Genomic DNA, 227699 nt, shown 5'->3' on the forward strand with positions numbered 1-227699 from the left:
CACCCTCGGGAAGATCGCAATGCCACCGGCGACGATCCACGATGGTCGGGCCATCGACCTCGATCCGGCTGCGGGCCGCGGATGCCACCCACACGGCGAGCTGTGCGTTGATGCGCTCCTCGCGCTCGACCAGTGTCGCCGCGAACGTCTCCGTATCGAATCCGGCCCTGCGCAGGCTCTTGCCGAGCCGATACTCGTCGACGCTGCCATCATCGCCAATGCGGCTGGACTGATTCGCTCGACCCTCGAAATCGGGAGAGCCCAGCGCGTCGACGCCCGGGTCCTTCCGCCACAGATCAGCGACGGCCAGATCCAAGGCGAGCGACGCCAGATGGCAGGCCGTGTGTCCGCGACTGAGCGCAGCGCGACGCGCAGCATCCACTTCCGCAACGACCGTCGATCCCACGGCGAGCCATGCCGGAGCATCCGTCGGCTCGATACGATGCGCGACGAACCAGCTCCATCCCTCGCTCCCCCGTTTGATCGGGATCTCCGCACCGACGGCGAACTCGCCTTCATCGCTGCGCGCGGCCATCTCCGTCTCGGTGACGGACACTCGACCCGCGTCGCCGACCAGCGCACCCGTATCCCCCGGCTGATCGGGCCAGGTGTGATCGACGGGGTGGAAAGGCGTCGCATCCACGATGATCACCGCGCCATCCGGACGACTTTCGGTGAGGACGACCTGCGCCTCGCCTCGCAGCTCTCCCGCGGCGAAGGTCACGATCGTATCGGGCACGGCACTGCTCTGCGTCATCGGATCCTTGCTCCACTCGTGGTCAACCGCCGCCGATCCAGTGCTCGAGCTGTTCGATCGGGGCATACCAGCCCAGATCCAGGATCAGTGTCTGCAGAGCCTTGTCGAGCCCCGCGATCACGGCGATTCCCACGATAACGAACAACACGCCGATCACCCGACGGAACCATCCGCGGGGATCGGCCAGCCAACCGAGCCGACGCACCATGCGCCGGCCCAGCAGGCCCACCAGAAGCAGGGTGCCGGCCAGCCCCACCGCGTAGGCGACCACGTAGACCAAGCCCTCGGCGAACGAAACCGGCAGCACCGCGGCGACGATGAGCGCGTACGTGGGGCTGCAACTCGAGAAGACGGGACCGAGTGCTGCTCCGGTGAGCACGTCGCCCGCGATCCCCCGCCGTGATTGCGAGCTCTCGAGCATTTCGCCGCTGCGCTGCTGGAGGCGCAATCGCGCGGAGAGCCGGTCCCAAAGCACCGGAAAGAGTAGATCCACGCCGAGCAGGATGATGATCGTTCCCGAGATGATCTGCCAGACGGACGGCGGGATGCCGAGCAGCGCGGTCGTCGCCTTCAACGCGAGGGTGAACACGATGACACTCACGGCCAGGGAGGCGGCGATCGTGTACGGACGCAGCCTGCTGCGCTTCTCGTCTCCGACGGCCGCTCCGCCGATGATGATCGGCAGCAGAGGCAGCACACATGGTGCGGCGACCGTCAGCACTCCGGCGGCCAGGCTCAGCAACAGGGACGCGGTCATCGAACGTCAGGGCGCCGCAGCAAGCAGTGATTCGATGGATGGCTCGTCATACAACACGGCGCTGGACAGCTTCTCCCCATCGTCTCCGACGTACACGACCGTCGTCTGCAGCGTGACGCCGTACTGTTGACGCAGATCCACCCGATCGTCGTAGTCGACCTTGAACACGGTCACACCGTCGGGTGAGCCCTCGTTCCTGAGCTGCTCATCGAGCGCACGGCACTGCGGGCACCACGTCGCATGGAAGAAGAGCACTTTGGTGCCGGGGGTCGCTTCGATCACCCCGTCTCGGTAGTCCATGTAGACACCCGTGATCGGCGCGTCGTCATCCGCAGACGGCTCGACGGCCGGGGCTACGGGCTCAGAAGGAGCAGGATCGCTCGCCTCCACCGATGCGGGTGACGACGGCTCATCAGACGGCATCGGCGCGCAGCCCGCGAGCAAGAACGCGGTGATGGCGCCGGTCACGATGGCGATACGAGTCGCTGCACCGCGCATTGCACCTCCCGGAAAGATTCCGCTAACCGGTACGCTACTCCGCTCAGTGGTTCGGCGGGATGGTGAAACTGGCGAGCGTGAAGGTCAGACTGTGATGACCTGAGCGGAGCCGAGCGGAGAACCAGGCCCCATCTCGGCTGCGATGCGATTCGCCTCTTCGATGAGCGTCGCGACGATCTCCGCTTCCGGCACGGTCTTGATGACCTCGCCCTTCACGAAGATCTGTCCCTTGCCGTTGCCGGATGCGACGCCGAGGTCGGCTTCGCGCGCCTCACCCGGACCGTTCACGACGCAACCCATCACGGCGACGCGGAGCGGCACGGTCATGTCCTTGAGGCCCTCGGTGACATCTTCCGCGAGTGTGTAGACATCGACCTGTGCGCGACCGCATGACGGGCACGAAACGATCTCGAGCTTGCGCTCGCGCAGGTTCAGGGACTGCAGGATCTGATGACCGACCTTGACCTCTTCGACCGGCGGCGCCGACAGCGAGACGCGGATCGTGTCCCCGATCCCCTCGGAGAGCAGGATGCCGAACGCAGTGGCGCTCTTGATGGTGCCCTGGAAAGCGGGGCCCGCCTCGGTGACACCGAGGTGCAGGGGCCAGTCGCCGCGCTCGGAGAGCAGGCGGTAGGCCTTGACCATCACGATCGGATCGTTGTGCTTGACCGAGATCTTGAAATCGTGGAAGTCGTGCTCTTCGAAGAGCGACGCCTCCCAGACGGCACTCTCGACGAGAGCCTCTGCCGTCGCCTTGCCGTGCTTCTGCAGGATTCGCCTGTCGAGGGAACCGGCGTTGACGCCGATGCGCAGAGAGACACCGGCAGCCTTCGCGGCCTCGGCGATCTTGCCCACGTTGCCGTCGAACTCGCGGATGTTTCCGGGGTTCACGCGCACCGCGCCGCAGCCGGCGTCGATCGCCGTGTAGATGTAGCGAGGCTGGAAGTGGATGTCGGCGATCACCGGGATCTGGCTCTTCATCGCGATGATCTTCAGAGCATCCGCGTCATCCTGGTGCGGCACGGCGACGCGCACGATCTCGCATCCGGATGCCGTGAGCTCGGCGATCTGCTGCAGAGTGCCGTTGATGTCGGTGGTCTTCGTCGTCGTCATCGACTGCACGCTGACCGGGGCATTGCCCCCGACGAGCACCTTGCCGACCTTGATCTGACGGGTCTTGCGGCGAGGGGCGAGGACTTCGGGGATCTTCGGCATCCCAAGGTTCACTGCTGGCACACCCCAAGCCTACGCCGCCCGCATGCGCGCGGGCTGGAAGCCGCCCATGTGACCTGACCCGTCATTCGGCCGAGCCGGGTACCGCTCGTGTGGTAGTTTCGGCCCATGCTCGCGAACGTCACCTGGTGGCCCGCCTCCTAGGCGGTGTGTTCGCGTTCCCACGAATCCAGACCGCCTCCGGGGCGGTCTTTTCGTTGGGCCGAGCCGGAGCACCGCACAGGAGACATCGATGACCCTCTCACGCCTCGCCGAGCTCACCGCAGATCCGGCGGCATCCTTCGTGCTCATCGCGCGCGACGGCGCCGACACCGTCGAGCTGCTCACCGGTGAAGTCTTGGACGTCGACCTCCTCGCCGACATCCCGCTCACCATCGACGGCACTCCCCGCGAGATCTTCGCCATGGTCCCGTACCGGCAGGTGCGCGAGCGTGGTTTCGTCGCGCAGGATGACGCAGCACCCCTGCGGTGCCTGATCGTCGACGAGCACCTGGCCCTGCCGACCGCCGATCTCCTCGGCGAACTCCCGGAAGCGCCGATCCCGCTGCAGGACGCCGGCTTCGACATCAGCGATGACGACTACGCCACGATCGTCGAACGCGTCATCGCCGACGAGATCGGCCGGGGCGAAGGCGCGAACTTCGTGATCCGCCGAGACTTCACCGCGCGGATCGATGCCGACGACCGCACCGCCGCCCTCACCTGGTTCCGAGCGCTCCTCGCGCACGAGCGCGGCGCGTACTGGACGTTCCTCGTCGTCACACCGGGCCACATCGCCGTCGGCGCCAGCCCGGAAGCGCACGTCGTCGCTCGCGAAGGCATCGTCACCATGAACCCGATCTCCGGAACCTTCCGCCACCCGGCGGGCGGCGCCACCAAAGAGACGCTCATCGATTTCCTCTCTTCGACGAAGGAGACAGAGGAGCTCTTCATGGTCGTCGACGAGGAACTGAAGATGATGAGCGCCGTCTGCTCGGATGGCGGCCGCATCACGGGGCCGCACCTGAAGGAGATGTCGCGACTCACGCACACCGAGTACATGCTCCGCGGACGCAGCCGCCTCGATCCGCGCGACATCCTCCGCGAGACGATGTTCGCCCCGACTGTGACCGGGTCGCCCATGCAGAACGCGTGCGCGGTGATCCGCCGCCACGAGCGCGCGCCCCGCGGCTACTATTCCGGGGTCGCTGCGCTGTTCACGCCGAATGCGGATGGCGGGCACGACCTCGACGCGCCGATCCTGATCCGCACCGTCTATCTGCAGAACGGCACCCTGCGCGTTCCGGTCGGCGCGACGCTGGTGCGCCACTCCGACCCCCACGGTGAGGTCAGCGAGACTCACGGCAAGGCCGCCGGCGTCCTGGGCGCCATCGGAGCGATCGACCGTGATCGCGTGGCCGAGGCGCGCAGTGATGCGGATGCTCCGGCCGAAGAACACGCGCTCGCGGACGACCCGGCGATCGCCGAGCTGCTCGCCTCGCGCAACAGCCGGCTCGCGGAATTCTGGCTGAACCCGCAGGACGACGGAGCACCCGGCCCCTTCACGGGCCGCACGGCGCTCGTGGTCGATGCCGAGGACAGGTTCACGACGATGCTCGCGCATCAGCTTCGTCACCTCGGTCTGGACGTCACGATCGCCGCCTGGAGCGAGGTCCGCGATCAGGATCTGGATGCCGCTGACCTCGTCGTCGCCGGCCCAGGGCCCGGCGACCCCCGCGACGACGCCAATCCCCGGATCGCGCGGATGCGGGAGGTGGTCGCCAGACGCCTCGATCGCGACGCACCGCTGCTGGCCGTGTGCCTGAGCCACCAGATCCTCGCTGATCGGCTCGGTATCGCGCTCACCCCGCTGGACGCGCCGCACCAGGGCCTGCAGAAGTCCGTCCCGGTCTTCGGCGAGGACGCGTCGATCGGCTTCTACAACACCTTCACCGCCAGGGCGACGCCGGGAACGACGTCGATCAACGGAGCGGATGTCTCAGCCGATCCAGCGTCCGGAGACGTGTACGCGCTCCGGGGAGCGGGCTTCGCCTCCGTGCAGGGACACCTCGAGTCGATCCTGTCGCGCGACGGCATCCGCACCCTGGGGCGTCTGGTGTCGCACGCCCTGACCTGAACCTTTTCGGTCGTTGAGCGAGGAGCGCAGCGACGACACGAGACGCTCCCGCTACTGCAGGATGCTGATGGGCTTGAACACGTCGGCGACCAGCAGCAGCGCGCCCATGCCGATCAGCAGGGTCGCGACCACCACGGTCAACGGGACGAGTCTGGTCGCATCCACCGGAGCGGGAGGCGGACGACGGAACAGCTTCGCCCACACTCGGCGCACGCCCTCCCACAGCGCCACCACGACGTGTCCGCCGTCCAGTGGCAGCAGCGGGATGAGGTTGAACACGAACAGCGCGATGTTGAGCGAGCCGAGCAGGCTCAGGAGCGTGGCGAAGCGGTTGAGAACGGGCGCCTCAGTGGCGGCCACTTCCCCGGCGAGACGTCCGACGCCGACCACGCTGAGAGGGCCGTTCGGGTCGCGCTCGCTCCCGGTGATGAGCGACGCTCCGACGTCCCAGAGACGCACCGGCAACGTCGCCACCAGAGTGGCGACGCGGGCGACATTGTCCATGGTGAGCTGCGGCCCCACCAGCAACGGCTGCGGAATCAGCCCCATCTGCGAGCCCATGCCCACGTAGCCGACCTCGCGGACGACCTCTTCACCGTTCTCGTCGAGAACGGGCTGGCCGCTGGCGTCGGTGATCTTCCGCTCGGCCGCGATCGGGGTGATCGTCAGCTTCTCTTCGGCGCCGTCACGTCGAACGATGACGGTCAGTGGCTCCCCCGGCGCTGCCTGCACGATGGCGGTCGCCTCGGCGAAGGTGGAAACCGGCTTCCCGTCGATCGAGACCAGAACGTCGCCGGGAAGGATCCCGCCGTCGGCGGCCGGCGATGCCGGGTCATCCGCCCGGCATTCCTCCTGTGTCGACCCCGCCGGCAGTACGCATTCGGTGACCGAGGCGATCGTGGTCGTCCCCTGCTGCAGGCCGATACCCGAAGCGAGCACCGTGAAGATGAGCACCGCCAGGATCAGGTTCATCAGCGGGCCGCCGAGCATGACGATGACGCGCTTCCATACCGGAAGCCGGTAGAACACCCGATCTTCGGCGCCCTCCGCGATCGTCTCGTCGTTGGCCGAGCGGGCGTCCTGGACGAGCGTCCGGAACAATCCGCGCGCAGGACCGGCATCCTTCGACGCCGGATACATCCCCGACATCGAGATGAAACCACCCAGCGGCAGGAGCTTGAAGCCGTACTCGGTCTCGCCGAATCGCTTCGACCAGATGCGCGGCCCGAATCCGATCATGTACTGCCCGACGCGCACGCCGAACAGCTTGGCCGGGACGAGATGGCCGACCTCGTGCAGACCGATCGACAGACCGAGCCCGAGCAGCATGAACAGGATGCCGCCCACATACAGCAGGATTTCCACGTGCCCACGCTACTGCCCGATCCCTAGGAATCCGCCCGGCACCGTGCCGAGACGCGCATCCGATCCCCGTAGGCTGGTGAGGTGACTCCCCGCCAGCTGCGACTCCTGCGCGCAGCCTCGGCATCCACCGTCGCCACGCTCCTCGCTGCGGTGTCGCACACCCTCGGCGGCGGCGTGGCCCCGCATCCGCTTCTGGTGATCGCGCTCTCCGCGTTTCTCACCCCGCTCGCCGCCGCCCTGATCGGACCGACACAGCGGCGAATCCGCGTGGCGACGACCGTCCTGGTCGCGCAGGCGGTGTTCCACCTCGTCTTCCTGCTCCTCGGCACCCCGAGCGACACCGACGTCGGTGTCGGCGGCGGCCACAGCCATCACCTGGACCTGTCGGCCCTGGGACCGATCGCGCCGTCCGTGGCACCCGATGCGGCGATGCTCGCGGCGCACATCGTCGCCGCAGCCCTCACGACCCTCCTCGTCTGGCACGGCGAACGGATGCTTCGCGGCGTCGCCCGATGGGTGCACGCCGCGCTGCGTCGCGCGCTCCCCGTCGCGCCCTCCGAGCACAAGAGACCTCTCGCGCTGCGCTCCACGCTGCGCCGGATCTCCGACACCGGCATCTCGGTCGTCGTGCTCCGACGCGGCCCTCCTGTGCTCTCCCGCGGCTGACCGCCGCACGAGCATCACCTCATTCCGCTGTTCGCGTGCCTTCGGCGCGCCCGCAATCGAGCACTCAGGAGAACACACATGTCCCGCACCATCCGCCGCGGCACCATCGCCACCGCAACCGCCGCCCTCACCGCCGGCCTCATCCTCGCGGCGCCCATCGCCGCGAGCGCCCACGTCGGGGTCAGTCCCGATGAACTCGTCGCCGGTGACCACGGCGTCCTCACCTTCTCGTTCTCTCACGGCTGCGAGAACTCGCCGACGACTGCTCTGCGCATCACGATGCCGGAGGGCCTGGCATCCGTCGCACCCACCATGGACGGCGATTGGAGCATCGACGTCGAACGCGGCGACGATGGCCTGGTCAGTGCCGTCACCTACACGGCGATCACGCCGGTGCCGCACGACCTGCGCGGCGCGGTCAGCATGTCTGTCGGTCTCGAAGAGGACGGCCCGGAATCGCTGGCGTTCCCGGTCGTGCAGCAGTGCGTCGAAGGCAGCACCGAATGGACCCAACTCGCCGAGGACGGCGAGGATCCGCACAGCCTCGACGCCCCGGCACCGGTCGTCACCGTCGCCGCAGCGACCGCGGATCACTCCACGCACGACGCCGGCACGGCAGAAGATGCCTCGCAGACGCCTGCTCCCGAGCAGAGCGCCTGGGGCACGATCCTCGGTGCCGGCGGACTCGTGGCCGGCATCGCCGCGCTGGTCGTCGCCACGCTCGCGTTCCGTCGTCGAGTCTGACCGGAACGGACCCGTGAACCCGGTGCGACGTGCCGGGTTCACGGGCTCGCCGTGAGATCATGGATGCGCCATGTCGATTGAACAACAACCGAGCCTGCCCCCTGTGCTCCGCCCCGCGAACCCGCCGCGGCGTGAGCTCACCGAACTCGCCTCCCGATTCGCCCGCGATGTGCGCGGCGACGCGAGCGGAGTCACCGTGACCGGCATCACCCTTGCCACGGCCGATCTCCGTCCCGGCGAGGCATTCGTCGCGATCCGAGGCGTGAACCGCCACGGCGCGGAGTTCGCCGCCACCGCTGCGGAGAAGGGCGCGGTCGCGGTCATCACCGATGAGGCGGGTGCCGCCATCGCCGCGCCGTCCGGTCGTCCGGTGCTCGTCGTCGACGATCCCCGCGGAATCCTCGGGGCTCTGAGCGCCTGGGTGTACGGCACTGGCGCCGACGATCCGCTTCCGCTGCTGTTCGCGACGACCGGAACGAATGGCAAGACCAGCGTCTCGCACCTGCTCGAAGGCATTCTCGATCAACTCGGCGTGGTCACCGGCCTCTCCTCGACGGCCGAGCGGCATATCGCCGGCGAGGTCATCGTGTCGCGTCTCACCACGCCAGAGGCATCCGAGATGCACGCGCTGCTCGCCCTGATGCGTGAGCGCGAGGTCGAGGCGGTCGCCGTCGAGGTCAGCGCCCAGGCGCTGTCACGCCATCGCGTCGACGGCATCCTGTTCGATGTCGCCGGCTTCACCAACCTCAGCCACGATCACCTCGACGACTACGCCGACATGGAGGAGTACTTCGAGGCGAAGCTGCCGCTGTTCCTGCCGGATCGCGCCCGCCGCGCCGTCATCTGCCTGGACTCCTCCTCCGGCGCGATCGTCGTCGAGCGCGCAGAGATCCCGGCGGTCACCGTCGGCACGCCGTCGATCGCCGCCGATGCCGAGGCAGCGGCTCGCGCCGACTGGGTGGTCGTCATCGACGAGGAACGCGCCACCGGCACGACATTCACGATGTCCGGCCCCGACGCCCGCACGCTCACCACCACGGTGCCCGTCATCGGCCCGCACATGGCCGCGAACGCGGCACTCGCGATCGTGATGCTGTTGGAGGGCGGCTACGCCTGGGAACGGATCACCGCGGCGCTGGAGCGCGACGGCGGCATCCGCGCCTACCTTCCCGGCCGCACCCAACTCGTCTCCGGCGACCGTGGACCGGCCGTGTTCGTCGATTTCGGCCATTCTCCCGACGCCTTCGAGAAGACCCTCGCGGCCGTGCGCCGGGTGACGCCCGGACGCGTGCTGATGCTCTTCGGCGCTGATGGCGACCGTGACGCCAGCAAACGGTTCGACATGGCACGCACGGCCGTCGAAGGCAGCGACATCCTCGTCGTCACCGACCACCATCCCCGATTCGAGAACCCGGAATCGATCAGGGCCACCCTGATCGAGGGAGCCCGTATCGCTCGACCGGATGCCGAGATCCACGAGTACTCGCCGCCGGAGCGCGCGATCGTCGCTGCCGTCGGACTCGTCGGTGAAGGCGATGCGATCCTCTGGGCGGGCCCTGGGCACCAGGACTACCGCGACATCCGCGGAATGCGCACCCCGTACTCGGCGCGTGAGCTCGCCCGCCGGGCCCTGAGGGCGGCAGGCTGGCCGGCGCCCGCCTCGCGCTGGCCGGTACCGTACTCCGACGAGGACTAGAGCCGGCTCAGGTCAGGCCGCGGCGATCAGCCGATCGGCCTTCTGCCGCGCCCAGACTTCGGCGTCCGCAAGCGATTCCACGGTGAGCTTCTCCGGCGGCTCGTGCGCATCGACGACCCTCGCGATCGTGTCGACGATTCCGAGGAACGGCAGACGCCCCTCATGGAATGCATCGACCGCCTGCTCGTTGGCCGCGTTGTAGACGGCCGGGAACGTCGCTCCTGCTCGGCCGACCGCCTTCGCCAAAGCCACGGCAGGGAATGCATCGTCGTCCAGCGGCTCGAACGTCCAGGACGTCGCCTGAGTCCAATCCAGCGGGCGGCCCACTCCCCCGACGCGATCCGGCCAGTCCAGTCCGAGTGAGATCGGGAGGCGCATGTCGGGAGGCGACGCCTGGGCGATGGTCGAACCGTCGATGAACTCGACCATCGAGTGCACGATCGACTGCGGATGCACCACCACGGCGATGTCGTCGTACGCGATGTCGAACAGCAGATGCGCCTCGATGACCTCGAGTCCCTTGTTGACCAGCGTTGCCGAGTTGGTCGTCACCATGCGGCCCATGTCCCACGTCGGATGCGCGAGGGCTTCCCCCGGCGTGACCTCGGCCATCTGCGTGCGACTGCGGCCACGGAACGGGCCCCCGGATGCCGTGACGACGAGGCGTCGCACCTCGTCATGGCGGCCGCTGCGCAGCGCCTGCGCGAGGGCAGAATGCTCGGAGTCGACCGGCACGATCTGTCCTGGCGCGGCAGCGGCGAGCACGAGCTCTCCGCCGACGATCAGCGATTCCTTGTTGGCGAGTGCGAGCGTGCGCCCGGCTTTCAACGCGGCGAGCGTGGAACCGAGGCCGATCGAGCCCGTGATGGCGTTGAGGACGACATCCGCCTCGACGTCGCGGACCAGTTGCTCTGCCTCCACCGCTCCGAGTGCGGTGTCCTCCACGCGGAACTGCGCCGCCTGCTCGCCGAGCATCTCGGCGTTGCTGCCGGCCGCGAGGCCGACGAGCTCGAACCGGCGCGGATTGGCGCGGATGACCTCCAGCGCCTGGGTGCCGATGGAACCTGTGGACCCGAGGACGATGACGCGACGCATGTCGCCAGCCTATTGGCTACTGCGGAGCCGCGGTGGTGGCGAGGATGTCGACGACGAAGACGAGGCTCTCCTTCTCGAGCTCGTGACCCGCGCTCGCGCCGTAGCCGTCCTTCGGGGGCATCACGACAACCACCTGCGAGCCGACCTTCTGACCTTCGAGCGCCATCCGGAAGCCGGGCACCACACCCGACGTCTGGAACTGGGTGGGCGTCGCGTCGCGACCCCAACTGGAGTCGAACTCCTCGCCATTCGACCACTTCACGCCGCGGTACTGCACCACAACGAGATCGCCGGCGCCGACGACCGGGCCGTCGCCTTCCTTGAGCAGCGCGACCTCGGTCTCGGCCGGCGCATCGCCGTCGGGAATCGTGATGGTGGGGGCACCGTCGTCGTCCAGCTTCACGGTCGGCATGCCCGCAGTGGGCTCCACCGGCTTGCCGGTCGCGACGGTCGGAAGCTCTTCGATGGCCTCTGCAGAGACGACGATGTTGGGCGAGCCCTCGCCGAGTGCACTGCTGGGCACAGCGAGAGCAATTTGGGAGCCCAGGGGGTTGCACTCCAGAGCCGCGATGAACAGCGAGGACTGGCTGGGATCCAACAGGATCGGCAGGAGTCCGTCTTCGCCGCGAGCGGAGGAATCGAGGACGTTACCCGTCGACGCGTCGACGATCTGGTAGCGCACCGACACGAGGTCTCCGGCGGTGACGTCGTCACCGTCGCCCTTTGTGACCACCGTCCGCTCGACGCCGGCGAACGGCGCGTCTGCGGGGACCGTGACCTTGAGGTCGGCTCCCTCACCGTCGAAGACGACGGCATCCGAGGTGGCTCCGGACTTGACGTCCACCGAGCACGCACTCTCCGGCTCCGGCGTTTTCGTGCTCTCCGGGGCGGCGCCACCGGCGCAGCCGGCCAGCAAGAGGGTCGCTGCGGCGACGGTGGACAGGACGATGAGCGGACGCTTGCGCACAGTGAGACCTCGGGATCGCGGGCGGGAGACACCATCTTCTCGCATCCCCCTTTGCCCCCGCTGGGAGGCGCGGCGCGTTTCTTCATTCCCACGCAGGCATGGATGCGGGGGTAATCTGCTCTGATGACCTCTGAGCAGTCCGTGGAGCCCGAGAAGTCGCCCGAAGAGACGACGAAACCGCGACACGCAGGGTTCACCTACGCACTCGGACGCAGCCTGATCAGCCCGCTGGCCCGCCTCATCTACCGGCCTCGGGTCGAGGGCAAGGATAACGTCCCGCTGACGGGACCGGTCATCTTCGCGAGCAACCACCTCTCGTTCATTGACTCCATCGCCATTCCGGTCGCCGCTCCCCGGCCCGTGCACTTCCTGGCCAAGTCGAGCTACTTCGAGGGCACCGGCTTCAAGGGCGCCCTGAGCAAGACGTTCTTCGAATCCATCGGCGCGATCCCCGTGCGCCGGGGTGCGGGGCAAGCGGCCTTGGATGCGCTCGATCTGCAGCGCCAGCTGCTCGAGGACGGTCTTGCCGTCGCACTGTATCCCGAGGGAACCCGATCCACGGACGGGCGTCTGTACAAGGGCCGCACCGGCGTCGCATTCCTCGCCCTCCAGACCGGCGCTCCGGTGGTGCCGGTCGGACTCATCGGCACCGACAAGGTGATGCCCGTCGGAGCGAAGATGCCCTCGATGTCCGAGCGGATCACCGTTCGTTTCGGTCAGCCGCTGGATCTGTCACCGCATGGCCCCGCGACGAGCGGCAAGGCGCGACGCCTCGCCACCGACCAGATCATGGCCGCGATTCACGGGCTGTCCGGTCAGGAGCTCGCCGGAGCGTACAACGAGGCACCGGCCCAGGGCGCGATCGAGAAGATCAAACAGGCCCTGCCGCACGAGCGCCGCTGACCTTTCAGCTCGGCGCCGTCACGGTCGCCTGGTGGCGGACCGGGAAGTTGACGGAGTTCGCGATGAAGCACCACTCGTTCGCCTGTGCATGCGCACGTTCCGCCGCCTCGATCATGGATACCTCGGCGACGACGACTTCGGGATGCAGCATCACCTCGACGAAGGCTCCCCCGCCCGCCCCGTTCTCGCGCATCACGCCCGTCGCCCTGTCGGTGTAGGACAGCACGACGACCCCCGCCGTGACGCAGGCGTGCAGATACGACAACAGGTGGCACTCCGAGAGCGAGGCCAGCAGCAGATCCTCCGGATTCCAGCGCGCGGTGTCGCCCCGGAACGGCTTGTCGGAGGAGGCGAGGATGCCGGGCTTACCTGCGACGTCGAGGGTCACGTCACGCCGATAGTCCCGATAGCCGGAGGTGCCGCTGCCGAGGTTGCCGGTCCAGGTGGCGGTGAGTTCGTAGTGGTGCTCTCCGAGGGGGCGGGGGGAAGTCTGCTCAGCCATGGAAACAGTCTGCCAGCTAGGCTTGGAGCCGTGATGGAGACTCTGACCGTTCAGGATGCCGTGGAACTCGCCGTCGTCGAACGGAGCGGGTTCATCGAGTCCCGTCATGTCGGCGCCGCTGTCGTGCTCTCGGCGGACGGAGAGGTCGTCGCGCGCTACGGCAACACCGAAGCCCTGGTGCTCCCCCGTTCGAGCCTGAAGCCTCTGCAGGCCGTCGCCTGCGTCACCGCCGGCGCGGTGCTCGAAGGCGAGCAGCTCGCCATCTCCACCGCGAGCCACACCGGCACGAACCGCCACGCCGCCGTCGTGCGCGACATCCTCACCGCAGGTGGCCTCACCGAGGACGACCTCGGCTGCCCTCTGGCGTGGCCCAGCGACACCGCCACCCGCGACGAGATGGTTCGCGAGCACGGCGCGCCCTCTCGCATCCGGATGAACTGTTCCGGCAAGCACGCGTCGATGCTGCGCGCCTGTGTCGCAACCGGCTGGCCGACCGAAGGCTACCTCGACCCCGCGCACCCGCTGCAGGCCCACATCCGCGAGGTCATCGAACGTCTGGCGGGCGAGAAGGTCGCGCACACGGCGATCGACGGATGCGGCGCCCCGGTGTACGCGCTCACGTTGACCGGTGTCGCACGCGCGATCCACCGCATCGGCAGCGCATCGGACCGCTCTCCGTTCGCCCTGCACCGTGTGGCCGGCTCTCTGGTGCGCGCCGTCCGCGAGCATCCCTGGACGATCGAGGGTCCGGAGCGCCCGGACACGATCGCGATCGAGACCCTCGGTGTCTTCGCCAAGGGTGGCGCAGAGGGCTTCATGGTGATGGTCGCTCCCAACGGGACCACAGTCGCCCTCAAGATGCTCGACGGCGCCGCTCGCGCGTCGACGGTGGTCGCGGCCACGCTGCTCGCCCGTGCCGGTGCGCTCAGCGATGCCGACGTCTCGAAGCTGTCCGCGTCTTTGTCGCTCGACGTGCTCGGCGGTGGCCGCCCGGTGGGTGTCATTCGCCCCGGCGCCGGGATCTGATCCCACCGTTCCGCCTCATCTCGGCGCGATCGACGGCGCGAACGCCGGCACGATCACACGCCGCGGGGCCTGCGCGTTTCTGAGCGACCACGCTCGCCCTGCGTGCGTGCGAGCGTACGGAGGCAGTTCTCGCACGCCGGCGAGCTGCCGCAACTCGACAGGGCACTCCGCGCGCACGAGCACCTCTCCCTCGATCCGGACTCGCTGCCAGACCGCCCAGCAGCGCTGCCAGGTATCGGCATCGCCCACGACGATCAACGGTTTCGACGCCCGCTGGACGTCGCTCGTCGCGAAGATCACGTCACACCAGGGATACGCATTCTGCAGCGCCGTGATCACGGCATCGGCGCCGGGACTGACGATCCCGGTGATCACCGCCTCTGGTACCCAGTGGTCACCCGCCTGTGCCGGGGAATCAACGTGCACGACCGTCGGGCCCGTCTGATCGTCGACCCAGGCGAATTGCACCTCCCGATCCCCGATGCGTGCACGCCCCGGGGCCCTGTCCCGTTCGTACCCCAGGGCCTCGCCACCTGCCGCCAGGTGCTCCACTCTGCTGGACATCCGCAACAGCGCCCTCGACGGGAGGGCTTCGACCAGTCGAGCCACCGCCCCCGCCGAGCGCGCAGCAGTGAGCACCACCGTGGCGCCCGAACCGGTGCGAAGAATCTGCTCCCAACGCTGCGCCATCACGTGCGCATGATCCAGCGGCAGGCCGGCGAGCTGTCGGTCGATGTCGTCGCAGAGCACCAGGGACCCGGCCCTCGGTGCACGCTCGGCCAGTTCGGCAACGAGATCCCACGCCTGCTCCGGGTCTGCGGACACCAGCAGCGCATCCGGATGCTGGGCCGCGAGTGCGCGTATCGCGGCGGACTTCCCCGCGCCCGGGCCACCGAGGATCGCGACACCGCGATCGATGCCGAGCCGCAGCAGCTCCAGCGGCTGTGCCTGTCGATTCGGCTCGTCGGCGCGACCGAGGATCAGCACGTCCCCGACGGGCGGCGCATCGGACGTGAGCTCAGCGAGCGGCAGCAGGCGCGGCAGTGGCGGCAGCCACGGGCTTCGCGGTGCTCCCGTGCCGGACCAGCGCATTCCGACGGCGCGCAGGTCGGCCGCTCCGGTGAGCGCCACGCGCAGCGCCACCGGATCCATATCCTGCGGACGGCGGGCGAACGCGAGGCCCCTGGACGCCGGTCCGCCCGGCAGTTCGGCCGCGGCATCCGTCCCGAGAACGAGCCTGCTGTCGGCGGCGTCACCGACCCGCAGGCTCAGCCGCAGCGGGCAGTTCGCCGCAAGCGCCTCTCTGATCACACCCGCCGCACGCTGGGTGCCGAGGATCAAGTGCATGCCGAGAGCTCGTCCGCGCGCCGCGACATCGGTGAACACTGCTCCCAGGTCTGGATGCTCCTGCAGGAGAGCCGCGAACTCGTCGACGACGATCACCAGCCGCGGCATCTCCACTTCGCGGATGTCGCGGGCGCCCGCGGCGGCCAGGACGGCTTCGCGGCGGCGCAACTCCGCGGTGAGGCTGGACACGCCCCTTCGCGCACCCGACTCATCCAGATCCGTGATCACCGCCGCGACCTGCGGGAGTTCACGCAGCGGCTCGAACGCCGTGCCGCCTTTGAAGTCGGCGAGGACGAAAGTCACCTCATCTGGTCCATGACTCGCCGCGATCGCCGTCACCCAGGTGACCAGCAATTCGCTCTTTCCGGTGCCGGTCGTTCCGGTCACGATCGCATGCGGACCGTCTTCGACGATGTCCAGCAGGATCTCTCTTCGCTCTCCCTTCCCGATGACAGCGGGGAGGCCGACCGTGAAGTGCGGCTGGTCGAGGTCTCGCAGCGACACGGCATCCGGCACTACGTCGACGTCCTCGACTCGTGCGGAGCACTCCCCTGCGATGATCTCCACCTGCGCGAACGAGAGGCATTCGATCGCAAGGTCCTGCACCCCCTGCGTGGTCCGCAGCAATGCGCGCTGCGGCTCGACACAGTCGATCACCGTCGTCACGCCCTCGGGAACTTCAGCATCGGGCGCGAGAAGCCAGAACACCGCATCCGCGTCGAGCCTCGGTGCGCCTGGACTCGCGACACCGGCCCGCAATGCACCCCGGCGCGCGCCGCGCACGTGGGGGAAACCGCCGAGACCCCGTCGATCGAGATCGCCGACGAGCGTGAGCTGCGCCGGGCTGAAGCGCAGACACAGTTGTGTCACCAATGCACGGGCCGCTGCCGCGACGACCGGTTCGGTGCCGCGCAACGCCACGCCTCCGCCGAGCGGCACCGTGATCGGTGCATCGCTCAATGCGCCGCTGCGCGCCTGGAATTCGCGCACCCGGTCCCCGTCTCCCCCGGCGGTGCGAACGCCGCTCGAGATGACGCCCTGACCGACGACGAGCTCGGTGCCCGCATCCGGTGCCTGTGCGCCCCGCAGCGGCGGATGGACGAGACAGGTTGCCGCATCCGGATGCCGGTGCCGGAGCCGTTCCCGCTCCTCGAGCTGCCGCTCCTCGAGCTCCGCCTCCGCGCGGTTCCACGCCCGCGCCGCCTCGTCTTCGGCACGGCGACGATCACGTCGTCGGCTGCGCGCGCCGTCGAGCAGGGATGCCGCGAGCATCAGGGGGCCGAGTGCCGCGAAGCAGAGCGCGAACAACGACCCGGTGATCAGCCAGAGCGCGACGCCACCGGCGATGGGCACCACGGCAGCGAGGATCGGCACCGGCGGGCGCCTGGCCGGAACCGGCGGGGACGGAAGTGCGATGGGCAGCGAATCCATGCCCACCATTGGACATCAGCGGAGAAGCAGTATCCGCCCTGTCCACAGGGCCCGGCCGCTATTCGACGGTTTCTGCGTCTGTGGAGGAGGAGTCAGCGGTTTCTTCGGTCGTCTGCACGATGATGAGCGTCACGTTGTCCCGACCACCGTTCTCGAGAGCCGCGACCAGCATCGCATCGACGGCATCGGCGGGATCGGCGTTCTCCCGCAGGAAGTGCTGGATGCCGTAGTCCGTGAGCTCCTTGGTGAGACCGTCCGAGCAGATCACGAAGCGATCGCCGGCGCGCACATCGAGGGTGATGTAGTCGGGGGCCGTCAGTTCGCTCGCCCCGACGGCACGCGTGATGACGTTGCTGTACGGGTGCCCCTCGGCTTCTTCCGGGCTGATCTTGCCCGCGGCGATGAGTTCCTGCACCACGGAATGATCCGTGGTGACCTGAAGCAGGCGGTCGTCGCGAAGGAGGTAGACGCGGGAGTCCCCGATGTTCAACGACACCCAGTGCGGCAGGTCGGCATCGAGATCGAGGAACACCCCGGTCAACGTCGTTCCCGTACCCTCGTCGGTCGTCTCCGGGTGGTCGGCGATGTCGCCGACTGCGAGTTCCAGGGCACGCTCGATCGCGGCGCGACTGACGAGACCATCGGAGACCACCGTCTGCAGACGACCGATCGCGCTTCGGCTGGCGATCTCGCCGCCGGCGTGACCGCCCATGCCGTCAGCGACGATGAAGAGCGGGAACTCGGCGAGGTAGGCATCCTGGTTCGAGTCCCGACGACGACCCTGATCGGTGACGCCTGCCCAGGAGAGCCGCATCTCATGGTCCGCGACCATGAGATTGCGCGTCTGGGTTGTCGTCTCAGCCACGTGCATCCTCCGAAATCCCTGCGGTCATTCGGGAGAGCGCAGGATACTCACACATCGTAGTAGAACTCCGCATCCGCCCTCATACCCGGGCTCCCGGATCTTCAGGAAGCGGGAAGAGTCCGTCGATGACCGCGAGGTCCGTTTCATCCGGTTGCCAGGCCGTGCCCGCTGCCGCATTCGCCTCCACCTGGGCGGCCGAGGTCGCCCCTGCGATCACGCTGGACACCGCAGGTTGCGCCAGCAGCCAGCCGAACGCCGCCTGCAGCATGGTGATGTCGCGCTCAGCGCAGAACCCGCGGGATTCTTCGAGTGCGTCCCAGGGTGCGTTCTCCCAGACGTGCCGACGCGTGGACATGATCCGACTCGATGCCGGTCCCCCGTCGCGTGTGAACTTGCCGGTGAGGAGCCCGTTGTGCAGCGGGAAGTAGGGGAAGAAACCGAGCCCGTACCGCTCGGCGGCGGGGAGCACGTCGCGCTCTGCGGCGCGGGCGAGCAGCGAGTAGTGGTTCTGTGCCGAGATGAATCGGCCGGTGGAGCGCTCTCTGGCCGTGAATTCCGCCTCGGCTATCTGCCATCCGGTGAAGTTCGAGTGTCCGTAGTAGCGGATCTTCCCTTCTTTCACCAGCTCATCGAGAGCATCGATCGTCTCGGCGATCGGCGTCTCGAAATCGGGCAGATGCAGCTGGTAGAGGTCGATCCAATCGGTCCGCAGGCGACGCAGCGACTCCTCCACCGCGCGGCGGACGTAGCGGCGGGAGCCTCGTCCCGCCGGGAAGTCATAGCCCATGTCGCGCTCGTGCCCGAACTTCGTGGCCAGCACGATGCGATCGCGACGTCCCTCCAGGGCCTGTCCCATCAGCGTTTCGCTGGTTCCGGCGACCGCGCCGTACATATCGGCGGTGTCGAGGAACGTGATCCCGTTCGCGATCGCGGCATCGATGACCTCGCGAGTGCCGTCAAGGGTCTCGGTCGCGGTACCCGCACGTCCGAAGTTGTTGCAGCCGAGGCCCGTGGGCGAGACGAGAAGACCGGATGCGCCTACGCGGCGCTGCGACATCACCATGCCGTCCACGTTATCCCAGCGATCCACTCCGTCGGCGCGACAGGCTCTGCACAGAAAGAAGAGAGCCCCCGACCGAAGTCGAGGGCTCTCTCACAGATTGTCAGGCCGGGGGCGGCGTGGGGTTCACCGGCGGTGCGGCGGGAGGTGCCGGCGGTGCAGCCGGAGGAGCCGGCGGCGTGGTCGGCGGAACCGGCGGGACGCTCGGAGCAGACGTCGCCGGAGCGGACGGTGCGACGGGCGGTGCGTAGCCAGGCTGAGCGGGAGGTGCGTAACCCTGAGGGGCCGGCGGCGCGTAGCCCTGAGGCGCTGCACCGTAACCCTGAGGAGCGGCCGCAGCAGACGACTGAACCGGAATGCCCTGCCACACGGTCGAATCGGCCATGAAGCTGTTACCGGCCCACGGCGCGGGTGCGATGTTCGAGTTCCAACGCGACTTGTCGAACGCGTTGATGCCGAGCCAGACGATGCTGAGGAGCACGTACAGAACCACCCAGACGGCGTCCTTCTGCAGCTTCAGGCCGACGCGCCAGGCCGCGAGGGCCATCACGATCGCGAGACCGATACCGGTCAGGAAGTTCAGGAACGGGATGAACGAGACACCGAACAGGATCAAGACGACCCAGGGCGAGATGTCGCCGAGCTTCGCGAAGATCAGGGTGTTGTACACGGGCACCCAGGCGCGCCACTTGCCCTGAACACCTGCTTTCTCGAAGATCTTCATCATGAAGATGGACGCGATGACGTAGAACACGATCGCGAAGAGGAAGAGTACGAAATATACGCCGGCAAGCGCCGCGTAGACTGACGCGTCGTCTTGGTACATGAGTCTCACATTCCTTTGTCTGAGGAACGCAGTGCGCGTTCTTCCGCGAAACAACGGGGCTTCGCGTCACCACACTAGCGGGGTCGCTGTGACCGGGCAATCACACACGCGGAGAGAAATCCCCATCTGTTTTGCCGGTCAGTCGGCGACGACGAGCTCGAGCACTCCACGATCGTCGGTCGGGCGCAGCGCGATCCCCTGTTCTGCCGTCCACGTGCGCAGGGCGCGGAGCGATCGCAGTCGAGGACGGGCTTCGGCCAGAGCGCGCACGAGTTGTCCCTTGGCCTTCTTGTTGAAGTGGTTGAGCGCGCGCGCGGTGCCCCCGTCGTCGGTGACGACGCGCACGTAGGCAGCGGGGACGGATGCCGGGATCGGACCGAGCGCGACGTAGGCCTCACTGCGCAGATCCAGCACGAAGGCGGGCTGTTCGCGCGCGATGGCTGCGGTCGTCGCATCGGCCCAATGCCGGCGCAACGCCGCGACTCCCGGCAGCGAGGTTCCTGCGGCGAGCCGGTACGACGGAATCGCATCGAGGGCGCCCACCGGCCCGAACGGAGCGGAGTGGATCCACACATGCGCACCCAGCCAGCGTCGCGATGCGGCGGAGAGAGTCGCGGCATCCAGCGCGTCGAAGAGGACGCCCGTGTACCGGTCGGCGGCCGGCATCGTCGCCGAGGATCGCAGCATCCGATTGTGGGTGATGTCACCGAGTTGACGCTCGCTAAGTTTGAGCACGCGACGCGCCGCGACCTCGTCTGCCGCGAGATCGACGAGGGCATCGGCGACTGCTCTGCGCTTGTCGAGGAGATCGGGCAAAGGCAGAGAGCCCAGCTCGATCGCCGCGCCGGCTCCCCCGGCCCGCTTGGTCTCCGACGGCGGCAGCAGGATCTTCATGCGTTTTTCCTCACGGGGACGCCGAAGCGCAAGGACCCTTCGGATCCTTGCGCTTCGGAATCGATTCGTTGCTAGGCGATGAGAGCCGCGTTGCCGGCGACGATCGTCAGGTTGCTGCCCTCCATGGAGAGGAATCCGTCCTGCGCGTTCGCGAGCACCTTGGTGCCGTCGGCCTGCGTGATCCGGACTTGTCCCTCGGCGAGGATGGCCAGCACCGGCTCGTGACCGGTCATGAAGCCGATTTCGCCCTCGACGGTCTTCGCGACCACGAGGGTCGCTTCTCCCGTCCAGACCTCCGCGTCTGCGGAGACGAGGCTGACATGCAGTGCCATGATCAGCCGTTCTCCTTCTGGATCTGAGCCCACTTCTCTTCGACGTCGGCAATGCCACCGACGTTGAAGAAGGCCTGCTCGGCGACGTGGTCGAAGTCACCGCGAGTGATCGCGTCGAAGGACTCGATCGTCTCCTTCAGAGGGACGGTCGAACCCTCGACACCCGTGAACTTCTTGGCCATGTAGGTGTTCTGCGAGAGGAACTGCTGGATGCGACGTGCACGCGACACGACGATCTTGTCCTCTTCAGAGAGCTCGTCGACACCGAGGATGGCGATGATCTCCTGCAGTTCCTTGTTCTTCTGGAGGATCTGCTTGACCGTCGTGGCCACGCGGTAGTGGTCCTCGCCCAAGTAGCGGGGGTCCATGATGCGCGACGTCGAGGTCAGCGGGTCGATCGCCGGGTACAGACCCTTCGACGCGATCTCACGCGAAAGCTCGGTGGTGGCGTCGAGGTGAGCGAACGTGGTCGCCGGAGCCGGGTCGGTGTAGTCGTCGGCCGGCACGTAGATCGCCTGCAGCGAGGTGATCGAGTGACCACGGGTCGACGTGATGCGCTCCTGGAGGACGCCCATCTCGTCGGCGAGGTTCGGCTGGTAACCCACGGCGGAGGGCATGCGACCTAGCAGCGTGGAGACCTCGGAACCGGCCTGCGTGAAGCGGAAGATGTTGTCGATGAAGAGCAGCACGTCCTGCTTCTGCACGTCGCGGAAGTACTCCGCCATCGTCAGAGCCGAGAGGGCCACGCGCAGACGCGTTCCCGGCGGCTCGTCCATCTGGCCGAACACCAGGGCGGTCTTGTCGAAGACGCCCGCCTCTTCCATCTCGTGGATGAGGTCGTTGCCCTCACGGGTGCGCTCGCCGACACCGGCGAACACCGACACACCACCGTGGTCCTGCGCGACGCGCTGGATCATCTCCTGGATGAGGACGGTCTTGCCGACACCGGCGCCACCGAACAGACCGATCTTTCCACCCAGCACATACGGGGTGAGAAGGTCGATCGACTTGATGCCGGTCTCGAACATCTGAGTCTTGGACTCGAGCTGGTCGAAGTTCGGCGCCTTGCGGTGGATCGGCCAGCGCTCGGTGACCTCGAGGACCTCACCGGGCTCGCCGTTGAGGACCTCGCCGATCACGTTGAAGACCTTGCCCTTGGTGACGTCGCCGACGGGGACCGAGATGGCCTCGCCGGTGTCGCGCACCTCCTGGCCGCGGACGATGCCGTCGGTCGGCTTCAGAGCAATGGCGCGGACCAGGTCGTCGCCGAGGTGCTGTGCGACCTCGAGCGTGATCTCGGTCGACTCTTCGCCGATCGTGATCGTGGTCTTCAGCGCGTTGTAGATTTCGGGGATCGAGTCGTGCGGGAACTCGATGTCGACAACCGGACCGTTGACGCGTGCGACGCGCCCGACGACCGCGGTCGCGGGCTTGTCAGCCGTAGCGGTGGGGGTCATTTCTCGTCTCTTTCCTGAGGTTCTATTTGCTCGATGAGAGTGCGTCGGCGCCGCCGACGATCTCCGCGATCTGCTGCGTGATCTCAGCCTGGCGCGCGTTGTTGCGCAGGCGGGTGTAGTCGGTGATGAGCTTGTCGGCGTTGTCGCTGGCGGACTTCATCGCCTTCTGCGTCGCTGCCTGCTTCGCGGCGGACGACTGCAGGAGGGCGTTGAACACGCGGCTCTGGATGTACACCGGCAGGATCGCGTCCAGCACGGTCTCGGCATCCGGCTCGAACTCGTACAGCGGGTAGACAGTGCTGCCCGCCTCCGAGTCGTCGGCCTCCGTGATCTCCAGCGGAAGCAGGCGCACGGACTCCGGCGTCTGCGTCATCATGCTGACGAAACGGTTGTACACGAGGTGGATCTCGTCGACTCCGCCGCCGTCGCCACCGCGGGAGAAGGCGTCGAGCAGCGTGTGCGCGATCTCCTCCGCCGTGTGGAACGAGGGGGTGTCGGTGTCGCCGGTCCACTGCGCGGCCGCTGCGATGCGACGGAACTGGAAGTATCCGACCGCCTTGCGTCCGATGAGGTAGAACACCGGCTCCTTGCCCTGCTCGCGCAAGAGCTCGGCGACCTCGAGACCCTCACGGAGGATCTGCGAGTTGAACGCACCGGCGAGACCGCGATCCGACGAGAAGATGACAACCGCAGAGCGGCTGATGTTCTCCGGCTCGCGGGTGAGCGGGTGATCCACGTTCGAGTGGGTCGCGACGGCGGATACGGCACGCGTCACGGCTCGCGCGAAGGGGGTGGACGCTTTGACGCGTGCCATCGCCTTCTGAATGCGCGAAGCCGCGATGAGTTCCATCGCCTTCGTGATCTTCTTGGTCGTCTGGGCAGAAGAGATCTTCTGCTTGTAGACCCTGAGTTGAGCGCCCATGTTTTCAGTACCTCACGCGATTACGCGCGACGACCCTTGACGATCTTCTCCTGGTTGACGTCCTCCGCAGCCGCAAACTCCTCGTGACCCGGGGCGCCGATGGCGTGTCCCTTGCCACCCTGGAACTCCAGGATGAAGGCATCCGTCTGCTTCGTGAGCTCCGCGACCGTGTCGTCGTCGAGGACGTTGGTCTCACGCAGCGTCTCGAGCACCTTGCTGTTGCGACGCAGGTGGTCGAGCAGCTCCCGCTCGAAGCGCAGAACGTCTTCGACCTCGATCGTGTCGAGCTTGCCGTTGGTTCCGGCCCAGATCGAGACGACCTGCTCCTCGACCGGGTACGGCGAGTACTGCGGCTGCTTGAGAAGCTCGGTCAGACGCGCACCGCGCGACAGCTGACGACGCGAAGCCGCATCGAGGTCGGAGGCGAACATCGCGAAGGCCTCGAGCGAGCGGTACTGCGCGAGCTCCAGCTTCAACGTTCCGGAGACCTTCTTGATCGACTTGACCTGAGCGTCACCACCGACGCGCGAGACCGAGATACCCACGTCGACCGCGGGACGCTGGTTGGCGTTGAAGAGGTCGGACTGCAGGAAGATCTGGCCGTCGGTGATCGAGATCACGTTGGTCGGGATGTATGCCGAGACGTCGTTCGCCTTGGTCTCGATGATCGGGAGACCCGTCATCGAGCCCGCACCGAGCTCGTCGGACAGCTTCGCGCAACGCTCCAGCAGACGGGAGTGCAGGTAGAACACGTCACCCGGGTAAGCCTCGCGGCCCGGCGGACGACGCAGGAGCAGCGAAACGGCGCGGTAGGCCTCTGCCTGCTTCGACAGGTCGTCGAAGATGATGAGGACGTGCTTGCCGCCGTACATCCAGTGCTGACCGATCGCCGAACCCGTGTAGGGGGCGAGGTACTTGAAGCCGGCGGGGTCTGATGCGGGAGCAGCCACGATCGTGGTGTACTCCAGGGCGCCGGCCTCTTCGAGCGCACCCTTCACCGAAGCGATGGTGGAGCCCTTCTGACCGATCGCGACGTAGATGCAGCGGACCTGCTTGTTGACGTCGCCCGACTCCCAGTTGTCCTTCTGGTTGATGATCGTGTCGATCGCGATGGCCGTCTTGCCGGTCTGGCGGTCGCCGATGATCAGCTGACGCTGACCGCGGCCGACGGGGATCATGGCGTCGATGGCCTTGATGCCGGTCTGCATCGGCTCGTGCACGGACTTGCGCTGCATGACGCCGGGCGCCTGGAGCTCGAGCGCACGAATGCCCTCGGTCTCGATGGAGCCGAGGCCGTCGATCGGGTTGCCGAGCGGGTCGACCACCCGGCCGAGGTAGCCGTCGCCGACCGGCACCGAGAGGACCTCGCCGGTGCGGGTGACCTTCTGGCCGGCCTCGACGCCCTTGAAGTCGCCGAGGACGACGACGCCGATCTGGTGCTCGTCAAGGCTCAGCGCGAGTCCCTTGGTGCCGTCGCCGAAGGTGACGAGCTCGTTCGCCATCACACCGGGCAGTCCTTCGACGTGCGCGATGCCGTCTGCCGCGTCGATGACGGTGCCGACCTCGGTCGCCGCGGCCCCGGAGGGCTCGTACGCAGCGGCGAAGTCCTTCAGCGCGTCACGGATGACGTCGGGGCTGATCGATAGTTCTGCCATTGTCTTCCCTTTGTATTAGAGAGTCTGCGCGGTTCCCCGCGCGAAAATCGTGTTAGCCCGCGAGCTTCTGGCGAAGATCGGCGAGACGTGCGGCGATGCTGCCGTCGATGACGTCATCGGCGATCTGCACGCGCAGGCCTCCGACGACGGTCGGGTCGATGACCACGTTGAGCGACACCCGGCCGTCGTAGCGACGCGAGAGAGCGTCGCTCAGACGGGTCTGCTGGGCTGCGGTGAGCGCTTTCGCACTGTGCACCGTGGCCACAACGCGGCCGCGCTGGCTGGAGACGATGTTCATCGCCCGGCTCAGCAGCTGGCGCACGCGGCGTCCACGGGGCTGGCGGACCAGCGAGGCGACGATCAGTGCCGCTGGGGCGCTGGCGCCGTTCGCGAGCAGTCGATCGACGAGAGCGCCCTTGGCGTCCTCTCCCCCGAGCCGTCCGCCGAGCGCGAGCTCGAGCTCGGCGTTCGCCGCGATCACACGGGTGAAGGCGAACAGGTCGCCCTCGATGTCCGCGTTCGCGTCGGCGATCGCCGCTGCCCGGATTGCGAGCTCCTCGATGCCGTCGATGAGCTGGTCGGCGTTCGACCAGCGCTCAGCGACGGCGACCTTGAGGACGTCCCTCGTGTTCGCCGAGTACCCGCCGAACACCGCTGCGACGACGTTCTGTCTCGCCGCGACCGGAGCCGCGGGGTCGGCGAGCGCGCCGCTCAGGTGGGACGACTCGCCCACGGCACGTGCGGCGGCGAAGAGCTCCCGCGCGGTGTCGAGCGTGACGCCGGACGCTGCGGCAAGTGCCTGAGTGGATGCCGCGAGTGCCTGAGCGGTCGCGCTGCCCATTACTGAGCCGCCTTCTCGGATGCTTCGAGGTCGGCGAGGAAGCGGTCGACGACGGCCGTTGCACGTGCGTCGTCGGAGAGGGTCTCTCCGACCACGCCACCGGCGAGGTCGATCGCGAGCGTGCCCACCTCGGAGCGGAGCGAGACGAGAGCGGCCTGGCGCTCTGCCTCGATCTGCGTGTGTGCGGTCGCGGTGATGCGAGCGGCTTCGCTCGACGCCGCATCCTTCGCCTCGGTGACGATCTTCTTGCCGTCCTCACGGGCGGCTTCGCGGATCTCACCGGCCTCGGTGCGCGCCTCAGCAAGCTGACGCGTGTACTCCTCGAGTGCCGCCTCCGCCTGCTTCTGCGCCTCGTCGGCCTTGGCGATGTTGCCCTCGATAGCGGCGGACCGCGCGTCGAGCAGCGCGTACATCTTGGGCAGTGCGACCTTCCACACCACGCCCAGGATGATGACGAAGCAGACGCCCGACCAGATGATGTCGTACCACTCGGGAATTAGCGGGTTGTGAGCCGCCTCTTCCGCTGCGGATGTGACAAGAGCGTTCAGCATCCTGTCTCCTTGTCGAGTTCGGCGGTCAGTTGGTGAAGATGAAGTACGTCGCGATGCCGATGAAGGCGAGCGCCTCGGTGAAGGCGATACCGATCCACATCAGGACCTGCAGGCGACCGGCGAGCTCGGGCTGACGGGCAACACCCTCGATCGTCTTGCCGACGACGATGCCCACGCCGATGGCGGGGCCAATGGCTGCGAGGCCGTAGCCGACAGTCGCGATGTTGCCGGAGATTTCAGCGAGAACCGTAGTTGCGTCCACGGGTTTTTCCTTTCGTTGGGAGGGAAGGCAGGTGTTGCCGACCCGCTCAGTGCTCTTCTGCGACCGCGAGCTGGATGTAGACCGCGGTGAGGATGGTGAAGACGTAAGCCTGCAGGAAGGCCACCAGGACCTCGAACAGGGTGAAGGCGAAGCCGAAGGCGAGAGTCCCGGCGCCGACGGCAATCCAGCCGTTGCCAAGTGTGAACACGAAGAACTGCGTCGCCGAGAAGAACAGCACCAGCATGAGGTGGCCGACGATCATGTTCATCAGGAGTCGAAGCGTCAGCGTCACCGGCCGGATGATGAACGTCGAGATGATCTCGAGCGGGGTGACGATGATGTAGAGGAACGGCGGCACGCCGGAGGGGAAGAGCGAGTTCTTGAAGAAGTTCTTCGGGCTCTTCTTAATGCCCGCATAGATGAACGTCACGTAGCTCACGGCCGCGAGCAGCAGCGGAACGGCGATGATGCTGGTTCCGGCGATGTTCAGGAACGGGATGATGCCCGTGAGGTTCATAAACAGGATCATGAAGAACAGCGTTGTGAGGATCGGCAGGAACCGACGGCCGTCCTTGCGTCCGAGCAAGTCTTCTGCGATGTTCACGCGGACGAAGTCGAGACCCATCTCGACGACGCTCTGGAAGCGGCCGGGGACGACTCGCATCCTCCGGGTGCCCAGCACGAGGAGGACTACCACGATCGCCGTCGCCAGGAATTGGATCAGGTGGATGCGATGGATGACCAGGTCGCCGATCTGGAAGACGGCATCTGGGAAGAACTCATCGATCGACGGTCCGTGGAACTCGCCGTCGTCGGAGGCAAGTCGGGGCATCATGGTCGCAGCAAGATTGAACAGCGCGGGCTCCAGCTTCGGGGCACCGGTCAAAACCGGGGCGACGATGGTCGGTGTGCTTCACAGCGCAAGCGCTCGCGGACGAGCGGCGGGCACGTGTCAACACTATCAGAATCTGAGGGTGACCTAAGACGCGGCGCCGCCGTCGGAGGGCCGCTCCGGGGCGCCGGGTGCACGGTCCTCTGGGACCTCCGTCGGCAGCGACGCGTCGCTCACGATGGGCAGACGCATCCTCATCAGCACGATCGCGTCGATCACGAGCGACATCAGGACGCCGGCGACGATCGAGAGCAGGAAGACCGTCGGATGGATCCACGGCTGCCCGCTCACCAACACCATGATCAGGAAGAAGACGCCGAGCTTGAGCAGCCATCCGCCGAGCACGATCGCGAAGAAGAGCTGCACGTAGATCGGGTCTCCGTACCAGCGGTTGGCCACCAGGATGCTGATCGCCGTGATCGCGAGGAACAACGCTGCGAGGACGACGCCGAGCAGGCCGCTCACGAGGCCCTCGCCCTGCGCGAAGACGAAACCGAGTGCGCCGGCGATGACGGCGAGCACCGCCGTCGCGACACCCGACCAGATCAGGGTGCGGCGCAGGATCGGCGTGCTGGACACGGGGGTCGGGCTCATCAGGACTCCAGGGGTGACGGGTCGGGCTCGGCGGATGCGGTTGGCATCGCGCGGCGTGAGGGGATCAGGGTGATCACGAGGCAGGCACCGATGCCCACGACGCCGAAGGCGACACCGGGCAGATACTGCCCTGGCCAGTCCTCACGCGCGCCGACGTACATCAGCAGCACCGCCAGTGAGATCACCGCCGCCCACGCGTAGAAGATGAGCACGGCGTCGCGATCGCGATGCCCCAGATCGAGCATCCGGTGATGCAGGTGCTTGCGATCGGGAGAGAACGGGGACCTTCCGGCGCTCATCCTGCGGAGCACCGCGAGCCCGAAGTCGAGCAGCGGAAGCAGGACGACGAGCACCGGCAGCAGAATCGGAATGAACGCGCCGAGCAGCTGCGAACGCCCCAGCTGCTCCGGGTCGAGGGCAGAGGGATCCAACTGGCCGGTGAGCGCGATGGCGGACGTCGCCATCAGCAGACCCAGCACCAGCGCGCCGGAGTCGCCCATGAAGAGCTTGGCCGGGCTCCAGTTGAACGGCAGGAACCCGAGGCAGGCACCGATCAGGACAGCAGCGAGGAAGGATGCCAGGTTGAAGTAACTGGAGGCTCCGGTGTCTCTGGTGAGGATGTAGGAGTAGGCGAAGAACACGCCGTTCGAAATCAGGCAGACTCCGGCGACGAGGCCGTCGAGACCGTCGATGAAGTTCACCGCATTCATCACGATGACGATGGCGAACATCGTCATCGTGATGCTGAACCAGCTGGAGAAGACGATGATGTCGCCGAACGGCAACGAGAGGATCTGCAGTCCACCGCCGACGGTGATGACGCCGGCCGCGAGGAACTGCGCGCCCAGCTTGATCATCCAGTCCAGATCCCAGAGATCGTCGATCACGCCGATCACAGCGATCAGCAGGGAGGCGCCGAGGATCGCCCACATGGTCTGCGGGCGGACCCACATGGTGTCGAAGAACGGATTCGCCGCGGAGAATCCGATCGCCGCGGCGATGCCGAGGAAGATCGCGACACCGCCGAGTCGGGGTGTCGGCGTGGTGTGCACGTCACGCTCTCGGATCCCGGGGTACAGCTTGAAGCGCAGGCTCAGCCGCCAGACCGCCCAGGTCAGCGCGAATGTGATCGCTGCGGTCAGAATGATCGTGAAGAGGTACTGCTTCACGAATCCTCGTCCGAGGATGCGATCGGCTCCAGCAGGTCGCCGAGCACCTCGCTCAGCTGATCGCGGGTGACCACGCCGTCGCGGAGGATCCGCACCTGGCCCGTCTCGTCATCCGCGCCGCGTCGCACGAGGGAGGTCGCATCGACGATGGTCGAAGCGATGCCGTTCTTGCTCAGGCCGTCGGCGAGGTACACGGCGACGCTGTCGCCCAGCATCCGCTCGGCGTCGTACGCCGAGATCGCTGCGTCCTTGCCGGTGAGGTTCGCGCTGGAGACAGCCATCGGGCCGGTCTCGGCGAGCAGCTCCAAGGCGACGCGCCCCTCTGGCATGCGCACGGCGACCGTGCCCAGCGTCTCACCGAGGTCCCAGACCAGCGAAGGCTGCGCGGGCAGCACGATCGTCAGGCCTCCGGGCCAGAACGCATCGACCAGCTTCTGGACCGCCTCAGGGACTTCTTCGACCAGGGCGTTCAGCGTCTCCTTCGTGCCGATCAGCACCGGTGGCGGCGCATCACGGCCGCGACCCTTCGCGTCGAGCAGCCGTTGCACGGCCGCCGGGGAGAACGCGTCAGCGGCCACGCCGTAGACGGTGTCGGTGGGCATCACGATGAGTTCGCCGCGACCGATCGCCTGGCGCGCATGGCGCATGCCGGTGAGCAGTTGCGCCGCGTCGGTGCAGTCGAAGATGGAAGACATGACCACTCGATTCTAGTTGGGAGTTCCTGGATGAGTAGGCGCCGGGACTCAGGCCCGCAGGGCGGTCGTCGCACGGTCGCGCTGTGTGAGGTCGCGATGCGTCGCTGCGGCGCGCCACCCGTCGGTGGTGAGGATGTCTCGGATGGCCTCGCCCTGCAGCTCGCCGTGCTCGATCACGAGGAGCCCGCCGGGCATGAGGAGCTGCCGGGCGCGGATGCTGAGCACTCGGACGATGTCCAGCCCGTCCGCCCCGCCGTACAGGGCCAGAGCGGGATCGAACAGACGGACTTCGGGATCGCGCGGCACGGCGGCATCCGGAACATACGGAGGGTTCGAGATCACGACCACCGCCGTTCCCTCGAGCTCTGTGAACGCATCTGCGAGGTCCGCGTGCACCAGCGTCAGATTGGCGATTCCCGCGGTGTTGCGCTGGGCCCAGGCGTGAGCGTCTGCGGAGATCTCGGCGGCGAAGATCCTGGCGTGCGGCACCTCGGTGGCCATCGCCAGCGCGATCGCCCCGCTGCCGGTGCCGAGATCGATGCCGATAGGTTCCGGATCCGCGGCGTTCAACAGCGCGTCGATGGCGTACTGGACGACGATCTCGGTCTCGGGCCGCGGCACGAACACTCCCGGCCCGACGGCGAGTTCCAGATGACGGAACGGCGCCGTCCCGGTGAGATGCTGCAGCGGCTCGCGCCGTGCGCGCCGGGACACGAGGTCATCGAGCGCCGCCGCGGCCTCCTCGCTCACCCCGTCGCCGCGGATGATCGCCGCCTGCACTTCACCCCGGCGCAGCTGGAGGACGTGCGCGGCCAGCAGTTCCGTGTCGATCAGAGGATCCGGAACGCCCGCGTCGGCGAGGCGCTGCGCGGCGGCTCGCACGAGCGCAGCGAGAGAGGATTCGGGCATGGGTTCCAGCGTAGAGCGCAATTCGCCGTCACATTGGCCGTCGGACAAGGGCGCTCACCTAGGCTGGTGCCGCAGAGTCCCGTCTAGGAAAGGCCCTTCATGCCCGGCATCCACGCAGACATCACCACCGCGTTCGGAAACACTCCCCTGGTCCGTCTGAATCGGGTCACCGAGGGCCTGGGTGCGACGGTGCTCGCGAAACTCGAGTTCTTCAACCCGGGTTCCAGCGTCAAGGACCGTCTCGGCATCGCGATCATCAACGCGGCTGAAGAGGCAGGCACGCTCGCGCCCGGCGGGACGATCATCGAAGCCACCAGCGGCAACACCGGCATCGCGCTCTCGCTCGTCGGCGCAGCGCGCGGCTACACGGTGATCCTCACGATGCCCTCGTCGATGTCGAAGGAGCGCCGTGTGCTGCTCAAGGCGTTCGGCGCGCAGCTCGTCCTCACCGACCCGACGCTCGGAATGAAGGGCGCCATCGCCGAGGCCGAGCGCATCGCCGCCGAGACCCCTGGCGCGATCCTCGCCCGTCAGTTCGAGAATCAGGCCAACGCTGAGATCCACCGTCGCACCACAGCTGAGGAGATCTGGCGCGACACCGACGGCGACGTCGACATCTTCGTGGCCGGAATCGGCACCGGCGGGACCATCACCGGCGTCGGCCAGGTGCTCAAGCAGCGCAACCCCGACCTCAAGGTGATCGCCGTCGAGCCCACCGCGTCGCCGCTGCTCTCGCAGGGCACGCCCGGCCCTGCCAAGATCCAGGGCATCGGCCCGAACTTCGTTCCCCCGATCCTCGACACGACCGTGTACGACGAAGTGGTCACCGTCGAGTTCGAGGACGCGATCTCGACCGCTCGTGCCCTCGCGGCGAAGGAAGGCCTGCTGGTCGGCATCTCCAGCGGTGCGGCCGCATGGGCCGCACTCGCCGTCGCCGCACGCCCGGAGAACGCCGGAAAGAAGATCGTCGTGATCATCCCCGACACGGGCGAGCGCTACCTGTCGACCGCGCTGTTCGAGGACATCCGCGAGGACTGATGAGCGCCATCTCGCGAATGCGCGAGGATCTCGCAGCGGCCAAGCTGCGAGATCCCGCTGCTCGCTCGAGCCTGGAGATCGCTCTGCTCTATCCCGGGCTCCACGCGACCTGGGCGTACCGTGCCTGGCACTGGCTCTGGACGCACCGGGCGCGCTTCGTCGCCCGACTGGGGTCCCAGGCCACCCGCTGGCTGACCGGCATCGAGATCCACCCCGGCGCGCAGATCGGTCGGCGGTTCTTCATCGATCACGGCATGGGCGTGGTGATCGGAGAGACGGCCGAGATCGGCGATGACGTGATGCTGTATCACGGGGTCACCCTCGGCGGTCGCACCCGAGACTCCGGCAAACGGCACCCGACGCTCGGTGACGGCGTGGCCGTCGGCGCCGGCGCGAAGATCCTCGGCCCCATCACGATCGGCGCCGGCTCCGTCGTCGGCGCGAACGCCGTCGTGACGAAGGATGCACCGGCGGACAGCATCCTGGTCGGTGTGCCGGCCAAGCCGCGCCAGCGAGTCGTCGGCGAGGACACCCGAGCTGTGCTCACCGCCCCCGATTTCTCGGACTACTCGATCTGAGAGCGCTCAGCGCGAGCGTGTGCCGCGGGCTTCCTTCTTGAGGAAGATCATCGGCAGCAGAATCGTGCCGAGAGCGGTGACCAGCCAGACGATCACGGACCCCAGGATCCAGCCCGAGACATCGACGATCCGCAGGCCCCCGATCGGCAGCAGCACGACGACGACCAGGGCGATCAGCGTCGAGAAGATGCCGATCCCGCCGAGCAGCACCGGAGCGAAGCGGTCGGCCAGCTTGCTGATCAGCGGGCCCAGAATGGTCTGCAGGATCGCGAAGATCACGATGCAGATGACGAAACCCCACCATTTCGACCAGTCGATCTGGAAGCCCTCGAGCGCGAGGTCGGCGACGATGAGGCCGAGGCCGGCCGACACGAGATAGATGAGCGTGCGGAACAGGTGCGTGATCACGCGGCGAGCCTAGCGCTCCGCATGCGAACCTCGCAGAAGGACGCGCGGTCCGGCGTCAGGAGCCGACGGCGGCGAGGCGAGCCTCTTCGTCGGCCTGGATCGCGCTCTCGATGATCGGCTCCAGTGCACCGTCCATCACCTGGTCGAGGTTGTAGGCCTTGAATCCGGTGCGGTGATCGGCGATGCGGTTCTCCGGGAAGTTGTACGTCCGGATGCGCTCGGAGCGGTCCATCGTGCGGATCTGCGACTTGCGCGCGTCGGATGCCACTGCATCCAGCTCCTCCTGCTGCCGAGCCAGCAAGCGGGCGCGCAGTACGCGCATGCCGGCCTCTCGGTTCTGCAGCTGCGACTTCTCGTTCTGCATCGATACGACGATGCCGGTCGGTAGGTGCGTGATGCGCACCGCCGAGTCCGTGGTGTTCACGGACTGGCCGCCCGGTCCGGAGGAGCGGAACACGTCGATCTTGAGATCGTTCTGGTTGATCTCGATCTCGTCGGGCTCGTCGACCTCGGGGAAGACCAGCACTCCGGTGGTCGAGGTGTGGATGCGTCCCTGCGACTCGGTGGCGGGCACCCGCTGCACACGGTGCACGCCGCCCTCGTACTTGAGGTGCGCCCAGACCCCCTGCGCCGGATCGGTCGATGATCCCTTGATCGCGATCTGGACGTCCTTGTAGCCGCCGAGGTCGGATTCGTTCCGCTCGAGCAGCTCGGTCTTCCAGCCCTTGGATGCCGCGTACTGGATGTACATCCGGAGCAGATCGGCGGCGAACAGTGCCGATTCGGCGCCGCCCTCCCCCGCCTTGATCTCCATGATCACGTCGCGCGCGTCATCAGGGTCGCGCGGGATGAGCAGTCGCCGCAGCCGCTCGTGCGCGGCCTGGAGACCCGCCTCGAGAGACGGCACCTCCTCGGCGAACGCCTCGTCTTCCTTGGCGAACTCGCGCGCAGCATCCAGATCATCCGTCGCCGCCACCCACGCGTCGTAGGCCGCGACGATCCGGCTCAGCTCCGCGTAGCGGCGGTTGACCCGCTTGGCTCGCGCAGCGTCGGCGTGCACCGCCGGGTCGGAGAGCTCCTCCTGGACCCGGCGATGCTCGTCGATGAGAGTCTGGACGGACTCGAACACGTCAGCTCAGCGGATGTTGTTGTCGTGGCTGTGACCACCGGCGGTCGGAGCCGGCATCGACTTCTGCATCTGGATGAGGAACTCGACGTTCGAGTGCGTCTCCTTCAGCTTGCCGAGCACGACCTCGAGGGCCTGCTGCTGGTCGAGGCCCGCAAGGGCACGACGCAGCTTCCACGTGATCTTGACCTCGTCGACCGAGAGCAGCATCTCCTCGCGGCGGGTGCTCGACGCGTTGACGTCGACAGCCGGGAAGATCCGCTTGTCAGCGAGCGAGCGCGAGAGGCGCAGTTCGCTGTTGCCTGTGCCCTTGAACTCCTCGAAGATGACCTCGTCCATCTTGGACCCGGTCTCGACGAGCGCGGTGGCGATGATCGTGAGCGATCCGCCGTTCTCGATGTTGCGTGCGGCACCGAAGAAGCGCTTCGGCGGGTACAGAGCGGACGCATCGACACCGCCGGTGAGCACCCGGCCGGAGGCGGGAGCTGCGAGGTTGTACGCACGGCCCAGACGCGTGATCGAGTCGAGCAGCACGACGACGTCGCGACCCAGCTCGACGAGGCGCTTGGCGCGCTCGATGGCGAGCTCGGCGACCGTGGTGTGGTCCTCGGCGGGGCGGTCGAAGGTCGAGGCGATGACCTCGCCCTTCACCGAACGCTCCATGTCGGTGACCTCTTCGGGGCGCTCGTCGACGAGCACGACCATGAGGTGGACCTCGGGGTTGTTCTGCGCGATCGCGTTGGCGATCTGCTGCAGGACGATCGTCTTGCCTGCCTTCGGCGGCGCCACGATGAGACCGCGCTGCCCCTTGCCGATCGGGGCGACGAGGTCGATGATGCGCTGGGTGAGCTTCTCGGGCGCCGTCTCCAGGCGCAGACGCTCCTGCGGGTACAGCGGGGTGAGCTTGCCGAACTCGACGCGGGTCGCGGCGTCGTCGACGGACAGACCGTTGATGGAGTCGACCTTCACCAGGGCGTTGTACTTCTGGCGACCCGGCTGCTCGCCCTCGCGGGGCTGCTTGATGGAGCCGACGATCGCGTCGCCCTTGCGCAGGTTGTACTTCTTCACCTGTCCGAGGGAGACGTAGACGTCACTGGGGCCGGCGAGGTAGCCGGTGGTGCGGACGAATGCGTAGTTGTCGAGCACGTCGAGGATGCCGGCGATCGGGATGAGGACGTCGTCCTCGCCGATCTCCGTGTCGAACTCGTCGGTGGGCTCGCCGCCGCGGCGCTTGTTGCGCTGGCGGTTGCGGCTGTTCGCGGACTGCTCGGTCTCGGCGGGAGCGGGCTGCTGCTGCTGCTCCTGCGGGGTACCGTTCTGACCACGTCCGCGGTTGCGGCTGCGGTTGCGGCCACGGCCACGGCCGTTCTGCTCGTCGCCGCCATCGGCGTTCTCGGATGAGCCGTCGCCGTTCGCCGGCGCGGTCTCCGCCGGAGCGGATGCAGGCTGCTCTGCGGCCGGAGCCTCGGCAGGAGCCTCCTGCGCCGGCTTCGCGGTGCGGCGTCCGCGACCGGTGGTCTTCGGGGCGGCATCGGCGGCCGGCTTCGCGGCCGGCTCAGCGGGAGCCTCTGCCGGCGCGGCAGGTGCCTCGACCGCAGCGGCCGGAGCATCCGTCGCCTCGGCATCCGCCTTCTTGGCGCGGCTGCGACGCGGCGCCTTCGCCTTGGGTGCGGCTTCTGCCGTCTCGGCTGGAGCGGCAGGAGCCTGCTCGGGTGCCGGCGCGTCTGCGGGTGCAGCGGCTGCTGCTGCCGCCTTCTCGGCCTTCGCCGCCGCAGTGGCGGTCGATGCGCGGCGCGGTGCGCGCTTGCGAGCCGGTGCGGCCGAAGCCGCGTCAGTGCTCACGGCTGCTGCCGGAGCTTCGGCGGCCGAAGTCGCCTGGTCGTTCTGGGTACCGGAGAAGTTCTCCACGAGTACTCCCTCATATGTCATGGGAAATGAGCGTTGTACGCACACAACGGGTGCTGCGCGCGATCGCACGGGCAGACGCTCAGCGTCCGCCAGCCGTGGCCATGAGGCCTTTGGGTTCACGTGCGGGTCATGCAGATTGCATTGGGGCCAGATTCACGTAGTTACGTGGAGCCCTCCGCTCGAATCCCCACTGTACCACCACGCACGTCGACCGCGAGCAGGAGGGCCTCCCACGGGGTGTCTGTGACGGAACCCGCGAGCTCGACGGCATCCTGTCGGCTGCCTGAGCCGTCTGCGAGGACGAGCACGCTCGGCCCCGCGCCGGAGACCACTGCCGCGAAGCCCGCACGTCGCAGCGCCTGCACGAGTCGCTGCGTCTCGGGCATCGCTTCGGCACGGTAGTCCTGATGCAGGCGGTCCGCCGTCGCATCGAACAGGAGCTCAGGGCTCTGCGTGAGCGCGGCGATCAGCAGCGCGGAGCGCGAGACGTTGAAGACGGCGTCTTCTCGGGACACCTGCGGCGGCTGCAGCGACCGGGCGAGCGACGTCGACATCGTGTACGCGGGCACGAGCACGAGCGGCGAGACACCGCGATGCACGAGCAGCTTCTTGTGCTGGGCGCCGCGCTCACCCATCCACGCGATCGTGAGACCGCCGAACAGCGCCGGCGCGACGTTGTCCGGATGGCCCTCCATCTCGGTGGCCAGACGCAGCAGATCATCATCGCTGATCTCGACGTCGCCGGCGAGCAGTCCCTTCGCCGCGAGCACACCTGCGGCCACGGCCGCGCCGGACGAGCCGAGGCCGCGACCGTGCGGGACCCCGTTCTCCGCGACGATGCGCAGACCCGGCATCGGACGCTCCACGTCGGCGTAGACGTGGGCGACGGTGCGGACGATGAGGTTGGAATCGTCGCGAGAGATCTCGTCGGCGCCGGAACCGGACACCTCGATCTCGAGCGCGCCGGCGGGCAGCGCCGTCACGAGGAGCGAGTCGTAGACGCTGAGCGCCAGGCCCAGCGTGTCGAAGCCCGGTCCGAGGTTCGCGCTCGTCGCCGGGACCCGCACCTCGACGGTGCGTCCCGCTGCCACGGTCACTCGCCTTCCACGCGCAGGACGGAGACCACGCGCTCGACGACGGAGCTCTCGGAGAGAGCCGTGACGGTGTCGCTGAGAGCCTGGTCGGTCGCGCGGTGCGTGCCGATGGTGAGACGCGCGGTCGGCTCGTCCTCACCCTCCACGGTCTGCACGACGGTGGCGACGGAGACGCCGCCGTCGCTGAGGATGCCGGCGACGGTGGCGAGCACGCCGGGCGCATCGGCCACTTCGAGCGTGATCTGGTAACGAGTGGTGACGTGCCCGATCGGCACGATCGGGAGGTTGGCCCTGGTGGACTCCCCGACGCCGACTCCGCCGGCGATGTGGCGGCGTGCCGCGGAGACGACGTCGCCCAGCACCGCGGATGCGGTCTGCACGCCACCGGCGCCGGCGCCGTAGAACATCAAGGAGCCAGCGGCCTCGGCCTCGACGAAGACGGCGTTGTTCGCGCCGTGCACGGAAGCGAGCGGATGCGACCGCGGAACAAGCGCGGGATAGACGCGCACCGAGATCGACTCGGCACCCTCGGACTCCAGCCGCTCGCAGACGGCGAGGAGCTTGATGACGAATCCGGCGGCACGCGCCTCTTCGATCATCGAGGCGGAGATCGAGGAGATGCCCTCCCGATGCACGGCATCCAGGGGAACGGCGGTGTGGAAGGCGAGGCTCGCGAGGATCGCCGCCTTCTGCGCGGCATCGTAGCCTTCGACGTCGGCTGTGGGATCGGCCTCGGCGTAGCCCAGCCGCTGAGCGTCGGCGAGCACGTCGGCGAAGTCGGCCCCCTCGGTCTCCATCCGGTCGAGGATGTAGTTGGTGGTGCCGTTCACGATGCCCATGATCCGTACGACGCGATCACCGGCGAGCGAGTCGCGCAGCGGTCGGATGATCGGGATCGCTCCCGCAGCGGCGGCCTCGTAGTACACCGAGGCGCCGACGCGGTCGGCTGCTTCGAAGAGCTCTGGTCCATGTGTGGCGAGCAGCGCTTTGTTCGCCGTCACCACATCGGCGCCGGAACCGATCGCCTGCAGGATGTTCGTGCGCGCCGGCTCGATGCCGCCGATCAACTCGATGACGATGTCGGCGCTGAGGATGAGCGACTCCGCGTCGGTGGTGAACAGCTCCTGCGGCAGGTCCACCTCACGAGGGGCATCCGGGTTGCGCACGGCGATACCGGCCAGTTCCAGGAAGGCTCCGGCGCGGTCGGCGAGCTCGTCGCCGTGTCGCAGCAGCAGGGCCGCGACCTGGGAGCCCACGGCACCGGCGCCCAGCAGCGCCACCCGAAGTCGTCGGTACTCAGTCATTGTGCTCCTTCGGAGATTTCTTCTGCATGAACGCCCGCGTCTCGTGCCAGGAGATCGTCGATGCTCTCGCCTCGGACGATCACGGTGGCCTTCCCGCCGCGTACGGCGATCACGGGCGGACGTGGAACGTGGTTGTAGTTGCTCGCCAACGACGCGCAGTACGCGCCGGTCGCCGGGACCGCGAGCAGGTCGCCGGGTGTGACGTCTCCCGGAAGGTACTCGTGGTCGACGACGATGTCACCCGATTCGCAGTGCTTGCCGACGACGCGGGTGAGCAACGCTTCGCCGACGCCCGCGCGCGATGCCAGGCGCGCCGAGTACTGCGCACCGTAGAGGGCCGGCCGTGCGTTATCGCTCATGCCGCCGTCGACGCTCACGTACAGCCGGGCGGCGCCCGACTCGACAGTGACGTCCTTCGTCGTTCCGACCTCGTAGAGGGTGACCCCTGCCGTGCCGACGATCGCGCGTCCTGGTTCGAAGGCCAGAGCGGGCACGGGGATGCCGCGAGCGGCGCACCCTTCGGCAACGGCAGCGACGATGCCCGCTGCGAGTTCCGCGATCGGCGTCGGGTCGTCGACCCTCGTGTAGGCGATGCCGAAGCCGCCACCGAGGTTCAGCTGCGGAACCGGGCCGGCGGCGAGGAGCGCGGCATGGAGTTCGAGCACGCGGGAGGCGGACTCGCGGAACCCGGCCACTCCGAAGATCTGCGATCCGATGTGGCAGTGCAGTCCGACGAACTCCAGGCCGGAGATCTCACGGATGCGGGCGACGGCCTTCTCGGCATCAGGCAGCGGGAAGCCGAACTTCTGATCCTCGTGCGCGGTCGCGAGGAAATCATGGGTCTCGGCATGCACACCGCTGATCACGCGGACCATGACGCGCTGGACGCGGTCGGTACGCGCGGTGATGGCTGCGAGGCGCTCGATCTCGATGGCGCTGTCGACGATGATCGTGCCGACGCCGACCTCGACCGCGCGTTCGAGCTCGGAGACGGACTTGTTGTTGCCGTGGAAGCCGATGGATGACGGAGTCACCCCTGCGGCGAGCGCGACCTCGAGTTCGCCACGAGTGCAGACGTCGACCGACAGCCCCTCTTCGACGACCCACCGGGCCACCGCGGTGCACAGGAACGCCTTACCCGCGTAGTACACCCGCACTGTCGTGTCGTGCTCCGCTGCAGCCGCATCGAAAGCCGCGCGCAGCGCACGGGCTCGCAGGCGTACCTCGTCTTCGTCGAGGACGAGCAGCGGCGTGCCGTACTTCTGAGTGAGGGTGGTGGAGCGAATGCCGGAGAGGATCAGCGTCCCGTCGGCGTCGCGGGCTGCGGATACCGGCCAAACGCCCTCTGCGAGGTCGTTCGCGTCGTCGGGCACGACGAGCCAGTCCGGCGCGAGCGGGTTGGCAGGGGAAAGCACAGAGCACCAATCGTCGGACGGAGCGCGTCACGGGATCGCGCACTTCGAGGTTGCCCCCGATTCTATGGCACCGGCAGAAGCGCTTCCCTCACGGTGACGCCTCGCGTCAAGCCCCCTGCGACAGCCGCTCCGCGACTCCTAGGCTGAGCGGTGATGAACACCGAATCGCGCGCTCCGTCATCCTCGTCGCCCGGACTCATTCCGCGGACGACCGCCGCCGTCGTCCGCTGGGCGCTCGCACGCAAGCCGGTGCGGGCGGTGCTCCTCTACATCGAGCGGCACGGACCGATGCTCGCAGACAGCATCACGTACCGCACGCTGTTCAGTGTCTTCGCCGCGGTGCTGCTCGGCTTCTCGATCGCGTCGCTCTGGCTCTCGGGAAACGAAGTCGCGTGGAACGCGATCGTGAACGCCGTGAGCTCGGCCGTTCCCGGGCTGTTCGGCGAGGACGGGGTCATCGATCCGGAGGAGCTCCGTCGGGCGCCGCTCGGATTCTCGTTGACGGGAATCGTCTCCCTGATCGCATTGGTCGGTGCTGCTCTCGGCGCGATCGGCTCGCTCAGGACGGGGATCAGGGCGCTCGCCGACACGCTCGATGACGATGTGCTCTGGATCTGGGTGATCCTTCGCAACATCACGCTCGCTCTCGGCATCGCCGCATCCTTCGTGGCAGCTGCCTTCCTGACATTCTCCGGCCGCCTCGCTGTCGACTGGGTCACTGGAGTACTCGGAGTCCCCGCGGACTCCGACCTTGCCGGGTGGGGCGTCAGGGCGGTGTCGATGCTGGTGGTCTTCCTGCTCGACGTCGCCATGATCGCCGGTGTCTTCCTGGTGCTGTCCGGGGTTCGCCCCTCAGCACGCGCCCTCTGGCCCGGCGCTCTGCTGGGTGGGGCCGGAATGCTCGTGCTCCAGGAGCTTTCCGGCCTCTTCGTCCGTGGCGCATCAGCCAACCCGCTTCTGGCGTCGTTCGCGTCGCTGCTCGCACTGCTGATCTGGTTCAACCTCACCGCACAGGTGACGCTATTGTCCTGCGCGTACATCATCACCGGCGTCGAGGAGGAGCGCGACCGCGTTCATGAACGCTTCGGTGCGCAGACGTTCGCGCAGCGCGGGGTGCAGCGGGCCGAGCGCGCTGTCGGATTGGCCACAGCGACGTTGCGCGCGGCGCAGAAGGCCGAACGCGCCGAACGCGCAGGCATGCACGTCGAAACCGGCTCCGATGGAGAACGTCCGTGACGCAGGCGCGTCACGCCACGTCGACGAAGATCGGGTTGGCGTAGAACCACGTGTCCTTCCACGGGTCGGCGTCGCTGTCGCCGTGGACGATGGGTCCGGTGGGATCGACGGCGGCGCCGTGGTATCCGGCCCCGTTGCGGTTGCCGTCGCTTCCGCGGAACCGGACGTAGAACGGCCGATCGACCCGCTCGAAGACGTGCGTCAGGGTGAACGTGCCGCGGGTGCCCGTCGTGTCGAACTGCCGTACGACGCGCGTCTCGGGGGCGCGAACCGTGTCGGCGTCCGAGACTGCGCCCATGACCGGACCGGCGATGAGGTCGACGTGAGCGAGCTCGGGGAGGATCCCCGCCGCATTCACGTAGTCGGTCGTCGTCACGGTGATCGTCACCACCACATCCTGCCCGCGTCGCGCAGCGAGTCGCCCGCCGAGAGTGACGCCGCGACCCGCCGCGTTGCCCCAGCCGCCGCCTGCTCCGTTGCCGCGGCCCGCACCCTTGCCTGGCATGTCGGCGCGGGCTCGCACGTCCAATCCGCCCAGCAGATGACCGTGGTCGACCCACATGCGCCCGCGGCGCATCGCCTCGAGCACGCCCGCGTATGTGCGCGTCGCGACGCCGGTGTGAAGGCGCGAGAACTGTCCTGGCCAGAAGTCGCTTCCGCCTTGGGGAGCGCCGGTGTCCACCGGGTCGGGGCGCTTGCCGAGAACGGCCCATCGGTCGAACTCGCTCGGCAGACTCGCGTAGGGCTCGCCCGCCGGGTAGTCGCCGGTCACCCATGTGTCCTTCACGGTGAGGTGGTTGTCGGAGTTCGATGTGATCCAGTAGGGCTTGCCTTCAGCCAACAATGCGTCCCAAAGGCCTCCGACCGTGGCAGTCGCCCAGTCGAATCCGCCGTACGGGCGGTAGGCGTCGGCAGGGTACCCTGGCCAGCTGTCGGGGCGCGGGGAGTTGACGTACTCGCCGCGCTGATCGCCAGGACCGGAATACTGGCCGACGGCCGAGCCCTGCGCGCCCGGGGCTCCCTCCATGCCGATCATGATGTCTGGGTCGGCATCGCGCCAGACTCGCAACTCGTGCGGAGAGTCGATGCCGAGCCGCATCGGGTGATTGGCGAGCACCACCGCGTCGTCGATGACTCCGGCGCGCTTCTGCGCTCCGAGCCACGCGATCGCCTCGGCAGCCCGGCGCTCGAACTCGGCCGCCTGCGCCTCCCCCACTGGCTTGTCCCAGCCGTTGAGCTTGCCGTCCCATGCCAGCTCGAATGCCCGCAGTACTCGGGCGTCCGCGGCTCCGGGGGCGACGAGCACCGTGGCGTGCTCGGCCGCCGGGATGTACCACTCCAGCCCCTGGAAGATGAGCATGCCGCGCCCGTCACGCTCCAGCTGAAGCTGCTCGCGCGCTGCGGGAAGGCCGCGTTCAGCGTGGGCGAAGTTGCTGTGCTCGGTGAACGCGAGCCAATCGACGCCGTAGCGCTGCGCGGCGTCGAGCTGCTGGGTGACCCGGTACTTCGCGTCGTGGCTGAACTGCGTGTGCACGTGGTGGTCACCCACCAACCAGGCGAGCTGCGGATCGCCGACAGGCGGCCGCATGGCGACGCTGGCCGCTGCCGACGAGGTGCCCGTCGCACCGACAACAGCCGACAGCGCACCGGCGGCCAGCGCGATGCCGGCGGTCCGGAGCATGTCGCGACGCGAGAATCCGAGCCGATGCAGTTCGGCGTCCGCGTCGATCGGGAGGGCGCCGTGAGGGTCGTGATCGCACATGGGGGTATTCCTTCAGAGTGTGGGGACGCTCCGGAGGTTAATAACCGCAGATGGACAGCATGGAAACATCGGATGTCCTTCGGACAACCGCGGTGCCCGAAGGTGTGTCCTGCCTAGGGGCAGACGCCCGGATCCAGAAGCGCCGGATCGGTCGAGATCGCGCCGTTCACATCGACGTCGATCACGGCCTCGGTCCCCTCGATCTTCAGTCCTGCAAGGGTGAGGCCCGCCGGCAGCTGATCGGCGATGCACAGCTGTTGAGTCTGGGTGAACGGAGCGGCGAGCGAACCGAAACGATCGTTCAGCTGCTGCGCATCGAGGACCACCCCACCCAGCGTCGCCGACACCGGGGTCATCGTCACATCGCCGTCCTTCGCGCCAGGAGTGAGGGTCAGAGACACGTCGATGCTCGTGCCGAAAAGACTGATCGAACCCGAGGCGATCGCATTCGGGGCTTCGAGTGCCAGCGACTCGATCGGCAGTTCGGAGCGCGCCAGGAGCGTCGTGAGCTCGGCCTGATCGATGCGCACGGTACCGTTCGCCGACGCGAGGTCGCCACCGCGCAGCGGGATGCCGGTGGCGGTGACGTCCGCCGCACCGGTGATGCCCTCCAGCGTCACGCGATCGCTCGAGAGGTGGAGCTCGTCGAGACGCCCAGCGATGAGCTGAGGCAGCAGGATGCCGCCCGCCTCGACGTCCAACTGCTGATCGGCCGGCAGGTCCAGCTGCTCGATCACCATGCCGCGGACGATGCCGGGAAGCACGCTGCGCGCGATGAACTCGGCGGCCACGACGAGCAGCGCCAGCAGCACGGCGAGGACGAGGAGCACCCACGGCCAACGACGGCGCTTCGCCGGCACCGCCGCATCCACCTTCCCAGGGATCACCAGCGTCGGATGCTCCACTGCCGAGTCCGGGTAGGGAAGAGTGTGATTGTCATCGCTCATGCTGACATCCTCCCCCACCGACGACCGACTACATGCGCTCCGGAGCCGAGACGCCGAGCAGGTCGAGTCCGTTGCGGAGCACCTGACCTGCGGCGTCGTTGAGCCAGAGCCTCGTGCGGTGCACGTTCTCGATCGGGTCATCGCCCTGCGGAATGACCCGGCAATTGTCGTACCAGCGGTGATAGAGCCCCGCGAGCTCCTCGAGGTAGCGGGCGACACGGTGCGGCTCGCGCACCTCGGCGGAGAACGCGACGATACGGGGGAACTCCTGGAGCGCGCCGAGGAGCGCGCTCTCGGTCTCGTGAGTGAGCAACTCGGGGACGAACTCGGAGCGGTCGACGCCTGAATCGGCCGCGTTGCGGGCGACGTTGTGGGTGCGGGCGTGCGCGTACTGCACGTAGAACACCGGGTTGTCGTTGGTGCGCTTCTGCAGCAGCTCGGGGTCGAGGGCGAGCGGCGAATCGGCAGGGGAACGCTCCAGCGAGTAGCGCAGGGCGTCCGTGCCCAGCCACTCACGCAGATCGTCCATCTCGATGATGTTGCCCGCACGCTTGCTGAGGCGCGCGCCGCCGACAGACACCAGCTGCCCGATGAGCACCTCGACGTCCTTGTCCGGATCGTCGCCGGCAGCGCCGGCGAGCGCCTTCAGCCGATGCACGTACCCGTGATGATCGGCGCCGAGCAGGTAGATCTTGTGCGCGAAACCGCGGTCGCCCTTGTTCAGGTAGTACGCGGCATCGGCGGCGAAGTAGGTGTACTCGCCGTTCGAGCGACGGATGACGCGGTCCTTGTCGTCCCCGAAGTCGGTGGTGCGCACCCAGACGGCGTCGTCCTCGTCGAAGACGTGCCCCTGTGCGCGGAGGCGGTCGACAGCCTGGTCGACGAGGCTGCCCCCGTTCGCGTTCTGCAGGTGCAGGAGACGTTCGGAGAACCACACGTCGAAGTGCACGTTGAACTTCGCGAGCGACTGCTTCTGCTCCTCGAGCTGGTACTCGTAGCCCAGCTCACGGGCGAGAATCAGCTGCTCGAACGCGGGCAGCTCGAGGAACTCGGGCCGCTCTTCGAGGATGCGAGCGGCAAGATCGTTGATGTAGCTGCCGACATAGCCGCCTTCGGGTGTCGCGAGGCCGTTGGCAGCGGCGACGATGGATGCTGCGAAACGCTCCATCTGCACGCCGGCATCGTTGATGTAGTACTCACGAGCCACCGTCGCACCGGAGGCGGCGAGCACGCGGGCGATCGCGTCGCCGAGCGCGGCCCAGCGCGTGTGTCCGATGTGCAGCGGGCCGGTCGGGTTCGCACTGACGAACTCGATGTTGATGCTGCGACCGGCCTGGGTGTCGTTGCTCCCGTATGCCTTTCCCGCATCGACGATCGTCTTCGCAAGCGCGCCGGCGGCGCCGGCGTCGAGACGGATGTTGATGAACCCCGGTCCGGCGACCTCGGCGCTCGCGACGCCATCGACGCCGGTGATGCCGGCGACGATCTGCTCGGCGAGCTCGCGAGGGTTGGTGCCGAACTGCTTCGCGAGGCGCATGGCGATGTTCGACGACCAGTCGCCGTGGTCGCGGTTGCGCGGACGATCGAGCACCATGTCTGCCGCTGTCAGCTCGAACGGCTCACCGGGTCGTCGCTCGCCGGCGATCGGAGCGAGGACGGCGAGGAGGGCTTCGGCGAGCGTTTCAGGATTCATAGGTGACTCAGTTTACGTCCCCGCCCGCGCGCGAAATCGCGGAACAGCGCGCGCTGGAATTTGTGCTGGCGGTCCGGTGATCTACTCTCATCCCATGACTGTGCCGTCAGCGCCTCGAACCGCCCGCACTTTCGGCCTTGCCGCCGTGGTGCTGGCGGTCGTTTTCTTGGCCGTTCTCGGGGTGTGGCGGCCGTGGACTCCGTTGCCGGCCGCGGCTCCGGTCTCGGCAGGCGAGGAGCCGGTCGTGATCGCTCCTGCGCCGCTCATCCTGCCCGAGCATCCGCGGGTCCTCGTCTTCGGCGACTCCTGGACATATGGCGCCGCGGCGACCGAACCGACTCTCGGGTACGCGTATGTTCTCGCGCAGCTGCTGGACGGCGAAACGATCGTCAACGGTGTCCGCGGCAGCGGGTACCTCAAGCCCGGCTGGGACGGGCCCGCTTTCGGTGAGCGGATCGCGGCGCTCGATCCGGCGTTGAACCCGGATCTGGTGATCATCCAGGGTTCGATCAACGACCGGGCTCAAGGCGCGGCCGGTTATCGTGAGGCGGTGACTGCGGCTTGGGATGCGCTGGCCGCGCTGTACCCGGAGGCATCGATCGTCGTGCTCGGGCCTGCTCCGCATGAACTCCCCGTCGGGGCGGCGACGGCTCGCATCGATACTGATCTCGGTGCCCTCGCCGGTGCGCGCGGCTGGTGGTACATCTCCCCCATCGCCGAGGACTGGATCACCGAGCAGAACTACCTCGACATCATCGACGTGGACTTCGGCCGGAAGCATCCATCGACCGACGGGCATCGCTACCTGGCGGAGAAGGTCACCGCCGCGCTCACCGGGTTGATGGAGGCGCCGGTGACCGAGGCTGGTGAGTCGGAGACCACCCCCGAGCAGTGATATTGTCGATCGGTACGCCTCCGTAGCTCAGGGGATAGAGCGCCGGTTTCCGGTACCGTAGGTCGGGGGTTCGAATCCCTCCGGGGGCACATATGTGAAAGAGGGCCGTCCATCTGGACGGCCCTCTTCGCGTGCACGCACCATACGATTGCGACGTGTGGTGGTCGGAAGAAGAGTGGGCGGCGCTCATCGATCCTGTCGAGTGCGGCATGTGCGCGGATGCCCATCTGGACGAGAACCCGCACAGCGTACTGGTCGCGTCGACTGAGACCGCCCATATCCGGATCGCGCGGAATCAGTCGCACCGCGGCTACTGCCTGGTGATCCTCCGCGACCACGTCACAGACATCGGCGACCTGACGTCGGAGCAGCTCAGCGGGTTCTGGTCCGATGTGCAGCGCGCCGGGCGGGCGATCACGACAGTGTTCGCGCCCCGCAAGATCGACTACCTCGTCATGGGACACAGGATGCCCCATCTGCACTGCCACCTGCTACCGCAGCACTCCACAGATGACCCCTTGCGCAACGTCGACATCTCGGATGGCCCAGAGTTTTCCTCGTCGAGGGCGCTCCACGACGACGCGCGCGCTCTCCGGGATGCCTGGGACCACAGCGGACTGCCACGCGGTTCTTGAGTGGCGCTTCTCAGGCGACTCCGCTGGTTCCCAGGAGCGTTCCGATCGCGAATGTGACCCCCAGAGCGATCGCCCCGCCGAGGACCACCCTGATCGTCGGTCTGAGAGCGGGGTTCCCTCCGATCTTCGCGCTGATGAAACCGGTGAGAGCAAGCGCCAGCAGCACCACCGTGAATGCAACAGGCACCCGCATCTCAAGGGGCGGGAGCAGGATCGCCAGCAACGGAAGCAGCGCACCGAGCGCGAAGGCGAGGGCGGACGCACCGCCCGCAGCCCAAGGACTGACGACCTGACTCTCGGTGATGCCGAGTTCCGCTTCAAGATGCGCGGTCAGTGCGTCGCGTTCGGTGAGTTCTTCCGCCACGAGCCGCGCCGTCGCCGGGCGCAGCCCTTTCGCTTCATAGATGCCCACGAGCTCTTCGAGTTCGGTTGCAGGATCATCGGCCAGCTCGCCGCGCTCCTTCTCGATCAAGGCTTGCTGACTGTCCCGCTGACTACTCACCGAGACGTACTCCCCCAGCGCCATCGAGATCGCGCCACCCACAAGACCTGCGACACCTGCGGTGATCAGCGGTGCCGAGTCCGTTGTTGCTCCGGCGACACCGACGACGAGAGACGCGACCGACACGATGCCATCGTTCGCACCCAGCACACCTGCCCGAAGCCAGTTCAGGCGCCCCGCAATGTCGCCGCGGTGGGGTTCGCCCCCGTGGGCCCGGGATGGCAGCGGCACGGAAGATTCCATGGGCACATCATGGCACCCTCCCCACGATCTGAGGCCGTCATTGTTGATATAAATTGTGCACAATTGAATTGCGTGCAATACTGTTTGACATGACCGTGACCGACGAGATGGTGTGCTTCTCCCTGTACTCCGCTGCGCGTGCCACCACTCAGGCGTACCGCACTCTTCTTACCCCCTGGGGGTTGACCTACCCGCAGTACCTCGTGCTCGCGATCCTCTGGAACGAGGGCGAACAGAGCATCCGCTCGCTCGGGGACGCGATGCAGCTCGACTCCGGCACACTCTCCCCCCTGGTCCGCCGCCTCGAGCACGCAGGATACGTTTCCCGCGCCCGCAGCACCGAGGACGAGCGGGTCGTGACCGTACAGCTCACGCAGCAGGGCAGGGCGCTCCGCGCAGAGGTGGCGCCCATCCGCACTCGAATCGCAGAGCTCGCCGGAATCCGGGACGACGCGCACCGGCGTCGACTCATCGGCGAGTTGCACGAGCTCACCGCCCTGCTCCAAGGCGCATCCACAGCACCTGCACCCGAGGCCAACACACGCCCGGGTGCCAGCGAATGACCGCAGCACCGAAAGGAATCCACACAATGGAAGCTCTCTACACCGCCGAGGCGCTGGCCACAGGCGCCGGGCGCAACGGCCGCGTCGCCACCAGCGAAGGCCGCCTCGACTTCACTCTTGCGGCGCCCAAGGAACTCGGCGGCAGCGGAGACGGCGCGAACCCCGAGCAGCTCTTCGCCGCCGGATACGCCGCGTGCTTCCACTCCGCACTTCAGAGCGTCGCCCGCGCACAGAAGGTCTCGATCGCCGATTCCTCGGTCGGTGCGCGCGTGCAGATCGGCTCGAATGGAAACGGCGGCTTCGGTCTCGCCGTTCAGCTCGAAGTCGTCATCCCCGATCTCCCGAACGAGCAGGCACGTGCGCTCGCTGACGCCGCCCATCAGGTCTGCCCCTACTCCAATGCGACGCGCGGAAACATCGACGTCGCCATCACTGTCTCCGACGACTGAATCACGCGGAAGGAACCACACCATGCGAGCACTCATCCACCCCTCCTTCGGCGAAGCCGACGAGGTCCTCTCCGTCCAGGACCGCCCCGTTCCCGAGCCTGGAGCAGGGCAGGTCCGCCTGCGCATCGTCCTCTCCCCCATCCACAACCACGATCTGTGGACGATCCGCGGCACCTACGGGTTCAAGCCGGAACTGCCCGCGGCATCCGGAACCGAAGCGCTGGGCGTCGTCGACGCGCTCGGCGAAGGAGTCGAGAATCTGACCGTCGGACAGCGCGTCACGACCGGCGGCACATTCGGCGCCTGGGCCGAATACGTGGTGACCGGCGCCGCGGGGCTCATTCCCGTCCCCGAATCCCTGTCCGACGAGAGCGCAGCCCAGCTCGTGTCGATGCCGTTCAGCACGATCAGCCTGCTGCACTTCCTCGACGTCAAGGAAGGCGACTGGATCGTCCAGAACGCGGCCAATGGAGCCGTCGGACGGATGCTGGCGCAGCTCGGAGCCGCTCGCGGCGTCAACGTGCTCGGTCTGGTACGCCGCTCCGCCGGGATCGAAGAGCTCCGCGCACAGGGCATCGAGAACGTCATCGCCACCGACCAGAACGACTGGCGGGAGCAGGCGGCGCACCTGACCGGCGGCGCCCCCATCGTCGCGGGTGTCGATTCCGTCGGCGGCGCCGCAGCCGGCGACGTCCTTTCGCTCCTCGCCGAGAACGGCACGCTCGTCGCCTTCGGCGCGATGAACTCGCCCACGATGGAGATCGCCTCCTCGGACGTCATCTTCAAGCAGGCCACGGTCAAGGGGTTCTGGGGCAGCAAGGTCATCCAGCAGCTCGAGCCCGCGCTGCGCGGCGCCCTGTTCGGCGAGCTCATCCAGCGCGTGACCGAGGGGACTCTCACCCTGCCCGTCGCCGGCGTCTTCGACGCGGCCGATGTCGCCGACGCCGTGCGCATGAGCATGACGCCTGGCCGTGTCGGCAAGGTCCTGCTGCGGTTCTGAGGGTCAGCGTTTCATAGGGGGCTGGGGCGCATCGCGCTCCGGCCCCTTTGTCGAGCGCTGGCGCAGCTCGGAGCCGCATCTGTTTCCCATGTCGAAGCACGCTCACGAACACGTTCCTTGGTTGCCGCGTCACTTCGGACGCCCGTCCGACTCCTTCAAGGAGTGATTGATGTCCCGGCACGCGAGACGTCAAGCAGGTGCAAACGACCATGGGAGAGAGCCCGCAATGAAGCAGGAAATCAGCAGACGCACGATCGTAAAAGGGGCGGCGTGGTCCCTGCCGGTCGTCGCAGTGGCGATCGCCACTCCGATGGCTTCAGCCAGTCTGAGCTGTGAGGCGCAGCTCGCTGAGCCCGGAGCCTACACGCCATTGACCGTGACGACCGACGTGCTCGAGATGCCGGAGTACCGAGAGACCACCTCATCGGCCCTGCTCGCGCGCGCATTCGCAACCGACAGCACGATCAAGCTTCGGTCCACCATCGTGTATGCGGGTTCGATCGCCCTCCCGGTGGGTGGAGAAATCACGCTCGCCCTGTCGCTCGACCCGACCAGGACGTGGACGAACAGCAGCGCGGTGGTGACTTCCGGTGCCGCATTCCTCACGGCGCCGGTGTACGACCAGAGTCCGACCGGCCCCATCAATACGGGTTGGAATCAGCAGGCCGCGGTCAGGTATGTCACAGTCGCGCCCCTCCCGCAGGGCGCGACCATCATCGTCGATTGGCAGCTCTCGGTAACGGGCAGCAACCCCGATTCGGCCCCATACGCGCATACCCGCACGCGGTTCCCGAACCCATGCGACCCTGCGGGAACCCGCATCGACCGCACGCTCGTCGGCCACGAGTCACAGGGCATCGTCACGTCGCCACTGGCCGGCGTGACCGGCTTGGCCCCGTGGCGTTTCGCGCCTCGAGATGACTGGGAGACGGTGCCGCTGCCCACTCCCTGAGCGCGCGACTACCGGGGTGCCGGAGGCAGAGCATGACGACCGTCGTGCTCTGCCTCCCGCACGTCTGTGTGTCGGCAGCCCAACGGCGAGCGTCATCCAGTTCGAGGTCAGGCGAGAACTCGCGTCACTTTTCGGGTCGTTCTCACTCCTATGCCAGTGAAGCGTTTTTCGTTCGATTCGAAGGGGATTGATCCAATGCACGAGAAGAACACAGAAGTCCCGCAGGCCGGCCCGTCCCGGAGGGCGGTCGTGCGTGGCGCGGCCTGGTCTCTGCCTGTCATCGCGGCCGCCCTGGCGACGCCGATGGCGGCAGCGTCCGTCACCTGCACCACGACCATCAGCAGCGGCGCGGCCGTCTACTCACGACTCAGCGCCACTTCGTCTGTGTTCACCTGGGTCAACCTTTTCGGAGACGGCAAGGACCTCACGCTGACCCTCGCGGCTGTACCCAATGGCGCGAGCAACATGACCATCAACACGACGAACAATCTTCGTCTGGACGCGTCCACGCAGGGCGGCGAGGCACAGCCCAGCGTGCATCTCGCGCTCGACACCGCCGACCTCCGCAACCTCGGCGGTGGTCAGCGTGTGACGTTCAGTTTCGCCCTGGCCGGGGTGGCCGTGACGGTCAACAACCTGTCCTACAAGATCAAAGACATCGACGGCTTTCAGGCACTGGACGGTCGTGGCGGCGCAGAGCGCGTCTTCGTGTCCGACGGCTCCGGCAGTTACAACTCCGACTGGATCGAAGGGGCAGGAACAGGCACCGAGCCGTGGCGTCCCTCCACCGCCTCGCCGAATCCCGAGGTCGCCGCCGGCAGTGCTGCAGGCAACGTCAATGTCGCGGTCGCGTCAGTCAGCGCATTCAACCTCACCTTCGTCGCCAACAACTCAGGGCGCGCGATCGGTGATCGTCCGCCCCAGAACATCTGGGTCGGGCCGTTCACTTTCACCGCGTCGAACCCCGCATGCACGCCGTGACCCGCGTGTAGCGGCCTCAGTGAGACATCGGTTCGACCCTGGCGAGTGATCTTCCTGCCATCTCGGTGGTGGGAGGATCACTCGCTGAGCACGTCACACCTCCGGTGTCTCGGCCCGCGGGCATCCACGGCGACGTCACTTTTCCCGCTCGATCCACTCCTTATTCATGGGTACGTCGCTGGGTCACCCGTCTCCGACCGGCACGACCCGACGGTGCGGCTCTTCGCATTGACCGGCAGCGCGACTCGAGGCGTCGCCGCCGGCAAGTCTGGGGTCCGGAGGGCCGCACCGAACACGAAAACCGTCTCGATTGCTCCCAATCGGAGAATTCTTCGCGATCTCGCGTCACTTCTGGCTGCTCATCGACTCCTAAGAGGAGGGTAGGGTGACGGGAGGTCACCCCACCGGCGCTCCGGTGTCCCGGCGCGTGATTGGGGAGAGGTCAATGGAAGATTCTCGTAGCGACGCCGAACTGCTCACTGCGCTGCGTGCCGGTGATGGTGATGCCTATGCATCGCTGTGGAAGCGCCATGTGGGTCCGGCCTATCGATACGCAGAACGCCTGTACCGGTCTCGCGCCGACGACCTCGTCTCCGACTCGTTCCTCGCGATCTACCAGCTGGTCACGACATCGTCGAAGGGTCCAGAGTTCGCGTTCCGGTCGTACCTGAAAGCGGTCATGCGGAACACCGCGATCCGCTGGTCCAAGGAAGCCAACCATGTCGTCGAGGCCGTCAACCTCGAAATCATCGATCATCGCGACGCACTCAGCATCATCGAGAACGAATCGAACGCCGGCGACCTGCTCAGCGCTTTCCAGACGCTCCCGGAACGCTGGCAGCGAGTGCTCTGGCTCGCCGAAGTCGCCGAGACCGGGCGACCGGAGATCGCTCGCGAGCTGGGCATCAAGCCGAACGCCGTCTCGGCGCTGCAGCGCCGAGCGCGCACCGGGCTCAAGTTCCAGTGGCTGTCCCAGCAGATCCCGACCGCGCTGAGAGACGACACCGAGCATGCCGCACGGCTGATCCCCCGCTACCTCACCGACCTGAACGATGCCGAGGCCACCACTGAAGTGACCGCGCACATCGAATCCTGTGAAACCTGCGATGAACTGCTCCACGGAATGCGGGGAGCCGCTGCACGTCTCCAGAGCACGACCCTCGCGGCCGTGGGATTCGGCGCTCTCGGTACCGTCGTTCCGGCTGCGGCGTCGCTCTCTTCCGGCGTCGCAGTGACGACCGTCGCGATGGCCGCCGGATCAGGAATCGGCATCACCACTGGAATCCTCGCCACTGGCGTGAGCGTGCTGACCATCGGCGGCCTGATCCTCACGTCCTGGCTCACCGGTCTACCCACAGCAGAACCGGCGGCGAAGCCGGCTGACGCCCTCACCGCAGAAGTCCCAGCGGTCATCACGGAGAATCTCCCCGACGTCATCACCCCTGACCTGGTGAGCGTCCCGGCGCTTCTGCCGACACTGCCGCGCATCGGGCGCTGGAATGACGATCCGAACATCGACTCGATCGACCTCATCTCCGACCCCGCGCTGCTGCCCAACCTCCCGACCCGGCCTTCGCCCGATGTCACCATCCCGCTTCCCGGGGAGGGCCAGTCGGAGACGCTCACCCCCGGCGTCACCACGCCGAGCGCCTATTCCGACTATCTCGCCCCGGTGATCACGGGCAAGACGACACCCGGCTCCAGCATCGCCGTCGAGGTCGCCGGGGCGCGTTACTCCGCTCCCGTCGCAGAGGACGGCTCGTGGAGCTTCGATCCGCGCGGACTCCAACCGAGCGCGGGAACGCATTCGTACCGGGTATGGGCGTATGACGCCACCACCGAGTCCCCGATAACGACAGGTGCATTCACCGTGCTCCCGATCGTCGTCGAAGGGTTCGAAGGGATCACCGGATTCGAGGACATGCTGGCCTCGGAAGCGTCGACCACCGGGCTCGTGATCGCCGTGACCGGCCCCGCCAACGGCACCATCTATGTCAGCACGATGGAGGGGCATTCCGCGATGATCCCCCTGGATGCCACCGGACACGCGGTCAAGCGGCTGCGCATGAACTCCTGGGGATGGTACTACTTCACCTTCCGCGCCCTCGACGACGAAAGCTACTGGGGTCCGGCCGCCGAAGCCGCGCTCGACGTCTACGACCCCGACGTGCTGCATTCCCCGTGGGGCCCCGACGCCGAGGAAATGACGTTCGACTTCAGCACGCCCTGAACTCCCGCCCGGGAGGCCGCGATCGGGCCGCCTTGTCATGCGATGTGGGGCTCGCTATTGAAGGGTCGCCATGATGCTGACGCCGATGACGAGGCAACCGGCCACGATGATGCCCCAGATTGGCGCTCCCGCGATCTCCTTGCCTATCCACGGGGTGTGTTCATAGCCGTGACGACTCCTTCGCCGTCGCTTACGGCGCACCTTGATCGGTGCCGTCACCTCCACGAGATCTCGAGGAGCGGGGGTTGAGGAAGGAAGCGGAGAGTTGATGTCGTCATCCGTTCTCTGGAGGTGAAGCGACCTGTCGCCAGGGTCGTCAAGCGAGGGTGTGTCCTGGTGGGGACGTCGCGGGTGACCGCGGCTTCAGGTGCTTGGGAGAGAACCAGATCAACCCCACCAGGACGTCACCGGTCCGGATCGTCCTGACGGAGGGTCCATGTTGGTCGGTGCATCCGCGGATCCAGAACGCTGGGTTGCCGTTCCATCTCCACATCGATAAGGAGTGCAGGATCCGCGAATGGTGACGCCGACGAAGCTCGTTTCTCGATCCTTGAGAGAAGGCCAGGACTCAGAGCGCTCCAGCCCGCTGTGTCGGTGCCCCGAGGCACACTGTCGTGTATGAAGATCACACTCGCGCAGCCCGCAGGACTGGTCGTCAGTCCCGCATTCAGTCACGTCGCCGTCGTGCCTCCCGGCGCGACGACGATCTACGTCGGCGGCCAGAACGGCGTGGACGCCACCGGCTCGGTGGTCTCACCGGGTGCCGGTGAGCAGTCGCTCCGCGCCGTCGAGAACGCCCGCATCGCCTTGGAGTCCGCAGGAGCGGGCCTTGACGACGTGATCAGCTGGACCGTCCTGATCCATCAAGACGCAGATCTGCGGGCCGCGTACGGTGCGGTCGCCTCGAAGCTCGCACGCGATGGCGCCCCTCCCCTGGTCACCGCTGCGATCGTCGTCGGTCTCGGCGTTCCCGGCGCGCTGATCGAAGTGAGCGCCGTCGCCGCCGTCATCCGCGACTGAACCCGGTCGGTCAGCTGATCGCGACACCGATCGCCGTGACGATCACAGCGAGCAACGGCAGGCTGCCCTGCATGATCGCGGCACGCGCCTTACTGCGGTCCGAGAGGATCAGCACGAGCGCGGCCGCCAGCATCATTCCGGTTCCGGCGAAGACGAGGGTCAGACCGATGGCGGCCAGTCCGGAGATGAACAGCGCGATGCCGAGAAGCGTCGTCAGGGCGAGGAACAGGTTGTAGAAGCCCTGGTTGAAGGCCAACTGCTTCATCGTCACGGCATCCGCCTCACTGGCGACGCCGAAGATCTTGCGCGTCTCGGGCTCCGTCCACCTCAGCGACTCGAGGGCGAAGATGAAGACGTGGAAAGCGGCGGCGGCCGCGGCGAGGATCAATCCGACGATGAGCATGGGCTGATTCTCCCGCCTCAGCGCCGCGTCACCAAACATTCAGACCAGGAAGATCGGCAGCAATCCCGGATTGTGGCCGTGCACGAGCACTGCGAACACCACCGCATCGAACAGCAGATGCACCGTGACCACGTACGCGAGCGAGTGCGTCCGCAGGAAGATCCACCCCTGCAGCAGCGCGAAGGGGATCGTCAGCAGTGGCCCCCACTCGCGGTAGCCGAGTTCCCACAGGAACGAGACGAAGACGACGGCCTGCAGCACGTTCGCCGCGGCATCGGGGAAGTGCCGTCGCAGCAGTGCGAATACGGTGCAGATGAAGAAGAGTTCATCCCAGATGCCCACGGCCCCGACCCCGACGAACAGGCGCGCGATGAGTTCCGGCGAGTCGACCACCGGCCAGTTCTGATAGACGCCGCTGGTGATGAAGTAGAACGGCAGGATCAGCCACCCCAGCGCCAGGACGGCGATGAGCCATCCCCACTGCAGCCGGCCCCAGCGCTTGCCGGTGCGCCAAGGGAAGCTGATCGCACGGTCCCGGAACACGAACCTCGAGATGAGATACGGCACGACCACGGCGCCGCCGAGCGCCAACGTGAAACGCAGCATCGCGAGGTTGTCGAGCTCCGCCGCCAGGGGAATGACACTGACGATGAGCATCCCGAGACCGATGAGCGAGAGATCCCGCGTCAGCGACGGACCGGATGCCATCGCGCGCCCCCGCTCGATCGCCCAGGCGCCGCCGATGCCGAGAGCCAGCAGCACCCACCCGAGCCAGGCCCACTGCACCACGAAGAACGCCGGGGCCGCAGCGCATACGAGCGCGGCCGGCACCACCGCGGGCCAGAGCGCCGTCGTGCGCCGCGATGAGATCACGCCCGCGTCTTCCGCCGGTACACCAGATCGCGGATGTCGCGACCCTTCGCGATGCCCTTCTGCTCGAATGCGGTCATGACTCGACCCTCGAAGCGCTCCGCCCATTCTCCGTTGAAGGCGCGCTCGAACAGCGGATCGGCATCCAACACCTCGCGCATCTGGAGCGCGTAATCCTCCCAGTCGGTGGCGAGACGGAGCAGCCCGCCGTCGCGCAACGCGCGCGCAACCGTCTCTCCAAAACCGGGCCGCACGAGCCGCCGCTTGTTGTGCTTGTTCTTGTGCCACGGATCGGGGAAGAAGATCCACACCTCGGCGGCCGCCCCTTCCGGCAGGTACGAGGACAGCACCTCCGGCGCGTTCGCCTCGACAAGCCTCAGATTGCGAGCACCCTCGCGGTCGGCATCCAGCATGGTGCGGGCGAGTCCTGCGCGGAACACCTCGACCGCCAGGAAATCGTCGTCGGGACGCGACAGCGCGGCGGAGACGATCGCGTGCCCCTGCCCCGAACCGACCTCGACGTAGAGGGCACCGGAGCGTCCGTACTCGACCGCCGGATCGAGCCGGGCATCCGGGTGCACCGAAGTCTCGGCGGCACCGCGCGGCACATCGAGCAGATAGTGGGTCGCGAGTTCGGCGAAAGCCCGCTCCTGTCCCTCGGACATCCGTCCACTGCGGCGCACGAAAGACACCGGTTCGTCACGGAAGATGCGGGGTTCAGGCATGGTTCCAGGGTAGTCGCGTGACATCCTGCACTTCGCCGGGAGCTCTTCAGACGGGCGTCGTGACGAAGTCGATGAGCTCCTCGACCCGACCCAGCAGCGCCGGTTCCAGGTCGCGATAGGTGTGCACCTTCGACAGGATGTGCTGCCACGCCCGGGCGGTGTCGGCCTGGGTCTCGTGGGGCCAGCCGAATGCGCGGCAGATGCCGGTCTTCCAATCGGTGCCGCGCGGGATCTCCGGCCAGCGGGCGATGCCGAGCGCCTGCGGGGTGACGCACTGCCAGACGTCGATGAACGGATGCCCCACGATGCGCACGTGGCGACCGTGCGGGCCCCGTGCGACCGCATCGGCGATCCGAGATTCTTTCGATCCGGGCACCAGGTGATCGACCAGAACGCCGTAGCGACGGGTCGCGCTCGGCGGTTCCGCGGCGAGCAGATCGTCCAGGAGGTCGACTCCCTGCAGGAACTCGACGACGACGCCCTCGACGCGCAGGTCGTGCCCCCACACCTTCTCCACGAGTTCGGCATCGTGCCTGCCCTCGACCAGGATGCGGCTGGGCAGTGCGACCTTGGCGCGCTGGTCGCCGACCGCGAAGGAGCCGGATGCAGTGCGTCGGGGTGCCTGCGCCTTGGGTGCCGGCACCGTCAGCCGCACAGGCGCTCCGTCGATGAGGAACCCCCCGCCGAGCGGGAAGAGCCGCTTGCGACCGGCGCGGTCCTCCAGCTCGACGACGCCGCCCTGTACGCGCGTCACCGCGCCGCAGAATCCGTCGTCCGCGACTTCCACCACCATGTCGAGTTCGGCCGGTACCTGAGGCACCGGCTTCGCGGCACGTTCGCGCCACCCGGCGGCGAGCACATCCGAGCCATACCTGTCGTCCATGCTCTCCAGCGTATGTGTCTCCGCTGACGGCGAACGGCGATCCCCCTCCGGATGCTGTCGCGTGTCGGCCTGTGTGCATAGACTCGTGGCATGGGGGCACGGCAGCCAGTCGGAGGGAACACGATGAGGACTCGCTGGGTCACGATGGCCGCGCTGGCGCTGGCTGCAGCACTCGGAGCGTTCTCCGCCACAGCGGCGTCCGCCACCGATCCGCTCACGCTCGACTCCGGGTATGTGACGGATGACGTCGGCGTATTGAGCGCCGGCGAGCAGGACGCGGTCGAAGCGCGGCTGCTGCAGCTCACCGAGAACTCCGACGCCGATCTGTTCGTCGTGCTGGTCGACGGCTTCACCTCGCCCTCCGACTACGTGCAGTGGGCGGACACCGTCGCCGACAACAACAACCTCGGCCCTGAGCAGTATCTCCTCGCGATCGCCGTCGAGCAGAGCGCGTATTACATCTCGGCTGCTCAGGGCGGCCCGCTCAGCGACGGCAAGCTCGACGCCATCGAGGACAAGATCCAGCCCCTGCTGGCTCAAGGCGACTGGGATGGTGCGATCATTCTGGCGGCCGACGAGATCCAGGGCGATGGCGGTGCCGGTGCTCTGCGCGTCGGTCTGGTCATCGCCGGGATCGTGGCCGCAGCGCTCGTGATCTGGCTGATCGTCAAGCTCGTCGCGCGATCCCGTCGGAATGCGGCGGCCCGCGAGCGAGGCGCCATGCCGGAGACCCCCGATCCGAACGATCCGTTCTCGACGTTGACCGACGCGCAGGTCGAGACGCAGGCCGGCTCCGCCCTCGTGCAGGCGGACGACGCGATCACATCCAGTCGAGAGGAACTCGGCTTCGCCGTCGCCCAGTTCGGTGAGGGTGCGACCGCCGCATTCAGCAGCGCTGTGGACACGGCGAAGGCGAAGATGTCGGAGGCGTTCGACCTCAGGCAGAAACTCGATGATGAGATCGAAGACACCATCCACGACCGACGCACCTGGCACATCCGCATCATTCAGCTCTGCGACGAGATCGACGACGTCCTCGATGCCAACACCGAGGCATTCGACGCGCTGCGAAAGCTGGAACAGAACGCCCCGCAGGAACTCGAGCGGGTGCGGTCCGAGCGTGCGGCTCTGCAACCCGTGCTCGCCGGAGCCGCCCCCGCGCTCTCGGCACTGTCCGCGTCCTACGACGCCACCGCGTTGAGCACTGTCGCCGACAACCCCGCCCAGGCGCAGGAACGTGCCGCGCTCGCCGATCGCTCGATCGATGCCGCGGGAGCAGCGATCGCGGCAGGCAAATCCGGCGAGGCTGCGTTCGCGATCCGCACGGCCGAGCAGTCCGTCGCCCAGGCCGCACAGCTCTCGCAGGCGATCTCGGCGCTCGGCACCGAGCTCACGACCATCGAGACGCAGGCACAGGCTCTGGTCACCGAACTGCAGGGCGATGTCGCCACGGCTCAGCAACTCCCCGACGCCGGTGGCACCATCGCCGCCGCGACAGCGGCGACCACCGACCTGCTGCGACAGGCTCAGGCGAACCTCAGCGGTTCGGCACGCAGTCCGCAGCGCACGCTCGAGGCACTGGCAGCCGCGAACACGCAGATCGACGCCGCTATCGCGCAGGGCACCCAAGCCGTGGAACGCGGGCGTCGCGTGCAGCAGATGCTCGAGCAGACGCTTTCGCAGGCGAATTCCGAGATCCGCGCCTGTCGCGAGTACATCGAGACCCGCCGCGGCACCGTCGGCTCCACCGCACGCACGCGGCTCTCGCAGGCTGAGACCTCGCTCACTCAAGCGTTGAACCTGCGGGCCACCGACCCAGAGGCCGCGCTCACCGAGGCCGGCCGCGCGGTCGAGCTGGTGCGCCAAGCGACGTCTTCCGCCCAGGCCGACGTCGAGGCGCAGAACCCGCAGCGATACCAGAACGACAACTGGGGCGGCGGCGGCCTGTTCGGCGGTTCCAGTTCCGGCGGCGGCTCCGGACTCGGCGGCGACATCCTGGGCGGCATCATCGGCGGTCTCCTCTCCGGTGGAGGAGGCGGAGGCGGCTCTTCGCGCAGCAGCAGCTGGCGCTCCAGCGGAGGCGGGGGCTTCCGCAGCTCCGGCTTCGGCGGCGGCGGACGCTCCAGCGGAGGCCGCAGCGGACGCTCCGGAGGCGGACGCTTCTGACCCGCATAGAAACCGAAATTATGATCTCGACGAAGACCCTCTGAAAGGAATCACGCATGATCAAGCAGTCCATCTTCGGACGTATCTCGACCCTCGTCCGCGCGAACATCAACTCCCTCCTGGATTCTGCAGAAGACCCGCAGAAGATGATCGATCAGCTCGTCCGCGACTACACCAACAGCATCGCGGATGCCGAGTCGGCCATCGCCGAGACGATCGGAAACCTGCGTCTGCTCGAGCGTGACCACGAGGAAGACGTGCAGTCGGCGACCGAGTGGGGCAACAAGGCCCTCGCCGCGAGCCGCAAGGCCGATGAGATGCGCAACTCCGGCGACGCGACCGATGCCGACAAGTTCGACAACCTCGCGAAGATCGCACTTCAGCGCCAGATCAGCGCGGAGCGCGAGGCCACCGGCGCCGAGCCGCAGATCGCCGCTCAGACCGAGATCGTCGACAAGCTCAAGAGCGGCCTGAACGGCATGAAGGACAAGCTCGGCGAGCTCAAGAACAAGCGCAGCGAACTGCTCGCACGCGCCAAGGTCGCCGAGGCGCAGACCAAGGTGCACGACGCCGTCTCGTCGATCAACGTCCTCGACCCGACCAGCGAGCTGGGCCGGTTCGAAGACAAGGTCCGCCGCCAGGAGGCCATCGCGCAGGGCAAGACGGAGCTGGCTGCGTCCAGCCTCGACGCCCAGTTCGAAAGCCTCGAGGATCTCGGCGAGCTCACCGAGGTCGAGGCCCGCCTTGCCGAGCTGAAGGCCGGCAGCAGCGCCCCGCGTCAGGCCATCGAAGGCTCCTGATCGCATCCGGCGGATGCTCCGGGCCGATGTGTCCGGGGCATCCGCCCTTCTCTTCTCCGGAGGCACTCATGGTGCGGTTTCTCGTCGTTCCGCAGTGGCAGGGTTCGCCCGCGGCCCGCGCGATGCTCCTCGTCGACGGCGCCTCGGCGATCACCGGAGACCTTCCCCGCGCTGCGACGACGGTGCTGGATGTTCCCGTGGAAGCAGGAGAGTCGCTCGGAACCGGTGTCCGCCGGCTGAGTGCGCTGCTGCGCACCCGCGAACTCGTCCGCGAGCACGGCGGCGCGGACACGGTCGTCATCGGCGGCGACTGCAGCGTCACCGTGGCGGCCCTCGCGGCACTTCCGTCCGGGACGGAAGACCTCGCGGTGGTCTGGTGCGATGCCCACCCCGATCTGCACACGCCGGAGTCCTCGCCGTCCGGCGCGTTCTCCGGAATGGCCCTGCGCGCGGTGCTCGGCGAAGGAGAGCCGCAGCTCGCCCTCTCCCCCGGCGTTCCGCGGGCACGCATCGTCACGGTCGGCGTACGAAATCCTGATGATGGCGAGATCGAGCACCTCGATGGCCTCAGCCGACTCTCCGTCGCCGACCTCGATCAGGTCGACGCCCTCGCCCAGGCTGTGGCCGCCACCGGCGCTTCCCGCGTCTGGGTGCACATCGACGTCGACGTCCTCGATCCCGCAGACATCGTCGGTGTCTCGTCACCGGCACCGTTCGGCATCAGTCCGGCCACCCTGGGTGCGGCGATCCGACGGTTGCGCGAGCGGGTGCCGTTGGCCGGCGCGACGATCGCGGGTTTCGCCCCCAGCACGCCCGCCGCTGCCGTCGACGACCTCGGTGCGCTGCTGCGCCTGGTCGGAGCGGTGGCGTGACGCCGGATTGGCGCCCCGCAGCGGATGCCTCTCTGGCCCGCGGGCGACGTTTCGATCGCCGCATCCCCTCATTCCTGCTCCGTTCGCCGATCAGCCGCGTCGGGTACTGGTGGGGCACCGCCGTCGGCTGGATCTGGGGCGGACTCTGGAGCACCGGCCCGGTCGAGCGACGTGAAGGGCTGTGGGTGTTCCGCGGCATGCCGAACTGGACGTTCAATCGCGGCGGCGTGTGCGTCGGCGGATGCTTCCTCACGGGTGACGACCGCCCGAGCGATGCCGTGCTGCGGCACGAAGCCGTGCACAAGAAGCAGTGGCAGCGGTACGGGTTTCTGATGCCGATTCTCTACCTGTTCGCCGGTCGTGACCCGCTGCAGAACCGTTTCGAGATCGAAGCCGGTCTGGAAGACGGAAACTACGTGCGCCGTCGCCGCTGAGAGCGTGACGGATCAGCGCGCGGTTGGCAGCAGACCGAAGCGCTCGGGTGCGTAGATCGTCGTCGCCTCGACTGCGAGGTGCCCCGTCAGGTGCTCGACGATGTCGGCGGTGCCGAGGTATCCGCCGAGGAGGGTGACCCGGGTCTCGAGCTCATCACCGCAGAGCATCTCGTCGGCCCAGGCGCACGTCGCGCGTGACAGCGCTTGACCGGGCGCGCAGGAACGGCCGGTGCCCGGAGCTCCGGAACGAGATCCACGAGCGAGCCAGGTGACGGTCATGCGCGCAGGAGCATCGATCACGCCGATGTCTTCCTTTTCGGGCACCTCGATGAAGATGCGTCCGGAAGCGCAGAGCGGCAGCGTCGCCAGGAACACCTCGAGATCGGCGAGCGAGTGCTCGTCTGCCGTCACCAGGTGGTGAGCGCGTCGACGGGCAGCACGGCGCTGTGCGCGCGTGGTGACGGTGTCGAGGGAGGTGTTCATGGTGCCTCCATGATATCACCTGGCGAAGGGTTGCCTAACCTTTGTCGACGGTTCCTTCGATCGGCTCGACGAGCGCCGTATGCAAGGCGGCCAACTCCTCGGCACGCATCCCGTTGGCTCGCAGGTAGTCGGCCGCCGATCCCCATCTGCCGTCCACACGCTCCAGCAGCGACCGCATGACCGCCGCAGGAGACTCGGTCGCGAGTGCAACGGCGTGCACCGCCTCAGGATGCTGTGCGCGAATGTAGGCCGCGATGCGCCGAGACCGTTCGACAGGAAGCTGCGACTCCGTCAGTGCGTAGTCGGCGATGATCGCCTCACGATCGGCCTCGACCGCGGCGAGCGCGAGCGCGACGGTGACGCCGGTACGATCCTTGCCGACCGTGCAGTGCACGAGAGTCGACTCCCCCATTGCGATGATCCGGATCGCCGCGACCAGACGCTCTCCGCTCTCTTCGAGCAGGTGCACGTAGAGATCTTCAAGGCTGGTGTCCGCTTCGAAGAACGAGCGCACCGATCCGAGGAACAACGGCAGGTGCGTGGTGTCAGGACCGGGGATGTCCGTCGGTTCGGCCGCGACCTCCTCGCCGTCTCTGAGGTCGACGATGTGCCGGACCCGCGTTCGCAGTGCGTCGGCGCCCGCCGACGTCACGCCCGCGAGCTGCCCTGAGCGCAGCAGCACTCCGGAGCGGATGCGGCCACCGGCCGCCGGCATCCCGCCGACATCGCGCACATTGGTGACGCCTTCGACGTCGAGGATCGTCATGAGCGGGCATCCGCCCCCTGGGTCTGGAGCGCACGAGGAGGAACCGGATAACGCCCCGCCACGACGATGCGGTTGAAGGCATTGATCGATACGCACGCCCAGCTGAGCGCGGCGTACTCCTTCTCGGTGAAAACGGCGCCGACACGGTTGTAGACCTCGTCGGAGATCCCTTCCTCGGCGATGAAGGTGAACGCCTCGGCGAGTTCCAGCGCCGCGCATTCGCGCTCACTGAACACACCGCTCTCACGCCAGGTGGGGATCTGCGTGAGTGTGTCCAGGTCGATGCCTGCAGTGACCGCGCGATCGACGTGGATCCGTGCGCAGTACGCGCAACCGTTCAGCTGAGAGCAGTGGATCATGACGAGCTCTTTGAGCCGGTCATCGATGCCGTTCTCACGGCAGATCTCGCCGACAGTCTTCGAGAAGGCATCCAAGGCGTGATACGCGGCTGGTTCAGTCTTGGAAAGGTGCACTCGCGTCTCGCTCATGCAACCAGCATATTCGCTGCGCTGGTTCTCGGATCGGGAGACTCAAGATCGCATTGATGCAGCCTGAGAACCGATTGCCCTTTATGAGGATCAGATCGACAAGTTATATCTCCGACCAGATTGTCATCCTGCTCTCGCATTTCTTGGTTCGATCGCGCAGGAGCAGAATATGGACGTGACGACCGACAACTCTGAGTTCAGCTATCTTCCTGCGCAGGCGGGAACTCTGAGCGTTCCCGTTCCTCCCGTGGAGCGTCTGACCCTTCCGCTCCCGGACGGACGAACGGTCAGCGCTCTCCGCTACGGAACGGACGCTCCTCGCGTCACGCTCCTGCACGGAGCCGGCCTCAATGCGCACACCTGGGACACGACGGTTCTCGCTCTGGGACAGCCGACGCTCGCGATCGATCTCGCCGGCCACGGCGACTCGTCGTGGCGCACGGACGCCGACTACACCCCGCGCACCCTCGCGGCCGACGTGGTGGCAGCGCTGGAGGCCTGGACGGACGTCCCCCAGCTGATCGTCGGTCAATCGCTCGGCGGGCTCACGGGAGCCGCGGTGGCCGCCGCTCGACCTGAGCTGGTCCAGGAGCTCATCATCGTCGACATCACTCCGGGGATCGATGTCAGTGCGGGTCCGGCTGCCCTCCGCGAGTTCTATGCCGGTCCCACCGATTTTGCGACCCGCGCCGAACTCGTCGATCGCGCGATGGCGCTCGGCTTCGGCGGCACGAAGGCCGAGACCGAACGCGGCGTGTTCCTCAACACCCGTGTACGCGACGACGGCCGAGTGGAATGGAAGCACCACTTCGCGCACCTCGCCGCCCATGCGCTCGCCGCTCACGACGCCGGCACCGCCGCTGCACCCTCCCTGCTGCACGAGACGGGCTGGGATGACCTCGCCGGCGTCGTAGCTCCCGTCACGCTGGTTCGGGCGGTCCGGGGTTTCGTCCAAGAGGCGGATGCCGAGGAATTCCAGCGCCGGCTCCCGGAGGCGCGTGTGACGGCGATCGACGCCACCCACAACGTGCAGGAGACCGGCCCGGTCGAACTCGCCGCTCTCATCCGCGCGTCCCTGACCGCTGCATCCGGATTGTGACGCCGGATTCCCTCCGTTCGCCCCGTCCGCCCCGTCACATCCCTAGGCTCGACCTACACCCGGCATCCGCCGCTCCGAGAGGATCGCACCCATGTTCCGACGCACCCGACGCATCGCGCTGATCTCCGCGCTCGCGGCCACCGCCGTGATCCTCACCGCCTGCACCGGATCGCCCCAGCCCGTCGCCACCTCGACGGGTAAGCCGGACGCCGATGCGTCCCTGGCCGTCGGACTCGTGCTCGAGCCGACGAACCTCGACATCCGGCACACCAGCGGCGCGGCGCTCGAGCAGATCCTCATTGACAACATCTACGAGGGCCTCGTCACCCGCACGCAGGACAACAAGATCGAGCCGCGACTCGCATCCGAGTACGAGGTGTCCGACGATGGCCTGACCTACACGTTCACGCTGAACGAGGGCATCACCTTCCACAGCGGCACCGCGCTCACCGCCGCCGACGTCGTGGCCTCCTACGAAGCCGTGCGCACCGATGCGACCCTCCAGGGCAACGCCGACTTCGCAGCCGTCGCCTCGATCACCTCCCCCGATCCGACGACCGTCGAGATCGTGCTCACCGCCCCGAACCAGAACTTCCTTTTCGCTCTCACCGGGCCCGCAGGGCTCGTCTTCCAGACCGGCGACACCACCGATCTCAAGACCGCGGAGAACGGGACGGGCCCGTTCACACTGACCCGGTGGAACAAGGGCAGCTCGATCACGTTCGCCCGGTTCGACACGTACTGGGGTGAGCCCGCCGGCGTCGCCGAGGTCGAGTTCCAGTACGTCCCCGACTTCACCGCGGGTGTGAACAACGCGCTGGACGGCGGCGTGCAGGTCCTGACCGCTGTCGACCCGAACCTCGCCTCGCAGCTCGAGGATTCCGGCGACTTCACCCTGACGACGGGCCGCACCACGGACAAGGCCACCTTGGCGTTCAACAACGCCAAGGCACCGCTCGACGATGTGCGCGTGCGCGAAGCGCTGCGATTGGCGATCGACCACGAAGGGCTCGTCGAGGCCGTCGGAGCGGGCACGACGCTCTTCGGTCCGATCCCGGAGCTCGACCCGGGATACGAGGATCTGTCGGATGTCGTCTCCTACGACCCCGAGCGCGCCAAAGCACTGCTCGCGGAAGCCGGCCAGAAGGATCTCGAGCTGACTCTCACGATCCCGTCGTTCTACGGCACCACGGTTCCGAAGGTGCTGATCTCTGACTTCGCCAAGGTCGGCGTGACCCTCGAGGTCGATTCCGTCGAGTTCCCGGCCTGGCTGGAGGACGTGTACGGCAATCACGACTACGACCTGAGCTTCGTGCTGCATGTCGAGCCGCGCGACGTGGGCAACTTCGCGAACCCCGAGTACTACTTCGGTTACGACAACGCAGAGGTGCAGCGTCTGTACGCGCAGGCGCTGGCCGAGGTCGACCCCGACAAATCCGCCGAGTTGCTCGCGGAAGCAGCCCGCCTCATCTCCGAGGACCACGCCGCGGACTGGCTGTACAACGGCGCGACGATCACGGCCGTGAGTCCCGAGGTGACCGGCTTCCCGAAGGATTCGATCAACTCGCGCATCAACCTGGCCGGCGTGACCGTGCTGTCGGAGAAGTAACCGGCTCCTGCATGATCCGCTATCTGCTCGTCCGAGGAGCCCTGCTGATCGCGGGGCTCCTCGTCTCGAGCGTGCTCATCTTCCTCACTCTGCGGGTCTTCCCCGGTGATGTGGCGCAGCTCATCGCGGGGACCCAGGCCTCCCCTGCGCAGGTCGAGGCGCTGCGCGAGGCGCTCGGTCTGAACCGGCCGTTGATCGCGCAGTACGCCGACTGGATCGGCGGCATCTTCCGCGGCGACCTGGGCACCTCGCTGCTGACCGGCGCCTCGGTCGGCGAGGAGCTGTTCCTGAAATCGCAGGTGACCGTACCGCTGGGGATGATGGCGCTCACGATCGCCCTCCTGATCGCCGTGCCGTTCGGCATCCTGGCCGCTGTCCTGCGCGGCCGCCGGGGCGGCACCGCGCTCAGCGTGGGCGCACAGGCGCTGGCGGCCGTCCCGGTGGTGTGGGCGGGGATGATGCTCGTCGTGGTCTTCTCGGTGTGGCTGGGCTGGCTCCCCCCGCAGGGCTTCCCTCGTGCCGGCTGGTCGACACCCGGGAAAGCGGTCGAGGCGCTGCTGCTGCCGGCGCTCACCATCGGCATCGTCGAGGGGGCGATGCTCATGCGCTTCGTGCGCAGTGCGACCCTGCAGGCCGCAGGACAGGACTTCGTCCGCACCGCAGCCGCCAAGGGCCTCACCCGCACCCGGGCACTCATCCAGCACGGCATCCCCGCCGTCGGCCTCTCGATCATCACCGTGCTCGGCCTGCAGGTCGCCGGAATCATCGTGGGCTCCGTCGTCATCGAACAGCTGTTCACGCTTCCGGGGATCGGACGGATGCTGGTCGCCGATGTCGGCACCCGAGACCTCATCAAGGTGCAGAGCGAGTTGCTCGTGCTCACCGGTTTCGTGCTGATCGTCGGCTTCCTCGTCGATCTCTCCCACCATCTGATCGATCCGCGCCAGCGGGAGGCCGCATGATGCCCCGTTGGACCAGCAGGCTGTGGTCGACGACCACGGGCCGCTTCGGCCTCGTCGTCGTCGGCGTGATCGTCGTCATGGCGCTCGTATCGTCAGTGTGGACGCCGTTCGATCCGCAGGACTCCGACGTCCGCAACCGCTGGGCCGTGCCGAGCTGGCCCCACGTGCTCGGTACCGACGACACCGGTCGCGACATCCTGAGCCTGATCATGGCCGGCGCGCGGACGACGGTGTTCGTCAGCATCGGCGCCGGTGTCGTCGCGACCGTCGTCGGCATCGCCCTGGCCGCCCTCGGTGCGCTCACGGCGCGCTGGATGCGAGAGACGGTGGCCGTGCTCGTGGACATCCTCATCGCCTTCCCCGTGCTGATCATCGCGATGATGATCTCCTCGGTCTGGGGCGGCTCGCTCTGGGTGGTCGTCTGGGCCGTCGGCATCGGGTTCGGCGTCAACATCGCCAGGGTCACGCGCCCGGAACTGCGTCGGGTCCAGCAGAGCGACTTCGTGCTGGCCGGCCGCGCCTCCGGTCTCACTCCTGCGCAGAGTCTCGTCCGGCATCTCCTGCCGAACGTCGCTCCGGTGTTCATCGTGCAGTTGTCCTGGTCGATGGCTGTCGCCGTGCTCGCCGAAGCGGGCCTGTCGTACCTCGGATTCGGCGCATCCGTCGTCGAACCTTCCTGGGGCATCCTGCTGGCCGACCTGCAGCGCTACATCAGCGTGCATCCGCTCTCCGTGGTCTGGCCCGGCCTCGCCATCACGATCACCGTGCTCGCTCTGAACCTGCTCGGCGACGGGCTCCGCGAGGCCACCGACCCGACCCTGCAGCATCGTGCTGCCGAGATCCACACCCCTGGAGTGGTCGCATGAGCCTCGAAGTCGAGAATCTCGTGATCGAGATCGACGGGCGCCGCGTCGTCGACAGCGTCTCCTTCGACGTGCCCGATGGCGCCCGCGTCGGGCTGATCGGGGAATCCGGTTCCGGCAAGTCCCTCACCGCGCTCGCCGTACTCGGTCTCCTCCCGGTCGGAGCCGTCGCGAGCGGCAGCATCCGCTGGAACGGCACCGAACTGATCGGGATGCCGGACCGACAGCTCGCCGAGCTGCGCGGGGACGAGATCGGCATCGTCTTCCAGGAACCGCGGACGGCGCTCAACCCGATCCGCACCGTCGGCCGGCAGATCGCCGAGTCGATCCGCATCCATGAGCGCATCGGCCGCCGAGAGGCCAGGGCACGGGCGATCGCGGAGGCCGCCCGCGTGCGACTGCCCGACCCGGCGTCGATCGTCGACCGCTACCCGCATCAGCTCTCCGGCGGTCAGCGTCAGCGCGTGGCGATCGCGATGGCGCTCGCCTGCCGACCGAGACTGCTCATCGCCGACGAGCCCACGACCGCCCTGGACGTCACCATCCAGGCGGAGATCCTCGCCCTGCTGCTCTCCCTGGTCGACGAAGAGGGCATGTCGCTGGTGTTCATCACCCACGATCTCGCTGTACTCTCCCAGGTCGCCGTCGACGGCGTGGTGCTCGAGCATGGCCGGGTCGTCGAGGCCGCTCCCGTCAGGACATTGCTGAGTGCACCGGCATCGCCGATCACCCAGGGTCTGCTCCGCGATGCCACCGCGACGCTGTGGCGCCCGGAAGGAGGCGGAGCATGAGCCTCATCGAGGCGCGCGGGCTGCGACGCGACTTCTTCGTACCGAAACGCTCTCCGTTCGAGAAGACCCGTACGCAGACCGCACTGGCGCCGACCGACCTCGACGTCACCGAGGGCTCGTCGGTCGGGATCATCGGCGAATCCGGGTCGGGGAAGTCCACGCTGATCCGTCTGCTCCTGGGCCTGGACCGCCCGACATCCGGCACCGTTGCGGTGGACGGCAGAGAGGTGGATGCCGCGGCATCCGCCCGCTCGCTGCACTGGTTGCGCCGGGCCACCGGCCTGGTCTTCCAGGACCCGTACGCGTCGCTGGACCCGCGGATGACGGCTGCCCGGATCATCGGAGAGCCGCTCTGGGCGCTGGACGTCCCGGGAGACCGCGCCGCGCGCGTCGCGGAGGTGCTGACGCAGGTCGGCCTGGAGCCGTCGATGGGATCGCGGTATCCACACGAGTTCTCGGGCGGTCAGCGCCAACGCATCGCCCTCGCGCGTGCGATCGTGCACCGCCCGCGGATCCTGGTCGGCGATGAACCCCTCTCCGCGCTCGACGTCACCGTGCGCGCGCAGATCCTGGAGCTGCTCGCCGATCTGCGCCGCACCTCCGATCTGACGCTGCTGCTGGTCTCACACGACATCGGCGTCGTGCAGCACCTGTGCGACGAGGTCATCGTGATGAAGGACGGCGTGATCGTCGAACGCGGCACCACGAAGGACGTGCTGCTGAACCCCCGGCACGACTACACGAAGAAGCTTCTCGCCGCGATCCCGGTAATCCCAGGACGGTGATCGCCGGTCACTGACCGCGGCCGATGATCCGGCGCCGCCGCCGACCCGTCGGCCGCAGCGAGCGCTGCAGATACACCGTGCCGAGATTGCGTCCGAACTTGAAGCCGACCCGGCCCATCCGACCGACTTCGACGAAGCCGAGCTTCGTGTGCAGACGGATCGACGCCTCGGCCCCGGTGTCACTGATCACGGCGACGATCTCACGGAGGCCGATCTGCTCGCACGCCTCGATGAGCGCCTGCAGAAGGGCTGCGCCGAGCCCCTTCCCGGCCGCTCCTGGCCCGAGATAGATCGAGTCCTCGACGGTGTACCGGTAAGCGGTCTTGCTCGCCCAGGGTGCCGCGAGCGCGTAGCCGAGCACTTCCCCGGCCGGTGAGACCGCGACGAGGAACGGAAGTCCGAGCTTCGACAGCAGCGTGAACTTGTCGCGCCAATACCGGATGCTGCTGCGCCGCTCGTCGAAGGTGACGACGGAGTTGCTCACGAAGTGGTTGTAGATCTCGCGGACGTGCGGGAGATCGGTCGCCGTCGCCGCCCTGATCGTGTACGAGAACACGTCAGGAGCAGGCTCGGGCCTGCGCAGATGGCGGGGGATGCGGCGGCGGCGGTCGCCGGGTTCGAACTGCATGCGCTCAGCCTAGAGAATCGGCGGGCTCGCCCTCGACCCGCCAGTCGACGGCTGCGGCTCCTGCCGCCTCGAGAAGCGCGTTGGTGCGCGAGAACGGCCGGGATCCGAAGAAGCCTCGGCTCGCGGAAAGCGGCGACGGGTGCGCGGAGGCGATCACGGGCGTCGCCCCCAGCAAGGGCTGCAGGTTCGCCGCGTCCTTGCCCCACAGGATCGCAACGAGCGGCTGCTCCCGCGCGGCCAGGGTGCGGATGGCGAGTTCGGTGACCTGCTCCCAGCCCCAGCGGCGATGGGAGCCCGGCACGCCCGGCTGCACCGTGAGCACCCTGTTCAGCATCAGGACGCCCTGATCGCTCCAGGCGGTGAGATCGCCGTGCGGGGCGGGTGGGATGCCGAGATCGCTCTCGCGCTCCTTGTAGATGTTCGCCAGGCTCCGCGGCAGCGGCCGTACGTCGCGTTCGACCGCGAAGGAGAGACCGATGGGATGACCGGGCGTCGGATAGGGATCCTGCCCGGTGATGAGCACGCGCACGTCGGACAGCGGGCGTTGGAACGCCCTGAGCACGTTCTCACCGGCGGGGAGATATCCGCGACCCGCGGCCTGCTCCGCCCGCAACCGTTCTCCGATCTCGGAGATGACGCCCTGGACGGGGGCGAGAGCCTCCGCCCAACCGACATCGATCCGGCCTTCGGTCGCGAGGTCCGCGAGAGTCTTCGGCACTGCTCAGTTGTCCAGCCGGACGCGCAACGGTCCCCTGGCCAGGAGATGGTGAGCGGACTGGGCGACAGGTCGCATCGTGATCAGGTCGAGGTTGACGTGCCCCGGCGCCTGCAGCGCGTAGGCGATGACATCTGCGACATCCTCGGCGAGGAGGGGCGCCTCGACGCCTGCGTACACGGACTCCGCAGCGACAGCGTCGCCGCCGAGCCGGTTCAGCGTGAACTCCTCGGTGTGCACCATGCCAGGAGCGACCTCCACGACGCGGATCGGCTCGCCGTTGAGCTCCTGCCGGAGCACGCGCACCAGCATCCCCTCGGCAGCCTTGGCCGCGTTGTAGCCGCCTCCGCCCGCGTACGCGACCTGGGCGGCTGTCGATGTCACGAAGACGGTATCGGCATGGCCGTCTTCGTCGGCGGCGCGGCGCAGCAGCGGAAGGAGGCCTGCGACCAGTCGCTGCGTCGCCAGCACGTTGGCATCGAACATCCACTGCCAGTCGTCGATCGAGGAGTCCTCGATGCTGTCGGTGCCGCGCGCTCCGCCGGCGACCTGTACGAGTGCGTGCACCGGCCCGGTCTCCTCGAGCTCGGTGATGAGCGCTGCGACCGCCTCGGCGTCGGTCAGATCGCAGACGATCGCGGACGCCCCGGTCTCGGCGACGAGCGCGGCCAGGCGGTCTTCGCGCCGCGCGACTCCGACGACGTCCCATCCGCGCGACCTCAGCGCACGCACCGTCGCCGCGCCGATCCCCGAGCTCGCACCTGTCACTACCGCACGCCTGTTCACCATGCCTCCACCGTACGACTTTCGCGTGCGGTTTTCGCGTGCGCCCGCCGCATGGCTTGTTACGTCACATTTCCCGGTCGTTGTTGACATCCCGCCATCCTCCGTACGCTCGCTGCAACGGCATCCGCCATCCGACCTTTCAATCCGCTCCCAGGGGGAACAGCATGTCCGAATCCGAGACCTGGCGTTTCGAGACCAAGCAGATCCATTCCGGTGCTGCTCCCGACCCGGTGACGAAGGCCCGCGCGACGCCGATCTACCAGACCACCTCCTACGTCTTCGACAACGCGGACCACGCGGCGAACCTGTTCGCCCTGGCCGAGTTCGGGAACATCTACACCCGTATCCAGAACCCGACGCAGGACGTGCTCGAGAAGCGTCTCGCCGCGCTCGAGGGCGGCACCGGCGCTCTCGTCCTCTCCAGCGGCCAGGCCGCCTCGACCTTCGCGGTGCTGAACATCGCCGAAGCCGGCGACCACATCGTCGCCTCGAGCTCGATCTATGGCGGCACGTACAACCTCTTCAAGTACACGCTCGCGAAGCTCGGCATCGAGGTCACCTTCGTCGAGAACCAGGACGACCCCGAAGAGTGGCGCCGCGCGGTCCGCCCCAACACCAAGCTCTTCTTCGCAGAGACGATCGGCAACCCGCAGATCAACGTCCTCGACATCCGTTCCGTCGCCGACGTCGCACACGACAGCGGCGTGCCGCTCATCGTGGACAACACGATCGCGACTCCGTACCTCATCCGCCCGTTCGAGTTCGGTGCCGACATCGTCGTGCACTCGGTCACGAAGTTCCTCGGCGGCCACGGCACGACCATCGGCGGCGCCATCATCGACGGCGGCAGCTTCGAGTGGTCGAAGAACGTCGACAAGTTCCCCGGCCTCACGGTTCCGGACCCCTCGTACCACGGAGCGTCGTACACGGCGGCTGTCGGCGACGGCCTCGCCTACATCATCAAGGCGCGCGTGCAGCTGCTGCGCGACCTCGGTTCCGCGATCGCTCCGCAGAGCGCCTGGAACCTCATCCAGGGCATCGAGACGCTGTCGCTGCGCATCGAGCGCCACGTGCAGAACGCGCAGGAGATCGCCGAGTGGCTCGACAACCGCGATGACGTCGCAGCCGTCAACTACTCGGGTCTGCCCACCTCCCCCTGGTACGCGAAGGCGAACGAGTACGCACCGAAGGGTGTCGGCGCTGTGCTGTCCTTCGAGCTCAAGGGCGGCGTCCAGGCCGGTCGCGAGTTCGTGAACAGCCTGACGCTGTTCAGCCACCTCGCGAACATCGGCGACGTCCGTTCGCTGGTCATCCACCCCGCATCCACGACCCACGCGCAGCTCACCCCCGAGCAGCAGCTCACCGCCGGCGTCACCCCCGGTCTCGTGCGTCTGTCCGTCGGTCTCGAGAACATCGACGACCTCAAGGCCGACCTCGACCAGGCCCTGGCCGCGGCACGCCGCGTCTCGGAGGCGGCTCGCGCCTGATCTCGTTCAATACACCGGATGCCCTGGGCCGTTGCGGTCCGGGGCATCCGTGCGTCTGGCACACGCCCCGCGTCTCCGCACGGGTGTCAGGCCGCGGGGGTCGCGGTGACCACGTAGGCGCCGGTCTCGCCACGGCTGTCGAGCTCGATGATCCAGCCCGGCGTGCTCGTCTTCACTGCCACGATCGCACTCGACGGGCACTGGATGCTCCCTGTGGGCGCGGCCCGGTGGTCGATCTCGTCCCCTTCGCTGAACCAGAGGTCGACGACCTCGGCACCGGCGCACCTGACCGTGACGGAGTAATCGCCCGCCGCGGCGTTCCGATCGTGCCACCCCTGGGGTGCGACCTGCCCGACGACTCCGAATGATCCCCACATCGCGTTCGCGCCATCGGGTATCGGCTCGTCATCGAAATAGTCCGTGAACCGATCAAGAGCCGCTGGTCGAGCCGTCTTCGTCGGAGCCGGAGCTGCGTCGTACTGCCACGCCTGCGGGGTGCACGCCGTGAGGCACGATATTCCCAGCAGCATGGCGACCGTTCCTGCTCCCACCCGTGTCCGCATGGCCTCGAGCGTAGCCCGCACGAAGGACGCAGAACCGTAACCTTCGCCGGTCGGTCGCCTTTCCACGCGACAATGGAGGAATGGACTGGCAGACGACCTCTGAGGACACCGTGCCGTCGGCACCGGTGACGGAGGCGGATGTACGCCTGCTCCGCGCGCGACCCCCGGCGACCGGCGCCTGGCGCGACGGCGACCCCGTCGGCAACCGGCGCTTCGCCGGTTTCGGGGCGTTCCGTACCGAAAGCGGTGCCGAGCTTCCCGGCATCCGTCTCGCCTACGAGACCTGGGGCGAGCTGAACTCCGAACGGGACAACGCCGTGCTCGTGCTGCACGCGCTCACCGGCGACAGCCATCTTCGCGGCGAAGCCGGCGCGGGTCACCCCACCGCGGGATGGTGGGAGCAGATCACCGGACCCGGAGCTCCTCTGGACACCGACCGCTGGTTCGTCATCGCCCCCAACATGCTGGGCGGATGCCAGGGGTCGACCGGACCAGCCAGTGTCGCGCCGGACGGCTACGAGTGGGCGTCGCGTTTCCCGTACCTGACCATCCGCGACCAGGTGGCAGCCCAGGTCCGCCTCGCCGACGCTCTCGGTATCGACACGTGGGCCGCCGTGATCGGTGGCTCGATGGGCGGCATGCACGCGCTGGAGTGGGCCGTGTCGCACCCGGAGCGCGTGCAACGGCTGGGCGTGCTCTCCTCGCCGCCGGTGACGACTGCCGATCAGATCGCGCTGAACACCGTGCAGACCGAGACGATCCGGATGGATCCACGTTTCCAAGGCGGCGAGTACTACGACCTCGGCGACGGAGACGGACCGCACCGCGGGCTCGCCCTGGCGCGCCGGATGGCGCTGCTGAACTACCGCAGTCCGATCGAACTCAATCAGCGCTTCCAGCGGTCCTGGCAGTCAGGCGTCTCGCCGCTCGGCCACGGCGGACGCTTCGCTGTGGAGTCGTACCTCGATTTCCACGGGAACAAGTTCACCCGCCGCTTCGATGCGAACAGCTATGTCACCCTCGTCGAGGCGATGAACTCGCACGATGTCGGACGCGACCGCGGCGGCGTCGAAGAGGCACTGCACTCGGTCACCGCGACGACGCTCGTTCTCGGCATCGACAGCGACCGGCTGTTCCCGATCGACGGGCAGCATCGCATCGCCCGCAGCATCCCGAGCACCCTCGACGGCGCCGAGGCCGTGGTGCTCGCGAGCGACTTCGGTCACGACGGATTCCTGATCGAGACGGAGGCCGTGGGGGCGCACCTGCGGCGACTGCTGGCGAGCTGAGATCAGCCCGGTCGGTACCGCCACGGCAACGACCCCGTTTCGAGGCGGTCATTGCCCCAGGTGAAGACCTGTCCCTCGGCCGTCCGGTTCACCACTGTGCGAAAGGTCTGCGGCTCCCCTGCTGCCGCGAGCGCCGTGGCGGCATCGACGAACGCGGCGAGGTGACGCAACGTCATCCAGGTCGGCGGGAACAGCGTCCACTCCCCTGCGCCGTGCCGAGCCAGAGCGTCGCCCGGTCGGATCCAGACGGCGTCGATGACCTCGTCGGTCGACGCCAGGACGTCGCCACCGGGATCAGCGGCGACGAAGAACCACGTGCGGAACCGCCGGGGAGCCTCGACGGGCGGATGCCAGCAGGAGAGCACGACCAGGTCGGAGACGACGATCCCGACCTCCTCGAACGTCTCGCGGATCGCCGCACGCCTGGCATCCTCGTCCTCGGCCTCCGACGGCTCGCGATCCGCATCCTCGACACGGCCCCCGGGGAACACCCACGCATCCGCGAAGGAACCCCGCTCGGGCCTGCGCATCAGCAGGACCTCGAGGCCGTCCGTGCCGTCGCGCAGCAGCACGACGGTGCCGGCGACGGCGAGCATCTCGGTGTCGGTCACTCCCACACTCTATGACCGGGCGCCCGACGACCGGCCCGGCTACGAACGAGCGGCCACCAGCACCGTCGTCGGGCGGCGCCCCTCGACCCGGTACGAGACGACCGCGATGACGAGCCCGATCACCGCGAGCGCCGCCCCGGTCCATGCAGGAGCCGTGAACCCCCACCCGACGGCGATCACCGCTCCGCCGAGGAAGGCACCGAGGCTGTTGCCGATGTTCAGGGCCGAATGGTTGAGCGCCGCCGCGATCGACTGGTTGTCGCCGGCGACGTCCATGAGGCGTGTCTGGATCGTGGGGCTGAGCACGGACGACACGAAACCGACGACGATGACGAGCACACCGAGCGTCACGATCCAGAACGACAGCACGGCGAGCAGTGCGAGCACCACTGCCATCGCTGTCAGGCCGACGAGCATCGTTCGACGCAGATCGATGTCGGCGAGGTGTCCACCGACGAGGTTTCCGGCGGTCATGCCGACGCCCATGAGCACCAGCACGATCGGCACGGTCCATGCCGGCGATCCGGCGACCTCGGTGACCAACGGGGCGATGTAGCTGTACACCGCGAAGAAGCCGCCGAACCCGATCGCGCCGACGGCGAGAGTGAACCACACCTGCGGAATGCGGAACACGCCGAGTTCCGCGCGCATCGTGCGACCCGGCTCCCCCGGATGCTCCGGTACGAACAGCGCGATGCAGAGCGTCGCCAGCGCGAACACCAGCGTGACGACCAGGAAGGCGGTTCGCCAGCCCCACTGCTGGCCGAGGAATGTGCCCAGCGGCACGCCGACGACGTTCGCGATGGTGAGACCGGTGAGAATGAAGGCGACGCCCTTGGCCCTGTTGCCCGGCCCCATCACGTCGGCGGCGACGAGTGCGCCGATGCCGAAGTAGGCGCCGTGCGGGAGCCCGGCGAGGAACCGTGACGCTCCGACGAGCTCGAACGACGGCAGCACGACCGTGAGCGCGTTGAAGACGGTCAACGCGAGCGCGAGGACGATCATCACGCGATGTCGCGGAAAACGCGCGACGAAGCCGGCGATCGTCGGTGCGCCGATGACGACTCCGAGCGCATACAGCGAGATCAGCCAGCCGGCCTGGCCCAGCGCGTCCTCCTGGCTGGCGTTCCAGACGGAGGGCAGCAGGTCTCGGGCGATGTTGGGCAGCAGGCCCATGACCACGAATTCGGTCATGCCGATGCCGAAACTGCCGATGGCGAGAGAGAGGAGCGCCCTCTTCGCCGCACCCCTCGATTCAGTCGAGGGATTCACCCTTCGATGCTACCGGTCCGACCCGCCCTCGATCGCCGCCTCCAGGCGGTCGACCTTCGCATCCAGCTCGCCGGAGTAACCAGGGCGGATATCGGCTTTCAGCACGAGCGACACCCGGGAGCCGAAAGGCATCACGGCTTCCGTCGCTCGCTTCACGACGTCCATGACCGTGTCCCAGTCGGGTCCCTCGATCTCGGTGAACATGCTGGTCGTGCGGTGGGCCAGGCCGGACTCGCGCACGACACGGACGGCAGCCGCTACCGCATCGTGCACGGAACCGTCCGTGCTCTCGGCACCGCTGGCCGGTGTGCCGCTGGGGGCGACGGAAAAGGCGATGAGCATGGGAGTACCTCCGGGTGTTCAGGGTTTCGTCGGCACCCGCACCAGCGCGCGGATGCCGACGGCGAGCAGGATGACCAGCAGGATATTCCGCGCCGACAGCATCATGACGGGCACGAGCTCGGCACGCAGGAGCGCATCGTAGGTGAGCGGGTAGATGAAACAGGTGAGTGCGCACAGGACGAGCACGATGATGGCCGGAACGTGTGCGCGGACGCGATCGAGAACGATCCAGAGCAGGGCCGGTGCGATCAGCCAGGTCTGGAACTGCGGGGAGCCGACCTTGTTGGTGACGATGAGCGTGACGACGAGTGCGAGCGCCAACGGCGGGAACAGCCGCGGGAAGGATGCCCCGCGCATGACCTTCATGGCGCCGATCGCGGCGATCGCGAGAACCGCGGCGAACATGAGCGGCGTGAGCACGGCGGTGACGGCATCCGCACCGTCCGCAGCGATCTGGAAGGTGAGGATGTCGAAGCTGTACTCGATCCGCGCGGATCCGGCCATGGCGAGCCAGAGAAACGGCGTCGCGGCGACCGCTTCGATCTGCAGGCCTCTGCCGGTCTGCTCCGTGAGGAATCCGAGCAGCTCTGCGTCGGCCCCGAGCAGGAAGAGCAGCACGATCACGACCGCCGTCACGGCGGCCGCGGTGACCAGCATCCGCACGCGGGTCCTCGAGGCGAGGATGGCGGCCACGACCACGGCGCCGGGCCAGATCTTGATCCATGCTCCGATCGTGAGCAGCGCGACCGCGACCGCCGGTCGCCTGAGCAACCAGAGCCCGCCGACCACGACGATCGGCACGGTGATCGCATCGATCCGGTACATCGCGATCGGCCCGAGCAGGAGCAGCGCCGCCGACCAGAACCAGGCAGCGCTCCGATGCGGCCGCGACGCCACGCGACCGAGGAGCACACCGAACGCCACGGCGTCGAGCACGGTCACCAGCACCGCCCAGGCTATGAGATAGGCGCCGGAAACGCCGAGCAGCGGCACGAGCGGCATCGAGAGGAGCTTGGCCAGGAGCATCGGCAGCAGCGCCAGCTGCGGATAGACCCACTGCTCGGTGACGCCCACGATCGCTCCCCCACCGAGCGCCGAGGCCGACCAGGGCTCATAGACGAGGACGACGTCACCCATCGGTTGGCTGGGATAGATCCAGCCGAGTACGGCGATGAGCAGGTGCACGCCGAGGAACGCCGCCCAGAGCGCGAGGAGTCGACCGGTGCGGGCGGCGGTCACGACAGCAGGTCCGCGATCGCCGACGGCAGCGCCTCGGCGACGTCCATGGCCACGATCGGATGCCCGTGGGCTCCGGCGGTGGCTCCTGCGGCCAGCCGCCCGGCGTGTCCGTGCAGCCAGGCTCCGGCCGCTGCCGTCTCGGCGAGCGGTGCGTCAGGATTCGCCGCGATCAGCGCGCCCAGGATGCCGGCGAGCACGTCTCCGGTGCCGGCCGCCGCGAGCCAGCCCGTCCCCGCCTCGACCGTGATGATCGCTGCATCCGCGGAGGCGATGAGAGTCTTGGCCCCCTTCAGCAGCACCGTTGCGCCGAGCGCTGCTGCCGTCTGCGCCACCTCCGCCGCTCTGTCCGCGTCCGCGCGAAGCTTCATCAGCTCTCGCAGCCGAGCGAACTCTCCGGCGTGCGGTGTGACGAGGGCCGGCGCGTTCGCGGCGACGGCGAGATCGAGCGCACCGGCATCGACGACCACAGGCACGACGCCGGCGAGAATCTCGCGCAGCGCCTCGTGCTCCTGGTGGCTCCGGTGCCCGGGGTCCGTGCCGGAGCCGATCACCCACGCGCCGATGCGGGTGCGGCCGGTGTCACGGCCGGTGACCGTCTCCGGCCGCCGCGCGATCACCGCATCCGCTGCCTTTCCCTCGCCGACGTAACGGACATAGCCAGCGCCGGCGCGCCAGGCGGCCTCGACACCGAGCACAGCCGCCCCCGGGTACGCATCCGATCCGGTGCGCAGCGCGACGACGCCTCGCGAATACTTGTCGTCGGCCGGCGACGGAACGCGCAGGAACGGCACGGTGTCCGCACGGGACCACTCACGAACCTCGACCATGACTCCACGTTAGTGCGAGCGCCTCGGGTCGTCGCGCGCGCACTACGGTCGAGAGGTGAGCATTCTCTTCTCTCCGCTTCGTCTTCGTTCGGTCGAGTTCCGCAACCGGCTCTGGGTGTCACCGATGTGCATGTACAGCGCCGTCGACGGGATGCCGCAGGAGTGGCACCACACGCACCTCGCCCAGTTCGCATCCGGCGGTGCCGGTCTCGTCGTCGCCGAGGCCACCGCCGTGGCGCCGGAGGGTCGGATCTCGCCCCGGGATACGGGCTTGTGGAACGACGAGCAGCGCGACGCCTGGACGCCGATCGTGCGGGCGATCCACGATCGCGGTGCGGTCGCCGGCATCCAGCTCGCACATGCCGGACGCAAGGCATCGACGTGGTGGCCCTGGGCCGACGATCGCGGCTCCGTTCCGGTCGGCGACGGCGGGTGGAGCACCGTGGCGCCCTCTGCCGTCGCGTTCGACGGGTTCGACGCCCCGATCGCCCTCGAGATCACCGGGATCGAGCGCCTGGTCGACGCCTTCGCCGCGGCCGCACGTCGGGCACTGGATGCCGGATTCGACGTCCTCGAGATCCACGGCGCCCACGGTTACCTGCTGCACCAGTTCCTGTCGCCGCTGTCGAATCAGCGCACCGACGAGTACGGCGGGACCCTTGCGAACCGCGCCCGACTGCTGCTGCGTGTCATCGACGCGGTGCGCGCGGAATCCGGCGAGGACGTGGCGTTGTTGGTACGCATCTCCGCGACGGATCACGCCGACGGCGGCTTCACTCCCGAGGAGGCAGCGGTCGTCGGCGGATGGGCGACGGAGCACGGCGCCGACTTCATCGACGTATCCAGCGGCGGGCTCGTCGCCCACCAACAGATTGACCTGTTCCCGGGCTATCAGGTACCGCTGGCCGAGACGGTGCGCCAGGGCGGCCGCATCCCGGTCTCCGCCGTCGGCCTGATCACCGCGGCCGAGCAGGCGGAGCGGGTACTCGCGGAGGGCGCGGCCGACGCGATCTTCGCCGGCCGCGAGTGGCTTCGAGACCCCCACTTCGCGCTCCGGGCCGCGCACGAACTCGGCGCGGACGTCTCGTGGCCTTCGCAGTACCTTCGCGCCCGTTGGCGCTGACCGTCACTGCCCTCGGTTGATCACGCGCCGGGTCGCATCCTGCACCTCGCCGACGAGTTCCTCCAGGATGTCCTCGAGGAACAGCACGGCTGTGGTCTCGCCCTGCGCATTGCGCACCTTCGCCAGGTGGCGGCCGGCTCGACGCATCAGCGCGAGAGCATCTTCCAGGTCCGTGTCCTCTTGGACCGGGACCATGTGGTGGATGCGCTTCTTCGGCACCGGCTGCGCGGCCTTGGCAACGGCATCCGCTCCGTCTGAGGTGCGCAGGATGTCCTTCAGATGCACATACCCGATCGGAGCGCCCTCGCCGTCGACGATCACGTACCGCGAGAATCCATAACGCGCGACAGCCCGTTCGATCTCATCAGGTGTGATCGATTCGGGCAGGGACACGAGATCGTCCAGCGGGACGGCGATGTCTCGGGCCTTCTTGTCGGTGAACTCCAACGCCGCGGCCAGCGTGCCCGAGGCATCCGAGAGCACGCCCTCCCGCCGGGACTGATCGACGATCGTCGCCACTTCCTCGAGCGTGAACGTCGAAGCCGCCTCATTCTTCGGCTCCACGCGGAACAGCCGCAGCACGGCGTTCGCCGCACCGTTGAGCAGCCAGATGACCGGCATGAACACCTTCGACACCCACACCAGGGGTGGTGCCAGGATCAGCACCGCCCGGTCGGGCACCGAGAACGCGAGGTTCTTCGGCACCATCTCGCCGAACACGACGTGCAGGAAGGAGACGATGAGCAGCGCGACCGCGAAGGCGACCGCGTCGACGACACCATCCGACCACCCGATCGCGTGCAGGGGCTGCGCGAGAAGGTGGTGGATCGCCGGCTCGGACACGTTCAGGATGAGGAGCGAACAGATTGTGATGCCGAGCTGCGATGTCGCGAGCATGAGCGTCGCGTGCTCCATCGCGTACAGCGCGGTCTTGGCCGCACGGGAGCCCTGCTCCGCACGCGGTTCGATCTGCGAGCGCCGTGCGGAGATCACCGCGAACTCGGCGCCGACGAAGAAGGCGTTCGCTGCGAGGAGCACCACGAGCCAGACGAGGCCTGCCCAATCGTTCATCGGGTCGCCTCCTTTTCGATCTCGTGCGGTCTGGGGATGTATCGGATGCGGTCGACCCGACGTCCATCCATCCGCACCACCTGCAGGATCCCGCTGTCGAGGGTCACTTCATCGCCGTTGGAGGGCACGCGCTCGAGAACACTCATGATGTAGCCGCCGACCGTGTCGTAGACATCGCCCTCCGGGACCTCGACGCCTGCGCGACGGCGAAGCTCGTCAGGACGCAGCTCACCGGGGAAGACGACCCCGTCGCGCCCGCGGACGATGCCGGCCTTGGAGCGGTCATGCTCGTCGGAGACCTCGCCGACGATCTCCTCCACGAGGTCTTCCAGGGTGACGAGGCCCGCCGTGCCGCCGTACTCGTCGACGACGACGGCGAGTTGATAGCCGCGCGCGCGCAGCTCGGAGATGAGTCCGTCCAGATGAACGGTCTCCGGCACCCGGAGCGGCTCAGTGGAGAGCGCCCCGACGGGGACCTCGGCGCGGCGCTCGCGCGGCACCGAGACGGCGGCCTTCAGGTGCACGACACCGGTGATGTCGTCGAGATCATCGTCGTACACCGGGAATCGACTGTGTCCGGTCCGCCGAGCGAGGTGGATGACGTCATTCGCCGAGTCACCTGCCGCGATCGCGTGCATGCTCGGCCGTGCGGTCATCACGTCGGCCGCGGTGAGCCGCGCGAAGCTGAGGCTGCGGTCCAGCAGACTCGCCGTGTCGGCTTCGAGCACGCCGGCTCGCGCCGATCGCCGCACCAGCGAGGAGAGCTCCTCTGCGGTGCGCGCACCTGAGAGCTCCTCCTTCGGCTCGATGCCCATGCCGCGCAGCACCGCGTTCGCGCTGCCGTTGAGCACGATCACCGCGGGCTTGAACACTGTCGTGAAGGCGATCTGGAACGGGATCACCAGCTTCGCCGTCGCCAGCGGAAGGGCGAGCGCGAAGTTCTTGGGGACGAGTTCGCCGAGGATCATCGACACCACGGTCGCGACCGTCATGGCCACCACCGTCGCGATCGGCGAGACGGCCGCTTCGGGAACCCTCCAGGTCAGAAGCGTCGGGCCGAGGATGTTCGAGAGCGCCGGTTCCATCGTGTAACCGGTGAGCAGAGTCGTCAGCGTGATCCCGAGCTGAGCCGAGGACAGATGCGTCGACGTGTGTTTCAGAGCGCTGATCGTCAGCGCCAGTCGCGATTCCCCCTTGGCCTGTCGGGCTTCGAGGTCGGCACGGTCGAGATTGACCAGCGCGAACTCGCTCGCGACGAACAGGCCGGTCCCGACCGTGAGAAGGAGCCCCACGCCCAACATGATGTAGTCCATCAGGTGTTCCTCCCGCTGCGGAGAGGTGGACGGTGGGGCGAACTACTGCAACTGGGAGGGTCATCCATTGTGCCGACGATTCTACAGAACTGGTCTGTGATTGCGAGTCGCGGGACCGCCCCTACCAGCTCACCGGCAGCGCCTTGCCCTCTTCATAGCCGGCGGCCGACTGCAGACCGACGAAGGCGCGGTCGTGGAACTCCGCCACGGTTGCCGCGCCGGCGTAGGTGAAGGACGAACGCACCCCTGAGGTGATCATGTCGAGGAGATCCTCCACGCCGGGACGCAAGGGGTCGAGGTAGATCTTCGACGAGGAGATGCCCTCGGCGAACAGCTCTTTGCGCGCCCGCTCGTAGGGGTCGAGGCGTTCGAAGCGTGCCTGCACGGCCTTCGTCGAGGCCATCCCCCACGATTCCTTGTAGATGCGGCCGTCTGCGTCGCTCTGGAGTTCGCCCGGCGCCTCGATCGTGCCGGCGAACCAGGAGCCGATCATGACGGATGCGGCACCCGCGGCGAGCGCGAGAGCGACGTCGCGCGGATAGCGGACGCCGCCGTCCGCCCAGATGTGCGCGCCCACCTGGCGCGCGGCCTCGGCGGTCTCCAGCACGGCGGAGAACTGCGGTCGCCCCACGGCGGTCATCATCCGTGTCGTGCACATCGCACCGGGGCCGACGCCGACCTTGAGGATCGTCGCTCCGGAATCGACCAGATCGTTCACACCGTCCGCCGTGACGATGTTGCCCGCCACGATCGGCAGACCGAGATCCAGCTCCGACACGGAACGCAGAGCCCGGAGCATCCCCTCCTGATGACCGTGCGCGGTATCCACGACCAGGACGTCGACTCCGGCCGCGGCCAACGCCTTGGCCTTCGCCGCGACGTCGCCGTTGATGCCGATCGCCGCGGCGACCACGAGCCGACCCTGGGCGTCGAGCGCCGGACGGTAGAGCGTGGACCGCAACGCACTGCGAGCGCTGAGCGTCCCGACCAGGTGCCCATGGTGGATGACGGTCATCATCTCGACTCCGGCGTCGGTGATCACGTCGAACGCATGGCGCTCCGAACCGACATCGTCGGCGTCGAGCGACGGCGTGCCGGAATGCACGAGGTCGCCCAGCTGCGCATCCGGCAGGGCCGTGGCGAGTCGAGACGCCGGAAGGATGCCGAGAATCCGGCCGACATCGAAGGGGGCCCTCCCGGTCGCGACGACGACGCCATGTCCGGCGACCGCCGGGACGAGCCGGAGCGCGTCTGACACGGATGCCTCTGGCGGGAGCACGAGCGGTGTGTCCCAGAGCACCGGCTGGCTCTTCACCTCTCGAATCGCCGCATCCAGGTGCTGCAGCGGCATGTCCTGCGGGAGCACGCCGATCCCGCCGCGCCGGGCGAGCACGGCCGCGAGTCGCGGACCCGTCACGGAGTTCATGTTGGACGCCACCAGCGGAAGGGTCGCAGCGGTGCCGTCCCGTGGCGCGAGATCGACCTGGAGGCGACTGGAGACCGCGGATCTGCGCGGCACGAGAAAGACGTCTGAATAGGTCAGATCGACGGTCGGCAACGCACCTGAGAACTCCATGCCCCCACGCTACTCACGTCGGGCCGTGTTCGGCTGGTGGTGTGGGAGATTCGCCCGGGAAACACGTTAGGCTTGTTCGTTGAGAGTGTGCGATCCCGGGCGCATCCTGCCCCTTGGACCGTGCAGACAGATTCAGCGATGAAAGAGGGCGATTGAGCGTGTCGAACCAGGTGACCGGCGACGGGGGGTTCGGAGCCAATTCCTGGCTCGTCGAAGAGCTCTACGAGCAGTTCAAGGTGAACCGCGACTCCGTCGACAAGGAGTGGTGGCCGATCCTCGAGAAGTATCAGCCGGAGACCGCCGCTCCCCCGGCAGGCGAGGCCGCGCCGGCCACACAGACGGCTCATCCAGTCACCGCCCCCATCCCGGTGATCGGCGCGCAGCCCGTCGCCCGGACGACCACCAAGCCGGCCGCCGCCGCCCCGATCCCCGCCCAGGCACCGAAGCCCGCGGCGAAGAGCGATCCCGTCGAGGCGACCGAGGAAGACAAGGTCACTGTCCTGCGCGGCATGACCAAGACTCTCGCCGCGAACATGGACGAGTCCCTCACCGTCCCCACTGCGACCAGCGTGCGCACGATCCCGGCGAAGCTGATGATCGACAACCGCATCGTCATCAACAACCACATGGCCCGCACACGCGGCGGCAAGATCAGCTTCACGCATCTCATCGGTTGGGCGCTCATCCAGACGCTCAAGGAGTTCCCGAGCCAGAACGTGTTCTACGCCGAGGTCGACGGCAAGCCGTCTGTCGTCGCGCCGGCGCACGTGAACCTCGGCATCGCGATCGACCTCCCCAAGCCGGACGGCACCCGCGCCCTCATGGTGCCGAGCATCAAGCGTGCCGACACGATGACCTTCACCGAGTACCTCTCCGCCTACGAGGACCTCGTCGGCCGCGCCCGTGGCAACAAGCTCACCGCTGCCGACTTCCAGGGCACGACGCTCTCGCTCACCAACCCGGGCGGCATCGGCACCGTGCACTCCGTGCCCCGTCTGATGAAGGGCCAGGGCGCCATCATCGGCGCCGGCGCCCTCGAGTACCCGGCCGAGTTCCAGGGCGCCAGCGAGAAGACGCTGAACGAGCTCGCGATCGGCAAGACGATCACCCTGACCAGCACCTATGACCACCGTGTCATCCAGGGCGCCGGCTCCGGCGAGTTCCTCAAGAAGGTGCACGAGCTGCTCATCGGGCAGCGCGGCTTCTACGACGACATCTTCGCGGCCCTGCGCATCCCGTACGCCCCGATCCACTGGAACGCGGACATCGCCGTCGACCTCGCCGAGCGCGTCGACAAGACCGCCCGCGTGCAGGAGCTCATCAACTCCTTCCGCGTGCGCGGTCACCTGATGGCCGACATCGACCCGCTGGAGTACGTGCAGCGTTCGCACCCCGACCTCGAGATCGAGACCCACGGCCTCACGTTCTGGGATCTCGACCGCGAGTTCGTCACCGGTGGCTTCGGCGGACGACGTGTCGCGAAGCTGCGCGAGATCCTCGGCGTCCTCCGCGACTCCTACTGCCGCACGCTGGGCATCGAGTACATGCACATCCAGGATCCTGAGCAGCGCCGCTGGTTCCAGGAGAAGGTCGAGCTCAAGTACCAGAAGCCCGGCCACGACGAGCAGCTGCGGGTGCTCCGCAAGCTCAACGAGGCCGAAGCGTTCGAGACCTTCCTGCAGACGAAGTTCGTCGGACAGAAGCGCTTCTCGCTCGAGGGCGGCGAGTCGCTCATCCCGCTGCTCGACGAGATCCTGCAGGGTGCGGCGACGGCCGGCCTCGAGGGCGCCGCGATCGGGATGGCGCACCGTGGTCGCCTGAACGTTCTCACCAACATCGCCGGCAAGACCTACGGACAGGTGTTCCGTGAGTTCGAGGGCACCCAGACCCCGGGCAACCAGCGCGGCTCCGGTGACGTGAAGTACCACCTCGGCACCGAGGGCACCTTCATCGCGGATGACGGCGGCGAACTTCCCGTCTACCTCGCCGCGAACCCGTCGCACCTGGAGACCGTGGACGGCGTGCTCGAGGGCATCGTCCGCGCCAAGCAGGACCGCCACCCGATCGGCACGTTCTCGTGGCTGCCGATCCTCGTGCACGGCGATGCCGCTTTCGCCGGTCAGGGCGTCGTGGTCGAGACGCTGCAGATGTCCCAACTGCGCGGCTACCGCACCGGTGGCACGATCCACGTCGTGGTCAACAACCAGGTCGGGTTCACCACCACCCCGACGGATGCCCGCACCTCGGTGTACGCGACGGATGTCGCGAAGACCATCCAGGCACCGATCTTCCACGTGAACGGCGACGACCCCGAAGCGGTCATCCACGTCGCCCAGCTCGCGTTCGAGTACCGCGAGCGGTTCCACCGCGATGTCGTCATCGACCTCGTCTGCTACCGGCGACGTGGCCACAACGAGGGCGATGACCCCTCGATGACGCAGCCGCTGATGACCGACCTCATCCAGGCGAAGCGGTCCGTCCGCCGGCTCTACACCGAGGCTCTGGTCGGCCGCGGTGACATCACCGAGCAGGAGTACGAAGAGGCGAAGGCCGACTTCCAGAACCGGCTCGAGATCGCCTTCGCCGAGACGCACGCGGCCGAGACCGGTGCCACACCGATCGCCCCGGTCACCACGCATGTCGATGAGCAGGAGGGCGCCCCCGACGTCACCGGCGTCGCGAACGAGGTCATCCAGCTCATCGGCGACGCCTTCGTGAACAAGCCGGAGGGCTTCACCGTGCACCCGAAGGTGCAGCAGCTCCTCGACAAGCGCGCGGACATGAGTCGCAACGGCGGAATCGACTGGGCGTTCGGCGAGCTGCTCGCCTTCGGCTCACTGCTGCTGGAGGGCACCCCGGTGCGCCTCGCAGGGCAGGATGCCCGTCGTGGCACCTTCGTGCAGCGTCATGCCGTGATGCACGACCGCACCAACGGACAGGAATGGCTGCCGCTGGCGAACCTCTCCGACAGTCAGGGCCGCGTCTGGGTCTACGACTCCCTGCTCAGCGAGTACGCCGCTCTCGGCTACGAGTACGGCTACTCCGTGGAGGCGCCGGAAGCGCTGGTGCTGTGGGAGGCGCAGTTCGGCGACTTCGTCAACGGCGCCCAGTCGGTCATCGACGAGTACATCTCGGCCGCCGAGCAGAAGTGGGGCCAGTACTCCGGCGTCACGCTGCTGCTCCCGCACGGCTACGAGGGTCAGGGACCCGACCACTCCTCGGCGCGCATCGAGCGTTTCCTGCAGCTGTGCGCGCAGGACAACATGATCGTCGCGCGCCCGTCGACGCCGGCTTCCCACTTCCACCTGCTGCGCCGTCAGGCATACGCGCGGCCGCGCAAGCCGCTGATCATCTTCACGCCGAAGGCGATGCTGCGCCTTCGCGGGGCCACCAGCCCGGTCGAGGCGTTCACTCAGGGCCGCTTCGAACCGGTCATAGACGACGACCGCGGGCTCGACCGAAGCGCCGTCAAGCGCGTGCTGGTGCACTCCGGCAAGATCCACTGGGATCTGCGCAGCGAGCTCGAGAAGAACCCGAACCCAGAGGTCGCGCTGGTGCGTCTGGAGCAGCTGTACCCGACCCCGATCGACGAGCTCAAGGCGATCACCGACTCGTACCCGAACGCCGAGCTGGTGTGGGTGCAGGACGAGCCGGAGAACCAGGGTGCATGGCCGTTCCTCGCGCTCGCCTTCGCCGATGTCCCCGGTGACCGCACGTTCTATCCCGTCGCCCGTGCCGCATCCGCGTCGCCCGCGACCGGATCCTCGAAGGTGCACGCGGCCGAACAAGCCCGACTGCTGCGCACCGCGCTCACCGTCGGCTGATTCACGCCAACAGGAAAGGGGCATCCCGACTTCGGTCGGGATGCCCCTTTTCACGTGCACGGCACGGCAGACGCGCCTTCAGCCGGCGCTGAGCGGCACCCGCTGCTGGAATCGCTCATCGGAGCTCAGCCCTTCGCGGGTCCGGTCGAGGGCCTGCTCGTCGCCGCCGGTGGCCGCCAACGCGAGCAGCGCCGCGCCGAGAACGGGCGGCGCGTCGACGACGCTGAGCTGCGCGCGCGGTGCGACCCTGTCGAGTCCGTCGCGGATACCCGCCAGGAGCAGCGGATCCCGCGACCGGGCGACGCCTCCCCCGAAGACCACCGGCACCGCGATGTCGTGCAGGTCGAGCTTGCGCACGCATGCCTGCACGAAGGCGACGACCTCCTCGGCCTGCCTCTGCACGATGCTCTGCGCCACGGCATCGCCGGCGCGCGCCGCTTCGAACACGAGCGGCGCCAGCGCCGCGAAGCCGTCGTGATCGCGTCTGCCCAGATGGACGTCCTCGATCAGCTCCGCGACCGACGGTGCGTCGACGCTGCGCAACAGCAGCGCACGCAGTGCCGTCTCGGGTCCTCTGCCGTCCTCGGCACGCGCAGCATGCCAGACCACGGCATCACCGAGTTCGCTGCCTCCGCCCCAGTCGCCGGACAGCGGACCGAGCGCAGGGAAGCGCACGACCACTCCGTCGGCCCGCACGCCGATCGCATTCATCCCGGTGCCGCAGATCACGGCGACCGCATCGGGCGAGTCGGTCCCGGCCCGCAGCAGGGCATGCAGGTCGTTCTCGACAGCCACCGCCGTATCGGCCCACTCCCGCCCGACGATGGCCGAGCGGTACGCGACGATCTCCTCCGCGAGATCCAGACCCGAGAGGTACAGGCTCACCTGGATCAGCTCCCGTGGATCGCGCCCGTCGAGCGCACGACCGATCAGAGCATCGATCACCCGCACGGATTCGTCGAGACCCTCCAGTTGAGGACTCGAGCCGGTGCCCCGCTCCCAGGCGAGCACCTCTCCCGTGGCGTCGAGCAGCACGACGTCGGTCTTCGATCCGCCGCCGTCGACGGCGAGGACGAGGCCCGACGACGCTGTCACGCCCACTCCAGGAACTTCGAGTTGGCCGCCAGGAGCAGATCCGTGAGGTTCTCGGCTCGATCGTGCTGAAGCACCAGCGGGTGGGCACGCATCGCGCGAAGCACCCGGTCGCGTCCGCCGTGGATCGCCGCATCCAGCGCGAGGCGTTCGTATCCGGCGACAGCACTGATCAGCCCGCTGATGTCGTCAGGGAGCGCGGCCACCGGCTCGGCGACGAACGTGCCGTCGATGTGGTGCGCCGGCACCTCGATGACGTGATCGTCGGGCAGGAACGGCAGAACGCCATCGTTGCGGAGGTTCACGACGCGCGGCACGTCCGTGCCGCCACGGATGGCGATGAGCAGTTCGATCGCTGCTTCCGAATAGAAGGCACCGCCTCGCTGCTCCAGGATCGCGGGCTTCGTGTCCACCGTCGGATCGGCGTACAGTCCGAGCAACTCGTTCTCGATCGCCCGCACTTCCTGGGCGCGCGTGGCGTGGTGGCGCTGCTCATGCAGGACCTCGTCATGCGCGTAGTAGTAGCGGAGGTAGTACGACGGGATCACACCGAGCTGCGACAGCAGCGCCGGTGCGAGCTCGACGTCGTCCGCGAGTCCCTGCAGGTTGCTGTCCAGGAGTCCCGGGAGCACATCCTTGCCGTCGACGAATACGCCGCGCTCCCACGTGAGGTGGTTCAACCCGACGTGCGCGAGTCCCACCCGGTCGGGTTCGACCCCGGCCTCGGCCGCGAAGCGCCGCTGGAATCCGATGGCGACGTTGCACAGTCCGACGGCCCGGTGCCCGGCCTGCAGAAGCGCGCGGGTCACGATGCCGACCGGGTTCGTGAAGTCCACGATCCAGGCGTCGGGTTTCGCGTGCGTGCGCACGACGTCGGCGATCCGCAGAACGACGGGTACCGTGCGCAGCGCCTTCGCGAGGCCGCCGGGCCCCGTCGTCTCCTGTCCGATGCAGGAGACCTCGTGCGGCCATGTCTCGTCCTGCTCGCGGGCGTCCTGCCCGCCGATGCGCAGCTGGATGAGGACGGCATCCGCGTCGCTGACTCCGGCGACCAGGTCATCCGTCGCCGTCAGGCGAGCCGGGTGACCGGCGCGAGCCAGCATCCGCCGGGACACGCCGCCGACGAGATCGAGCCGCGAGCGGTCGCTGTCGACCAGCACGATCTCCTCGATCGGCAATTGCTGCTGAAGTCGGATGAATCCGTCGATCAGCTCCGGGGTGTAAGTCGATCCACCGCCGACGATGGCGAGTTTCATCTGCTCTCCTTGTTTCTGTGCTGTGTCTGCGCCCGATGGTCGGACGTCACTGGGTGGGAATGCGCTCTTCGAGGCGTTCCCTGATCTGTTGAACCAGCAGGCGGCGAGCGCCCACCAGTACCGCGGTGCTTCCCGTCGTGCTGAGGTGGACGGTCGGCGCGGGGCGTTCGCCATCGGCCGTGCGCGCCGTGACAAGGGCAGCGAGTCGCGCACCACAGGCGAGAGCGGTCGGGCCGCCGAGGACCACCATGTCCGGGTCGAGCACGGCGAGCACGGGTTCGAGGGTGAGGACGATGCGCTCGGCGATGGCGTCGAGTGCATCGGGGTCGTCGGCGAGCGCGGCGATGTCCTGGGGATACCGTGCGTCGGCGCCGCCGAGCAGCTGCAGAACGGCGTCGGAGCCGAGCAGGGCCGTGGTGCCGGCGCCAGGGGCGCCCGGGGCCGCGGAGACCGTGAGGTATCCGATCTCGCCGGCGCTCCCGTGCGCGCCGCGATGGACGCTGCCGCCGAGGTCCACGCCGACACCGAGACCGCCTCCCATCCAGAGCAGCGCGAAGCTGCCGGCATCCTGCGCGACGCCGATGGCGCGCTCGGCCATCGTCGCGAGATTGACGTCGTTCTCGAGAGTCACCGCGACACCGAGCGACTGCTCGATCCGCCGCCGCGATCCCGTCGATGGCCAGCCGGGCAACGAGTCCGTCAACGAGATCACATCATGCTCGTGGCTCACTGCCGCCTGCACCCCCACCGTCACGGCCTCGACGGTGTGATGCTCGGCATCGGCCGCCGCGCAGGCGGCGTCGATCGCGCGTCGGATGTCGCCCTCCGGCGATCGCTCGGCCTTGTCGACGGGAAGTTCGATGATGGGATGCTCGGCCGCGGCCGCGTCGACGAGCACCGCCTGGATAGTGTCCTCGAGCATGCTCACCGCGACGCCCGTGATGCGATCAGTGCGCACACCCCAGCTCACCGCGCTCGGCCCGCGATTGCCGGACACCTCGCCCACCGGACGCACCAGGTCGGCGCGTTTCAGGCGCGCGATCATCTGCGTCGCCGTCGGCTTCGACATCCCGGACAGCTCCCCCAGCCGGGTGCGCGTCAGCGGGCCGTGCTCGAGGAACAGGTGCAGCGCTTCGCGGTCGTTCCTGGTGCGCAACCAGGACGAAGTCCCCGGATCGATCTGTGACATGAGATTCCCTTGGAGGATGTCGCGACTCACACCGAGCGGAGTTCGCGGCGGACCTCGTCGCGGAGTCTGCCGAGGTTGTCCGGTTCGGGAGCGGCTCCGAGGAGGGTTCTGGTGTACTCGTGCTGGGGGTCCAGGATGACGTCGTCAGCCGGTCCGCGTTCGACGACGTCGCCGCGGTAGAGCACCATGATCTCGTCGCTGAAATGCCGTGCGGTCGCGAGATCGTGAGTGATGTAGAGGACGCCGAGGTTCTCCTCACGCTGCAGATCCGCGAGCAGGTTCAGGACCTCCAACCGGATCGACACGTCCAGCATCGAGACCGGCTCATCGGCGACGATGAACCTCGCCCCCGGCGCCAAGGCCCTAGCGATCGCGACCCGCTGGCGCTGTCCACCGGACAGCTCGTGCGGGCGCCGATCCACGTAGCTCTCCGCGGGAGTGAGGCGCACGCGATCGAGGAGCTCCAGCGTGCGTTCACGCACCTGATCGGCGGACAGGTGCGGGTGATGGATGCGGATCGGGCGTTCCAGATGGTGCCCGATCGTGTGGAAAGGGTTCAACGACGCGAACGGATCCTGGAACACCATCTGCACCTGTGACCGGTACGCCGCAACATCCCGCCCCCGGGAGCCGGTCCGGTGCCCGTCCAGGAGGATCTGCCCGCTCGTGGGAGATTCCAGCTTCATCAGCATCCGGGCGATCGTCGACTTCCCCGAGCCGGACTCCCCCACCAGCGCCACCGTCTTCCCGGCCGCGATCGTGAACGAGACGTCCTTCACCGCGTGCAGAGTATGTGTGCGGAACCCCGACCGGAGGGTGAAGTTCTTCACCAGGTTCCTGGCCTCCAGAGTGGATGTCTCGTTCATCGGACCTGCTCCTCGATCGATGCGCCGGTGCGAACGAAATCGCCGCGCTCACCCTTCAGTGACGGGAAGCTGGAGAGCAGCTTCTTCGTGTACTCATGCTGCGGAGTGCGGTAGATCTCCTCCGCCGTGCCCTGCTCCACGATCTGCCCCTGCAGCATCACCGCGATCCGATCACTGATCTCGATCAGCATCGGCAGATCATGCGTGATGAAGATCACCGCGAATCCGAGTCGCTCGCGCAACCGCATGATCTCTCGGATGATCCCCCGCTGCACCACGACATCCAGCGCCGTCGTGGGCTCGTCCATGATCATCACCTGCGGATCCAGGGCCAGCGCCATCGCGATCATCATCCGCTGCCGCATTCCGCCGGACAGCTCATGCGGAAACGACGTGAGACGGGAAGGATCCACCCCCACCAGGGTGAGGAGCTCCTCGGCGCGCTCGGTCTTCGCCTTGCGGCTCATCCCCGGCCGGTGCGTGTCGAAGATGTCGAAGATCTGCGCCCGCACACTGATGACCGGGTTCAACGAGTTCATCGCCCCCTGGAACACCATCGAGATCTTGTCCCAGCGGAATACCCTGAGCCCTTCGGCCCCCAACGCCACCACATCGATGTCCGTGCCAGAGCGATCGTGGAACACGATCTCGCCGCTGGTCATCAATGCCGGCGCCTTCAGCAATCGGTTCAGCCCGTACGCCAGCGTCGTCTTCCCGCACCCGGATTCTCCGGCAAGGCCCAGGATCTCCCCACGATTCAGCGTCAACGACACATCGCGGACAGCCTTCACCGGCGGATCCACCTCGTACTCGATCGACACGTTCCGCGCCGTGAGAACTGCCTCAGGAACGTTCATGCGACTGCCCCGTCTCCTGCGATGCCGACGCCGGCCCGACGGGCGCGGCGCTGTCGCCGCGCCGCCTGAGGGGCGAGACGCAGCTTCGGGTTCACGATCTCGTCGATCGCGAAGTTGATCAGGGACAGACCGGTGCCGATCAGGGCGATGATGGCGCCCGGCGGTACGAACCACCACCACGCGCTGCTGCCGACGGCTTGGCCGGTCTGCGCGTCGTTGAGCACGGTGCCGAGCGTGATCGATCCCGTCGGTCCGAGACCGAGGTACGACAGACCGGCCTCACCGAGCACGGCGAAGATCACACCGAAGATCAGCTGTGCGGCGAGCAGCGGCACGAGGTTCGGCAGGATCTCGACGAAGATCACCCGCATCGGTCGTTCACCGGCCACGACAGAGGCCGCGACGTAGTCCCGCGTGCGCAGCGACCGGGCGGTCCCGCGCAGTACCACGGCCGATCCTGCCCAGCCGGTGATCCCGAGCACGAGGGCGACGAGCAGTGAGCTGCGAGCTAGCGCTCCGAGTCCCTCGGTGTTCTGCACGTATGCGGCGATCACCATCACCAGCGGCAGGCCAGGGATGACGAGCATGATGTTGGTCACCAGGGTGAGGACTTCGTCGAGGACGCCCCCGAAGTACCCGGCGAGCACTCCGAACACGAGCGCGAGCACCAGCGAGACGAGGCCGGCCACCACGCCGACGAACAGCGATCCCTGGGTTCCGGTCGCGATCTGCGAGAGAACGTCGTAGCCGAGCTTGGTGGTGCCCAGCGGATGCTCAGGACTCGGCGGGAGCAGAGCATCGAAGCTCGCGTCTCGCGGGTTGCCGAGGAAGAGCGGGCCGAAGAGACCGAACAGCACGATCGCACCGACGATGATGATCCCGGCGAGGAGCTTGCCCGACATCGTGAGCCCGCCGCGTCGGCGTCTGCCGCCGGATTGCGAAACCGCGACAGCATGGGTGGTGTCGGGGGGAGAAATGAGAAGCGTCTGCTCAGCCATCGCGTCGTACCCTCGGGTCGATGAATCCGTAGACCAGATCCATGAGGAAGTTGGCCGCCAGCACGGTCAGTGTGATGACGAGGAAGACACCCTGCATGAGCGCATAGTCCAGCCCCTGCACGGCCTGGATCATCAGCTTTCCGATGCCGGGATAACTGAACACCTGCTCGGTGACGATCGAGCCGGCGACGACGAACCCCAGGGCGATGCCGAAGCCGGAGAGGCTGGGGATCGCCGCGTTACGGGCGGCGTATGCCGTGCGGATGCGGGAACGCGTCAGCCCCTTCGCCTCCGCGGTGATGACGTAGTCCTCCGCCATCGTCTGCACCATCATGTTGCGCATCCCGAGCAGCCATCCGCCGACCGATGAGATCACGATCGTGGTCGCCGGCAGGATGGCGTGCACCAGCGTGCTGGCGATGAAACCCGGACTCCACTCGGGACCGGCGGGGTATTCGAAGACGTCATACCCACCGATGATCGGCAGCACGCCCCACTGCACGGAGAACACCGCGACGAGGACGAGCGCCAGCCAGAAATAGGGCACGGACTGCAGGAAGGTCGTGAACGGGACGAGCTGGTCGACCCAGGTGCCGCGCAACCACCCCACCCACGCGCCGGCGATGATGCCGATCACGAAGGAGATGATGGTGGCGGCACCCACGAGTGTCACCGTCCACGGCAGCGCCGCGGTGATGAGCTCGCCTACCGGAGCCGGGTATCGGGTCGAAGAGACCCCGAGATCACCGTGCAGCAACCGGCCCCAGTAGGCGAGGTACTGATCCCACAGACTGATGTCATCTTCCGCGCCGAGGATGGAGCGGATCGACTTGATCGTCTCCTCGGACAGCGGCCTGCCACCACTGGCACGCCGGAGCTTGCCCAGCATGATCGCAGCGGGGTCGCCCGGCAGGAACCGCGGCAGCAGAAAGTTGAGAGAGATCGCGGCCCACAAGGTCACGACGTAGAACGTGATGCGTCGTAGCCAGAACTTCATGGGGTCCTCCCCTCGATGAATCGGTCCATGGGATGTGGTCCCTTACTTCTCGGTGGGACGCAGGTGCGTGAGGATCACTGCCGACGCGGTCGACAGGTACGGCAGTGGCGACGCGTACAGGTCGTCCTCGGTGGGCCAACCGGTGAAGTCCTTCGTGTTGAAGAACGACTGCGAGGCGTTGAGCACCACGGGGATGTACGGCAGATCCTTGGCGATCTCCGCCTGAGCGGCCGCGTAGGCCTCCTTCTTCACGGCCTCGTCCTGCGTCGCTCCGGCCGCGATGACAGCCTGATCGACGATGGGGTTCGAGTAACGGCCGTAGTTCTGGCCGGCGGTGGGTGCCTCGCCGACCTTGGCCGTGGCCTCGGTCGCGAAGTAGGTGTCGTAGGTCGAGAACGGGTCGGCCACCAGCGACTGGGTGAGACCGTAGAGCGCCATCTGGTACTCGCCGCTCTCGAGCGGCGTCCAGTACTCGGCGTCCGACACGGTGCGGGCGTTGATGCGAATGCCGGCATCCGCAGCCTGCGCGCTGATCAGCTTCGCCGCGTCGTTGTAGTCGGTCCAGCCGTCAGGCGAGAACAGGTCGAGTTCGATGGCGACGCCGTCCTTGCCGTAGAAGCCGTCGGCATCCTTGGTGTAGCCGGCGGCTTCGAGGATCGCGCCTGCTGCCGCAGCGTCAGGACTCTGCGGGCTTTCCAGGAGAGACGGGTCGCTGAGCCACTTGTCATCGCGACCCGGCAGCACGAAGCTCGGGGTCGAGATGCCGCTCAGGCCGGCGAACGCCTTGGAGCCGATCGCCTCACGATCGATCGCGACGTTGATCGCCTGGCGCACGGCCGGGTCGGTCTGGGCACCCTCGCAGCCGAGCGCTGCATTGGCGCACGTCATGATGACCGTCGGGTCCTGCTGCTGGTTGATCGTGGCGTTGCGTCCGTTGGACGTGACGTTGTCGGGGTTCGCGATGAACTGGCCGACCCAGTCCAGCTTGCCCGTCTTCAGGAGATCTTCGGAGGACTGGTTCGAGTCGATGCCGACATCCTGGACCTCCTTGATCGCGACCTCCTCACGGAATTCCTTGTTCGCCTCGAGCGTGTAGGCCGCGTCCGTGAACGACTTGAGCGTGTACGGACCGGAGCCGACGGGCTCAGGGTTGGTCTCGGTGGCGAAGTCGGTGATGTCGGCCCAGATGTGCTCGGGGACGATCCACATGCCGCCGAGGATCTGCGACGCGGCGGTGAACTTGGGTGACGAGTACGTCACGACGACGGTGGTGTCGTCGGGAGTCTCGACGCCGACCATGTCCTTGTCGACGTTGTTCGCGTAGCCGAAGGTGAAGGCGACGTCCTTCGACGTGAGGTCTTTGCCGTCGCTCCACTTGAGGTCGGGCTTGATGGTGATGGTCAGCGTCTTGCCGTCTTCGCTGTATTCGTACGAGTCTCCGATCAGGCCGACGGGCGCCTCGTCGGACAGCTGATTGAAGAAGAAGAGCGGCTCGTAGATCGCGCCGAACGTCATGTGCGTCGCCGTCTCGGTGGCGAACGGGTTGAAGTTGTTCGTGATCGGGGTCATATGACCCGACCACATCCGGATCGGGCGTTCGCCGGCGTCGGTGGAGCTGCCGCCGGGCGCGCAGCCGCCCAGGGTCAGTGCGAGCGCAGCTGCGCCCGCGACAAGAGGAAGAACTTTCCTCCAGCGGTTGTCCTGCATGGGAACCTCGTCTCAAGTGCTTCGTTGCTCAGTGAGAGCAGGGCGGAAGGGCATCCACCTGGAGACGAGGTTATAGGAAAGGTCTTTTTCAAAAAAGACCTTTCCAATTATTTTGTGAAGATTCTTTTCTTGGATCTCTGGGCGACGGTCACGACGACGGCCACCGCCGCGAGCACTGCCGGTACGAGGAGCGCGGATGCCGCGAGCGCGAGCAGCCCTGCGCAGAGGATGGCGGCGATCGCCGCCATCCACCAGCCTGCACTCCCCCGCTCCAGGATGCGGACGGCGGCGATCATGCCCAACGTGTAGATCGCGACCATGCTGGCCGTGTGGATGAGGATGAACGGCTGAAGATCGAGATCTCTCCCGAGCAGCAGCCCGAAGTAGACGAGACCGATCGCCCCGGTGAGCAGAAGAGCGCGACGCGGCACGGCGCCGTTCTCCGCCCCGCGTGCGAACCACCGCGGCAGGTCGCCGGTGAGCGCCAAGGATGCGCCGAGTTTCGCGAAGGCGGCGAGATACACGTTCAGGACACCGATCGCGACGATGGCGGCGACGGCGCCGATCATCACGGGAGCTGCCCCCGGCGCACCTTCTCTCGCCAGGTCGAGCAGCACGACACTCCCGCTCCCCGCTCCAGCCCCGAGCGCACCGACCGTCACCACCTGAAGGGCGAGGTAGGCCGCTCCGGAGATGACCAGGGTCACCGTGGTGGCGATCGGGATGACCCGGCGGGGATGCGCGAACTCACCGGAGATGTGCGTGCCGACCTCCCATCCCGCGAAGGCCCAGACGAACATCACGATCGCTGTGCCGACGCCGCCCCAGCCATGCGGGAGGAAAGGGGCGAAGTTCGCCGGGTCGACGGCCGGAGCGGCGACGGCGGCCACGGTCACGACGACGCCGAGCAGGAGCGCCATGAGCACCAGCTGCAGCCACCCCGCCACCCTGACGCCGAACAGATTGACGCAGAACGGGATCACGTAGAACGCAAGGGCGACGAACGGCACGGCGGCGCGATCGATGCCGAGCACCGTCGAGATGTACTGCGCCCCGAGCGTCGCGACCACCGGTCCCCCGGCGGCGACGCCCAGCAGAAACCAGTAGCCGGTCGCACGGGCCGCGGTATCACCGAGCGCACGGCGCACGTAGCTCGCGACGCCGCCAGGGTCGGGATAGCGTGCTGCGAGGACGGCGAACGTTCCGGCCAGCGGGATCGCCAGCACCGTCACGACGGCGACCGACACGAGGCTCGCCGGCCCCGCCTCCCTCGCTGCGAGCCCGGGGAGCACGAGCAGACCGGTGCCGAGCACCGAAGCGAGGTACAGGGCGATGCCCTGCAGAAGACCGAGCCCGCGGGTGGAGCGGGGCGTCAACGTCGTTGCCATCCGCCCATCCTCGGGCATCGGACCCTGCTGTCCGACCACCTGCACGGACAACGATCGTCGTTTCTCGGTCAATCATCTGGGCGAGGCGCGGTGCGGCGCACCGGCCTCTACTCAGTACCAGATGTCGAGCGACGGCGACGGCAGCGCGATGAAGGCCCTGTCGAGTCGATCGATGATCTCGGCATCCGCGCGGATGAGCCCCGCGGCGTGCAGCGAAGACGCCCGCACCCCGCCCGCGTACAGCGCCGACAGCGCGGCGATGCCCATCTGGACGTCTGCCTCTTCGCCGTGCACCGCGTCGATATGGGTCCGGCCGCCGGCCTCCACACGCAGCAGCCAGTCCCCTGCGGCGAATCCCATCTCGTCGTCGATGCGGATCACGACGTCGAGAGGCGCCGAGAACGTCCGCGCGGCCAGAGCCGCCGGCACATCGAGAATGCGCAGCCAGCCGTGGTCGTGCAGGGTCTGCGTCACCCCGCGCGGGTCGGCGACCAGCCACGGGAGCGGGTCGTCGATCGGGCGGAGATCGGCGGTGACCTCATCGACCAGGTCATGCTGGAGCGCGAACCGCCAGAGCGCGGCGAGAGCCTCCGGCGTCTCGGCGACGAGCAGCCGGATGCTCAGGCTGAAGCGGAACGTGTTGCCTGTCTCGCTGACGGTGTACGCCAGGACGCCTCGAACTTCTCCCGCCTCATCGAGATAGCGGACCCCGCGGACCTTCTCGCGGTCGGAGTCCGGAGCCAGACCCGCGTGCCCTTCCCATCGCCCCGGCCACCCGGGGATCTGTCCTGCGCGCGCGGACCGGGCCCGCTCGTGCACGACTCCGAGGTCTGCGGCCAGCGCCTCCTTCTCCACGAACTCGATGCGTCCTGCGGAGGACGGACCTGCCCATCCGGCTCTCCGCGTGTCGACCGTGAAGCGGGCCACCGGGATCGCCGCGCCGAATCCGTAGCGACCGTAGATCGTCGCCTCCGAGACGGTGAGTCCCGCGACCGGGACGCCGGCCGCAGCGGCGGCGCGAAGTTCGCCCTCCAGCAGCGCTCTCGCGATTCCTCGGCGCCGATGCGTGGCGGCGACGGTGACGACACTGATCGCCCACATGTCCACCTCGGCGCCACCAGGAACAGTCAGCGGCGTCGCCCAGGAGTTGATGGTCGCGACCGGCAGGTCCTCGTCGGCAGCGCCGACGTTGTACACGCCCGTGTTGCGGCGGGCTTCGAAGGGGGCCCGACCGTGTTCCAGGGATTCCGTGGTCGGCTCGCCGCCGAGGAAGCCGCGTGACACGGCCCGCTGGAACGCCGTCGCGTGCGCCGGATCACCGAAATCGACGAGACGGTACTCGAGCCCGTTCTCAGCGAGTCGGGCGGCGGAGGTCTGGTCGGCGGGGATCTCCCGTGCGTCGATGGAGCTCATGCGACCCACCCTATCCAGAGGGGCGGACGCCGCACTCGACTCAGTGCTGCGACGCCTGTACCTCGCGCAGACGCGCGAAGACCTGGTCGCGCAGCTCCTCCGGAGCGCTCTCCTTGCAGGCGCGGGCGATCACCTCGGTCAGCGTGGTGGCGACGAGTGCCTCATCCCGGCAGGAAGGGCAGCTCTCCAGATGCTCGCGGATCTCGGTGTGCTCGGTCTTGCACACCTCGTTGCGGAGGTACTCCTCCAGATCCTGACGCGCTTTCGCGCAGCCGCAGTCGCTCATCTCTTGCTCCTCGTGTCTGCCGCGGCGATGCCCCGCTCTGCGGCGTAGTCGGCCAGCAGCTCCCGCAGCATCCGTCTGCCCCTGTGCAGACGACTCATCACGGTGCCGATGGGCGTCTTCATGATGTCGGCGATCTCCTGGTAGGCGAACCCCTCGACGTCGGCGAGGTACACCGCGAGACGGAAGTCCTCCGGTACCGCTTGCAACGCGTCCTTGACGACGGATGCCGGCATCCGGTCGATCGCCTCCGCCTCAGCCGAACGGCTGTGCGAAGCCGTGGTCGACTCCGCCCCGCCCATCTGCCAGTCCTCGAGCTCGTCGATCGTGCCCTGATACGGCTCGCGCTGCTTCTTGCGATAGATGTTGATGTACGTGTTGGTCAGGATGCGGTAGAGCCAGGCCTTCAGGTTCGTCCCCTGCGTGAACGTCGCCCAGGACCCGAACGCCTTCACGAACGTCTCCTGTACGAGGTCGGCCGCATCGGCCGGATTGCGCGTCATACGCATCGCCGCGGCGTAGAGCTGATCCATAAACGGGATCGCCTGCTCCTCGAATTCACGCCGTGCGTCGCCGATCGTGTCTGCAGTAGCCGTGTCATCCATCACCGGCCAGTCTAGGCCGCTGATGTCCGCCGTCTCACGCTCAAGCGTGGCGAGCATGGGTGTCTCCTTCTCGGCGAGTGGGGCGCCGTTCACTAAGGTGGAAACCGATGAGCGCCAACAGGTATTCCCCTCCCCTCGTCCAGGGTGCCTACACGGCGCCGACGACCTCCGACGCCGTGCACGCCACGTTGACGATTCCGGGGTCGAAATCGCTGACGAACCGCGAACTCATCATCGCTGCCATCGCCGACGGCCCAGGGCGTCTGATCGCACCGCTGCACTCCGACGATTCCCGACGGATGGTCGACGCGCTGCGGGCCCTCGGCGTCGGCATCGAGGAGGAGCACGCAGGCAGCGAGTTCGGCCCCGATCTCATCGTGACGCCGGCGAAGCTGCAAGGCGGCGCGACGGTGGACTGCGGCCAGGCGGGCACCGTGATGCGTTTCATCGCCCCCCTCGCCGGTCTCGCTGCGAAAGATGTGCACCTCACCGCCCACGAGACGGCGCTGCATCGCCCCATGGGCGGGCTGATCCACGCACTCCGCGACCTCGGCGTCGACATCGACGACGAAGGCACCTGGTCGCTTCCGTTCACGATCCGCGGACACGGCCGCATCCGCGGCGGCCGGATCGAGATCGACGCCTCCGCATCCAGCCAGTTCGTGTCCGGGCTCCTGCTCGCGGCCCCGCGCTTCGACGTGGGTCTGCACCTCGTGCACACCGGCTCGCATCTGCCGAGCCTCCCGCACATCGACATGACGATCGAGGCGCTCAGCCGCCGAGGCATCCGCATCGAACGACCCGCCGCCGGCGAATGGCTCGTCGAGGCGGGGGTGCCCCGGGCGAAAGAGATCCCGATCGAGCCCGATCTCTCCAACGCGGCGCCCTTCCTCGCTGCCGCACTCATCACGGGCGGCGCCGTCTCCGTCACCGGGTGGCCGGCGCACTCCACGCAGCCCGGAGCCCTGCTGCCGGAGATCCTGCAGGCCATGGGTGCGCACGTCAGCCGGCACGGCGGCACCCTCACGGTGCGCGCCGGAACCGGCATCCGCGGCCTCGATCTCGACCTCTCCGCAGCCAGCGAACTCACCCCGACACTCGTGGGCCTTGCAGCGTTCGCCGAGACCCCGACGACCATCCGCGGCATCGGCCACATCCGCATGCACGAGACCGACCGCATCGCCGCACTCATCGGCAACATCCACGCGCTCGGTGGCGAAGCGGAAGAACTCGCCGACGGACTGCGCATCATCCCGCGGCCGCTGCACGGCGGCGGCTGGGCCGCTCACCACGACCACCGGATGGCCACCACCGGAGCCCTCATCGGCCTGCGGGTCCCCGGCGTGGAGATCGATGACATCGGCACCACCGCGAAGACGCTGCCCGAGTTCACCATGCTCTGGGAGCGGATGCTGCGAGGCAGCGCCGGATGAGCTGGCTCGACGGCGCCGACGACCTCGAGGACGACTTCGAGGACTACGACGAGAGCAGTTTCCGGACAAGGCCCAACCCCAAGGCCAACCGTCCCCGCACCAAGCGCCGCCCCGCCCATGACGACGCCGTCATCGGACGCGTCCTCGGCGTCGACCGCGGCCGCTACTCGGTGCTCATCGATGAGAACGGCCCAGACGAGCGCGCCGTGACGGCGACCAGGGCGCGCGAACTCCGACGCATGCCGATCGTGACCGGGGATCAGGGCCGGATCGTCGGCGACACCTCAGGCGCTGAGGGAACGCTCTGCCGAATCGTCGGCATCGTCGATCGCACCTCGCTGCTCCGGCGCAGCGCCGATGACACCGACCAGGTGGAGCGCGTCATCGTCGCGAACGCCGACCAGATGCTCGTCGTGGTGGCCGCGGCCGACCCCGAGCCCAGGGCACGACTGGTCGACCGCTATCTCGTCGCGGCGCTGGATGCCGGCATCCGCCCGCTTCTCGTCGTGACCAAGACCGATCTCGCCGACCCCACCGCCTTTCTTTCGCACTTCGACGGCCTCGACCTCCGCGTGTTCACCAGCGCCCAGGAGGAGATGCCGATCGAGGAGATCGGCGCTGCACTGGTCGGACACTCCACGGTGTTCGTCGGGCACTCCGGCGTCGGCAAGTCCACGCTCGTCAATGCGCTGGTACCGACGGCGCTCCGCGCGACCGGTCATGTCAACCAGGTCACCGGCCGCGGCCGGCACACCTCCTCGTCGACGGTCTCGCTGCGCTACCAGGGCGATGCCGGTTCGGGCTGGGTCATCGACACCCCCGGAGTGCGGTCGTTCGGCCTCGGGCATGTCGATCCGGCGAACATTCTGGCGGCCTTCACCGAGCTCTCACTGATCGCCGAGGACTGCCCTCGGGGCTGCACGCACCTGGCCGATGCGCCGGACTGCGCCCTGATCGAAGCAGCGGAGAGCGGAGAGCTCGGCGAGACCGGGCGGGCCCGCCTGGATTCGCTGCAGCGACTGCTGCAGACCTTCTCCGACAAGGCCGACCAGGCTCCCGGCCGTTAGGCTGGACGGGTGACTCTGCGCCTGGAACCCGGTACCTCCGCCCCTGACTTCACCCTCCTCGATCAGGACGGTGCGCCCGTGCACCTCGCCAATCTGCGGGGAACGAAGACGATCCTCTACTTCTACCCGGCGGCGATGACGCCCGGCTGCACGACTCAGGCGTGCGACTTCCGCGACAGCATCTCGTCACTGCAGGGCGCGGGATATCGGGTGATCGGGATCTCCCGGGACGAGCCGTCGAAGCTCGCGGAGTTCCGCGCACGCGACGGCCTGACCTTCACGCTGCTCAGCGACCCCGACCATGCCGTCCACGACGCCTACGGCGTGTGGGGCGAGAAGATGAACTACGGCAAGGTGATCGAGGGCGTCATCCGTTCCACGTTCGTCCTCGACGAGGACGGAACGATCTCGCTCGCGCTTTACAACGTCAAGGCGACCGGACACGTCGCGCGCATCCGGAAACTGCTCGGCATCGACGCCTGAGCTCTCACTCCGACGAGAGCTGCTCCGCCTCACGGCGGGCGCTGGCGATCAGCAGCACGAACCCGATGAGGCCGGGGAAACCGACAGCCGCGGTGAAGATCCACGGGATCGGCTGCAATGTGAGCGAGGCCAGCGCGAGCGCGACGGCCAGCACCTGGAACACGACGCCTCCGGAGCGCGCCCATGAGCGGCCGGTGCGGGTGCCGATGGCGAAGGAAACGAGTGCGACGGCGCCGATCAGGGTGAGCACGATGAGCGCGACGGCCGTGGGCAACGACGCCGCAGCTCCCGCGCCGAGTCCGGCGATCTCGATGGCGGCGAAGACGACGAGCGCTGCCCCCTCCGCAGCCAGCACGGCGGCTGCGGCAAGAGCCAGTCCGGGTGCGCGCACGACATCTCCTGATGAATCCGATGAGAGCGCAGAAAACCCTTGCTCTTGTTAACTTTATGTTACAGAATAGACAAAGTCATGTGCTCCCACAGCGGCGTGGGGCGGGCGCTTCAGCCCGCAACACAAACGCAGGCATCCGCCTGCATCACGTCAGGGTAGCGGAACCCGAAACCGATACCCGAATCCGAGCCATCGCGTCTGCGATCGCTCTAGAAATCCACACCGAGGAGCCCCCATGGATTGGCGCGACAAGGCCGCCTGCCTGACTGTCGACCCCGAGCTGTTCTTCCCCGTCGGGAACACCGGCCCAGCGGTCGACCAGATCGAGAAGGCGAAGACGGTCTGCGCCACCTGCACGGTGACCGAGATCTGCCTGCAGTACGCGCTCGAGTCCAGCCAGGACTCCGGTGTCTGGGGCGGCCTCTCCGAAGACGAGCGCCGCGCCCTCAAGCGTCGCGCAGCACGCGCACGCCGCGCCTCCTGATCGCTCCCCGCACGAGGTTTCGACTCGTGCCTCGCTCGACCTGAGTCGCAGACGGGGCAGGTTCGCTTCGCGAACGAGCCCCGTCTCGACTCACTTCGTCAGCCAGCGCAGCGGGATGTCGATGATCACGTCGGTGCCTTCGCCCTCACGGCCGTGCCACTCGATCGTTCCGCTGAGCTCACCCTGGATGAGCGTGCGGATGATCTGCGTGCCGAGCCCCTGGCCGATGCGCCCCTCAGGCAGGCCCCGCCCGGTGTCGCTCACGGTCACACGGAGGTTCTCCTCGGTGCGCACCGCATCGACGGTGACCAGACCCTCCTGACCCGCGAGGCCGTGCTCGACCGCGTTGGTCACCACCTCGGTCAGGGCGAGCGCAAGCGGCGTCGCGTATTCGCTCGGCAGCACGCCGAAGCGACCCGTCGACCGCACCATGGCGCGGGTGTTCGGAGCCGAGGCGACCTCGGCGACGAGCTTCAGCGCGCGCTGGAAGACCTCGTCGAAATCGACCTTCTGAGTGAGCCCCTGCGCCAGGGTGTCGTGTACGACCGCGATGGCGTCCACGCGCCGCATCGCCTGGGTGAGCGCGTCGCGCGCTTCCTCCGAGTGCGTGCGCCGGGCCTGGATTCGCAGCAGCGACGCGACGGTCTGCAGATTGTTCTTCACCCGATGGTGGATCTCGCGGATCGTGGCGTCCTTGGTGATGAGCTCCTGCTCCTGGTGGCGCAGTTCTGAGACGTCGCGGCACAGCAGGATCGCGCCGATCCGGTTGCCATGGTCCTTCAGCGGGATGGCTCGGAGCGAAACGGTGACGCCGCGCGCCTCGATGTCCGTGCGCCACGGAGCACGGCCGGTGACGACGACCGGGAGCGACTCGTCCACCTGCCGCGACGGCGGCACCAGCCGAGTGGTCACTTCGGCGAGGGACTCCCCTTCGAGCTCGTCGTCGAAGCCCATCCGGTTGAAGGCGGAGAGCGCGTTGGGACTGGCGAACGTGGTGATGCCGTCGACATCGATCCTGATCAGCCCGTCGGATGCCCGTGGCGCGCCGCGACGCGGGGATGTGGGGGCAGCGAGGTCGGGGAAGCTGCCGTCGGCGATCATGCGGAAGAGGTCGTTCGCACATTCCTCGAACGTGATCTGCTGCCGGGAGGGCGTGCGCGCCTCACCGAGGTTCGTGTGCCGCGTCACCACTCCGATGACCGTGGCCGCACCATCCTCCTTGCGCCGCTGACGGACGATCGGCACTGCCCTGACCCTCGTCGGCGTCTCCTCGAACCAGTCCGGCGACGAGGAGTCGACGATCTCCGCCGAATCGAACGCGCCCTGCACCTGGGTCCGCCACTGGGGGCGGACGCGCTCTCCGACGATGTCCCGGTAGAACAGGGTCGCTGCGCCGCTGGGCCGCGCGTGCGCGACGGCGACGAAGGAACCGTCATCTGTCTGGATCCAGACGACGATGTCAGCGGACGCGAGATCCGCGAGCAGTTGGCCGTCACCGGCGAGGCGGTGAAGCCACTCCACGTCGCTGTCGGTCAGGAGGCCCTGGGCCTGGGCGAGATCGCTGAGGGTTGACACCTCCCCAGCATAGATTCAGTCAGCTCAGAGAATCGCCAGCGACGTCGCCCGCCAGCGTCGATCCATGCCCTCCAGCCGAATCGCGACCGCGCGAGTACGACCGGGGCCTGCGACGATCACCACGGATTCGACCACATCGTCTCGCGGTGCCGCGCACCGGATGGACAGGATCTCGAATGACGGCCGTGCGGGCGCGACACCGCGGGCACTGCGCGCCCTGGCTGACAGATTCGACCTGGTCACCAGGCTCCGGAACGCCTCCTCGCTGAACCATCTCGCGAGCTGGTCGACCTCGCGGACGCCTGCGAGAACCTCGAGCACGCCCTGCGTGAGGCTCCGGAGGAGCGGCGCAGGATCCGGCAGCTCGGATGCCGAGGTGGGCTGGGGTGCGAAGTACTCATGCAAGGTCATCAGAGGCACTCTCGTTCTGGGAAACTGCGTGAAAGTACAGCACGGCGAGGATCGCCCTGACGCTCCGCGAACGACAATTGTGGATAACTCGTATACCGATCCGGGCAGTCGCCTACGCTCGGTCGAGTGCACTGGGATCGCCTGTTCGAAGACCTCGAAGGTCAACTCGCCTCGGAGTGGGAAGCCGAGCGTGCCGCGCTCGATGCGGAATCCGAACGGCTGCGGATCTCACGGCTCGAACTGCGCAGCAGACTCCGGATGCTGTGCGCCGTGGAAGCGCGGACGACCCTCGACCTCGCGGGTGGACAGCGCCTGCCGGTCCGTCTGCGTGCTCTCGGCGCCGACTGGCTCGCTACCGAACCGTCGTCCGGCGGAGAAACGGCTGCGCCCCTGTCGATATCCATCGTCCCGCTGCACGCGATCAGCGGGATGAGCATGGATCACGGAATGCTGCTGACCAGTCTCGACTCGCAGGTCGCCGCCGAACCCGCCCTGCGGGAGCGGATGACTTTCGGATTCCTGCTCCGCGACTTCGCGCGCCGACGGGTACCGGTGCGCATCGCACTCCGCGACGGTGGCGAGGTGCACGGGACCATCGACCGTGCCGGCGCCGACCATCTCGACCTGGCCATGCACGATGCCGGAGACGTCCGGCGCGCCGACGCCGTACGCGGGTTCCGGATCGTCCCGTTCAGCGCGCTGCTCTGGCTGCGAGCCAGTGGTGAGGCTCAGCTGCCCTGAGCAGGACCACGCGTCGACGTTCCCCATACCTCGGGGAAGCTCGCCTCGTTCGCCTGACGCCACAGCGCCATTCGCCTGGCCTCCTCCGACTGCGCCGCGAGATACTCCGAGAGACTCGACTCCTCGACCCGCCAGCGCGCAGGCGACCCGAGCTGCGAACCGCGCAGCCGCCCATCGAGAACGAGCGCGATCACCTCGTCCACCTCGATGCTCAGCAACTCCGCCACCTGGGCAGGCGCGAGGAAGCGCGGAGCGGATGCGGGCATATCAGGCATGTCTCCATTCTCCCCTGCGCCGCACGCGTACGTCCCACCCGAGAGCCGCCTGTGGATAACTCGAACGGCAGTCAGCCGATTTCTGTGACCATGGCTCCATGACGACGCAGACTCGACCGCGACGCGCCTTCCTGGGCGACGTCCGCTTCCTCATCGGCATCGTGCTGGTGGCACTCTCCATCGTCGGCGTGTGGTTGATCGTCTCCTCTGCAGGACACACCACTCCGGTACTGCAGGCGAGCCGCACGATCGTGGCTGGCGAGGCGCTCATCTCGGGAGACTTCCAGGTCGTCGAGGTGAACCTCGGTGCCATCGACGGCGCCTATCTCGCCCCACAGGATCTGGAGCCGGGCCAAGTGGCCGCGCGTACCCTCACGGAGGGCGAGCTCGTCCCGTCAGCGGCTGCTGCGGATGCCGAGAGCAGTCGCACCACCACGATCGTCGTGGAGAGCAGCACCGGAATCCCCGAAGACGTCGCCCCCGGGACGGTCGTCGAGCTGTGGCATGCTCCTCCCCTCGATGACGACCGCTCCTACGATGCGCCGAGAATCCTCCTCACGGATGCGGTGGTGGCTGCGATCGTGAAGACCGATGGCATGCTGGCGGGGTCGAACGCCGGAGTCGAGGTGGTCATCGATCGCTCCGATGTGGCCGACGTCCTCGCCGCGATCACCGGCGGCTCCGTGCTGTCACTGGTTCCGGTCGGCGTCGGATCATGAGTGGCGTCGTCATCGCCATCCCCGAGCCGCGGGCAAGCGCCCTCGCGCAGGAGCTCGAGCTCGAGGGGGTGCATGTCATCGCGATCCTTCCCCCTGACACCGCGATCGCGTTCCGCCTCGCCGACGCCGATACGCTGCTCGCGCCGGCCACCCGTGCCGTCCTCACCCCCGATCTCATCGCCGCGTGCGACCGCTCCGGCGTCCGGATCGTCCCGCTCGGCGACGGCGACAGCCGGCTGCTCGGACGGTACGGATTGACCGCGGCGCTGCCTGCGGATGCCCCGGGTTGGGAGGTGGCGGCCGCCCTCGCCGTGGAGACCCCCGTCGCGGTACGGCCGGTCTCCTCCGCGTCCTCCCACCGAATCCTCGCGGTCTGGGGACCGCACGGCGCGCCTGGCCGATCCACCCTCGCCATCCAGCTCGGCGTCGAACTCGCCCGCACCGGTCGCCGCACCGCCCTCATCGACGCCGACACTGTCGCGCCGTCCCTGGCGCTCCTCCTCGGACTCAGCGACGACGCACCCGGCGTCGCGGCCGCGTGCCGCCGCGCCGAACTCGGCGGACTCGACTCGAGCGAGCTGACCAGGCTGGCGACCACGCTGGAGACGAGTGCCGGCCCCATCGAGGTGCTCGGCGGGATCAATCGCCCGAGCCGATGGCCGGAGCTGTCCGCTGCCCGCCTGCGCAGCACCCTCCAGGCGTGCCGCGAGTGGGCGCAGGAGACCGTCGTCGACATCGCAGGCACTCTCGACGCCGACGACGAGGCGACGTTCGATCTCACCGGGCCGCGACGACATGCCGCGACGACCACGACCCTCCGCGAAGCCGACACCGTCGTCGCGGTCACGACGGCCGATCCGCTCGGCATCAGTCGCTTCCTCCGCGATCACGCCGAACTCCGCGATCTCATCGGTCCGGTTCCGATCACGGTCGTCGCCAATCAGGTGCGTCCCGGGCCTCTCGGCATCGATGCCCGCGGTCAGGTCCGACGCACCCTCGAAAGGTTCGCCGGAATCACCGAGGTGACTTTCCTGCCCTACGACCGGCGTGCCGTCGACGCCGCGCTGCTGCACGCCAGACCGATGAGCGATGTCACGCCACGATCCGCGCTGGTCGCGGCCGTGCGCCGGCTCGCGGCGACGCTCTCACCGTCGCCGGGCACGCCGGCACCGGAACCGGTGACTGCTACTGGCGGTAGCTGGCGAGGAAGTTTCCGAGTCGCTCGATCGCCTCGCTGAGCACCCGCGCCTCCGGCAACGTCACGATCCGAAGATGATCGGGAGTCGGCCAGTTGAAGCCGGTCCCCTGCACGAGCAGGATGCGCTCCGAGACGAGCAGGTCGTAGACGAGCTTCGCGTCGTCCCTGATCTCATGCACGTTGGGATCGAGCCGGGGGAACGCGTAGAGGGCGCCCTCCGGCTTCACGCAGGAGACGCCGGGAATCGATTCGAGGCCCTCCCACGCGATGTCGCGCTGTTCGTGCAGGCGGCCGGTCGGCGCGATCAGCGCATCGATGGACTGGACACCCGAGAGCGCAGCCTGCAGGGCGTGCTGCGACGGCACGTTCGGGCAGAGCCGCGTCGACGCGAGCAGCGTGATCCCCTCGATGAAACCCTTGGCGTGCGCCTGCGGTCCCGTGATGACCAGCCAGCCCGAACGATACCCGGCGACCCGATAGGTCTTGGACAACCCGTTGAAGGTCAGGCAGAGCAGATCGGGAGCGAGTGTCGCCGTCGAGATGTGCACCGCGTCATCGAAGACGATGCGGTCGTAGATCTCATCGGAAAGCAGCAGCAGCTGGTGCTCTCTGGCGATCTGCACCAAGCCTTCGAGAACGGCCCGGGAGTACACGACACCGGTGGGGTTGTTCGGATTGATGATGACGAGCGCTTTGGTCCGCGGCGTGATCTTGGAGCGGATGTCCTCGAGATCAGGCTGCCAGTCATTCTCCTCGTCGCACAGATAGTGCACCGGAGTACCACCGGCGAGACTGGTCATCGCCGTCCACAGCGGGTAGTCCGGGGCCGGGATGAGCACCTCGTCGCCCTCATCCAACAGGGCCTGCATGGTCATCGTGATGAGTTCCGAGACGCCGTTCCCGAGATAGACGTCGTCCGGGTCGAAGCGCGGGAAGTCCGGGATCTCCTCATAGCGGCTGACCACGGCGCGGCGCGCCGAGATGATGCCCTTGCTGTCGCTGTAGCCGTGCGCGGTCGGCAGCGCCGCCAACATGTCGTGCACGATCTGGTGCGGAGCGTCGAACCCGAAGATCGCCGGATTGCCCGTGTTCAGCTTGAGGATCTGGTGCCCCTCGGCCTCGAGCCGCGCCGCCTCGACGAGCGTGTTCCCACGGATCTCGTACAGGACATTCTTGAGCTTCGACGACTGGTCGAAGTTGCGCGATGGGGTCATCGACCAAGCCTACAGGGACGCGAAGAGGGGCCGATCCGGATGGATCGGCCCCTCTTCGACGGCACGCTACTTCTTCTTCTTGCCCTGCGCTCGGCGCTGCTCGCGGTTGCCGGCCGCCGGCTGCTCCGCTTCCGTGCGCTGGCCGAAGGCACCGCGAGCGCCCTGCTCGGGTTCCGCCGGCTCGGTCGCGGCCGCCCGGGCCGCCGCTTGGCGGACCCGGTCTGTCGCAGCCTGCTGCACCTGACCGCGGTCGTTTCGCACCTCGACCTCGCCGGCGTCATTCGCCGCCGAGTACTCGAGACGCTGCTCGCCGCCGCCGTCGGAAAGGCCCTTCGCTTCGACTTCCGCTGTGTCGCTGTCGCCGGCCCGGCGCACCTCGACCTCGAGGTTGTAGAGGTAGCCGACCGACTCCTCCTTGATCTGCCCCATCATCGACTGGAACATCGAGTAGCCCTCGCGCTGGTACTCGATCAGCGGGTCGCGCTGCGCCATGGCGCGCAGACCGATGCCGTCCTTGAGGTAGTCCATCTCGTAGAGGTGATCGCGCCAGCGGCGATCGAGGACCTGCAGCACGACCCGACGCTCGAGCTCGCGCGTCGCTGCGGCACCGAGAGTTCCCTCGCGGTTCTCGTAGGCGATCTTCGCGTCGGAGAGCAGCTCGCGGGTGAGGCCGTCCGAGGTGATGCCGCCCTTGCGTCCACTGGCCTCTGCGACGACCTCGTCGATCGTGACGCCGACCGGGTAGAGGGTCTTCAGCTCCGTCCAGAGCGCGTCGAAGTCCCAGCTCTCGTTGTGCCCCTCGCCGGTGTGATCACGCACGACGCCGGTGACGGCATCCTCGATGAAGTGCTGCACACGGTCCGCGATGTCGTCACCCTGCAGGATGTGGCGGCGGTCCGCGTAGATCGCCTCGCGCTGACGGTTGAGGACGTCGTCGTACTTGAGGACGTTCTTGCGCATCTCGGCGTTGCGGGCCTCGACCTGCGACTGCGCGCTGCGGATCGCACGCGAGACCAGACCGGACTCGATCGGCACGTCATCCGGGAAGTTCGTACGGGAGAGGATCGCCTCGGCCGCTCCCGACTGGAAGAGCCGCATCAGATCATCGGTGAGGCTGAGGTAGAAGCGGCTCTCGCCGGGGTCGCCCTGACGTCCTGATCGTCCTCGCAGCTGGTTGTCGATGCGCCGCGACTCGTGACGCTCCGTACCGAGCACGTACAGCCCGCCGGATGCGACGACCTTCTCCGCCTCTTCGGCCACCGTCGCCTTCATCGCCTCGTAGGTCTCGTCCCAGGCGACCTCGTACTCCTCCGGTGTCTCCACCGGGTCGAGCCCCTTGGCCTTGAGTTCCTGAACGGCGAGGAACTCGGCGTTTCCGCCGAGCATGATGTCGGTGCCTCGACCGGCCATGTTCGTGGCGACGGTGACGGCGCCGAGGCGCCCGGCGCGTGCCACGATCTCGGCCTCGCGGGCGTGGTTCTTCGCGTTGAGCACCTCGTGCTTGACGCCCTTCTTGGCGAGCAGCCGGGAGAGATACTCGCTCTTCTCGACGCTGACGGTTCCGACGAGAACCGGCTGGCCGGCAGCGTGCCGCTCGGCGATGTCCTCGACGACCTGACCGAACTTCGCCGTCTCGTTCTTGTAGACGAGGTCGGACTGGTCCTTGCGGATCATCGGCTTGTTCGTCGGGATCGGGATGACGCCGAGCGAGTAGGTCGACATGAACTCGGCGGCCTCGGTCTCGGCCGTTCCGGTCATGCCAGCGAGCTTGTCGTAGAGGCGGAAGTAGTTCTGCAGCGTGACCGTGGCGAGGGTCTGGTTCTCGGCCTTGACCGGCACGCCTTCCTTGGCCTCGATCGCCTGGTGGATGCCCTCGTTGTACCGACGGCCGACCAGGATGCGCCCGGTGTGCTCGTCGACGATCATGACTTCGTCGTTCATGACGACGTAGTCCGTGTCCTTCTTGAACAGGGCGAGAGCCTTGATCGAGTTGTTCAGGAATGAGATCAGCGGCGTGTTCGCGGACTCGTAGAGGTTGTCGATGCCGAGGTAGTCCTCGACCTTCTCGATACCGGGCTCGAGCACGCCGACGGTGCGCTTCTTCTCGTCGACTTCGTAGTCCTCGCCTGCGACGAGGGTGCGCGCGATCTTCGCGAACTCCGCAAACCAGCGGTTCGCCTCACCCGAGGACGGACCGGAGATGATCAGCGGCGTGCGAGCCTCATCGATGAGGATCGAGTCGACCTCGTCGACGATGGCGAAGAAGTGGTCCCGCTGAACGAGATCCTCCTTGCGCCACGCCATGTTGTCGCGCAGGTAGTCGAAGCCGAACTCGTTGTTCGTGCCATAGGTGATGTCGGCGGAGTATTGCTCGCGACGCACGGCCGGGGTCTGACCGGAGACGATGATGCCCGTCTTCATGCCCAGTGCGCGGTAGATGCGCCCCATGAGTTCAGCCTGGTAGCTGGCGAGGTAGTCGTTGACCGTGATGACGTGCACGCCCTGGCCGGCGATGGCGTTGAGATACGCCGGGAACGTGGCGACGAGCGTCTTGCCCTCACCGGTCTTCATCTCGGCGATGTTGCCCAGGTGGAGGGCCGCGCCACCCATGAGCTGCACGTCGTAGGCGCGCATGCCGAGAGTCCGCTTGCCCGCTTCGCGGACGGCGGCGAACGCCTCCGGCATCAGCTGATCGAGCGTCTCGCCCTTTTCGAAGCGCATCCGCAGCTCCGCCGTCTCTCCGCGGAGCTCTTCGTCGGTGAGCTTCGTGAAGTCCTCTTCCAGCGCGTTCACTGCCTTCACGACCTGGTTCAGGCGGCGGATGACCCGCCCTTCGCCCGCGCGCAGCAGCTTCTCAAGAGGATTCGCCACAGATGTCTTCTCCCTGTTGGTGGGTCTTCTGCCGGCCGCCCGCCTTCGGGCACGCACAGACATACGGCTGCCATGTTACCGGGCTGTGACCTGCGCGTCGCCTGCGTGCATCCCGAAGGGAGGGTTTCTCCGCATGCATATACTCGGTATTGCTTTCCAATTCCCCGTGAACAGGAGTCTCCATGTCGGTGCGCCAGAGCCTGCTCGCGATCCTCGACCAGGGCCCCTGCTACGGCTATCAGCTGCGCCATGAGTTCGATCGGCGCACCGGTTCCACCTGGCCGCTCAACGTCGGGCAGATCTATAACACACTGGAGCGCCTGGAGCGTGACGGCCTGGTCTCCCGCGGAGACGCCGACGAGCAGGGACACGTGTATTGGGCGATCACCGACGCGGGTTCCGTCGAGGTCGCGCATTGGCTGTCCTCCCCCGTCCAGCGCGGCCAGGCGACCCGCGACGAGGTCGCGATCAAGCTCGCGATGGCGGCGACTCTTCCGGGCGTCGACGTCGCCGGCGTCATCCAGGGCCAGCGTTCCGAATCGCTCCAGCAACGGGAAAGGCTGAATGCCGCGACATACGCGGGCTCCGGATCCGAAGCCGAGGAACTCGCTTGGTCACTCGTGATCGCCTCGAGGATCTTCGCCGCCGAAGGCGAGTTGCGCTGGCTCGATCACGTCGAGGAACGCCTGGCGCAGCATCCGCAGCACGCCATCGGGCTGGGTTTGACCGCCGAACGCCCCCGCCGCGGCCGTCCGCTGAACGCTGAACGGAAAGCACGCTCCCCCGAGCCGCACCTCCCGTAGGATCGGAACCATGGCTGGATTCTGGGGCAAACGCAAGCGCGAAGACGAAGCACTCGCGGCGCAGGACGCCGATCTGGCGCGTCGCGCCGAGCAGGCCCTGGTCGCAGCGGACGAGCGGATCCGCACGACCTCCGACGAGTTGGCGTTCGCCGACGCCGAGCTGGGCGGATCGCTCACCGCCGACCTGAAGAAGGCGCTGACCGCGGTGCGCACCCACCTCCGCGAGGCCTTCCAACTGCACCAGCTCAACCACGATGAGATCCCTGACACCGCAGAAGAACTGCGCACCCGCAACGCGCGCATCGTTCAGCTGTGCGATTGGGCTCAGGATCTGCTGGATGAGAAGACGGGCGTCCTCGCCGAGTCGATCTCTCGCGTGCGGCGCGCACCCGAGGTCATCGCCCAGGTGCGCGCGGATGCCGAGACTCTGAGCGAGCGCATTCCGCAGACCAACGCGACCGTGGAGCGACTGGCCTCTCGTTATGCCGACTCGGCGATGGCGCAGATCACGGCGAGCGCGAAGGAAGCGGAGCAGCTCATCTCGTTCGCGACCCACGGAGCGAACGTGTCAGAGCGTCGTCGCGCGGCGAAGCAGAACGAGGAGGCGAATCTCGCCCTCGAGACGGCGACGGAAGCCACCCGACGCGCATCCGCCCTCCTCGACGCGGTGGAGGACTTCGAGATCGAGGCGCTGCGCGCCGAATCCACACTCGCCGAGGTCGTCGCAGACTCCCGCGGCGACATCATTGCGGCGCGCACCGCGCCGCAGGTGCCGGCGGTGCGCACGGCTGTCAGCAACCTCGAGCAGGCCCTGGCGGCGCTCTCACCCTCCGGCACGCCGAACGATCCCTTCGCCGAGCTCTCCCAGCTGCGCGAGGCGAACGGGGCGCTCGACGAAGCGATCGCCAAAGCCCGTCACCGTGAGCAGAATCCCCTGCCGACCGTGCAGCACGTTCAGCACGCGATCGACGACGCCGATCGTCAGCTCGGCGTCGCTCGCGGCCTGATCGCCGGTCACCGCGGCTGGATCGGCGCGGATGCACGCACCCGCCTTGCCGAGGCGGAGCGTCTGCGCGTCGACCTTCCTGCACTGCTTCCTGCCGAGGACACCCGCGAAGAGGCTCTCGCCGTCGCGCGGCGAGTCGCGCATCTGGCTTCCGAAGCCCTCCAGCTCGCCCAACGCGACATCGACTCGTCCCGCCCGCAGGATCAGGGCTGGGGCGGCGGCGACGGCTGGGGCGGCGGCGGACGCCGCGGCGGTGGCGGCGGCGACATCGCCTCCGGCCTCCTGGGCGGCCTCGTCATCGGCAGTCTCCTCGACGGCATCTTCGACTGAGGCGCGAATCAGGTTCGCTGAGCCAGTCGAAGCGTCTGGCACCGACGAGAGCGGCCCGGCCCCCGAAGGGACCGGGCCGCTCTCGTCTCAGCCTCAGGACGCCAGAGCCTCCGCAGGCGGAGCCTGCGTGCTCAGCGCGATGACGCCGTAGTCCCAGCCCTTGCGGCGGTAGACCACACTCGGGTGGTCGGTTGCGGCGTCGACGAACAGGAAGAAGTCGTGTCCGACGAGTTCCATCCGATCGACGGCTTCTTCGACGCTCATCCATTCGGCGTCGAAGCTCTTGGTGCGGATGACGACGGGTGAGTACGCCTCCTCCTCGTCGTTCTGCACCGGCACGCTGCCGGTCGCGACGGCACGCAGGAGATCGACGGATGCGGGCTGCACGTCGATTCCCTCAAGGGCTCCACTGCCCTTCTCGAAGTGTGCTCCACGAGGATGCTGACGTCCGTCGACCCTCTTCTCCTTCGCGCGGCGCAGCTGCGTCGACAACTTGTCGATCGCGAAGTCCAGCGCGACGAACTTGTCACCGTCGGTGGCCTCCGCCCGCACCACAGGTCCCTTGCCGACGAGCGTGAGCTCGACGGTCTCATCGGGCACATGGCCATTCCGGTAGACGCGATGCGTGACCTTCACATCCAGGCGCAGTGCTCGGGACGCGAGCGGCTGGACCCGGGCGATCTTCTCTTCGACAACGGTTCGGAAGCGGTCGGTGATACCCACTCCGACGCCAACGATGCTTGTTTCCATTGCTGTCTCCTTGTCCCGGTCCTCCCGGCCAAGGGCGGACCGTGGTCGCCTTGTGGTCCCTAACCGTAGTCCGCTCATCGCAGGAAGTCACGGCTCATTTTCTCCGTGTCCCCGGTGCGTTCTCGATGATTCTCCGGTGAAGCGGCGTGGCGGCGAGCGCGACCGCCGCCACGACGCGGAAGCCGGCGGATCCGAGCACACGCGATGCTTCATCGAAGGTCGCGCCGGTCGTGACGACGTCGTCCACCAGGACGACGTCGGTGCCGGCTCCCCACGTTCGAACGCGCATGCTGCCGCGCACGTTTTCGGCGCGTTCCTGCACGCCCAGCCCACGCTGGTCGACGGTCGCACGTGCAGCGAACAGCAGGCGATGCGGTTCGGCACCCGCACGACGTATCAGGAGATCCGGTACCCGGTAGCCGCGACGACGGAAGGCCGCGCGACCCGTCGGGATCGGCACCGCGACCGCGCCATCGGCCAGCGCTTCCGTCAACACCCCGGCCAGCGCACCGCCCAGGGGGCGGGCGAGCAGTGTCTCACCATCCCCCTTGAGGCGTCGGATGCAGCGCGCGGCGACCCCGTCATAGCCGAGCGCCGCCCGGACTCGTCGCCCCTCGGGAGTCGTGAACTCGCGCGGGTCCGGCGACAGCTGCGCGCGGCAGGAATCGCAGAGCAGCTCACCAGGCGCGTCGCAGCCGGCGCAGCACGCGGCGAGCAGCAGAGCGGCCAGTTCGGCGCCGATGGCCCTCAGCGGAACCAACGGAGAAGGCACGGAGGACGGCATCCCCTGATCCTGCACCGGCCGACCCTGCACCCGTCTGCCGACTCCCCCTCTTCGTGGAGAACTCGCGACGATCCGGAAGTGTGCAGAAGCGGCGGCGCGTCACTGACCTGCGCGGGTCGCGAGCAACGAGACACCAGACGTCGCCTCACGCCACGCGGAGCCGCTGCGCGCGAACAGTGCGCCGCTCGCGCCGAGAACACGAACACCGGCCGTGGTCCTCGACCCGGCGATCGAGACGGCGTCGGACGGGGCCGCCTCGCTCGTCGACGGTCCGGCGACGCGCTGCCACACCATCATCGGATCATCGGGTCCCGTCAGAATGCCGAGCCGGTCCGAACCGAGCCACACCAGACCGATCGCCGCACCGGGCAGCGTTCCGAGCACTTCGACCTCGTCACCGAGTGCGACGGGCACGCCGGCGCCGTCTCGGATCACCGCCGCGACCACGACTCGTCGCTGACCGCCGACGTTCACCACCGCGGCGACCCTGGCGCCGTCAGCGGCGACGCGCAGATGCGTGATGCCGGACACGTCGGGGAACGCCTTCGCGATCCGATGCTCCGTGACGCCAGCACCCCATGCGATGAGCCCGCGAGGATCGCCCGAGGGCACCGTCCACGTGTAGCCGTACGGGTCGATGGACGGCGTCACGAGCGCCGGTCCCCCGGGCAGCTGGTCGATCTGACCGTCGCCGACCCGGAAGACGCTCCCATCATCGAGTTGCACAGCGGCGTGCGAGTCGTCTGCCGCGACATCGATCGCGGCGATCGGCTGCGCGATGCTCAGGATCTCGCTGCTCACGCCAGGGATCGGCGTGATCTCGTCGCCGACGATCGTTCCGAACGCGCCCTCGGCCAGCACCAGAGAACCCGACGGCGCCGTCGACTGCTCCACTTCGACGACACCCGCACCGAGCACACGTCCGTCGACGCTGAACTGCACCTGGTTCACGCGCACGCCGGCGTCGGCGAGGCTGCGCTCCAGTTGCGTGCGCATCCGCGCGAGCGTCGTCTGATCGAGGTTCTGCGCAGCACTGTTGAGAGCGACATCGGCGATCTGATCGGTCCCGATGGGGACGGCGCCGAGGGCGAGGCGCACATCCGGCGGGAAGGCGCTCTGCACCGCGGGCTCCAGCCAGGCGCTGGGGGTGCCGCCGATCAGCGCCTGAGCGATCGTGGTGGCCGGCGCGGGACGACGAGGGAACCATCGCACGTCCGGCACGAGGCGTTTCCAGGTCTGATCGAAGTAGCTCAGCGCGTAGCCGATGAAGACCACCGAGAAAAGTCTCTCGTCGATCACGATGCCGTCGGGCGCTTTCGCGATGCGCCATTCGCCGTCCTCCGCGCGCACGACCTGGAACGGCATGCTTCCGGGGCCAGGGGCGTCGGAGTACTCCCCTGTCTCGTCGACGCTCGCGACCAGTTCCGTCTGCACCTGCACGTCGGCTTCGGTGGCCTGCTCCGCCTCCTCGCCGTCCTGGACGGACGAGGTGATCCTGCGCGTCGAGGCATCGGCGTCGATGGCCACGGCCTCGGCCGGCCTCCAGGTCGCGGCGAACTCCGGGGTGAGGAACTTCCGGGCTGTCTGCCATCCCTCATCCGGCGTGATCGCTGCTTCCATGAAGCCTTCGACGATCTCGGCGGGTCCGGCTCCGTCCACCGGACCGGACGCGAGCGGAAGGAATTCCGATTCGTCCGGCACCTGCCCCAAGGGCAGCCCGACTTCTACGTCGCTGCTGGTCGGGAGCCCCGTGCACGCCGAGAGCAGCACAGCGGCGGCGACCACGGCGATCCCGCGCAGCACGCGCCTTCGTGCGTCAGTCATCGCGACTCCCGTTCTCGCCGAACAGGTCACGGTGCAGGTCCGTGACCTCGATGGGCTGCGTCGCACTGCCGATCTCCATGAGCGTCTCCTGCGGCTCCAGCGGCACCGGCGATTCCCCCTCCAGCACACCGGCGCGACGCGGCAGCGTGAGCACGAAGTTGGTGCCGACGGCCAGCTCGGACCAGACCGTGAGCGTGCCGCCGTGCAGAGTGGCGTCGCCGAGGGCGATCGACAGACCGAGCCCGGTGCCGCCGATCGTGCGCTGGCGCGAGGGATCGGCCCGCCAGAAGCGGTCGAACACCCGCTCGGCATCCGCCGAGGTCATCCCCAACCCGAAATCGCGCACCCCCGCGGCCACGGCATGCTGATTGCTGTCGACGGTGATCACGATCGGCTTCCCCTCCCCGTGCTCGATCGCGTTGCCGATGAGGTTGCGCAGCACACGGCGCACGCGCCGCGGATCCATGTCGACCGGAGAATAGCCGCCGGGGGCCACCAGACGCAGTTCGCTGCCGTGACCGTCGGCGAGGGGCTTCATCTGCTCGATGATGTCTTCGGCGAGATGGGCGATGCTGGTCGCTTCGAGCTCGAGCTGCACGGAACCGGCGTCGTAGCGACTGATCTCCAGCAGGTCAGACAGCAGCGTCTCGAAACGCTGCACCTGGGCATGCAGAAGCTCGGTGGTCCGGGCGGTCGTCGGGTCGAAGTCGTCTCGCTGGTCGTTCAGGATGTCGGCAGCGAGCCTGATCGTCGTGAGCGGGGTGCGCAGCTCATGCGAGACGTCCGACACGAAGCGCTGCTGCACGAGCGACAGCTCGCCCAGCTCCTTGATCTGCGCCTCGATGCTGTCGGCCATCGCGTTGAACGAGCGCCCGAGTGTCGCCAGTTCGTCCTCGCCACGCACCTGCAGACGCACGCCGAGGTCACCGGATGCGAGCCGGGCGCTCGTCTCCGCCGCCTCCACGATCGGGGTCGACACCGTGCGCAGCACGACCCACGAGATCGCGGCCACGATGGCGACCAGTCCGATGCCGGCGATCCAGAGCGTGCGCTGCACAAAACTGAGAGTCTGATCGGCGTCGGCGAGGTCGTACGCGATGTAGAGCTCGAACGGACCCACTTCCGGCACGACCAGCTGCTGACCGACGATGATCCCCGGGACTTCGCCGCCGCCCTCTGTCGGCAGGGCGACGGACTGCCACCACTGCCGATCGTCGAACTCGGCGACGAGCCTGCTCAGCGCCGGGCTCAGATCGTTGGTGCTGAGTCCGGCGGTGAATCCGTTGAGCCGCACAGCGGACGACTCGGAATCGATTCTGTTGGCCAGGAGCATGTCCGACGACGAGTTGCGTCCCAGGTCTTCCTGGATCCGGTCCCACAGGTCCCTGAGCGCGGCAGGATCGTCGCCGACCTCGGCGACATCCAGCGTCCTCTGCGCCTGATCGACCGCCCGCTGGGCATCTTCGAGCGCCTGATTCTTGCGGGATACGAAGAGGTCGTTCTGGATGACGAGCGCCATCGTCACGCACGTGATGAAGATCGCGAGCGAAGTGAGCAGCAGCGTGACGGAGAGCGTCCGGAAGCGCAGCGAACGCCGCCAGAGAGCGGCGAGCGCGTCGGGCCAACCGCGCCAGTCGCGGAGGACCGCGACCGCTGTGGTGGTGGTGCCCGTCCCGGCCATCACCTGCGCCTAGCCGGAGGTGGCGACGCTGCCGGCGCGGTAGCCGACGCCGCGCACCGTCATGACGATCTTCGGGTTGTCCGGGTCGAGCTCGACCTTCGCCCGGAGGCGCTGCACGTGCACGTTCACGAGCCTGGTGTCGGCCTTGTAGTGGTATCCCCACACCTGTTCGAGCAGCATCTCCCGGGAGAAGACCTGCTGCGGCTTCGACGCGAGCGCCACCAGCAGCTGGAACTCGAGCGGAGTGAGCGCGATCGGTGCGGTACCGCGACGCACTTCGTGGGCGTCGACATCGACGGTGAGGTCACCCACGCGCAGCTGCTCGCCGGCGGTCTGCGTCACCGGCCGCAGGCGCGTGCGGATGCGGGCGACGAGCTCCTTCGGGTTGAAAGGCTTCACCATGTAGTCATCCGCCCCGACCTCGAGGCCACGGACGACATCTGCCGTATCGGTGCGTGCGGTGAGCATGATGATCGGGATGCCGGACTCGGCCCGGATCCGGGTGCAGATCTCGATCCCGTCCATACCGGGCAGCATGAGGTCGAGGAGAACCAGGTCGGGGCGCTGGGTGCGCCATTCCTCGACGGCTCGCGCACCGTCGGCGCAGAACACCGGCTCGAAGCCTTCGGTGCGCAGCACGATGCCGATCATCTCGGCGAGCGCGGTGTCGTCGTCGACCACAAGAATGCGTGAGGTCATACCGTTACCTTATGACACTCGCTCCGTTCTGCTCTGCGACCCGGCGCCCAGTGTTCTGCGGCCGCGTCGCCGTTGCGGATGTGACACGATGGGAGCGCACGACGGAGGGAGTGCTGTGAGCGGCCAGACGTGGACCCCTGCCCCGAAGAAGGGCATCATCCCCCTGCATCCTTTGACCTTCGGAATGCTGCTGGGCAAGGCCTTCGCCGCCCTGCGTCACAACCCCAAGGTTCTCTTCGGCTTCGCCGTGGTGATCCAGCTCATCGCCACTCTGGTGATGGCAGCCGTCATGGGCGTCGTGCTCTTTACGACGTTCTCGCGACTGGAGACGGTGTCCCCATCGTCACCTGACTTCGAGGCCGTGTTCGCCGGCACCATCCTCGCGAACATCCTCGCCGGCCTCGGCGTGGGCGTGGCATCGGTGGCGTTCACGGCACTGATGCAGGGCGTCGTCGCCGCAGAGGTCGGCTACGCCGCCATCGGTGTGAAGGCGTCCCTGGGCACGCTGTGGCGGAAGATGGCTCCCGCGTTCTGGCGGCTGGCCGGTTTCGCCTCCCTTTCGGTGCTCTTCATCTTCGGCCTGATCGCGATCGTGGTCGGCATCATCGCCGCGTTCGTGGCAGGCGGGCTCGGTTCGAGTGCGGAACTCATCGGCGTGACGGTGATCATCGTGCTGCTGATCCTCGCTGCCAGCATCCCGCTGATGGTGTGGTTGACGACGAAACTGCTCCTGGTCCCGTCGATCCTCGTGCTGGAGCGCGCGCGGTTCCGGGAAGCGCTGGTGCGCTCATGGCGGCTGACCAGAGGACGCTTCTGGGTCGCGTGGGGCGTGAGCTTCCTGATCAGCGTCATCATGGGCCTGGCGATGCAGGTCGTGAGCATTCCGGTCTCGCTCATCAGCACCCTGTTCGGCTCGGTCATCGCCCCCACGGGCTCGCCGGATGCCGGTGCGATCTTCGGATTCGTCTTCGCCATGCTCGCACCGCAGATCCTCCTGCTCGTCCTGCAGGCGATCACGCTGGTCGTGCAGAGCACAGGATCCGCGCTCGTCTACCTGGACTGCCGGATGCGGTACGAAGGACTCGACCAGGCACTCATCGCCCACGTGGAACGCCGTGACCTGGGGTGGACCGAAGACCAGTTGGGCGATCCCTACGCGGTCGATCCGACGCGCGCAGTGAGCAGTGCAGCACCGCCGAAGCAGACCCCCGAGTATGCGATGGCGCCAGCCGGATACGGATACCCGCCGCAGCAGTACGCGAACGCTCCCCAGCCGTATCAGGCCTACCCCGCGCAGGCGTATCCCGCTCAGCCGTACCCGGCGCCGGCGCACTCGGGCTACCCGCCCACTTCGCCCTACGCCGCCGTGCCGCCGCAGCAGGCCGCCCCCACCGTTCCGCAACAGGGATTCGCGCCGCCCCCTCCTGCTCCGCTTCCCCCTGCCGTCGCCAGCCCGCCGACGGACAGCCCCTGGGCCGCCCCGGGTTCCGATTCGGCATGATCCTGCGGTTCGACGAGCTCTTCGTCCCGGACGGCGACGAGGCGCAGCGCTGGGCCGAGGAGGAACTGGCCAATCCTCGCTACGCCGACGCGAGGCCGAACTGGTTCGACCTCGTCGCGCGCGACATCGGCCGCTTCCTCGCCGACCTGTTCACCTCGGAGACCAGTGCCGATGTGGGTCCGGCCGCGCTGATCATCGTCACCGTCGTCATCATCGCCGCCCTCATCGCTGCACTCATCATCTGGGGTCGCCCCCGCGATGCGAGAGCCGTGCGGCGTGCCCGCGGCGACCTGCTCGGTGAGCGCGATGACCGCAGCGCCGCCCAGTTGCGGGCAGAGGCCGAGCGCAGCGCCCGCGCTGGCGATTGGGATACGGCGACCATCCTCCGCTTCCGCGCCCTCGCCAGAGGGCTGCTCGAACGAGACCTCATCGATCCGGCGCCTGGCGCCACCGCTCAGGCGATCGCACGGGAGGCAGCGGCCGTGTTCCCTGCCGAGGACGGTCCGGTGCGGAGCGCCGCAACCGCCTTCGACGATGTCCGCTATCTGCAGCATCCGTCCGATGCCGAGCGCTACCGCGAGCTTGCGGCCACCGATGACCGGCTGAGCGCGCTGCGGCCGGAAGCGGTGCCCGCGTGAGTCTCGTCGATGACACCGCGGTCGCGCCGTCCACCGCGGTGCGCACCCGCGGGCGGCTGCGCCGGTTCGCGGGATGGGCGCTCATCGCCGTGCTCGTGCTGATCGTCGCCCTGGTCGGGCTGCGGGTCGCGGCGACCGCGCCGAACGCCCACGGCGGACTCGACCCCGAAGGACGCAACGACAGCGGCACCCTCGCGCTGGCCGAGATCCTGCGGGATCAGGGGGTCGAGGTGTCGGTGTTCCGCTCTCGAGCCGAGGCGCGAGCAGCCATCGACGACGACACCACCCTCGTGATGTCCAACCCGTACACCCTCTCCGATGAGGCGACCCTCGACCTCATCGAGCCGGCCGATCGCGTCGTCTTCCTCTCGACGGGCACTCACCTGCTCCGATTGCTCGAGATCGGCGAGACGGCATCGGGAAGCAGCGGACCCGTCGAAGCCGGGTGCTCCGAGGCGGAGTTCGCCGATGTCGGGACCATCCGCCCCGACCGGCTGTTCGAGCCCGCCGACGGCGTGCAGGGCTGCTTCGGCGACGACGAGGGTGCCGCCGTCCTCGTCGACGACGACGCTGACGGATGGCGCGCCGTGGTGGAGGGGACGAAGCTGTTCAGCAACGCCTACCTCGCCGAAGACGGCAACGCCGCCCTCGCCCTCGCCCTGCTCGGACAGACCGAACGAGTGGTCTGGTACGTCCCGACCTTCGAGGACTCCGATCTGGAGGGCGATGAGCCCGAGACGCTGGGCTCGCTCACTCCCGGTTGGGTGACGCCGGCGATCCTGCTGTTGATGATCGCCGGAGTCGCCGCGGCGATCTGGCGCGGTCAGCGCTTCGGGCCGCTGGTCGCGGAGACTCTCCCGGTGACCGTGCGCGCCTCGGAGACCATGCACGGCAGGGCGCGGCTCACCGCCAAGGCCGCGGATGCGACGCACGCCGCTGAAGCGCTGCGTGAGGGGTCGCTGCGTCGCCTCGCTCGTCGCCTGGGACTCGCCGCGCACGCCGGTGTCGATGAGGTCGCCGACGCCGCAGCCGATCGGCTTCGCATTCCACGTGGATCCCTGCAGGAACTGCTGGGCGGCCCACTGCCCACCGACGACCACGGCCTGATCGACCTCGCCCGCCGGCTCAGCGAGCTCGAGGCATCCGTCGAGCAGAGCGCCCACTCGGCGAGGAGACCCGAATGACCGCAACAGATCCGACGTCCACCCATCCCGACGGAAGCCGAGGACACCTCGTGACCCCTGAGAACTTCACCGCCGACGACGCCGCGCTGCGTCAGGCCATGCACCGCGTGCGCACCGAGGTCGACAAAGCCGTCGTCGGACAGGCCGGCACCGTCACCGGACTGCTCGTCTCGCTGCTGGCCAGGGGGCATGTGCTCCTCGAGGGCGTGCCGGGGGTCGCGAAGACCCTCGTCGTGAGGTCGTTCGCCCGGGCTCTGGGGCTGGACACCAAACGCGTCCAGTTCACCCCCGACCTGATGCCGGGCGACGTCACCGGATCGCTCGTGTACGACGCGCGCACCGGTGAGTTCGACTTCCGGGCGGGACCGGTGTTCACGCACATCATGCTCGCCGACGAGATCAACCGCACTCCGCCGAAGACGCAGGCCGCGCTGCTGGAGGCGATGGAGGAGCGCCAGGTGTCGGCTGACGGCGTCAGCCGCCCCCTGCCGGACCCGTTCCTGGTCGCAGCGACACAGAACCCCATCGAGCACGAGGGCACGTACACGCTCCCCGAGGCCCAGCTGGACCGCTTCCTGATGAAGCTCGTCGTCGGCATGCCAGAGCGTGATGCCGAGGTGATGGTGCTCCGCCGCCACGCCGAGGGCTTCTCGCCGCGAGAGCTCACCGGCGTCGAGGCGGTCGTGAGCGCTGACGAGATCCGAGCGGCGCAGGAGGCCGCCGGTCGCGTCGAGGTCACCGATGACGTGCTCGGGTACGTCGTCGACCTCGCCCGCGCGACCCGCCAGTCCCCTTCCGTCGAACTCGGCGCCAGCCCTCGCGCCTCGACGGGGCTGCTCGCCGCGGCGAAGGCATGGGCGTGGCTGAACGCCTCGTCCGCTGTCACCCCCGACCACGTGCAGACCATGCTGGTGCCCGTCTGGCGGCACCGTCTCTCGCTCCGCCCCGACGCGCAGATGGAAGGCGTGTCGGCGGATGCCGTGCTCACCTCGGTCGTGCAGCAGACCAGGGTGCCGATCTAGGTGTTCGTCACCGGCCGCCTCGCCGTCGCCCTCGCCATCGGCGTGGTTCCGCTCGTCGCCTTCGGGATGGCGGGCTATCCGCCGTACGCGCTGCTGGGCGCGTGGGTCGGGCTGTGCGCGCTGCTGGTCGTCCTCGACGTCGCCCTGGCAGCCAGCCCGCACGCCGTCGCAGTGAGCCGACGGGTGCCTGCGCGTTCGCGTCTCGGCGAGCAGGTGCCCGTGAGCATCGCTGTGCACAATCAGGGCAGCCGCACCCTGCACGCACTGATCCGGGATGCCTGGCAGCCCACGGCGGGTGCAGGGTCGGAGCGTTCGCGCATGGTCGTCCCCCCTGGCGAACGGCGGCGTGTCGCGATCCCGCTGCTCCCTCGGCGTCGTGGCGAGCTGGTCAGCGAGTTCGTGATGATCCGCTCTCGCGGGCCGCTCGGACTGGCAGGACGTCAGGCGCGCCACCGAGTGCGCGGTGCGATCCGCGTGCTCCCCGCCTTCTCCTCCCGCAAGCACCTGCCGTCGCGCCTCGCTCGGCTGCGCGAACTCGACGGCAACACCAGCATCCAGGTACGCGGTCAGGGCACCGAGTTCGATTCGTTGCGCGAGTACGTGCGCGGCGACGACGTGCGCTCGATCGACTGGCGGGCGACGGCGCGCGCCGGCACCACGATGTTGCGGACCTGGCGCCCGGAGCGCGATCGGCACGTCGTGATCATCATCGACACCGGTCGTACGGCAGCAGCGCGCGTCGGCGACGGGACCAGGGTCGACGCCTCGCTCGAGGCGGCGCTCCTCCTCGCCGCGCTCGCCTCGCGTGCCGGTGATCATGTGCATCTCCTCCTGTACGACCGCGTCGTGCGCGGCCGAGTGACCGGCGTCGACGGCGCAGGGCTCCTACCCGCGATGACGGATGCGATGGCCCCCGTGCACGCTCGACTGGTCGACACCGACTGGCATGGCGCCTTCGCCGCCGTGCGCACTCTCACGACCCGCCCCTCGCTGATCGTCGTCCTGACCGCCCAGGACGCAGCGGAGTCGGCGCGCGGGTTCCTCGGCGCGTTCCCCGACGCGTCGCGGGCGACGACCGTGCTGGTCGGGTCGGTCACGGATGACGACGTGGCATCCCTTGCCCAGCAGCGCGGCTCCCGCGAGGAGATCTACCTCGCGGCAGCCGCCGAACGCACGCTCCGAGACGCGGAGAACGTCGCGGATGCCATCCGGCGCGCAGGCGGCGAAGCGATCGCCGCCGACCCCGAAGATCTTCCGCCCCGGATCGCGGACCGCTACCTCGAACTGAAGGCCGCAGGCCGGTTGTGAATCCCAAGGAGAGAACGAATATGAGCGACATCAGCACGGATACGCCTTCCAGAACAGCCAAGCTCACCGCTGAGGCGTTCGGCACCTTCCTCCTCGTCCTCGGTGTGATCAGCACGGCATTGTTCGCAGCCGGTTTCGGAGAGGGCACGGATGCGCACAACAAAGGCGTCGGGTTCCTCGGCGTCGCCCTCGCTGTGGGCCTCACCGTCATCGCGGGCGCGTACGCCTTCGGCCCGATCTCGGGTGGGCATTTCAATCCGGCTGTCACGGTCGGCGTCGCCGCAGCCGGCCGGATGCCGTGGCGCGATGTTCCCGGCTACGTGATCGCTCAGGTCATCGGCGGTCTCGTCGCGACGACGCTCATCTTCCTGGTCGGGCTGTTCGGACCGGAGGGCTGGCTGGAAGCACAGCGCAACGCCGGATTCGCGAGCAACGGATTCGATGCGGCCTCCCCCGGCGGTTTCGGCATCGGGGCCGCCATCGTCGTCGAGGTGCTGTTCACTGCCGTGTTCCTCATCGTGATCCTCGGCGTGACACATCCGACGCGCGGCACCGCCTTCGGCGGCCTCGTCATCGGTCTCACGCTGACACTGATCCATCTGGCGATCATCCCGATCGACAACGCCTCGGTGAACCCCGCGCGCTCGATCGCGACGGCGGTCTACGGGAACACAGACGCTCTCGCCCAGCTGTGGGTGTTCCTGGTGTTCCCCGTGATCGGCGCGCTCATCGCGGGCTTCGCATACAAGGCTCTGTTCGACTCCGAAGAGGAGTCGGAGGCCGCCTGACCGAGCAGTCAGCCGGCGACGAGGCGCGGCGTTCCAGCCTCGTATTCGACGAGATCGCCGGTCTCGCCCCGGCGGTGCGCCCGGCCGCCGACGACGAGCATGTAGATGAGGAAGACGGCGAGCGCGGCCGCGCCGATCCCGATCTTGACCGGCCAGGGCAGCGCCCATCCGGTGACGAAGCCCTCCACGAGACCGGCGAGGAACAGGGCGAAGATCAACCCGATCGCGACCGTCGCCAACGCGCGTCCCTGCTCGGCGAGCGCCTCACCGCGAGTACGGTGCCCCGGCGCGACCCAGGCCCAGAAGACGTGCAGTCCCGCGGCCGCCGCGACGAAGATGCAGGTCAGCTCCAGCATCCCGTGCGGCAGGATGTACAGCACCATCACGTCGACGCGATCATGCACAGCCATCACCGCACCGGCGACGCCCAGGCCCATCGCGTTCTGGACGATCATGTACACCGGCCAGAGACCGGTGACACCGAACAGCACGCACTGCGCAGCGATCCACGCGTTGTTCGTCCACACCATGCCGGCGAAGACCGCCGCCGGATTCTCCGTGTAGTACCCGGTGAAGCTCTCGTCCGCGTACTGCTGGAGCAGATCAGGCGGGCCGAGGGTCGCGACGAGCTCGGGGTCGCTGGCGATCCAGGCCGCGGTTCCGACCGCGATCGCGACGAAGACGAGGGCGATCACGAGCGTCGTCCAACGCAGCCGATACAGCGCCGCGGGAAGCTGCTGGGTGAAGAACCGTGCGATCTGAGTGAGAACGTTGTCGGAGGCTCCGGTCAGCCGAAGCCGCGCACGGACCAGGATCGTGGAGAGGTAGGCGCCCTGTGGCGTTTCACCGACCGACGTCTTCAGTTCCGCGAGATCCGCGGAGGCCGCCCGATAGCGCACGATGAGCTCGTCGACGCCTGCGCCGTCGAGCCGGGCGTGACTGAGGTGCTCCAACCGCTCCCATTCGGGGCGGCGTGCATCACTGAGCGCATCGGCATCCACCTGATTTACTGTACTCATGTCTGCCTCGATCGATGCCTCCGACGAAGTCCTCTCCGGCGAGGCCGTCGCGATCGATGTGCAGCCGGTCGGCTTCCTGCTGCGCGCGCTCGGCGCGATCATCGACATGCTGCTCGGATTCGCGCTGTTCATCCTGTGGATCTTTCTGCGGATCTGGCTCCTCGACGTCGGCATTCTCGATGAGGCGACCGACCGGATCTCGATGGTCGTCGCGATCGTGGTCAGCTTCGTCGTCGTGCCGATCGCGATGGAGGTGGCGCTGAAGGGCCGCAGTCTCGGCAAGCTCGCCGTCGGCGGCCGGATCGTACGCGTCGACGGCGGCGCCGCCGGCTTCCGGCACGCGTTCATCCGTGCGCTGCTGGGAGTTCTCGAGATCTACATGACCCTCGGCGGCATCGCCGTGCTGGCCGGCGCGTTCAACGGGCGCTCGCAACGCCTCGGCGACATGGTCGCTGGAACATACAGCCAGCGCGTCAGGACACCGAAGCTCGTTCCGCATGCGCCGTTGCTCCCGCCTTCCCTCACCGGCTGGGCGCAGGTCGCCGACGTCGCGCGCCTCCCCGACCGGTTGGCCAGGCGTATCTCGCAGTTCCTGCAGACGGCGCCGCGGATGGCACCCGGTGCCAGGGTCCGGGTGGCGCAGGAGTTGCTCGCCGAGGCCGCGCCCTTCGTCTCCCCCATGCCCCCTGTCTCGCCGGAAGAGGTGCTCATGGGCATCACGGTGCTGCGTCGCGAGCGCGAACGCCGCGCACTGCAGAACGCCGACCGGCGCGCTGAGAAGCTCACCGGACGCCATATCGGCGTCTGACCGACCGCCGTGGTCGCGTCGCTCAGTACCGGTAGTGGTCGAGCTTGTACGGACCGTCGACCGGCACACCGATGTAGGCCGCCTGCGCGTCGGTGAGTCGCGTCAGCCGCACGCCGAGCGCGTCGAGGTGGAGGTGCGCGACTTTCTCATCGAGCGCCTTCGGCAGCGTGTAGACGCCCGTCGGGTACGCGTCGATGTTCGTGTACAGCTCGAGCTGCGCGAGCACCTGGTTGGTGAACGACGCGCTCATGACGAACGACGGGTGCCCGGTGGCGTTGCCGAGGTTCATCAGGCGGCCCTCGCTGAGGACCAGGACGCTGCGTCCGTTCGGCAGCCGCCACTCGTGCACCTGCGGCTTGATCTCGACCTTCTCGGCGCCCTCGAGCGTCTCAAGGCCCGCCATGTCGATCTCGTTGTCGAAGTGGCCGACGTTCGCGACGATCGCGAGGTGCTTCAGCGCGAGCAGGTGCTCGGTGGTGACCACGTCGCGGTTGCCGGTGCCGGTCACGACGATGTCGACGACGTCAGCGACATCGAGAAGCCGCGCCACCTGGAAGCCGTCCATGGCCGCCTGCAGCGCGCAGATCGGATCGACCTCGCTGACGATGACGCGCGCACCCTGCCCTCGTAGCGCCTCGGCCGCGCCCTTGCCGACGTCGCCGTACCCGCAGACGAAGGCGACCTTGCCGCCGATCAACACGTCGGTGGCGCGATTCAGGCCGTCCGGCAGGGAGTGCCTGATCCCGTACTTGTTGTCGAACTTGCTCTTGGTGACGGAGTCGTTGACGTTGATCGCGGGGAAGAGCAGGTCGCTCGACGCCGCGAGCTCGTAGAGCCGGTGCACCCCGGTCGTGGTCTCCTCGGTGACGCCGATGAGATCGGCCGCGATCCGTGTCCAGCGCGTCGGGTCGGCTGCGAGCGAGCGTCGGAGCAGGTCGAGGATGACCGTGTACTCGTGCGGATCGGATGCCGCGGCATCCGGAACAACGCCCGCCTTCTCGAAGGCGACGCCGCGGTGCACGAGCAGCGTCGCGTCTCCTCCGTCATCGAGGATGAGGTTCGGCCCCACCTGACCGGACGACGACCAGTCGAAGATGCGGTCGGTGCACGCCCAGTACTCCTCGAGCGACTCGCCCTTCCATGCGAACACGGGAACGCCGGCGGGAGCATCCGCCGTGCCCGTCGGACCGACGACGACCGCCGCGGCCGCCTCGTCCTGGGTCGAGAAGATGTTGCAGCTCGCCCAGCGCACCTCGGCGCCGAGCGCGGTGAGCGTCTCGATCAGGACTGCGGTCTGCACGGTCATGTGCAGGGACCCGGCGATCCGCGCGCCCTTCAGCGGCTGCGCGTCACCGAACTCCTCCCGCAGCGCCATGAGTCCAGGCATCTCGTTCTCTGCGAGACGGAGCTGGTGCCGCCCCGCTCCAGCGAGAGACAGGTCGGCCACACGATACTCGAGCTCAGACATGGCCCCATCTTCTCAGAAGCGGATCGCGTCGATCATCTTCCCGTGCAGGGCGACGGCTGCCGCGATGCGGCCGGCTGACGAAAAACGCTCAGGCGCGGAGCGCCTCGTGCCGGACGATGAGCCAGCCCGCCGGCACGGAGACCCGATCGGCGTGCGGAGAGCACAGGTCGTGCGCATGAGGGTGATTGGCGGCGCCCAGCGGCCCGAGCGCGGCCATCTTGTCGCCGTATTCATACGTGATCGTCGCTACGGCCTCACGCGCGCACGCGACCTTCGAGCAGAGTCGTCCGTCCATCTCTGCCAGAGTACGGGCGGCGGACGACGGCGAGCGGATGCCGCGCCGCAGCCCAGGCGGAACGCCTAGACTTTCGTCATGCAACGTCGACGCACAGCCCGCGCCTCCGCCGCTCCCCGGCGCGGCGCACGGCACGGTCGTCACGGGCGGCTCGGCCGCAGCGAGGTCGTCCGGCCGCCGCTCGCTCCCCTAGAAGGGCGGATCGACCGGTTCGATCTGACCGTCGGAACCGCCGTGGAGTTCCTCCGCGGCACCTGGCCCGAGTTGCAGGAAGTGCGCTTCGAGATCGGCGCGATGCCGACCCAGGAGGCGACCGACGAGGTGCCGCGCTGGCACCTCGATCGTGACGCGCGCCGGATCGTGCTGTTCCGCCTGCCGATCGAGCGCCTGCTCCCCCCGGGGCACGACGACTCCGCCCACCGTCGCATGGCCATCGAGAGTGCCGTGTTCCGAGCCGCCGCCGAGTACGTCGGGCGCGAACCCTGGGACCTCGGACACGATCACTGACGCATCAGCGCTTCACGGGTCAGGGATAGACCGTGATGCTCTGCTCTGCTCCAGCACCCGGCCACACCGGCCAGGCGGCGAGCGCACCGGTCGCTGTCATCGTCACCGCGAGGTGCACCGGCCCTGACGGCCGTACCGTGTAGACGGAACGTGCGTCGACCGGCACAGCGATCGAACCGCCGGCCGGCACGAGGATCGTCTGAGGATCCCCGCCCTCCGCCGTTTCGATGGCGACCGTCGACTCGGCATCCGCGTTGCCGGTGATCAGCAGCTGCGGGTTCGGCCCTGACGGCACGGCCACGAGCACCTCGGCGTCGATCTCCGGCGCGGGAGTGACCCATGCGAAGTCAGCACCGCGTCCCTGACCGTCCTGCTGCCGAACAGCGGCGAGGACGGGGGAGTCCGCATCGACCTCGACGGTGTACGAGCCCGCTCCGAGATCTCCGAGAGACACCTGCGCCGGCACATCGGCGGTGAGCGGGACGAGGAACTCCGTCGCGACCGAGGAGGACTCCCCCACCGGACGCACCGTGACCTGCGCCTGTGCATCGGCATCCGGCGCAAGTATCCGCAGCACTGCCATCTCCGAGTCGTCGCCGTCGACCGGGAAGACCTGGACACCGGAAATCACGGGATGCTGCTGTGGGCCGGCGACGGCATCCTGCAGGTCGATGCCGGCCGGGTCCAGCGTGCGGGTGAGCGAGGACTGCATCATCGCGCGAACCGGGGAGCCGGTCGATGACATGTGGATCACCGGGGCTTGGTTCCCTGACGCGATCGACGCGAGGGGCAGTGCGACCTGCGTCGCCGGCGGAACGATCACGTTCGACGAACTCCGCTTGTCGCCGAAGACCGTGAGCGTGACCGTCGCCGCCACGTCGCCGGGGTTGGTGAGGGTCACGATGTCCTCGGTACCGGTGGCGACACTGCCTCCGATCAGCCACGATTCGGTGAGGGCCTCGCGGCAGGGCGCCGCGGCCAGGCCGGAGAGGTCGGTCTCGGCGAGTGTCACGGACTCGGCGGCACCGATCAGTGGCGCGCTGCGCCCTTCGACGACGCCCGTGAGCTTGTGGAGCTCGCCCGCCTGATCGAGCTCCGGCATCGACAGAGGAGTGGATTCCGGCACGCCGGCCGAGCCGTCGACGGTGAGCCGCGGCGTTCCCGCCGAGTCCATCTTCAGCGGGTCGCTGGGAACACGGCCGATGGCGCGGAAGTCACCGCTGCACACCAGCACGGCATCGCCGGGAAGAGGCGTCACGTCGGCCTGCGCCGGGGTGCTCTCGATGGTCGGCCAGGGAGCAGCGACGGCCACCACCACTCCGACGACGCATGCTGCGGCGACCAGCGTTCCGGTGAGCACGCGGGCGCTGGTCGTCACGACACGGAAAGCCCGGGTCCCGCTCATCGATTCTCCTCGGTGGTGGTCGACTCCGGCTCCGGCGACTCCGGGCTCGGCTCCGAGTCCTCGGCGTCGGAGTCCTCGGTCTGGGAGTTCTCGGTCTCGGGGTCCGGCTCCTGCTCGAGTGTCTCCTCGCGCGTCGGCGGATCGGACACGTCGACGGGTGCAGCGACCGAAGGCGCGGACGCCGCATCCTCCGCGTGCCTCGGCAGCACGAGCCGCTCGTCGGGCGCGCGTCCGACGATGCGCGACTGACCGCGCGCTGCCCGCCGTGACGCTCGCGTCGGAATCGAGAGCAGAAGTGCCGCGAACACGATGATCAGCTGCAGCGTGATGACGAGCCGCGCCGTGGCGGTCTGGGCGCCGGTGAGTCCCTCGCGAGCGGTGGCGTCGGCTTCCAGGCGCCAGAGCACGCCGCGATCCGTCGACCCCGCCTGCACGAAGCCGGCGCGCTGATCGAGCGACGTCACCGCCGTCGTGCGGAATGCCCTCGCCTTGTCGTCTTCATCACCGGGTATCTGGGCCAGCAGCACGTAATTGATACCGAGCTCCGCGAGTTCTGCGGGGGCGTCGAAGTCACGGGCGGAAAGCAGATCGACCGACAGCGCGGTGATGTCGGCCCCCTGGATCTCGGTCGCCGTGGAGAGCATCGTGGTCTGCGCACCGAGCGTCTCACTTCCACCCCAGGCGACTTCGACGGCGAGCCCTCCGTCGTTCTGCGGCGTGAGCACGAGCGTTCCGACCTCTCGATCGTCACCGGCCTGAGCGGCGACGTACGCCGGCAGAGTCGATGCAGGGCCGTTCGTGAGTTCGGAGCGGTCGGCGTGCACGGCCGTGAGCGCCGGCAGCGCACAGATCAGGAGCGCGAGACCGGCGACCGAGGTGGCCAGCAGACGCAGACGGGGCATCGTGATCGCGGTGTCGAGGGTGACCAGCGCCGCACCGACGAGACCGATCCAGCCGAGACTCAGCCCGGCCCCCGGCCAGATCGGCACCGGCGTCCCCTGCACGAAGCTCACCTGAATGCCGACAGCGAGGAAAGCGGTGGCGAGGCCGGTCAGGGTCACCACCAGAAGCGTGATGCCGGCGCGCCAGCGCGGTGAGATCGCCGAGACGAGTGCGAGCAGTGCCAGCGGCGCACACAGAAGTGGTGCCCACACGGCGATGGGTGCTGCGATCGGCACGTCGAAGACGACGAACTTCATCCAACCCGCGAGATCGGTCGTCGGGAACCCCGTGGCGAGCGCCAGCCGACCAGCGGCATCCGCTGAGGCGTGCGGTCCGCCCCAGATCAGCCCAGGATCGCCGAGAAGCGCCCAGAGACTGCCGTGCTGCAGGTGCCAGATGACGAGCGGCACGAACAGCGCGGCTGCCGGAGCCGGCAGCCACAGCAGCCGCAGCGCTCCCCGGATGCGGGCCGTGCTGAGCACGAAGCCGAGTGCGATCATCCAGAGCAGCACCAGCGCCGGTGCCAGCGACGGCGCGCACGCGAGGACGGCGGCGAACAGGACGGAGGCCGCACCGGCAGCACCCCACGAGCGATGCGCGACCACAGCGGCGTGGAACAGCCACGGCAGCAACAGGTGCACGAGCACCGCCGCGGGGCGACCATCGGAGAGGGCGGTGAGGAAGGTGGGCGCGAGCGCCCACGCGACGCCCGCGAAGATGCGGAGCCCGGCGCGGTCCGTGACGCGCGTCGCCGCGAACCAGCCACCGAGCACCGCAAGCGGCAGCGCGAGCACCCACAACAGCACGAGCGCGAATGACGGAGCTCCCGGCCAGAGCGACCCGAGCACCGCCAGCACGGCGGCGAACGGGTCGGCGGGGCCGACGACGTCGATGCCGAGGCCACGCAGACCCCACGATGCGTCGCGCCAGAGCGCTCCGATCGTCTGACGCAGCGGAAGCAGAGCACCGCCGCCGAGCACCGGCCACGCGAGCAACGGCGTGAAGACGCCGATGCTCACGGCGAGCGCGGCGAGGACCGACCAGGCGCCGCCGCCGGAGAAGAAGTGCAGTTCGCTGACGGCGCCGCTCTCGCTGCCGTTGCCGTCGTCCAATCGACGGCGCAACTGCGCTCCCGTGACCCGCAGCGGTGCGATTGTCGCCCAGGAGGACGTGCGGAACGAGCGGATGCGGCGCCGGGAACGCGCGACGGCGCCGAACCGGGCCATCGCGGTGAGGGCGGCGCCCCACTCCGGGAACACCGCCTCTGGGCGCTTTCCGATCAAGTGGGTGATCGAGCGCCAGAGCGCGAGAGGAAGCAGAGCGAGCCAGTGCAACGGCAGCGCCGGCGCCGGCGCATAGGCGAGCCGACGGTGCAGTTGCGCGAGCCTGGTGACATATGCGCGGCGGGAGCGGCTTCGCGGGAGCGCGGCGGGGCCGTCCGGTTGCACGGAGATGCGGGCGGTCGGCGCGAGAACGACACGTCCGCCGCCGAGGCGAGCACGCACACCGAGGTCGAGTCCCTCGTCAGCACCGGCCAGGGCGCGGTCGGGACGGAGGGCATCGCGCACCTCCGAGCGGATCAGGAGTCCGCGGATATCGGCGCCGAGGGCATCGTCCCCCCGATCGTGCTGCCCTTGGTCGAGTTCGCCGGCGGCCAGCTCGACGGATCGTCCGAGCGCGGTCATGCTGACGCCGAGGGACACGATCTCGCGCTCGTTGTCGGTGTGCACCAGCTTGGGAGCGACGATCGCCGCGGATGGCGAGCGCTCCAGGGTTCCGGTCAGCCGCTCCAATGCGAGCGAGTGGGGCGCGGTGTCATGGGCGAGGAGCCAGACGGCGCTGCCCTCGGTGACGCGCGGGCGGGCGAGCTCGACGGCCTCGGCGAACGAGGTGTGCCCTCGCGCCTCGATGATGCCCTCGACGGTGCTCGCGACCGTCTCGCTCTCACGGGCGGTGGCGGCATCGCCGCACACGACCAGTGTGATCGCGGCGGCCGGAGTGCTCTGCGAACGCAGCGCATCCAGCGTTCGGAGGAGTTGCGCACGGGCTGTGGGGCCGGGGCGCGCGACGATGATGGCATGAACTCGGGCTGGCATGGCGAGGTCAGCCTATGCGGCTGCTGCGGCTCTCAGGAGCAGTGGACGCGGCGCGCCCGCGAAGCCGGCACCCGAGGTCTCTGCGTCTGCGGCGAATCTGTCAGCTGGCGCGGCGCTTGAGCTTGCGGCGCTCGCGCTCGGACAGCCCGCCCCAGATTCCGAAGCGCTCGTCATTGTTCAGCGCGTATTCGAGGCATTCGCCGCGAACGTCGCAGGTGGTGCAGATGCGCTTCGCATCGCGCGTCGACCCGCCCTTCTCCGGGAAGAAGGCCTCCGGGTCGGTCTGCGAGCAGAGGGCATCGGTCTGCCAGGCGAGAGCATTGTCGTCGTCGGCATCGGTTCGACGAACCCCAGGTACTCCGAGGTTGATCGGATCGACAAACCAGTTCTCCGGTACGTCGGAACGGTATCCCGTCATCTCGATCTCCAACCCTGTTTCCGCCCCCCGGCGGGCCGTGCAATACCTAATTACACCCGTGTCATTCGCATCGGTCAAGTCGCGGATCGTAAAGCCTCAAGCGACTCTTGAAGGTTCTTGAGCTCTCATCGGCGTGTCGCGGGTCTCGGGGAAGGCCTCAGCGCCCCCGGAGTCGCGATGAATGCCTCGCCGGTACCGGTGAGCTGCAGCGAGCCTTCATCGGCCGAGGCGAACACAGCCGCACCGATCGCGACCGGATGCTCCACGGCATCCACGCCCGTGACGACGACGTCGCCGGCGGTGCTGAGGACCATGGCCGGGCCCGCCACGTCGATGGTGAGCGGCGGCCCGGTCAGCGTGACACGACGCAGGGCGAAGTCCGCGATCGGAACCGGATACGACGTGATGGCTCCTTCAGAATCGGGGCGGAGCACCGGGACCGCGTCGGTCGTGGTGTCCAGGATCGACAGGAGCTCGGGGACGTCGATGTGCTTGGGCGTGAGTCCGCCGCGCAGCACATTGTCGCTCGCCGCCATGATCTCCACGCCGAGCCCGCCGAGGTACGCGTGCAGGAGACCTGCACGCAGGAAGATCCCCTCGCCGCGGCGCAGGACCACGTGGTTCATCAGCAGCGCGACGACCACGCCTGGATCACCCGGGAAGGCATCCGCGACACCGACCACGGCGCGCAGCACCGGCTCCCACTCCCCCGCGCCCGCATGCGCGGCAGTGCGGGTCGCGGCGATGATCTCGTCGACCTCGCCCTGTGTCGCGTCCGCGAGGAGCCAACCGATGGCGCCTCGCAGGACATCGCCGGTTCCGTCGAGGCGAGCGCGCAGCGAGGCGACACCCCGGGCGTCGCCGAGAGCGTCCAGCATCCGCAAGGTTTCAGCGACCGGGCGCAGCCCGCTGAGCGCCTCGAAGCGCTCAGTGAGCGCCACGATGAGCTCGGGCTTGTGGTTGTCGTCGCGATAGTTGCGATGCGGATCATCCGGAGCAAGGCCTGCCTCGCGCGCCCAGCCGTCCCGCGCCTGATCGATCGTGGGGTGCACCTGGATCGACAGCGGCCCGCCGGCCGCGAGGAGCTTGAGCAGGTAGGGCAGTGTGCCGCCGGTGACCGCATCCAGAGTGCCGCCACCTGCCACATCCGCGGGGTCCCCTGGGTGATCGCCGAACCAGACCTCCGCCTCCGGTGCGCCGGACGGAGCGCGGCCCTCCAGGCCGGCCAGGAGCGTCGGCGACCCCCAGGAGTAGTCACGTGGAACGTTGGTGAGGCTCAGCAGCATGGCACCCAGCGTAGAGCCACCGCCCGCACAGTCCGGCGCTGTAGCCTGAACGCGATGGCGCAGTACACGAAGCACCCGGTGGCAGCCCTGCCCGCCCCACCGGAACGCGAGTCGACGGGGCACCTGATGCTGCGCGCGTATGCGGTCGCCGTGCTGTTCGTGACGTTCGCGCACTCCGCCGTGTACAACCTCCTGGGCGAGGCCGGTGCAGGGATCGTCCTGATCGTCTTCACCCTCGCGACACCGGCGATCGGCGTCCCGATGCTCGCGCGCAACCGCCCTCAGCCGTTCGCCTGGCGCCGCTTGCCCTGGGCCGCCCTCGGCTACACCGCGCTGGCGCTGATCTCCGTCGCCTGGTCGCAGTGGCGTGGGTCGACACTGCTCACCTGGATGCTGCTGGCCGCGGTCACCGTGAACGCCCTCTTCATCGCGCATGCGCTCACGTGGCACGAGATCGTGCGGGCGTTGGCCTCGGCATTCAAGTGGATCCTCGGCCTCTCGCTCCTGCTCGAGCTCTGGGTGTCCCTCGTCGTGCACGGGCCGATCCTGCCGAACTTCTTCGAGCGTCCGGACGGCGAGATCAACGCGCACTGGTATTGGGTGCGCGGAAACCTCTTCGACGGCGACCGCGTTCAGGGCATCGTCGGCAACTCGAACCTGCTCGCGATCATCAGCCTGTTCGCGCTCCTCACCTTCGGCATCCTGTTCGCGGCCCGTGCGCGACGGCGCACGATGCTCGCGCTGTGGATGCTGCTGGCCGCGTTCTTCCTGTTCCGCGCCGGCTCGGCGACCGCCTACGCCTGTGCCGCCGCGGCCGCCGTCGTACTCGTCGTCGCCCTTCTCATGCGCCGCACGAAGACGCCGGGCGGTCGCACCCGTCTCTACGTCGTGTTCATCGGCGGAGCAGTCGTGGCGGCCCTCGCCGTCTGGCTGCTGAAGAAGCCGCTGCTCGCGCTCCTGGGCCGCAGCGCCGACCTCACGGGGCGCTCCGACAAGATCTGGGAGAAGGTCCTCGAGCGGGCTGCGGAGCATCCCATCTTCGGAAACGGATTCTCGAGTCCGTGGGTGCCCTTCGACCCCGCGTTCGCCGGGTGGATCGAAGATCATGGGATCACGGTCTTCCACGCTCACAACATGTGGCTCGATGTCCTGATGCAGCTCGGCGTCGTCGGCGTCGTCCTCGTCGCCCTGGCCTATCTGAGCCTCTTGTGGCGATCGTGGTTCTTCGCGATCGACCGCCCCCGATGGGACTTGCAGGCCGACCGCTCGTACTCCGCGCTCACTCTCCTGCCGAGCCTGTTCACCGTGGTGCTGCTGGTCCAGGGATACGCGGAGTCGACGCCGATCATGCTGTGGGGGTGGATGCTGCTCGTGCTGCTCTCCTTCAAGATCAAGTCCGTACCGCTGGTCGGCGTCGGACTCAGCGAGCGCCAGCGCGTCACCGATCACGGCGAGCGCCGGCGGCGGGTTCCGTGACGACGCCGCGGCTGCGTCTCGGGCGCCTGCTCGGTTCGGCGGAGATGGCACGGGCGTTCACCCTCGCCGCCCTCACCGCGATCTTCGGCTCGTTCGCCATCCAGCGGATGTCGTCGTCGGTCACGCTCGCCGCGATCGTGACCGTCCTCTGCGTTGTGGGCGCGGGCATCCTCTTCGTACGCCGAGAAGAACTGTCGCTGCTGCGGATCGCGCCGTCCTCGCTGCTCGCGTTCATGGGCTGGGCGCTGGTCAGCATCTTCTGGACCACCGACCGGACCGACACGTTCTTCGCCTGGTTGTCGCTTCTCGGTTTCGCCTTCCTCGCGATCACGATCGGACACATCCGCGACACCCTGCAGACGGTGCGGGCGATCGGCGATGCGCTGCGCGTCCTGCTGGGCATCTCCCTGGGGCTGGAGATCCTCTCCGGAATCCTCCTCGACGTGCCGTTCACCTTCCTCGGCATCCAGGGGCAGCTCGCCGCGGGCGGGCCAGTGCAGGGCATCTTCGGAACCCGCAACATGCTGGGATTCGTGGCCGTGATCGCCCTGATCACGTTCGTCATCGAATGGCGCACCCGGTCGGTGACCGCAGCGACCTCGGTGGCGTCTGTCGGATTGGCCGGCTTCCTCGCACTCCTCTCGTCCTCCCCCACCGTGCTGGTCCTCGCCGTGGCCGTGGGCATCGCCTCGGTGGCCCTGATGATCGTCCGGCACGCTCCCGCCGAGCGACGCAACCTCGTGCAGTGGGCGCTCGGCGCGGTGGTGGCGCTGGGACTGACCTTCGCGTTCGTGCTCCGTCACCAGATCATCGCGATGATGGACGCCGGATCCGACTTCTCCGTGCGCGCGACGCTGTGGAACACGATCCTCGACTTCACGGCCGTGAAGCCCCTGCAGGGCTGGGGGTGGTTCGGCCCCTGGCAGCGCGGCGAGTATCCGTTCACCTACATCAACTTCCAACTCGATGAGCGGCACGAGACGGCGCTGAACGCGTACTTCGACGCCCTCTTGCAACTGGGCGCGGCAGGACTCGCGCTGTTCCTGCTCCTGGGTGGAGTCGCGCTCATCCGGTCCTGGCTGGTGGCCAGCGTCCGTCGTCCGGTCGTCTACGCCTGGACCCCGCTCGTGCTGGTCACGCTCGGGGTCGATTCGATGTTCGAGAGCTTCACACTCGCGGGGACCGGTTGGTTCATGCTGGTGCTGTGCGCGCTCCGAGCAGGGCAGTCCCGGTCCTGGCGCGAGCAGATCGACGCAGTGCACACCGGCGTCATTCCGATCCTGCGTCCGGAGCGGTAGACCGGCCCCCGGGCGCGTTCCCGGCTGATCCTGAGCCAGGGCCCGGGTAGGCTGGTCTCAGCTCGCGGCTCCCTGCGGGTGCTCAGCTTCCGGAGATCCCACCTCGTGACACACGCCCCCTTCGACCCGGCATCCGCGACGATCGTCATCGTCACCTTCAACCGATCGCACCTGCTCACCGGACTGCTCACGAGCATCACCGCGATGGAACCGAAGGCCGGCCACGTCGTGATCATCGACAACGCCTCCTCGGATGACACGACCGAGGTCGTCGAGTCCTTCCGCGAGGGCATCGGCACCGAGATCGTCTACCGCAGGCTGGAGACGAACACCGGCGGATCCGGTGGCTTCAGCGAGGGCATGCGCACCGCCTACGAGCTCGGATCCGAATGGATCTGGATGATGGACGACGACGTCGAGGTGCTCCCCGACGGCCTTGCCAGGATGGGCAAGTGGACCCCGCGCTTCAAGAGCATCCAGGGTCGTCGCTACGACTACGACGGCAGCGAGTTCTACTGGCAGTACCGCATCGCCGAGCGCATGGGCATCCCGATCCCGTTCGCACCTTCGGGCTTCGACGAATCCGGGTTCAAAGAGATGAACAGCGGATGCTTCGAGGGCATGTTCATCCATCGCTCGATCGTCACGCAGATCGGCCTGCCCGACCCTCGCTTCTTCATCTACTGGGATGACCAGATGTACGGCTGGCTCGCCTCCCGGAAGACGACGGCGGTGATCGTGGACGAGTTCGTCCTGCGCCGCACCCGTGAGATCAAGCAGTGGGACATGGGCGTCCGCCACATGAACGCGTCCAGCAACGCCTACCGCTTCTACATCATGCGCAATCGGGCATTCATCAAGAACTACTACCGGGTGCATGGCGCGTACAATCCGCTGCTCTTCGCACTGGGCACGTCGATGACCTTCGCGAAGGAGCTCATCCGCCTGGTCTTCGTGGAGCGCACGGTGCGCGGCACGAGCAACCTCTTCCGCGGGCTCCGAGAGGGCGGCAAGCTCGGTCGAGACCGTTCCTGGAAGCCCATGCCGCCTCTGGAGGCGTGACGATGAGCGAACAGCAGCCGGAACTGCGGTGGGCACCGATCCCCCCGAAGCCGAAGAACCGTGGACGGGTCTGGCTGATCATCGCGCTCTCGGTCGTCGCTCTGGCGATCGTCGGCGCCCTGCTGTTCTTCCTGCTCCCCCGCGGCTCCGCGACGCCCGGTGCCACGGCGTCGCCCACCGCCTCGGCGACCGCGACACCGACTCCGACATCGACACCGACGTCTGCGCCTTCACCGGAGCCGGTCGTGACTCCGCCGCCGGTCGCGGACCCCGATCTCGACACCTTCCGAGACCAGGTGAGCCCCTGGCTGGGTACGGCGATGACGGGTCTCGATTTCTTGTCGGATCCCGAGGAGTCCGATCCGCTGAGCGTGCTCGACACACTGCAGGGTGATGCGCAGCGACTCTCCGAGGTGGCGGCCCCGTCGTCGATCCAGGCGACATGGTACGACAGCGTCTCCGCCTACGCGCAGCGCCTGGAAGACGTGCGCGCTGCTGTCGACGCGGGCTCCGAGAGGGCGAGCGCGGTAGACGCCGCGCGAGCCGCGGCCGAGCACCTGCGGAGCCTCGTCGGGCTCTGAGTTCGGCGAACTTACAGCGAGTAGTCGGCGTTGTAGCGATCGAGGACTTCGCGGATCGGTGCGTCCAGCACGAGACCGCCCTTGTCGAGATAGAGCCCACGCGTGCAGAAGCGTCGGAGGTCGCGCTCGTTATGGCTGACGAAGAACAACGTGCGCCCCTCCGCGAGCAGTTCGTCGATGCGCTTGTAGCACTTCTCGCGGAACGCCTTGTCGCCGACCGCGAGCACCTCGTCGACGAGCAGGATCGGCTCATCGAGCTGAGAGACCACGGAGAAGGCCAAGCGCACCTTCATGCCGTTGGAGAGGTGCTTGTAGGGAGTGTCCTCGAATCCGGCGAGCTCGGCGAAAGCGATGATGCCGTCATAGCGGCGTGAGACCTCGTCGCGGGACATCCCGTGCAGCCCGGCCGTGAGCCGCACGTTCTCCCGTACGGTGAGGTCGCCGACGAACCCTCCGGTGATCTCGATCAGCGGGGCGACACCACCGTTGACGACGACGGAGCCCTCGTCCGGGAGGAGGACGCGGGCGACCAGACGCAGCAGCGTGGACTTGCCCTGCCCGTTGCGTCCGACGACACCGATCGATTCGCCCGGCTGTACCGTGAACGAGACGTCCCGGAGCGCCCAGAACTCCCCTGGACGGGAACGCCGCGAGGCTCCGGAGAACAGATCCTTGAAGCTGCGCCGACCGCGGCGGTTCCGGCGGAAGCGGACGCCCAGCCCCTGGACTTCGATCGCGGCCGCCATCACAGCTCCTTCAGCACGGGTCGTTCCAGACGCCCGAAGGTCCACATGCCCAGCACGAGGATGCCCAGGCTCATCACGGCACTGATCAGCACCGGGATCGTCTGCCACTGGTCGGGGAAGAATCCGACGCGGTAGAGGATGAAGATCCCCGAGAGCGGATTGAACGCCCCGATGGTGTCGAACGGCGCCGGCAGATCGGAGAAGCTGTAGATCACCGGCGATGCGTAGAAAAGCGCACGGAGGATGAGCGCGGTGGTGCGCTCCAGGTCGGTGTAGAGCACGCAGAGGGGTGCCACGAGCAGCCCCAGGCCGACGAGCAGCACGACCTGCAGCAGGACGGCGACCGGGAACCAGAGCAGTCCCCAGTTGACCGTGGCCCCGTTGAAGACGGCGAAGAGCACGAGAACCGGGAGCGAGAAGAGGAATTCGATCCCCTTGCTCAGTGCGATCCTGTTCACCCAGATCGAGCGCGGGATGGCCGTGGACCGCACGAGCCGCGCGTCCTTGCGGAACGCACGGGTGAAGTCCGACACGGACGTGTTGAACCACACCCAGGGCAGGAGGGCGACGATGAGGAAGACGATGTACGGCTCTTCCCCCACACTGCGGTGGAAGATCTGCGTGAAGACGAACCAGTAGATCAGGCTCATCACCAGAGGATCCAGCACCGACCAGAGGTATCCGAGGAAGCTCGTGGCGTAGCGCACGCGCAGGTCTCGCGCCGACAGGATCCACAGAGAATGCAGGTATCGCCGGGGCGTCCCCGGCGCCCCGACAGCTGCGTGACTCACAATGCCGAGTCTACGAGAGAGTGTTGTTCCACATCGACAGCGCCGAGCCGATGGCCATGTGCATGTCGAGGTACTGGTAGGTGCCGAGTCGCCCGCCGAAATGAACGCCCTGCTCTCCCTTGGCCAGCTCACGGTACGCAAGGAGTCCGTCCCGGTCGGCCTGGGTGTTGACCGGGTAGTACGGTTCGTCTTCGCGCTCGGCGAAGCGGGAGAACTCCCGCATGATGACGGTCTTGTCCGAGGCGTACACGTCCTTGCGCTCGGGGTGGAAATGCTTGAACTCATGGATGCGCGTGTACGGCACGTCCATGTCGGGGTAGTTCATGACGGTGGTGCCCTGGAAGTCGCCGACGTTGAGCACCTCCTGCTCGAAGTCGAGCGTGCGCCAGCTGAGGGCGCCCTCCGCATAGTCGAAGTACCGGTCGACGGGGCCGGTGTAGACCACCGAGACCTGTCCGACAGTCGCGCGCTTGTTCAGCGGCTGCGATTCGTCGAAGTAGTCGACGTTCAGCTTCACCTCGATGTTCGGGTGATCTGCCATCCGCTCCAGCCACGCGGTGTAGCCGTCGGTCGGCAGACCCTCCCACGTGTCGTTGAAGTAGCGGTTGTCGTAGTTGTAGCGCACCGGAAGTCTGCTGATGATGTCGCCGGACAGCTTCTGCGGGTCGGTCTGCCACTGCTTCGCCGTGTAGTCGCGGAAGAACGCCTCGAACAGCGGGCGACCGACGAGTGCGATGCCCTTCTCCTCGAAGTTCCTCGCCGTCTTCGCATCGAATTCCCCCGCCTGCTCCTTGATGAGCGCGCGCGCCTCATCGGGCGTGTACGCCGACTGGAAGAACTGGTTGATCGTGCCGAGGTTCACCGGCATCGGAAAGACGACGCCCTTGTGCGTCGTGTACACCCGGTGCACGTAGTTCGTGAAGGTCGTGAAGCGGTTCACGTACTCCCACACCGTCTCGTTCGACGTGTGGAACAGGTGCGCCCCATAGCGATGCACTTCGATGCCCGTCTCGGGCTCGTTCTCGCTGTAGGCATTGCCGCCGATGTGGTGGCGGCGATCGATGACGGTGACTTTGCGACCTGCCTCAGCAGCGCGCTCAGCGATGGTGAGGCCGAAGAAGCCCGACCCGACGACGAGGAGATCCATCCTTAGTCCTTCCTGACGCCGATCGGCGCGACACATCAATCCTCCATCTTAGACTTCGACGTCGATCTGACTCCCCAGGCCGACCCGATATGATCTACGCACCATGTCTTCACCTGCCGAACGCGCCCTCATCATCGTCCCGGCATGGAACGAGTCTCAGAACGTCGGAAACACCGTCGGCGAGATCCTCGCCGCCGATCCCGACTACGACGTGCTCGTCATCGACGACGGTTCCAGTGACGACACGGCAGCGCAGGCCACGCGCGCCGGGGCTCGCGTCGTGATCCTTCCTTTCAACATGGGAGTCGGCGGCGCGATGCGCACCGGCTTCACGTACGCGCAGAGGCACGGGTACCGCAGGGCGATCCAGGTCGACGCGGACGGTCAGCACAATCCCGCAGACATCGCCGCGGTTCTCACTGGGCTCGATGTCGCCGATATCTCGATCGGTGCTCGATTCGCTGAAGTGGGCGACTATCAGGCACGCGGCCCTCGCCGCTGGGCGATGAAGATGCTCGCCGGCGTGATCTCCAGGGTCGGCGGCGTGCGCCTGACCGACGTGACGTCGGGATTCCGGGCGGCGAATCACCGCGCCATCGATCAGTACGTCCGTTACTACCCCGCCGAATATTTGGGCGACACCATCGATTCCCTCGTCGGCGCGATCCACGCGGGCCTGACTGTCACGCAGATCCCGGTCGCCATGCGCCCTCGGGTGCATGGAAAGCCCAGCCACGATCCATTCAGCGCCGCGAGATACCTGATGCGAGCGGTCTTCGCGCTCTCGCTGGCCCTCATGCGCGGGCGCCACACCAAGGAAGCGTCGTCATGATCATCATTCTGGGCATCGCCTTCGCGGTCACCGTGCTCGCCGTCATCTTCGTACTCCTGCTGCGGCGCCAGCTCCGTGAGAAGTACGCGATCATGTGGCTCGTCATCGGCCTGACGATGCTGGTCCTCGCCGTCTTCCCTGGACTCCTCATCGGACTCTCGAACGTTCTCGGCGTCGAGGTCCCGTCGAACCTCATCTTCGCGCTCGCGCTTGTTCTGCTGGTCGGCGTCACGCTCCACCTCTCCTGGGAACTGTCCCAGGCGGAGGACGAGGTCCGACGGGTCGCCGAAGAAGTCGCGCTGCTGCGTGCCGACGTCGAGGAACTTCAGGCGCCTGCGTCGCGGCTGCACAATGAGCAGTGAACATCGCGGCGGCGATTCGAGCGACGACATGACTCCGGCGACTGGCACCGATCCCGCCGAGTCGATCGCCGTCCCCACCCGTAGCGGGCTCGGCGGTCATCTTCAGACGCACGCCAAGCCGCTGATCATCGTCGCGTTCGCCAGCGGGCTCGGCATCATCGCCTCGTTCGCGTTCCATCTCGTGAGCGCACGGTACCTCTCCCCCGACGACTTCGGACTCCTCGCCGCGTTCTTCGTGATCGTCAACGTGGCTGCGATCGGAAGCGGCTCGCTGCAGACAGCCGTCGCGGTGCAGACCGCCGCGGCGGTGTCGATCGCGTCGCCTTCGCCACAGCGCCTGCGCGACCGTCTTCCGACCGAGGCCATCGTTCTCGGTCTCGCCGGCGGCGGGGCGGTCGCCGCCATCTCTCCCTGGTTGGCTGGTGCACTCGGAACGACGCCCGCCGTCGTCATCGCCGCGGCGGTCACGATTCCCTTCAGCTTCGTCTTCGCCGACGCCGTGGGACTCCTGCAAGGGTCAGGTCGCGTCAATCATGCCGTGCAATGGTCCACGATCTCGCAGATCGCGCGCGTCGTGTTCGCGGTCATCGTCGTCGCCACGGCAACCGGCCTGGGCGGGATGATCGGGGCGGTCCTCGCTGCCCTCGTATTCACCGTCGCCGGAACGCTCTGGACCGCGAGAGGCGTGGCGCGCCCGACGCGTGGCGTCTTCAGCGTGGCCGGGCTGACGATCATGGTGCTCTCGATCGCCTTCGCCTGGCTGACGAACTCGGATACGATCTTTCTCCGCGCAGGAGCGGAGGCGCACCTGGCCGGAACGTACGCCTCCGCAGCGATTCTGGTGAAGACCGGATTCCTCATTCCGACGACGCTGTCGCTCTACCTCCTCCCCCGATTCGTGCGCAATCGAGACAACGACAAGCTGGCCCGCCTCGGCGTGGTCGTCACCCTCGCGCTGACACTCGTCACCGGCGTTGCGATGATCGGAATCTTCGCGCTCCTGGGCGACTGGATGATCATCTTCCTCTACGGCGAGGACTACCGTCAGGCGGCGAACTTCCTGGTTCCCGCGTCGATCGCCTACCTGCCCTGGATCGCAGCCCAGGGGATGATGATCAGAATGACGAGTACGGCTTCCCCTGCGGCGGCAGCGCTCCTTCTCTGTGCGGTCGCCGCCCAGTGGATCACGTTCACCGCAACGATTCCGGACGTCTCAGCGATGCTGACGGCCTTCGGCCTGATCGGAGCAGCCGTGCTCGTGGGGTTCATCCTGCTGGACATCGTCGGGACGCGTCGCGCCAAGCGACTGCGGCTCTCCTCCGCGGCGGAATGACGTCGCGACCTCAGCGGGCCGACTGACGCCGCAGCGGCGGGTCGTCAGAGGGAGGAAGCGGCGGCTCGCGCGAACCCGCGACGCGTGAGGTCCTCGACGATGATGTCCGAGGGAGAAGCTCCGCGATCCACGTCGAGCACTCGGTAGTCCTCGTATCGCTCCAGGAAGTCCTCGATGCGCGCCTGGTCCCATCCCGACAGGATCGCGTTGGTGCCGAGGCCATCGCCGCGCTCGGACACCTTGCGGTGGATCAGCGTCGGAGTTCCGAGTTCGGCGGCCTCTTCCTGGATTCCGCCGGAGTCCGTGACGACGAACTTCGCCGCTCGCAGGACGGCGACGAACGCGCCATGCTCGAGCTTCGGCGTGATGCTGAACTTCGTAAGTCCGAGTTCGCTGATCGTCCCTTCGACCGCATCTCGCGAATAGGCGTCGACGACCAACTTCAGCGGCAGACGGCTGTGCGCGTCGAGCGTGCGCAGGGTCGCAGCGACGAGCGCGGTGTTCGAGATGAATTCGAACCGGTGCAGGAGCACGAGACCGAAGTCGTCCTCGCTCGTGACCGCGGTTTCAGCGGCGTCCCTCACGCCATCCTTCGCGGTGTTGCCGTGAGTGATGATGACGTTCTTCCGACCGGCGAGATTGTTCGCTTCGTCCTCGGTCGGTGCGTAGTGGATCCTTGCCAGGCGCCCGACGATCCTGCGATCGAGCTCCTCCGGGAAGGGATGCCGCCAGTCACCCGAACGCAGGCCGGCTTCGACGTGAGCGACCGGCAGACCGAGGCGGCGACCGATGAAGGTGCCGAGCACTGTCGTCATCGTGTCTCCGTGCACGAGGACGATGGAGCGCTCCGGCAGTGAACGCCGAATCGCCCGCACATGGGAGACGGACCAGCGCCCGACGTCGAGCATCCAGCGCAGCATCTGCAACGGGGACTTCAACGGCTTGCCCTTGTAACCATCGGCGAGCACCCGATCGGGCGCGGTGAGGCCGAGCTCGGGGATCGCCTTGCGCAGCGAATCGGTGTGCTGGTAGGTCACCCACTGCTCGTAGGGCACGCCCTTCGCGTCGAGCCTGCGCATGATCGGGGCGAGCTTGATGGCCTCGGCGGTGGTGCCGTAGATGAAGATGATCATTGCTTTGCCTTTCCAGCAGACGCGGCTTCAGCTCGCCGTGCAAAAGCCCTCCGGTGCACGAAGACACCGCGCACAAGGCCGAACCAGAACGGGACGGTGAAGACGGGAAGAATGACGCAGTAGGCGGCCAGACCGCGACCGGGACAGCGGTTGATCGCTGCCGGAACGAGCGGCACGAGAAGCAGCAGGAGGACGGCCCCGAGAACCAGGAGGGCACCGGGCCACGCCCCCGTTGCGGCCAGGGCGACGATCGCGCCGAGAACAACGACCGGCGCGATCGAGGCGATCAGGATGGCGGCCGAACGCAACAGGGACGTGCCGGCGTAGCTGTCGACGAACATGGTCCCGCGGTCGAGCGAATGCTTGACGAAGCCCTTGACCGTCGTCCGCGGACGATAGATCACCGAGAAGCCAGGATCCAGACGGATGCCGCCGAAGTCGGCCAGCCAACGGAGGATCTTCGTGTCGTCCGACATCAGTTTGGCGTCGCCGTCCGGCCACGCCTGTTCGAACGCCGCTGTGAGGACGTCCTTGCGGGCCAGGAACGCCGTCGTCCCCTTGGGCGCCGAATCGAAGTTCGCTCCCGTCAGGTCGAACGGCCGCGGTGCGCGGAGGTAGGCACCCCAGAAGACGTGGGTCGGGACTTCCCAGAAATGCCCGACCAGTGGCGCATCGGGGTCGATGTCGACGTGAGCGTTCCAGCCGGCGATCTGCGGTTCGGCGGCGACTCCGGACATGACATGCCCGAGCGAGCGAGGCCCCAGCAGCACCCGGGAGTCGAGCAGCAGCACGTGCTCCGCTCTCGCCTGCTGGATACCCGCCCAGCGGGCCAGGAAACGTCCCTGATTCTCCTGACGCACGACACGCAGGTCGCCGGGGAAGGCTCCTGCCAGCGACCCGACGATCGCGACGGTGTCGTCTTCGCTGCCGTCGTCGATCACGAGAACTTCGACAGCGACCCCGGCCACCCGCACGGATTCGGCGAGGGCGTCGATCGTCGACGGGAGCCAGGTCGCCGAGTTGTACGACGGAATGACGACGGTCAGTTCTGCATCGCGGAGATCATCTCCGCTCGAGGGGAGGCTCAAAGCCCGCACCAGCTCGCAGCGGGACGCCGCAGATCACGGCGGTTCGCGCATGCGCAGGTAGGATATTGCTCTGGGTAAGGCACCAATCAAGCCTACCCGCGACACCAGAAGCCGACGAAACCGCCCGTAGGCCGGTCGCCGTCAAGATCGAGGAGCACCGACGAGATGACTCGCCGCGCACGCCGGATCGTCGTTGGGTTTATCGTTCCCTTCGCCATGTTCATCGCACTCCTGGCATGGGGGGCATCGTCGCCGCCTGGATCCAGCCCCGACGAGGACTACCACATGGGGAGCATCTGGTGCGCCACAGGCGACGTCGAGGGGCGCTGCGAGATCGATGGCACCGATACGGTCCGGCTGCTGCCTGCAGATCTCACCGGCGCGTCGGCCTGCTTCGCGTTCCATCCTGATCAATCGGCGTCCTGCAATCTCGACGAGAACGCGATGGCGCCGACCGAACGCGGGAACTGGATCGACAACGGCTACCCGCCGGTGTTCTACGCGGTGATGAGCACTTTCGTCAGCGACGACCTCCCGCTCTCGATCATCCTCATGCGAACCTTCAATGCGCTGCTGTACGTCGGCGTGCTCAGCGCGCTCTTCTTCCTTCTTCCGTTGCGGATGCGTCCGACTCTGATCTGGGCCTCGTTGATCGGGATCGTCCCCCTCGGCATGTTCCTCATCCCCAGCGCCAACCCCAGCAGCTGGGCCGTGATCCAGGCGAGCGGACTGTGGCTGGCCGTCTGGGGATTCTTCGAGCAGACCGGGCGGAAGAAGGTCGGCCTCGCGATCACCGCCACGGCGCTGATGGTCATCGGGGCAGGAGCCAGAGGAGACTCCGCGGCATACGGAGTCCTCGCGGTTCTGATCGCTGTCGCACTCGCCTTCCGTCCGAACCGCCGCTTCGCGATTCAGCTGCTTCTTCCCGCTGCGCTCATCGTCATCGCCATCGCGCTCTTCCTGACCGCAGGACAGTCCGGTGTGCTCACCGCAGAGACCGGCACTCCCGACAAGCCGCTTCTGTCGCTCGTGTTGGCGAACCTGCAGGCGCTCCCGCAGCTCTGGATCGGATCCCTGGGGCTCTGGGGCCTCGGATGGCTCGACACCGAGATGCCTGATCTGGTGTGGGGAACGAGCTTCGCACTGTTCGCGGCCATCGCGTTCTGGGGCCTGCGCTCGTCCACCAGCCGCAAGTGGATCCCGATCCTGGCCACAAGCGCCGCGTTGGTCGCCGTGCCCCTCTACATCCTGGTGCGGGAGGGGATCCTGGTCGGTGTCGGCGTGCAGCCCCGATACATCTATCCGCTCATGATCATGTTCGTCGGTGCCATGATCCTCGGTGCCCGCAGATCGACGCTGGGCCTGGGGCGCGTTCAGCTTCTCGTGGTCGGCATCGGTCTCGTCGGCGCGAACAGCCTCGCCCTGCACACCAACTTGCGGCGCTACATCACCGGCGCCGATGTCTCGGCGCTGAACCTCGACCGCGCAATCGAGTGGTGGTGGGACTTCGGCCCTTCACCGATGACGGTCTGGGTTCTCGGGTCGCTCGCGTTCGCGGCCGTCCTCGGAGCACTCATCTGGTTCACATGGGAGCGCATTCCGGCGGACGCGAAGACGACGTCCGCGCCGCTGGAGGCATCCGCACCCGTGGGGTGACGGATGAATCTCGCGCCGGACGGCACGCTGCGCCGCCGCCACTGACGGCGGAGCAGCTCAGATCGAGTCGGTCGCCGAGCCCCAGATCGCCCGCCATTCGGACGGCTGGGTCAACGTCGTGGCCGCCGATCGGTAGGACCGCGAGAGAGATCTCCACCTGAGCCACAACTGCGCCCGGAGCAGCATGGTCTGAGCGAGGAGACGGAAAGCCGTCGACCTCTTGCGCCTCAGTGCGAAGATCCCCGTACCTGCCGCGCTCTCCATCGAAGCGCCGTCGAGAACTCCGAGCAACCACCACCGCCCCATGTCTCTCGGAATCCGGGGGTGATTGACGGCGCGCGACGGGCGCAGCTGGTGCACGAGGACTCTGGCCATTCTGGCGATCTTCCCGACCGCGCCGCGGGGAGCATCCGGAATCGGAGGACTGTCCTGCGACGACACGGCCTCCGGAGTCGGAATCACCGCCTGTCCGCTCGACCTCAGAAGATTCTGCAACTCCGCGCGGCGAGTACGGAGCGTGCTCTGCAGGTGCTCGGGACCGCTCAGAATGTCGCGGAGCGCCATGCAACGCAGCTCAGCCGCGCCGTACTGCATGCCGATGAGGTGGTTGACATCGTTCCGCCAACTGTCGCTCAGAACCCGCCGGGGGCGCCGCGAGTGCACGAGGGCTGTCGCCACCCGGTTGCGCAGCTGGAAGTACGCCTGCCAATCGAGTCCGTCGTCTTTCGCGGTCCAGGGCACATGCCACAGGGCGGCGCCTGGCAAGGTGATCGTCCGATGGCCGGCGGCCGATGCGCGCAGACCGTACTCCGCGTCGTCCCATTTGATGAAGTACGGCAGCGCCGCACCGACCTCGCGAACGACGGCCAGCGGGATGAGGCACATCCACCAGCCGTTGAAGTCGACGGGCTTCTGATTGAAGAACGCCGGGGTGGACTCGATCGGGTGCTCTGCGAGGTCGGCCGCGATCATCTCGGGCTCGGTGGCGACCCACCACATGGTGCGCCGGTCGACGACCTCGCCCATCGAGTGCAGCACGGTCGGGTCGATCAGGCTCAGCATCTGGGCGCCGACGAGCGGCGCGTCGGCAGCGACAGACGCGAAGGCGCACATTCGGCGGATCGATTCGGGTTCGAGCATCACATCGTCATCGAGAAGGAGGACGTGGGTCGCATCGGTGTCCAGCGCCTCGATCATCCCTCTGCTGAAACCGCCGGAGCCGCCGAGGTTGTCCTGCACGATGACCCGGACATCGACGCCGGGCGCCAGCGCGCCGACCTCCGCCGTGGAGCCGATCGGTTGCGACCCCTGATCCACGATGAAGACACGCGAGAGCAGATCCGGCAGCCCGTCGCTCCCCAGCGCACGGAGAAGACGGAGGCAGTCATCGACGCGGTTCATGGTCGTGACGGCGACTGCCGGGCGCACGTCCTGATGTTCGTCCGCCTGCACGAGCCACTGAACGTCCCGAAGGACGACATCATCCTGGCCTGCATGCACTTCCAACCAGAGCCAGCTGGCGTCCACCGGGATGCTTTCGAGATCGAACTCGATGTCGCCCCCGACGACGCTGAGTTCGCTGACGACCGTGCGGATGCCGCTGGTGGTGACGCTGTGGACGGTGAGGACCGCTGCCCCCTCCACCTCGAGCCGGAGCGCGGGCGACCGAACCGAGGTGTTCTGAGACCAGATCCCCCAGGGGAAGGCGTTGAAGTACGTGGCGAACGACGCGTGCGCGCCGGCTGCCACCCGAATCGTCGTGCGCCCGAGAATCTCGGCTCGCCCTCTCGCGTAGAGAGCGATCGCGTCCCGACGCTCGTCCGCCGGCATCACGAGCCTCTGAGCCGTCAGCAGAGTGGCCATCGTGGTTCCCCTCACCGTGCATCCTTACGTCGACGTCCGCGCACGACCGAGATCAGCCGATCACCGATCGAACGGCGCGCGTCGAGCTGCCGTGCCACTTCGTCCTGCACGAAACGAGCGAGGTAGAGCGCCAGCCCGTCTCCGTGGGCGGTGGTGAACGCGCGGAGAGCCTCGTCGCGGATCAGCCGGTCGTAGTACTCGTGCTCATCAGCGAGAACGAACATGCTGTTGCCCAGCGCACCGGTCACGTCCCGACGCTGCATCCAGAAGGCCCGCGCGGGCCCGCCGATGAAACCGATCGGGTACTTCCTGCTCACGCGAAGGTTGAATTCCCAGTCCTCGGCCGCATGGATGTCGACCCGATACAGTCCCACCTCATCGTGGACCACGCGTCGATAGACGTACGCGATCGGCACGAACCTGTTCACCTGCAGCAGCTCGGAATAGCTGATCTGCTTCATGTCGGCCCAGAAGGGCTCGCGACCGGTCTCGACGAAGTTCTCACCTTCGAGACTCTCGTACACGATCTCCGTGCGGGAGACGACACCGATATCGGTGGGTGTCGCATCGAGCCACTCCACCGACTGGGCGAGGAACACGGTATCCCAGAGGTCGTCATCGTCGTGGAGGACGACGTATTCGGTCGACAGGGCGCCCACCCCGGCATTCGCCGCCGCAGATCTGCCGAGAGAGACCTCGTGGTCGATGACGGAGATCTTCGATCGGACGCTCGCATCCAGTGCGTCGACGAGCGAGGCGACCGCATCGGACTGCCCACCGTCGTTGACGATCACGACGTGCCAGGCCGTAAATTCCTGGCCGATGATGTCGTCCAGCGCCCTGGCGAGAAGCGTAGGTCGATCCTTCGTTCTCACGACGATGCCGACACGCGCAGAAGAGTCAGGCACAAGTACTCCTGTCAGGCTGCCGAAGTGACCGATCGTTCGAGGCTACCATTCCCCTGCTCAGCACTTCCTTGAGCCGACCCCATAGACTCCCAGGGTGCTCAACCGTCTCAGACGCCTGTGGCGCGCATCGCGATCAGCCCCGGTGATCAGTCCCCTCCTCGCTGCCGCCGACCGCCTCTACTGGTGCCGCGTCATTCGTCGCGCGGACATCGTCGACGCCGATTTCGTTCGGCTGCAGCTCGGGCGGCCGACCTCCACTCGTCGCGCGGTGCGGTCCTACGTCCGCGGTGGGTTCCGGCGGGGCTTCTCCTTGAATCCGCTCTTCCTCGAGCGGCACGTGTCCGCGCAGCTCCCGGACAATGACCGCGTTCCCGCTCTCTACGCCTATCTCGTCAGCGATCCGGCGAAGGTGTCGACGACGATGAGCTGGGATGCTCCGGCCTACGCGACCGCACATCCGGAGAGCGTCACCGCGCCCGGCGGTCCGCTGGGGCACGCCTGGCGTCGACTGCGCGACGGCGGGGAGGTGATCATCGGCTCGGCACCGCATTTGCGAGCAGTCACTCTCATCGACCTCCTCCGGTCCGCGGCACTGGGCTTGAACCCCGCGGAGCAGGTTGCTCCGTCCGGCGCGATCAGCTCGTCACGCGTCATCATCTGGCACCTCGGTGCTGACGACGGCGACGGCGCGACTCTCGCGGTGCTCACCCCACTTGCCGCGGACGGTGACACGACCGTCGTCCTCGCTCTGGAGGCGTCTGCGCCTGCCGATCTGCGCGTCGCCGCAGCACAGGTGACGCTGTGGCACGACGACACCGCTGTCGTCGCCGGCCGCGCCGCCTTGGCACTCGAAAGCGCGACCCCCGACAGCACGATGCTCCTCGTGCGCGGAGCCGGCGCTGCGATCTCATCAGCGGCGGTGCGGGCGCTTCTTACGGAGGCGGACTCCCGCCCCGTGCAACCCCTCTGGCTCGCACCAGACGGCTCGATCGTCTCAGCCGCCACAGCGGCGTACGGCGGACGGACGATCGCGCTGTTCGCCGGACACCCGATCGAGGACGTCCGCGGTCTCGGTGAGCGCATCCCCACCGCGAGTCTGGACGCCCCCGTTCGTGCGTACCGGATCGGCGATCGATCCCAGCCGCACACGCTGCTGAGCGCCTCGGCGACGAGCTCGAGGAGTTTCGCCTCGCAGCCGATCGCCGACGTTGCCGACACGGTGCTGGACGTACTCGCGCCGCATCGTGGCCTGGAGTTCGCGGTCGCGGACGTCCGCGGCCCCTCTCTGCGACGTCGCCCCCTCGAACGCTTCGCTCTCGCCGACGGGGAGTCGGTTCCGCGGCTCCGCTGGGCGATCAAGACCGCCGCCCCCGCGGGCACGCGCGGAGAATCCTGGGGAGACACGCACTTCGCGCGCGGCCTCGCCTCGGCACTGGAACGACTCGGTCAGTACGTCGCCGTCGATGCCCGGCCGGCGGCACACCGCGCGACCGTGGATCTCGACGATGTTTCTCTCATCCTCCGCGGCCCTGAACGGATCGAGCCTCCCGAGTCCGCAACGACGATCCAGTGGATCATCAGCCATCCCGACGAGATCACGGCCGACGAGGTCGGGCGGTTCGACCTCGTCTACGCCGCCTCCGACACCTGGAGCGCCGAGGCGTCGGTACGCCTAGGACGTGCAGTGCTCCCGCTGCTGCAGTGCACCGACACCACCCGATTCTCACCGCACGGGGTCCAGCGGTCCGCAGATCTCGTCTTCGTCGGCACAGCTCGAGGAATCGTCAGACCGTCTGTCGTCGAACCCCTGCGCGCGGGCGCGCCGCTGCGCGTCTACGGACCGGATTGGCGCGGTTTCATCCCCGCCTCCGCCATCGCCGGGACTCACGTGCCGAACGAGGAGCTCCCGCTCGTGTACGAGTCGGCCGGAGCGGTGATGAACGATCATTGGCCCGCGATGCAGCGCGAGGGCTTCGTATCGAACCGCCTTTTCGACGTCGTCTCCGCCGGCGGTCGAGCGATCAGCGACGATGTCTCCGGGATCTCCGAACTCTTCGCTGGTGCCGTACGCACCTACCGGACGACGCCGGAGCTTCTGGAGCTCGTCGCCAGCCCGCTCGACTCCTTGTTCCCTGAAGACGCCGAGCTCGCCGAGATATCCGCGGAGGTCCGCCGGCGCCACTCCTTCGATGCGCGCGCGAAGGAACTGCTCGATGCGGTCCTCGCGCATCGGAGCGGCTCCACGCAAGAGGCAGTGCCGGCCGAGGACTGATCCTCGCCGGCCGCCTGGATCAGCTGCGAACGTCGGACCCCGGAACGGTGATGAACGCGGAGGATGACCCCATCGTTCCCTCGGCGCCCTCGACGTTGAACATCGCACCCTGCATCAGCGCGTGGGTGCTGACTTCGCTGACACCGGCGACATTCGCGTTGATGAAGTACTGCCCCCGGCCGATCTGAAGACTCGCGATCCGCAGATCCACCGTCGTCTCGCCGTCGATCGGCTCCAGCTCGCGGCCCAGGAGCTCGGTGTTCGATGCGAGCACCATGTGCCCGAAGGGCGTGTCGATGCTGAAACCGACATCCCATCGGTCGAAGCGATGATCGGCGGCGACGTGCACACGGATCGTCATCGGCTCCCCCGACACGATCGTGTCGGCAAGCTCGTCTCGGGAGTCGAGGAGCTCGACCTTCGTGACGCGGATCGGCTGGGCGTCCGACGCACCGCCCGACGCGCGTCGCCGCAGTTCGAGGGACTCGCGCAGAACACGAATCGCATCGTTCGTGTCGCCGTCGTGAATCACGCGCCCCGAGCTCAGCACGATGCCACGATCGCAGAGCTCGGCCACCTGCTGGGCCGAATGGCTCACGAGGACGATGGTCCGTCCTTCCGCACGGAACTGCGAGATGCGGTCCATGCACTTGCGCTGGAACGTCTCGTCGCCGACGGCGAGCACCTCATCGACGAGCAGCAGGTCGGGGTCGGTGTGGACCGCGACGGCGAATGCCAGGCGGACGTACATCCCCGACGAGTAGAACTTGACCGCCGTGTCGATGAACGAACCGATTCCACTGAACTCGACGATGTCGTCGAACTGCCGGTCGGTCTCAGCGCGAGAAAGACCCAGGATGGATGCGTTGAGATAGACGTTCTCGCGGCCGCTGAGGTCAGGATGGAACCCGGCGCCGAGCTCGAGCAGCGCAGCCATGCGACCTCGGGTCTGCACGGTGCCCGTGGTCGGCGAGATGATGCCGCCAATGAGCTTCAACAGCGTCGACTTGCCCGATCCGTTGGCACCGAGCAGACCGACGGTCGTGCCCGCCTGGATCTGCATGGTCACATCGTCGACCGCGACGAAGTCCTCGCGGAAGTCCTTGCCCAGTCGACCCAGGTGGACGATCCGGTCCTTGAGGCTGTTGTCCTTGCGGACCGTGAACTGCTTGGTCACCGAATCGAGACGGATGATGTCCGGTCCTTGGATGGTCGTCATCACAGCTCCTGTGCGAAGTTGCCCTGGACGCGCACGAACACGCGATGCGCTATCCAGAGAAGGGCGAGGCCGATGATCGTGGCTATCAGCATGCGCAGGCCGAGGTTGGCCGGGTAGTCGGCGTCTGTCCCTGCGCCCCAGAAGGCACGATGGAATCCGAGGACGGCGATCGTCAGCGGGTTCGCCGCATAGATCTCGATGAACCATTCCGGAAGCGAGAAGCGGAAGAGGACGTCCTTCACCATCGACCAGGAATAGACGATGGGAGACGCCCACATGGCGAGCATGAGTACGACCTCGGTGAGGTACTGCATGTCACGCAGGTACACGTTGGCTGCGGAGAGCAGCAATCCGAAGGCGAGACCGTATACGCCGATGAGGAGCAGCGACGGGAAGAACCACAGCATCTGCGCAGGTTCCGGCAGGGCGCCGAAAAGGATCGCCGCGATCAACAGCACACCGAGCTGCACCGCACCCATGAATCCCGCAGCGCCGATGCTCGCCAGGGGGAAGACTTCACGGGGCAGGTAGATCTTCTTCACCAGGGCCGCGTTGTTCAGGATCGACCCCGTGGACCCGGCGATCATGTCGTTGAAGAAGACGTACAGCGTCAGGCCGGAGAACAGGTAGATCGCGAAGTCCGGGATGCCCTCGGCCGCGCGCAGGAACTGGCCGAGGACGACGTAGTACATCAGGAACTGGATCAGGGGCCGGATGACGGTCCAGAGGAAGCCCAGGAAGCTGTCGCGATACCGAGCCTGCAGGTCGCGGCGGATGAGAAGGCTCAGCAGCTCTCGGCGCGAGACCAGTTCACGGAGCTTTCCTCCGCGTACACGGAGTCCGCGTGTGTCGATCGTCGAGAACGGCTCGCTCTCGAGCCGTTCAAATCGTTCCAAGGTATCCAAGGCTCTCACTCACACTTCCGCGAATCCGCTGCCGTCGTCTTCATCCCGATGCGTATCAGCGACCGGAGACGCGACGAATCGTCGCTCCGGGACGCCGCACCGTCCGGGCCACTTTGCCCACGATGCTGTTCGACGCCATGATCCCGCGCACCCGCGCACCCGTTCCGGGAAAGTTGATGCGCATGTACATTCTTGCAAAGTCTGACGCCGACCCCGTACCGACGAAGCCCGCGCGCCGCAGCAACTCGATCTGCTCGTAGGCGTACCCCGGCGTCGTGACCGCCATCTCGTCGAGCTTGAATTCCAACGCGGTATGGCTGATCGCCATGTACTCCGTCGTGCTCACCGTGCGCACGTGGTATCCGAGCTCGCCTGCGGCGTACGCGGGCATCCGCTCGAGAATGTGCGCGAGGCCGCCGTCGCGATACGCCTCGGCGCCGCCGAACTGCTCGTACGACCACTCGTGCTCCACGAGAACCCGCAGCGCCTGGGGACGGGCGATGTACATGGAGCCGAAGGGTGCGAGCGGCGAGATGTCATCGAGAGGGACATGGATGCCGAGCTCCGCCGACATCTTCTCCGCACCCTCCTTGTTCACCGACCATCCCCTGCCCAGCGTCGGATAGCCGATGTGGATCATCGGAGGAAAGACGAGGCCGAGACCCGGCTCCCGCTGGAAGAGTGCCACGAGGTTCGCTGTGTACCCGGGACTGTTCAGCAGGTTGTCGAACTGCTGCTCCTTGAAGTGACGACCGACGTTGAAGCCGTCCTGAGGCGTCTTCTTGGAATGGATCTTCACGACCAGATCGTAGTCATCCGAGAGCAGAACGTCCCGGCATTCGATGAGGAAGGCGCTCTGGTCCCGCCCGTCGTTCGATGGCAGAACGCGAATGTCGACCGTGCCCTGTCGCGGACCCCGGTGCTCGATCACCGCACGGATCTGTGCGGCCCGATCGGCATCCGGTGTCGTGACGACCAGGTCGTAGGCGCTGGGAAGCGTATCGGCCCGATCGAGCATCTCGTCCGTCATCTCGACGTAGAAGATGTGTGCCATCACGACGGTCCGAAGCGGTCGATCCGGGTCGTACGACACATCGACGTCCGGAAGCACCTCGAGCATCGACGCATCGGTGTTCAGATCCTTCGGCGCGATCGTATGCGCCGCGTTCTGCCAGAACAGGTCCATGGGGTACCCGTACCGCTCCGCGGCTTCGAGCGTCCAGCGGCCGACGACCGCATGCCGATCCAGGTATGGCGGCCACTGCATGAACGGGCGGCGCTTGAGGAGAGGACAGCCGGCGTCGAGCAGCGCTTCCGCGCGATAGAGCGACGGGTTCTTCGTCCCGATCTCGGCGGAGGGGTAGGCGACGTCATGCGTGAATCCACGCTCCGCGAAATGCTCCGTGAAGATCGTCTCGTGCTTCAGCACCGCATCGAAATACGACGGCATCTCCGGCAGATCACGCCAATACTGCACCCACGCATCCGACAGGAACATCTCCCGCCGCACCGCGATCCAGAACGACTGCAGGTGATACGGAAGAACACCCTTCCCGGTGAACGGATTCGGCACCTCACGCGCGTGATCCGTCATCCCCCAGAAATCCGTCGACCGCTCACCCATCCGCTCGAACACCGGACCATACGGACGCACCGGCCCGAACCACGTGTCATTCGTCAGCAGAACCTCATCGAACTCCGCGATCCGCGCACCCACATGATCCAACGCATCCTTGTGCGCCCAGATATCGAACCCGGAGTTCTCCCGAACCAGCACCTCATCCGAGACCGACTCGAGCGCAACCCGACCCGCATCCGACAACGCACCGTTCACGACCACCAGAACATGCGCCGCATGCTCACGAAGACCCGCCAACGCGAACGGAACATAATCGTCCACATCCCCACGCCGGTCATAGACCACGTACACCACAAGCCGACGACCACCAACCGGAAAAACACCCGGCACCCGACTCATGACCGCGCCCCCTTCACTGCACCGATCAGGAGCTTTTGCGCTCCTCTGGCTGCTCCTACCGCGCGTCGGAGAATACTCGTCACCGGACGGACCACCGGACGAACGCGCTCCACAAGAGCAGGATGGTTCAGGTTCAAGTACATGCGCAGCATCGCCACCGCGCCTCCCTTGCCGATCCAGCCGGCCCGATGCAGGAACTGGATCTGCTCGATCGGATATCCCGGCGTGGTCGATGCCAGCTGGTCGAGCTTGTACTCCATCGAGACATGACTGATCCCGGCATGTTCGAGGCTCATCACCGTCCTGGCATGGAAGCCGTCCTCGCCGGCGCCGTACACGACGAGACGCTCCAGTACTCGGGCGAGGTCCGCCTTGCGTCTCTTCGACGGCTTGTCGAAGTCTTCGACCCGCCAGTCGGGCCGCGTCAGCGGCGCGAGCGCAGCGGGGCGGCAGATCCACATCCCACCCAACGGCGCGAGCGGGGAGACGCCGTCGAACGGCACCCGGATTCCGAGCTGCGCAGCGACCTCCTTCGCCCGCGGAAGGTAGTAGGCCCAGCCCTTGCCCGGCGTGGCGTATCCCACGTGGATCATCGGCGGCATCACGATGCCGAGCCCGGGCTCGCGCTGGAAGAGCGCGAGCACGTTGGCGAAATAGCCAGGGCTCCCGAGCAGATTGTCCACCTGGTGGCGCCGGAAATAGCGAATGGCGTTGGCGGATCGGTTCTTCGGCCTTCGGGTATGAACCTTCACGATGAGATCGAAGTCTCCGCTGACGAGGACGTCCCGCATCCCTACGAAGAACGCGCTCATGTCCCGTCCGCGCGCGGGCACGACGCGTACCTCGCTCGCCGCACGATCCCCGGTTCCTTGCTCGGCCAGGCGCTGTGTGATCGTCGCCGCATCCTCGTCCGTCGTGGTCGTCACGAAGAGTGTGTGGGATTGCCCGATGTCGTCGGTCGACGACAGGAGTTCATCGAGGTCTCTTGCGTGCGGAACGTGCGCGATCACGGCGATGCGATACGGCCGCTCGGGGTCGTAGGAGACGTCGACGTCCGGCAGGACCTCCATCATTCCGGCATCGGCGTTGAGGACCTTCGGCGCCACGTTGCGCGCGAGATTCTGCCAGAGCACCGGCATCGGATAGCCGTAGTCCTCCACGTCGCGCAGGACCCGTCGACCGATGACCGCGTGCCGATCGAGGTAGGGCGGATAGTGGAAGAACTGCCGCCGTTTCAGAAGGGGGCAGTCATCACGCAGAAGCAGATCCGCGTTGAAGAGCGCCGGGTGATCCGTCGGGTAGTCGGCGGAGGGGTAGGCGACGTCATGCGTGAATCCACGCTCCGCGAAATGCTCCGTGAAGATCGTCTCGTGCTTCAGCACCGCATCGAAATACGACGGCATCTCCGGCAGATCACGCCAATACTGCACCCACGCATCCGACAGGAACATCTCCCGCCGCACCGCGATCCAGAACGACTGCAGGTGATACGGAAGAACACCCTTCCCGGTGAACGGATTCGGCACCTCACGCGCGTGATCCGTCATCCCCCAGAAATCCGTCGACCGCTCACCCATCCGCTCGAACACCGGACCATACGGACGCACCGGCCCGAACCACGTGTCATTCGTCAGCAGAACCTCATCGAACTCCGCGATCCGCGCACCCACATGATCCAACGCATCCTTGTGCGCCCAGATATCGAACCCGGAGTTCTCCCGAACCAGCACCTCATCCGAGACCGACTCGAGCGCAACCCGACCCGCATCCGACAACGCACCGTTCACGACCACCAGAACATGCGCCGCATGCTCACGAAGACCCGCCAACGCGAACGGAACATAATCGTCCACATCCCCACGCCGGTCATAGACCACGTACACCACAAGCCGACGACCACCAACCGGAAAAACACCCGGCACCCGACTCATGCTTGTCATACTTCTGCGACTCTCCAGCAGCTCTTCGGCGATTGACCACGGTGATCAGGCCACGGGATCGACCTTGCGAACCGCAGCCAATCCTAAACCGCGTGCGGTCATCGTCCCTGGGCGAGCGCCTTGAGCAAGTACTCCCCGTAGCCGCTCTTGATGAGGGGCTCTGCGCGCTCGCGCAGCTCGTCGTCGGTGAGGAATCCCATGCGCCAGGCGACTTCTTCGGGGCAGCCGATGGAGAGCCCCTGGCGCTTCTCGACCGTGCGGATGAAGTCGGTGGCCTCTGCGAGCGAATCGAATGTTCCGGTGTCCAGCCACGCGGTTCCGCGGGTCAGGAGCTGCACCTTGAGCTTTCCCCGGTCGAGGTACACGCGGTTGACATCCGTGATCTCGAGCTCGCCACGAGGGGACGGCTTGAGCGCCTTCGCGATCTCGATGACGTCGTTGTCGTAGAAGTACAGTCCGGGGACCGCGTAGTTGCTCTTCGGCTTGACCGGCTTCTCCTCGAGGGAGACGACTCGGCCGTCCTCGCCGAACTCGACGACGCCGTATGCGGTCGCGTCGTCGACCCAGTAGCCGAACACAACTCCCCCGTCGAGTTCGTTGTACTGGCGCAGCTGTGTGCCCATCCCCTGCCCGTAGAAGATGTTGTCGCCCAGCACGAGGGCCGCGGATTCGGACCCGATGTGCTCCTCGCCGAGGACGAAGGCCTGTGCGAGCCCATCGGGTGACGGCTGGGTCTTGTAGGTGATGGAGACCCCGAACTGCGAACCGTCTCCGAGGAGGCGATGGAACGACTCCGCGTCGTGGGGGGTCGTGATCATCAGGATGTCGCGGATGCCCGCGAGGATGAGTGTCGACAGTGGGTAGTAGATCATCGGCTTGTCGTACACCGGGACCAGCTGCTTGGAGACGCCGAGGGTGATCGGGTGCAGCCGGGATCCAGTCCCACCGGCGAGAATGATTCCGCGCATGGGTAACAGTCTCCCCGATCGCGCGCACCTGTACAAACGCCCCGAGTCCTCGGCGGCGGTCCCGGTACGCTGGTCGTCATGCAGAGACTGCTCGTCACCGGCGGTGCCGGATTCATCGGATCGAACTTCGTGCACCATGTCATCGAGAACACGGACGCCCACGTGACCGTTCTCGACAAACTGACGTACGCCGGCAACGAGGCGTCTCTCGTTGGTCTCCCCACTGACCGCTTCCGCTTCGTGCGGGGCGACATCACGGATGCGGAGCTGGTCGACGATCTCTTCGCCGACGTCGACGGGGTCGTGCACTACGCGGCCGAATCGCACAATGACAACTCCCTCCACGACCCGCGCCCCTTCCTCGACACGAACATCATCGGCACGTACACGCTGCTCGAGGCCGCGCGACGCCATCAGCGACGGTTCCACCACATCTCCACCGATGAGGTCTACGGAGACCTCGAGCTCGACGACCCGGAGCGGTTCACCGAATCCACGCCGTACAACCCCTCTTCCCCGTACTCCTCGACCAAGGCCGGCAGCGACCTCCTGGTGCGAGCCTGGGTGCGCTCGTTCGGCGTGCAGGCGACGATCTCGAACTGCTCGAACAACTACGGCCCGTACCAGCACGTGGAGAAGTTCATCCCGCGTCAGATCACGAACGTGATCCGCGGCGTCCGGCCGAAACTGTACGGTGCAGGACTCAATGTCCGCGACTGGATCCACGCGGACGATCACTCCTCCGCAGTGCTGACCATCCTCGACAAGGGCGAGATCGGCGAGACGTATCTCATCGGCGCCGACGGCGAGAAGGACAACAAGTCGGTCGTGGAACTCATCCTCGCGCAGATGGGACAGCCTGCCGACGCGTACGACCATGTCACCGACCGCGCAGGGCACGATCTTCGTTACGCAATCGACTCCACGAAGCTGCGCACCGAACTCGGCTGGATGCCGCGCTTCAGCGACTTCGAGTCCGGTCTCGCTTCCACGATCGCGTGGTACCGGGACAATGAGGCGTGGTGGGCGCCGTCCAAGGACGCCACCGAGTCCTTCTACGCCTCCAAGGGGCAGTGATGACGGAGTTCGGCAAGTCGCTCACGATCACCGAGACGCCCATCCCCGGTCTCCTCGTCGCAGAACTCCCCGTCCACGGCGACTCCCGCGGCTGGTTCAAGGAGAACTGGCAGCGCGAGAAGATGGTGGCTGCAGGACTCCCCGATTTCGGACCTGTGCAGAACAACGTGTCCTTCAACGACGCGATCGGCACTACGCGCGGCATTCACGCCGAGCCCTGGGACAAATGGGTGTCGGTCGCGACCGGCCGTATCTTCGGCGCGTGGGTCGACCTGCGCGAAGGTCCGTCGTTCGGCACGGTGTTCACGACGGAGATCGATCCCTCCCGCGCGATCTTCGTGCCGCGCGGCGTCGGCAACTCTTATCAGACCCTCGCAGCCGACACGGCGTACGCGTACCTCGTCAACGACCACTGGTCTGCCGACGCCGACTACTCGTTCCTGAATCTGGCTGACGAGACCGTCTCGATCCCGTGGCCCATCCCGCTCTCCGAGGTCGAGATCTCCCCCAAGGACCTCGCGCACCCGCGTCTCGCGGACGTCAGCCCGATCGCCCCGAAGAAGACGTTGATCGTCGGTGCCAACGGTCAGCTCGGCCTGGCCCTGCGCCGACTTCTCGGAGACGCGGCGCGATTCGAGTACGCCGGTCGCGATTCGCTCGATCTCACGGATCCCGCCTTCGCCTCGTCACGTCGCTGGCGGGACTACGACACGATCATCAACGCCGCGGCCTACACCGCGGTCGACGTCGCAGAGACAGCGGCTGGGCGCGCGGACGCGTGGGCCGCGAACGTCACCGGTGTCGCTGCGATCGCGCGCGTCGCCACCGAGAACGCCATCACGCTCGTCCATGTCTCCAGCGACTACGTCTTCGACGGGACCAAGGCCGGCGAGTACACCGAAGAGGACGCCATTCGTCCGCTCGGCGTCTACGGCCAGACCAAGGCCGCGGGCGACGCAATCGTCAGCACCGTGCCCCGGCACTACATCGTCCGCACTTCATGGGTCATCGGAGAGGGCAAGAACTTCGTCCGCGTCATGGCTTCCCTGGCGGAGAAGGGTGTGTCGCCGAGTGTCGTCGACGATCAGGTCGGCCGCCTGAGCTTCGCTGACGAGATCGCTGCGGGCGTCCGCCACCTCGTCGAGAGCCGAGCGCCGTTCGGCACGTACAACCTCACCGGCTCCGGCGACGCGATGTCGTGGGCGGACATCGCCCGGTCGATCTTCGAAAGCACCGGACATGACCCTGCCCGCGTGACCGGCGTCTCGACTGCCGACTATTTCGCCGGTGCGACCGCCCCGGTCTCGCCCCGGCCCGGCAACAGCCGGCTCGACCTGCAGAAGATCCGCGAGAGCGGATTCACGCCGACCGACCACCGCGAGTCGCTCCAGCGCTACCTGACGAATCCGGGCTGATCGCCCACCGCGTCATGCCGACGCAGCCGCAGAGAAAGGCGGTCCCCCTCGTGCGAGGGGGACCGCCTTTCTTTCGCACCGATTGCGGAGTGCTACGGAACGGTGACCGTCTTACAACCCAGCAGGACGTGGCCGCCCGCGCCGTCGTTGATCGCATAGACGCAGACATTATGCGTTCCGGCCGAGGTGCTCAGCCTCTCCGAGAAGCCGTGCTTGCTTCCGGTTCCCGGATAGGCGCCGGCCACGTCAGCCCGCTCCTTGTCGGCCCAGTGGGCGGAGCTCGTCGAATCGACGTAGATGTGCACGGAGATGGGATTCGTCGTGTCGGGATCGATGGCCCAGCCGCCCACGACGACCGCACCCGCCTCCACGGCGACGCCCTCGAAATTCCCGAAGGGGACGCGGCCTCGATCTGTGGTCTGCGCCGCGACCGTCGCTTCCTTGCAACCCAGCAGCACATGACCACCCGGACCCGTATTGATCCCATACGCACACACCGTCGACTTCCCGACCGGCAACGTCAACGCCTCCGAGAAACCATGCCGATCCCCATACCCGGGATTCGCCGCAGCAACATCCGCACGCACCTTGTCAGCGGAATACTCCTTACCCGCAGACCCCACATACAGATGAACCTTGATCGACGACGCCGTATCCGGATCCAACGCCCACCCGGTCGCCGTCGCCACATTCCCCGACACCGCCACCGACTCGAACGCACCGACCGGAACACGACCCTTCTCCGTGATCGTCGTGGGTCCGACCTGGACGACCGAGCAACCGAGTTGCACGTTGCCGCCTGGTCCCGAGTTGATGCCGTAGACGCACACGTTGTGACTGCCGGCTGCCGCATTCACGGTGACATCGAAACCGTGGTTCTTCCCATAAGCGACGTAGGCCGCGGGGATATCGGTACGCGCCAGGTTCGCGGAGGCGGCGACACCGACGCTGTCGACGTAGACATGCACGGTCGCAGGACTCACAGTGTCCGGATCGAGCGCCCATCCGGTGACCTTCACGCCACCGGAGACGGCCTTCGCCGTAGGTACACTGCCGACCGGGCTTCCGCTCTTGGCCGTGACGCTGCGACAGCCGAGAAGCACGTTGGCACCGGCACCGCTGTTCATCGCATAGACGCATACGTCTGTCGCCCCGGCGCCCACGGCGGGAACGGTGACCGAGAATCCGTGCCGATCGCCGGATCCCGGGTACGCCGCGCCGACATCGGGGCGAGACACGTTCGCGAGGAAGGCGCTGCCCGCTGACCCCGCGTACACGTGAACGGCGATCGGCTCGGTGGTGTTCGGGTCGATCGCCCACCCGGACACCGCGAACTGACCGGGCCGTGCTTCGACCATCTCGATGTTGCCGAAGGGGTTCGCCGCTCGGGTCGGACCGAACCAGTCCGTGAAGTAGTTGTAGAAGTTCCGGTTGCCGTAGGCCCCGCACGGAGCCTCGCCCGTTCCGGCCGCCAAGGCGGCCGCGTTCGGCTGGTACGGCGTGTAGTAGTACATCGCCGACGTCGCCTTGTTGGCGACGTAGACAGGGCCCGAGCCACAGGCGATGTTGGGGCTGTAGCGGATGTTCCAGGTCTTGCCTGGTGCGAACCAGGTGAAGTACTTGCCCTCCATGTAGACCTGCATCTGCCGTGCGGCACCGTAGATCTGGTGGAAGAACCCGACGAAGTCCGGATTGCACGGAGCGTCATCCGGACACCCCTGACCCAGGGCGATGTCATAGCGCCAGGCGCTCGGCCACGAATGCGTGACCAGTCCTTGCTCCTTCTGGAGCATCACGATCAGCACCTGCGGATTGATGCCGCAGGACTGGGCGACCCGGTAGATGATGCGCGCCGCGGTCTCGTTCGCTGCTCCCGTGTAGCCCTGACAGTAACTGTCGGCCGGGCGATTGACCGAGCTGATCTTGAAGTCCTTGAGGCAGACGACCTGCCTGCCGTCCTCATCAGTCCCGCCGCGGCACGTCGCCACCTTGCCGTTGAAGAACGACTGGATCTGCGCCTCGCTCATCGAGTTCTTGTCCGTGAACACCGCGTCGCTGATGAGATGCCCGGGGTCGAACCCCGCGAGTGTCATCGGCTTGATACCCGCGACCGGATCGGATGCTGCACGAGCCATCGAGGCCGTGGCCGGGGCTGCCGTCGCGCCCGCGGTAGGCACGAGCACGCCGACGACGAGAGCGGCGACCGCGAGCAGGCATGCGAACCAGCGTCCGGGCGCGATCGGGCGTCGAGGACTACGTGCCTGTCCAGTCATGTTCACAGTCTGTCGGAGCAACAGTCCGTTTGGGCGCTGGACACGCGTCATTCCGCGGAGTACGGCGCCCGTCCGATGTCACAACTCCGCGTGCAGAGCCCACACCTTCTCGGCGGCGCTCGCCCACGAGAACGCCCGCGAGCGATCCGCGCCCAGTACCTTCAGTCGCGACGCACCTCGGCCGGCAGCCTCGACGACGGCCTCTGCCAGCTCCGAGGCATCCACCAGCATCCCGCCATCGGCGACCACGTCGCGGTGCACCCCGCTGTCGACCGCGACCACGGGAACGCCCAGCGTCATCGCCTCGATCACGCGCCACGGCCAGGCCGTGAGCGTGCTCGTCGCTACGAACGCCGCAGCGCCGGCGAGCACACTTGCGCGGTCCTGCGCTGACAGCACGCCCCGCATATGCGCACGCTGCTCAGGGAGACCCGCGGCCGATGCGATCTCCGCCAGGCGCGGCTCCGCCCCCTCGGAGACGTCGAGCACGACGGCGTCCAGCCCGGCGGCCGCCGCACCCCGAAACCCCTCCTCGAGGGAGCCGTGCGAGCCGATGAGCACGACGTACTGTGCAGGAAGAACGAGGTCGGTACGGCGCTCGGCAGCATCAGACGGCTCCTGGTAGCCCGCCGGGGCGGCGCCGGCGATCACGCGAACGCGCTCCCCCACCTTCGCGAGGTCGACGAGCCGTTCGGCGAACGCGTGCGAGGGCACGATCACGGCATCCGCGTGCTTCACCGCCCGGCGCAGCATTCCGCGCTGCCAGGCGACGGCCGTCTTCGACATCGTGTCTGCTGCCTCCCAGGCATGCAGATCCCACAGCGTCACGGTCGTCTGATCGTTGTCGTGCACCCGGTCATGCCGCACCAACGGCGCCATGAGCGTCGGCGCGTGAATCAGTCCGCCACCCACCCCCGGTGCGATGCCGAGCTGCCAGGAAGCCGCGAGCTCGCGCCGCGCCAACGAGAGTCGACGCACCCCGGCGAGGCCCACCATCTCGATCTCGGCACCTGCTGCGACGATCGCTTCGATCTCGCATCCGGACGGCGTCGTCGCGATGAGGCCCTTCATCAGGTCGACCGACGCCGCCGCCTGATCGGCATCGACGACGTGCCCCAACTGATCCAGAACAACACGCAGTCGAGCACCCATGAGGAAAGGGTAGCCTCAGTCGCGATCACTGCCAGGACAACGCGCGATCACGACGACCAAGTGTCAGCGACTACACAGCTTGCGGGGCGTCAGGGAGCCGGGGTCTCCGTCGGCGTCGGCGGGTGCAGCGCCTGCTGGACCATGTCGTGGATGTGCGCATAGTCCGGCTCGTGCTCATCGACGCCGAACTCAGGGGTGAGTTCGATCGTCGTGACCTTCTGCTCCTTCGCCTTGAGCATCAGGTCGAAGAACTCAGGCAACTTGTCCTGCGGCAGGTCCGTGCTGATCAACGCCGTTCCGGCCGCTGCAACCTCATTGAAGCGCGTGAGCACGGTCTGCGGCGTGAACTGGGCGAGGATGGCCGCCTGCAGCTCGCGCTGCCGCTTCATCCGATCCCAGTCGCTCGTCGTGTACCGCGACCGCGCGTACCACTGCGCGGTGTCGCCGCTCATGTGCTGCTGGCCCGGTTCGATCCAGCCGATCGCCCAATCGTCTGCGGGCTCACCGTCGTAGGAAGGCCCGCCTCCCATCGGGAGCCGCTCGGTGACGTTGATGTCCACACCGCCGAGCGCATCGATCAGCTGGGCGAACCCCTGCATGTCGACGAAGACGTAGTACGGGATCTCGATACCGAGAACGCCCTCGGCCGCATCCTTCGTCGCCTCGATGCCGGGCTCGGAGCCGTGGGCCGCCGCGTCGGGATAGAGCGCGGATCCGCCGTCGTCCCGGCAGATCTGAGCAGCGTTTCGGACGTGGTTCATCCATCCGTTCCAACCGCACGTCGAGGAGGTGTGCCCCTCGAACCCGTTCGGATACTGCTCGAGCATCGGGCTGTCTGCGCTGAACGGCGCATTCGGCAGCTCGCGCGGAATTCCGGTGATCGTCACCGCACCCGTCGTCGCGTTCACCGACACCACCGAGATGCTGTCGAAGCGCATGGAGTCACGGCCCTCGCCGCTGTCGGCGCCGAGCAGCAGGATGTTGTAGTAGCCGTCACTGGGCGGAAGACTCGGACCGCTGTTCCCGAACACGGCACCGAGCGTGTCTCGGACCGAACCGACCGCCGACGCTGCATAAGCGGTGCCGCTGCCGATCAGGCCGAACAGCAGCAGCGCGACCACCGGGATCGCGAAGCGAGAGGGGCCGGGCACCTTCACGAGGCGCACCAGGCGAAGAGTGTCGAGCGTGAGCACCAGCCAGAGCACGGCATAGCCGATCAGCGCCACCTGCACGATGGTGAGCAGCGCCGCGGAGAGCAGGCCCCCGCCGACGGTCAGCCACAGCAGCACCGGGCGCGCGAAGAGCGCCAGCCCTGCACCGACGATCACGAGCAGCCAGGCGACCAGGGTGGCGCCGAGGCCGAAGCGGCCGAGCTTGCGTCTGCCGGCGAGCACCTGCGCGGAACCGGGCACGAGCACGTTGAGCAGCACCAGCCACCATCCGCGCTTCGCCATCAACCCGGCGTCGCCGGCATCCGGATGCCGGAGCGGACGCGTCTCGATCAGCGGCCGCCCCACGGTGCGCGGGGGCGCAAGGGTCACAGCGACTCCTTCAGCCGATCGTTCTTCTCCCCGACCTGTGCCTCGAGCTCACGCGCATAGTCCTCGACCCGGTCGGCGAGGGCGGTGTCAGCGGTACCCAGGATGCGTGCCGCAAGGATGCCGGCGTTGCGAGCCCCGCCGATCGACACGGCGGCGACCGGGATGCCGGCCGGCATCTGCACGATCGAGAGCAGCGAATCCATCCCGTCGAGATAGGCCAGCGGCACGGGCACGCCGACCACGGGCAGCGCGGTCATCGAGGCGAGCATGCCGGGCAGATGCGCTGCGCCGCCCGCACCCGCGATGATGACACGGATGCCGCGGCCCCGGGCCTCACGGGCATACCGCATGAGCTTGTCCGGTGTGCGGTGCGCGGAGACGACCTCTACCTCGTGCGGAATACCGAAGTCGGTGAGCGCCTGGGAGGCGTCGCTCATCACGCGCCAGTCGGAGTCCGATCCCATGACGACACCGACCAGCGGAGCCGGAGACGAGTGCAGGGGTGCTGCGGAGGAGTGCAGAGGCTCAGTCACGATCTCAGGCTACGGGCTGGGACTGTGAGATTCCCCGAACGGCGCGCGCCCTCAGTCAGTCGAAATGTGCCGCTGCCGCACGCGCGACGTACACGACATCGTCGAGGTCGTCGCCTGCGACGTTCACGTGGCCGACCTTGCGGCCCGGCCGCGGAGCCTTGCCGTAGGTGTGGATCTTCGCGGCCGGCTGATCGTTCATCGCCGCCGCGAATCGCTCCTCCATCGTGCCTTCCGCTGGTCCGCCCAGGATGTTCACCATCACCGACCACGGCGCCCGTGGACTCACATCTCCCAGCGGCAGATCGGCGACCGCACGCAGGTGCTGCTCGAACTGGCTCGTGACCGCGCCGTCCTGGGTCCAGTGACCGCTGTTGTGCGGGCGCATCGCGAGCTCGTTCACGAGGATGCGCTCGTCATCGGTCTCGAACAGTTCCACGGCGAGCATTCCGGTGACACCCAGACCGTCGGCGATCTTCCGGCCGATCCCCTCAGCCACCTGCGCCAGCCGCTCCGGTGCGCCCGGAGCCGGAGCGATGACCTCGGCGCACACGCCGTCGCGCTGCACGGTCTCCACGACCGGATACGCGACGATCTGACCGCTGGGGCGCCGCGCCACCTGCTGCGCGAGTTCGCGGACGAAGGAGACGAGTTCTTCGACGAGCAGGGCTTCACCGTCGCCGAGCGTCGCGAACCAGTCGTCGGCCTCGGAACCTGCGCGCACCACACGCACGCCCTTGCCGTCGTATCCGCCGCGCGGCGTCTTCACCACGCCTCGACCGCCATGCGCGTCGAGGAAGGCCTGCAACTCGTCGGCATCTCGGACCGCGGCCCACTCCGGCTGCGGGATGCCGAGCTCGGCCAGCCGCGCACGCATGACGAGCTTGTCCTGCGCGAACTGCAGCGCACCCGGTCCCGGGTGCACGGCGACGCCGTCGGCGACGAGGGCGCGCAGTACCTCCTGCGGCACGTGCTCATGATCGAAGGTGACGACGTCGACGTCGCGGACGAATGCGCGCACGACTTCGAGATCGCGGTAGTCGCCGACTGCGGTCGCGGCGAGTTGTGCCGACATGCCCTCATCTTCAGCGAGGACCCGCAGGTCGATCCCGATCTCGACCGCCGGAGCGATCATCATCCTGGCCAGCTGTCCTCCGCCGATCACGCCCACACGCAGCGCCATGTGCCGCCTCCATTCGTCGGGTCCATTCTCCCGCACTGGTGCGGAAGAAAAGTACGAGGTCCCGCACTGGTGTGTGGAAGAGCTCACTCCTCGACGAAGGAGTCGGAGCCGGCCTGCGCGTCGCGGTGCGCCAGGATCTGACTCACCTCGATCTGATCCGCCAGAGTCTCGTGCACGAGCGTGACGTTCGGCACGTTCGCGATTCGCAGCGGCGTGTCGACGCCGTTGGAGAGAGTGATCGTGCCGACGCCCCAGAGCCGCTGCAGGATGCCTCGGCGCACGCCGATCGTGTACCCGCGCGCATGCGACATCTCGCGCCGCTGACTCGCACCCAGCCCCTGCTTGACGATCACGCGTCGCGTCGTCACCGTGCAGGTGCGCGACAGCCAGAGCGCGTACGGCACCCCGACGACGAACAGCACGATGATGCCGGCCGCGGCGAGCAGCATCCAGTTCTCGAAGGGTGCCGGCAGATTGTCGAAGAAGTAGGCGGCCGCCCCGAACACTGCGATGAGCACGATCGCCGACCAGAACAGCCGCCGCGCGTGACCGCGGAATCGGGCGATGAGGAGTTCCTCCGCCGGCACACCGGGCGGCGGCATCATCGGCCTGCCTCCGAGCGTCACGGGCTGAGTCACACCTCTATTGTGCCTGTGGTCGGCGACATCGCAGGAGGCGCGCCGATCGTGTCAGCGTCAGAGTGCGCGAGCATGCACCACGTCGCCGGCCGAGATCGTGCGCTCCACCTCGTCGGTGCGCACCACGAGGCGCCCGTCCGGATCCAGCCGCGTCGCGCGCCCCTCCACGAATTCGCCGCCGGGCAGCGACACCCGTACTTCGCGCCCCAGCGTGACGCACCGCGCGGTGACGGCTGCGTGCAATCCACTGCGCACAGCGCCATCCGCTGCGACGAGCGCCGCGAGGTGCGCGTCGAGAGCCCGCAGATACTCGGCCAGCAGGCGGTCCTCGTCCGCACGGACGCCGAGCACGGCGAACGACGTCGCCGTCGGCACCGGAAGCTCGGATTCCGTCATCGCAGTGTTCACGCCGGCCCCGACGATCACCGCGTCGCCCGTCGCCTCCGCCAGGATTCCGCAGATCTTGCGTGCGTCGGTCACCGTGCCGCCGTCCTCGACGGCGTCCACGAGGACGTCGTTCGGCCATTTCACCCCGACGTCGCGGCCGGGAAGCTGCGCAGCGACGGCATCCGCCATGGCCAACCCGGCGACGAGGGGAATCCAGCCTCGCGCCTCGGGCGATACCGGCAGACGACGGAGCAGCACGGACACGGCGAGTGATGTCCCGGGCGGTGCGGTCCAGCTCCGATCGAGCCGTCCGCGCCCCGCCGTCTGATTCGCCGTCACCAGCGCCGACATATGCGGCCAGCCCACGAGATCGTCCGAGTGCGCCCTGAGGTCCGCGTTGGTCGACCCCGTCTCCGGCAGGACGTCGAGTCGGGCGGCGACGGCGGCTGCACGGGGGAAGTCCATGGCGGTGCTCCTAGATCTCTTCCTCGTCGGCTTCTTCGTCGTCATCGTCCTCGTCGGAGCGGATGCTGCCCATTTCGTGCTCGTGCCACTCATCCCACTCCTGCATGAGCCGCTCGATCGCACCGTGGAACTTCTCGGAAGCGACTCCTGGCGTGGTGTCGCCGAAGTAATGCTGCACCCACATCTGCAGGCGGGCGATGGCCTCCGCGTCAGCGCCGACCCTCTCCACCTCGGCGACGATGTCGGCAGCGGCATCCGTCGTCAACCATTCGCAGTCGGCGAGGTACCCGGTGGTGTCGACCGAAGCCCGCTCATCTGCGGGGCGGGTGATCATCAGCGGCTTTCCTGCCGCGAGCCGGTCGTAGACCATCGCCGAGATGTCGACGATGGCGACATCGGCGGAGGCGAGCTGCCAGCCGAGATCCGGGCCGTTGTCGTAGACGTGCTGGGCGGTGGCATCCGCGACATTCGCGGCAGCCACTGCCGCGATGATCCGACGATGAGCGGCCCCGTACTCCTCGTCGACCACCCCGCTGCGCGGGTGCGGGCGGTAGATAACCCGATGGGTCCCCGTGGACAGCAGTGCGGTCACCAGCGCTTCGCCGTGGGTCGCGATCGAGCCGTAGTGCGCGCTCGGGCGGTCGCCCTCCCAGGTCGGGGCGTAGAGCACCACGGTGCGCTCGTCGGGGGTGTACGGCAGCGTTCCCGAGTAGTGGTCGGCCTGCGGCCGGCCGATCTCGATCGTCCGCGCATCGATGTCGTAGTTCCACAGTGTGCGGGAGAGCCGGTCACGCGCAGCCTGCCCGGCCACGAAGGCGTAGTCGTAGGCCTTGTACTGGTTCGTGGTCATGTACATCTTGTCGGACTCGCCGTGATTGATGAACACGTGCCAGCGGCGTCCGTACCGGAACATCTGGAAGTTTCGGGTGTTCTGGTTCACGTACAGGACGACGCGGATGTCCTGCTTCGCGATGAACTTCTCCAGGTCGCGCACCGTCGGCACGAAGGTGATCGGCGGGGCGCCCTCCTCCTCGAGCAGCTTTTCCGCACCGGTCGCGTTGCGGGAGATCACGACGACCGGCCAGCGCTTGGCGAGCTCCGCGAGCGGGCGGTACCACTGACGCATCTGGTACATGTTCACCGCACCGTCGGCGAAGTACACCGCCACCTTGAAGTGGGCGACCGGGAGCGGCCCGTCCGTCTGCAGCCGACGCCGCACGCGTTGCACGGCGGATCGCGAGACCAGCGCTCGCCTGAGCAGGCGATATGCCTTCGTCGCATCGGAAACTGCACCCATCCTTCCAGGATACTGAGTCGCCGCCGCCGTCACGGCTCCGCGAGATCACGATGCGGCGGCGACCTCGGGCCTCAGATCTCCGGTTGATCGAGGGCGTCGTCCTCCCCCGCATCCGCCGACGGCTGCAGGAAGTCGCCGTCCAGAGCGTGCCAGCGCTCCCACTCGGCCATCAGCTGCTCGATGGCCGCATGGAACTTCGCCGTCGCGACGCCCTGGCTCGTATCGCCGAAGTAGTGCCGTACCCAGTGCCGCAGCCGCGCAGTGGCCTCTTCGTCAGCCCGGACACGGTCCACCTCGGCGACCACACCGGCGGCCGCATCCGCCGTCAGCCACTCGCAGTCCGAGAGGTAGCCCTCGTCATCGATCCGCGCGAGAGGGTCGACAGGACGAGTGATCAGCAGCGGCTTCCCGATGGCGAGGCGGTCATAGATCATCGCCGAGACGTCGACGATGGCCACGTCGGCCGCCGCAAGCTGCCAACCCACCTCCGGCCCGTCGTCGTGGACGTGGTTGGCGCCCGGATCGGCGGTGTTCGCGGCGGCGATCGCGGCGATGATGCGCGCGCTGGCCGCCCCGTACGCCGGCGCGATCACCCCGCTGCGAGGATGCGGACGGTAGATCACCCTGTGCCGGCCGGTGGCGAGCAGTTCCGCGACGAGTCGCTCACCGTGCGAGATCACGGATCCGTAGCTCATCGACGCACGATCTCCCTCCCACGTCGGGGCGTACAGCACGACGGTGCGCTCGTCCGTCGGGTACGGCGTCGCGGCGAGATAGTGATCGGCCTGTGGCCGCCCGATCTCGAGGGTGCGCTGATCGACGTCGTAGCCCCAGAGGGTGCGCGAGAGCCGATCGCGCGCCGCCTGACCGGCGACCAGCGCGTAGTCGTACGCCTTGAACTGGTTGCTGACCATGTAGACCTTGTCGGATTCGCCGTGGTTGATGAACACATGCCAGCGGCGCCCGTACCGGAACATCTGGAAATTGCGGGTGTTCTGATTCACGTACAGGACGATCCGAATGTCCTGATCGGCGATGTACCGTTCCAGATCGCGGATCTTCGGAACGTATGCGACCGGCAGGACACCGTCGTCGAGAAGCGCTTCGGCGCCGACGGCGGAACGCGACAGCACGACGATCGGCCACCGTTCGGCCAGTTCCGTGAGGGGCCGGTACCACTGCCTGATCTGGTACATGTTCACGGCGGAATCGGCGAAATACACCGCTATCCGGAACTGATTCTCCGCCGGCGGTTCGACCCGGCTCCGCACCCGCTGGGCGGCCGCGCGCGACGCGACCGCGCGACGGATCAGACGGTAGGCCTTCTTCGAGTCTCTGATGACATGCATCCCTCGACGGTAATCAGCGAACCTCCGAGGTCCCCGTGACATGATCGACGGATGCATGACAACGAATCCGCAATGTCGCCGTCCGGCGTCTCGTTCGTCATGCCGGTTCTCAATGAACGCGCCTACCTCGAGCACGCCGTCGCATCCGTGCTCGCGCAGGAGCTCGACGGCCCGGCCGAGCTGGTGCTCGCCCTCGGCCCGTCCACAGACGGCACCACCGAACTCGCCCGAGAGCTCGCCGCCGACGACGATCGCATCCGGCTCGTCGACAACCCCGCCGCGCACATCCCGGTCGGGCTGAACGAGGCCATCCGAGCCAGTCGCTACGCGACGATCATCCGCGTGGATGCGCACTCGGAGCTCTCCCCCGGATACGCCGCTCGCGCGCTGCTCACCCTGGAGCGGACCGGGGCGGCGAACGTCGGCGGCGTCATGCGCGCCGACGGCCGCACCCCGTTCCAGAAGGCCGTCGCCCGTCTGTACAACTCCCCCATCGGCCTCGGTGGCGGTGCCTACCACGGCGGCAGCCACGAGGGCGAAGCCGAGTCCGCCTACCTCGGCGTGATGCGCCGGGAGGTGCTCGAAGAGGTCGGGCTGTTCGATGAAACCGTCCGTCGCGGCGAGGACTGGGAACTCAACCTGCGCATCCGGCAGGCAGGGCATCGCGTCTGGTTCGACCCGGCGCTGTCGGTCACCTACTGGCCTCGCGAGAGCTGGCTGCGCCTGGCGCGGCAGTTCAACGCGACGGGGGCATGGCGAGGCGAGCTGGTGCGGCGCTTCGGACGCCGTAACGGCATCCGCTACTTCGCCCCTCCCGCGCTGGTGGTCCTCATCGCCGTGGCACTGGTGGTCGCCGCGCTGCAGTTGATCGGCGTCATCACCGGTATCGCTTCGGTCATCGCGTCCCTCGTCTACCTACCCCTCGTCGCGTACGTGGTGCTGGTGCTGGGGGTCGCCCTCGCCCCCGGTGGCGGCGGTCTCCGTCAGCGATTGTGGACGCTGCTCGTGCTCCCCACGATGCACATCTCCTGGGGGCTCGGCTTCCTGGGTGGGGTGCTGCGCGGCGCGCGCGACACCGTCGACGCATCGCGCCTCGGAACCCGCAACACCCCGCTGCCGTAGTCACGGCGTAGGTCAGCGGGTCACGAACCCCTGATCGAGGATGCGGGCGACCACGCGCTGTGCGGCATGGCCGTCGTCGCGTGTGTTGAACTGGGCGCGCCAGGCCGCGTAGCGGGACGCGTATGCCGCCTCGTGCCCGGTATCGGCCAGAGCCGCCGTGAGTTCCTCCTGCGTGTGCACCAGCGGACCGGGCGCCCGGTCTGCGAGGTCGAAGTAGAACCCACGCAGCTCGCCGCGGTAGTGGTCGAGATCCGGCACCAGGAAGTACATCGGCTTGCCGGTGACGCTGAAGTCGAACATCACCGAGGAGTAGTCGGTGATCAGACCGTCGGCGGCGAGCAGCAGCTGCGCCGTCTCGGGATAGCCGGTGACGTCGATCACGCGTGCGCCCGCCCGGTCACGGCCCGGCTTCAGTGTGCGCGAGTGCCCGCGGACCAGGACGACCGCGTCGGCCTGCTGGGCAAGCAGCTCGAGGTCGACGAAATCCACGATCTCCGCGCGGTCGTCGCGCCAGGTCGGCGCGTAGAGGAGTACGCGCTCATCGGCCCCGATGCCGAGCGCCGTGCGGACGGCCGCCGTGTCACCCGTGCGGAGCACGTCGTTGCGCGGATAGCCCTCGGTCCAGATCGGTCGCCCGAAGAATGCGTATGCCTTCTTGAGAATACGAGCGGAGTAGGGATTCTGCGCGAGCAGCACGTCCCACCGCCGCGCCTCCTTCACCACCGCAGCCATCCGACGCGGGTCGAACCCGGGTCGGTGCAGCGCCAGGCGCTTGAGCGGGGTGCCGTGCCACGTCTGCAGCACTTTCTGGCCGGGCTTGCGGGCGAATCGGCGACGCAGCCAGTCGTTGACCACCAGGAGCCGCGCCGCAGCCCTCGCCTGCCACCATTCGGGGCTGCCCTCGACGACGGCGATGGCGCCCTCCGGAACAGCGACAGAGAGATCCGTCACGCTCCAGTACCGGCGCACCCCCGGCGCCTGCACGGCGAGCTCCCGGTCGATCGCCTGCGGATTGCAGCCGACGCTCTGTCCGTAGAAGCTCTCGAAGAACACCGCGTTCTCGGTGCCGCCGGTCTGGGCGACATACCGCTCCTCCAGCGTCGACTGCCCGAGGGAGCTCTCGTACACCGGATCCAGCGGCGGCGCGATGCTCACGACGGCGCCGTCGAGCGCGACACGGAGCCGCGGAAGCAGGGTCGATGCGATGGACAACCCGTCGAGGGAAGCCCCGTCGACGCGGAGTTCATACTCTCCAGCGGGCAGGGGAAGTTCCGCTCCACCCCAGCGTGAAGCGCGTAGCGGGAACGTCGCCTTCCACGTCTTCCCTCCGCCCGTGATCCTGGCGTCGACCCGCGCACGGGACCCGACCAGCTCGGCGCGCGCCGGACGCCCGCCTTCACCGGCGATGATCAGCGTCTCCGCCTGCTCATCGATGCGGGCCGTTGTCATGATGCTCCCTTCGGCGCAGGGATACCCCGCGCACGGATTGCCTGGTACACCCGTCGGGTGTTGCGTCCGTCGCGGTACGCGTGCATCTCCGCGCTGAGCGTAGCGGAACGGTCGGACCTCGCGGTGAAGGCTTCCTCATCCGTGAGGAGTCGATCCAACTGCGTGCCCAGCTCGTCCCAGTCCGCCGCGGCGTCGCCACCGGCCACGTCTTCGAAGCGTCCGTAGAACCCACGGGTGCGGGCGTACTCGGCAGCGTCAGGAGCGAGGAACAGCACCGGAATCGCCAGCAGGCCGACATCGAAGGCGAGCGAGGAGTAGTCGGTGATCAGCACGTCGACGGCGGCGAGCGCGGGAGTCACATCGGGCAGATCGCGGGAGCCCAGCAACCGCACCCGTCGACTGGGCAGCGGCGGCGTGTAGCCGCCTTCGCCGAGGGGGTGCGAACGGATCAGCAGCACGGCGTTGCGCTCCTCGAGCAGGCGGATGATCCGCACCCACTCCTCGGCCGTCGGCACCGCCGGGTCGGCCGCACCGTCACGCCAGGTGGGCGCGTACAAGGCCACGCGCGCGCCATCCGGCAGAGCACCGACAGTGTCGGCGAGCAGACGGGATGCCGCCGCGCGACGTTCTGCGTGCGGCCCAGCGGAGAGCACATCCACACGCGGCTCCCCCGTGACGATGATCCGTTCGTCACCGAGGCCGAAGGCCGACTCCAGTCGACCACGTGAGCGATGCGAGGCCGCAGGGAGGACGCGAATGCGCTGGGCCGCAGCCCGGTACAGCACGGCGACCAGGCGCTGCAGCAGCGCCGCTCCCGGCACACGGGGCACCTGCGTCGTCGCCGGGGAATCGAGTCCGATGCGCTTGAGCGGGATGCCGTGCCACAGCTGCACCACGAATGCTCCGGCGACGGCGTAGCGGTTCACGTCACCGAGACCGTGGGTGACCACGAGGACGCCGGCGCGTGCCGTCTCCCACCAGCCCCGCAGACTCCCCTTGCGCGCCGTGCGGATGCCGAGTGCCTCCGCATCCTGCTCTTCACGCTCGGATGCGGTGAGCCAGAGCGTGTCGTGCCCCTCGGTGCGTGCAAGTCGTTGAAGGGCGAGTGCGCCGTCGCCGATTCCGGCTCCGCAGCCGAAGACCCAACGACTCCCGCGCGGGACCAGGAGCGTGCCTATGCGTCCCGCGGCATACACGGGGATCCGGAGCAGCTTGGCCGCATTGCCGGAGCCGAAAGAGAAGGACGCCACTCCGCGAGCCTATCGCGGGGTGGCGTCCTTATCTGTGAACGGCGGGTCAGCCTGCGAGCTCTCCGAGCGTGACCTCGATCTCGTTCTCGCGACCGTCCCGGACGTAGGTGACCGTCGCCGTGCTCCCAGCGGCCGCTGCCCGTACCTGGGCCGTGAGGTCACTCGCGCTGGTGATCGGCACACCGTTGAAGGCGGTGACGATGTCGTCGGCCTTCAGACCACCGGCAGCAGCCGCGCCGCCGCTCGTGACCTCGGCGATGAACGCACCGGCGACCTCCGCGTCCTCGACCGAGGCGGCATCACGCACCGAGGCACCCAGCAGGCCGTGGGTCGCTGAGCCGTTGTCGATGAGCTCCTTCGACACACGATCGGCGATGTTCGACGGGATCGAGAATCCGAGTCCGATCGATCCGGACTCCTCGGAGTTGCCGGAGCTGGCGATCGCGACGTTGATGCCGATCAGCTCGCCCTTGCTGTTGACGAGCGCACCACCCGAGTTGCCGTGGTTGATCGCGGCGTCCGTCTGGATGACGGCGATCGAGATCGACTCGGAGCTCTGCTGCTGACCGGAGCCGGGCATGTCGAACTGGAACGGTCCGCCTTCGCCCTCCTCCTCCGGCGCTTCCTCCTGAGGGGCGTCCTCGCTGGACGAGTCGGGAAGAGCGGATGAGGCGATCTGGATGCTGCGGTTCAGCGCGCTGACGATGCCCGTCGTCACGGAGTTCGACAGCCCCAAGGGGGCGCCGAGGGCGACGGCGGTGTCTCCGACATTGAGTTTCGACGAGTCGGCGAATTCGATCGGCGTGAGGCCCTTCGCGCCCTCGAGCTTGATCACGGCGAGATCGTAGATCGGGTCGGTGCCGACGATCGTGGCATCGTAGATGCGCCCGTCCGAGGTCGTGACGCGGATCGTCGGATCCGCTGCGGCACCGCCGAGCGTGACGACGTGAGTATTCGTCAGAACGTAACCGTCGTCGCTGATGATCACACCGGAGCCGCTGCCGCCCTCGTCGGTTCCCGCCACCTCGATGGTGACGACCGACGGCAGTGCCTTGGCGGCGATCGCCGTCGTCTCGTTGACGGAACCGGGATTGTTCACCGTGACCGTCTCCGGACCGGAGGCGACTCCGCTGGGCGGCGGAGTTCCGACGGCGCTCCAGATCGCACCGCCGCCGAATCCGGCGACGCCGCCGACGAGGGCTGCCGCCACAACGAGCGCTGCGACCTTCACGCCGCTGCGCGGCTTCTGGCCTGTGCCCTTCGCAGTATCTGCGACCGGAACGCCGGACGACGCGTTTCCCGGGACGTCGACGAAGCCGAGCGGCGCAGTGCTCCCCAGCGGGAGCGTCGGCTGCGAGGCACCGACGGGCGTCACCGGGAGTCCGAAGGCCGCACCAGCGGCCGGAGCCGTGTACGGACCTGCTGCCGGGGCGCCAGGTGGTACGACCGGAGCCCCAGGAGGCGTGGCCGACGCGAACGCCGACGGCATTTCGTGTCCCTGGCTCGGCTGTGCCGGTGCAGCGAACGCCGGCACCTCTGCGATCGGCGCGGGGGCGACCGTGGCTTCTCCGGGCGCGGCGCTCCCTGTGGGGTTCGCGGCAGCATCTGCGGCCTGGGCCGGCGGCACAACGGGTGCCGTGTGGTCGTGGGTGTTGTCTTCGTTCATGGTGTGTGCTCCTTCAACAACGCCCCTTCAGAATGAACCCCGTATCTGTGCGTTTCGTATGCTCGGGATGAGTTTCCGCTATGGCCTTAGCCTGTTCTTCATGAGTGACATTCCCGGTGCGTGGCGACGCACGGCAGCAGGGGCCGGCCTGCTCTCGGCCGATGGCGCTGTCGCGCCCACCATCTTCGCAGAGATGTCGGCCGCCGCGGCGAGAACCGGCGCGATCAACCTGGGGCAGGGCTTCCCCGATGAGGACGGCCCGGCTGAGGTGCTGGATGCCGCGCGAGAGGCGATCGCGCGCGGTGCGAATCAGTACCCGCCCGGGCGCGGCATCCCCGACCTGCTGGCCGCGATCAGCGAGCACCAGCAGCGCTTCTACGGGTTGAGTGTGGACCCGGAGCGCGAGGTCATCGTGACGGCAGGCGCGACAGAGGCGCTGACCGCGACGCTGCTCGCTCTCATCGACGGGCCGGACGACGAGGTCGTGGTGTTCGAGCCGTACTACGACTCCTACGCCGCCGCCGTTGCGCTGGCCGGTGCGCGGCTGCGCACGGTGCCGCTGCGCACTCCCGACTTCCAGCCGGATCTGGGTGAGCTCGCGGCATCCGTCAACGACCGCACCCGGATCATCCTGGTGAACGACCCGCACAACCCGACCGGAGCCGTCTTCGGCCCGGAAGTGCTGGCCGAGATCGTGCGCCTCGCGGTGCTGCACGACGCGACCATCGTCACCGACGAGGTCTACGAGCATCTCGCCTTCCACGCGCCGCATACGCCGATCGCGACGCTGCCCGGTGCCGCGGAGCGCACGCTGACGATCTCGTCCGCCGGGAAGACGTTCAACACGACCGGCTGGAAGATCGGGTGGGTTCACGGCCCCGCCGACCTCATCACCGCTGTGCTCACGGTGAAGCAGTACCTCACGTACGTGAACGGCTCGCCGTTCCAGCCCGCGATCGCCGTGGGGCTGCGTCTGCCGGATTCGTACTTCGCGGATGCCGCCGCAGCTCTCACCCGCAAGCACGAGATCCTCGGTGCAGGTCTCCGCGCGGCCGGGTTCTCGGTGCATCCCCCGCGCGGCGGCTACTTCACCGTCGCTGATGCCACTGCGCTCGGCGGGTCGGATGCCGCCGCCTTCTGCCGCGCCCTCCCCGAGCGCGCCGGGGTCGTCGCGATTCCACTCACCTCGTTCGTGTCGGCCCAGCACCAGGCTGATTACGCCGGTTTGGTGCGGTTCGCCGCGTGCAAGCGGGTCGAGGTGCTCGAGGAGGCCGCCTCTCGGCTGGTCGCCTTCGGCGCCTGACACCGTCTTTGGGCGCGGCGCTGCGTGTACCCGCGTGCCACTTGCATGACCGATGCACACATGCAGGTCTGTAGTTCGGCGTGTCGCCCTGCAGGCGTGTTTTCGTCATGCAGGTTGAACGCGCTGACCATGTCGGCGCAGGATCCGCCGCGGGCTCAGCGCGGGATGACCTTGTAGCGGCGCACCCGCAAAGACGGGTTCACGGCGCGCACGCGTTCGATCGCGGCGCGCTCCACGACAGCCGCGGCGATGCCGTCGCCGGTGCCGATCCCGGCGAGCACGACGCCCTGCGGGTCGATGATCTGCGAGTGACCGACGCCGATCGGGGTGGGGTGATCGGCCGCGACGACGTAGGCCGTGTTCTCGATGGCGCGGGCGGCGAGCAGCGTCGTCCAATGGTGCTCCTTGAGCGGGCCACGGACCCACTCCGCGGGCACGACCAGGACGTCGGCACCGGCATCCACCAGGGTGCGCGCCACCTCAGGGAAGCGCAGATCGTAGCAGGTCATCAGCCCGAACCGCAGTCCCCCGACGTCGAATGTCGACGCCTCCCCCACATCGCCCGCCTCGATCCAGTCCGACTCCCGCTGCCCGAACGCGTCGTACAGGTGCTGCTTGCGGTAGACCGCGAGGATGCCGTCTCCCCGCACGGCCACGACGGCATTGCGCACATGCTGCTCGTCGGCCGCCCGTTCGGCGAGACCCGCGACGATGACCACGGCGTACTCGGCCGCAAGCGCGGTCAGCGCGGTCACGAACTCGCCGTCGAGCGGTTCGGCGTTCTCCGCGAGGGTGGCGTCCATCGGGTCGACGAAATAGCTGGAGTACTCCGGGAACACCACCAGCTTCGCTCCGCGCGCGGCGGCATCTGCCGTCAGCGCGGCGATCCGCTCGAGGTTGTCGGCGCGAGATGCCGTCGGCGCGAACTGGCAGACGGCAACGGGCAGTGCGGATGTCTCGGACATGCCCCCATCCTCCCAGCATCCGCCCGCGCTTCAATGACGATTCAGCCGGCGTTGGCGCTTCTGAGACACGCCCGGGGGGTCGCGCTCGATTCGCCGACCCCCGGAATCCGTGATAAGTTACTTCTTGTGCCGCGGGGTGGAGCAGTTCGGTAGCTCGCCGGGCTCATAACCCGGAGGTCGCAGGTTCAAATCCTGTCCCCGCAACAAAAGAAGGCCCGGATCCGCAAGGATCCGGGCCTTCATCTTTCTCTGGAAGCCTCGCCCCGAGCGCGGTCGCTCAGCAGCCCCAGAGCCTGCAGACCCGGCTCCCGGTGCTGTTTCAGTCGGGCTTTCACGGCATCCAGTTCCGCTGACTCGCCGTATCCGGCGGGCACGCGCGCTGGATTCAGCGCCACCCGGTTCGCCCACTCCGAGATGTCGGGTTCCGCCCCGAACGCCTTCGCAGAGCGCGTGCCGAGGATCGTCATCTCGACCCAGTCCGCGAGGGTGCTCGAGTACGGCGAGGGGAGGCAGACGCGGTTCTTCTCGCCGTCGTCGTCACGAGTCGCCTCGACGTAGCCGATCATCGCGGCACCGAAGCACGGGAACCCGGTGCGAGTCGGCTGCGGTCTGATGGCGTCGCCGCCCCAGATCGGCACCAGTGGCCGTCGTCGCAGCCCCTCAGCCGCGCAGTGCACGACGACAGCCTCCCGCTGGACCGCCTCCGTCCCGTCGTCGAACAACAGCCACCCAGGCTCGACCCGCCGCAGGTGCCCTCGGCGCACGACATGCTCGACCGTACGCAGCAGAGTCAGCTCCCACAGGGCGAGGGTCGGCGTTCGCGCCATCGTGGGCAAGACGGAACGATCGATCCGCAGCAGTACCTCGGCATCCTCCAGGCGGAGGAACAGATCGTCGAGTGACGTCGCCAGGCGGGCCGCCTCCATCGTGTCGGCCGCCATCCCCAGCAGGATCGCGGGATCGGGCTGCACCTTCGCGCGATTGAGCATCCACGGATCCCGTGGGCGCACCCAGCAGATCGCTCCGGGGGCAATGCCGCGGCCGAGCAGCCACACGATCGAGTCCGTCGCGGTCTTACCCGAACCGACGATGACGTATTGGTGCTGCGGATGCTCCAGGTCGGGCAGCTCATTGACCAGGATCACCCGGGCGCCCTCCGCGACCTCGAACGGCGGCGGCACCATCGCGGGGATTCTCGGCGCCAGGTAGGTCGCATCCACGATTCGGCAGCGAGACGTCACGGCGAACCCGGGTCCCCCGCCGCCGGAGGAGACTCGGCCGTCGCCGAGGTACGTGCAGCCTCCGAAGAACTCGACTTTGCCGGATGCGAGCATCCGCTCCGCGAGAACGGATGCGTAGTACGCGCAGATCTGATCGCGGTCGGCTCGCTCCTGCAGCCCGGCCTCGGGGCCTTGCGTCTGCAGCCTTCCGCCGCCGAGCAGCGTGGATGCCACGCCGTAGAACATCGAGGCCTGGTGGAGGCGGACGAAGGGGTACGCGTCCAGCCAGTGGCCGCCCGGGGCGTCCCGCTGGTCGACGAGCGCCACCCGCACGTCGGCGTGGTCGATCAGCGCGTCGGTGAAAGCCATGCCGGCCGCTCCGGCGCCCACCACGAGGTAGTCGACATCCAGCGTCCTGGGCATCTTCCCAGTGAAGCACCGGCCGGGTGGCGCGTCCAGAGCATGCGAGACGCGAGTGCAGGACGCAGAATGGGCGCCCCCGGAGGGGCGCCCATTTCGTCCGTCGGTCGCGGACTACTTCGCCGCGGCGTCCAGTTCGAGCAGCTTGTTCACTGCAGCTGTGAGGCGCTTGTCGGCCTCCGCGAACTTGGTGAGGTCGCCCGCCTTCAGCGCGGCCTCACGGTCGAGCAGCGCCTGCTGAGCCGCCGCCAGTGCGTCAGCCTCGGCATCGGTCGGCGTCGTCGGCACCTCGCCGGCATCCGGATCCGTCGGCTCCTCGGTGCCCGGTTCCGTGGGCTCGACCGTGTCGTCACCGCCGTCGGCTCCGGCGTCGCCGCCGAACAGCTTGTCCAGCGCCGCTGTCAAGGTGTCCTCGAACGCGACTTCGTCACCGAAGGCGACCAGCACCTTCTGCAGGCGAGGCAGCTTCGTCCCCTCGGAGGATTGCACGTACACCGGCTGCACATAGAGCAGGCCGCCGCCGACCGGAAGGGTCAACAGGTTGCCGTAGAGAACCTGCGACTCGCCCTGCTGCAGCAGGTTCAGCTGCGGCACGACCGCAGTGTCGGAGTTGTAGGTGTTCTGCACCTGACCTGGACCGGGCACCGTGGTGTCGGTGTCGATCTCGAGCATGCGCAGCTGTCCGTAGCCCTCGGCCTTGACACCGGCCTCGGCCCCGGCATCGGAGTCGACCGCGAGATACCCCATGAGCACGTCACGGTTACTTCCGCCCTGCGCCGACGGGATGAACGTCGAGAACATCGAGAAGCGCGGCGAATCCTGGCCGGGCATCTGCATGGTCAGGTAGTACGGGGGCTGGAGCTCCGACTCGCTGCGCGGGTCGTTCGGCGTCTGCCAGCGGTTGTCCTGCTGGGCGAAGGAACCGGCCTTGTCGATGTGGTACGTCCCGAGAATCTCCCGCTGGATCTTGAACAGGTCGGTCGGGTACCGCACGTGGCTCATCAGATCGCTGGACATCTCGCTGATTGGCTCGACTGTCGACGGGTAGATCTTCTGCCAGGTCTTGAGGATCGGGTCCTCGGTGTCCCACGCGTAGAGGGTCACCGAGCCGTCGTAGGCGTCGACCGTCGCCTTGACCGAGTTGCGGACGTAGTTGATCTCGTCGATCGCAAGCGTCGGCGCCTGGACGTTGGAGTCGGCGATCGCGTCCGAAAGGCTCACCTTCGACGAGTACGGGTACGTCGAGCTCGTCGTGTAGCCGTCCACGATCCAGACGATCCGGCCGTCGACGACGCTCGGGTACGGGTCGCTGTCCAGCTCGAGGTACGGCGCCACCTTCTGCACGCGGGTCTTCGGGTCGCGATCGTAGAGGATCTGCGACTCCTCGTTCACGAGGTTCGAGAACAGGATCTGCTCGGACTGGAACTTGAGCGCATAGAGCAACTTGGTGAAGGTGTCGCCGATGCGCGGCCCTCCTTCACCCTCGAAGGTCGTCTTCGTCTCGCTGGAGCCGTCCTTGCCCCGCGGGTAGTCGATCTCGGCCGGCTCGGCGCCCTCCGGCGCTCCCACGATCGAGTACTCCGGCGAGGACTCGCCGAAGTAGACGCGCGGCTCGAACTTCTCGGAGTCCGTGAGGAATCCGGCCGAAGGGATGCCCCGCTCGAGGAACACCGGCTCGCCGTCGGAGGTGCGCTGGTTACCTGCCGCCGCGACGAGACCGTAGCCGTGCGTGTAGACCGCGGCGACGTTGTTCCAGTTGCCGCTGTCGACGCCCTCCATATCGAGGTCGCGCACCGACACCACGGTGTCCTGCATGACGCCGTCGATCTCGTAGCGGTCGACGTCGAGCGTCTGCTGGAACTGGTAGTAGCCGCGGTACTGCTCGAGCTGACGCACGGTGGGGCTGATGACCTCGGGGTCGACGATGCGGATGGATGCCGTGGTCGCGGCGTCTTCGCGCAGCTGACCGGCCTCGGCACTGGTCTCGGCCGTGAACGGCGTCGTCTCGAGATCGGCGACGCCGTAGGCCTCTTTGGTGCCGTCGATGTTGCGCTGGTAGAACTCGGCCTGGAGCGAGTTCTGGTTCGGTCCCACCTGGAAGGTGTCGACAGCCCACGGGTAGCCGACGCCGACGACGAGGGATGCCACGATGAGCAGCGCGGTCGCCGCCAGCGGGAACCGCCACCGGCCGATGATCGCGGTCACGAAGAACAGCACGGCGACGAGGGCCGCGAGGATCGCGAGGATCGCCAGGCCCGGGATGGTCGCGTTCGCGCCGGTGTACGCGGCGCCGATGATGCGATCGTCCTCAGCGACGAGTGTCAGGTAGCGATCCAGCCAGAGGCTCACGGCCTGCACCAGCAGGTAGAGGCCGGCGAGCACCGCCAGCTGGATGCGAGCAGCCTTCGAGATGCGCAACTCGCCCTGGCCGATGCGAACCGAGCCGTAGAGGTACGACACCAGCGCCGTCACGAGGAGGCAGAGCAGCACCACTGCCGAGACGAATGCCAGCAGGATCGAATAGAACGGCATCGCGAACATGTAGAAGCCGGTGTCGAGACCGAACTGCGGATCGACGGTGTCGGTGGCGACGCCGTTGGCCCACAGCCAGACCGTCTTCCACTGCGCCGCGGCCGAGAATCCGGCGAACAGACCGAAGAAGATCGGCATGCCCCACATGGCGAGACGGCGCAGCGGCTCGATGACCTCTTGGTAGCGGTCGAGCTGCGAGCTCAGCCGCACGTAGACCGGCCGCAGTCGGTAGGCGAGCTGGATCGTCACGAACAGGGGCACGGCCATTCCGAGGAAGCCCAGTGCGAACATCAACGCGGTGGCGACCCACTGCGTGGTCAGCACATTCGCGAAACCGACCTGGTCGAACCAGAGGAACTCGGTGTAGAGCGAGGCGAAGACGAAGAATGCCGCGATCAGCGCGGCGATGATCACCATCGAGATGGTGATGATCCGTCGGGACGTTCGGGGCGTGGCCGGATTCGGCGCGGAGGTCGTGGTCACCGTCCCATCCTAGGCACGCCTGGCTATGAGCGGGGTCCCAAGCCGATCACGGCGCGGTCACGGAGCGACGCAGGTGGGAAGCGATTCCACATCGCCGTCGCTTGCGATCACCTCAAGCGCGTCCAGGGACTCATCGAGAGTTGCGGTGCGGATGACCTGCAATCCGTCCGGGACGTGGCCGATGACGTCTGCACAGTTCGCCTCTGGTGCGAGGAAGTACTCGGCTCCGGCATCCCGCGCGCCGTACAGCTTCTGCCGGATGCCGCCGATCGGCCCCACCGTGCCATCGGCCTCGATGGTGCCGGTTCCGGCGATATCCGCTCCCCCGTTGAGCTCGCCAGGGGTCAGCGTGTCGATGATGCCGAGCGCGAACATCATGCCGGCGCTCGGACCCCCGACGTTGTCGAGCTGGATCGCGACCTCGAACGGGAAGTCGTACTCGGTCTTCAGGGAGATCCCGATCAGCCAGGTCGTCTGATCGCCCTCGGTGCGCTTCTCGGGCGTGAGCGATACCGTCTGCTCTTCACCGGCGCGGAGCACTGTGAGCTCGACGGGGTCGCCCTCGGCATCCTGAATCGCCTGCCGCAGCACCTTCGCCGAGGAGACCGACTCGCCGCCGATGGCGGTGATGACGTCACCCGCCTCGAGCAGCCCGTCCGCCGGGGCACCCTCGATCGTTTCGACGACATGCACACGCGCACCGGTGTCGTATCCCAGCTCCCCGAGGGCCGCGGCCGTCGCCTCGTGCTGGGAGTCGACCATCAGCACCGCGTTGTGCTCGTCGCGCTGCTCGCTGCTGACCCCTTCGGGAAACACCGAGTCCAGCGGCACGACAGCGCGCGAGGAGTCGGTCCACGCCAGCGCCAATTCGAACCAGCTGGGGGTGCGCTCCCGATTGCCGATGACCTGGACCGTCGTGAGGTCGAGGGTTCCCGCGGTCTTGAAGGTCTCGACGCCCTCGATCCGGATCAGCGGAACCTGCTCGCCGTCCTTGCCTGCGGCGGTTCCGAGAGTGTCGTACACGGGGCCGGGACGCTGGATCACGTACGGCGTGGGCAGGAAGGTCAGCACGACGAGCGCGACGAGCGCGACGATCAGCGCCCAGACACCCAGTCCGGGCTTGGCAGACCGGAATCTGTCCACAGTGATCCTCCGTCGTTCGCGGGCGGCGTACAGCGATCTGCCCGCTTCGGGGTCACGTGCAGAAACCTGCAACTAGCGTAGATGCCACGGCTATCGGCGTGCTGAGAGGGCGAGCGACATGGCAGACAACGATCCCACCCCTGAAGACTTCCAGGAGTTCCTGCGACGGATGCTGTCCGGCCAGGGCGCCGGCGACATCGACCCGGAGGCGGTGCAGGGCGCCCTCGCCGGCATGGAGGGCCTGCAGCTCGACCCGGCGATGATGTCGACGATCATGTCGCAGCTGCAGGGCGCCTTCGGCGGAGACGCATGGGAGAACGCGCTGCGGCAGGCGCTGCACATCGCGAACCGCGACGGCCAGAGCATCACCGACGGCTCCCGCGGCTCGCTCGTCGACGCGTTCACCTTGGCGAACCTGTGGCTCAGCGAGGCGACGACGATCTCGGAGCTCGCCGAGGCACCGAAGGCGATGACCCGCGGCGAATGGGTGGAGGCGACCCTGCCGGTGTGGAAGGAGATCGCCGACCCGGTGTCGACGAGCATCGCCGACGCCCTCACCAGCGCGCTCGACACGCAGGTCCCCGAGGAGATGCGCGGACTCGTGCAGGGGGCGGGCAAGCTCATGCGCGGACTCGGCGGCTCGGTGTTCGCCGCCCAGTTCGGCCAGGTGCTCGGCAACCTGTCGCTCGAGGTGGTCTCCGGCGGCGACGTCGGCATTCCGGTGCTGCCGGCCGGCACCGCCGCGGTGATCCCGCAGAACCTCACCGCGTTCGGCGAAGGACTCGAGATCCCCGAGGACCAGATCGCGCTGTACCTCGCGACGCGCGAACTCGCCCACGCCCGTCTGTATCGCCATGCCAAGTGGCTGCACCTGCACGTGATGGCCCAGATCACCGACTTCGCCCGCGGGGTCACCGTCGACGTCGATGCCCTGGAGGACGTCGCAAGCCGACTCGACCCGTCGAACCCCGAGGAGCTGCGAGCCGCCATCGAGGGCGGCGCACTTCTTCCGACGCAGACCGAGGCGCAGCGCGAGGCTCTGACCAGGCTCGAGAACCTCGTCGCGACGATCGACGGATGGGTCGACGTGGTCACTGCTCAGGCCACCTCGCGGCTACCCGACGGCGCACGCCTCGCCGAGGCTGCTCGTCGCCGGCGTGCTGTCGGCGGGCCGGCCGAGGATGCCCTCGGCGCGCTGGTCGGGTTGAAGCTGCGCCCACGACGGATGCGCGAAGCCGTCGCCATGTGGCAGGCGGTGACGGATGCCGTCGGAACGGCCGCCCGCGACGCGCTGTGGGACTACCCCGACCTCATGCCGACGGCTGAGGACATCGACGATCCCAGCGCGCTGGTGGCCCGCCTGCAGGCCATCGCCCGCGGCGACGAGCCGGTGGCCGACGAGTTCGACGAAGCGCTCGCGCGCCTCCTGGACGGCGACGACTTCACCGGCGGAACGGAAGCGGAGCCGGTTTCGGACAGCGGACCGCACTCGGATGCGCCGGAAGGCGACGCGGACGCACCGGAAGACGAACACGGCACCGGGGGCGACCGACCGGTCTGAGCGGAGTATCCACTTCTCCTCCCCAACGGGAGATATCCGGAAGTTGTCCACGGATGCCCTTCGAGTGCCCCGCGCGCTCTCGGCAGTCGTGAGAATCGGGGCATGTCTCCGCTCTCGTCCAAGACGATCACCCGGCTCGACCCGTCCGCTCCCCTGCTCTGGCGCGACGAGCAGACGCTGCAGCTCGGCGTCGACGGAAGCGTGCGCATCGAGGTCGTCGGCGTCTGGGTCGAGGCCCTGCTGGTCCGGATGTGCGCCGGCTTCCAGCGCCGAGGCTTCGACGTCATCGCTCACGCGTCCGGGGCGCCTCGCGATGAGGCGCGGATGCTGCTGCGACGTCTCCAGCCGTTGCTCGTCGACGACCCGCCTCCGCCGCCCGCGGTCTGGGTGGAGGGTGTCAACATCACAGACGCGCGTTGCGAGTACCGGATGCGGGACGCTCTCGCCGACGAGGGACTCTCCTCGGGCGCACGCACGGATCCAGATGCCATCGGCGTGATCCTCGTGCAGGGCGCGGCGGCGGCCCTTCAGCTCGCCCCGTACCTCAGCGCGGACATCCCGCACCTCCCGGTGGCCTTCGAAACCGGACGTGTCACGGTCGGCCCGCTCGTCGTCCCCGGGATCACCCCCTGCCTCTCCTGCCGCGACGGACATGAGCGCGATCGCGACCCGGCATGGCCTCGGCTCCATGCCCAGCTGATCGCTCGCCATTCCGGCCCCATCGCGGTCGTGCACGTGGCAGAGGCCGCTGCCCTCGCCGCCCGCATCCTGTCGGCACCGGAGAGCGACGCATCAGCGATCGCTCAGATCACTGCAGACGGCGCCCGCGCGTGGCGCTCGGTGACGTTTCACGCAGAATGCCGGTGCCGCGAGCAGTCGTTCCCATCTCAGCGAGAAAGCGCGACGGTGCCCGCTCCCCTCGTCCTGCCGCGCGCGACCACGACAAGGACAGCGTTCGCGCAGCCCGCGTGACGCCGACATACGCGAGACGACGTTCCTCGTCCACGGCCTCGAATGTCGTCGCGTACGAGATCGGCAACGCGCCTTCGGCCCACCCTGCCAGATGCACGTGCGGCCATTCCAGGCCCTTCGCGGCATGCAGCGTCGACAGCGTCACCGTCCGCATGGTCGGCTCGTGCTGGTCCTTCGCCCTCGCCATCAGCGCGTCGCTGAACGAGCGCAGCGTGGCGTCGGAGCCCGCTTCCTCCGCGAGCCGAAGAATCGCCCGCCGCGCCTCCCAGCCGTCCCGCTGAGCACCGCCGGCCTCGGGCGGCTCCTCGGTCAGGCCGAGCTCGCGGAGTACTTTCTCCACGTTCCCGAGGAAATCCCGCTCAGTCGGCGCGACCGCGGCGCCACGGAGCGCGAGAATGGCCTGCCGCACCTCCGGCATGGCGAAGAACCGGGTTCCGCCGAGCACGGTGGTCGGAATACCCGCCGCCCCGAGCGCCTGCTGCAGGGCTGCGGACTGGGCGTGCGCCCGATAGAGCACGGCGATGTCGGCCGGCGATGCACCCGCAGCGATGCGTGCGGTGACGGCTGCGGCGACACCGGCGGCCTCCTCCGTCTCAGTGTCGTAGGCCGTGACCGTCGGGGTGTCGGCGGTGAACGAATCGCGCGCCGGAACAAGCTCCAAGGCTCCTGGCCGGCCTCGCATCAGCGCGTTCGCCGCGGTGAGGATCGGTGGCTGGGAGCGGTAGTTGGTCTCCAGGCGCACCACAGTGGCATCGGGGTAGCGACGCTCGAACTCCAGGAGGAAGCGCTGTTCAGCACCGGCGAAGGAGTAGATCGTCTGGCTCGCGTCGCCGACGACGCAGAGGTCGCGTCGGTCGCCCAGCCACAGCTCGAGCAGCCGGTTCTGCAGCGGCGAGACGTCCTGGTACTCGTCGACGGTGAAGTGGCGGTACTGCTCGTGAACGGATGCGGCGACCCGCGGCTCCGCCTCCAGCATCCCCGCGCACGCCAGGAGCACATCCTCGAAGTCGAGCTGACGTCGCTCATCCTTCAACGCCTCGTATGCGCGCTGCAGTTCGGACAGCTGCGTGGCGTCCACGCCGTTCACCGTGCGGCCGAGAGCCGCGTGCTGGTCGATGGACAGCATCGAGACCTTGCGCCACTCGATCGCGGAGGCGATATCCCTGAGGGTGGCGGTGTTCGGCCTCATCCGAAGACCGTCGGCCGCCTGTCCGAGCAGACGCACCTTGTTGTCGATGATCGAGGGTGCGGGCGAGCCCGCCAGCGTCGGCCAGAAGAAGTTCAGCTGTGCGAGCGCTGCGGCGTGGAACGTGCGGGCGGCGACCCCTTCGACCCCGAGAGCGCGCAACCTGCCGCGCAACTCTCCGGCGGCCTTCGCCGTGAATGTGACGGCCATCACCCGGGAGGGCGAGTAGGTACCGGTGTCGACGCCGTGCGCGATCCGGTGCGTGATCACGCGGGTCTTGCCTGTTCCGGCACCGGCGAGCACGGCGACGGGCCCGCGCAGCACGGAGGCGGCCTCGCGCTGGCGGTCGTCGAGAGCCGCCAACGCTCCCCCGACGGTGTCCGGTGCGCTCATGCTCGATCCTCGTACCAGTCGCGGATCAGCGCCCTGGCGATCGAGGCGGAACCGGGAAGACCGACGGGCCCTTCGCCGTCGAGAGCGGTGCCGATCTCGGCACGCGTGAACCAGCGGACGTCGATGATCTCTTCGCCGTCTGCGCGGGCCGCGGACTCGTCCTCGACGACCGCGCGGAAGCCGATCATCAGCGAGCGCGGGTACGGCCACGGTTGCGATGAGATGTAGCGGATCGCGGTGAGGCGCACGCCTGCCTCTTCTTCGATCTCCCGGTGCACGACCTGCTCCAGGGATTCGCCGGCCTCGGCGAAACCGGCGAAGCAGGAGTACATCCGGCCTCCCCAGTTCGCGTTCGCTCCGAGCAGCAGCCGTTGACCGTCGACGCTCTCCACGGCGACGATGACCGCCGGATCGGTGCGCGGGAAATGTTCACGACCGCAGGAGAGGCAGCGCCGCGACCAACCGGCCTGGCGCACTTCCGTGCCGCCACCGCACACGGCGCAGAACGGCGCATCGCGCAGCCAACCGGCGAGCGCGATCGCTTCGACGAGAAGCTCGGCATCGAGCGCACCGAGGCGTGCTCCGACGTCGCGGAGCCCCAACCACGTCTCTTCGGGAGCGGCGTCGATGGCCTCAGCGGCGTCTGCGACCGCCGCGAGCAGGATCGCGGCGCCCGCAGCATCGCGCCCGAGCACGGCCCACGTGGCGTCGCCGACTTCCGTCGGCGTGACCAGGACGAGCGCGATCGCCGGGGTGTCGATGCCGGTTCGATGCGTTTCGTCTCTCTCCCCGACCGGCGTGCGGGGCTCGTCCGGAACAGCCGCCAGGTCCACTCGAACCCGGCCGTTGCGCACCATGACGACTCGCGTTGTCGCATCCTCGCGGAGGCGATCGACGACGCCCACCTCGGTGCGGAGTTCGGCCGCGCGGTCGAGAGTTGGACGCTTGATGGTCATCGACTCCCTCTCTCACGGGCGTGGCGAGGGCGGGACCGCCCCTGCACCGACCTACCCTGGGGGCATGGCACGCTCTCCTTTCACTCTAGCCGCGGCGGTGACGGCCGCGTTGCCCGGGGCGGACGTGACGGGCGCGCGCCCGCTGACCGCCGACGGCGACGCCCGTTTCGACTCGGCCGTCGTCACCCTCGCCGACCGCCGCGAACTCGCGATCCGCGTGGCGGACGACGATGAAACGGCGCGCGAACTCGCCGCCGAAGCGCTGGCCTTGCGCGCGCTCACCGCGGGCGCACGCGCCATGCTGCCCTTCCGCGCGCCGGAGTACATCGGCGAGACGCGCCTCGGCGATGGCCGGGCGCTCGTCACCGAACTGCTTCCGGGCTTCCAGATCGAGGCACCCCTGGTCCCGGCGGGACCAGGGGCTGCCGAATCGATGGGCGCCGCGATCGCCGCGGCGCACGGGATGCCGATCTCCGTCGTCCGCGGCGCCGGTCTCTCCACGCGTTCCGCCGAGGAGGGCCGCGACGAGGTGCGTCGGCTGGTGGACACCGCGGCCGCGACCGGCCGGGTTCCCGCGCGGCTCACCGTGCGCTGGCGTGAGGCCGTCGCCGATGACGATCTCTGGCGGTTCGAGGCCACGGTCGTGCTGGGCGGCGTGCAGGCGACCTCCTTCCTGTTCGATGACGACCCGGAACTCGGACCGCAGGTCATCGGCCTGGTCGGCTGGCACGGCCTGTCGGTCGGCGACCCTGCCGTCGATCTCGCCTGGCTGTCGGCCGCACCGGATGCGGCGCCCGATGTCCATGCCTCGTATGCGCGGGCGGCGGGGCGAGTGCCGGATGCGGCACTAGAGGTGCGTGCTCGGCTGCTCGCCGAACTGGAATTCGCACGGTGGTTGGTGCATGGGGACTCGCTGCGCCGCACAGACATCGTCGACGATGCGGCTGCTCTCCTGGAGGCTCTCGCCGCCGGGCTTCGTGACGACGACAGGAATGTGATCGCCGCGCGGAGCGAGGGCGTCGACTCGGCCCTCGACGCGCTGGATCGCGTGCCGGCCTCGGCTGCTGTCGCGGTCGACACCTCCATGCAGACCGATGCCTACAATCCCGACGACCTGTGGCACGACGCGGATGCAACGGCATCCGTCCCCTCGCTCGACCGGGCGTCGCACGCCCGCGATGACGAGCCCGATGCATCGGTGGACCGCCGCGCCGCGATGACGAACGTGGAGACCGAAGATCTTTCCGGCATCGTCGAGTCGGGGCTCTTTCCGCTGGAAGACGTCGAGCAGACGGCGAATGCGTCCGATCAGGAGGTCGACGATGACCGCAGGGCTGCGGCGGGAGACTCAGACGAGGCTCAACGCGCAGCGCGGGCGGCACTCCAGCGCTGGAAGAGTTCCGCCTCCGAGTAGATCCGCTCTCCTCGGATGACGAGGTCGTCGGCCACGTAGTACAGCGCGACGTCGATCTCCCCCAGCGGCACACCGAATCGGCGGTGGTAAGCCAGGCGATAGAGGGCGAGCTGGAGCATCCGCTCCTCGCGTTCCTCGGCGGTGCGCGGTGCCTTACCCGTCTTCCAGTCAACGATCTCGATTCGACCTCCACGGTCGTCCCGCCGATAGACGGCGTCGAGCTTGCAGATGACGATGTGCCCTGACTCGTCGGAGTCAGCGCCCGACGACACTCCCGCTCCGAGGGCGAAGTCGATCTCGATCTCGACGGCGATCGGCTTGAGCGCACCCCACTCGCTGCGTTCGAAGGTGTCGCGCAATCGGGCCAGGGCCGCTTCGTCGGCCCTGGCGACGTCGTCGAGCCGGGCCTCGTCGTCGTCGATCTCCCACAGTCCGTCATCGAGCGAGGAATCGGCGCCGACCAGACCGGAGCGGTGCTCCACCCAGGAGTGGAACAGTGTTCCGATCCGGGTCTGCGTGTACGGGCGCTCCGGCATCGGGCGGGCGATCGTGCGGGCGGTCCCGGCGAAGTCGCCGATGTAGTCCTTGAATCGCGACGCCGGAACCCTGGTCGGTACGTGGGCGATCGCGCCGCGCTGGCGCTCGGCGCGCTCCGCGAGGAGCCGCTCGAGTTCCCGTGTCGCCTGCGGCGCTGCGGTGGACGTCATCGCGGCACGCACCTCCTCGGCCGCACGCGAAACGACGCCTCGGCGTCCGCCGAGCGGGTCACGGGGCCACGCGGCGGTGCGCGATGCGCCCTCATAAGGGTTCTCATCCGGGTCGACGCCGTCGATGGCGTCGAGACCGAGGATCTCGATCGCCTCCAGGAGGTACGGACTGGGCGTGCGCGGCTTCTTCTGCCCTGCCCAATGCGCACCGCTGAGCAGCAGGTGGGTACGGGCTCTGGTGAAGGCCACGTAGGCCAGCCGTCGCTCCTCCTGCTGCTGGTAGTCGCGGTACTCGGACTTGAACCGCTCCAGCGCGCCTCCGGCAGGGTAGGCCTTGGTCCGGCCGCTGCCCAGGGCATCCAGAGCGGCCTTGTGGCGCTTCTTCGGATCGTCGCCGGCCGCAGCCATCTCCGCGACCGGATCCCAGGAGAACACAGGCAGGGCCGTGCGATCGCCGCGGAGCGCGAACGGAAGCATCCCGAATCCGAACCAGCCGGCGGTCTCCTTCGGTGTGCCTGGCAGCTCATCGTCGACCAGGCGCACCACGGCCACGGCGTCCCACTCCAGCCCCTTCGACCCGTGGATGGTGAGCAACTGCACGACCCCTGGCTCCGGCGGCTCCGTCCGCGGCATCAGCTCGTCGGTGCGCTCGGCCTTGTCGAGCCACGCGAGCAGGTTCCCGATCGTTCCGCGTTCGTCGGCCGTGAGGAAGGCGCGCACCTCGTCCGTGAACGCGCGCAGCTGTGTCGACGCCGTACGCGCCGGGCCCCTGGTCTCGTTCGTCGCGAGTTCGATGTCGAGCCGCAACTCGGTCTCGATCAGGCGGATCAGCTCGGGGATGGGCTGCGTGGAGGCACGGCGCAACCGCTCGAGCATCTCGCCGGCCTCGCGCAGACGCGCACGCCCCGTCGGGGTGATCGCCTCGAGCATCCGGTAGCCGTCGTCGATGCCGCGCACGAAGTCGACAGCGTCGACGATCGAAACAGCTTCGTCCGCTCCCTGCGAGGAGCGCAGCCGCGCCTGTACCTCGTCCGGGAGCGGGGTGAGCGATCCATCTCGTTTGGCGAGGGTCATCGCGAGGTCGTACAGCGCAGCCATATCGGCGACGCCGACCGCGAAGCGAGGGCCGACGAGCAGGCGGATCAGCGCGGATCCGGCCGTCGGATCGTGGATCACCCGCAGCGCAGAGACGACGTCGACGACCTCGGGAGTCGACAGCAACCCGCCCAATCCCAGGATGCGATGCGGGATGCCCCTACGCCCGAGGGCCGAGGCGAAGGTCTGCATGTGCTTCTTTGACCGGAAAAGGACGGCGCCGCTCGATGCTCCCGCCGCCATGTCACGACGATCGGCGAACCACGCAGCGACGTCGTCGGCCTCATCCTCGACGGTGAGCGCGAATCGCACGTCGACAGCGCCCTCGCCCGCTCCCGGCCGTGGCTCCAGCTCGGGCACACTGAGCTCGGCGCGCTGCAGCGAGAGCAGCACGCGGTTGGCGACATCGAGGATGGTGCGGTCGTTGCGCCAGCTCGTCATCAGGCTGTAGTTCGCCGCCGGTTGCGTACGGGCGAACTCGCGGCCGAACGCGTAGAGGTTGTCGGCACTCGCGCCGCGCCATCCGTAGATCGACTGGTGCGGGTCGCCGACGGCCATCACCGCGGTGTCGTGGAACAGCGCAGCGAGGAACCGGGTCTGGATGACGGAGGTGTCCTGGTACTCGTCGAGCAGCACCACCCGGTACTGCTCCCGCAGTGCCTCGCGCACATCGGCCGAGCCCTCCACGATGTCGAAGGCGCCGCTGACCTGGTCGGCGAAGTCGAGCACGCCACGACGGGACTTCTCGGCGACGTACTCGGAGACGAGCCGGGTGAGGACCGGCACGTTCTCGAGGTTCGACGCCGCCGTCTCCACGATCGCGCGTTCCCGGTACGGCCCGAAAGCCTCCGCCTGCGCGCTGGCGATCCTCTCGATGTCCGCGATGGGGGCTCGATGATCGAGGGCGTCGCCGGCGAGACGCTGCACCGCATCGATCACTCCCGACGGCGATCGCTCGATCTCCTCGAGGTCGGGATCCTGCGAGCGATGCACGACGGTGCGGGCGAGAAGCCACGACGCAGACTGGCTGAGCATCGCGGCATCCGGGTCGCGGCCGATCCGCGCCGCGTGCTCGCGCACCAGCGAGTCGGCGAACGCGTTGTAAGTCGACACCCTCGGACGGATCATGATCTCCTCCGCCGGGCGCGGAGCCGACGGGTCCCAGCCAGTACCGAAGCGCAGGGAGAGCTCGTCGAGCACCGTCGAGCGCACCAGCTCGCGCTGACGACCGGCGGATGCCGCTTCGACCCGCTCCAGCGCCCCGCTGCGCACGATCTCGGTGAGGTGCGGAAGCAGACCGCGTCGCCCGTACTCGTCGACCAGCGCGAGCCGCGCACCGATGCGCTCGGCGAGCTCACCGGCCGCTTTGCGGGTGAAGGTCAGCCCGAGGACCTCGTCGCGGCGGACATGGCCGTTCGCGACGAGCCAGACCACCCGCCCCGACATCGTCTCCGTCTTGCCCGATCCGGCACCGGCGACCACCAGGGCAGGTCCGGGCGGCGCCTCGATGACGCGCTGCTGTGCGGCCGTGGGCGGCGGCTGGCCGAGAGCGGCGGCGATGTCGATGGCCGTGAGCGCCAGTTCGCCCGTCCATGCCGTCACGAGCTCACCGCCTCGACGGTGTGGATGCGGCACGGTTTGACGTACACCTGCGTATCCTCGCAGTGCGCCTGCACCTGGGCGGTGAAGCTGCTCGCCGCCATCCCTCTGCCTGCGTCCGCGACCCGGTGCAGGAAAGCCGTGCGCTGCTCGTCGCCGAGCGTGTGCTGATGCGCCACCCGATAATCGCTCTTCCCGACTGTCTTCGACACGATCACCAGACGCGCCCCGACCAGGGCGTCGGCGTTCGCGCCGTCGACCAGCCCCTCCTGCACCGCCACCTGGTAGGCGGCGAGCTGCGCGTGCTCGAGCACCGCCGACTCGGTGTCCGGCTCGTACTTCCCGCTCTTCAGGTCGACCACGACGACGCGCTCGCCTCCGGCGCCCTGCGCCATCTCGGTCCAGCGTTGGCCGCGCGCAGGTCGGTGCTCGCCGGCGCCCGAGGCGTAGACCTCGACGCGGTCGATCACGCCGCTCACCAGCGCCCGCCCCGCGGGAGCCGTGCCCTCCACAGGCTCAACCGTGACCTCGTCGAGGTCGTCGGACAGCCCGACGGCGAAGCGGAACTCCGCCTCCGATCCGACGACACGCCCGCCGTCACGGGACACCTCGCTCAGGTACGCCTGCATCCGGTCGACGTAGAGGTCGGCTCGGCGCCGTTCCTTGCGCCCGATCCAGGCGGTCTCGAAGTCGAGCTCGGGCCATCGCTCGGCGACGATCTCGCGCAGCTGCTCGATCCCGCCCTCGGGGACGCGCTCCATCGCGGCGTGCAGGATCGTACCGATTCCCGCCGAGGGCGCCACCACCGTGTCGCCGCCGAGCGCTGACACAACCCAGCCGAGGCCGCACTCCTCGAAGGCCTCGAGGCGCGACGGGGAGACGCGGACACCGGCGTTGTCGAGATCGCGCAGCGGCGCGGTACTGGACGGCTCGCGCATCCCGTACCAGGTGGACGGGTCGGCACCGGGCACGCCCGCCTCGGCGAGCAATCGCAGTTGACCGGCGGCCTCGGCACGGGCATGCGCGTCATCGGAACTGGTGAGCGTGCGACGGTGCCGCGCGACGAGGCCACGCAGCGTGAGCGGATGTGCCAGGCGATCACCGGCGTCGGGGCGCGGTTCCGGAAGGAAGCCGAACAGGGCGCTCGGCGACGAATCGTCGTCGTCGACGGCGGTGACGAGCAGCAGCCGGCGGGCCCTGGACAGTGCGCGAACGAACAGGCGCAGCTCGTCGTGCAGCACCGTGCGGCGGCGGCCCTGGGTGTCCGGCTCGTCCAGCGGATGGCCGTTCCGCGCCGCCGTGATCGTGTCGGCGAGGCGCCAGGTGTCGAGCATCCCGCCGCGCAGCCGGACATTGGGCCAGACGCCGTCCTGGACCCCCGCGATGACGACGGCGTCGAACTCGGTGCCGAGAGCCGTTGCGGGGGTCAGCAACGTCACCGTTCCCGGACGCTCAGGGGACGAGAGGGTGTCTTCGGGCACCTCGCTGTCGATGATGTCGGAGATGAAGCGAGCCGGTCCCCCCTCCTGCACGCGCTCCACCGAGCGCTTGGCGGCGTCGAACAGGGCAACGAGCGCATCGAGTCGACGTCCGGCCTCTGCGCCTCCCGGCGCCTCCGACGCCTCGCGCCAGGCCTCGTCGAGACGACGCCCGCTCGGAGCTCTGGCCGCATCCCACACCCGCCAGAGCAGCTCGTGGATGGTCTCCCCCGTCGCTGCCGCGTCGGAGACCTTCTGCAGCAGCGAGCCGAATCGCGCTGCCGTCCGTGCCTCAGGCGTGTCGAGCAGGTCAAGAGTCGCCGGCTCGGCCAGCGCCACGCGGAGCAGCTCGCGTGCGGGTGCCGAGCCCCCGTTCTCCAGCTCACGATGCCGGAGACCGGCCCGGAGCCTGCGGAGTCCGACGCCGTCGAGGCCGCCGAAGGGCGTGCGCAGCGCCTCGGCCAGAGCATCCGCCTCGCGCTCGGCCACCGGCGTCATGGCGAGGCGGACGATGCCGAGGATGTCACGCACGACCTGCTCGCTGCCCAGCGGTCGCTGCACACCCGCGGAGCGAGTCGGCACCTCTCGCGCAGCCAGCTCGACGTCAAAGTTCACCACCTGCCGGGTGTCGTGCGCCAGCACCGCCATCCGGTCCCACGCGATGCCCTGCTCGAGGTGCCACTCACGCAGGACGGCCGCGATGCGGTCGATCTCCTCGTGGGGCGACGGGGCGAGGAAGGTCGTGATGCCGGCGTCCTGCGCCTGCTCGTCGCGCGGCGCCGGGGCTCGCCGGTGCTCGACCCGGCCGGCGACTCCGATCGCCTGGGTCACCCGGCGGGTCAGATCGGTGAGAGCGGGTGTCTGCCGGTGCGGCTCGTCGAGGACGAACACGTCGCCGAGCACGGCGGCCAGTCGGGCGAACAGCTCGGGGCTCGCGCCGCGGAACGCACCGGACGAGATGTCGGGATCTCCGAAGGCGAGCACCGCGATCCCGCGATCGCGCAGGGCCTGCACGATCGCGATGCCGCCGGAGGTGAGCTCCTGGGCGTCGTCGATGAGCACCGCCCGCAGTTCACCAAGGGCTCCGAGCGACGCCGTGTCGGCCGTGCGCAGCAGAACGGCGGCCTCGCTGAGCAGATCAGCGGCATCACGATGCGCGGAGCGGAACTGGTCGAGCACGCCGCGGTACTCGATGAGGAAGGCCGCGACGGCGCGCCAGGCGACGCGGTCGGATGCCCGCAGCTCTGCCGGCGACACCCCGAGCTCGGCGCACTCGGCGATGAACGCGCGCAGCTCCGAACGGAAGTCCTTCGAGGAGCGGACCATGGCGCTGAGCTGTGCCGGCCAGCGCTCGACACCATCCTCTTCATCACTCTCGTGACCGGCGAGGAGCTCGGCGATGATGCGGTCCTGATCGGCCCCGGTGAGCAGCGCCGGAGGTTCGTCGCCCTGCTGCACCATCGCACCGCGCACCAGCTGGAAGGCGAAGGAGCCGAGGGATCGGGCCAGCGGCCCGGGAGTCGCCTGGTCGATGCGCACGCCGATGCGATCGCGCAGCATCGTCGCCGCCTTCCGGTTGGGCGTCAGCACCAGCACCTCGGCAGGCCGGATTCCGGAGCCGAGCAGATGCACGACACGGTCGGTGAGAGTGCGCGTCTTTCCCGTTCCCGGTGCTCCGATGATCACGCCGGATGCGGTCGCAGGGGCGCCGACGACGGCTCGCTGCGCAGCATCCGGGGTCATGTTCTCCACGCTAGCGGGGTGCGCGGACATCACTCCCCGCCGCGGCCCGTCGCCCTGTGCGCTCAGGGCGAAACCAGCAGCGACGACCGATCCGCGCCGGCACCACCGGGGTAGAGTTGGGCGCAGTCCCCGACGAGAACGTCGTCACTGAATCGCGAGGAGCACGCGTGGAAATCCGCATCGGCATCATCAACACCGGCCGCGAGCTGAGCTTCGACACCGGAGCCTCCGCCGACGAGGTCCGCACCCAGGTCGCCACTGCTCTCGAGCAGGGTACGACGCACATGAACTTCGCCGATGTGAAGGGCAACTCCTACCTGGTCCCGACCGCGAACCTCGCCTACATCGAACTGGGCACCGAGGAATCACGCCGCGTCGGCTTCGTCGCCTGACCCCACGATGTACATCCTTCTCGCACTCGTCGCCGCGTGCGCGCTCGGCATCGGTGCGCATTTCCTGGTCAGTGGCCGTGAATTGCGCGGCGTCGCCCTCACCCCGGCGATCGCGACCGTGGCGGCCGGGGTCATCTACACGGCCATGCAGTGGGCGGGCGTCGGCCAGGACAGCATCTGGCTGTGGCTCGCGAGCATCATCGGCTCGGTTCTGATCGCCGTCATCGCGACCCTCGCGATCGTCGCGATCCGTCGTCGCACGGATGCCGAGACGAAGGCCGCGCTGGGAATCTGAACGCGATGTCGTCGAGCGATTCGGAGCCGAGCGTGGCCCGCACGCTGTTCTGGATCCGCGTCTGCATCTGGATCCTCATCATCGGGCTGGTTCTCAGCGGGATCACCGCGTTCCCGCTCCGGGTCGAACTGGCATTCGCCAGCGACGTCCTGCACGATTCCCCCGCCGTGGGCTGGTTCCCGGATGCCGTCGCCTGGGTCGATCGGGTCGCGGATGCCCTGGCTGACGTCGACACCCGCTACCCGTTCATCGCCTACGGCACGGATTGGCTCGCCTTCGCGCACCTCGTGCTCGCCGTGGTGTTCGTGGGGCCCTTGATCGATCCGGTGCGAAACATCTGGGTGACGCAGTTCGGGGTGATCGCCTGCGTCGGGATCATCCCGCTCGCGCTCATCGCCGGCGGCATCCGCGGAATTCCGCTCGGCTGGCAGCTGATCGACATGTCGTTCGGCGTGATCGGTGCGATCCCGCTGATCATCGCGTGGAGGCTGACAAGGCAGCTGGAACGGATGCAGCGCGCCGATGCGACCACTCCGCGGACGGCGGAGATCCGCTAGGACGCGAGTCCCATCGCATCCATCCGACGGGCGTGCGCTCCCATGAGCTCGGTGTAGACCGGCTCGACGCGTTCCTCGTCCATCGCGAGGCGTTCGGGACGCAAGGCCGCGCGGCACACGAGCAGCGCGTCGCCGACGAGTCGGCGTGCCCACATCGAGAGCAGCGAACGCCACTCCTCGTCGCTCTCGATCGTGAGCTGGATGATCGCCACGATCTCCTGACGGCCGTCATCCTGCCGGAGGATGTCGGCCACCCGGCGACCGGTGTCGCCATAGCTGGAGGCGAGCGCGAGGTAGAAGTCGTCGAGCATTCCTGCGGTGATGTAGACAGCCAGGAGGGTCTCACGCGGGCGCGCGCCGATCGTCTTCCGGCGGAACGCGTCGAGGTGCTCACGGAACGGCAGCATCAGCTGCGTCGGATCGTCGCCGCGAGATGCGATCAGATCGACGATCGCACGATGCTTGCTGAGGGCCGCGCCGGCCGCTCGCGACAGCGCTTCCTTCTCGGAGAGCTCCGGGGTGGCGCGGATCAGTCGCGTGAGCGTCTCGAAGTAGCCGAGCTGCAGGTACGCGGCCTGACCGAGGAAGCGATTGAGTTCAGGGGCGAGTTCGGCGAAGTCGACCCTCGTCGCATCACCCTGATCGCCTCGACTGCGAAGCGTCAGTGTGCGCCGCGGAGCCTTGCGCTTCCAGAACCAGTCGACCATGCGCCCAGACTACCCAAGCTCACCGCTGATCCCCGGTGTTCCGACCCCCTCGGGTAGGCTGGTCACGTCCCGCCAGTGGAGTGGGGCCCCGCGCCTGTGGCAGAAGAGACGGCGTGGATCCGTTTTCGTGGCGAGCACTGCGCTCTGCAAGGCTCGCCGGACAGGCATCTGAAGAATTGACTACTTTCGCTGATCTCGGCGTCGATCAGGACATCGTCGAAGCGCTCGCTTCCAAGGGCATCATCGACGCGTTCCCCATCCAGGAGCAGACCATCCCCCTCGGCCTTCCCGGCCAGGACATCATCGGCCAGGCCAAGACGGGCACCGGCAAGACCTTCGGCTTCGGCATCCCGGTCGTGCAGCGCCTCGGCCTGAACCCGTCGCACGGCGTCAAGGCGCTCATCGTCGTGCCGACCCGCGAACTCGCGGTGCAGGTGTACGAAGACATGGACCTGCTCACCAGCAACCGCGCAACCAGCGTCGTCGCAATCTACGGCGGCAAGGCCTACGAAGGACAGATCGACCAGCTGAAGGCCGGCGCGCAGATCGTCGTCGGCACGCCCGGTCGTCTGATCGACCTCGCCGGTCAGCGTCTGCTCGACCTGTCGAACGCAACCCAGGTCGTGCTCGACGAGGCCGACAAGATGCTCGACCTCGGCTTCCTCGCCGACATCGAGAAGATCTTCCAGAAGGTGCCGGCAGTCCGTCACACGCAGCTGTTCTCGGCGACCATGCCTGGCCCGATCGTGGCACTCGCCCGCCGGTTCATGAGCAACCCGATCCACATCCGCGCGACCGATCCCGACGAGGGTCTCACGCAGGCGAACATCAAGCACCTCGTGTACCGGGCGCACTCGATGGACAAGGACGAGGTCATCGGTCGCATCCTGCAGGCAGAGGGCCGCGGCAAGACCGTGATCTTCACCCGCACTAAGCGTGCGGCGCAGCGGCTGGTCGACGAGCTGGGCGACCGCGGCTTCAACGTCGGCGGTGTCCACGGCGACATGGGCCAGGAGCAGCGCGAGCGCTCGATGGCCGCTTTCAAGGCCGGCAAGCGGGACGTGCTGGTCGCCACCGACGTCGCCGCGCGCGGCATCGATGTCGATGACGTCACGCACGTGATCAACCACACCATCCCGGACGAGGACAAGACGTACCTGCACCGCGCCGGTCGCACCGGCCGCGCCGGCAAGACCGGCATCGCGGTCACCTTCGTCGACTGGGAGGACATGCACAAGTGGGCCCTCATCAACCGCGCTCTCGAGTTCGGCCAGCCTGAGCCTGTCGAGACCTACTCGTCGAGCCCGCACCTCTTCGAAGACCTCGACATCCCCGCGGGGACGAAGGGCCGGCTGACGACGGCACCGAAGGCTGAGGCTCCGAAGACGCAGCGCACCCCGCGACCGGAGCGCGCAGTGGATGCCGCCGAGCAGGGCACCGACGAGGGCGGGACGCGCCGTCGCCGTCGCCGTCGCGGCGGTGCCGAGAAGGTCGGATCCACCTTCGCCGAGGGCACGGAATCAGGCTCGTCCGCGAGCTCTTCCGATGACGCAGGCGTCGCCGCGCATGAGGCCGCTGAGCCCGGCGCCGGCACCCACGACGGTGCAGGCAAGGAACACCACGACGGCAAGCCGGCTCCCGCTCGCCGCCGTCGCCGTCGCCGCGGCGGCACTGGTGCCGGAGCGCCGACCGGCGCCTGAACGACATGACCTGAGGGGCGGATGCTGTGCAGCATCCGCCCCTCAGGCGTATCGCGGCGCCGAGCCCGTCGCCCGATCGATGAGCCGAGCCACCATGTCTTCGGACGTGGTGTTCTCGCCAGGCCGATTCGGTTTGCCGGTGCCGTGGTAATCACTTGATCCCGTGATGATGAGGTCGTGCTTCGCTGCGATCTCGTGCAGCATCTTCTTGCCGGCGGCCGTGTTCTCCCGGTGATCGATCTCGAAGCCGCCGAGTCCCGCCGCGATCAGCTTCTCGATGAACGGCACCGGCATCATCCTGTCGCGACCAGACGTCACGGGGTGCGCGATGATGGCCACTCCCCCGGCTTCGGTGATCAGTCGCACTGCCGTGAGAGGGTCGGGTGCGTAGTGCGGCTCGTAGTAACCCTCGCGCGGATGCAGGATGCCGTCGAAAGCCTCGGTCCGGTCGCGGACGATGCCTCGGGCCACCAGCGCATCAGCGATGTGCGGGCGACCCACCGTCGCATCCAGCATCGTCTGTGCGAGGACGTCGTCCCAGTGCAGGTCGTAGTCGCGTGAGATGTTGCGGACGATCCGTTCAGCCCGCCCGATCCGGTCGCCGCGGATGCGGTCGGTCTCGACGCGCAGCGCGGCATCGTCCGGATCGAAGAGGTAGCCGAGCACGTGCACACTGCGCCACTCGTGCTTCGCGGAGAGTTCCATCCCCGGGATGAAGGTCATGTCCAGCTCGCCCGCGGCCGTCGCCGCCTCGTCCCACCCGGTGGTGCGATCGTGATCGGTGAGGGCTGCGGTGCGGACGCCGTACGCATGCGCCTGACGCATCACTTCGGCCGGCGCCTCGGTCCCGTCGGAGTGGTTGGAGTGCAGATGCAGGTCGGCGGGACCCGCGAATCGATGCGACGGATCAGCGGCCATCCTCTGAGCGTAGCGAGCGCGGACGACACCGGGCGCGACCGGCGCCGCGGCAGGGACTTCACAGGCTCTCCTCCTAGGCTTGAGGGGATGTTTCGTCTCCTCGGGATCCTCCTCACGCTGCTTCTCGCGATCGCGACTGCGATCGTGGTCTGGCCGCAGTTCTTCCGTCTCGAGCAGACGTACCCGTTCGCGCAGCTCGTCGCAGCGCGAGGGCTGGTGCTGGGCGGATTCCTGGCGGTCGCCGTGCTCTCGCTGCTGCTGCTCCTCGTGCGCCCGCTGCGCGGCTTCGCCGCTTCGGTGTTGATCGTCGCCCTGCTCGGCGCCGGCGCAACCGGGATCATCGGCGCGACCCGCGGCTTCGGCGACTCCTCACTCCCGGAGAAGACCGATTCCAGCATCCGGGTGCTGACCTGGAACACCGCAGGAGAAGCAGTATCTGCCGACGAGATCGCCACGCAGATCCTCGCGCAGAGCGCCGACATCGTCTCGTTGCCGGAGACCTCGCAGTCCGTCGGTGAGAGCATCGCGATCCTGCTGCGCGATCAGGGGTATCCGATGTGGGTGCATCACGTGCAGTACCGACCGGACGTACCCGACGGGCCGCAGTCCTGGCAGACGACCGTGCTCGTCTCCCCGGAACTGGGCGATTACTCCGTGATCCAGTCGTCCGAGGACGGTTCGAGCAACACCGGCTCGGTGCCGAGCGCCGTGCTGATGCCTGTCGACGGGGAGGGTCCGACGATCGTCGCCGTCCACGCGGTCGCACCCCGGCTCGAGGAGATGGATCTTTGGCGATCCGATCTGCAGTGGATCGCCGACCAGTGCCCACAGGGAGATGTCATCCTCGCCGGTGATTTCAACGCGACCGTCGACCACATGGCCCCATTCGGCGTCGACGGCGGCGACATGGGGTACTGCCGCGACGTGGCATCGCGCACCGGCAACGGCCTCGTCGGCACGTGGCCGAGTTCGCTCCCCGCACTCGCCGGCGCGCCGATCGATCATGTGATGGCCTCGCCGAACTGGCGTCCCACCGGCTCTCTCATCTTCGAGGACGCCGGCGGCAGCGATCACCGCGGGATGGTCGTCCAGCTCGAGCCCGTGGGCTGACTCCCACGATCGTCCGGCAGGTGAGAGACTGGTCGGATGAGCACTGGAGAGCGCGACACGATCGCAGAGCCCGCCGCCGAGACCAGCACCACGAACCGCAAGCAGCCGTTCCCCCGGGGCTTCCTCGACACCATCTCCACCGGATGGGCTGAACGCCCGGAGTCGTTGCCGACACCGCGCGCGCAGGCGCCGTACGCCGCCGCACGTCGCGCTGTGGTGTCCGCCGCGTTCCCCGGAAAGCGCCTGGTCATCCCGGCCGGATCGCTCAAGCAGCGCAGCAACGACACCGACTACGTATTCCGTGCGCACTCCGCGTTCGCGCACCTGACCGGGTGGGCGTCGGATGCCGAGCCCGATTCCGTCCTCGTCTTCGAGCCGTCCGCCGACGGCCACGACGTGACGCTGTACTTCCGCGAGCGGGCTGACCGCACGACGACGGAGTTCTACGCCGACGCCACGGTCGGCGAATTCTGGATCGGCCCCCGCCCGTCGCTCGCCGGCGTCGCCGCGGATCTCGCCGTCGCCACCGCGCACCTCGACGAGTTCTCGTCCGTCGAGGGCGAGCTGGTGCTCGATTCGGATGCCGCGCTGGACAGCTTCGTCTCCGAGCTGCGCCTGGTCAAGGACGACTTCGAGATCGCGGAGATGCGCCGGGCGGTCGACATCACCGCACGTGGCTTCGATGACATCATCGCTGCGCTCCCCGAAGCATCGGTGCATGCCCGCGGCGAGCGCGTCGTCGAGGGTGTCTTCCACCGCCGCGCTCGAGAAGAGGGCAACGGCGAGGGATACGACACGATCGCCGCATCCGGTCCGCACGCCTGCTACCTGCACTGGACGCGCAATGACGGCACGGTGGTCCCCGGCGATCTGATCCTCGTCGATGCCGGCGTCGAGGCCGACAGCCTGTACACAGCCGACATCACGAGGACCCTGCCGGTATCGGGCACGTTCACCGATGTGCAGCGCCGGGTGTACGACGCCGTCGTGGAAGCCGCCGATGCGGCGTTCGCGGCCGCGCGCATCGGCGTTCGGTTCCGCACGGTGCACGAGGCCGCGATGCAGGTGATCGCTGCACGCGTCGCCGAGTGGGGACTGCTTCCGGTGAGCGCCGAGGAGGCGCTGGATGCGGATGCGGGAGGCCAGCACCGCCGCTACATGGTGCACGGCACGTCGCATCATCTCGGAATCGATGTGCACGACTGCGCGCAGGCACGCCGCGAGATGTACTACGACGGAATCCTCGAGCCGGGCATGGTCTTCACGATCGAGCCGGGACTCTACTTCCAGATCGACGACCTGACGGTACCGGCCGAACTGCGTGGAATCGGCGTGCGCATCGAGGACGACATCCTGATGACCGAAGACGGCCCGGTGAACCTGTCGGCAGAGATTCCGCGTACTGCCGACGACGTGGAGGCGTGGATCAAGCGGTTGCAGGCATGATGAGCGGGTTGTCGGGGTGAGCAAGTCGTTCATTCAGCAGCAAGCCGGACGTTGAGCAGCAACCGATGCACGAGAATCAACTCGACGTCGACGAGGATCTCGCCCGTCGGCTGATCGCCGCGCAGTTCCCGTCGTTGGCTGCGCTGCCGGTGCGACGTGTGCGCACGGCCGGAACCGTGAACACGATCATGCGCATCGGCGAGGATCTCGTCGCACGTTTCCCGTTGCAGGCCACTGCGCCGGCGGAGCTGGTCGCGGAAGCAGCGGCGCTGACGGAGTTCTCGAGCGCGAGTGCGTTCCCGTCGCCGCAGCCGTTCGGCGCCGGCGAGGCGACTGCGGAGTACCCGTCCGCCTGGTCGGTGCAGACCTGGGTACCGGGTGAGGTCGCTCGGCCCGACCGGCACGCGTCATCGGCATCGCTGGCCGAGGACGTCGCAACCCTCATCACCTCGCTGCGCAGGCTCGACCAGGGTGGCCGAGTCTTCGACGGTCGGGGTCGGGGCGGATCTCTGCGCGACCACGACGAATGGATGGTGCACTGCTTCGCGCAGAGCGCGCACCTGATCGACGTGCCGCACGCGGAGCGGTTGTGGGCGGTGCTGCACGACCTGCCGCGATCGGGCTCGGATGTGATGAGCCACCGCGACCTGACCCCGCCGAATCTGCTCGTCTCCGATAGCACCGGCGCCGATCGACTCGCCGGCGTGCTGGACGGCGGGGCCTTCGGCCCCACGGACCCCGGACTCGACCTCGTCGCCGCATGGCACCTCTTCGACGGTCCAGCGCGACGCGTGGTGCGTGAACGTGTCGGCGCCGGGAACACCGAGTGGTTCCGCGGAGCCGCGTGGGCGCTGCAGCAGGCGATGGGCCTGGTCTGGTACTACGAGGAGTCGAATCCGGAGATGAGTGCTCTCGGCTTGTCGACGCTGCACCGACTGCTCGAGGATGCGGAGCTGGGCGCGCTGATTCCGTAAGCGCGCGACTGAAACCTCAGCTCCCGTCTGCCACCACTTCGACTTTGAACCCGGCGGTGTTCTCCAGCCAACCGGCATAGTGATCCGGGCCACCGGCATGCGGATAACGCTCCTGGTACAGCGCCCGCCACCCGTGCGCCGAGGCGTCGGACATGGTCGCATCGACCTCCGCACGAGAGCCGCCCCAGAACGCGAGGTGATTCACCCCGGGCCGGCGGCGGTCATGATCGGGCGAGGAGAGATTCGGCGACGTCGTCAGGGTCAGGTAAGCGCCGCCAGCATCCCAGGTCCGTCCCTCCGGCCACTCCGCGATGCACTCGAACCCGAGCGCGGACAGCAGCCAGCCCCACGACGGCGCGGCCTCCTCGATATCGCCGACCCAGATCTCGACATGATGAAGCCCTTTCAGACTCATCCACCGCTCCCGGCGAAGTCCGCCACGAGCGGCGCGAGCGATGCCCCGATATCGGATGCCGGGCGCTTGCGCCCCTTCACCTCGAAGGTGTGCCCGCCGCCGTCGATCCACACCACTCGCGCGTCCTGGCAGCTCTCGACGACCTCTTCGAACTGCGTCAGCGGCTGGATGAACGGGTCGTTGGTCCCCTCGATGAACAACTGCGGCACACTGATCGCGGGAAGATGCTCGGCGCGCGGCTTCTCCGGTTTCCCTGGTGCATGCAGCGGATACCCCAGATAGACCAGACCATCCACGGCAAGCCCTTCGGCGACGGCCATCGAGGCCATCCGACCGCCGTAGGATTTGCCGGTCGCCCACAACGGCGCCTGCGGGCCCCGATCGCGTGCACAGGCCACTGCGGCGTTCCAGGTCGCGATCGCATGCGCGGCCGGGCCCGGCATCCGTCGTCCCAGCTCCACGTACGGGAAGTTGAAGCGCAACGTCGAGAATCCGAGCTCACCGAGTGCCGCAGCGTATCCAGTGAGGAAAGGATGGTCCATTCCTGTGCCTGCGCCGTGGGCGATCAGCACCGTGCCGCGGCCGGTTCCCTCGCTCCACACCGCCGACACCTCGACCGCGCCCGTGGGCAGCGTCACGTCGAAGCGGAACGGATTCATCGGAAGGTCAGGAGTCCGCTGCGCTCTCACGCCCGGCCGGACGAGGGCTCTCGCTCTCGGGAGCCGCGGCTTCCTCCGCTGCCGGCGCGGACGAGGTCCCGACCGCAGCGGTCGGAACCGCCGGGGCCGCTTCTGCCGGAGCCGGTGCGGGTGCGGGTGCATCCGTCGAGGCGGGCACCACTCGTTCGCCATACATCGGAGCCGCCGGACGCGGGGGGACGACGTACCCCTCGGCGCCGGGCTCGGTTCCGGGCGACGGCGCCACCGGAGTCGCCCCGGGTACGACACGCTCGCCGTAGCGAGGCGGCTCGTCGAGGTTCACCGGCGGACGCGTCGTCTGCGGCGTGACAGCACCCAGCACCTGGCGGGCCTTCGCGAGAGACGACGGCATCACCGTCACCTCGTAGTGATCGGCGGCGAACTGGGTGATGCTCGCGAAGTCGCGGCGACGACGCACGATCGCGTAGGTGATGAGGCTCAGCAGCATGCCGACGGCGACACCGATGAGGACGAAACCGACGAAGAGCTGGATCGGCACCTCGGGCTGGCCGATCACCAGGATCGCGGCGAGGAAGAGACCGATGAGCACGCCGTTGATCGCCCCCGAGCGTGCGGCGGCCGCGTAGCCCAGTCGCCCGGTCACCCGCTCGACCGTCCTCACGCTCTGCCCGATGATCGCGATGTCCCTCGCGGGCACCTCCCCCGCGATCAGCTTGGACACCGTCTTCTGGGCGGCCTCGTATTCGCGCATCGAGGCGACGGTCTCGCCGGTATCGGTGCCGTTGGCCGGACGGTTCAGCATGCTCATTGGCCCATTCTTCCACGCCCGCTGATGGGCGTACTGGGAACCGTCGATCCGGCCGCGCGCCGAAGGCACGCGCACTACGCTGGGAACCGTGAGCACACAACGGGTTTTTGCCGCGCGCCTGGCCGGGTGCGCTGTCTTCGACCCCGCTGGCGACCGGCTCGGCAAAGTCCGTGACGTCGTCATCGTGTACCGAAGTACCGGCGCCCCTCGTGTGATCGGCCTCGTCGTGGAGATCCCGGGAAGACGACACGTCTTCCTCTCCATCGGGCGGGTCACCTCCATCCGCTCCGGCCAGGTGATCAGCACCGGCCTCATCAACGTGCGCAGGTTCCAGCCGCGGGCAGGTGAAGTACGCGTGCTCGCGGAGATGCTCGGCCGCAGAGTGTCTTTCGCCGACGGCAGCGGCAACGCCGTCATCGAAGACGTCGCGATCGAACCGAACCGCCTCGGCGAATGGGCCGTCAGCCAGCTCTTCCTGCGCCGCCCGAAGACCAGCGCTTCTCCGTTCGCGAAGGGACCGACGACTTTCGCCGCGTGGAGCGAAGTCGCCGAGGAGCGCGCCCCCGGCGAATCGCAGTCGGCCGAGCAGCTCGTCGCCTCGTACTCCGAACTCCATGCTGCCGACCTCGCCAACACCCTCCTCGACCTGCCGGAGAAGCGCATGCTCGAGGTCGCCGAGGAGCTCTCCGACGACCGTCTCGCCGATGCGCTCGAAGAGATGCCGGAAGACGAGCAGGTGCACATCCTCGACCAGCTCGGAGACGAGCGCGCTGCCGACATCCTCGACCAGATGGATCCGGATGACGCGGCCGACCTGCTGGCTCAGCTTCCCTCCAGCCGACTCGAGCAGCTGCTCGAGCTGATGGAGCCGGAGGAGGCCGAGGACGTCAGGATGCTGCTCCGGTACGGCCCGGATACGGCGGGTGGCCTGATGACCCCCGAGCCGATCATCCTATCCGCCGACGCGACCGTCGCCGAAGCGCTTGCGCTGATCCGTCGACACGAGCTGCACCCGGCTCTCGCCGCCGCGGTGTTCGTGACGCTGCCGCCATTCGAGACGCCCACGGGACGACTCCTCGGCGTCGTGCACTTCCAGCGGATGCTGCGCTACCCGCCGCACGAGCGGCTGGGAGCGATCATGGACGACAGCCTGGAGACGGTATCGGTCACGGCATCCGCCATGGAGGTCGCCCGCATGCTCGCGAGCTACGACCTCGTCTCGCTGCCGGTGATCGACGCGGCGCACCGTCTCGTCGGTGCGATCAGCATCGACGACATGCTCGACTACCTGCTGCCGGACGACTGGCGCAGCCACGACACCGATGAGAAAACCGAAGCAAAGGAGACGCGCTGATGGCTCGCTCCGCGCGCCTCGATGCGCCTCTCGGCCGCGGCACGCCCCTCGGCCGCAGCACCACCCGCCAGCGGCCCACTTCACGCGACCGCTTCGGCCGGTTCACCGAGTGGGTGGCGCGCGCGATGGGCACGCCCGCCTTCCTGGTGATGCTGTCGCTGTTCTGCGTGCTGTGGATCATCTGGAACACACTGACGCCCGAGAACTGGCGCTTCGATGCCGCCGCGAACGGCTTCACCGCCCTCACGCTGATGCTCTCTCTGCAGGCGTCTTACGCTGCCCCGCTGATCCTGCTGGCGCAGAACCGTCAGGACGACCGCGACCGCGTGCAGATCGAACAGGATCGCCAGCGCGCGGAGCGGAATCTCGCCGACACCGAGTACCTCGCCCGCGAGATCGTGGCTCTGCGGATGTCGCTCGAGGAGCGCAACTCGCAGACCGTGACCCGTGACGTGCTGCGCCAGGAGCTGAAGGCGCTGCTGGCGGAACTCGAGGATTCCGATCCGAAGGCACCGTCCGGCGGTACCCCGTCATGACGGCGGCCGATCGGGTCAGGGCAGCCGTCGCCGCGGTCACCGATCCGGAGCTCCGCCGTCCGATCGGCGACCTCGACATGGTACGGGAGATCGCGGTGGACGGCGACCGCGCGCATGTGGGAATCGTGCTGACGATCGCAGGATGCCCCGCAGCGCAGCGCATCGAATCGGATGTGCATCGGGCCGCGGCATCCGTTCCCGGGATCGCAGAGGTCGTCGTCGAGGTCGGCGTGATGACCCCGGTCGAGCGGAAGGCGCTGACCGAGAAGCTGCGCGACGGGCGTCCGGCCAGGCAGATGCCGTTCGGCCCTGAGTCGCTCACTCGTGTGATCCTGGTCTCCAGCGGCAAAGGCGGCGTCGGCAAATCCACTGTCACCGCAAATCTCGCCGTCGCACTCGCCGAACAGGGACTGGCTGTCGGTCTCGTGGATGCCGATGTGCACGGCTTCTCGATCCCGGGGCTCCTCGGCATCCCGGCCGGAACCCAGCCGACCCGCATCGACGATCTCATGCTGCCGCCGGTCGCTTATGGCGTGAAGACGATCTCGATCGGGATGTTCTTGCGCGACGGCGAAGCCGTCGTCGCCTGGCGCGGACCGATGCTGCACCGCACCGTCACGCAGTTCCTCACCGACGTTTTCTTCGGAGACCTCGACGTTCTCCTCATCGACATGCCGCCTGGTACCGGCGACATCGCGATCTCGATCGGTCAGCTGCTCCCGCACGCCGAGGTGCTCGTCGTCACGACGCCCCAGACCGCCGCATCCGAGGTGGCGATCCGCAGTGGACTAGTGGCCAGACAGACCGGCCAGCGGGTCATCGGCGTCGTGGAGAACATGGCCGCCTTCGCGCTGCCTGACGGCACCATCATCGATCTGTTCGGATCCGGCGGCGGCGCCGCGGTCGCCGAGGCTCTCTCCGAGCCGGGTGCTCCTGTCCCCCTGCTCGCGTCGATTCCGCTCAGCCCGGCTCTGCGCACGGGCGGTGACGCCGGCATCCCGGTGGTCACGGCCGACCCGACGGATGCCGCTGCGGGCGCGATTCTCAACCTCGCGAGGACTCTTTCCGCGCAGGGCCGTGGCCTCGCCGGTCGCTCTCTTCCGATGTCCCTCAGCTGACGACGGCGCGGCGCCTCGAAGGACGCCGGGTGAACGCCACCCTGAGGCCGATCACCAACGGGAGCAGCACCGAGAACAACGGCAGGACGACGGCGCAGAACGCCAGCACCGTCCCGATCGCGAAACCGTTCGATCCCGTACGGCCGAGACCGAGCTCCCCGCCGCCGAACGTGTCCCCTGCAACAAGGAACTCGCCGTCGTACGTGCCGAGCGAATCCACGCACGTCAGGTCGTGAACTCCCGAGACGGACGTCGTGAACTGCACGACCTGCTCGAACCCCCGCCGCGGAGTCATCCACCACAGGGTGTCGTCCCAGGTCAGAGACGGCGCACCACGCAACGGCAACTCGACGCCGTCCGGTGCGATCACCGTGCAGCGGGTCGAGCCGAGCGCAGGCGAGATTCCGCTGGCCCAGACGCCGGACCGCGCACCCTCGTCAAGATCGACGGGCACGGTGCGCCCGAGGGGACTCGACGGAGCCTCCTCGACGGAAGACACGACCGGGAGCACCCACAGCGTCCAGATCAGGATCCCGGCGAGCAGCGCGACAACCGCAGCGCCGAGCGCCACATGATCCCGATCGGTCAACCCGGATCTGTGAGCGGATGGGCTCACGTGGCCTCGACGTCGAACGGCGGTGGATTGCCGCCGGTGAAGGCAGGGCTGATCTGCGAACGACGGGGAGCCACCGGCTCAGGCACGGGCTCCGCGATGGCGACTGTGGTTGCGGCCGCAGCCGGCTTCGAGTCGTCCTCGAGCAGGGCGTCCCTGATGATGCGGCGAGGATCGTACTGACGTGGATCGAGCTTGCGCCAGTCGACGTCGTCGATGTCCGGACCCATCTCCTCGCGCACCTTGGACTTCGTGTCGCGCAGGAAGAGACCGGCGCGCCGCACGAACTTGGAGAAGTTCTCAGCGACCCTGGGGAGGCGCTCAGGACCGATGATCATCACCGCGATCAGACCGATCAGCAGGAGCTTCTCGAAGGTGAGCCCGAATGTCATATGCCCAGGCTACCGCCGCGCCTGCCCTCGCCGCACACACCGTGCACATACCCTGGAAACAGGATGACGATCAACGGGAGAATCAGGCCATGAGCGAGCACGACGCGAACGCACGTTTCATCCGTGAATCCATCGTCGAACCGGACGCGATCGCCCGTGCGCGCGCCCACGCCGTGGAACTGGGCGCGTCCCCGATCAGTGCGGCCGTCGGTGCGCAGATCGCCGTGCTGGCCGCAGCCACCGGCGCTCGATCGATCGTCGAGATCGGCACCGGAGCCGGAGTGTCCGGACTGTGGCTGATGCGCGGTGCGCCGCAGGCGGTGCTGACCTCGATCGACAACGAGCCGGAGCATCTCGCCGCGGCACGCCAGGCGTTCGCCGACGCAAAGGTCCCCTCGACCAGGGCACGATTCATCACCGGCCGCGCCGCCGATGTGCTGCCGCGGATGAACGAGGCCTCCTATGACATCGTGCTCGTCGACGCGGATGCCGAGAACGTGATCGAGTACGTCGAGCACGGCCTGCGCCTGGCGCGCAACGGCGGACTGGTGCTCGTTCCCCGTGTCCTCGCCGGCGGCCGCGTCGCCGACCCCGTGCAGCGCGACGCCGTCACCGCCGCCTATCGCTCGCTCATCCAGGAGACTCAGGAGTCCTCGGCCGTGCTCGCGGCGGTATCACCCGCGGGCGAAGGACTGCTCCAGCTGGTCAGCATCGGCGACCGCACCTGACCACCGGCGAACCACACGCACAGAAGGGGCAGCGGATCATTGATCCGCTGCCCCTTCTGCATCCGCTCGCGCGGATGGGGATTTCGTCAGGCCGGCGTCACGACGGCTGCCAGCACGTCGTGAAGCTCCTTGGCCTCTGCATCGTTCACGGAGACAACCAGACGGCCGCCGCCCTCAAGCGGGACACGCACGATGATGAGTCGCCCCTCCTTCACGGCCTCCATCGGTCCGTCTCCGGTTCTTGGCTTCATCGCTGCCATCGTGGCTCCTTTCCCTCGGTCGTATGGATTAACTTTATCGGGTGTCGCCGACGCCCGGACGTCACATGTGAAGAAATGCATCAACCCTTAACGTTCAGGGCACCTGCCAGAACGTGTTGCCGAGGGCGTAGACGTGGTAGATCCAGAGCCATTGGCCGAGCAGAACCGCCGCCAGGACCCCGAGCCGCCAGGGGCGCGACCGCGGAACGGCGATTGCTCCCCACAGCGGGCTGAGCGGAATGAGCAACCGGAACGTGCTCGACTGCGGGAAGAACACCGCCAGCAGGTACAGCGCGTAGCTCAGGCTCCACAATCGCAGATCGGCGCCGAGCGCCCTCACGTGGCGCGATCGCAACAGGGCGACACCGAAGGCGGCCACCAGCACGATGAGGGCGATGAGGCCCCACCATGGCGGCATCCCCCACTGGCCGAACCAGAACTGCGCCGCCTGGATCCATCCATCGAACGGCACGAACCCCGAGGCGCCGCCGGAGACCCAGTTGCGCCGCCACGCGAGCTCTGTGGCGAGGTAGGCACCGGCGTCCCCGGTCACGAGCCCCGCGATCGCCTGCCAGCCGAAGCCGGTCGCGGTGGCGAGGGCGCCGAGCGCGACGATGTGAACGATCTCGCGAACCGGCAGCGGATCCTCACGGCGGCGGATCCAGCGGAGGATTCCGTAGAGGCCGAGGTACAGCGCGAACGCGAGAATGCCTGGACGCGTGAAGGCCATCACCGGAACGAGGAGATACAGCAGCCAGAAACGGCGCCGGGCCACGGCATCCAGAGCGAGGAACAGGAAGAGCAGGAAGAGCGTCTCCGCGTAGCCGACCTGGAATAGCGCTCCGAGCGGGCCCGCGGCGAAGAACACGACCGCCCACATGGCGGCCGAGGCACCGATCCTGTCGCGGAGCAGCCGATGCAGCGCGAGGCAGGCGAGGAACCCGGCCACCAACGAGACGAGAATTGCGCCAGCACCCCAGGACCCGAAGAGGAGCCCCAGCGCTTTCGCTGCGTATGCGTACACGGGCATGAACGCCCAGGTGTTCTCAGCAACCTCACCGGACTCCGTCAGCGGCAGTTCCCCCGGGTAGCCGTACTCGGCGACCGACCAATACCACTGCGCGTCCCAGCCGAGGACGAAGTCGACGAGCCCTGCATCCGCCCCGAACCGGGAGAGCGGCGTCGACAACGACGCGGCGAGCAGGAGCAGACCGGTCGTCACCAACCGTGCGGACACATAGACGACGGCGATACGCGCGACGATGGGAATCTGCGCCCAGCGTCGGGCGGCTCCGATCAGCGGGCCGTGAGCCACGCGCGGAGTCCCCGCTCCACGGCATCGATCTGGGCGAGCGGAACGCGTTCCTGATCGTGATGAGCCAGGTGCGGGTCGCCGGGTCCGTAGTTCACCGCGGGGATGCCGAGGGCCGAGAACCGGGCAACATCCGTCCACCCGTACTTCGGCCGCGGTTCGGCGCCGACAGCAGCGACGAACTCCTGGGCGATCGGCGCGTCCAGCCCCGGACGGGCGCCCTCGGCGGCATCCGTGATCTCCACTTCGAAGCCGGCGAGAACGCCGCGCACGTGCGCCTCGGCCTCTGCCGCGTTCTTGTTCGGGGCGAAGCGGTAGTTCACCTCGACCTCGCACGCGTCCGGAATGACATTGCCCGCCACGCCGCCCGCGATGCGCACGGCGCTGAGACTCTCTCGATACAGCAGCCCGTCTACGGCAATCTCGCGGGCCTGGTACTCAGCCAGCCGACTGAGGATGGGAGCCGCGCGGTGGATGGCGTTGTCACCGACCCAGGCGCGGGCGCTGTGCGCACGCACGCCGACGGTGCGCACGATCGCACGCAGCGTGCCGTTGCAGCCGCCCTCGACCTCGCCGTTGGACGGCTCACCGAGGATCGCGAAGTCCGCAGCGAACAGGTCAGGGCGAACCGCAGCCAGAAGGCCGAGCCCGTTCTTCGACGCCTCGACCTCTTCGTTGTCGTACCACATCCAGGTGATATCGATCACGGGGTCGACGAGGTCGGCGGCGAGCTTCAACTGCACGGCGGTCCCGGACTTCATGTCGACGGTGCCTCGCCCCCAGAGAAAGGCCTCGCCGTCGATCTCGATATCGCGAGTCGGCAGGTTCTCGTTGATCGGGACTGTGTCGATGTGTCCCGCGATCACGACGCGCTGGGCGCGGCCGAGGTCGGTGCGGGCGACGATGGTGTTTCCATGGCGGATCACTTCGAGGTGCGCCAGCGGCGCGACGGCCGCCTCGATCGCGTCGGCCAGCGTCTGCTCATCACCGGAGACGCTGGGGATGTCGCAGATCGCGCGAGTGAGATCGACGGAGGACGCGGTCAGGTCGAGCGGCATGCGTTCCAGCCTACTGTCGTGGATTCGGTAGCGTTGAGGCATGACAGAAGCGCGCACCGCCTGGGGAGTCGGCCTCACCACCATCGCCGGCGACGGCACCGTCCTGGATGCCTGGTTCCCCGAAGTCGGCTCCGGCCCGTTGAGCGCAGCGGATGCCGCCGCAGCGGTTGTCACCTGGGAGGCGTTGGCTGAGCCCGACGAGCGGCGCAACGTCACCGTCGAGGTCGTGCAGCTGCAGATCGATCTGGATGCCGCACCCGCTTCGACGGCCGATGCCTACCTGCGTCTGCATGCCCTCTCCCACCTCGTGGTGCGCCCGAACGAGTTGAATCTCGACGGGATCTTCGGACACCTCCCGACCGTCGCGTGGACGAGCGCAGGGCCGATGCACCCGAGCGATGCCGCCCGCCTGCGACCGCTACTGCAACGTGCCGGCATCCAGGTGCAGGGACTGGACAAGTTCCCTCGGCTCACCGACTACGTCCTGCCGGCCGGCGTGCGGATCGCAGACGCCTCGCGAGTACGCCTGGGAGCGCACCTCTCCCCCGGCACGACCGTGATGCACGAGGGCTTCGTGAACTTCAACGCCGGAACGCTCGGCGCCGCCATGGTCGAGGGACGCATCTCGCAGGGCGTCGTCGTCGGAGCGGACAGCGACATCGGCGCCGGCGCCTCGATCATGGGCACCCTCTCCGGTGGCGGCACCGTACGGGTCTCGATCGGCGAGCGCTCGCTGCTGGGCGCGAACGCCGGCATCGGCATCGCGCTCGGCGACGACTGCATCGTCGAGGCCGGTCTCTACGTCACGGCGGGCTCCAAGGTCCTGCTGGCTGACGGCCCCGACACCGCCGACGGCGGCAAGCGCGTCGTGAAGGCCGGCGAGCTGAGCGGCCGCAACGGTCTCCTGTTCTGGCGCAACTCCGTCACGGGTGCGATCGAGGCGAAGCAGCGCGCAGGCGTCGGCGTCACCCTGAACGAGGCGCTGCACGCCTGACAGCCCCCGCATTCCTGACGTTCCGCTCGGGCTGCTGGCGGGGCGCACAGGGTACGTCTGACGCCCCGTGCTAGTCTCATAGGGATACCTCTCGCGAGAGCGAGACGTCTGCGTCGTCGACACGCTCCCGCGCCACTTGCTGGTTCTGGCCTTTTCGAACGGCGAAACGATGCGCGATCCCGCGCCGTCGCCCACCTTCCCGCACAGCGCCTCTGTTGCGTGTGCACTCACGGAGATACATCTATGACTTCCTTCCTCGACCTCGGCGTGCCCGCCGATCTCGCTGCAGTCCTTGCTGCAGATGGCAAGACCGAGGCGTTCGCCATCCAGCGCGACACCCTCCCCGACTCCCTCGCCGGCCGTGACCTCCTCGGCCGCGGCCGCACCGGCAGTGGCAAGACCATCGCCTTCGCGCTTCCGCTCGTCGCCCGTCTCGCGGCGTCGTCCCGCTCCAGCCGCGCCGGCCACCCGCGCGGCCTCGTGCTCGCTCCGACCCGCGAGCTCGCCACCCAGATCGCAGCGACCATCGCGCCGCTCGCGGCAGCGGCCGGCCTCCGCGTCACCACCGTGTTCGGTGGCGTCAGCCAGCGCCCGCAGGAGCAGGCGCTCCGCAGCGGCGTCGACATCGTCGTCGCCTGCCCCGGCCGTCTCGAAGACCTGATGAAGCAGCGGGTCGTGCACCTCGACGCCGTCGAGATCACCGTGCTCGACGAGGCCGACCACATGGCCGACCTCGGCTTCCTGCCCGGTGTCACCCGCATCCTCACCGCGACTCCGGCCGGCGGACAGCGTCTGCTGTTCAGCGCCACGCTGGACCGCGGTATCGACACCCTCGCTCGCCGGTTCCTCTCGAACGCGGTCAGCCACGAGGTCGACGAGTCCAGCGTGCCGGTCGGCGAGATGACGCACCGCGTGCTCGTCGTCGATTCCACCGACAACAAGACGACCCTGGTCCGCGAACTCGCGTCGGGCACCGGCCGCCGCATCCTGTTCACCCGCACCAAGCACCAGGCGAAGAAGCTCGCCAAGCAGCTGACCGCCGCCGGCATCCCGGCTGTGGATCTGCACGGCAACCTGTCCCAGAACGCGCGTGAGCGCAACCTGGGCGCCTTCTCGTCCGCTCCGGAAGACGGCGGCGTGCGCGTGCTCGTCGCCACCGACGTCGCCGCCCGCGGTGTGCACGTCGACAACGTCGACCTGGTCGTGCACGTCGACCCGCCGATGGAGCACAAGGCGTACCTGCACCGCTCGGGTCGTACCGCGCGCGCAGGCGCTGCCGGTACCGTCGTCACCGTCGTGCTCCCCGAGCAGCGTCGTGACGTGAAGGACCTTCTCCGCAAGGCATCCATCACCGCACCTCTCGAAGACGTCACCGCCGGTGCCGTCGCCGAGCTCGTCGGCCAGCGTGCCGAGCACGTGCGCCCGGCGCCGATCGTTCAGCAGCAGCCGCAGCGTCAGGCGCCCAAGCAGCGCCCCGCCGGTGCCGGCGCTCCCCCGGCCCGTCGCAGCCGCCGTCCCCGTCCTGCCGGTCAGGGTCAGGCGCAGGGCGCCGGTCGCGGCCAGGGTGGCGGCCAGGGCCGTCGCAGCTCGCAGGGACGCTGATCTAGCCTCACTCCCCATCTAGGAGTCGTACATGGCCGCCATCCTTTGAGGATGGCGGCCATCTGCGTCTCCCGGCGTGCTCGGAACGCGCTGATCAGGGCCTGCGGCCTCAGCGCCGTACGGACTCCAGGACGACCGGATCTGCGCATCCCCTGGCGAAGCCGGCGATGCGCCGCCGGATCTCGAAGCCCAGCACCCGCACGCCGATCCACTCGGCCACCGGTGCGAGCCATATCGGACGGCAGGAGAAGTTGTACTTCCACACCGCGAGCGTGCCCGTGCCGGACGGCGCGGGCGTGAACCGCCAGCCGCCGCCGAGCTTCGAGAAGAACCAGGGGCCGTCCACCATCACCATCCCCACGTTCGTCGGCGGGGCGTACGAGACGTAGCGACTGACCATCGAGAAGCCGAAACGCTGACGGGTGTAGGTGAGCACGCCCTTGTCCGCGGCTGTCGCGCCGTCGAGGAAGTGCTGTTCACTGATGAATCGATCCCAGCGCCGACGTACCTGACCCGTCGTCTGCGACACCGCGAACGCCGTCGCCGGATCCACCGGGACGACGACCTCAGCGCTGACGACCGGCACGGTCGTGGCTCAGCGGCCCGGGTACTGCCGTTCCGGCCAGCCGGTGTACAGCTGCTGCGGCCGGCCGATCTTCGTCTGCGGGTCGTTCTGCAGCTCGCGCCACTGGGCGAGCCAGCCCGGCAGACGGCCGATCGCGAACAGCACGGTGAACATGCGGGTCGGGAAACCCATCGCCTTGTAGATGACGCCGGTGTAGAAGTCGACGTTCGGGTACAGACGACGCTCGCGGAAGTAATCGTCGGCGAGTGCGAGCTCCTCGAGCTCCTGAGCGAGATCCAGAAGCGGATCGGTGACCCCGAGCTCGGCAAGAACCTCGCGAGCCGCCTCCTTCACGAGCTTGGCGCGCGGGTCGTAGTTCTTGTACACCCGGTGCCCGAAGCCCATCAGCTTCACGCCCTCTTCCTTGTTCTTCACCCGCTCGACGAAGCGCGAGACGCTCTGTCCCGAGTCGCGGATCTGGCCGAGCATCGTCAGCACGGCCTCGTTCGCCCCGCCGTGCAGGGGTCCGGAGAGGGCCTGGATGCCCGCCGAGATCGACGCGAACTGATTCGCTCCGGTGGACCCGACGAGGCGGACCGTCGACGTGGAGGCGTTCTGCTCGTGGTCTTCGTGCAGGATGAGCAGCAGCTCGAGCGCCTTCGACATCACCGGGTTGATCTCGTAGGGCTCGGAATGCACGCCGAAGTTCAGCTTCAGGAAGTTGTCGACGAAGCTCAGCGAGTTGTCCGGGTAGAGGAACGCCTGACCGATGCTCTTCTTATGCGCGTACGCGGCGATGACGGGGAGCTTCGCGAGCATCCGCACCATGTTCAGCTCGACGTGCTCAGGGTTCGCCGGATCGGATTCCTGCTGGTAGTACGTCGAAAGGGCAGCCACCGCGGAGGAGAGCACCGCCATCGGGTGCGCGTTGTCCGGCAGCGCCTGGAAGAAGTGCTTGAGATCTTCGTGCAGCAGCGTGTGGCGGCGGATCTTCTCGTCGAACTCCGCCAGCTCGGATGCCGACGGCAGCTCGCCGTAGATGAGCAGCCAGGCGACTTCGAGGTAATTCGTGTTGCCCGCGAGCTGCTCGATCGGATATCCGCGATAGCGCAGGATGCCCTTGTCACCGTCGATGAAGGTGATGTCGGACTTCGTCGAAGCCGTGTTGACGAAACCGTAGTCCAGCCCGGTGTATCCGGTCTGGCGGGTCAGCGTGGAGAAGTCGATGCTGTTATGCCCTGCGGTGCCGCGCACCAGGGGGAACTCTGCGGTGGTCTCACCGATCGTCAGCTTCGCTGTGGCCTGCTGGTCTGCCGCTGCGCTCACGCGGACCTCCTCATAGGTGTCTTGCACGTAGGTCTCTCGACTTCAGTCAAAAAAATCAGGGCGATGTCACGACGCAGAGCGTCAGGCCGGGTCACAGCCGAATCGCTTTTACAGCCTAGTAGCCGCATCGGCCTACTGTGACATCCGCCAAGAGACATCGCTCAGGCGGGAGAGATCCTACAGATTTCCGCCAAGCAGACGCCGCGCTGCTTCGGCGACTCGCTCGCTCGGCGCTGTCAGCGCGAGTCGCACGTGCTCTCCGGAGCTCGCGCCGTAGAACGGGCCGGGACCCGCCAGGATGCCGAGTTCGGAGAGTCGCTGCATCGACTCCCATGCATCACGGCCTTCGGTGGCCCACAGGTACAGGCCTGCCTCAGAGCCATCGACCCGGAAGCCCGCAGCCTCCACGGCCGGGCGAAGGAGGTCGCGCCGCTCGCGGTACAGCTCCTTCTGCGCAGCGACGTGCTCGTCATCCCTCAAGGCGACGGCCATGGCATGCTGCACCGGAGCGGGCGGCATCAGGCCGAGGTGCTTGCGGGCCGTGAGCAGCTCGCCGACGATCCGAGCGCAGCCGGCGAGAAACGCCGCCCGGTATCCGGCCAGGTTCGACTGCTTGCTCAAGGAGTACACGCTGAGCAGGTTGGCCCGACTGCCGCCGGTGACTCGGGGGTCGAGTACCGAGGGCACCGGCTCGGTGACCCAGGGGCCGTCCCAGCCGAGTTCTGCGTAGCATTCGTCGCTCGCAAGCACGGCTCCGAGTTCGCGAGCACGTGTCACCGCGGCGGCGAGCTCGCTGATCGACCACGTCCGTCCGTCCGGGTTGCCCGGCGTGTTGATCCAGATGAGCTTGGTGCCATCCGGCCATTCCGCTGGATCATCGGCAGGCAACGGCGTCGCGCCTGCGACGCGCGCACCGACCTCATACGTGGGGTAGGCCACACGGGGGTGCACGACGATGTCGCCCTCGCCGAGGCCGAGGAGCGTCGGCAGTAGTGCGACGAGCTCCTTGGATCCGATCGTCGGGAGCACGTTGTCGACGGTGAGATCCGGCACGCCGCGGCGGCGCGCATACCAGTCGACGATGGCTTCACGCAGGGCCGGCGTACCGACAGTCTGAGGGTAGGCGTGCGCATCGGTGGCCTCGGCGAGCGCTCGGCGGATGATCTCGGGCGTGGGGTCGACCGGGGAACCGATGGAGAGATCGACGATCCCCTGCGGATGCTGAGATGCGCGCTCCCGGTACGGAGCGACGGCGTCCCACGGATAATCTGCGAGGTCGCGGATGCTCACTTACTCGCCCTGCGGCGGGAGAGCAGAGATGATCGGGTGGTCGAAGGCGAGGACACCCGTCTTGGCCGCGCCACCAGGGGAACCGATCTCGTCGAAGAACTCGACGTTCGCCTTGTAGTAGTCGGCCCACTCCTCGGGGAGATCATCCTCGTAGTAGATCGCCTCGACCGGACACACCGGTTCACAGGCACCGCAGTCCACACATTCATCCGGATGGATGTACAGCGAACGCTCCCCCTCATAGATGCAGTCCACGGGGCACTCGTCGATGCAAGCACGATCCTTCACATCGACACACGGCA

207 protein-coding genes and 2 tRNA genes (2 of these 209 running past the window's edge) are annotated in these 227699 nt (G+C 67.9%); 79 read left to right on the forward strand and 130 right to left on the reverse strand.

The window, feature by feature from the left end; all coding sequences use genetic code 11:
• The 4 genes from LTA6_RS17655 to ispG form a co-directional block, all read right to left on the reverse strand.
• Window positions 1-757 carry the 5' portion of a hypothetical protein gene (locus LTA6_RS17655; protein ID WP_341975163.1) on the reverse strand. The gene continues 128 nt to the left of window position 1, outside the view, so 757 of the gene's 885 nt are visible here — the first part of the coding sequence; it begins with the start codon at window positions 755-757; the stop codon falls past the left edge of the window.
• Window positions 758-779: 22 nt separating this feature from the next.
• Window positions 780-1514 (reverse strand): cytochrome c biogenesis protein CcdA, encoded by a 735-nt coding sequence (locus LTA6_RS17660; RefSeq protein ID WP_363546027.1) that lies wholly within the window; start codon window positions 1512-1514, stop codon window positions 780-782.
• A 6-nt stretch (window positions 1515-1520) separates the two neighbouring features.
• Window positions 1521-2012 (reverse strand): thioredoxin family protein, encoded by a 492-nt coding sequence (locus tag LTA6_RS17665; RefSeq protein ID WP_341975165.1) that lies wholly within the window; start codon window positions 2010-2012, stop codon window positions 1521-1523.
• 84 nt (window positions 2013-2096) lie between these two features.
• Window positions 2097-3248, reverse strand: coding sequence for a flavodoxin-dependent (E)-4-hydroxy-3-methylbut-2-enyl-diphosphate synthase (ispG, locus tag LTA6_RS17670; protein WP_341975166.1), 1152 nt, complete (start codon window positions 3246-3248; stop codon window positions 2097-2099).
• A 229-nt stretch (window positions 3249-3477) separates the two neighbouring features.
• Between ispG and LTA6_RS17675 the strand changes: the two genes are divergently transcribed.
• Window positions 3478-5361 (forward strand): chorismate-binding protein, encoded by a 1884-nt coding sequence (locus tag LTA6_RS17675; protein ID WP_407358333.1) that lies wholly within the window; start codon window positions 3478-3480, stop codon window positions 5359-5361.
• 51 nt (window positions 5362-5412) lie between these two features.
• On the opposite strand, the gene LTA6_RS17680 is transcribed toward LTA6_RS17675, so the two are convergent.
• A complete protein-coding gene (locus tag LTA6_RS17680) occupies window positions 5413-6726 on the reverse strand; it encodes a M50 family metallopeptidase (RefSeq protein WP_341975168.1) in 1314 nt (437 codons plus the stop codon).
• A gap of 81 nt (window positions 6727-6807) precedes the next feature.
• Here LTA6_RS17680 and LTA6_RS17685 point away from each other — a divergent pair, with 81 nt between their 5' ends.
• The 3 genes from LTA6_RS17685 to LTA6_RS17695 all read left to right on the forward strand — a co-directional run bounded on the left by LTA6_RS17685 (window position 6808) and on the right by LTA6_RS17695 (window position 9832).
• On the forward strand, window positions 6808-7392 hold the full coding sequence (locus LTA6_RS17685; RefSeq protein WP_341975169.1) for a hypothetical protein: 585 nt from the start codon (window positions 6808-6810) through the stop codon (window positions 7390-7392).
• Window positions 7393-7470: 78 nt separating this feature from the next.
• Window positions 7471-8136, forward strand: coding sequence for a YcnI family protein (locus LTA6_RS17690; protein ID WP_341975170.1), 666 nt, complete (start codon window positions 7471-7473; stop codon window positions 8134-8136).
• Between the two features lie 70 nt (window positions 8137-8206).
• The gene (locus LTA6_RS17695; protein WP_341975171.1) at window positions 8207-9832 is read left to right on the forward strand and encodes a UDP-N-acetylmuramoyl-L-alanyl-D-glutamate--2,6-diaminopimelate ligase; all 1626 of its coding nucleotides are present in this window, start codon (window positions 8207-8209) and stop codon (window positions 9830-9832) included.
• A 12-nt stretch (window positions 9833-9844) separates the two neighbouring features.
• On the opposite strand, the gene dxr is transcribed toward LTA6_RS17695, so the two are convergent.
• Window positions 9845-10927, reverse strand: a complete 1083-nt coding sequence (gene dxr / locus LTA6_RS17700; RefSeq protein WP_341975172.1) for a 1-deoxy-D-xylulose-5-phosphate reductoisomerase — start codon at window positions 10925-10927, stop codon at window positions 9845-9847.
• A 16-nt stretch (window positions 10928-10943) separates the two neighbouring features.
• A complete protein-coding gene (locus LTA6_RS17705) occupies window positions 10944-11894 on the reverse strand; it encodes an FKBP-type peptidyl-prolyl cis-trans isomerase (RefSeq protein ID WP_341975173.1) in 951 nt (316 codons plus the stop codon).
• A 123-nt stretch (window positions 11895-12017) separates the two neighbouring features.
• Here LTA6_RS17705 and LTA6_RS17710 point away from each other — a divergent pair, with 123 nt between their 5' ends.
• Window positions 12018-12797: a lysophospholipid acyltransferase family protein gene (locus LTA6_RS17710; RefSeq protein WP_341975174.1), complete on the forward strand. Its 780-nt coding sequence runs from the start codon at window positions 12018-12020 to the stop codon at window positions 12795-12797.
• Between the two features lie 4 nt (window positions 12798-12801).
• On the opposite strand, the gene LTA6_RS17715 is transcribed toward LTA6_RS17710, so the two are convergent.
• Window positions 12802-13299 (reverse strand): OsmC family protein, encoded by a 498-nt coding sequence (locus LTA6_RS17715; protein WP_341975175.1) that lies wholly within the window; start codon window positions 13297-13299, stop codon window positions 12802-12804.
• A 33-nt stretch (window positions 13300-13332) separates the two neighbouring features.
• On the opposite strand from LTA6_RS17715, the gene LTA6_RS17720 reads away from it, so the two are divergent.
• Window positions 13333-14325: an asparaginase gene (locus tag LTA6_RS17720; RefSeq protein WP_341978458.1), complete on the forward strand. Its 993-nt coding sequence runs from the start codon at window positions 13333-13335 to the stop codon at window positions 14323-14325.
• Between the two features lie 15 nt (window positions 14326-14340).
• On the opposite strand, the gene LTA6_RS17725 is transcribed toward LTA6_RS17720, so the two are convergent.
• The 17 genes from LTA6_RS17725 to prmC all read right to left on the reverse strand — a co-directional run bounded on the left by LTA6_RS17725 (window position 14341) and on the right by prmC (window position 31027).
• On the reverse strand, window positions 14341-17103 hold the full coding sequence (locus LTA6_RS17725; protein ID WP_341975176.1) for an FtsK/SpoIIIE domain-containing protein: 2763 nt from the start codon (window positions 17101-17103) through the stop codon (window positions 14341-14343).
• 58 nt (window positions 17104-17161) lie between these two features.
• On the reverse strand, window positions 17162-17968 hold the full coding sequence (locus tag LTA6_RS17730) for a protein phosphatase 2C domain-containing protein (protein ID WP_341975177.1): 807 nt from the start codon (window positions 17966-17968) through the stop codon (window positions 17162-17164).
• Window positions 17969-18047: 79 nt separating this feature from the next.
• Window positions 18048-19031, reverse strand: coding sequence for an aldo/keto reductase (locus LTA6_RS17735; RefSeq protein ID WP_407359298.1), 984 nt, complete (start codon window positions 19029-19031; stop codon window positions 18048-18050).
• A gap of 100 nt (window positions 19032-19131) precedes the next feature.
• Window positions 19132-19854, reverse strand: coding sequence for a large exoprotein (locus LTA6_RS17740; RefSeq protein ID WP_341975179.1), 723 nt, complete (start codon window positions 19852-19854; stop codon window positions 19132-19134).
• A gap of 138 nt (window positions 19855-19992) precedes the next feature.
• Complete coding sequence (locus LTA6_RS17745; RefSeq protein ID WP_407358334.1) at window positions 19993-20748, reverse strand: YaaA family protein; 756 nt, start codon at window positions 20746-20748, stop codon at window positions 19993-19995.
• A 71-nt stretch (window positions 20749-20819) separates the two neighbouring features.
• Window positions 20820-21080 (reverse strand): F0F1 ATP synthase subunit epsilon, encoded by a 261-nt coding sequence (locus LTA6_RS17750; RefSeq protein WP_341975182.1) that lies wholly within the window; start codon window positions 21078-21080, stop codon window positions 20820-20822.
• A gap of 2 nt (window positions 21081-21082) precedes the next feature.
• Window positions 21083-22537, reverse strand: coding sequence for a F0F1 ATP synthase subunit beta (gene atpD, locus LTA6_RS17755; RefSeq protein ID WP_341975183.1), 1455 nt, complete (start codon window positions 22535-22537; stop codon window positions 21083-21085).
• A gap of 22 nt (window positions 22538-22559) precedes the next feature.
• Entirely contained in the window at window positions 22560-23459 is a 900-nt protein-coding gene (locus tag LTA6_RS17760) for a F0F1 ATP synthase subunit gamma (RefSeq protein WP_341975184.1), read from the reverse strand.
• Window positions 23460-23479: 20 nt separating this feature from the next.
• Window positions 23480-25114, reverse strand: coding sequence for a F0F1 ATP synthase subunit alpha (gene atpA, locus LTA6_RS17765; protein WP_407358335.1), 1635 nt, complete (start codon window positions 25112-25114; stop codon window positions 23480-23482).
• Between the two features lie 52 nt (window positions 25115-25166).
• On the reverse strand, window positions 25167-25955 hold the full coding sequence (locus LTA6_RS17770; RefSeq protein WP_407358336.1) for a F0F1 ATP synthase subunit delta: 789 nt from the start codon (window positions 25953-25955) through the stop codon (window positions 25167-25169).
• Window positions 25955-26506, reverse strand: coding sequence for a F0F1 ATP synthase subunit B (locus tag LTA6_RS17775; protein ID WP_341975187.1), 552 nt, complete (start codon window positions 26504-26506; stop codon window positions 25955-25957). The genes LTA6_RS17770 and LTA6_RS17775 overlap by 1 nt, the downstream gene beginning before the upstream one ends.
• A 25-nt stretch (window positions 26507-26531) precedes the next feature.
• Entirely contained in the window at window positions 26532-26768 is a 237-nt protein-coding gene (gene atpE, locus LTA6_RS17780) for an ATP synthase F0 subunit C (RefSeq protein ID WP_341975188.1), read from the reverse strand.
• A gap of 46 nt (window positions 26769-26814) precedes the next feature.
• The gene (gene atpB / locus LTA6_RS17785; RefSeq protein WP_341975189.1) at window positions 26815-27603 is read right to left on the reverse strand and encodes a F0F1 ATP synthase subunit A; all 789 of its coding nucleotides are present in this window, start codon (window positions 27601-27603) and stop codon (window positions 26815-26817) included.
• Between the two features lie 144 nt (window positions 27604-27747).
• On the reverse strand, window positions 27748-28254 hold the full coding sequence (locus tag LTA6_RS17790; RefSeq protein WP_407358337.1) for a hypothetical protein: 507 nt from the start codon (window positions 28252-28254) through the stop codon (window positions 27748-27750).
• Complete coding sequence (locus tag LTA6_RS17795) at window positions 28254-29423, reverse strand: MraY family glycosyltransferase (RefSeq protein ID WP_341975191.1); 1170 nt, start codon at window positions 29421-29423, stop codon at window positions 28254-28256. The genes LTA6_RS17790 and LTA6_RS17795 overlap by 1 nt, the downstream gene beginning before the upstream one ends.
• Entirely contained in the window at window positions 29420-30118 is a 699-nt protein-coding gene (locus LTA6_RS17800) for an L-threonylcarbamoyladenylate synthase (RefSeq protein WP_341975192.1), read from the reverse strand. The genes LTA6_RS17795 and LTA6_RS17800 overlap by 4 nt, the downstream gene beginning before the upstream one ends.
• Before the next feature lie 48 nt (window positions 30119-30166).
• Window positions 30167-31027, reverse strand: a complete 861-nt coding sequence (prmC, locus tag LTA6_RS17805) for a peptide chain release factor N(5)-glutamine methyltransferase (protein WP_341975193.1) — start codon at window positions 31025-31027, stop codon at window positions 30167-30169.
• A gap of 99 nt (window positions 31028-31126) precedes the next feature.
• On the opposite strand from prmC, the gene cysK reads away from it, so the two are divergent.
• Both cysK and epsC read left to right on the forward strand, forming a co-directional pair.
• Entirely contained in the window at window positions 31127-32065 is a 939-nt protein-coding gene (gene cysK / locus LTA6_RS17810) for a cysteine synthase A (protein WP_341975194.1), read from the forward strand.
• Window positions 32065-32643 carry a serine O-acetyltransferase EpsC gene (gene epsC, locus LTA6_RS17815; protein ID WP_407358338.1) on the forward strand — a complete coding sequence of 193 codons (579 nt, stop codon included), beginning with the start codon at window positions 32065-32067 and terminating at the stop codon, window positions 32641-32643. The genes cysK and epsC overlap by 1 nt, the downstream gene beginning before the upstream one ends.
• A gap of 6 nt (window positions 32644-32649) precedes the next feature.
• Here the strand turns inward: epsC and LTA6_RS17820 are convergent, their stop codons facing one another.
• The 6 genes from LTA6_RS17820 to lysA form a co-directional block, all read right to left on the reverse strand.
• Entirely contained in the window at window positions 32650-33051 is a 402-nt protein-coding gene (locus tag LTA6_RS17820; protein WP_341975196.1) for a hypothetical protein, read from the reverse strand.
• A 55-nt stretch (window positions 33052-33106) separates the two neighbouring features.
• Entirely contained in the window at window positions 33107-34180 is a 1074-nt protein-coding gene (gene prfA / locus LTA6_RS17825) for a peptide chain release factor 1 (protein WP_341975197.1), read from the reverse strand.
• Between the two features lie 6 nt (window positions 34181-34186).
• On the reverse strand, window positions 34187-36106 hold the full coding sequence (rho, locus tag LTA6_RS17830) for a transcription termination factor Rho (RefSeq protein WP_341975198.1): 1920 nt from the start codon (window positions 36104-36106) through the stop codon (window positions 34187-34189).
• Window positions 36107-36246: 140 nt separating this feature from the next.
• The gene (thrB, locus tag LTA6_RS17835; RefSeq protein WP_341975199.1) at window positions 36247-37182 is read right to left on the reverse strand and encodes a homoserine kinase; all 936 of its coding nucleotides are present in this window, start codon (window positions 37180-37182) and stop codon (window positions 36247-36249) included.
• On the reverse strand, window positions 37179-38483 hold the full coding sequence (locus tag LTA6_RS17840) for a homoserine dehydrogenase (RefSeq protein ID WP_341975200.1): 1305 nt from the start codon (window positions 38481-38483) through the stop codon (window positions 37179-37181). The genes thrB and LTA6_RS17840 overlap by 4 nt, the downstream gene beginning before the upstream one ends.
• Window positions 38480-39898: a diaminopimelate decarboxylase gene (gene lysA / locus LTA6_RS17845; protein WP_341975202.1), complete on the reverse strand. Its 1419-nt coding sequence runs from the start codon at window positions 39896-39898 to the stop codon at window positions 38480-38482. The genes LTA6_RS17840 and lysA overlap by 4 nt, the downstream gene beginning before the upstream one ends.
• A 153-nt stretch (window positions 39899-40051) precedes the next feature.
• On the opposite strand from lysA, the gene LTA6_RS17850 reads away from it, so the two are divergent.
• Entirely contained in the window at window positions 40052-41134 is a 1083-nt protein-coding gene (locus LTA6_RS17850) for a YihY/virulence factor BrkB family protein (protein WP_341975203.1), read from the forward strand.
• Between the two features lie 10 nt (window positions 41135-41144).
• On the opposite strand, the gene LTA6_RS17855 is transcribed toward LTA6_RS17850, so the two are convergent.
• The 3 genes from LTA6_RS17855 to argS form a co-directional block, all read right to left on the reverse strand.
• Entirely contained in the window at window positions 41145-42896 is a 1752-nt protein-coding gene (locus tag LTA6_RS17855; RefSeq protein WP_341975204.1) for a PHP domain-containing protein, read from the reverse strand.
• 113 nt (window positions 42897-43009) lie between these two features.
• Window positions 43010-43843: a DUF2993 domain-containing protein gene (locus tag LTA6_RS17860; RefSeq protein WP_341975205.1), complete on the reverse strand. Its 834-nt coding sequence runs from the start codon at window positions 43841-43843 to the stop codon at window positions 43010-43012.
• A gap of 28 nt (window positions 43844-43871) precedes the next feature.
• Complete coding sequence (gene argS, locus LTA6_RS17865) at window positions 43872-45536, reverse strand: arginine--tRNA ligase (RefSeq protein WP_341975206.1); 1665 nt, start codon at window positions 45534-45536, stop codon at window positions 43872-43874.
• A gap of 94 nt (window positions 45537-45630) precedes the next feature.
• Between argS and LTA6_RS17870 the strand changes: the two genes are divergently transcribed.
• From LTA6_RS17870 to LTA6_RS17880, 3 genes are all read left to right on the forward strand, one after another.
• Entirely contained in the window at window positions 45631-46431 is an 801-nt protein-coding gene (locus tag LTA6_RS17870) for an SGNH/GDSL hydrolase family protein (RefSeq protein WP_341975207.1), read from the forward strand.
• A 16-nt stretch (window positions 46432-46447) separates the two neighbouring features.
• A tRNA-Arg gene (locus LTA6_RS17875) sits at window positions 46448-46520 on the forward strand.
• A gap of 66 nt (window positions 46521-46586) precedes the next feature.
• Window positions 46587-47066 carry an HIT family protein gene (locus tag LTA6_RS17880; RefSeq protein WP_407358339.1) on the forward strand — a complete coding sequence of 160 codons (480 nt, stop codon included), beginning with the start codon at window positions 46587-46589 and terminating at the stop codon, window positions 47064-47066.
• A gap of 10 nt (window positions 47067-47076) precedes the next feature.
• On the opposite strand, the gene LTA6_RS17885 is transcribed toward LTA6_RS17880, so the two are convergent.
• Complete coding sequence (locus LTA6_RS17885) at window positions 47077-47811, reverse strand: VIT family protein (protein ID WP_341975209.1); 735 nt, start codon at window positions 47809-47811, stop codon at window positions 47077-47079.
• Between the two features lie 89 nt (window positions 47812-47900).
• Between LTA6_RS17885 and LTA6_RS17890 the strand changes: the two genes are divergently transcribed.
• From LTA6_RS17890 to LTA6_RS17920, 7 genes are all read left to right on the forward strand, one after another.
• Window positions 47901-48374 carry a MarR family winged helix-turn-helix transcriptional regulator gene (locus tag LTA6_RS17890; protein WP_407358340.1) on the forward strand — a complete coding sequence of 158 codons (474 nt, stop codon included), beginning with the start codon at window positions 47901-47903 and terminating at the stop codon, window positions 48372-48374.
• 26 nt (window positions 48375-48400) lie between these two features.
• A complete protein-coding gene (locus LTA6_RS17895) occupies window positions 48401-48823 on the forward strand; it encodes an organic hydroperoxide resistance protein (protein ID WP_341975211.1) in 423 nt (140 codons plus the stop codon).
• A 22-nt stretch (window positions 48824-48845) separates the two neighbouring features.
• Complete coding sequence (locus tag LTA6_RS17900) at window positions 48846-49823, forward strand: zinc-binding dehydrogenase (RefSeq protein WP_407358341.1); 978 nt, start codon at window positions 48846-48848, stop codon at window positions 49821-49823.
• A 226-nt stretch (window positions 49824-50049) separates the two neighbouring features.
• Window positions 50050-50775: a hypothetical protein gene (locus tag LTA6_RS17905; protein ID WP_407358342.1), complete on the forward strand. Its 726-nt coding sequence runs from the start codon at window positions 50050-50052 to the stop codon at window positions 50773-50775.
• A 150-nt stretch (window positions 50776-50925) separates the two neighbouring features.
• Entirely contained in the window at window positions 50926-51756 is an 831-nt protein-coding gene (locus tag LTA6_RS17910; protein WP_407358343.1) for a hypothetical protein, read from the forward strand.
• A 445-nt stretch (window positions 51757-52201) separates the two neighbouring features.
• On the forward strand, window positions 52202-53986 hold the full coding sequence (locus LTA6_RS17915; protein WP_407358344.1) for a sigma-70 family RNA polymerase sigma factor: 1785 nt from the start codon (window positions 52202-52204) through the stop codon (window positions 53984-53986).
• Window positions 53987-54604: 618 nt separating this feature from the next.
• A complete protein-coding gene (locus LTA6_RS17920) occupies window positions 54605-55006 on the forward strand; it encodes a RidA family protein (RefSeq protein ID WP_407358345.1) in 402 nt (133 codons plus the stop codon).
• A gap of 10 nt (window positions 55007-55016) precedes the next feature.
• Here LTA6_RS17920 and LTA6_RS17925 read toward each other — a convergent pair whose 3' ends face one another.
• The 4 genes from LTA6_RS17925 to LTA6_RS17940 are packed head-to-tail and all read right to left on the reverse strand — an operon-like array spanning window position 55017 to window position 57887.
• Entirely contained in the window at window positions 55017-55409 is a 393-nt protein-coding gene (locus LTA6_RS17925) for a DUF1304 domain-containing protein (RefSeq protein WP_407358346.1), read from the reverse strand.
• Window positions 55410-55448: 39 nt separating this feature from the next.
• The gene (locus LTA6_RS17930; protein ID WP_407358347.1) at window positions 55449-56282 is read right to left on the reverse strand and encodes a CPBP family intramembrane glutamic endopeptidase; all 834 of its coding nucleotides are present in this window, start codon (window positions 56280-56282) and stop codon (window positions 55449-55451) included.
• A complete protein-coding gene (gene trmB, locus LTA6_RS17935) occupies window positions 56279-57004 on the reverse strand; it encodes a tRNA (guanosine(46)-N7)-methyltransferase TrmB (protein WP_407358348.1) in 726 nt (241 codons plus the stop codon). Before trmB ends, LTA6_RS17930 begins: the two co-directional genes overlap by 4 nt.
• Window positions 57005-57050: 46 nt before the next feature.
• Window positions 57051-57887 carry a DUF3097 domain-containing protein gene (locus LTA6_RS17940; protein WP_341975221.1) on the reverse strand — a complete coding sequence of 279 codons (837 nt, stop codon included), beginning with the start codon at window positions 57885-57887 and terminating at the stop codon, window positions 57051-57053.
• A 123-nt stretch (window positions 57888-58010) separates the two neighbouring features.
• Here LTA6_RS17940 and LTA6_RS17945 point away from each other — a divergent pair, with 123 nt between their 5' ends.
• The 4 genes from LTA6_RS17945 to LTA6_RS17960 all read left to right on the forward strand — a co-directional run bounded on the left by LTA6_RS17945 (window position 58011) and on the right by LTA6_RS17960 (window position 62159).
• Window positions 58011-60053 (forward strand): TPM domain-containing protein, encoded by a 2043-nt coding sequence (locus tag LTA6_RS17945; protein ID WP_407358349.1) that lies wholly within the window; start codon window positions 58011-58013, stop codon window positions 60051-60053.
• A 56-nt stretch (window positions 60054-60109) separates the two neighbouring features.
• On the forward strand, window positions 60110-60853 hold the full coding sequence (locus LTA6_RS17950) for a PspA/IM30 family protein (protein ID WP_363545903.1): 744 nt from the start codon (window positions 60110-60112) through the stop codon (window positions 60851-60853).
• Between the two features lie 68 nt (window positions 60854-60921).
• On the forward strand, window positions 60922-61725 hold the full coding sequence (locus LTA6_RS17955) for an arginase family protein (protein ID WP_407358350.1): 804 nt from the start codon (window positions 60922-60924) through the stop codon (window positions 61723-61725).
• Window positions 61722-62159, forward strand: coding sequence for a Fe-S oxidoreductase (locus tag LTA6_RS17960; protein ID WP_407358351.1), 438 nt, complete (start codon window positions 61722-61724; stop codon window positions 62157-62159). Before LTA6_RS17955 ends, LTA6_RS17960 begins: the two co-directional genes overlap by 4 nt.
• A gap of 12 nt (window positions 62160-62171) precedes the next feature.
• Here the strand turns inward: LTA6_RS17960 and LTA6_RS17965 are convergent, their stop codons facing one another.
• From LTA6_RS17965 to LTA6_RS17975, 3 genes are read right to left on the reverse strand one after another with little or no spacing between them, the layout of a single operon-like run.
• On the reverse strand, window positions 62172-62642 hold the full coding sequence (locus LTA6_RS17965; protein WP_407358352.1) for an SIP domain-containing protein: 471 nt from the start codon (window positions 62640-62642) through the stop codon (window positions 62172-62174).
• Between the two features lie 34 nt (window positions 62643-62676).
• The gene (locus LTA6_RS17970) at window positions 62677-63408 is read right to left on the reverse strand and encodes a tyrosine-protein phosphatase (protein ID WP_407358353.1); all 732 of its coding nucleotides are present in this window, start codon (window positions 63406-63408) and stop codon (window positions 62677-62679) included.
• The gene (locus LTA6_RS17975; RefSeq protein ID WP_341975228.1) at window positions 63405-63896 is read right to left on the reverse strand and encodes a carboxymuconolactone decarboxylase family protein; all 492 of its coding nucleotides are present in this window, start codon (window positions 63894-63896) and stop codon (window positions 63405-63407) included. Before LTA6_RS17975 ends, LTA6_RS17970 begins: the two co-directional genes overlap by 4 nt.
• Window positions 63897-64065: 169 nt before the next feature.
• Between LTA6_RS17975 and LTA6_RS17980 the strand changes: the two genes are divergently transcribed.
• The 6 genes from LTA6_RS17980 to LTA6_RS18005 all read left to right on the forward strand — a co-directional run bounded on the left by LTA6_RS17980 (window position 64066) and on the right by LTA6_RS18005 (window position 70005).
• Entirely contained in the window at window positions 64066-64995 is a 930-nt protein-coding gene (locus LTA6_RS17980) for an alpha/beta fold hydrolase (protein WP_407358354.1), read from the forward strand.
• Window positions 64996-65086: 91 nt separating this feature from the next.
• A complete protein-coding gene (locus LTA6_RS17985; RefSeq protein WP_407358355.1) occupies window positions 65087-66604 on the forward strand; it encodes an ABC transporter substrate-binding protein in 1518 nt (505 codons plus the stop codon).
• A gap of 11 nt (window positions 66605-66615) precedes the next feature.
• Window positions 66616-67566: an ABC transporter permease gene (locus tag LTA6_RS17990; protein WP_407358356.1), complete on the forward strand. Its 951-nt coding sequence runs from the start codon at window positions 66616-66618 to the stop codon at window positions 67564-67566.
• Window positions 67563-68432: an ABC transporter permease gene (locus LTA6_RS17995; RefSeq protein ID WP_407358357.1), complete on the forward strand. Its 870-nt coding sequence runs from the start codon at window positions 67563-67565 to the stop codon at window positions 68430-68432. Before LTA6_RS17990 ends, LTA6_RS17995 begins: the two co-directional genes overlap by 4 nt.
• Window positions 68429-69220: an ABC transporter ATP-binding protein gene (locus tag LTA6_RS18000; protein WP_407358358.1), complete on the forward strand. Its 792-nt coding sequence runs from the start codon at window positions 68429-68431 to the stop codon at window positions 69218-69220. The genes LTA6_RS17995 and LTA6_RS18000 overlap by 4 nt, the downstream gene beginning before the upstream one ends.
• Window positions 69217-70005, forward strand: a complete 789-nt coding sequence (locus tag LTA6_RS18005; protein WP_407358359.1) for an ABC transporter ATP-binding protein — start codon at window positions 69217-69219, stop codon at window positions 70003-70005. Before LTA6_RS18000 ends, LTA6_RS18005 begins: the two co-directional genes overlap by 4 nt.
• A gap of 7 nt (window positions 70006-70012) precedes the next feature.
• Here LTA6_RS18005 and LTA6_RS18010 read toward each other — a convergent pair whose 3' ends face one another.
• Genes LTA6_RS18010 through LTA6_RS18020 form a run of 3 tightly spaced genes read right to left on the reverse strand, consistent with a single transcriptional unit; the run spans window position 70013 to window position 72137 of the window.
• Entirely contained in the window at window positions 70013-70633 is a 621-nt protein-coding gene (locus LTA6_RS18010; RefSeq protein ID WP_407358360.1) for a GNAT family N-acetyltransferase, read from the reverse strand.
• A 4-nt stretch (window positions 70634-70637) separates the two neighbouring features.
• On the reverse strand, window positions 70638-71351 hold the full coding sequence (locus LTA6_RS18015; protein WP_363545877.1) for a uracil-DNA glycosylase: 714 nt from the start codon (window positions 71349-71351) through the stop codon (window positions 70638-70640).
• A 3-nt stretch (window positions 71352-71354) separates the two neighbouring features.
• Window positions 71355-72137 (reverse strand): SDR family oxidoreductase, encoded by a 783-nt coding sequence (locus LTA6_RS18020; RefSeq protein ID WP_363545874.1) that lies wholly within the window; start codon window positions 72135-72137, stop codon window positions 71355-71357.
• Window positions 72138-72298: 161 nt separating this feature from the next.
• On the opposite strand from LTA6_RS18020, the gene LTA6_RS18025 reads away from it, so the two are divergent.
• Window positions 72299-73621 (forward strand): bifunctional o-acetylhomoserine/o-acetylserine sulfhydrylase, encoded by a 1323-nt coding sequence (locus LTA6_RS18025; protein WP_341975237.1) that lies wholly within the window; start codon window positions 72299-72301, stop codon window positions 73619-73621.
• A gap of 86 nt (window positions 73622-73707) precedes the next feature.
• Here LTA6_RS18025 and LTA6_RS18030 read toward each other — a convergent pair whose 3' ends face one another.
• Window positions 73708-74184, reverse strand: a complete 477-nt coding sequence (locus tag LTA6_RS18030) for a hypothetical protein (RefSeq protein WP_341975238.1) — start codon at window positions 74182-74184, stop codon at window positions 73708-73710.
• A gap of 80 nt (window positions 74185-74264) precedes the next feature.
• Here LTA6_RS18030 and LTA6_RS18035 point away from each other — a divergent pair, with 80 nt between their 5' ends.
• Entirely contained in the window at window positions 74265-75473 is a 1209-nt protein-coding gene (locus tag LTA6_RS18035) for a homoserine O-acetyltransferase (protein ID WP_341975239.1), read from the forward strand.
• 2 nt (window positions 75474-75475) lie between these two features.
• Here LTA6_RS18035 and LTA6_RS18040 read toward each other — a convergent pair whose 3' ends face one another.
• Genes LTA6_RS18040 through LTA6_RS18060 form a run of 5 tightly spaced genes read right to left on the reverse strand, consistent with a single transcriptional unit; the run spans window position 75476 to window position 79764 of the window.
• Entirely contained in the window at window positions 75476-76084 is a 609-nt protein-coding gene (locus LTA6_RS18040; protein ID WP_341975240.1) for an NUDIX hydrolase, read from the reverse strand.
• Between the two features lie 39 nt (window positions 76085-76123).
• On the reverse strand, window positions 76124-77356 hold the full coding sequence (locus tag LTA6_RS18045) for an MFS transporter (RefSeq protein WP_341975241.1): 1233 nt from the start codon (window positions 77354-77356) through the stop codon (window positions 76124-76126).
• A gap of 9 nt (window positions 77357-77365) precedes the next feature.
• Window positions 77366-77698, reverse strand: coding sequence for a thiamine-binding protein (locus LTA6_RS18050; protein WP_341975242.1), 333 nt, complete (start codon window positions 77696-77698; stop codon window positions 77366-77368).
• 18 nt (window positions 77699-77716) lie between these two features.
• Complete coding sequence (locus LTA6_RS18055; protein WP_341975243.1) at window positions 77717-78937, reverse strand: hypothetical protein; 1221 nt, start codon at window positions 78935-78937, stop codon at window positions 77717-77719.
• Window positions 78934-79764 (reverse strand): NAD(P)H-hydrate dehydratase, encoded by an 831-nt coding sequence (locus LTA6_RS18060; protein WP_341975244.1) that lies wholly within the window; start codon window positions 79762-79764, stop codon window positions 78934-78936. Before LTA6_RS18060 ends, LTA6_RS18055 begins: the two co-directional genes overlap by 4 nt.
• A 55-nt stretch (window positions 79765-79819) precedes the next feature.
• Between LTA6_RS18060 and LTA6_RS18065 the strand changes: the two genes are divergently transcribed.
• The gene (locus LTA6_RS18065) at window positions 79820-80887 is read left to right on the forward strand and encodes an NADH:flavin oxidoreductase/NADH oxidase (RefSeq protein ID WP_341975245.1); all 1068 of its coding nucleotides are present in this window, start codon (window positions 79820-79822) and stop codon (window positions 80885-80887) included.
• Window positions 80888-80890: 3 nt separating this feature from the next.
• Here the strand turns inward: LTA6_RS18065 and LTA6_RS18070 are convergent, their stop codons facing one another.
• The 3 genes from LTA6_RS18070 to LTA6_RS18080 form a co-directional block, all read right to left on the reverse strand.
• On the reverse strand, window positions 80891-81958 hold the full coding sequence (locus LTA6_RS18070; RefSeq protein WP_341975246.1) for a hemolysin family protein: 1068 nt from the start codon (window positions 81956-81958) through the stop codon (window positions 80891-80893).
• Complete coding sequence (locus LTA6_RS18075) at window positions 81955-83271, reverse strand: hemolysin family protein (protein WP_341975248.1); 1317 nt, start codon at window positions 83269-83271, stop codon at window positions 81955-81957. The genes LTA6_RS18070 and LTA6_RS18075 overlap by 4 nt, the downstream gene beginning before the upstream one ends.
• Window positions 83272-83392: 121 nt before the next feature.
• Entirely contained in the window at window positions 83393-84847 is a 1455-nt protein-coding gene (locus LTA6_RS18080) for a GuaB1 family IMP dehydrogenase-related protein (RefSeq protein ID WP_341975249.1), read from the reverse strand.
• A gap of 158 nt (window positions 84848-85005) precedes the next feature.
• On the opposite strand from LTA6_RS18080, the gene LTA6_RS18085 reads away from it, so the two are divergent.
• On the forward strand, window positions 85006-88671 hold the full coding sequence (locus tag LTA6_RS18085; protein WP_341975250.1) for a multifunctional oxoglutarate decarboxylase/oxoglutarate dehydrogenase thiamine pyrophosphate-binding subunit/dihydrolipoyllysine-residue succinyltransferase subunit: 3666 nt from the start codon (window positions 85006-85008) through the stop codon (window positions 88669-88671).
• Between the two features lie 78 nt (window positions 88672-88749).
• On the opposite strand, the gene LTA6_RS18090 is transcribed toward LTA6_RS18085, so the two are convergent.
• The 12 genes from LTA6_RS18090 to LTA6_RS18145 form a co-directional block, all read right to left on the reverse strand.
• The gene (locus LTA6_RS18090; protein ID WP_407358361.1) at window positions 88750-89766 is read right to left on the reverse strand and encodes an N-acetylglucosamine kinase; all 1017 of its coding nucleotides are present in this window, start codon (window positions 89764-89766) and stop codon (window positions 88750-88752) included.
• Complete coding sequence (locus LTA6_RS18095) at window positions 89763-91019, reverse strand: 6-phospho-beta-glucosidase (RefSeq protein ID WP_341975252.1); 1257 nt, start codon at window positions 91017-91019, stop codon at window positions 89763-89765. The genes LTA6_RS18090 and LTA6_RS18095 overlap by 4 nt, the downstream gene beginning before the upstream one ends.
• Window positions 91020-91065: 46 nt before the next feature.
• Window positions 91066-92208: an ROK family transcriptional regulator gene (locus tag LTA6_RS18100; RefSeq protein ID WP_341975253.1), complete on the reverse strand. Its 1143-nt coding sequence runs from the start codon at window positions 92206-92208 to the stop codon at window positions 91066-91068.
• Window positions 92209-92234: 26 nt separating this feature from the next.
• Window positions 92235-93074 carry an ATP-binding cassette domain-containing protein gene (locus LTA6_RS18105; RefSeq protein WP_341975254.1) on the reverse strand — a complete coding sequence of 280 codons (840 nt, stop codon included), beginning with the start codon at window positions 93072-93074 and terminating at the stop codon, window positions 92235-92237.
• Window positions 93071-93931, reverse strand: a complete 861-nt coding sequence (locus tag LTA6_RS18110; RefSeq protein ID WP_341975255.1) for an ABC transporter ATP-binding protein — start codon at window positions 93929-93931, stop codon at window positions 93071-93073. Before LTA6_RS18110 ends, LTA6_RS18105 begins: the two co-directional genes overlap by 4 nt.
• Entirely contained in the window at window positions 93928-94929 is a 1002-nt protein-coding gene (locus LTA6_RS18115; protein WP_341975256.1) for an ABC transporter permease, read from the reverse strand. The genes LTA6_RS18110 and LTA6_RS18115 overlap by 4 nt, the downstream gene beginning before the upstream one ends.
• Window positions 94922-95926, reverse strand: coding sequence for an ABC transporter permease (locus LTA6_RS18120; protein WP_341975257.1), 1005 nt, complete (start codon window positions 95924-95926; stop codon window positions 94922-94924). The genes LTA6_RS18115 and LTA6_RS18120 overlap by 8 nt, the downstream gene beginning before the upstream one ends.
• A 42-nt stretch (window positions 95927-95968) precedes the next feature.
• Window positions 95969-97633, reverse strand: a complete 1665-nt coding sequence (locus LTA6_RS18125) for an ABC transporter substrate-binding protein (protein ID WP_341975258.1) — start codon at window positions 97631-97633, stop codon at window positions 95969-95971.
• Window positions 97634-97740: 107 nt separating this feature from the next.
• Entirely contained in the window at window positions 97741-99021 is a 1281-nt protein-coding gene (locus LTA6_RS18130) for an APC family permease (protein ID WP_407358362.1), read from the reverse strand.
• A 111-nt stretch (window positions 99022-99132) separates the two neighbouring features.
• Window positions 99133-100434 (reverse strand): GNAT family N-acetyltransferase, encoded by a 1302-nt coding sequence (locus tag LTA6_RS18135; protein WP_341975261.1) that lies wholly within the window; start codon window positions 100432-100434, stop codon window positions 99133-99135.
• A 40-nt stretch (window positions 100435-100474) separates the two neighbouring features.
• Window positions 100475-100720, reverse strand: coding sequence for a zf-HC2 domain-containing protein (locus tag LTA6_RS18140; protein WP_341975262.1), 246 nt, complete (start codon window positions 100718-100720; stop codon window positions 100475-100477).
• On the reverse strand, window positions 100717-101379 hold the full coding sequence (locus tag LTA6_RS18145; RefSeq protein ID WP_341975263.1) for a sigma-70 family RNA polymerase sigma factor: 663 nt from the start codon (window positions 101377-101379) through the stop codon (window positions 100717-100719). Before LTA6_RS18145 ends, LTA6_RS18140 begins: the two co-directional genes overlap by 4 nt.
• A gap of 50 nt (window positions 101380-101429) precedes the next feature.
• On the opposite strand from LTA6_RS18145, the gene aroA reads away from it, so the two are divergent.
• From aroA to bcp, 3 genes are read left to right on the forward strand one after another with little or no spacing between them, the layout of a single operon-like run.
• Complete coding sequence (aroA, locus tag LTA6_RS18150) at window positions 101430-102755, forward strand: 3-phosphoshikimate 1-carboxyvinyltransferase (RefSeq protein WP_341975264.1); 1326 nt, start codon at window positions 101430-101432, stop codon at window positions 102753-102755.
• Window positions 102752-103822, forward strand: coding sequence for a ribosome small subunit-dependent GTPase A (gene rsgA, locus LTA6_RS18155; protein WP_341975265.1), 1071 nt, complete (start codon window positions 102752-102754; stop codon window positions 103820-103822). The genes aroA and rsgA overlap by 4 nt, the downstream gene beginning before the upstream one ends.
• A 9-nt stretch (window positions 103823-103831) precedes the next feature.
• Window positions 103832-104305: a thioredoxin-dependent thiol peroxidase gene (gene bcp, locus LTA6_RS18160; protein ID WP_341975266.1), complete on the forward strand. Its 474-nt coding sequence runs from the start codon at window positions 103832-103834 to the stop codon at window positions 104303-104305.
• A gap of 4 nt (window positions 104306-104309) precedes the next feature.
• Here bcp and LTA6_RS18165 read toward each other — a convergent pair whose 3' ends face one another.
• Window positions 104310-104696, reverse strand: coding sequence for a hypothetical protein (locus tag LTA6_RS18165; protein WP_341975267.1), 387 nt, complete (start codon window positions 104694-104696; stop codon window positions 104310-104312).
• A gap of 235 nt (window positions 104697-104931) precedes the next feature.
• Between LTA6_RS18165 and LTA6_RS18170 the strand changes: the two genes are divergently transcribed.
• The gene (locus LTA6_RS18170) at window positions 104932-105180 is read left to right on the forward strand and encodes a WhiB family transcriptional regulator (RefSeq protein ID WP_028503730.1); all 249 of its coding nucleotides are present in this window, start codon (window positions 104932-104934) and stop codon (window positions 105178-105180) included.
• Window positions 105181-105270: 90 nt separating this feature from the next.
• Here LTA6_RS18170 and LTA6_RS18175 read toward each other — a convergent pair whose 3' ends face one another.
• Together LTA6_RS18175 and LTA6_RS18180 are read right to left on the reverse strand one after the other, a co-directional pair.
• Window positions 105271-106755 (reverse strand): histidine kinase N-terminal domain-containing protein, encoded by a 1485-nt coding sequence (locus LTA6_RS18175; protein WP_341975268.1) that lies wholly within the window; start codon window positions 106753-106755, stop codon window positions 105271-105273.
• A 24-nt stretch (window positions 106756-106779) separates the two neighbouring features.
• The gene (locus LTA6_RS18180) at window positions 106780-107166 is read right to left on the reverse strand and encodes an Rv3235 family protein (protein WP_341975269.1); all 387 of its coding nucleotides are present in this window, start codon (window positions 107164-107166) and stop codon (window positions 106780-106782) included.
• A 126-nt stretch (window positions 107167-107292) separates the two neighbouring features.
• On the opposite strand from LTA6_RS18180, the gene LTA6_RS18185 reads away from it, so the two are divergent.
• Window positions 107293-107907: a hypothetical protein gene (locus LTA6_RS18185; protein ID WP_341975270.1), complete on the forward strand. Its 615-nt coding sequence runs from the start codon at window positions 107293-107295 to the stop codon at window positions 107905-107907.
• Here LTA6_RS18185 and LTA6_RS18190 read toward each other — a convergent pair.
• Entirely contained in the window at window positions 107895-108182 is a 288-nt protein-coding gene (locus LTA6_RS18190) for a helix-turn-helix domain-containing protein (protein WP_341975272.1), read from the reverse strand. The genes LTA6_RS18185 and LTA6_RS18190 overlap by 13 nt on opposite strands.
• A gap of 98 nt (window positions 108183-108280) precedes the next feature.
• On the opposite strand from LTA6_RS18190, the gene LTA6_RS18195 reads away from it, so the two are divergent.
• Together LTA6_RS18195 and LTA6_RS18200 are read left to right on the forward strand one after the other, a co-directional pair.
• On the forward strand, window positions 108281-108901 hold the full coding sequence (locus LTA6_RS18195) for an SAF domain-containing protein (protein WP_341975273.1): 621 nt from the start codon (window positions 108281-108283) through the stop codon (window positions 108899-108901).
• Window positions 108898-110139, forward strand: a complete 1242-nt coding sequence (locus tag LTA6_RS18200; RefSeq protein WP_341975274.1) for a P-loop NTPase — start codon at window positions 108898-108900, stop codon at window positions 110137-110139. Before LTA6_RS18195 ends, LTA6_RS18200 begins: the two co-directional genes overlap by 4 nt.
• On the opposite strand, the gene LTA6_RS18205 is transcribed toward LTA6_RS18200, so the two are convergent.
• Window positions 110087-111313 (reverse strand): pyridoxal phosphate-dependent aminotransferase, encoded by a 1227-nt coding sequence (locus LTA6_RS18205; RefSeq protein WP_341975275.1) that lies wholly within the window; start codon window positions 111311-111313, stop codon window positions 110087-110089. The two genes, LTA6_RS18200 and LTA6_RS18205, sit on opposite strands and share 53 nt — an antisense overlap.
• A 66-nt stretch (window positions 111314-111379) precedes the next feature.
• Window positions 111380-114184 carry a preprotein translocase subunit SecA gene (gene secA / locus LTA6_RS18210; protein ID WP_341975276.1) on the reverse strand — a complete coding sequence of 935 codons (2805 nt, stop codon included), beginning with the start codon at window positions 114182-114184 and terminating at the stop codon, window positions 111380-111382.
• A gap of 182 nt (window positions 114185-114366) precedes the next feature.
• On the opposite strand from secA, the gene LTA6_RS18215 reads away from it, so the two are divergent.
• Together LTA6_RS18215 and LTA6_RS18220 are read left to right on the forward strand one after the other, a co-directional pair.
• The gene (locus tag LTA6_RS18215) at window positions 114367-114987 is read left to right on the forward strand and encodes a PadR family transcriptional regulator (protein WP_341975277.1); all 621 of its coding nucleotides are present in this window, start codon (window positions 114367-114369) and stop codon (window positions 114985-114987) included.
• Between the two features lie 10 nt (window positions 114988-114997).
• A complete protein-coding gene (locus LTA6_RS18220) occupies window positions 114998-116323 on the forward strand; it encodes a hypothetical protein (protein WP_341975278.1) in 1326 nt (441 codons plus the stop codon).
• A gap of 93 nt (window positions 116324-116416) precedes the next feature.
• On the opposite strand, the gene hpf is transcribed toward LTA6_RS18220, so the two are convergent.
• From hpf to mtrA, 5 genes are all read right to left on the reverse strand, one after another.
• Window positions 116417-117073, reverse strand: a complete 657-nt coding sequence (hpf, locus tag LTA6_RS18225) for a ribosome hibernation-promoting factor, HPF/YfiA family (protein WP_341975279.1) — start codon at window positions 117071-117073, stop codon at window positions 116417-116419.
• 94 nt (window positions 117074-117167) lie between these two features.
• Complete coding sequence (locus LTA6_RS18230) at window positions 117168-117857, reverse strand: ComF family protein (RefSeq protein WP_407358363.1); 690 nt, start codon at window positions 117855-117857, stop codon at window positions 117168-117170.
• Between the two features lie 99 nt (window positions 117858-117956).
• Window positions 117957-119681 carry an LpqB family beta-propeller domain-containing protein gene (locus LTA6_RS18235; protein ID WP_407358364.1) on the reverse strand — a complete coding sequence of 575 codons (1725 nt, stop codon included), beginning with the start codon at window positions 119679-119681 and terminating at the stop codon, window positions 117957-117959.
• Entirely contained in the window at window positions 119674-121362 is a 1689-nt protein-coding gene (gene mtrB / locus LTA6_RS18240; RefSeq protein ID WP_341975282.1) for an MtrAB system histidine kinase MtrB, read from the reverse strand. The genes LTA6_RS18235 and mtrB overlap by 8 nt, the downstream gene beginning before the upstream one ends.
• Before the next feature lie 9 nt (window positions 121363-121371).
• Window positions 121372-122061, reverse strand: coding sequence for an MtrAB system response regulator MtrA (mtrA, locus tag LTA6_RS18245; protein WP_341975283.1), 690 nt, complete (start codon window positions 122059-122061; stop codon window positions 121372-121374).
• Between the two features lie 115 nt (window positions 122062-122176).
• Between mtrA and LTA6_RS18250 the strand changes: the two genes are divergently transcribed.
• The 6 genes from LTA6_RS18250 to LTA6_RS18275 all read left to right on the forward strand — a co-directional run bounded on the left by LTA6_RS18250 (window position 122177) and on the right by LTA6_RS18275 (window position 128502).
• Complete coding sequence (locus tag LTA6_RS18250) at window positions 122177-123562, forward strand: glycerophosphoryl diester phosphodiesterase membrane domain-containing protein (protein WP_407358365.1); 1386 nt, start codon at window positions 122177-122179, stop codon at window positions 123560-123562.
• Window positions 123559-124200, forward strand: a complete 642-nt coding sequence (locus LTA6_RS18255; protein ID WP_407358366.1) for a DUF4129 domain-containing protein — start codon at window positions 123559-123561, stop codon at window positions 124198-124200. The genes LTA6_RS18250 and LTA6_RS18255 overlap by 4 nt, the downstream gene beginning before the upstream one ends.
• Complete coding sequence (locus tag LTA6_RS18260; protein ID WP_407358367.1) at window positions 124197-125384, forward strand: DUF4350 domain-containing protein; 1188 nt, start codon at window positions 124197-124199, stop codon at window positions 125382-125384. Before LTA6_RS18255 ends, LTA6_RS18260 begins: the two co-directional genes overlap by 4 nt.
• Window positions 125385-125482: 98 nt before the next feature.
• Window positions 125483-126406 carry a MoxR family ATPase gene (locus LTA6_RS18265; RefSeq protein ID WP_341978462.1) on the forward strand — a complete coding sequence of 308 codons (924 nt, stop codon included), beginning with the start codon at window positions 125483-125485 and terminating at the stop codon, window positions 126404-126406.
• Complete coding sequence (locus tag LTA6_RS18270; protein WP_363545783.1) at window positions 126407-127714, forward strand: DUF58 domain-containing protein; 1308 nt, start codon at window positions 126407-126409, stop codon at window positions 127712-127714.
• A gap of 20 nt (window positions 127715-127734) precedes the next feature.
• On the forward strand, window positions 127735-128502 hold the full coding sequence (locus LTA6_RS18275) for an aquaporin (protein WP_363545780.1): 768 nt from the start codon (window positions 127735-127737) through the stop codon (window positions 128500-128502).
• 8 nt (window positions 128503-128510) lie between these two features.
• On the opposite strand, the gene LTA6_RS18280 is transcribed toward LTA6_RS18275, so the two are convergent.
• The gene (locus LTA6_RS18280; protein WP_341978464.1) at window positions 128511-129503 is read right to left on the reverse strand and encodes a stage II sporulation protein M; all 993 of its coding nucleotides are present in this window, start codon (window positions 129501-129503) and stop codon (window positions 128511-128513) included.
• Between the two features lie 16 nt (window positions 129504-129519).
• Here LTA6_RS18280 and LTA6_RS18285 point away from each other — a divergent pair, with 16 nt between their 5' ends.
• Complete coding sequence (locus LTA6_RS18285) at window positions 129520-130329, forward strand: RDD family protein (protein ID WP_341975289.1); 810 nt, start codon at window positions 129520-129522, stop codon at window positions 130327-130329.
• A gap of 22 nt (window positions 130330-130351) precedes the next feature.
• Here the strand turns inward: LTA6_RS18285 and ahcY are convergent, their stop codons facing one another.
• Both ahcY and LTA6_RS18295 read right to left on the reverse strand, forming a co-directional pair.
• Window positions 130352-131797: an adenosylhomocysteinase gene (ahcY, locus tag LTA6_RS18290; RefSeq protein ID WP_341975290.1), complete on the reverse strand. Its 1446-nt coding sequence runs from the start codon at window positions 131795-131797 to the stop codon at window positions 130352-130354.
• Window positions 131798-131885: 88 nt separating this feature from the next.
• Window positions 131886-132092, reverse strand: coding sequence for a DUF3499 family protein (locus tag LTA6_RS18295; protein ID WP_341975291.1), 207 nt, complete (start codon window positions 132090-132092; stop codon window positions 131886-131888).
• Between the two features lie 78 nt (window positions 132093-132170).
• On the opposite strand from LTA6_RS18295, the gene LTA6_RS18300 reads away from it, so the two are divergent.
• The gene (locus LTA6_RS18300) at window positions 132171-132599 is read left to right on the forward strand and encodes a hypothetical protein (protein WP_341975292.1); all 429 of its coding nucleotides are present in this window, start codon (window positions 132171-132173) and stop codon (window positions 132597-132599) included.
• Between the two features lie 19 nt (window positions 132600-132618).
• Here LTA6_RS18300 and LTA6_RS18305 read toward each other — a convergent pair whose 3' ends face one another.
• From LTA6_RS18305 to manA, 4 genes are all read right to left on the reverse strand, one after another.
• Window positions 132619-134004: a DUF5719 family protein gene (locus LTA6_RS18305; protein WP_407358368.1), complete on the reverse strand. Its 1386-nt coding sequence runs from the start codon at window positions 134002-134004 to the stop codon at window positions 132619-132621.
• The gene (locus LTA6_RS18310; protein ID WP_407358369.1) at window positions 134001-137042 is read right to left on the reverse strand and encodes a glycosyltransferase; all 3042 of its coding nucleotides are present in this window, start codon (window positions 137040-137042) and stop codon (window positions 134001-134003) included. Before LTA6_RS18310 ends, LTA6_RS18305 begins: the two co-directional genes overlap by 4 nt.
• 100 nt (window positions 137043-137142) lie before the next feature.
• Entirely contained in the window at window positions 137143-137460 is a 318-nt protein-coding gene (locus tag LTA6_RS18315) for a WhiB family transcriptional regulator (protein ID WP_341978466.1), read from the reverse strand.
• Between the two features lie 125 nt (window positions 137461-137585).
• Window positions 137586-138746, reverse strand: a complete 1161-nt coding sequence (manA, locus tag LTA6_RS18320; RefSeq protein ID WP_407358370.1) for a mannose-6-phosphate isomerase, class I — start codon at window positions 138744-138746, stop codon at window positions 137586-137588.
• Window positions 138747-138800: 54 nt separating this feature from the next.
• On the opposite strand from manA, the gene LTA6_RS18325 reads away from it, so the two are divergent.
• From LTA6_RS18325 to LTA6_RS18340, 4 genes are all read left to right on the forward strand, one after another.
• Window positions 138801-140222 (forward strand): O-antigen ligase family protein, encoded by a 1422-nt coding sequence (locus LTA6_RS18325; protein WP_407358371.1) that lies wholly within the window; start codon window positions 138801-138803, stop codon window positions 140220-140222.
• Window positions 140219-141520: an O-antigen ligase family protein gene (locus tag LTA6_RS18330; RefSeq protein WP_341975297.1), complete on the forward strand. Its 1302-nt coding sequence runs from the start codon at window positions 140219-140221 to the stop codon at window positions 141518-141520. The genes LTA6_RS18325 and LTA6_RS18330 overlap by 4 nt, the downstream gene beginning before the upstream one ends.
• A gap of 105 nt (window positions 141521-141625) precedes the next feature.
• Entirely contained in the window at window positions 141626-142582 is a 957-nt protein-coding gene (locus LTA6_RS18335; protein ID WP_407358372.1) for a glycosyltransferase, read from the forward strand.
• Window positions 142583-142584: 2 nt separating this feature from the next.
• A complete protein-coding gene (locus LTA6_RS18340) occupies window positions 142585-143163 on the forward strand; it encodes a hypothetical protein (RefSeq protein WP_407358373.1) in 579 nt (192 codons plus the stop codon).
• 11 nt (window positions 143164-143174) lie between these two features.
• On the opposite strand, the gene LTA6_RS18345 is transcribed toward LTA6_RS18340, so the two are convergent.
• The 3 genes from LTA6_RS18345 to glf are packed head-to-tail and all read right to left on the reverse strand — an operon-like array spanning window position 143175 to window position 145847.
• Complete coding sequence (locus tag LTA6_RS18345; RefSeq protein ID WP_341975300.1) at window positions 143175-143909, reverse strand: ABC transporter ATP-binding protein; 735 nt, start codon at window positions 143907-143909, stop codon at window positions 143175-143177.
• The gene (locus LTA6_RS18350) at window positions 143909-144700 is read right to left on the reverse strand and encodes an ABC transporter permease (RefSeq protein WP_341975301.1); all 792 of its coding nucleotides are present in this window, start codon (window positions 144698-144700) and stop codon (window positions 143909-143911) included. The genes LTA6_RS18345 and LTA6_RS18350 overlap by 1 nt, the downstream gene beginning before the upstream one ends.
• A 10-nt stretch (window positions 144701-144710) precedes the next feature.
• Entirely contained in the window at window positions 144711-145847 is a 1137-nt protein-coding gene (gene glf, locus LTA6_RS18355) for a UDP-galactopyranose mutase (RefSeq protein WP_407358374.1), read from the reverse strand.
• Between the two features lie 103 nt (window positions 145848-145950).
• Between glf and LTA6_RS18360 the strand changes: the two genes are divergently transcribed.
• The 3 genes from LTA6_RS18360 to LTA6_RS18370 are packed head-to-tail and all read left to right on the forward strand — an operon-like array spanning window position 145951 to window position 148374.
• A complete protein-coding gene (locus tag LTA6_RS18360) occupies window positions 145951-146679 on the forward strand; it encodes a glycosyltransferase family 2 protein (RefSeq protein WP_341975303.1) in 729 nt (242 codons plus the stop codon).
• Complete coding sequence (locus LTA6_RS18365) at window positions 146676-147041, forward strand: DUF2304 domain-containing protein (RefSeq protein WP_341975304.1); 366 nt, start codon at window positions 146676-146678, stop codon at window positions 147039-147041. Before LTA6_RS18360 ends, LTA6_RS18365 begins: the two co-directional genes overlap by 4 nt.
• The gene (locus LTA6_RS18370) at window positions 147031-148374 is read left to right on the forward strand and encodes an oligosaccharide flippase family protein (RefSeq protein ID WP_341975305.1); all 1344 of its coding nucleotides are present in this window, start codon (window positions 147031-147033) and stop codon (window positions 148372-148374) included. Before LTA6_RS18365 ends, LTA6_RS18370 begins: the two co-directional genes overlap by 11 nt.
• A gap of 44 nt (window positions 148375-148418) precedes the next feature.
• Here LTA6_RS18370 and LTA6_RS18375 read toward each other — a convergent pair whose 3' ends face one another.
• A complete protein-coding gene (locus LTA6_RS18375; protein WP_407358375.1) occupies window positions 148419-149507 on the reverse strand; it encodes a UDP-N-acetylglucosamine 2-epimerase in 1089 nt (362 codons plus the stop codon).
• Window positions 149504-150595 carry a glycosyltransferase family 2 protein gene (locus LTA6_RS18380; RefSeq protein ID WP_407358376.1) on the reverse strand — a complete coding sequence of 364 codons (1092 nt, stop codon included), beginning with the start codon at window positions 150593-150595 and terminating at the stop codon, window positions 149504-149506. The genes LTA6_RS18375 and LTA6_RS18380 overlap by 4 nt, the downstream gene beginning before the upstream one ends.
• Window positions 150596-150811: 216 nt before the next feature.
• On the opposite strand from LTA6_RS18380, the gene LTA6_RS18385 reads away from it, so the two are divergent.
• The gene (locus LTA6_RS18385) at window positions 150812-152251 is read left to right on the forward strand and encodes a DUF2142 domain-containing protein (protein ID WP_341975308.1); all 1440 of its coding nucleotides are present in this window, start codon (window positions 150812-150814) and stop codon (window positions 152249-152251) included.
• A gap of 57 nt (window positions 152252-152308) precedes the next feature.
• Here LTA6_RS18385 and LTA6_RS18390 read toward each other — a convergent pair whose 3' ends face one another.
• Both LTA6_RS18390 and LTA6_RS18395 read right to left on the reverse strand, forming a co-directional pair.
• A complete protein-coding gene (locus tag LTA6_RS18390) occupies window positions 152309-154114 on the reverse strand; it encodes a glycosyltransferase (RefSeq protein WP_341975309.1) in 1806 nt (601 codons plus the stop codon).
• Between the two features lie 11 nt (window positions 154115-154125).
• Window positions 154126-155022, reverse strand: a complete 897-nt coding sequence (locus LTA6_RS18395) for a glycosyltransferase family A protein (RefSeq protein ID WP_341975310.1) — start codon at window positions 155020-155022, stop codon at window positions 154126-154128.
• 94 nt (window positions 155023-155116) lie between these two features.
• On the opposite strand from LTA6_RS18395, the gene LTA6_RS18400 reads away from it, so the two are divergent.
• On the forward strand, window positions 155117-157294 hold the full coding sequence (locus LTA6_RS18400; RefSeq protein WP_341975311.1) for a glycosyltransferase: 2178 nt from the start codon (window positions 155117-155119) through the stop codon (window positions 157292-157294).
• 19 nt (window positions 157295-157313) lie between these two features.
• Here LTA6_RS18400 and LTA6_RS18405 read toward each other — a convergent pair whose 3' ends face one another.
• From LTA6_RS18405 to rfbA, 5 genes are all read right to left on the reverse strand, one after another.
• Window positions 157314-158513, reverse strand: a complete 1200-nt coding sequence (locus tag LTA6_RS18405; protein ID WP_341975312.1) for an ABC transporter ATP-binding protein — start codon at window positions 158511-158513, stop codon at window positions 157314-157316.
• Complete coding sequence (locus LTA6_RS18410) at window positions 158513-159409, reverse strand: ABC transporter permease (protein ID WP_341975313.1); 897 nt, start codon at window positions 159407-159409, stop codon at window positions 158513-158515. The genes LTA6_RS18405 and LTA6_RS18410 overlap by 1 nt, the downstream gene beginning before the upstream one ends.
• 64 nt (window positions 159410-159473) lie before the next feature.
• Window positions 159474-161318 (reverse strand): rhamnan synthesis F family protein, encoded by a 1845-nt coding sequence (locus tag LTA6_RS18415; protein WP_407358377.1) that lies wholly within the window; start codon window positions 161316-161318, stop codon window positions 159474-159476.
• A 74-nt stretch (window positions 161319-161392) separates the two neighbouring features.
• On the reverse strand, window positions 161393-163249 hold the full coding sequence (locus LTA6_RS18420; protein ID WP_341975315.1) for a rhamnan synthesis F family protein: 1857 nt from the start codon (window positions 163247-163249) through the stop codon (window positions 161393-161395).
• Between the two features lie 185 nt (window positions 163250-163434).
• Entirely contained in the window at window positions 163435-164304 is an 870-nt protein-coding gene (rfbA, locus tag LTA6_RS18425) for a glucose-1-phosphate thymidylyltransferase RfbA (protein WP_341975316.1), read from the reverse strand.
• 78 nt (window positions 164305-164382) lie between these two features.
• On the opposite strand from rfbA, the gene rfbB reads away from it, so the two are divergent.
• A complete protein-coding gene (gene rfbB, locus LTA6_RS18430) occupies window positions 164383-165381 on the forward strand; it encodes a dTDP-glucose 4,6-dehydratase (protein ID WP_341975317.1) in 999 nt (332 codons plus the stop codon).
• On the forward strand, window positions 165381-166796 hold the full coding sequence (locus LTA6_RS18435; RefSeq protein WP_341975318.1) for a bifunctional dTDP-4-dehydrorhamnose 3,5-epimerase family protein/NAD(P)-dependent oxidoreductase: 1416 nt from the start codon (window positions 165381-165383) through the stop codon (window positions 166794-166796). The genes rfbB and LTA6_RS18435 overlap by 1 nt, the downstream gene beginning before the upstream one ends.
• A gap of 92 nt (window positions 166797-166888) precedes the next feature.
• Here the strand turns inward: LTA6_RS18435 and LTA6_RS18440 are convergent, their stop codons facing one another.
• From LTA6_RS18440 to LTA6_RS18480, 9 genes are all read right to left on the reverse strand, one after another.
• Window positions 166889-169069: a hypothetical protein gene (locus LTA6_RS18440; RefSeq protein WP_341975319.1), complete on the reverse strand. Its 2181-nt coding sequence runs from the start codon at window positions 169067-169069 to the stop codon at window positions 166889-166891.
• Between the two features lie 78 nt (window positions 169070-169147).
• Complete coding sequence (locus LTA6_RS18445) at window positions 169148-170221, reverse strand: glycosyltransferase (protein ID WP_341975320.1); 1074 nt, start codon at window positions 170219-170221, stop codon at window positions 169148-169150.
• An 89-nt stretch (window positions 170222-170310) separates the two neighbouring features.
• A complete protein-coding gene (locus tag LTA6_RS18450; RefSeq protein ID WP_341975321.1) occupies window positions 170311-171762 on the reverse strand; it encodes an LCP family protein in 1452 nt (483 codons plus the stop codon).
• A complete protein-coding gene (purE, locus tag LTA6_RS18455; protein WP_341978468.1) occupies window positions 171759-172226 on the reverse strand; it encodes a 5-(carboxyamino)imidazole ribonucleotide mutase in 468 nt (155 codons plus the stop codon). Before purE ends, LTA6_RS18450 begins: the two co-directional genes overlap by 4 nt.
• 124 nt (window positions 172227-172350) lie before the next feature.
• A complete protein-coding gene (locus tag LTA6_RS18460) occupies window positions 172351-173475 on the reverse strand; it encodes a 5-(carboxyamino)imidazole ribonucleotide synthase (protein ID WP_341975322.1) in 1125 nt (374 codons plus the stop codon).
• An 83-nt stretch (window positions 173476-173558) separates the two neighbouring features.
• Window positions 173559-174113 carry a PH domain-containing protein gene (locus tag LTA6_RS18465; protein WP_341975323.1) on the reverse strand — a complete coding sequence of 185 codons (555 nt, stop codon included), beginning with the start codon at window positions 174111-174113 and terminating at the stop codon, window positions 173559-173561.
• Window positions 174114-174170: 57 nt separating this feature from the next.
• Window positions 174171-174965: a biotin--[acetyl-CoA-carboxylase] ligase gene (locus LTA6_RS18470; RefSeq protein WP_341975324.1), complete on the reverse strand. Its 795-nt coding sequence runs from the start codon at window positions 174963-174965 to the stop codon at window positions 174171-174173.
• A 10-nt stretch (window positions 174966-174975) separates the two neighbouring features.
• Window positions 174976-176262, reverse strand: a complete 1287-nt coding sequence (locus LTA6_RS18475; RefSeq protein WP_341975325.1) for a CDP-glycerol glycerophosphotransferase family protein — start codon at window positions 176260-176262, stop codon at window positions 174976-174978.
• A gap of 71 nt (window positions 176263-176333) precedes the next feature.
• Window positions 176334-177611: a CDP-glycerol glycerophosphotransferase family protein gene (locus LTA6_RS18480; RefSeq protein WP_341975326.1), complete on the reverse strand. Its 1278-nt coding sequence runs from the start codon at window positions 177609-177611 to the stop codon at window positions 176334-176336.
• 51 nt (window positions 177612-177662) lie between these two features.
• Here LTA6_RS18480 and LTA6_RS18485 point away from each other — a divergent pair, with 51 nt between their 5' ends.
• Window positions 177663-178733 (forward strand): glycosyltransferase family 2 protein, encoded by a 1071-nt coding sequence (locus LTA6_RS18485; protein WP_341975327.1) that lies wholly within the window; start codon window positions 177663-177665, stop codon window positions 178731-178733.
• Window positions 178734-178745: 12 nt separating this feature from the next.
• Here LTA6_RS18485 and LTA6_RS18490 read toward each other — a convergent pair whose 3' ends face one another.
• From LTA6_RS18490 to LTA6_RS18500, 3 genes are read right to left on the reverse strand one after another with little or no spacing between them, the layout of a single operon-like run.
• Window positions 178746-180182 carry a CDP-glycerol glycerophosphotransferase family protein gene (locus LTA6_RS18490; RefSeq protein WP_341975328.1) on the reverse strand — a complete coding sequence of 479 codons (1437 nt, stop codon included), beginning with the start codon at window positions 180180-180182 and terminating at the stop codon, window positions 178746-178748.
• Complete coding sequence (locus LTA6_RS18495; protein ID WP_341975329.1) at window positions 180179-181432, reverse strand: CDP-glycerol glycerophosphotransferase family protein; 1254 nt, start codon at window positions 181430-181432, stop codon at window positions 180179-180181. The genes LTA6_RS18490 and LTA6_RS18495 overlap by 4 nt, the downstream gene beginning before the upstream one ends.
• Window positions 181433-181478: 46 nt before the next feature.
• Window positions 181479-183098, reverse strand: coding sequence for a trypsin-like peptidase domain-containing protein (locus LTA6_RS18500; protein WP_341975330.1), 1620 nt, complete (start codon window positions 183096-183098; stop codon window positions 181479-181481).
• Window positions 183099-183198: 100 nt separating this feature from the next.
• On the opposite strand from LTA6_RS18500, the gene LTA6_RS18505 reads away from it, so the two are divergent.
• Window positions 183199-184401 carry an aminotransferase class I/II-fold pyridoxal phosphate-dependent enzyme gene (locus LTA6_RS18505; protein WP_341975331.1) on the forward strand — a complete coding sequence of 401 codons (1203 nt, stop codon included), beginning with the start codon at window positions 183199-183201 and terminating at the stop codon, window positions 184399-184401.
• 155 nt (window positions 184402-184556) lie between these two features.
• On the opposite strand, the gene LTA6_RS18510 is transcribed toward LTA6_RS18505, so the two are convergent.
• Window positions 184557-185366 carry a carbon-nitrogen hydrolase family protein gene (locus tag LTA6_RS18510; protein WP_341975332.1) on the reverse strand — a complete coding sequence of 270 codons (810 nt, stop codon included), beginning with the start codon at window positions 185364-185366 and terminating at the stop codon, window positions 184557-184559.
• Window positions 185367-185496: 130 nt separating this feature from the next.
• On the opposite strand from LTA6_RS18510, the gene LTA6_RS18515 reads away from it, so the two are divergent.
• A tRNA-Met gene (locus tag LTA6_RS18515) sits at window positions 185497-185570 on the forward strand.
• Between the two features lie 35 nt (window positions 185571-185605).
• Here the strand turns inward: LTA6_RS18515 and LTA6_RS18520 are convergent.
• The 3 genes from LTA6_RS18520 to LTA6_RS18530 form a co-directional block, all read right to left on the reverse strand.
• The gene (locus tag LTA6_RS18520) at window positions 185606-187009 is read right to left on the reverse strand and encodes an FAD/NAD(P)-binding protein (RefSeq protein ID WP_341975333.1); all 1404 of its coding nucleotides are present in this window, start codon (window positions 187007-187009) and stop codon (window positions 185606-185608) included.
• Window positions 187010-187120: 111 nt separating this feature from the next.
• Window positions 187121-190021, reverse strand: coding sequence for a UPF0182 family protein (locus tag LTA6_RS18525; RefSeq protein ID WP_341975334.1), 2901 nt, complete (start codon window positions 190019-190021; stop codon window positions 187121-187123).
• A gap of 57 nt (window positions 190022-190078) precedes the next feature.
• Complete coding sequence (locus LTA6_RS18530; RefSeq protein WP_341975335.1) at window positions 190079-191164, reverse strand: S16 family serine protease; 1086 nt, start codon at window positions 191162-191164, stop codon at window positions 190079-190081.
• Between the two features lie 118 nt (window positions 191165-191282).
• Here LTA6_RS18530 and LTA6_RS18535 point away from each other — a divergent pair, with 118 nt between their 5' ends.
• The gene (locus LTA6_RS18535) at window positions 191283-192725 is read left to right on the forward strand and encodes a zinc-dependent metalloprotease (RefSeq protein ID WP_341975336.1); all 1443 of its coding nucleotides are present in this window, start codon (window positions 191283-191285) and stop codon (window positions 192723-192725) included.
• An 808-nt stretch (window positions 192726-193533) separates the two neighbouring features.
• On the opposite strand, the gene LTA6_RS18540 is transcribed toward LTA6_RS18535, so the two are convergent.
• Window positions 193534-195276: an ATP-dependent helicase gene (locus tag LTA6_RS18540; RefSeq protein ID WP_341975337.1), complete on the reverse strand. Its 1743-nt coding sequence runs from the start codon at window positions 195274-195276 to the stop codon at window positions 193534-193536.
• Entirely contained in the window at window positions 195273-196232 is a 960-nt protein-coding gene (nudC, locus tag LTA6_RS18545) for an NAD(+) diphosphatase (RefSeq protein WP_407358378.1), read from the reverse strand. The genes LTA6_RS18540 and nudC overlap by 4 nt, the downstream gene beginning before the upstream one ends.
• Window positions 196233-196296: 64 nt before the next feature.
• On the opposite strand from nudC, the gene LTA6_RS18550 reads away from it, so the two are divergent.
• Window positions 196297-197646, forward strand: a complete 1350-nt coding sequence (locus LTA6_RS18550; RefSeq protein WP_341975339.1) for a hypothetical protein — start codon at window positions 196297-196299, stop codon at window positions 197644-197646.
• On the opposite strand, the gene LTA6_RS18555 is transcribed toward LTA6_RS18550, so the two are convergent.
• Both LTA6_RS18555 and LTA6_RS18560 read right to left on the reverse strand, forming a co-directional pair.
• On the reverse strand, window positions 197592-201050 hold the full coding sequence (locus LTA6_RS18555; protein ID WP_341975340.1) for an ATP-dependent DNA helicase: 3459 nt from the start codon (window positions 201048-201050) through the stop codon (window positions 197592-197594). The genes LTA6_RS18550 and LTA6_RS18555 overlap by 55 nt on opposite strands.
• Window positions 201047-204268 (reverse strand): ATP-dependent DNA helicase, encoded by a 3222-nt coding sequence (locus LTA6_RS18560; protein ID WP_341975341.1) that lies wholly within the window; start codon window positions 204266-204268, stop codon window positions 201047-201049. Before LTA6_RS18560 ends, LTA6_RS18555 begins: the two co-directional genes overlap by 4 nt.
• A gap of 167 nt (window positions 204269-204435) precedes the next feature.
• Here LTA6_RS18560 and LTA6_RS18565 point away from each other — a divergent pair, with 167 nt between their 5' ends.
• Genes LTA6_RS18565 through LTA6_RS18575 form a run of 3 tightly spaced genes read left to right on the forward strand, consistent with a single transcriptional unit; the run spans window position 204436 to window position 205512 of the window.
• On the forward strand, window positions 204436-204660 hold the full coding sequence (locus tag LTA6_RS18565; protein ID WP_341975342.1) for a DUF3107 domain-containing protein: 225 nt from the start codon (window positions 204436-204438) through the stop codon (window positions 204658-204660).
• A gap of 7 nt (window positions 204661-204667) precedes the next feature.
• Window positions 204668-204955 (forward strand): hypothetical protein, encoded by a 288-nt coding sequence (locus LTA6_RS18570; protein WP_341975343.1) that lies wholly within the window; start codon window positions 204668-204670, stop codon window positions 204953-204955.
• A 32-nt stretch (window positions 204956-204987) separates the two neighbouring features.
• A complete protein-coding gene (locus tag LTA6_RS18575) occupies window positions 204988-205512 on the forward strand; it encodes a hypothetical protein (protein ID WP_341975344.1) in 525 nt (174 codons plus the stop codon).
• Here the strand turns inward: LTA6_RS18575 and LTA6_RS18580 are convergent.
• Window positions 205509-206219: a ferritin-like fold-containing protein gene (locus LTA6_RS18580; RefSeq protein WP_341975345.1), complete on the reverse strand. Its 711-nt coding sequence runs from the start codon at window positions 206217-206219 to the stop codon at window positions 205509-205511. The genes LTA6_RS18575 and LTA6_RS18580 overlap by 4 nt on opposite strands.
• A gap of 176 nt (window positions 206220-206395) precedes the next feature.
• Here LTA6_RS18580 and LTA6_RS18585 point away from each other — a divergent pair, with 176 nt between their 5' ends.
• Entirely contained in the window at window positions 206396-207919 is a 1524-nt protein-coding gene (locus LTA6_RS18585; RefSeq protein ID WP_341975346.1) for a DEAD/DEAH box helicase, read from the forward strand.
• 42 nt (window positions 207920-207961) lie between these two features.
• On the opposite strand, the gene LTA6_RS18590 is transcribed toward LTA6_RS18585, so the two are convergent.
• Entirely contained in the window at window positions 207962-208837 is an 876-nt protein-coding gene (locus LTA6_RS18590) for a PHP domain-containing protein (protein ID WP_341975347.1), read from the reverse strand.
• Between the two features lie 87 nt (window positions 208838-208924).
• Between LTA6_RS18590 and LTA6_RS18595 the strand changes: the two genes are divergently transcribed.
• From LTA6_RS18595 to LTA6_RS18605, 3 genes are all read left to right on the forward strand, one after another.
• Window positions 208925-209947, forward strand: coding sequence for an endonuclease/exonuclease/phosphatase family protein (locus LTA6_RS18595; protein WP_341975348.1), 1023 nt, complete (start codon window positions 208925-208927; stop codon window positions 209945-209947).
• A 36-nt stretch (window positions 209948-209983) separates the two neighbouring features.
• On the forward strand, window positions 209984-211393 hold the full coding sequence (locus LTA6_RS18600; protein ID WP_341975349.1) for an aminopeptidase P family protein: 1410 nt from the start codon (window positions 209984-209986) through the stop codon (window positions 211391-211393).
• A gap of 65 nt (window positions 211394-211458) precedes the next feature.
• Window positions 211459-212367, forward strand: a complete 909-nt coding sequence (locus LTA6_RS18605) for a phosphotransferase (RefSeq protein WP_341975350.1) — start codon at window positions 211459-211461, stop codon at window positions 212365-212367.
• Between the two features lie 16 nt (window positions 212368-212383).
• Here LTA6_RS18605 and LTA6_RS18610 read toward each other — a convergent pair whose 3' ends face one another.
• Genes LTA6_RS18610 through LTA6_RS18620 form a run of 3 tightly spaced genes read right to left on the reverse strand, consistent with a single transcriptional unit; the run spans window position 212384 to window position 214249 of the window.
• Window positions 212384-212776 carry a VOC family protein gene (locus tag LTA6_RS18610; RefSeq protein WP_407359299.1) on the reverse strand — a complete coding sequence of 131 codons (393 nt, stop codon included), beginning with the start codon at window positions 212774-212776 and terminating at the stop codon, window positions 212384-212386.
• Between the two features lie 2 nt (window positions 212777-212778).
• On the reverse strand, window positions 212779-213441 hold the full coding sequence (locus LTA6_RS18615) for an alpha/beta family hydrolase (protein ID WP_407358379.1): 663 nt from the start codon (window positions 213439-213441) through the stop codon (window positions 212779-212781).
• 7 nt (window positions 213442-213448) lie between these two features.
• Entirely contained in the window at window positions 213449-214249 is an 801-nt protein-coding gene (locus LTA6_RS18620; RefSeq protein WP_407358380.1) for a general stress protein, read from the reverse strand.
• 88 nt (window positions 214250-214337) lie between these two features.
• Here LTA6_RS18620 and LTA6_RS18625 point away from each other — a divergent pair, with 88 nt between their 5' ends.
• The 3 genes from LTA6_RS18625 to LTA6_RS18635 are packed head-to-tail and all read left to right on the forward strand — an operon-like array spanning window position 214338 to window position 217257.
• A complete protein-coding gene (locus tag LTA6_RS18625; RefSeq protein WP_341975353.1) occupies window positions 214338-215603 on the forward strand; it encodes a magnesium transporter MgtE N-terminal domain-containing protein in 1266 nt (421 codons plus the stop codon).
• Window positions 215603-216139 carry a DUF1003 domain-containing protein gene (locus tag LTA6_RS18630; RefSeq protein WP_341975354.1) on the forward strand — a complete coding sequence of 179 codons (537 nt, stop codon included), beginning with the start codon at window positions 215603-215605 and terminating at the stop codon, window positions 216137-216139. Before LTA6_RS18625 ends, LTA6_RS18630 begins: the two co-directional genes overlap by 1 nt.
• Window positions 216136-217257 carry an Mrp/NBP35 family ATP-binding protein gene (locus LTA6_RS18635; RefSeq protein WP_407358381.1) on the forward strand — a complete coding sequence of 374 codons (1122 nt, stop codon included), beginning with the start codon at window positions 216136-216138 and terminating at the stop codon, window positions 217255-217257. Before LTA6_RS18630 ends, LTA6_RS18635 begins: the two co-directional genes overlap by 4 nt.
• Here LTA6_RS18635 and LTA6_RS18640 read toward each other — a convergent pair.
• Entirely contained in the window at window positions 217250-217846 is a 597-nt protein-coding gene (locus LTA6_RS18640) for a hypothetical protein (RefSeq protein ID WP_407358382.1), read from the reverse strand. The genes LTA6_RS18635 and LTA6_RS18640 overlap by 8 nt on opposite strands.
• Before the next feature lie 23 nt (window positions 217847-217869).
• Window positions 217870-218262, reverse strand: a complete 393-nt coding sequence (locus tag LTA6_RS18645) for a Sec-independent protein translocase TatB (protein WP_363545564.1) — start codon at window positions 218260-218262, stop codon at window positions 217870-217872.
• A gap of 89 nt (window positions 218263-218351) precedes the next feature.
• Between LTA6_RS18645 and LTA6_RS18650 the strand changes: the two genes are divergently transcribed.
• Complete coding sequence (locus LTA6_RS18650) at window positions 218352-218990, forward strand: class I SAM-dependent methyltransferase (protein ID WP_341975358.1); 639 nt, start codon at window positions 218352-218354, stop codon at window positions 218988-218990.
• A gap of 86 nt (window positions 218991-219076) precedes the next feature.
• Here LTA6_RS18650 and LTA6_RS18655 read toward each other — a convergent pair whose 3' ends face one another.
• From LTA6_RS18655 to dapE, 3 genes are all read right to left on the reverse strand, one after another.
• On the reverse strand, window positions 219077-219250 hold the full coding sequence (locus LTA6_RS18655; RefSeq protein ID WP_067122349.1) for a DUF3117 domain-containing protein: 174 nt from the start codon (window positions 219248-219250) through the stop codon (window positions 219077-219079).
• A 94-nt stretch (window positions 219251-219344) separates the two neighbouring features.
• Window positions 219345-220565 (reverse strand): hypothetical protein, encoded by a 1221-nt coding sequence (locus LTA6_RS18660; RefSeq protein ID WP_407358383.1) that lies wholly within the window; start codon window positions 220563-220565, stop codon window positions 219345-219347.
• Window positions 220547-221620 (reverse strand): succinyl-diaminopimelate desuccinylase, encoded by a 1074-nt coding sequence (dapE, locus tag LTA6_RS18665; protein ID WP_407358384.1) that lies wholly within the window; start codon window positions 221618-221620, stop codon window positions 220547-220549. Before dapE ends, LTA6_RS18660 begins: the two co-directional genes overlap by 19 nt.
• A gap of 40 nt (window positions 221621-221660) precedes the next feature.
• On the opposite strand from dapE, the gene dapD reads away from it, so the two are divergent.
• On the forward strand, window positions 221661-222614 hold the full coding sequence (gene dapD, locus LTA6_RS18670) for a 2,3,4,5-tetrahydropyridine-2,6-dicarboxylate N-succinyltransferase (RefSeq protein ID WP_407358385.1): 954 nt from the start codon (window positions 221661-221663) through the stop codon (window positions 222612-222614).
• Window positions 222615-222857: 243 nt separating this feature from the next.
• A complete protein-coding gene (locus LTA6_RS18675) occupies window positions 222858-224216 on the forward strand; it encodes a DEAD/DEAH box helicase (protein WP_341975362.1) in 1359 nt (452 codons plus the stop codon).
• Window positions 224217-224325: 109 nt separating this feature from the next.
• On the opposite strand, the gene LTA6_RS18680 is transcribed toward LTA6_RS18675, so the two are convergent.
• The 4 genes from LTA6_RS18680 to fdxA form a co-directional block, all read right to left on the reverse strand.
• Entirely contained in the window at window positions 224326-224802 is a 477-nt protein-coding gene (locus LTA6_RS18680; protein ID WP_407358386.1) for an SRPBCC family protein, read from the reverse strand.
• 9 nt (window positions 224803-224811) lie between these two features.
• Entirely contained in the window at window positions 224812-226107 is a 1296-nt protein-coding gene (locus LTA6_RS18685) for a citrate synthase (protein ID WP_341975364.1), read from the reverse strand.
• A gap of 177 nt (window positions 226108-226284) precedes the next feature.
• A complete protein-coding gene (gene dapC / locus LTA6_RS18690) occupies window positions 226285-227397 on the reverse strand; it encodes a succinyldiaminopimelate transaminase (RefSeq protein ID WP_407358387.1) in 1113 nt (370 codons plus the stop codon).
• A protein-coding gene (fdxA, locus tag LTA6_RS18695; protein WP_341975366.1) for a ferredoxin crosses the window boundary here: on the reverse strand, window positions 227398-227699 show its 3' portion. It continues 19 nt past the right edge of the window; the window shows 302 of its 321 coding nt (coding positions 20-321); its start codon lies off the right edge, out of view — the gene reads right to left on this strand; its stop codon occupies window positions 227398-227400. It lies immediately after the preceding gene.

Origin of the sequence: Microbacterium sp. LTA6, from assembly GCF_045690355.1 — a bacterium.
Taxonomy (GTDB): domain Bacteria; phylum Actinomycetota; class Actinomycetes; order Actinomycetales; family Microbacteriaceae; genus Microbacterium.

Excerpts from the sequence above, each read along its gene's own strand:
- LTA6_RS17660 (WP_363546027.1), bottom strand. The coding sequence starts at position 1,514 with ATGACCGCGTCCCTGTTGCTGAGCCTGGCCGCCGGAGTGCTGACGGTC.
- LTA6_RS17665 (WP_341975165.1), bottom strand. The coding sequence starts at position 2,012 with ATGCGCGGTGCAGCGACTCGTATCGCCATCGTGACCGGCGCCATCACC.
- LTA6_RS17675 (WP_407358333.1), top strand. The coding sequence starts at position 3,478 with ATGACCCTCTCACGCCTCGCCGAGCTCACCGCAGATCCGGCGGCATCC.
- LTA6_RS17690 (WP_341975170.1), top strand. The coding sequence starts at position 7,471 with ATGTCCCGCACCATCCGCCGCGGCACCATCGCCACCGCAACCGCCGCC.
- LTA6_RS17695 (WP_341975171.1), top strand. The coding sequence starts at position 8,207 with ATGTCGATTGAACAACAACCGAGCCTGCCCCCTGTGCTCCGCCCCGCG.
- dxr (WP_341975172.1), bottom strand. The coding sequence starts at position 10,927 with ATGCGTCGCGTCATCGTCCTCGGGTCCACAGGTTCCATCGGCACCCAG.
- LTA6_RS17710 (WP_341975174.1), top strand. The coding sequence starts at position 12,018 with ATGACCTCTGAGCAGTCCGTGGAGCCCGAGAAGTCGCCCGAAGAGACG.
- LTA6_RS17715 (WP_341975175.1), bottom strand. The coding sequence starts at position 13,299 with ATGGCTGAGCAGACTTCCCCCCGCCCCCTCGGAGAGCACCACTACGAA.
- LTA6_RS17720 (WP_341978458.1), top strand. The coding sequence starts at position 13,333 with ATGGAGACTCTGACCGTTCAGGATGCCGTGGAACTCGCCGTCGTCGAA.
- LTA6_RS17725 (WP_341975176.1), bottom strand. The coding sequence starts at position 17,103 with ATGGATTCGCTGCCCATCGCACTTCCGTCCCCGCCGGTTCCGGCCAGG.
- LTA6_RS17735 (WP_407359298.1), bottom strand. The coding sequence starts at position 19,031 with ATGGTGATGTCGCAGCGCCGCGTAGGCGCATCCGGTCTTCTCGTCTCG.
- LTA6_RS17740 (WP_341975179.1), bottom strand. The coding sequence starts at position 19,854 with ATGTACCAAGACGACGCGTCAGTCTACGCGGCGCTTGCCGGCGTATAT.
- LTA6_RS17745 (WP_407358334.1), bottom strand. The coding sequence starts at position 20,748 with ATGAAGATCCTGCTGCCGCCGTCGGAGACCAAGCGGGCCGGGGGAGCC.
- LTA6_RS17750 (WP_341975182.1), bottom strand. The coding sequence starts at position 21,080 with ATGGCACTGCATGTCAGCCTCGTCTCCGCAGACGCGGAGGTCTGGACG.
- atpD (WP_341975183.1), bottom strand. The coding sequence starts at position 22,537 with ATGACCCCCACCGCTACGGCTGACAAGCCCGCGACCGCGGTCGTCGGG.
- LTA6_RS17760 (WP_341975184.1), bottom strand. The coding sequence starts at position 23,459 with ATGGGCGCTCAACTCAGGGTCTACAAGCAGAAGATCTCTTCTGCCCAG.
- atpA (WP_407358335.1), bottom strand. The coding sequence starts at position 25,114 with ATGGCAGAACTATCGATCAGCCCCGACGTCATCCGTGACGCGCTGAAG.
- LTA6_RS17770 (WP_407358336.1), bottom strand. The coding sequence starts at position 25,955 with ATGGGCAGCGCGACCGCTCAGGCACTCGCGGCATCCACTCAGGCACTT.
- LTA6_RS17775 (WP_341975187.1), bottom strand. The coding sequence starts at position 26,506 with ATGCTGAACGCTCTTGTCACATCCGCAGCGGAAGAGGCGGCTCACAAC.
- atpB (WP_341975189.1), bottom strand. The coding sequence starts at position 27,603 with ATGATGCCCCGACTTGCCTCCGACGACGGCGAGTTCCACGGACCGTCG.
- LTA6_RS17790 (WP_407358337.1), bottom strand. The coding sequence starts at position 28,254 with ATGAGCCCGACCCCCGTGTCCAGCACGCCGATCCTGCGCCGCACCCTG.
- LTA6_RS17800 (WP_341975192.1), bottom strand. The coding sequence starts at position 30,118 with ATGTCTTCCATCTTCGACTGCACCGACGCGGCGCAACTGCTCACCGGC.
- prmC (WP_341975193.1), bottom strand. The coding sequence starts at position 31,027 with ATGCCCGAATCCTCTCTCGCTGCGCTCGTGCGAGCCGCCGCGCAGCGC.
- cysK (WP_341975194.1), top strand. The coding sequence starts at position 31,127 with ATGCCCGGCATCCACGCAGACATCACCACCGCGTTCGGAAACACTCCC.
- epsC (WP_407358338.1), top strand. The coding sequence starts at position 32,065 with ATGAGCGCCATCTCGCGAATGCGCGAGGATCTCGCAGCGGCCAAGCTG.
- rho (WP_341975198.1), bottom strand. The coding sequence starts at position 36,106 with ATGACATATGAGGGAGTACTCGTGGAGAACTTCTCCGGTACCCAGAAC.
- LTA6_RS17840 (WP_341975200.1), bottom strand. The coding sequence starts at position 38,483 with ATGACTGAGTACCGACGACTTCGGGTGGCGCTGCTGGGCGCCGGTGCC.
- LTA6_RS17850 (WP_341975203.1), top strand. The coding sequence starts at position 40,052 with ATGAACACCGAATCGCGCGCTCCGTCATCCTCGTCGCCCGGACTCATT.
- LTA6_RS17855 (WP_341975204.1), bottom strand. The coding sequence starts at position 42,896 with ATGTGCGATCACGACCCTCACGGCGCCCTCCCGATCGACGCGGACGCC.
- LTA6_RS17860 (WP_341975205.1), bottom strand. The coding sequence starts at position 43,843 with ATGAGCGATGACAATCACACTCTTCCCTACCCGGACTCGGCAGTGGAG.
- argS (WP_341975206.1), bottom strand. The coding sequence starts at position 45,536 with ATGAATCCTGAAACGCTCGCCGAAGCCCTCCTCGCCGTCCTCGCTCCG.
- LTA6_RS17870 (WP_341975207.1), top strand. The coding sequence starts at position 45,631 with ATGACTGTGCCGTCAGCGCCTCGAACCGCCCGCACTTTCGGCCTTGCC.
- LTA6_RS17885 (WP_341975209.1), bottom strand. The coding sequence starts at position 47,811 with ATGGAATCTTCCGTGCCGCTGCCATCCCGGGCCCACGGGGGCGAACCC.
- LTA6_RS17890 (WP_407358340.1), top strand. The coding sequence starts at position 47,901 with ATGACCGTGACCGACGAGATGGTGTGCTTCTCCCTGTACTCCGCTGCG.
- LTA6_RS17895 (WP_341975211.1), top strand. The coding sequence starts at position 48,401 with ATGGAAGCTCTCTACACCGCCGAGGCGCTGGCCACAGGCGCCGGGCGC.
- LTA6_RS17900 (WP_407358341.1), top strand. The coding sequence starts at position 48,846 with ATGCGAGCACTCATCCACCCCTCCTTCGGCGAAGCCGACGAGGTCCTC.
- LTA6_RS17905 (WP_407358342.1), top strand. The coding sequence starts at position 50,050 with ATGAAGCAGGAAATCAGCAGACGCACGATCGTAAAAGGGGCGGCGTGG.
- LTA6_RS17910 (WP_407358343.1), top strand. The coding sequence starts at position 50,926 with ATGCCAGTGAAGCGTTTTTCGTTCGATTCGAAGGGGATTGATCCAATG.
- LTA6_RS17915 (WP_407358344.1), top strand. The coding sequence starts at position 52,202 with ATGGAAGATTCTCGTAGCGACGCCGAACTGCTCACTGCGCTGCGTGCC.
- LTA6_RS17920 (WP_407358345.1), top strand. The coding sequence starts at position 54,605 with ATGAAGATCACACTCGCGCAGCCCGCAGGACTGGTCGTCAGTCCCGCA.
- LTA6_RS17925 (WP_407358346.1), bottom strand. The coding sequence starts at position 55,409 with ATGCTCATCGTCGGATTGATCCTCGCCGCGGCCGCCGCCGCTTTCCAC.
- trmB (WP_407358348.1), bottom strand. The coding sequence starts at position 57,004 with ATGCCTGAACCCCGCATCTTCCGTGACGAACCGGTGTCTTTCGTGCGC.
- LTA6_RS17940 (WP_341975221.1), bottom strand. The coding sequence starts at position 57,887 with ATGGACGACAGGTATGGCTCGGATGTGCTCGCCGCCGGGTGGCGCGAA.
- LTA6_RS17945 (WP_407358349.1), top strand. The coding sequence starts at position 58,011 with ATGAGGACTCGCTGGGTCACGATGGCCGCGCTGGCGCTGGCTGCAGCA.
- LTA6_RS17950 (WP_363545903.1), top strand. The coding sequence starts at position 60,110 with ATGATCAAGCAGTCCATCTTCGGACGTATCTCGACCCTCGTCCGCGCG.
- LTA6_RS17955 (WP_407358350.1), top strand. The coding sequence starts at position 60,922 with ATGGTGCGGTTTCTCGTCGTTCCGCAGTGGCAGGGTTCGCCCGCGGCC.
- LTA6_RS17965 (WP_407358352.1), bottom strand. The coding sequence starts at position 62,642 with ATGAACACCTCCCTCGACACCGTCACCACGCGCGCACAGCGCCGTGCT.
- LTA6_RS17970 (WP_407358353.1), bottom strand. The coding sequence starts at position 63,408 with ATGACGATCCTCGACGTCGAAGGCGTCACCAATGTGCGCGATGTCGGC.
- LTA6_RS17975 (WP_341975228.1), bottom strand. The coding sequence starts at position 63,896 with ATGAGCGAGACGCGAGTGCACCTTTCCAAGACTGAACCAGCCGCGTAT.
- LTA6_RS17980 (WP_407358354.1), top strand. The coding sequence starts at position 64,066 with ATGGACGTGACGACCGACAACTCTGAGTTCAGCTATCTTCCTGCGCAG.
- LTA6_RS17985 (WP_407358355.1), top strand. The coding sequence starts at position 65,087 with ATGTTCCGACGCACCCGACGCATCGCGCTGATCTCCGCGCTCGCGGCC.
- LTA6_RS17990 (WP_407358356.1), top strand. The coding sequence starts at position 66,616 with ATGATCCGCTATCTGCTCGTCCGAGGAGCCCTGCTGATCGCGGGGCTC.
- LTA6_RS17995 (WP_407358357.1), top strand. The coding sequence starts at position 67,563 with ATGATGCCCCGTTGGACCAGCAGGCTGTGGTCGACGACCACGGGCCGC.
- LTA6_RS18000 (WP_407358358.1), top strand. The coding sequence starts at position 68,429 with ATGAGCCTCGAAGTCGAGAATCTCGTGATCGAGATCGACGGGCGCCGC.
- LTA6_RS18005 (WP_407358359.1), top strand. The coding sequence starts at position 69,217 with ATGAGCCTCATCGAGGCGCGCGGGCTGCGACGCGACTTCTTCGTACCG.
- LTA6_RS18010 (WP_407358360.1), bottom strand. The coding sequence starts at position 70,633 with ATGCAGTTCGAACCCGGCGACCGCCGCCGCCGCATCCCCCGCCATCTG.
- LTA6_RS18020 (WP_363545874.1), bottom strand. The coding sequence starts at position 72,137 with ATGGTGAACAGGCGTGCGGTAGTGACAGGTGCGAGCTCGGGGATCGGC.
- LTA6_RS18025 (WP_341975237.1), top strand. The coding sequence starts at position 72,299 with ATGTCCGAATCCGAGACCTGGCGTTTCGAGACCAAGCAGATCCATTCC.
- LTA6_RS18030 (WP_341975238.1), bottom strand. The coding sequence starts at position 74,184 with ATGCGGACACGGGTGGGAGCAGGAACGGTCGCCATGCTGCTGGGAATA.
- LTA6_RS18035 (WP_341975239.1), top strand. The coding sequence starts at position 74,265 with ATGGACTGGCAGACGACCTCTGAGGACACCGTGCCGTCGGCACCGGTG.
- LTA6_RS18050 (WP_341975242.1), bottom strand. The coding sequence starts at position 77,698 with ATGCTCATCGCCTTTTCCGTCGCCCCCAGCGGCACACCGGCCAGCGGT.
- LTA6_RS18060 (WP_341975244.1), bottom strand. The coding sequence starts at position 79,764 with ATGGTCGAGGTTCGTGAGTGGTCCCGTGCGGACACCGTGCCGTTCCTG.
- LTA6_RS18070 (WP_341975246.1), bottom strand. The coding sequence starts at position 81,958 with ATGAACGATTGGGCAGGCCTCGTCTGGCTCGTGGTGCTCCTCGCAGCG.
- LTA6_RS18075 (WP_341975248.1), bottom strand. The coding sequence starts at position 83,271 with ATGGACTACATCATGTTGGGCGTGGGGCTCCTTCTCACGGTCGGGACC.
- LTA6_RS18080 (WP_341975249.1), bottom strand. The coding sequence starts at position 84,847 with ATGGAGTTCTCAGGTGCGTTGCCGACCGTCGATCTGACCTATTCAGAC.
- LTA6_RS18095 (WP_341975252.1), bottom strand. The coding sequence starts at position 91,019 with ATGAAACTCGCCATCGTCGGCGGTGGATCGACTTACACCCCGGAGCTG.
- LTA6_RS18100 (WP_341975253.1), bottom strand. The coding sequence starts at position 92,208 with ATGTCACAGATCGATCCGGGGACTTCGTCCTGGTTGCGCACCAGGAAC.
- LTA6_RS18105 (WP_341975254.1), bottom strand. The coding sequence starts at position 93,074 with ATGAACGAGACATCCACTCTGGAGGCCAGGAACCTGGTGAAGAACTTC.
- LTA6_RS18110 (WP_341975255.1), bottom strand. The coding sequence starts at position 93,931 with ATGAACGTTCCTGAGGCAGTTCTCACGGCGCGGAACGTGTCGATCGAG.
- LTA6_RS18115 (WP_341975256.1), bottom strand. The coding sequence starts at position 94,929 with ATGGCTGAGCAGACGCTTCTCATTTCTCCCCCCGACACCACCCATGCT.
- LTA6_RS18120 (WP_341975257.1), bottom strand. The coding sequence starts at position 95,926 with ATGAAGTTCTGGCTACGACGCATCACGTTCTACGTCGTGACCTTGTGG.
- LTA6_RS18125 (WP_341975258.1), bottom strand. The coding sequence starts at position 97,633 with ATGCAGGACAACCGCTGGAGGAAAGTTCTTCCTCTTGTCGCGGGCGCA.
- LTA6_RS18130 (WP_407358362.1), bottom strand. The coding sequence starts at position 99,021 with ATGGCAACGACGTTGACGCCCCGCTCCACCCGCGGGCTCGGTCTTCTG.
- LTA6_RS18135 (WP_341975261.1), bottom strand. The coding sequence starts at position 100,434 with ATGAGCTCCATCGACGCACGGGAGATCCCCGCCGACCAGACCTCCGCC.
- LTA6_RS18140 (WP_341975262.1), bottom strand. The coding sequence starts at position 100,720 with ATGAGCGACTGCGGCTGCGCGAAAGCGCGTCAGGATCTGGAGGAGTAC.
- LTA6_RS18145 (WP_341975263.1), bottom strand. The coding sequence starts at position 101,379 with ATGCTCGCCACGCTTGAGCGTGAGACGGCGGACATCAGCGGCCTAGAC.
- aroA (WP_341975264.1), top strand. The coding sequence starts at position 101,430 with ATGAGCGCCAACAGGTATTCCCCTCCCCTCGTCCAGGGTGCCTACACG.
- rsgA (WP_341975265.1), top strand. The coding sequence starts at position 102,752 with ATGAGCTGGCTCGACGGCGCCGACGACCTCGAGGACGACTTCGAGGAC.
- LTA6_RS18170 (WP_028503730.1), top strand. The coding sequence starts at position 104,932 with ATGGATTGGCGCGACAAGGCCGCCTGCCTGACTGTCGACCCCGAGCTG.
- LTA6_RS18180 (WP_341975269.1), bottom strand. The coding sequence starts at position 107,166 with ATGACCTTGCATGAGTACTTCGCACCCCAGCCCACCTCGGCATCCGAG.
- LTA6_RS18190 (WP_341975272.1), bottom strand. The coding sequence starts at position 108,182 with ATGCCTGATATGCCCGCATCCGCTCCGCGCTTCCTCGCGCCTGCCCAG.
- LTA6_RS18195 (WP_341975273.1), top strand. The coding sequence starts at position 108,281 with ATGACGACGCAGACTCGACCGCGACGCGCCTTCCTGGGCGACGTCCGC.
- LTA6_RS18200 (WP_341975274.1), top strand. The coding sequence starts at position 108,898 with ATGAGTGGCGTCGTCATCGCCATCCCCGAGCCGCGGGCAAGCGCCCTC.
- LTA6_RS18205 (WP_341975275.1), bottom strand. The coding sequence starts at position 111,313 with ATGACCCCATCGCGCAACTTCGACCAGTCGTCGAAGCTCAAGAATGTC.
- LTA6_RS18215 (WP_341975277.1), top strand. The coding sequence starts at position 114,367 with ATGTCGGTGCGCCAGAGCCTGCTCGCGATCCTCGACCAGGGCCCCTGC.
- LTA6_RS18220 (WP_341975278.1), top strand. The coding sequence starts at position 114,998 with ATGGCTGGATTCTGGGGCAAACGCAAGCGCGAAGACGAAGCACTCGCG.
- hpf (WP_341975279.1), bottom strand. The coding sequence starts at position 117,073 with ATGGAAACAAGCATCGTTGGCGTCGGAGTGGGTATCACCGACCGCTTC.
- LTA6_RS18230 (WP_407358363.1), bottom strand. The coding sequence starts at position 117,857 with ATGCCGTCCTCCGTGCCTTCTCCGTTGGTTCCGCTGAGGGCCATCGGC.
- LTA6_RS18235 (WP_407358364.1), bottom strand. The coding sequence starts at position 119,681 with ATGACTGACGCACGAAGGCGCGTGCTGCGCGGGATCGCCGTGGTCGCC.
- mtrB (WP_341975282.1), bottom strand. The coding sequence starts at position 121,362 with ATGGCCGGGACGGGCACCACCACCACAGCGGTCGCGGTCCTCCGCGAC.
- mtrA (WP_341975283.1), bottom strand. The coding sequence starts at position 122,061 with ATGACCTCACGCATTCTTGTGGTCGACGACGACACCGCGCTCGCCGAG.
- LTA6_RS18255 (WP_407358366.1), top strand. The coding sequence starts at position 123,559 with ATGATCCTGCGGTTCGACGAGCTCTTCGTCCCGGACGGCGACGAGGCG.
- LTA6_RS18265 (WP_341978462.1), top strand. The coding sequence starts at position 125,483 with ATGCACCGCGTGCGCACCGAGGTCGACAAAGCCGTCGTCGGACAGGCC.
- LTA6_RS18275 (WP_363545780.1), top strand. The coding sequence starts at position 127,735 with ATGAGCGACATCAGCACGGATACGCCTTCCAGAACAGCCAAGCTCACC.
- LTA6_RS18285 (WP_341975289.1), top strand. The coding sequence starts at position 129,520 with ATGTCTGCCTCGATCGATGCCTCCGACGAAGTCCTCTCCGGCGAGGCC.
- ahcY (WP_341975290.1), bottom strand. The coding sequence starts at position 131,797 with ATGTCTGAGCTCGAGTATCGTGTGGCCGACCTGTCTCTCGCTGGAGCG.
- LTA6_RS18295 (WP_341975291.1), bottom strand. The coding sequence starts at position 132,092 with ATGGACGGACGACTCTGCTCGAAGGTCGCGTGCGCGCGTGAGGCCGTA.
- LTA6_RS18300 (WP_341975292.1), top strand. The coding sequence starts at position 132,171 with ATGCAACGTCGACGCACAGCCCGCGCCTCCGCCGCTCCCCGGCGCGGC.
- LTA6_RS18305 (WP_407358368.1), bottom strand. The coding sequence starts at position 134,004 with ATGAGCGGGACCCGGGCTTTCCGTGTCGTGACGACCAGCGCCCGCGTG.
- LTA6_RS18310 (WP_407358369.1), bottom strand. The coding sequence starts at position 137,042 with ATGCCAGCCCGAGTTCATGCCATCATCGTCGCGCGCCCCGGCCCCACA.
- LTA6_RS18315 (WP_341978466.1), bottom strand. The coding sequence starts at position 137,460 with ATGACGGGATACCGTTCCGACGTACCGGAGAACTGGTTTGTCGATCCG.
- manA (WP_407358370.1), bottom strand. The coding sequence starts at position 138,746 with ATGCTGCTGAGCCTCACCAACGTTCCACGTGACTACTCCTGGGGGTCG.
- LTA6_RS18325 (WP_407358371.1), top strand. The coding sequence starts at position 138,801 with ATGGCGCAGTACACGAAGCACCCGGTGGCAGCCCTGCCCGCCCCACCG.
- LTA6_RS18340 (WP_407358373.1), top strand. The coding sequence starts at position 142,585 with ATGAGCGAACAGCAGCCGGAACTGCGGTGGGCACCGATCCCCCCGAAG.
- LTA6_RS18345 (WP_341975300.1), bottom strand. The coding sequence starts at position 143,909 with ATGGCGGCCGCGATCGAAGTCCAGGGGCTGGGCGTCCGCTTCCGCCGG.
- glf (WP_407358374.1), bottom strand. The coding sequence starts at position 145,847 with ATGGATCTCCTCGTCGTCGGGTCGGGCTTCTTCGGCCTCACCATCGCT.
- LTA6_RS18360 (WP_341975303.1), top strand. The coding sequence starts at position 145,951 with ATGTCTTCACCTGCCGAACGCGCCCTCATCATCGTCCCGGCATGGAAC.
- LTA6_RS18365 (WP_341975304.1), top strand. The coding sequence starts at position 146,676 with ATGATCATCATTCTGGGCATCGCCTTCGCGGTCACCGTGCTCGCCGTC.
- LTA6_RS18370 (WP_341975305.1), top strand. The coding sequence starts at position 147,031 with ATGAGCAGTGAACATCGCGGCGGCGATTCGAGCGACGACATGACTCCG.
- LTA6_RS18375 (WP_407358375.1), bottom strand. The coding sequence starts at position 149,507 with ATGATCATCTTCATCTACGGCACCACCGCCGAGGCCATCAAGCTCGCC.
- LTA6_RS18385 (WP_341975308.1), top strand. The coding sequence starts at position 150,812 with ATGTTCATCGCACTCCTGGCATGGGGGGCATCGTCGCCGCCTGGATCC.
- LTA6_RS18390 (WP_341975309.1), bottom strand. The coding sequence starts at position 154,114 with ATGGCCACTCTGCTGACGGCTCAGAGGCTCGTGATGCCGGCGGACGAG.
- LTA6_RS18405 (WP_341975312.1), bottom strand. The coding sequence starts at position 158,513 with ATGACGACCATCCAAGGACCGGACATCATCCGTCTCGATTCGGTGACC.
- rfbA (WP_341975316.1), bottom strand. The coding sequence starts at position 164,304 with ATGCGCGGAATCATTCTCGCCGGTGGGACTGGATCCCGGCTGCACCCG.
- rfbB (WP_341975317.1), top strand. The coding sequence starts at position 164,383 with ATGCAGAGACTGCTCGTCACCGGCGGTGCCGGATTCATCGGATCGAAC.
- LTA6_RS18435 (WP_341975318.1), top strand. The coding sequence starts at position 165,381 with ATGACGGAGTTCGGCAAGTCGCTCACGATCACCGAGACGCCCATCCCC.
- LTA6_RS18440 (WP_341975319.1), bottom strand. The coding sequence starts at position 169,069 with ATGACTGGACAGGCACGTAGTCCTCGACGCCCGATCGCGCCCGGACGC.
- LTA6_RS18445 (WP_341975320.1), bottom strand. The coding sequence starts at position 170,221 with ATGGGTGCTCGACTGCGTGTTGTTCTGGATCAGTTGGGGCACGTCGTC.
- purE (WP_341978468.1), bottom strand. The coding sequence starts at position 172,226 with ATGGGATCGGACTCCGACTGGCGCGTGATGAGCGACGCCTCCCAGGCG.
- LTA6_RS18460 (WP_341975322.1), bottom strand. The coding sequence starts at position 173,475 with ATGGCGCTGCGTGTGGGCGTGATCGGCGGAGGACAGCTGGCCAGGATG.
- LTA6_RS18470 (WP_341975324.1), bottom strand. The coding sequence starts at position 174,965 with ATGGACTTCCCCCGTGCAGCCGCCGTCGCCGCCCGACTCGACGTCCTG.
- LTA6_RS18475 (WP_341975325.1), bottom strand. The coding sequence starts at position 176,262 with ATGGGTGCAGTTTCCGATGCGACGAAGGCATATCGCCTGCTCAGGCGA.
- LTA6_RS18480 (WP_341975326.1), bottom strand. The coding sequence starts at position 177,611 with ATGCATGTCATCAGAGACTCGAAGAAGGCCTACCGTCTGATCCGTCGC.
- LTA6_RS18485 (WP_341975327.1), top strand. The coding sequence starts at position 177,663 with ATGCATGACAACGAATCCGCAATGTCGCCGTCCGGCGTCTCGTTCGTC.
- LTA6_RS18490 (WP_341975328.1), bottom strand. The coding sequence starts at position 180,182 with ATGACAACGGCCCGCATCGATGAGCAGGCGGAGACGCTGATCATCGCC.
- LTA6_RS18500 (WP_341975330.1), bottom strand. The coding sequence starts at position 183,098 with ATGAACGAAGACAACACCCACGACCACACGGCACCCGTTGTGCCGCCG.
- LTA6_RS18505 (WP_341975331.1), top strand. The coding sequence starts at position 183,199 with ATGAGTGACATTCCCGGTGCGTGGCGACGCACGGCAGCAGGGGCCGGC.
- LTA6_RS18510 (WP_341975332.1), bottom strand. The coding sequence starts at position 185,366 with ATGTCCGAGACATCCGCACTGCCCGTTGCCGTCTGCCAGTTCGCGCCG.
- LTA6_RS18520 (WP_341975333.1), bottom strand. The coding sequence starts at position 187,009 with ATGCCCAGGACGCTGGATGTCGACTACCTCGTGGTGGGCGCCGGAGCG.
- LTA6_RS18535 (WP_341975336.1), top strand. The coding sequence starts at position 191,283 with ATGGCAGACAACGATCCCACCCCTGAAGACTTCCAGGAGTTCCTGCGA.
- LTA6_RS18540 (WP_341975337.1), bottom strand. The coding sequence starts at position 195,276 with ATGAGCGCACCGGACACCGTCGGGGGAGCGTTGGCGGCTCTCGACGAC.
- nudC (WP_407358378.1), bottom strand. The coding sequence starts at position 196,232 with ATGACCATCAAGCGTCCAACTCTCGACCGCGCGGCCGAACTCCGCACC.
- LTA6_RS18550 (WP_341975339.1), top strand. The coding sequence starts at position 196,297 with ATGGCACGCTCTCCTTTCACTCTAGCCGCGGCGGTGACGGCCGCGTTG.
- LTA6_RS18560 (WP_341975341.1), bottom strand. The coding sequence starts at position 204,268 with ATGACCCCGGATGCTGCGCAGCGAGCCGTCGTCGGCGCCCCTGCGACC.
- LTA6_RS18570 (WP_341975343.1), top strand. The coding sequence starts at position 204,668 with ATGTACATCCTTCTCGCACTCGTCGCCGCGTGCGCGCTCGGCATCGGT.
- LTA6_RS18580 (WP_341975345.1), bottom strand. The coding sequence starts at position 206,219 with ATGGTCGACTGGTTCTGGAAGCGCAAGGCTCCGCGGCGCACACTGACG.
- LTA6_RS18590 (WP_341975347.1), bottom strand. The coding sequence starts at position 208,837 with ATGGCCGCTGATCCGTCGCATCGATTCGCGGGTCCCGCCGACCTGCAT.
- LTA6_RS18595 (WP_341975348.1), top strand. The coding sequence starts at position 208,925 with ATGTTTCGTCTCCTCGGGATCCTCCTCACGCTGCTTCTCGCGATCGCG.
- LTA6_RS18600 (WP_341975349.1), top strand. The coding sequence starts at position 209,984 with ATGAGCACTGGAGAGCGCGACACGATCGCAGAGCCCGCCGCCGAGACC.
- LTA6_RS18605 (WP_341975350.1), top strand. The coding sequence starts at position 211,459 with ATGCACGAGAATCAACTCGACGTCGACGAGGATCTCGCCCGTCGGCTG.
- LTA6_RS18615 (WP_407358379.1), bottom strand. The coding sequence starts at position 213,441 with ATGAATCCGTTCCGCTTCGACGTGACGCTGCCCACGGGCGCGGTCGAG.
- LTA6_RS18620 (WP_407358380.1), bottom strand. The coding sequence starts at position 214,249 with ATGAGCATGCTGAACCGTCCGGCCAACGGCACCGATACCGGCGAGACC.
- LTA6_RS18630 (WP_341975354.1), top strand. The coding sequence starts at position 215,603 with ATGGCTCGCTCCGCGCGCCTCGATGCGCCTCTCGGCCGCGGCACGCCC.
- LTA6_RS18635 (WP_407358381.1), top strand. The coding sequence starts at position 216,136 with ATGACGGCGGCCGATCGGGTCAGGGCAGCCGTCGCCGCGGTCACCGAT.
- LTA6_RS18645 (WP_363545564.1), bottom strand. The coding sequence starts at position 218,262 with ATGACATTCGGGCTCACCTTCGAGAAGCTCCTGCTGATCGGTCTGATC.
- LTA6_RS18650 (WP_341975358.1), top strand. The coding sequence starts at position 218,352 with ATGAGCGAGCACGACGCGAACGCACGTTTCATCCGTGAATCCATCGTC.
- LTA6_RS18655 (WP_067122349.1), bottom strand. The coding sequence starts at position 219,250 with ATGGCAGCGATGAAGCCAAGAACCGGAGACGGACCGATGGAGGCCGTG.
- dapE (WP_407358384.1), bottom strand. The coding sequence starts at position 221,620 with ATGCCGCTCGACCTGACCGCGTCCTCCGTCGATCTCACTCGCGCGATC.
- dapD (WP_407358385.1), top strand. The coding sequence starts at position 221,661 with ATGACAGAAGCGCGCACCGCCTGGGGAGTCGGCCTCACCACCATCGCC.
- LTA6_RS18675 (WP_341975362.1), top strand. The coding sequence starts at position 222,858 with ATGACTTCCTTCCTCGACCTCGGCGTGCCCGCCGATCTCGCTGCAGTC.